Source organism: Gordonibacter urolithinfaciens, assembly GCF_900199375.1.
GTDB classification, from domain to species: Bacteria; Actinomycetota; Coriobacteriia; order Coriobacteriales; family Eggerthellaceae; genus Gordonibacter; species Gordonibacter urolithinfaciens.
This window is the reverse complement of record NZ_LT900217.1, coordinates 1,087,587-1,316,550: the sequence shown is the minus strand read 5'-3', so window position 1 is coordinate 1,316,550 and position 228,964 is coordinate 1,087,587. Positions and strand designations below refer to the sequence as shown.

200 protein-coding genes, 1 tRNA gene, 1 other RNA gene and 2 pseudogenes (2 of these 204 only partly in view) are annotated in these 228,964 nt (G+C 66.2%); 137 read left to right on the top strand and 67 right to left on the bottom strand.

The annotated features are described in order from the left end of the window. The 4 genes from BN3560_RS05765 to BN3560_RS05750 form a co-directional block, all read left to right on the top strand. Nucleotides 1-1,086: the 3' portion of a DHA2 family efflux MFS transporter permease subunit gene (locus BN3560_RS05765; RefSeq protein WP_227115012.1), read on the top strand. The gene continues 453 nt to the left of window position 1, outside the view; 1,086 of the gene's 1,539 nt are visible here — the last part of the coding sequence; its start codon lies beyond the left edge, outside the window; its stop codon occupies nt 1,084-1,086. After that, complete coding sequence (locus tag BN3560_RS05760; RefSeq protein WP_096227352.1) at nt 1,083-1,568, top strand: CBS domain-containing protein; 486 nt, start codon at nt 1,083-1,085, stop codon at nt 1,566-1,568. The genes BN3560_RS05765 and BN3560_RS05760 overlap by 4 nt, the downstream gene beginning before the upstream one ends. Before the next feature lie 442 nt (nt 1,569-2,010). Further along, nucleotides 2,011-2,811 (top strand): 4-hydroxy-tetrahydrodipicolinate reductase, encoded by an 801-nt coding sequence (gene dapB, locus BN3560_RS05755; protein ID WP_096227351.1) that lies wholly within the window; start codon nt 2,011-2,013, stop codon nt 2,809-2,811. 233 nt (nt 2,812-3,044) lie between these two features. Beyond that, nucleotides 3,045-4,049 carry a DmsC/YnfH family molybdoenzyme membrane anchor subunit gene (locus BN3560_RS05750; protein ID WP_096227350.1) on the top strand — a complete coding sequence of 335 codons (1,005 nt, stop codon included), beginning with the start codon at nt 3,045-3,047 and terminating at the stop codon, nt 4,047-4,049. A 501-nt stretch (nt 4,050-4,550) separates the two neighbouring features. On the opposite strand, the gene BN3560_RS05745 is transcribed toward BN3560_RS05750, so the two are convergent. Next, nucleotides 4,551-6,137 carry a helix-turn-helix transcriptional regulator gene (locus BN3560_RS05745; RefSeq protein WP_096227349.1) on the bottom strand — a complete coding sequence of 529 codons (1,587 nt, stop codon included), beginning with the start codon at nt 6,135-6,137 and terminating at the stop codon, nt 4,551-4,553. Between the two features lie 223 nt (nt 6,138-6,360). On the opposite strand from BN3560_RS05745, the gene BN3560_RS05740 reads away from it, so the two are divergent. The 6 genes from BN3560_RS05740 to BN3560_RS05715 all read left to right on the top strand — a co-directional run bounded on the left by BN3560_RS05740 (nt 6,361) and on the right by BN3560_RS05715 (nt 12,756). Further along, nucleotides 6,361-6,945: a 4Fe-4S dicluster domain-containing protein gene (locus BN3560_RS05740; protein ID WP_157780548.1), complete on the top strand. Its 585-nt coding sequence runs from the start codon at nt 6,361-6,363 to the stop codon at nt 6,943-6,945. Nucleotides 6,946-7,178: 233 nt separating this feature from the next. Beyond that, nucleotides 7,179-9,593, top strand: coding sequence for a DMSO/selenate family reductase complex A subunit (locus BN3560_RS05735; RefSeq protein WP_096227348.1), 2,415 nt, complete (start codon nt 7,179-7,181; stop codon nt 9,591-9,593). Between the two features lie 25 nt (nt 9,594-9,618). Then, on the top strand, nt 9,619-10,239 hold the full coding sequence (locus BN3560_RS05730; RefSeq protein ID WP_087190159.1) for a 4Fe-4S dicluster domain-containing protein: 621 nt from the start codon (nt 9,619-9,621) through the stop codon (nt 10,237-10,239). A gap of 1 nt (nt 10,240) precedes the next feature. Continuing rightward, nucleotides 10,241-11,104, top strand: coding sequence for a dimethyl sulfoxide reductase anchor subunit family protein (locus tag BN3560_RS05725; RefSeq protein WP_096227347.1), 864 nt, complete (start codon nt 10,241-10,243; stop codon nt 11,102-11,104). Nucleotides 11,105-11,203: 99 nt separating this feature from the next. Then, complete coding sequence (gene dmsD / locus BN3560_RS05720) at nt 11,204-11,857, top strand: Tat proofreading chaperone DmsD (RefSeq protein WP_096227346.1); 654 nt, start codon at nt 11,204-11,206, stop codon at nt 11,855-11,857. An 8-nt stretch (nt 11,858-11,865) separates the two neighbouring features. Further along, a complete protein-coding gene (locus BN3560_RS05715; RefSeq protein ID WP_096227345.1) occupies nt 11,866-12,756 on the top strand; it encodes a dimethyl sulfoxide reductase anchor subunit family protein in 891 nt (296 codons plus the stop codon). Nucleotides 12,757-12,764: 8 nt separating this feature from the next. On the opposite strand, the gene BN3560_RS14470 is transcribed toward BN3560_RS05715, so the two are convergent. Both BN3560_RS14470 and BN3560_RS05705 read right to left on the bottom strand, forming a co-directional pair. Further along, entirely contained in the window at nt 12,765-17,012 is a 4,248-nt protein-coding gene (locus BN3560_RS14470; protein ID WP_096227344.1) for an EAL domain-containing protein, read from the bottom strand. Nucleotides 17,013-17,177: 165 nt separating this feature from the next. Then, complete coding sequence (locus BN3560_RS05705) at nt 17,178-18,974, bottom strand: putative bifunctional diguanylate cyclase/phosphodiesterase (protein ID WP_096227343.1); 1,797 nt, start codon at nt 18,972-18,974, stop codon at nt 17,178-17,180. Between the two features lie 148 nt (nt 18,975-19,122). Between BN3560_RS05705 and BN3560_RS05700 the strand changes: the two genes are divergently transcribed. Then, nucleotides 19,123-20,472, top strand: a complete 1,350-nt coding sequence (locus BN3560_RS05700) for an L-cysteine desulfidase family protein (RefSeq protein ID WP_096227342.1) — start codon at nt 19,123-19,125, stop codon at nt 20,470-20,472. 47 nt (nt 20,473-20,519) lie between these two features. On the opposite strand, the gene BN3560_RS05695 is transcribed toward BN3560_RS05700, so the two are convergent. Then, a complete protein-coding gene (locus BN3560_RS05695) occupies nt 20,520-21,776 on the bottom strand; it encodes a putative ABC transporter permease (protein ID WP_096227341.1) in 1,257 nt (418 codons plus the stop codon). A 174-nt stretch (nt 21,777-21,950) separates the two neighbouring features. Beyond that, nucleotides 21,951-23,393, bottom strand: coding sequence for a helix-turn-helix transcriptional regulator (locus BN3560_RS05690; RefSeq protein WP_096227340.1), 1,443 nt, complete (start codon nt 23,391-23,393; stop codon nt 21,951-21,953). Nucleotides 23,394-23,769: 376 nt separating this feature from the next. Between BN3560_RS05690 and BN3560_RS05685 the strand changes: the two genes are divergently transcribed. Continuing rightward, nucleotides 23,770-25,587 (top strand): FAD-dependent oxidoreductase, encoded by a 1,818-nt coding sequence (locus BN3560_RS05685; RefSeq protein WP_096227339.1) that lies wholly within the window; start codon nt 23,770-23,772, stop codon nt 25,585-25,587. Between the two features lie 96 nt (nt 25,588-25,683). Here the strand turns inward: BN3560_RS05685 and BN3560_RS05680 are convergent, their stop codons facing one another. Next, on the bottom strand, nt 25,684-25,878 hold the full coding sequence (locus BN3560_RS05680) for a hypothetical protein (protein ID WP_087190151.1): 195 nt from the start codon (nt 25,876-25,878) through the stop codon (nt 25,684-25,686). Nucleotides 25,879-26,160: 282 nt separating this feature from the next. On the opposite strand from BN3560_RS05680, the gene BN3560_RS05675 reads away from it, so the two are divergent. Next, nucleotides 26,161-27,243, top strand: coding sequence for a hypothetical protein (locus BN3560_RS05675; RefSeq protein ID WP_096227338.1), 1,083 nt, complete (start codon nt 26,161-26,163; stop codon nt 27,241-27,243). 72 nt (nt 27,244-27,315) lie between these two features. Here the strand turns inward: BN3560_RS05675 and BN3560_RS05670 are convergent, their stop codons facing one another. Further along, nucleotides 27,316-28,110: a 4Fe-4S dicluster domain-containing protein gene (locus tag BN3560_RS05670; RefSeq protein ID WP_096227337.1), complete on the bottom strand. Its 795-nt coding sequence runs from the start codon at nt 28,108-28,110 to the stop codon at nt 27,316-27,318. Between the two features lie 295 nt (nt 28,111-28,405). Between BN3560_RS05670 and BN3560_RS05665 the strand changes: the two genes are divergently transcribed. Next, nucleotides 28,406-29,107, top strand: a complete 702-nt coding sequence (locus tag BN3560_RS05665; protein WP_096227336.1) for a DNA-3-methyladenine glycosylase family protein — start codon at nt 28,406-28,408, stop codon at nt 29,105-29,107. Nucleotides 29,108-29,666: 559 nt separating this feature from the next. After that, a complete protein-coding gene (locus BN3560_RS05660) occupies nt 29,667-30,461 on the top strand; it encodes a ZIP family metal transporter (protein WP_087190147.1) in 795 nt (264 codons plus the stop codon). 239 nt (nt 30,462-30,700) lie between these two features. Here the strand turns inward: BN3560_RS05660 and BN3560_RS14465 are convergent, their stop codons facing one another. Then, nucleotides 30,701-30,865: a hypothetical protein gene (locus BN3560_RS14465; RefSeq protein WP_166521673.1), complete on the bottom strand. Its 165-nt coding sequence runs from the start codon at nt 30,863-30,865 to the stop codon at nt 30,701-30,703. Between the two features lie 337 nt (nt 30,866-31,202). Between BN3560_RS14465 and BN3560_RS05655 the strand changes: the two genes are divergently transcribed. From BN3560_RS05655 to leuB, 6 genes are all read left to right on the top strand, one after another. Beyond that, nucleotides 31,203-32,375 (top strand): iron-containing alcohol dehydrogenase, encoded by a 1,173-nt coding sequence (locus BN3560_RS05655; protein ID WP_096227335.1) that lies wholly within the window; start codon nt 31,203-31,205, stop codon nt 32,373-32,375. Nucleotides 32,376-32,692: 317 nt separating this feature from the next. Next, entirely contained in the window at nt 32,693-33,598 is a 906-nt protein-coding gene (locus BN3560_RS05650) for a peptidoglycan-binding domain-containing protein (protein ID WP_096227334.1), read from the top strand. Between the two features lie 181 nt (nt 33,599-33,779). Beyond that, nucleotides 33,780-34,259 (top strand): spore coat protein SP96, encoded by a 480-nt coding sequence (locus BN3560_RS05645; RefSeq protein WP_096227333.1) that lies wholly within the window; start codon nt 33,780-33,782, stop codon nt 34,257-34,259. Nucleotides 34,260-34,431: 172 nt separating this feature from the next. Further along, nucleotides 34,432-35,700 carry a 3-isopropylmalate dehydratase large subunit gene (leuC, locus tag BN3560_RS05640; protein WP_096227332.1) on the top strand — a complete coding sequence of 423 codons (1,269 nt, stop codon included), beginning with the start codon at nt 34,432-34,434 and terminating at the stop codon, nt 35,698-35,700. Nucleotides 35,701-35,714: 14 nt separating this feature from the next. Then, a complete protein-coding gene (locus tag BN3560_RS05635) occupies nt 35,715-36,209 on the top strand; it encodes a 3-isopropylmalate dehydratase small subunit (RefSeq protein ID WP_096227331.1) in 495 nt (164 codons plus the stop codon). 281 nt (nt 36,210-36,490) lie between these two features. Then, nucleotides 36,491-37,600: a 3-isopropylmalate dehydrogenase gene (gene leuB, locus BN3560_RS05630; protein ID WP_096227330.1), complete on the top strand. Its 1,110-nt coding sequence runs from the start codon at nt 36,491-36,493 to the stop codon at nt 37,598-37,600. A 151-nt stretch (nt 37,601-37,751) separates the two neighbouring features. Here the strand turns inward: leuB and BN3560_RS05625 are convergent, their stop codons facing one another. After that, nucleotides 37,752-38,726, bottom strand: a complete 975-nt coding sequence (locus BN3560_RS05625; protein ID WP_096227329.1) for a CPBP family intramembrane glutamic endopeptidase — start codon at nt 38,724-38,726, stop codon at nt 37,752-37,754. Between the two features lie 193 nt (nt 38,727-38,919). Between BN3560_RS05625 and BN3560_RS05620 the strand changes: the two genes are divergently transcribed. From BN3560_RS05620 to BN3560_RS05600, 5 genes are read left to right on the top strand one after another with little or no spacing between them, the layout of a single operon-like run. After that, nucleotides 38,920-39,669: an ABC transporter ATP-binding protein gene (locus BN3560_RS05620; protein WP_096227328.1), complete on the top strand. Its 750-nt coding sequence runs from the start codon at nt 38,920-38,922 to the stop codon at nt 39,667-39,669. A gap of 13 nt (nt 39,670-39,682) precedes the next feature. Beyond that, nucleotides 39,683-41,272 carry a putative ABC transporter permease subunit gene (locus tag BN3560_RS05615; RefSeq protein ID WP_096227327.1) on the top strand — a complete coding sequence of 530 codons (1,590 nt, stop codon included), beginning with the start codon at nt 39,683-39,685 and terminating at the stop codon, nt 41,270-41,272. Nucleotides 41,273-41,323: 51 nt separating this feature from the next. After that, nucleotides 41,324-41,656: a DUF1648 domain-containing protein gene (locus tag BN3560_RS05610; RefSeq protein WP_096227326.1), complete on the top strand. Its 333-nt coding sequence runs from the start codon at nt 41,324-41,326 to the stop codon at nt 41,654-41,656. 16 nt (nt 41,657-41,672) lie between these two features. Next, nucleotides 41,673-42,176: a GntR family transcriptional regulator gene (locus BN3560_RS05605; RefSeq protein ID WP_096227325.1), complete on the top strand. Its 504-nt coding sequence runs from the start codon at nt 41,673-41,675 to the stop codon at nt 42,174-42,176. Nucleotides 42,177-42,183: 7 nt separating this feature from the next. Continuing rightward, nucleotides 42,184-43,308 (top strand): DUF1648 domain-containing protein, encoded by a 1,125-nt coding sequence (locus tag BN3560_RS05600; protein WP_096227324.1) that lies wholly within the window; start codon nt 42,184-42,186, stop codon nt 43,306-43,308. Nucleotides 43,309-43,466: 158 nt separating this feature from the next. On the opposite strand, the gene BN3560_RS05595 is transcribed toward BN3560_RS05600, so the two are convergent. Then, complete coding sequence (locus BN3560_RS05595) at nt 43,467-43,673, bottom strand: hypothetical protein (protein WP_096227323.1); 207 nt, start codon at nt 43,671-43,673, stop codon at nt 43,467-43,469. A gap of 152 nt (nt 43,674-43,825) precedes the next feature. Between BN3560_RS05595 and BN3560_RS05590 the strand changes: the two genes are divergently transcribed. Beyond that, a complete protein-coding gene (locus BN3560_RS05590; protein ID WP_096227322.1) occupies nt 43,826-45,712 on the top strand; it encodes an ATP-binding cassette domain-containing protein in 1,887 nt (628 codons plus the stop codon). Between the two features lies 1 nt (nt 45,713). Next, a complete protein-coding gene (locus BN3560_RS05585; protein WP_096227321.1) occupies nt 45,714-46,433 on the top strand; it encodes a DUF6198 family protein in 720 nt (239 codons plus the stop codon). 89 nt (nt 46,434-46,522) lie between these two features. Here BN3560_RS05585 and BN3560_RS05580 read toward each other — a convergent pair whose 3' ends face one another. After that, complete coding sequence (locus BN3560_RS05580; protein ID WP_096227320.1) at nt 46,523-47,677, bottom strand: helix-turn-helix domain-containing protein; 1,155 nt, start codon at nt 47,675-47,677, stop codon at nt 46,523-46,525. 454 nt (nt 47,678-48,131) lie between these two features. Between BN3560_RS05580 and BN3560_RS05575 the strand changes: the two genes are divergently transcribed. Next, on the top strand, nt 48,132-49,328 hold the full coding sequence (locus BN3560_RS05575; RefSeq protein WP_096227319.1) for a winged helix DNA-binding domain-containing protein: 1,197 nt from the start codon (nt 48,132-48,134) through the stop codon (nt 49,326-49,328). Between the two features lie 386 nt (nt 49,329-49,714). Then, nucleotides 49,715-50,506, top strand: a complete 792-nt coding sequence (locus BN3560_RS05570) for a Cof-type HAD-IIB family hydrolase (protein WP_096227318.1) — start codon at nt 49,715-49,717, stop codon at nt 50,504-50,506. Between the two features lie 218 nt (nt 50,507-50,724). Here BN3560_RS05570 and BN3560_RS05565 read toward each other — a convergent pair whose 3' ends face one another. The 3 genes from BN3560_RS05565 to BN3560_RS05555 all read right to left on the bottom strand — a co-directional run bounded on the left by BN3560_RS05565 (nt 50,725) and on the right by BN3560_RS05555 (nt 53,346). Further along, entirely contained in the window at nt 50,725-52,185 is a 1,461-nt protein-coding gene (locus BN3560_RS05565; RefSeq protein WP_096227317.1) for a cation:dicarboxylate symporter family transporter, read from the bottom strand. 112 nt (nt 52,186-52,297) lie between these two features. Further along, nucleotides 52,298-52,951 carry a TetR/AcrR family transcriptional regulator gene (locus BN3560_RS05560; protein WP_096227316.1) on the bottom strand — a complete coding sequence of 218 codons (654 nt, stop codon included), beginning with the start codon at nt 52,949-52,951 and terminating at the stop codon, nt 52,298-52,300. Further along, nucleotides 52,948-53,346, bottom strand: a complete 399-nt coding sequence (locus BN3560_RS05555) for a hypothetical protein (protein ID WP_096227315.1) — start codon at nt 53,344-53,346, stop codon at nt 52,948-52,950. The genes BN3560_RS05560 and BN3560_RS05555 overlap by 4 nt, the downstream gene beginning before the upstream one ends. 763 nt (nt 53,347-54,109) lie before the next feature. Between BN3560_RS05555 and BN3560_RS05550 the strand changes: the two genes are divergently transcribed. Continuing rightward, nucleotides 54,110-55,480: an MATE family efflux transporter gene (locus BN3560_RS05550; protein ID WP_096227314.1), complete on the top strand. Its 1,371-nt coding sequence runs from the start codon at nt 54,110-54,112 to the stop codon at nt 55,478-55,480. A 187-nt stretch (nt 55,481-55,667) separates the two neighbouring features. Here the strand turns inward: BN3560_RS05550 and BN3560_RS05545 are convergent, their stop codons facing one another. After that, nucleotides 55,668-56,180: a nitroreductase family protein gene (locus BN3560_RS05545; RefSeq protein ID WP_096227313.1), complete on the bottom strand. Its 513-nt coding sequence runs from the start codon at nt 56,178-56,180 to the stop codon at nt 55,668-55,670. 147 nt (nt 56,181-56,327) lie between these two features. On the opposite strand from BN3560_RS05545, the gene BN3560_RS05540 reads away from it, so the two are divergent. The 5 genes from BN3560_RS05540 to BN3560_RS05520 all read left to right on the top strand — a co-directional run bounded on the left by BN3560_RS05540 (nt 56,328) and on the right by BN3560_RS05520 (nt 60,388). Beyond that, nucleotides 56,328-56,684 carry a winged helix-turn-helix transcriptional regulator gene (locus BN3560_RS05540; protein ID WP_096227312.1) on the top strand — a complete coding sequence of 119 codons (357 nt, stop codon included), beginning with the start codon at nt 56,328-56,330 and terminating at the stop codon, nt 56,682-56,684. 72 nt (nt 56,685-56,756) lie between these two features. Next, a complete protein-coding gene (locus BN3560_RS05535; protein WP_096227311.1) occupies nt 56,757-57,488 on the top strand; it encodes a response regulator transcription factor in 732 nt (243 codons plus the stop codon). Between the two features lie 118 nt (nt 57,489-57,606). Continuing rightward, entirely contained in the window at nt 57,607-58,587 is a 981-nt protein-coding gene (locus tag BN3560_RS05530; protein WP_096227310.1) for an ATP-binding cassette domain-containing protein, read from the top strand. After that, the gene (locus BN3560_RS05525; protein WP_123649910.1) at nt 58,580-59,491 is read left to right on the top strand and encodes a hypothetical protein; all 912 of its coding nucleotides are present in this window, start codon (nt 58,580-58,582) and stop codon (nt 59,489-59,491) included. The genes BN3560_RS05530 and BN3560_RS05525 overlap by 8 nt, the downstream gene beginning before the upstream one ends. 18 nt (nt 59,492-59,509) lie before the next feature. Further along, nucleotides 59,510-60,388 carry a sensor histidine kinase gene (locus tag BN3560_RS05520; protein WP_096227308.1) on the top strand — a complete coding sequence of 293 codons (879 nt, stop codon included), beginning with the start codon at nt 59,510-59,512 and terminating at the stop codon, nt 60,386-60,388. On the opposite strand, the gene BN3560_RS05515 is transcribed toward BN3560_RS05520, so the two are convergent. Further along, nucleotides 60,385-60,774 carry an MmcQ/YjbR family DNA-binding protein gene (locus BN3560_RS05515; RefSeq protein ID WP_096227307.1) on the bottom strand — a complete coding sequence of 130 codons (390 nt, stop codon included), beginning with the start codon at nt 60,772-60,774 and terminating at the stop codon, nt 60,385-60,387. The genes BN3560_RS05520 and BN3560_RS05515 overlap by 4 nt on opposite strands. Further along, nucleotides 60,771-61,955, bottom strand: a complete 1,185-nt coding sequence (locus BN3560_RS05510; protein ID WP_096227306.1) for a M50 family metallopeptidase — start codon at nt 61,953-61,955, stop codon at nt 60,771-60,773. Before BN3560_RS05510 ends, BN3560_RS05515 begins: the two co-directional genes overlap by 4 nt. Before the next feature lie 226 nt (nt 61,956-62,181). Between BN3560_RS05510 and BN3560_RS05505 the strand changes: the two genes are divergently transcribed. Both BN3560_RS05505 and BN3560_RS05500 read left to right on the top strand, forming a co-directional pair. After that, nucleotides 62,182-62,859 (top strand): TetR/AcrR family transcriptional regulator, encoded by a 678-nt coding sequence (locus tag BN3560_RS05505; protein WP_096227305.1) that lies wholly within the window; start codon nt 62,182-62,184, stop codon nt 62,857-62,859. Nucleotides 62,860-63,179: 320 nt separating this feature from the next. Then, nucleotides 63,180-64,481 (top strand): MFS transporter, encoded by a 1,302-nt coding sequence (locus BN3560_RS05500; protein WP_096227304.1) that lies wholly within the window; start codon nt 63,180-63,182, stop codon nt 64,479-64,481. On the opposite strand, the gene BN3560_RS05495 is transcribed toward BN3560_RS05500, so the two are convergent. The 3 genes from BN3560_RS05495 to BN3560_RS05485 all read right to left on the bottom strand — a co-directional run bounded on the left by BN3560_RS05495 (nt 64,478) and on the right by BN3560_RS05485 (nt 67,563). Further along, nucleotides 64,478-64,801, bottom strand: a complete 324-nt coding sequence (locus BN3560_RS05495; protein ID WP_087190114.1) for a heavy metal-binding domain-containing protein — start codon at nt 64,799-64,801, stop codon at nt 64,478-64,480. The genes BN3560_RS05500 and BN3560_RS05495 overlap by 4 nt on opposite strands. A 115-nt stretch (nt 64,802-64,916) precedes the next feature. Continuing rightward, nucleotides 64,917-66,206, bottom strand: coding sequence for a glycoside hydrolase family 3 protein (locus BN3560_RS05490; protein WP_227115016.1), 1,290 nt, complete (start codon nt 66,204-66,206; stop codon nt 64,917-64,919). A gap of 142 nt (nt 66,207-66,348) precedes the next feature. After that, nucleotides 66,349-67,563, bottom strand: coding sequence for a diphosphate--fructose-6-phosphate 1-phosphotransferase (locus BN3560_RS05485; protein WP_096227303.1), 1,215 nt, complete (start codon nt 67,561-67,563; stop codon nt 66,349-66,351). 191 nt (nt 67,564-67,754) lie between these two features. Between BN3560_RS05485 and BN3560_RS05480 the strand changes: the two genes are divergently transcribed. Both BN3560_RS05480 and BN3560_RS05475 read left to right on the top strand, forming a co-directional pair. After that, entirely contained in the window at nt 67,755-68,342 is a 588-nt protein-coding gene (locus BN3560_RS05480; RefSeq protein ID WP_157780547.1) for a TetR/AcrR family transcriptional regulator, read from the top strand. 130 nt (nt 68,343-68,472) lie between these two features. Next, nucleotides 68,473-69,090, top strand: coding sequence for a class I SAM-dependent methyltransferase (locus BN3560_RS05475; protein ID WP_224768090.1), 618 nt, complete (start codon nt 68,473-68,475; stop codon nt 69,088-69,090). Between the two features lie 61 nt (nt 69,091-69,151). Here the strand turns inward: BN3560_RS05475 and BN3560_RS05470 are convergent, their stop codons facing one another. Continuing rightward, the gene (locus BN3560_RS05470; protein ID WP_123649911.1) at nt 69,152-69,469 is read right to left on the bottom strand and encodes a hypothetical protein; all 318 of its coding nucleotides are present in this window, start codon (nt 69,467-69,469) and stop codon (nt 69,152-69,154) included. Nucleotides 69,470-69,710: 241 nt separating this feature from the next. Here BN3560_RS05470 and BN3560_RS05465 point away from each other — a divergent pair, with 241 nt between their 5' ends. Both BN3560_RS05465 and BN3560_RS05460 read left to right on the top strand, forming a co-directional pair. Beyond that, nucleotides 69,711-72,155, top strand: a complete 2,445-nt coding sequence (locus BN3560_RS05465; protein ID WP_096227300.1) for a ribonucleoside triphosphate reductase — start codon at nt 69,711-69,713, stop codon at nt 72,153-72,155. 447 nt (nt 72,156-72,602) lie between these two features. Then, nucleotides 72,603-73,613 carry a PDDEXK nuclease domain-containing protein gene (locus tag BN3560_RS05460; protein WP_096227299.1) on the top strand — a complete coding sequence of 337 codons (1,011 nt, stop codon included), beginning with the start codon at nt 72,603-72,605 and terminating at the stop codon, nt 73,611-73,613. 58 nt (nt 73,614-73,671) lie between these two features. Here the strand turns inward: BN3560_RS05460 and BN3560_RS05455 are convergent, their stop codons facing one another. The 7 genes from BN3560_RS05455 to BN3560_RS05425 form a co-directional block, all read right to left on the bottom strand. Then, the gene (locus BN3560_RS05455) at nt 73,672-74,598 is read right to left on the bottom strand and encodes a hypothetical protein (protein ID WP_096227298.1); all 927 of its coding nucleotides are present in this window, start codon (nt 74,596-74,598) and stop codon (nt 73,672-73,674) included. Further along, complete coding sequence (locus BN3560_RS05450) at nt 74,582-75,175, bottom strand: RNA polymerase sigma factor (protein WP_096227297.1); 594 nt, start codon at nt 75,173-75,175, stop codon at nt 74,582-74,584. Before BN3560_RS05450 ends, BN3560_RS05455 begins: the two co-directional genes overlap by 17 nt. Before the next feature lie 81 nt (nt 75,176-75,256). Next, nucleotides 75,257-75,958 carry an anaerobic ribonucleoside-triphosphate reductase activating protein gene (locus tag BN3560_RS05445; RefSeq protein ID WP_096227296.1) on the bottom strand — a complete coding sequence of 234 codons (702 nt, stop codon included), beginning with the start codon at nt 75,956-75,958 and terminating at the stop codon, nt 75,257-75,259. Nucleotides 75,959-76,066: 108 nt separating this feature from the next. Continuing rightward, the gene (locus tag BN3560_RS05440; protein WP_096227295.1) at nt 76,067-77,176 is read right to left on the bottom strand and encodes a hypothetical protein; all 1,110 of its coding nucleotides are present in this window, start codon (nt 77,174-77,176) and stop codon (nt 76,067-76,069) included. A 49-nt stretch (nt 77,177-77,225) separates the two neighbouring features. Continuing rightward, nucleotides 77,226-77,885, bottom strand: coding sequence for an RNA polymerase sigma factor (locus BN3560_RS05435; protein ID WP_227115017.1), 660 nt, complete (start codon nt 77,883-77,885; stop codon nt 77,226-77,228). A gap of 156 nt (nt 77,886-78,041) precedes the next feature. Continuing rightward, on the bottom strand, nt 78,042-79,961 hold the full coding sequence (locus BN3560_RS05430; RefSeq protein ID WP_096227294.1) for a hypothetical protein: 1,920 nt from the start codon (nt 79,959-79,961) through the stop codon (nt 78,042-78,044). After that, entirely contained in the window at nt 79,891-80,643 is a 753-nt protein-coding gene (locus BN3560_RS05425; protein ID WP_227115018.1) for an RNA polymerase sigma factor, read from the bottom strand. The genes BN3560_RS05430 and BN3560_RS05425 overlap by 71 nt, the downstream gene beginning before the upstream one ends. Before the next feature lie 297 nt (nt 80,644-80,940). Between BN3560_RS05425 and recJ the strand changes: the two genes are divergently transcribed. Genes recJ through BN3560_RS05410 form a run of 3 tightly spaced genes read left to right on the top strand, consistent with a single transcriptional unit; the run spans nt 80,941 to nt 87,422 of the window. Further along, nucleotides 80,941-84,315 carry a single-stranded-DNA-specific exonuclease RecJ gene (recJ, locus tag BN3560_RS05420; RefSeq protein ID WP_096228596.1) on the top strand — a complete coding sequence of 1,125 codons (3,375 nt, stop codon included), beginning with the start codon at nt 80,941-80,943 and terminating at the stop codon, nt 84,313-84,315. Nucleotides 84,316-84,339: 24 nt separating this feature from the next. Then, on the top strand, nt 84,340-86,748 hold the full coding sequence (locus BN3560_RS05415; protein ID WP_096227293.1) for a RelA/SpoT family protein: 2,409 nt from the start codon (nt 84,340-84,342) through the stop codon (nt 86,746-86,748). 14 nt (nt 86,749-86,762) lie between these two features. Further along, nucleotides 86,763-87,422: an MBL fold metallo-hydrolase gene (locus BN3560_RS05410; protein WP_096227292.1), complete on the top strand. Its 660-nt coding sequence runs from the start codon at nt 86,763-86,765 to the stop codon at nt 87,420-87,422. Nucleotides 87,423-87,452: 30 nt separating this feature from the next. Here BN3560_RS05410 and BN3560_RS05405 read toward each other — a convergent pair whose 3' ends face one another. Further along, complete coding sequence (locus BN3560_RS05405) at nt 87,453-88,607, bottom strand: MFS transporter (RefSeq protein ID WP_096227291.1); 1,155 nt, start codon at nt 88,605-88,607, stop codon at nt 87,453-87,455. 291 nt (nt 88,608-88,898) lie between these two features. Here BN3560_RS05405 and BN3560_RS05400 point away from each other — a divergent pair, with 291 nt between their 5' ends. After that, nucleotides 88,899-89,951, top strand: coding sequence for an inorganic phosphate transporter (locus BN3560_RS05400; RefSeq protein WP_087190099.1), 1,053 nt, complete (start codon nt 88,899-88,901; stop codon nt 89,949-89,951). A gap of 12 nt (nt 89,952-89,963) precedes the next feature. Beyond that, nucleotides 89,964-90,593, top strand: a complete 630-nt coding sequence (locus BN3560_RS05395; RefSeq protein WP_096227290.1) for a DUF47 domain-containing protein — start codon at nt 89,964-89,966, stop codon at nt 90,591-90,593. A gap of 306 nt (nt 90,594-90,899) precedes the next feature. On the opposite strand, the gene BN3560_RS05390 is transcribed toward BN3560_RS05395, so the two are convergent. Next, the gene (locus BN3560_RS05390) at nt 90,900-91,868 is read right to left on the bottom strand and encodes a trimeric intracellular cation channel family protein (protein WP_096227289.1); all 969 of its coding nucleotides are present in this window, start codon (nt 91,866-91,868) and stop codon (nt 90,900-90,902) included. A gap of 6 nt (nt 91,869-91,874) precedes the next feature. Further along, complete coding sequence (locus tag BN3560_RS05385) at nt 91,875-92,933, bottom strand: zinc dependent phospholipase C family protein (protein ID WP_231897351.1); 1,059 nt, start codon at nt 92,931-92,933, stop codon at nt 91,875-91,877. A gap of 168 nt (nt 92,934-93,101) precedes the next feature. Here BN3560_RS05385 and BN3560_RS05380 point away from each other — a divergent pair, with 168 nt between their 5' ends. The 8 genes from BN3560_RS05380 (at nt 93,102) to BN3560_RS05350 (ending at nt 102,875) form a co-directional block, all read left to right on the top strand. Beyond that, nucleotides 93,102-94,328, top strand: coding sequence for an MFS transporter (locus tag BN3560_RS05380; protein ID WP_096227288.1), 1,227 nt, complete (start codon nt 93,102-93,104; stop codon nt 94,326-94,328). A 215-nt stretch (nt 94,329-94,543) separates the two neighbouring features. Continuing rightward, nucleotides 94,544-94,729: a hypothetical protein gene (locus BN3560_RS05375; protein WP_096227287.1), complete on the top strand. Its 186-nt coding sequence runs from the start codon at nt 94,544-94,546 to the stop codon at nt 94,727-94,729. A 189-nt stretch (nt 94,730-94,918) separates the two neighbouring features. After that, on the top strand, nt 94,919-96,091 hold the full coding sequence (locus BN3560_RS05370; RefSeq protein WP_096227286.1) for a PucR family transcriptional regulator: 1,173 nt from the start codon (nt 94,919-94,921) through the stop codon (nt 96,089-96,091). A gap of 151 nt (nt 96,092-96,242) precedes the next feature. Next, entirely contained in the window at nt 96,243-97,541 is a 1,299-nt protein-coding gene (locus BN3560_RS05365) for an aspartate kinase (protein WP_269456909.1), read from the top strand. A gap of 115 nt (nt 97,542-97,656) precedes the next feature. Beyond that, nucleotides 97,657-97,788, top strand: coding sequence for a hypothetical protein (locus tag BN3560_RS14870; protein ID WP_264465274.1), 132 nt, complete (start codon nt 97,657-97,659; stop codon nt 97,786-97,788). Between the two features lie 135 nt (nt 97,789-97,923). Then, a complete protein-coding gene (locus BN3560_RS05360) occupies nt 97,924-98,973 on the top strand; it encodes an aspartate-semialdehyde dehydrogenase (protein WP_096227285.1) in 1,050 nt (349 codons plus the stop codon). Nucleotides 98,974-99,216: 243 nt separating this feature from the next. Then, on the top strand, nt 99,217-100,599 hold the full coding sequence (locus BN3560_RS05355) for an ABC transporter substrate-binding protein (protein ID WP_231897349.1): 1,383 nt from the start codon (nt 99,217-99,219) through the stop codon (nt 100,597-100,599). Further along, nucleotides 100,599-102,875: a bifunctional diguanylate cyclase/phosphodiesterase gene (locus tag BN3560_RS05350; protein WP_096227284.1), complete on the top strand. Its 2,277-nt coding sequence runs from the start codon at nt 100,599-100,601 to the stop codon at nt 102,873-102,875. The genes BN3560_RS05355 and BN3560_RS05350 overlap by 1 nt, the downstream gene beginning before the upstream one ends. A 42-nt stretch (nt 102,876-102,917) precedes the next feature. On the opposite strand, the gene BN3560_RS05345 is transcribed toward BN3560_RS05350, so the two are convergent. The 3 genes from BN3560_RS05345 to BN3560_RS14865 all read right to left on the bottom strand — a co-directional run bounded on the left by BN3560_RS05345 (nt 102,918) and on the right by BN3560_RS14865 (nt 106,786). Beyond that, nucleotides 102,918-103,634: a response regulator gene (locus tag BN3560_RS05345; RefSeq protein ID WP_087190090.1), complete on the bottom strand. Its 717-nt coding sequence runs from the start codon at nt 103,632-103,634 to the stop codon at nt 102,918-102,920. Next, a complete protein-coding gene (locus BN3560_RS05340; protein ID WP_096227283.1) occupies nt 103,631-106,528 on the bottom strand; it encodes a sensor histidine kinase in 2,898 nt (965 codons plus the stop codon). Before BN3560_RS05340 ends, BN3560_RS05345 begins: the two co-directional genes overlap by 4 nt. A gap of 129 nt (nt 106,529-106,657) precedes the next feature. Beyond that, the gene (locus BN3560_RS14865) at nt 106,658-106,786 is read right to left on the bottom strand and encodes a hypothetical protein (RefSeq protein ID WP_264465275.1); all 129 of its coding nucleotides are present in this window, start codon (nt 106,784-106,786) and stop codon (nt 106,658-106,660) included. A gap of 150 nt (nt 106,787-106,936) precedes the next feature. Between BN3560_RS14865 and BN3560_RS05335 the strand changes: the two genes are divergently transcribed. From BN3560_RS05335 to BN3560_RS05320, 4 genes are all read left to right on the top strand, one after another. After that, a complete protein-coding gene (locus BN3560_RS05335; protein ID WP_096228594.1) occupies nt 106,937-107,674 on the top strand; it encodes a TlyA family RNA methyltransferase in 738 nt (245 codons plus the stop codon). 142 nt (nt 107,675-107,816) lie between these two features. Beyond that, nucleotides 107,817-108,182 carry a YccF domain-containing protein gene (locus BN3560_RS05330; RefSeq protein ID WP_096227282.1) on the top strand — a complete coding sequence of 122 codons (366 nt, stop codon included), beginning with the start codon at nt 107,817-107,819 and terminating at the stop codon, nt 108,180-108,182. Nucleotides 108,183-108,366: 184 nt separating this feature from the next. Continuing rightward, nucleotides 108,367-108,687 (top strand): type II toxin-antitoxin system RelB/DinJ family antitoxin, encoded by a 321-nt coding sequence (locus tag BN3560_RS05325; protein WP_096227281.1) that lies wholly within the window; start codon nt 108,367-108,369, stop codon nt 108,685-108,687. Then, nucleotides 108,684-109,139: a type II toxin-antitoxin system VapC family toxin gene (locus tag BN3560_RS05320; RefSeq protein ID WP_087190086.1), complete on the top strand. Its 456-nt coding sequence runs from the start codon at nt 108,684-108,686 to the stop codon at nt 109,137-109,139. The genes BN3560_RS05325 and BN3560_RS05320 overlap by 4 nt, the downstream gene beginning before the upstream one ends. Nucleotides 109,140-109,254: 115 nt before the next feature. Here the strand turns inward: BN3560_RS05320 and BN3560_RS05315 are convergent, their stop codons facing one another. Together BN3560_RS05315 and BN3560_RS05310 are read right to left on the bottom strand one after the other, a co-directional pair. Continuing rightward, on the bottom strand, nt 109,255-110,619 hold the full coding sequence (locus BN3560_RS05315; RefSeq protein WP_096228593.1) for a PFL family protein: 1,365 nt from the start codon (nt 110,617-110,619) through the stop codon (nt 109,255-109,257). A gap of 268 nt (nt 110,620-110,887) precedes the next feature. Beyond that, nucleotides 110,888-111,859 carry a biotin--[acetyl-CoA-carboxylase] ligase gene (locus tag BN3560_RS05310; RefSeq protein WP_227115022.1) on the bottom strand — a complete coding sequence of 324 codons (972 nt, stop codon included), beginning with the start codon at nt 111,857-111,859 and terminating at the stop codon, nt 110,888-110,890. A gap of 556 nt (nt 111,860-112,415) precedes the next feature. Here BN3560_RS05310 and BN3560_RS05305 point away from each other — a divergent pair. From BN3560_RS05305 to BN3560_RS05295, 3 genes are all read left to right on the top strand, one after another. Beyond that, a complete protein-coding gene (locus BN3560_RS05305) occupies nt 112,416-113,135 on the top strand; it encodes a TetR/AcrR family transcriptional regulator (protein ID WP_227115023.1) in 720 nt (239 codons plus the stop codon). Nucleotides 113,136-113,180: 45 nt separating this feature from the next. Beyond that, on the top strand, nt 113,181-118,022 hold the full coding sequence (locus BN3560_RS05300; protein ID WP_227115024.1) for a 2-hydroxyacyl-CoA dehydratase: 4,842 nt from the start codon (nt 113,181-113,183) through the stop codon (nt 118,020-118,022). Nucleotides 118,023-118,138: 116 nt separating this feature from the next. Continuing rightward, nucleotides 118,139-118,609 (top strand): LytR C-terminal domain-containing protein, encoded by a 471-nt coding sequence (locus BN3560_RS05295; protein WP_123649912.1) that lies wholly within the window; start codon nt 118,139-118,141, stop codon nt 118,607-118,609. A 308-nt stretch (nt 118,610-118,917) separates the two neighbouring features. On the opposite strand, the gene BN3560_RS05290 is transcribed toward BN3560_RS05295, so the two are convergent. After that, nucleotides 118,918-119,454: a TetR/AcrR family transcriptional regulator gene (locus BN3560_RS05290; RefSeq protein ID WP_096228590.1), complete on the bottom strand. Its 537-nt coding sequence runs from the start codon at nt 119,452-119,454 to the stop codon at nt 118,918-118,920. A gap of 217 nt (nt 119,455-119,671) precedes the next feature. Between BN3560_RS05290 and BN3560_RS05285 the strand changes: the two genes are divergently transcribed. The 5 genes and pseudogenes from BN3560_RS05285 (at nt 119,672) to BN3560_RS05265 (ending at nt 123,265) form a co-directional block, all read left to right on the top strand. Next, complete coding sequence (locus BN3560_RS05285; RefSeq protein ID WP_096227278.1) at nt 119,672-120,436, top strand: EFR1 family ferrodoxin; 765 nt, start codon at nt 119,672-119,674, stop codon at nt 120,434-120,436. Between the two features lie 106 nt (nt 120,437-120,542). Further along, nucleotides 120,543-121,319: a nitroreductase family protein gene (locus tag BN3560_RS05280; RefSeq protein WP_096227277.1), complete on the top strand. Its 777-nt coding sequence runs from the start codon at nt 120,543-120,545 to the stop codon at nt 121,317-121,319. A 112-nt stretch (nt 121,320-121,431) separates the two neighbouring features. After that, nucleotides 121,432-121,983, top strand: a complete 552-nt coding sequence (locus BN3560_RS05275; RefSeq protein WP_096227276.1) for a glutathione peroxidase — start codon at nt 121,432-121,434, stop codon at nt 121,981-121,983. A gap of 482 nt (nt 121,984-122,465) precedes the next feature. Beyond that, nucleotides 122,466-122,729: pseudogene (locus BN3560_RS14935) on the top strand (helix-turn-helix transcriptional regulator); the annotation flags it as partial. Between the two features lie 131 nt (nt 122,730-122,860). Continuing rightward, nucleotides 122,861-123,265 (top strand): alpha/beta fold hydrolase, encoded by a 405-nt coding sequence (locus BN3560_RS05265; protein WP_227115025.1) that lies wholly within the window; start codon nt 122,861-122,863, stop codon nt 123,263-123,265. Nucleotides 123,266-123,304: 39 nt separating this feature from the next. Here BN3560_RS05265 and BN3560_RS05260 read toward each other — a convergent pair whose 3' ends face one another. Beyond that, nucleotides 123,305-124,405: a LysR family transcriptional regulator gene (locus BN3560_RS05260; protein ID WP_157780546.1), complete on the bottom strand. Its 1,101-nt coding sequence runs from the start codon at nt 124,403-124,405 to the stop codon at nt 123,305-123,307. A gap of 341 nt (nt 124,406-124,746) precedes the next feature. Here BN3560_RS05260 and BN3560_RS05255 point away from each other — a divergent pair, with 341 nt between their 5' ends. Together BN3560_RS05255 and BN3560_RS05250 are read left to right on the top strand one after the other, a co-directional pair. Continuing rightward, the gene (locus BN3560_RS05255; RefSeq protein ID WP_096227274.1) at nt 124,747-126,528 is read left to right on the top strand and encodes an FAD-dependent oxidoreductase; all 1,782 of its coding nucleotides are present in this window, start codon (nt 124,747-124,749) and stop codon (nt 126,526-126,528) included. A 167-nt stretch (nt 126,529-126,695) separates the two neighbouring features. Beyond that, on the top strand, nt 126,696-127,301 hold the full coding sequence (locus tag BN3560_RS05250) for a cytochrome c3 family protein (protein ID WP_096227273.1): 606 nt from the start codon (nt 126,696-126,698) through the stop codon (nt 127,299-127,301). A gap of 55 nt (nt 127,302-127,356) precedes the next feature. On the opposite strand, the gene BN3560_RS05245 is transcribed toward BN3560_RS05250, so the two are convergent. From BN3560_RS05245 to BN3560_RS05220, 6 genes are all read right to left on the bottom strand, one after another. Next, nucleotides 127,357-127,800, bottom strand: a complete 444-nt coding sequence (locus tag BN3560_RS05245; RefSeq protein WP_096227272.1) for a bifunctional autolysin — start codon at nt 127,798-127,800, stop codon at nt 127,357-127,359. After that, entirely contained in the window at nt 127,793-129,331 is a 1,539-nt protein-coding gene (locus BN3560_RS05240; protein ID WP_096227271.1) for a chemotaxis protein CheA, read from the bottom strand. The genes BN3560_RS05245 and BN3560_RS05240 overlap by 8 nt, the downstream gene beginning before the upstream one ends. A gap of 15 nt (nt 129,332-129,346) precedes the next feature. Continuing rightward, complete coding sequence (locus BN3560_RS05235; RefSeq protein ID WP_227115026.1) at nt 129,347-129,952, bottom strand: GGDEF domain-containing protein; 606 nt, start codon at nt 129,950-129,952, stop codon at nt 129,347-129,349. After that, nucleotides 129,949-131,526, bottom strand: coding sequence for a methyl-accepting chemotaxis protein (locus BN3560_RS05230; protein ID WP_096227270.1), 1,578 nt, complete (start codon nt 131,524-131,526; stop codon nt 129,949-129,951). Before BN3560_RS05230 ends, BN3560_RS05235 begins: the two co-directional genes overlap by 4 nt. Beyond that, nucleotides 131,523-132,341, bottom strand: coding sequence for a CheR family methyltransferase (locus BN3560_RS05225; RefSeq protein WP_096227269.1), 819 nt, complete (start codon nt 132,339-132,341; stop codon nt 131,523-131,525). The genes BN3560_RS05230 and BN3560_RS05225 overlap by 4 nt, the downstream gene beginning before the upstream one ends. Before the next feature lie 191 nt (nt 132,342-132,532). Further along, on the bottom strand, nt 132,533-134,032 hold the full coding sequence (locus BN3560_RS05220) for an aldehyde dehydrogenase family protein (protein WP_096227268.1): 1,500 nt from the start codon (nt 134,030-134,032) through the stop codon (nt 132,533-132,535). 472 nt (nt 134,033-134,504) lie between these two features. On the opposite strand from BN3560_RS05220, the gene BN3560_RS14860 reads away from it, so the two are divergent. From BN3560_RS14860 to BN3560_RS05210, 3 genes are read left to right on the top strand one after another with little or no spacing between them, the layout of a single operon-like run. Next, nucleotides 134,505-134,630, top strand: coding sequence for a hypothetical protein (locus BN3560_RS14860; RefSeq protein WP_264465277.1), 126 nt, complete (start codon nt 134,505-134,507; stop codon nt 134,628-134,630). An 18-nt stretch (nt 134,631-134,648) separates the two neighbouring features. Further along, complete coding sequence (gene rsmI, locus BN3560_RS05215) at nt 134,649-135,503, top strand: 16S rRNA (cytidine(1402)-2'-O)-methyltransferase (RefSeq protein ID WP_096227267.1); 855 nt, start codon at nt 134,649-134,651, stop codon at nt 135,501-135,503. A gap of 5 nt (nt 135,504-135,508) precedes the next feature. After that, nucleotides 135,509-136,144 (top strand): M48 family metallopeptidase, encoded by a 636-nt coding sequence (locus tag BN3560_RS05210; protein ID WP_096227266.1) that lies wholly within the window; start codon nt 135,509-135,511, stop codon nt 136,142-136,144. On the opposite strand, the gene BN3560_RS05205 is transcribed toward BN3560_RS05210, so the two are convergent. After that, the gene (locus tag BN3560_RS05205) at nt 136,141-137,502 is read right to left on the bottom strand and encodes a lipase family protein (protein WP_096227265.1); all 1,362 of its coding nucleotides are present in this window, start codon (nt 137,500-137,502) and stop codon (nt 136,141-136,143) included. The two genes, BN3560_RS05210 and BN3560_RS05205, sit on opposite strands and share 4 nt — an antisense overlap. A gap of 286 nt (nt 137,503-137,788) precedes the next feature. After that, the gene (locus BN3560_RS05200; RefSeq protein WP_227115027.1) at nt 137,789-138,730 is read right to left on the bottom strand and encodes an alpha/beta hydrolase; all 942 of its coding nucleotides are present in this window, start codon (nt 138,728-138,730) and stop codon (nt 137,789-137,791) included. A 148-nt stretch (nt 138,731-138,878) separates the two neighbouring features. On the opposite strand from BN3560_RS05200, the gene BN3560_RS05195 reads away from it, so the two are divergent. From BN3560_RS05195 to BN3560_RS05150, 9 genes are all read left to right on the top strand, one after another. Then, nucleotides 138,879-139,193 (top strand): DUF6442 family protein, encoded by a 315-nt coding sequence (locus BN3560_RS05195; RefSeq protein ID WP_087192034.1) that lies wholly within the window; start codon nt 138,879-138,881, stop codon nt 139,191-139,193. Nucleotides 139,194-139,205: 12 nt separating this feature from the next. Beyond that, on the top strand, nt 139,206-139,457 hold the full coding sequence (locus tag BN3560_RS05190; protein ID WP_096227264.1) for a helix-turn-helix transcriptional regulator: 252 nt from the start codon (nt 139,206-139,208) through the stop codon (nt 139,455-139,457). 445 nt (nt 139,458-139,902) lie between these two features. Further along, complete coding sequence (locus BN3560_RS05180; protein ID WP_227115028.1) at nt 139,903-140,943, top strand: type II TA system antitoxin MqsA family protein; 1,041 nt, start codon at nt 139,903-139,905, stop codon at nt 140,941-140,943. 150 nt (nt 140,944-141,093) lie between these two features. After that, the gene (metG, locus tag BN3560_RS05175; protein WP_096227262.1) at nt 141,094-142,689 is read left to right on the top strand and encodes a methionine--tRNA ligase; all 1,596 of its coding nucleotides are present in this window, start codon (nt 141,094-141,096) and stop codon (nt 142,687-142,689) included. A 6-nt stretch (nt 142,690-142,695) separates the two neighbouring features. Then, a complete protein-coding gene (locus BN3560_RS05170) occupies nt 142,696-142,998 on the top strand; it encodes a nitrate ABC transporter substrate-binding protein (RefSeq protein ID WP_087192038.1) in 303 nt (100 codons plus the stop codon). A gap of 18 nt (nt 142,999-143,016) precedes the next feature. Next, nucleotides 143,017-143,733: a TatD family hydrolase gene (locus BN3560_RS05165; protein WP_096227261.1), complete on the top strand. Its 717-nt coding sequence runs from the start codon at nt 143,017-143,019 to the stop codon at nt 143,731-143,733. A gap of 11 nt (nt 143,734-143,744) precedes the next feature. Further along, the gene (locus tag BN3560_RS05160) at nt 143,745-144,674 is read left to right on the top strand and encodes a flavodoxin family protein (protein ID WP_096227260.1); all 930 of its coding nucleotides are present in this window, start codon (nt 143,745-143,747) and stop codon (nt 144,672-144,674) included. After that, the gene (gene rsmA / locus BN3560_RS05155) at nt 144,667-145,593 is read left to right on the top strand and encodes a 16S rRNA (adenine(1518)-N(6)/adenine(1519)-N(6))-dimethyltransferase RsmA (RefSeq protein ID WP_096227259.1); all 927 of its coding nucleotides are present in this window, start codon (nt 144,667-144,669) and stop codon (nt 145,591-145,593) included. The genes BN3560_RS05160 and rsmA overlap by 8 nt, the downstream gene beginning before the upstream one ends. 230 nt (nt 145,594-145,823) lie before the next feature. Further along, the gene (locus tag BN3560_RS05150; RefSeq protein WP_096227258.1) at nt 145,824-146,165 is read left to right on the top strand and encodes a Veg family protein; all 342 of its coding nucleotides are present in this window, start codon (nt 145,824-145,826) and stop codon (nt 146,163-146,165) included. A gap of 142 nt (nt 146,166-146,307) precedes the next feature. Here BN3560_RS05150 and BN3560_RS05145 read toward each other — a convergent pair whose 3' ends face one another. Both BN3560_RS05145 and BN3560_RS05140 read right to left on the bottom strand, forming a co-directional pair. Continuing rightward, entirely contained in the window at nt 146,308-147,330 is a 1,023-nt protein-coding gene (locus BN3560_RS05145; protein ID WP_096227257.1) for an FAD:protein FMN transferase, read from the bottom strand. 143 nt (nt 147,331-147,473) lie between these two features. Further along, complete coding sequence (locus BN3560_RS05140; protein ID WP_087192044.1) at nt 147,474-147,674, bottom strand: hypothetical protein; 201 nt, start codon at nt 147,672-147,674, stop codon at nt 147,474-147,476. Nucleotides 147,675-148,110: 436 nt separating this feature from the next. Here BN3560_RS05140 and BN3560_RS05135 point away from each other — a divergent pair, with 436 nt between their 5' ends. The 4 genes from BN3560_RS05135 (at nt 148,111) to BN3560_RS05125 (ending at nt 150,554) form a co-directional block, all read left to right on the top strand. Next, nucleotides 148,111-149,364: a radical SAM/SPASM domain-containing protein gene (locus BN3560_RS05135; RefSeq protein ID WP_096227256.1), complete on the top strand. Its 1,254-nt coding sequence runs from the start codon at nt 148,111-148,113 to the stop codon at nt 149,362-149,364. A 217-nt stretch (nt 149,365-149,581) separates the two neighbouring features. Then, nucleotides 149,582-150,118, top strand: coding sequence for a hypothetical protein (locus tag BN3560_RS14305; RefSeq protein WP_123649873.1), 537 nt, complete (start codon nt 149,582-149,584; stop codon nt 150,116-150,118). 9 nt (nt 150,119-150,127) lie between these two features. Further along, nucleotides 150,128-150,373, top strand: a complete 246-nt coding sequence (locus BN3560_RS05130; RefSeq protein ID WP_096227255.1) for a helix-turn-helix domain-containing protein — start codon at nt 150,128-150,130, stop codon at nt 150,371-150,373. 105 nt (nt 150,374-150,478) lie between these two features. After that, nucleotides 150,479-150,554: transfer RNA gene (locus BN3560_RS05125), tRNA-Ala, on the top strand. Nucleotides 150,555-150,613: 59 nt separating this feature from the next. Here the strand turns inward: BN3560_RS05125 and BN3560_RS05120 are convergent. Next, a complete protein-coding gene (locus BN3560_RS05120) occupies nt 150,614-153,235 on the bottom strand; it encodes a DEAD/DEAH box helicase (RefSeq protein WP_161959448.1) in 2,622 nt (873 codons plus the stop codon). 489 nt (nt 153,236-153,724) lie between these two features. Between BN3560_RS05120 and BN3560_RS14300 the strand changes: the two genes are divergently transcribed. The 12 genes and pseudogenes from BN3560_RS14300 to aspS all read left to right on the top strand — a co-directional run bounded on the left by BN3560_RS14300 (nt 153,725) and on the right by aspS (nt 167,967). Next, entirely contained in the window at nt 153,725-154,741 is a 1,017-nt protein-coding gene (locus tag BN3560_RS14300) for a hypothetical protein (RefSeq protein ID WP_123649874.1), read from the top strand. Nucleotides 154,742-155,434: 693 nt separating this feature from the next. After that, a pseudogene (locus tag BN3560_RS05115) lies at nt 155,435-156,070 on the top strand (DUF3800 domain-containing protein); the annotation flags it as partial. A 629-nt stretch (nt 156,071-156,699) separates the two neighbouring features. Next, nucleotides 156,700-157,956: an ammonia-forming cytochrome c nitrite reductase subunit c552 gene (locus BN3560_RS05105; protein ID WP_096227253.1), complete on the top strand. Its 1,257-nt coding sequence runs from the start codon at nt 156,700-156,702 to the stop codon at nt 157,954-157,956. Nucleotides 157,957-158,231: 275 nt separating this feature from the next. Continuing rightward, nucleotides 158,232-158,996 (top strand): cytochrome c-type protein Cgr1, encoded by a 765-nt coding sequence (gene cgr1, locus BN3560_RS05100; RefSeq protein WP_096228587.1) that lies wholly within the window; start codon nt 158,232-158,234, stop codon nt 158,994-158,996. 270 nt (nt 158,997-159,266) lie between these two features. After that, nucleotides 159,267-159,932 (top strand): cytochrome c maturation protein CcmE domain-containing protein, encoded by a 666-nt coding sequence (locus BN3560_RS05095; RefSeq protein WP_096227252.1) that lies wholly within the window; start codon nt 159,267-159,269, stop codon nt 159,930-159,932. Between the two features lie 67 nt (nt 159,933-159,999). Beyond that, complete coding sequence (locus tag BN3560_RS05090; RefSeq protein WP_231897346.1) at nt 160,000-162,360, top strand: heme lyase CcmF/NrfE family subunit; 2,361 nt, start codon at nt 160,000-160,002, stop codon at nt 162,358-162,360. Between the two features lie 30 nt (nt 162,361-162,390). Beyond that, nucleotides 162,391-163,092 (top strand): ABC transporter ATP-binding protein, encoded by a 702-nt coding sequence (locus BN3560_RS05085; protein WP_414842615.1) that lies wholly within the window; start codon nt 162,391-162,393, stop codon nt 163,090-163,092. Between the two features lies 1 nt (nt 163,093). Beyond that, on the top strand, nt 163,094-163,846 hold the full coding sequence (locus tag BN3560_RS05080) for a heme exporter protein CcmB (RefSeq protein WP_096227250.1): 753 nt from the start codon (nt 163,094-163,096) through the stop codon (nt 163,844-163,846). Nucleotides 163,847-164,043: 197 nt separating this feature from the next. Beyond that, entirely contained in the window at nt 164,044-164,811 is a 768-nt protein-coding gene (locus tag BN3560_RS05075) for a cytochrome c biogenesis protein (protein ID WP_096227249.1), read from the top strand. A gap of 110 nt (nt 164,812-164,921) precedes the next feature. Next, a complete protein-coding gene (locus BN3560_RS05070) occupies nt 164,922-165,107 on the top strand; it encodes a hypothetical protein (RefSeq protein WP_096227248.1) in 186 nt (61 codons plus the stop codon). A gap of 110 nt (nt 165,108-165,217) precedes the next feature. Then, nucleotides 165,218-166,030 (top strand): UTP--glucose-1-phosphate uridylyltransferase, encoded by an 813-nt coding sequence (locus BN3560_RS05065; RefSeq protein ID WP_096227247.1) that lies wholly within the window; start codon nt 165,218-165,220, stop codon nt 166,028-166,030. Between the two features lie 158 nt (nt 166,031-166,188). Then, entirely contained in the window at nt 166,189-167,967 is a 1,779-nt protein-coding gene (gene aspS / locus BN3560_RS05060; protein ID WP_096227246.1) for an aspartate--tRNA ligase, read from the top strand. 75 nt (nt 167,968-168,042) lie between these two features. On the opposite strand, the gene BN3560_RS14295 is transcribed toward aspS, so the two are convergent. Beyond that, nucleotides 168,043-168,204, bottom strand: a complete 162-nt coding sequence (locus BN3560_RS14295) for a hypothetical protein (RefSeq protein ID WP_154270426.1) — start codon at nt 168,202-168,204, stop codon at nt 168,043-168,045. 181 nt (nt 168,205-168,385) lie between these two features. On the opposite strand from BN3560_RS14295, the gene ffs reads away from it, so the two are divergent. The 14 genes from ffs (at nt 168,386) to BN3560_RS04990 (ending at nt 182,525) form a co-directional block, all read left to right on the top strand. Next, nucleotides 168,386-168,477, top strand: an RNA gene (gene ffs, locus BN3560_RS05055) — signal recognition particle sRNA small type. A 201-nt stretch (nt 168,478-168,678) separates the two neighbouring features. Then, nucleotides 168,679-169,518: a VTT domain-containing protein gene (locus tag BN3560_RS05050; RefSeq protein WP_096227245.1), complete on the top strand. Its 840-nt coding sequence runs from the start codon at nt 168,679-168,681 to the stop codon at nt 169,516-169,518. 20 nt (nt 169,519-169,538) lie between these two features. Next, nucleotides 169,539-171,992, top strand: a complete 2,454-nt coding sequence (gene dnaX / locus BN3560_RS05045) for a DNA polymerase III subunit gamma/tau (RefSeq protein WP_096227244.1) — start codon at nt 169,539-169,541, stop codon at nt 171,990-171,992. Between the two features lie 79 nt (nt 171,993-172,071). Next, complete coding sequence (locus BN3560_RS05040; RefSeq protein ID WP_096227243.1) at nt 172,072-172,419, top strand: YbaB/EbfC family nucleoid-associated protein; 348 nt, start codon at nt 172,072-172,074, stop codon at nt 172,417-172,419. Between the two features lie 15 nt (nt 172,420-172,434). Continuing rightward, the gene (gene recR, locus BN3560_RS05035) at nt 172,435-173,031 is read left to right on the top strand and encodes a recombination mediator RecR (protein ID WP_096227242.1); all 597 of its coding nucleotides are present in this window, start codon (nt 172,435-172,437) and stop codon (nt 173,029-173,031) included. Between the two features lie 518 nt (nt 173,032-173,549). Further along, nucleotides 173,550-174,908: a molybdopterin-guanine dinucleotide biosynthesis protein B gene (mobB, locus tag BN3560_RS05030; RefSeq protein WP_227115031.1), complete on the top strand. Its 1,359-nt coding sequence runs from the start codon at nt 173,550-173,552 to the stop codon at nt 174,906-174,908. A 2-nt stretch (nt 174,909-174,910) separates the two neighbouring features. After that, nucleotides 174,911-176,059, top strand: coding sequence for a 4Fe-4S binding protein (locus BN3560_RS05025; RefSeq protein WP_096227241.1), 1,149 nt, complete (start codon nt 174,911-174,913; stop codon nt 176,057-176,059). Between the two features lie 144 nt (nt 176,060-176,203). Beyond that, nucleotides 176,204-176,638 carry an RrF2 family transcriptional regulator gene (locus BN3560_RS05020; RefSeq protein WP_096227240.1) on the top strand — a complete coding sequence of 145 codons (435 nt, stop codon included), beginning with the start codon at nt 176,204-176,206 and terminating at the stop codon, nt 176,636-176,638. 65 nt (nt 176,639-176,703) lie between these two features. After that, nucleotides 176,704-178,059, top strand: coding sequence for a redoxin family protein (locus BN3560_RS05015; RefSeq protein WP_096227239.1), 1,356 nt, complete (start codon nt 176,704-176,706; stop codon nt 178,057-178,059). 189 nt (nt 178,060-178,248) lie between these two features. Further along, the gene (locus BN3560_RS05010; protein WP_096227238.1) at nt 178,249-179,091 is read left to right on the top strand and encodes a transporter substrate-binding domain-containing protein; all 843 of its coding nucleotides are present in this window, start codon (nt 178,249-178,251) and stop codon (nt 179,089-179,091) included. A gap of 186 nt (nt 179,092-179,277) precedes the next feature. Then, nucleotides 179,278-179,931 carry an amino acid ABC transporter permease gene (locus BN3560_RS05005; protein WP_096227237.1) on the top strand — a complete coding sequence of 218 codons (654 nt, stop codon included), beginning with the start codon at nt 179,278-179,280 and terminating at the stop codon, nt 179,929-179,931. A gap of 87 nt (nt 179,932-180,018) precedes the next feature. Beyond that, nucleotides 180,019-180,795, top strand: coding sequence for an amino acid ABC transporter ATP-binding protein (locus tag BN3560_RS05000; RefSeq protein ID WP_096227236.1), 777 nt, complete (start codon nt 180,019-180,021; stop codon nt 180,793-180,795). A gap of 375 nt (nt 180,796-181,170) precedes the next feature. Further along, a complete protein-coding gene (locus tag BN3560_RS04995) occupies nt 181,171-181,638 on the top strand; it encodes a YbaK/EbsC family protein (RefSeq protein WP_087191384.1) in 468 nt (155 codons plus the stop codon). Continuing rightward, a complete protein-coding gene (locus BN3560_RS04990) occupies nt 181,635-182,525 on the top strand; it encodes a histidine phosphatase family protein (RefSeq protein WP_096227235.1) in 891 nt (296 codons plus the stop codon). Before BN3560_RS04995 ends, BN3560_RS04990 begins: the two co-directional genes overlap by 4 nt. A gap of 78 nt (nt 182,526-182,603) precedes the next feature. Here BN3560_RS04990 and BN3560_RS04985 read toward each other — a convergent pair whose 3' ends face one another. The 8 genes from BN3560_RS04985 to BN3560_RS04950 form a co-directional block, all read right to left on the bottom strand. Then, on the bottom strand, nt 182,604-184,103 hold the full coding sequence (locus BN3560_RS04985) for a helix-turn-helix transcriptional regulator (protein WP_157780545.1): 1,500 nt from the start codon (nt 184,101-184,103) through the stop codon (nt 182,604-182,606). A 306-nt stretch (nt 184,104-184,409) separates the two neighbouring features. Beyond that, complete coding sequence (locus tag BN3560_RS04980; protein ID WP_087191388.1) at nt 184,410-185,639, bottom strand: MFS transporter; 1,230 nt, start codon at nt 185,637-185,639, stop codon at nt 184,410-184,412. A gap of 78 nt (nt 185,640-185,717) precedes the next feature. Beyond that, complete coding sequence (locus BN3560_RS04975) at nt 185,718-186,062, bottom strand: 4Fe-4S dicluster domain-containing protein (RefSeq protein ID WP_096227233.1); 345 nt, start codon at nt 186,060-186,062, stop codon at nt 185,718-185,720. Nucleotides 186,063-186,065: 3 nt separating this feature from the next. After that, nucleotides 186,066-188,318, bottom strand: coding sequence for a molybdopterin-dependent oxidoreductase (locus BN3560_RS04970; protein ID WP_096227232.1), 2,253 nt, complete (start codon nt 188,316-188,318; stop codon nt 186,066-186,068). Between the two features lie 233 nt (nt 188,319-188,551). Further along, complete coding sequence (locus BN3560_RS14675; protein ID WP_231897345.1) at nt 188,552-189,883, bottom strand: SDR family NAD(P)-dependent oxidoreductase; 1,332 nt, start codon at nt 189,881-189,883, stop codon at nt 188,552-188,554. Between the two features lie 171 nt (nt 189,884-190,054). After that, on the bottom strand, nt 190,055-191,341 hold the full coding sequence (locus BN3560_RS04960) for an MFS transporter (RefSeq protein WP_096227231.1): 1,287 nt from the start codon (nt 191,339-191,341) through the stop codon (nt 190,055-190,057). Nucleotides 191,342-191,830: 489 nt separating this feature from the next. Next, nucleotides 191,831-192,670, bottom strand: a complete 840-nt coding sequence (locus BN3560_RS04955; RefSeq protein ID WP_096227230.1) for a MerR family transcriptional regulator — start codon at nt 192,668-192,670, stop codon at nt 191,831-191,833. A 15-nt stretch (nt 192,671-192,685) separates the two neighbouring features. Next, nucleotides 192,686-193,345, bottom strand: coding sequence for a GNAT family N-acetyltransferase (locus BN3560_RS04950; protein WP_096227229.1), 660 nt, complete (start codon nt 193,343-193,345; stop codon nt 192,686-192,688). Between the two features lie 324 nt (nt 193,346-193,669). Here BN3560_RS04950 and ptcA point away from each other — a divergent pair, with 324 nt between their 5' ends. From ptcA to aguA, 3 genes are all read left to right on the top strand, one after another. After that, entirely contained in the window at nt 193,670-194,701 is a 1,032-nt protein-coding gene (gene ptcA, locus BN3560_RS04945) for a putrescine carbamoyltransferase (protein ID WP_096227228.1), read from the top strand. 171 nt (nt 194,702-194,872) lie between these two features. Beyond that, nucleotides 194,873-196,375, top strand: a complete 1,503-nt coding sequence (locus tag BN3560_RS04940) for an APC family permease (protein WP_096227227.1) — start codon at nt 194,873-194,875, stop codon at nt 196,373-196,375. 161 nt (nt 196,376-196,536) lie between these two features. Next, nucleotides 196,537-197,652, top strand: a complete 1,116-nt coding sequence (aguA, locus tag BN3560_RS04935) for an agmatine deiminase (RefSeq protein WP_096227226.1) — start codon at nt 196,537-196,539, stop codon at nt 197,650-197,652. A gap of 61 nt (nt 197,653-197,713) precedes the next feature. Here the strand turns inward: aguA and BN3560_RS04930 are convergent, their stop codons facing one another. Further along, nucleotides 197,714-198,589 carry a C39 family peptidase gene (locus tag BN3560_RS04930; RefSeq protein ID WP_096227225.1) on the bottom strand — a complete coding sequence of 292 codons (876 nt, stop codon included), beginning with the start codon at nt 198,587-198,589 and terminating at the stop codon, nt 197,714-197,716. 490 nt (nt 198,590-199,079) lie between these two features. Between BN3560_RS04930 and BN3560_RS04925 the strand changes: the two genes are divergently transcribed. Further along, on the top strand, nt 199,080-199,889 hold the full coding sequence (locus BN3560_RS04925) for a MerR family transcriptional regulator (protein WP_096227224.1): 810 nt from the start codon (nt 199,080-199,082) through the stop codon (nt 199,887-199,889). Nucleotides 199,890-199,934: 45 nt separating this feature from the next. On the opposite strand, the gene BN3560_RS04920 is transcribed toward BN3560_RS04925, so the two are convergent. The 5 genes from BN3560_RS04920 to BN3560_RS04900 all read right to left on the bottom strand — a co-directional run bounded on the left by BN3560_RS04920 (nt 199,935) and on the right by BN3560_RS04900 (nt 204,211). Then, nucleotides 199,935-200,255, bottom strand: a complete 321-nt coding sequence (locus BN3560_RS04920) for a type II toxin-antitoxin system RelE/ParE family toxin (RefSeq protein ID WP_096227223.1) — start codon at nt 200,253-200,255, stop codon at nt 199,935-199,937. Further along, nucleotides 200,242-200,550, bottom strand: a complete 309-nt coding sequence (locus tag BN3560_RS04915; RefSeq protein ID WP_096227222.1) for a type II toxin-antitoxin system Phd/YefM family antitoxin — start codon at nt 200,548-200,550, stop codon at nt 200,242-200,244. The genes BN3560_RS04920 and BN3560_RS04915 overlap by 14 nt, the downstream gene beginning before the upstream one ends. Nucleotides 200,551-200,816: 266 nt before the next feature. After that, on the bottom strand, nt 200,817-202,229 hold the full coding sequence (locus BN3560_RS04910; protein ID WP_096228585.1) for an aldehyde dehydrogenase: 1,413 nt from the start codon (nt 202,227-202,229) through the stop codon (nt 200,817-200,819). 116 nt (nt 202,230-202,345) lie between these two features. After that, a complete protein-coding gene (locus BN3560_RS04905; RefSeq protein WP_096227221.1) occupies nt 202,346-203,533 on the bottom strand; it encodes an iron-containing alcohol dehydrogenase in 1,188 nt (395 codons plus the stop codon). 159 nt (nt 203,534-203,692) lie between these two features. After that, nucleotides 203,693-204,211, bottom strand: a complete 519-nt coding sequence (locus BN3560_RS04900) for a D-alanyl-D-alanine carboxypeptidase (protein ID WP_087191430.1) — start codon at nt 204,209-204,211, stop codon at nt 203,693-203,695. Nucleotides 204,212-204,467: 256 nt separating this feature from the next. On the opposite strand from BN3560_RS04900, the gene BN3560_RS04895 reads away from it, so the two are divergent. The 11 genes from BN3560_RS04895 to BN3560_RS04845 all read left to right on the top strand — a co-directional run bounded on the left by BN3560_RS04895 (nt 204,468) and on the right by BN3560_RS04845 (nt 216,987). Beyond that, entirely contained in the window at nt 204,468-205,922 is a 1,455-nt protein-coding gene (locus tag BN3560_RS04895) for a S1C family serine protease (protein WP_015538974.1), read from the top strand. Nucleotides 205,923-206,064: 142 nt separating this feature from the next. Beyond that, nucleotides 206,065-206,844 (top strand): UMP kinase, encoded by a 780-nt coding sequence (gene pyrH / locus BN3560_RS04890; protein WP_154270384.1) that lies wholly within the window; start codon nt 206,065-206,067, stop codon nt 206,842-206,844. Nucleotides 206,845-206,919: 75 nt separating this feature from the next. After that, entirely contained in the window at nt 206,920-207,477 is a 558-nt protein-coding gene (gene frr / locus BN3560_RS04885) for a ribosome recycling factor (RefSeq protein WP_096227220.1), read from the top strand. Nucleotides 207,478-207,697: 220 nt separating this feature from the next. Next, a complete protein-coding gene (locus tag BN3560_RS04880) occupies nt 207,698-208,477 on the top strand; it encodes an isoprenyl transferase (RefSeq protein ID WP_096227219.1) in 780 nt (259 codons plus the stop codon). A 1-nt stretch (nt 208,478) separates the two neighbouring features. Beyond that, nucleotides 208,479-209,399, top strand: coding sequence for a phosphatidate cytidylyltransferase (locus BN3560_RS04875; protein WP_087191405.1), 921 nt, complete (start codon nt 208,479-208,481; stop codon nt 209,397-209,399). A gap of 24 nt (nt 209,400-209,423) precedes the next feature. Next, on the top strand, nt 209,424-210,704 hold the full coding sequence (gene dxr / locus BN3560_RS04870) for a 1-deoxy-D-xylulose-5-phosphate reductoisomerase (protein WP_096227218.1): 1,281 nt from the start codon (nt 209,424-209,426) through the stop codon (nt 210,702-210,704). Nucleotides 210,705-210,748: 44 nt separating this feature from the next. After that, nucleotides 210,749-211,462: a hypothetical protein gene (locus BN3560_RS04865; protein WP_096227217.1), complete on the top strand. Its 714-nt coding sequence runs from the start codon at nt 210,749-210,751 to the stop codon at nt 211,460-211,462. A gap of 259 nt (nt 211,463-211,721) precedes the next feature. Continuing rightward, nucleotides 211,722-212,828, top strand: coding sequence for a site-2 protease family protein (locus BN3560_RS04860; protein ID WP_096227216.1), 1,107 nt, complete (start codon nt 211,722-211,724; stop codon nt 212,826-212,828). 684 nt (nt 212,829-213,512) lie between these two features. Further along, entirely contained in the window at nt 213,513-214,580 is a 1,068-nt protein-coding gene (gene ispG / locus BN3560_RS04855; protein WP_096227215.1) for a flavodoxin-dependent (E)-4-hydroxy-3-methylbut-2-enyl-diphosphate synthase, read from the top strand. Further along, on the top strand, nt 214,577-216,334 hold the full coding sequence (locus BN3560_RS04850; protein ID WP_096227214.1) for a proline--tRNA ligase: 1,758 nt from the start codon (nt 214,577-214,579) through the stop codon (nt 216,332-216,334). The genes ispG and BN3560_RS04850 overlap by 4 nt, the downstream gene beginning before the upstream one ends. Beyond that, nucleotides 216,334-216,987, top strand: coding sequence for an HAD family hydrolase (locus BN3560_RS04845; RefSeq protein ID WP_015538968.1), 654 nt, complete (start codon nt 216,334-216,336; stop codon nt 216,985-216,987). The genes BN3560_RS04850 and BN3560_RS04845 overlap by 1 nt, the downstream gene beginning before the upstream one ends. 19 nt (nt 216,988-217,006) lie before the next feature. On the opposite strand, the gene BN3560_RS04840 is transcribed toward BN3560_RS04845, so the two are convergent. Continuing rightward, on the bottom strand, nt 217,007-217,303 hold the full coding sequence (locus tag BN3560_RS04840; protein WP_096227213.1) for a helix-turn-helix transcriptional regulator: 297 nt from the start codon (nt 217,301-217,303) through the stop codon (nt 217,007-217,009). Between the two features lie 266 nt (nt 217,304-217,569). Here BN3560_RS04840 and accB point away from each other — a divergent pair, with 266 nt between their 5' ends. The 7 genes from accB to BN3560_RS04805 all read left to right on the top strand — a co-directional run bounded on the left by accB (nt 217,570) and on the right by BN3560_RS04805 (nt 225,071). After that, on the top strand, nt 217,570-219,462 hold the full coding sequence (gene accB / locus BN3560_RS04835) for an acetyl-CoA carboxylase biotin carboxyl carrier protein (RefSeq protein ID WP_096227212.1): 1,893 nt from the start codon (nt 217,570-217,572) through the stop codon (nt 219,460-219,462). Further along, complete coding sequence (gene accC / locus BN3560_RS04830; RefSeq protein ID WP_096227211.1) at nt 219,462-220,814, top strand: acetyl-CoA carboxylase biotin carboxylase subunit; 1,353 nt, start codon at nt 219,462-219,464, stop codon at nt 220,812-220,814. Before accB ends, accC begins: the two co-directional genes overlap by 1 nt. Then, nucleotides 220,811-221,158 carry an Asp23/Gls24 family envelope stress response protein gene (locus BN3560_RS04825; protein WP_015538964.1) on the top strand — a complete coding sequence of 116 codons (348 nt, stop codon included), beginning with the start codon at nt 220,811-220,813 and terminating at the stop codon, nt 221,156-221,158. Before accC ends, BN3560_RS04825 begins: the two co-directional genes overlap by 4 nt. Nucleotides 221,159-221,179: 21 nt before the next feature. Continuing rightward, nucleotides 221,180-221,683 carry a transcription antitermination factor NusB gene (gene nusB, locus BN3560_RS04820; protein ID WP_087191416.1) on the top strand — a complete coding sequence of 168 codons (504 nt, stop codon included), beginning with the start codon at nt 221,180-221,182 and terminating at the stop codon, nt 221,681-221,683. After that, nucleotides 221,673-221,975, top strand: a complete 303-nt coding sequence (locus BN3560_RS04815) for an exodeoxyribonuclease VII small subunit (protein ID WP_096227210.1) — start codon at nt 221,673-221,675, stop codon at nt 221,973-221,975. The genes nusB and BN3560_RS04815 overlap by 11 nt, the downstream gene beginning before the upstream one ends. Nucleotides 221,976-221,989: 14 nt before the next feature. Next, nucleotides 221,990-223,864 (top strand): 1-deoxy-D-xylulose-5-phosphate synthase, encoded by a 1,875-nt coding sequence (dxs, locus tag BN3560_RS04810; protein WP_096227209.1) that lies wholly within the window; start codon nt 221,990-221,992, stop codon nt 223,862-223,864. A 154-nt stretch (nt 223,865-224,018) separates the two neighbouring features. Further along, nucleotides 224,019-225,071: an inorganic phosphate transporter gene (locus BN3560_RS04805; RefSeq protein WP_096227208.1), complete on the top strand. Its 1,053-nt coding sequence runs from the start codon at nt 224,019-224,021 to the stop codon at nt 225,069-225,071. 199 nt (nt 225,072-225,270) lie between these two features. Here the strand turns inward: BN3560_RS04805 and BN3560_RS04800 are convergent, their stop codons facing one another. After that, the gene (locus BN3560_RS04800; RefSeq protein WP_087191420.1) at nt 225,271-225,444 is read right to left on the bottom strand and encodes a YegP family protein; all 174 of its coding nucleotides are present in this window, start codon (nt 225,442-225,444) and stop codon (nt 225,271-225,273) included. A 98-nt stretch (nt 225,445-225,542) separates the two neighbouring features. Further along, the gene (locus BN3560_RS04795) at nt 225,543-226,058 is read right to left on the bottom strand and encodes a GNAT family N-acetyltransferase (protein ID WP_096227207.1); all 516 of its coding nucleotides are present in this window, start codon (nt 226,056-226,058) and stop codon (nt 225,543-225,545) included. A gap of 262 nt (nt 226,059-226,320) precedes the next feature. Between BN3560_RS04795 and BN3560_RS04790 the strand changes: the two genes are divergently transcribed. The 4 genes from BN3560_RS04790 to BN3560_RS04775 form a co-directional block, all read left to right on the top strand. After that, nucleotides 226,321-227,595, top strand: a complete 1,275-nt coding sequence (locus BN3560_RS04790; protein ID WP_096227206.1) for an ammonium transporter — start codon at nt 226,321-226,323, stop codon at nt 227,593-227,595. Nucleotides 227,596-227,677: 82 nt separating this feature from the next. Beyond that, nucleotides 227,678-228,016 (top strand): P-II family nitrogen regulator, encoded by a 339-nt coding sequence (locus BN3560_RS04785; protein ID WP_096227205.1) that lies wholly within the window; start codon nt 227,678-227,680, stop codon nt 228,014-228,016. Between the two features lie 118 nt (nt 228,017-228,134). Further along, nucleotides 228,135-228,551 carry a Fur family transcriptional regulator gene (locus BN3560_RS04780; protein ID WP_087191424.1) on the top strand — a complete coding sequence of 139 codons (417 nt, stop codon included), beginning with the start codon at nt 228,135-228,137 and terminating at the stop codon, nt 228,549-228,551. A 191-nt stretch (nt 228,552-228,742) separates the two neighbouring features. Next, on the top strand, nt 228,743-228,964 hold the 5' end (the start) of the coding sequence (locus tag BN3560_RS04775) for a sensor domain-containing diguanylate cyclase (protein ID WP_096227204.1). It continues 1,113 nt past the right edge of the window; only the first 222 of its 1,335 coding nucleotides appear in the window; its start codon is at nt 228,743-228,745; its stop codon lies beyond the right edge, outside the window.

Sequence of the window (228,964 nt, the reverse complement as noted above, 5' to 3'; positions counted from 1 at the left end):
ATGAGCTGCGCGCCGGCGGCCGGCCCCGTGCTGGCCGGCGGCATCATCGACGCGTGGGGTTGGCGCATGATGTTCTGGGCGATGATCCCACTGGCCATCCTCGTGCTGGTGGTGAGCTTCTTCCTGCTCACGAACGTAGGCGAGCTCAAGCGCCCGCACCTCGACGTGCCGTCCATCATCCTGTCCACGTTCGCGTTCGGCGGCCTGCTGTACGGCTTCTCCAGCGCCAGTACGCTGGGTTGGAGCAACGCCGTGGTCATCGGCAGCATCGCGGTGGGCGTGGTCGCGCTCGCGTGGTTCATCCATCGCCAGCTGCACATCGACGAGCCGCTGCTGCAACTGCGCGCCCTCAAGACGCCCACGTTCGCGTACTCGGCCGTCATCGTGACGGTGGTCAACTCGGCGCTGGCCGTGGGCAGCGTCATCCTGCCCATCTACCTGCAGAACGTTTTGGGGCTGACGGCGTTCGAAACCGGCATCCTCATGACGCCCGGCGCCGTGGCCACCATTTTCCTCAGCCCTATCAGCGGCATGCTGTTCGACAGGTTCGGCCCGCGCGTCATCGCCATCGTGGGCCTGACGGGGCTCGCCGGCTCGCTGGCGGCGCTGTCCTTCGTCGACGACAAGACGACGGTTGCGTACCTCGTGGTGTTCTACGTCATCCAATCTTCGGGGCTGACGCTGGCGAACATGCCGGTGACCACCTGGGGCATCAACGCGCTGCCGAACGACATGATCGCGCACGGCAACGCCATCAGCAACACGGGTCGCCAGGTGGGCGGCGCGGTGAGCACGGCGCTCATCGTGACGGTGATGACCATGGTGACCGCGGCAAACGCCGAGGCCGGCCCCGTGGCGTCCACGGCGGCGGGCATCGACGTGGCATACGGCATCTCCGCGGCGGTGGCGGCGGTCGCGCTGATCATCGCCATCTTGAAGGTGCGCAACGTGAAGAAGCGCACCGCTACCGCGCCGGCGCCGCAAGTTGGGGCGTCCGGGAAGACGGAGGTCGAGGCGCCTGTGAAGGCGACGGTCGCCGTTGCGGCCGCGTGCATGGAGGAAGCGACGGAAGGGGCGGGACGATGAACCGCACGATAGGCGACATCATGGAGCGGGACGTGTACACGTGCCGCTACGACCAGAACCTCGGCGAGATCGTGGCCCTGTTCAACGACCTGGGCACGAGCGGCCTCGCCGTCATCGACGAGGACCGGCACGTGGTGGGGTTCATCAGCGACGGCGACATCATGAAGGCGGTGGCCGCGCAGAAGACGCGCTCCATCTTCGGCGGCGGCTACGCCAACATGGTGCTGTACGACAACGAGTCCTTCGAGGAGAAGGCCCGCGCGCTCAAGCATCGCAACGTCATGGAGCTGGCCGTGCAGAAGGTGCTGTGCGCCACGGCCGACCAGGCCGTAGGCGAGATCGCCGACGTGCTGGCGAAAAAGAAGTTCAAGAAGGTGCCGGTTATCGACGAGGACGGCAAGCTCATCGGCGTGGTGCGCCGCGCCACCATCACGCGCTGCCTGTTCGACGTGCTGTTCGGCGAGGAAAGCGCCGGGGAATAGGGCCGCAGGGACGGGCTTGACCCGGCGGCGATAGGGCCGAAGCCTGGGGCGATAGGGCCGCAGCTCGGGGCGATAGGGCAGTCGCTGTTCGGGGCGGCACCGTGGCAATCGCGCGGGGCCAATTCCCGATGGCTGTGCTCGTTGGTCGCTAAAAGTCCTTCCGGTGCACACTATTCACCAGTTTTATACCGTTTTCCGGTCTCAAGGCAGGAGATAGGGCGAGCTTTAAGGAATGGGTCGGGAAAGTACCTGATGGCGAAACTGCGGAAAGCGGGTAGCGCCCAAATTTTGCAATAATCGGTGATTAGTGTGCACCGGAAGGCGACCGGACCCAACCTTTGTTGACTCGCCATAGGTCATTTGCCGCTCGCACCGCTTATACTTGCGAAAATGGGCAGCGTGCCAATTGGCGATGCGGCCACGCGGTTGGAAGGAGCGCGGTATGAAGGTGATCGTCGTCGGATGCCATGGGCAGATGGGCCAGCCCATCTGCCGGTTCGTGGACGAGCGCGAGGGCATGGAGCTCGTTGGCGGCGTGGGGCCCGCAGGGCGCGACTACATCGGCCGCGACCTCGGCCAGGTGGCAGGCCTCGGGCGCGACTTGGGTATCCCCGTGGTGGACGACCTCGCGTCGATCATCGGCGAGTGCGACGCGCTCATCGACGTGTCCAGCGTGGAGCAATGTCTTGAAACGCTCGACCTGGCCGTCGAGCACGGGAAGGCTCTCGTCACCGCCAGCACCGGCTTCACGCCCGAGCAGTTCGAGCGCTTCGAGGCGGCGGGCGCGCGTATCCCCGTCATCTTCAAATGCAACACCTCCAAGATGGTGAACGTCATGCTCGCGCTCGTGGAGACGGCCGCGCGCGCTCTTGCGGACGAGTGCGACATCGAGATCATCGACCAGCACGACCGCGACAAGCTGGACGCGCCCAGCGGCACCGCCGTCATCATCGGCACCATGATCGCCGAGCTCAAGGGCACCACGCTGGACGATCTGGCCGAATACGGCCGCGGCGGCCACGGCGCGCGCAAGCCCGGCGGCGTGGGCTTCCACTCGCTGCGCGCCGGCGACATCACGAGCGACCACAAGGTGTACTTCGGCGGCCTGGGCGAGCGCCTGGAGATCACGCACTACTCCTACAGCGACGACTGCTTCGCCCGCGGCGCCGTCGATTGCGCCCAGTTCCTCGACGGCAAGCCCGCCGGCGTCTACTCTATCCAGGACGTCTTCGGGCTGCGCTAAATGCCTCTTGAAAACCGGAAGATCCTTTGGCGCCCCTCTCCGGGGCGCCCGCATGCGCTGAACCGCTTCTTCAAATGGGAGCCGCGAAGGCTCGCATCGCGGGAGCGCTTCGGCCCGGCAACGCCTTAGAGGAATCGGCGGGGACCTCGGAGCCACCTCCGCCGGGGCGCCTACGATAGCCGCGGATAATGACGGCATTCGAAGGAGCCTAGCGCTTCAAGGAGGTTGGTTCTATGGATCTGGTGTATCTGCAACTGCCGCTCGTGTTCTTCACGGCGGCCGCGCCCATGGCCTCGGGCGCGTTCATCGGCTTGGCCATTGCATTCCTCACGACGCGCTTCTCGGCGGAGACCTTGCGGCGCATCGACCGCTGGACGCTTTTTCCCCTGGTCATCCTGGCAGTGGGTGTGATCGCGGCCGTCGCGTTCATGAACACGCCGCAAAGCGCGCTTCTGGTTATCCAAGGGATAGATCCCGGGGCGTTCGGGTTCGCGGTGTTCATGGCCGTGGCGTTCGCCGTCGTGGCGTTGGTGTACTGGGTCGTGGCCATGGTCGGCCGGCTGTCCGACGGCGCGCGCAAGGCGTTCGCCACGGTGGTGGCCGTGCTGGCGGTGGTGTACTCGGTGGCCATCGGCGTGGCCTACATGATGTCGGACGTCCCGCTGTGGGCCTCGGTCATCGTGCCCCTCGGGTTCGCCGGCTTCAGCCTGGCAAGCGGTGTGCCGCTGGGAATGCTCGTGCTCGCTGCTTCGAGGGCCCTTCCCGAGGCGCGCGAGACGCGCTTCGGCACGGCAGCGCTCGTCACGGCGCTCGTGGGCGCGGTGGTGTCCATCTTCTCCGTCACGGTACAGCTCATGAACGCCCAAGCCACGGTGGCTGCGATCTTCCCCGGCGCCGATGCCTTGCCAGGCGCATGGGTGTACCTTATCGTGTCCATCGCCGGTTTCGTAGTGGCGCTCGCCTGCATGCGCGGAGCGTTGAGCGGGCCGCTCTCTGGCCGCTCCGCGGCGCCCCTCGGCAGCACTGCGGGCGCTGCGGCCATGCCGTGGAACAGCGTCGATTCGGTAGCTGCCAGCCCGGCGGCCGAGGGCAACGTGGTCCCGGACCTCGAGGCGCGCTATCGCAGGCAGGCTGCGACCGATGCGACCAAGGCCGTTCCCTACCTGGTCCTGGGCAACGTGGCGGTGCTGGCTGCGCTCGTTGCCGCCCGCGTGCTGTTCTACGCCATGCAGTTCTAAAGGCGCAGCGTTCGTCGGGACCGTGCCGAAAGTCGCGAGATCGAGGCTCGCTTGGGCTCGCTAGGGTTCCGCACAGGCTCTGCCTTCGTTCAATCCGTGAAAGACGAATGAGACCGCCCCGCTGCTCGCGGGGCGGTTCCTTATGGAGGGCAGTGTCAAAGCACGCTGCCCCAATACACGAGAAAAGCGCTCTCCCGAGTCACCGTTTCGATCGCTCTGAAGCGTTTTTATTGGGTTGGGGACCTGCTCCCGTGGCGTTCCAAGGCTTTAGATTGTGTTTGCCCAGTTCGGCGTAAACGGATTGCCCTCATCGAATCCGAGCGAGCTTCAAAGCGGCCAAAACGGTGACTCGGAGGGGTCGAAATTCCGTAGAAGGGAAGAGCGAAGACTGTCCCCGGGCGCATCTGGCTGGAGCGACGCGGCCGCGAGCCGAAAGTAGGCGAGGGAAGAAGCTTCTGCGTAGCAGGCTGTACGGTCGGCGCATGCGCCCTGCGAACAGCCCTAGCCTTCCAGCTCGCTTGGGTCGAACGAGTCGATGAGGTCCAAAAGCTCCTGTTTCTTATGGATGTCCAGCTTGGTATAGATGCGCTTGGAATGCGTGCGGATGGTGTTCTCGGACACCACGAGGTCCTCGGCGATGCGGGCGACGGTGTTGCCGCGGGCGATGAGCTCCATGACCTCGGTCTCGCGCGCGCTCAAGCGGTAGTGCTGGCGCAGCAGCTCGGCCTGCTTCGAGATGCGGTCCTGGTAGAAGGGCTCGCTTGCGACAGGGGCGCGCTGGGCGCGCTTGCCCTTCGCAGCGGGGTCTGCCTTTGCAGAGGGGGCGGCCTTCGCGGCGGGCCGCGCCGCCTCTCCGGCGGGCCGCAGCGCCACCAGCTCGATGCTCTCCGCGTCGCTGCTGCGGCTGAATATCCGGCGGAACCCGCCTTGCCCCACGAAGTACATGAGCCCCAGCAGGTACACGGCCACCAATGCCACCACGGCCACCGGCTCGATCCCCGTCACCATGATCTGCTCGGCGAACGACCCGCCGATGAACCCCACGTCGTGCAATGCGTACACCACGCCGCCGAAGAACCCGTACACGAACACGGGGTTGATGCCGCGGTCGCGCGATGCCTGCGCGCACTGTATCATCATGAGCACGATTGCCACGCTGTACACAGCGTACAGGATGGCCGCGAGCCACTGCGCATACGCCACCATGAGGAACGGCAGCAGCAGAAACGACGTGATGACGAACGGGAACACCACGCGGTAGGCGCCCACCACGTTCATGCGCAGGTTCTTGAACTGCCACAGCACCAGCACCGTCGCCGCCGCCACGAGCGAGCCGGCCATGGACAGCACGTTCACCAGCGCTCCCACCTGCGGCTCCCCGATGGCCAAGGAGCGCATGATGCCCGTGCAGAATCCGAGTGCCCCCACGCAGAACGCGCTGCGCCAGTAGTCGCGCACCACGGTGCGGTACACGTGCGGATGGTCGCGCGGCACGTCCTCGAACATGGGCTGGTCGCGGTCGATCTCGCGGCTTTTCAAAACGATGGCCAGGCCGAACAGCGGCAGGAACACGAGCGGGATGAGGTAGGCTGTGACCGCCTGCGGTATGAGGTACAGCGCGAAGTACATGATGGCCGCATAGGCCGTGCCCACGATGAGGTCGCGGTTGCCGTGGTCGGCGTCGAAGCTGGCGAACAGGCGCTGCCATAGCATGAAGAACCCCGCCGAGCCGAGCCCGAGCAGGCCACCTCCTATCACCACGAGCGGCAAAGCCCATGCGTCCAGGTAGATGGCGGCAATGAGGCAGCACCAACCCAAGAAGTATGGCGCGGCGGCCAGCATGACCATGAAGCGCCGTGTGGGTTTGGGCAGGAAGTACACGCCGAAGGCGCTGGCGAAGTAGCTCGCCGAGAACACGAGCGACTGCGCCAGGAAGAACCAGAACACGATCTCGGGCGTCTGGAACTCCAAGGGCAGGAAAGGGAACACGCCTCCCCATACGCCGGCGGCGTTGATGGCCAGAAACAGCGCATAGCCGAGCGACGTGACGTTCGGTTTCAATATGCGGATGATGGCTGCTGGCTGCAAAGGGCTCCCCCGGTTTCATTGGCCATGCGACGAGAGACAGGAGTGCAGTATAGCCGATTGGGCTCGCCCGTGCCTGCCGAAGGGCCGTTGCACGTGTTACACCGGGGCAACGGTGCGCCCACGGTTCGTTGAATGCTCTGGCGGCCGGCATTGTTGCGGAAGCGGCGGCCGATACCATGACGTGATGGGTTGTGGAGCGGAGGGGGATGATGAAAGGAACAACGTGTCCTATGGATTTCACGTCGACGCCGTGCGCTGCATCGGATGCCGCGCCTGCGTGGATGCCTGCTGCGCGCAGTGCCGCGTGCCGGACGAGCTATCCTGCCGCACCGTGACCTCGTACGAAGGCGGCGTTTGGGAGGAGGCGCCCGACGGCACCTGCTCGCTCACCTTGTTCGCGTACTTCATCTCGGTAAGCTGCCTGCACTGCGCCCGCCCGGCCTGCATGGCCGTATGCACGGAGGAGGCGTTGCGCAAGCAGCCGGGGACCGGCCTCATGCGCGTGGTGTCCGCGCTCTGCACCGGATGCGGCGACTGCGCCCAGGCGTGCCCCTACGGCGTGGTGAAGATCGACCCGCGCCACGGTGTGGCCGTCATCTGCGATGCCTGCGCCGCCGTCATAGAGGCGGGCAGGCAGCCCGCCTGCGTGGAAGCCTGTCCCGAAGACGCGCTCCATTTCGGCGAGATAGGCGACCTCCAAGCCGCCTATGGCGAGCTTGCGAGCATCCCCCCGCTGCCACCCGCCGACGCCACGTATCCCAGCCTCGTGCTCACGGCGCCGCCGGCGCTGCTGAGCGCACTGCGTTGAGGCTTAGGGGCGGCGGTGCGAACTTGTCACATACACCCCTCACATGCAGGCATTTGACCTGCGAATACTCAAAGTTCCCACATTTTATGTGACACGCGTTTTCTCCGATAAGGGTATGGTAGGCCCCGTTATGGAGCCGTTGCCGTCTTGGGGGGAACCCGGAAGGCGGAACCGGCAGGGCGTCCGGCGCGGGAGGCGCAGGGCGCATCGAGGACTATCGAAGGGGGAGTGTCATGTCAGACAACATGCCGAGTCTGAGCCGCCGTACGTTCATGAAGACGACCGGTGCGCTCGGCGCGCTGGCAGCCGTGGGCGGCAGCGTCGCCGCCACGAACACGCTCTTCGGGGCGGGCGTGCCGCAAGCGCATGCCGCCGCCGAGGAGACCGTCACGTGGGGCCATTGCGCCATCAACTGCCCGGGCCGTTGCAGCCTGAAGTTCCACGTGCAGGATGACGAAGTGGTGTGGGTGGACACCTACACGAGCAAGGATGCGGGTTTCGACGACCCGCAGCCGCGCGCCTGCCTCCGCGGTCGCAGCTACCGCCGCTGGCTCGCCAGCCCCGACCGCATCAACTACCCCATGAAGCGCGTGGGGAAGCGCGGCGAGGGCAAATACGAGCAGATCAGCTGGGACGAGGCCATCGACCTTGCGGCCACGAAGCTCAAGGAAGTCATCGAGAAGTACGGCAACGAGGCTGTGTACGTGCCCTACGCCACCGGCGTGTCGGCCACCACGTCGCGTCCGTTCAACCGCTTCCTGAATCTCGTGGGCGGCTATCTGAACTTTTATAACAGCTACTCCACGGCGCAGATCTCCTGCATCACGCCGTATATGTACGGCTCCAAGGGCAACGGCGGCAGCTCGTTCAAGACGGCCGAGGACGCCAAGCTCGTGCTTATCTTCGGCTCCAGCCCCACCGAGACGCGCCAGGGCGGCCTGACCACGCACTACGACTGGGTGCACCTGCGCGAGCGCACGGGCGCGAAGATATACATGATCGACTACCGCATGAACGACTCCATCTCGGGCCATTCCGAGCAGTGGCTGCCCATCAACCCGGGCACCGATGCGGCGCTCGTGGCCGGCATCGCCCACTACCTTATCAAGAACGACCTGGTGGACCTGGACTTCCTGCACACGTACTGCCAGGGCTACGACGAGGAGACCATGCCCGAGGCTTATCAGGGCAAGAACATGTCCTACTACGCCTACATCATGGGCGAGGGCTACGACATGGTGGAGAAGACGCCCGAGTGGGCCGCCAAGATCACCGGCATCCCGGCCGAGCGCATCGAGGAGCTGGCCGAGGAGATCGGCACGACGAAGCCCCTCTACGTGAACCAGGGCTGGGGCCCGCAGCGCCGCAGCAACGGCGAGTGGACGGCCTGGGCCATCATGGCGCTGCCCTGCCTGGTGGGCCAGATCGGCCTGCCCGGCACGAACAACGGCACCCGCGAGGACCGCACGAGCCCGGCGAGCGTGTCCATGGATGCCGGCAAGAACCCGGTGAAGACGTCCATCCCGTGCTTCCTGTTCACCGATGCCATCGACCATGGTACCGAGATGACGTTGAAGAACGCCGGCGTGAAGAACGCCGACGCGCTCAAGGTGAACATCAAGTACATGATCAACTACGCCGGCAACTGCCTGACCAACCAGCACTCCGACATCAACAAGGCGCACGACGTCCTGGCCGACGAGAGCAAATGCGAGTTCATCCTGGGCATCGACACGGTCATGTGCGACTCGCTGAAGTACTCCGACGTCATCCTGCCCGACCTGTTCCGCTTCGAGCAGACCTCGCAGATCTCCACCGGCTCCGACACGGGCTACATGATCACGGGCACGGCCTGCACGTCGCCCAAGTTCGAGCGCAAGACCGCCTACGAGATGGCCACGCTCATGGCCGAGAAGTTCGGCGTGGCCGACGAGTTCACCGAGGGCAAGACCGAGGAAGAGCGCATCAAGGAGCAGTACGAGAAGGCGCGCGAGAAGAGCCCGAAGCTCCCCACCTGGGATGAGGCTGTGGAGATGGGCGTGTATATCGAGGAGCACGCGCCGGTGGTGTCCATGAAGAAGTTCCGCGACGACCCGGTGGCGAACAAGCTGGACACGCCGTCCGGCAAGATCGAGATCTTCTCCGAGAAGCTGCTCAAGTTCACCGAGGGCTGGGAGCTCGAGGCCGACGACACGCTGCCCGGTCTGGACACCATGCCGCCGATCCCCGTGTACCTGCCCGAGTGGTACGGCGTGGAGAACACGACCGACGAGTACCCGCTCGCGCTGTCCGGCTTCCACTACCGCGGCCGCATCCACAGCTCGTGGGGCTTCATGCCCGAGCTCAAGGAGGTCAACCCGCAGGAAGCCTGGATCAACCCGGTGGATGCGGAGCCCCGCGGCATCGAGCAGGGCGACACGGTGCGCGTGAAGAACGAGTTCGGCGAGATCGAGCTGTTGGCCAAGGTCACGCCCCGCGTGGTTCCCGGCACGGTGGCGGTTTCCCAGGGTGCGTGGCACGACGCCGACATGGCGGGCGACCGCGTGGACAAGGGCGGCAGCATCAACACGCTCACGACCCAGCGTCCCTCGCCCCTGTCGAAGGGCAACCCGCAGCACACGAACATCTGCGAAGTCGTGAAGGCATAGCGGCGAGGAAAGGAGAGGATAGATCATGACGCATTACGCATTTTCTTTCGACGGCACTCGCTGCACCGGTTGCAAGACCTGCGAGATGGCCTGCAAGGATTACAAGGATCTTGACCTGGGCGTCGCGTACCGCAAAGTGTACGAGGTGACGAGCGGCGAGACGGTGAGGGACGCCAACGGCTGCTTCACCTCCACGTGCACGAGCTACCCGCTGTCGCTGTCGTGCAACCACTGCGACGACCCGGCGTGCACGAAGGTGTGCCCCACGGGCGCCATGCACAAGGATGCGGAGACGGGCCTCGTGTCCGTGGACGCCGACAAGTGCGTGGGCTGCGGCTACTGCCACATGGCCTGCCCGTACAACGCGCCGAAGGTGGACCGCTCCAAGGGCCACTCCGTGAAGTGCGACGGCTGCGCCGAGCGCGTGGCGGCCGGCGAGAAGCCGGTGTGCGTGGAGGCCTGCCCGGCCCGCGCGCTCGACTTCGGCACGGTGGAGGAGATGTCCAAGGTGGGCGAGCGCGGTAACATCGCGCCGCTGCCCGAGCCGCACTACACGAACCCGAACCTGTACATCAAGCCTTCCGCGGACGCCAAGCCTGCCGGCAGCGCCGACGGCAAGGTCGTCAACCCCCTGGAGGTGATGTAGCATGGAGGCCGCATTCGCCGAACTGCCTCTGGCGCTGTTCACGACCCTGGCCCCGATGGGCGCCGGCGCCTTCATCGCGCTCGCGCTGGCCTTCTTCACCACGACGTTCACCGACGACCAGGTGAAGAAGATCGACCGCATGACGCTCATCCCGTTCGTCGTGGTGCTCGTGGGCTTTGCCGCCTCGTTCTTCCACCTGGCCTCGCCGCTGCACGCGGCGGGCGTGTTCGCCGGCATCGGCTCCTCGCCGCTGTCGAACGAGATCCTCGTGGGCTCGCTGTTCGTGGTGCTGGCCCTGGTGTACGTGATCCTGGCACTGGCTGGCAAGCTCTCCGGCGGCGCGCGCAAGGGCTTCGTGGCCGTGGTGGCCGTGGCCGCCGCCGTGTTCGCCTGCTTCACCGGCATGGCCTATGTGATGGAGACCATCGCCTCGTGGAACTCGCCGCTCGTGGTGGTGCAGCTGCTGGGCTTCGCCCTGCTGGGCGGTATGCCGCTGGGCACGCTGGTGCTGGGCCTTGCCGGCGCGCTCCCCGATGCGCTTAAGGGCTCGTTCAAGACGGCCGGCATCGTGGTGGCCGCAGCCGGCGCGGTGCTCGCCATCGGTGGGTTCTGCGTCCAGGTCATGGGCGTGGGCGGCATGGAGAACGCCCTCGTGTCCGGTGCCGACCTCGTGGCAGACGTCACCATCTACCTTGCGGTGGCCGTGGCCAGCCTCGTGCTGGCGGCGGCGGGCACCGTGGCAGCGCTTCTGGGCAAGAGCCCGGTGGCGATGGCCGGTTTCGGAGCGGTCATGGCCGTGATCGGCATCTTCGTCGCCCGCCTCGTGTTCTATGCCGTGCAGCTTTCCGTGGGCCTGAGCTTCTAGGGAAGGCGCGCCGGCACGGTTCCGAAACGAATACTTTGACGGAGGCAAGGTACGCTACAATGTGGCGTACCTTGCTGGTTTCGACGGAGGGGACGAACTATGGACGAGAACATGCAGGACGGCCGGGACATGCTCGAGGGCATCGCCTTCGTGGGCGAGACGCTGGGGCCGTTCTTCCTGCAGGACCCGAAGACGGGCGAGGCCGGCGCAGCGTTCCAGGCGCTGGCAGCGCTCGACGTGGATGCAGCCGCCGCGGAGTGGCCGTTCGCGGAAGAGACCGAGGCGCATGGCGACCTGGCGCTCATGAAAGAGGGGCTTGCGCGCGGTGTCGAGGACGACGACCTGGTGTGGGAGTACCGCCGCCTGTTCGTGGGCCCGGCGCCGAAGCCGGCACCGCCGTGGGGTTCGGTGTACACCGACCGCGAGTGCGTCGTGTTCGGCGAGAGCACGCTCGCGCTGCGCGCCTGGATGCGCGCGCAGGGTATCGAGCGGCTCGTGGACGACAAGACCCCCGAGGACCACATCGGCCTCATGCTCGTGCTCATGGCGTGGATAGCCCGCAACCGCCCCGAGGCGTTGGACGACTTCCTGCGCCTGCACCTGCTGCCGTGGTCGTCGCACTTCCTGGACGAGCTGGCCGAGGCCGCGGAGCAGCCGTTCTACGAGGGACTAGCGCGCCTGGCGAAGGCGAGCCTCGAGGGCATCCAGTCCGAGCGCGCCCTCGACGTGGCCTACCCGCGGTTCTACCGCTAGGAGGGGCCATGCTGTCGGGGATGGGCACGGCGCTGGGCGAGATAACGCTCGTCCTGTTCACGACGCTCGCACCGTCGGGCGTCGTCGCGTTCATCCTCATGGGCCTGCCGCTTCTTCGGACGGGCATGCCGGCCGACGCGCGGCAGCGCATCAACCAGTTCCTAAGCATACCGCTGGTCACCACCATGGTGGGGCTCGTGGCCTCGGCCACCCACTTGGGCAATCCGGCGAACGCTCTCTACGTGTTCCTGGGAGTGGGCCGCAGCCCGCTTTCCACCGAGGTGTTCTGCGCCGTGGTGTTCTTGGCTCTGGCAGGGGTTTACTGGCTCTACTCGTTCGCCGAGCAGCCGCGCGTCGGGCTGCAGCGCCCCTGGATGGCGCTGGCCATGGCGGCGGGCATCGTGTTCGTCACGTCCGTGGCCTTCGCCTACAGCGCCGAGACCATCGTGTCGTGGTACACGGTGTACGTGCCGTTGAACCTGTGGCTGAACGCGCTGGTGGGCGGTCCGGTTCTTGCGCTCGTGGGCCTGCGCGCCGCGCGTTGGGAGCCGGCGTGCGGCCGTTTCGGGCGCACGCTGCTGGCGCTGTCGGCGGCGGCCCTTGCCGCGAACCTCGTGTCGTTCGGGCTGCAGAGCGCCGACTTGCCGCGCATTGCGAACGCGTTCCTCGCCGCCTCGGACCTCGTGCCGTACTACGGTCTCATGATCGCCGCGTTCGGCGTGCTGGTGCTCGCGGGCATCGGCCTTGACGCGCAGGTCTTGCTAAACCGCGCGCTCGAGGGCCGGCGCTCCCTGGGCGTCGGCCGCGCCAGCGCGGCGTGCGTGCTCGTGCTGGCCGGCATCTTCGTCATGCGCTTCGCGTTCTACATGATGCACCTGACGGTGGGGCTGGGCGTGTAGGCCCGGGCTTAATCGGCGAGGGGCGACGGGATGCCGGGCTCGTAGAAGCAGAAGTGCGCCTTGCCCATCGACTTCGCCCGGTACAGCGCCGCGTCGGCGCGGTCGTACACCGTTTTGAACTCCGTGCCCTGCTTGGGCACGAGCACGACGCCGGCCGAGGCGGACACCTCGATGGTGGTGCCGCCCCTCACCTTGGTCGTCCACGGCTTGCCGCACAGCGCGCCCACGCGCCGCGCCAGGCTGGCCCGCGTGATGTCGTCGCAGTACACGATGAACTCGTCGCCGCCCCAGCGGCACACCAGGTCGTTCTTTCGGAACGCGCTGCGCAGGTGCCGACCCACGTCGGCCAGCGCCGTGTCGCCGGACAGGTGGCCGTGGCGGTCGTTGACCAGCTTGAAGTCGTCCAAGTCGATGATGACGAACGCGCCCGCGGTGCCCTTGCGCAGCGTCTTCGCCAGGGCTTCCGGCAGCAGCGCCGCGCCGGTCTGGCGGTTCAGCAGCCCCGTGAGCGCATCGTGGCGAGCCTTGTCCTCCAGATCGAGCTCACGGCGCTTGCGCCGGTCGATGTCGGTCACGGAAAGGTAGGCGTACACGTCGCCGCCCGCCTCGATGCGGATAAGGCGGTAGCCCAGCTCCATCCAGCGCTCGCCCCGCTCGTCCTCCTGGCGGTACTCCAGCGAGTCGAACAGCACCCCGTCTTCGAAGCGTGCGAGCATGGCATCGAAGTCGAGGAACGACTTGACCGCCTCCGCGTCCTTCACGGTGCGCACCGTGCGCCCGATGCGCTCGGCCGGCGTGGTGTCCGTCCAGTCCTCCAGCACGGCGCCCACTGCCCGCCTCCACGCCCGGCGGTCCGACGCGTCCAGGAAGCTGTGCGTGCGCAGGTTGACGCACCAGTGGTCCACGGCCCGGCCCTTCAGCATCTCGAACAAATCGCTTTCCGTGTCGGGGCCGCTCTGGGCGACGTTCTCGATATAGCCGATCACGCGCACGGGCCTGCCGGTGCCGTCGGGCACGGCCTCGCAGGTTACGCGCAGCCGGGTTGGGTCGCCGTCCTCGGCCGGCGCCTCTATCTCGCGGACGGGCACGCCGTCGTGCAGGGCCTCGCGCGCCAGGCGCCTGAGCATGCGTCCCGCCCGGTCGGCGGTCGCAGCGCCCTGCTCGGGGGCAAAGCGGTCCGCGGAGGCCAGCAGCGCCGCCAACCCGTCGGACGAGAGGTTCTGGAACGTCAGGCGGTCGTGCTCCACGTCGCATATCCACACGTTCAGGCTGGCCTGGAGGATGATACGGTGCAGCATCTCGTCGTCCAGGGCCAGTTCCTGCTGCATGCGCACGGAGTCGTCGATGTCGAGGCAGACGCTGGCGATGGCCAGGCGACCGTTCTTCGTTCGGACGACCCTTCCGTGGTCGGCCACCCAGAACCAGGACCCGTCCTTGCGGGGCATGCGGTACTGGGTGGTGTAGTCGAGGCCCTCGTAGTAGTCCGGCCCGATGTCCTCCATGACGTGCGGCAGGTCGTCGGGATGGATGGAGTTGCCCACCTTGCCGTCGAGCGCCTCGATGAGCTCCGCCGACGTGTCGTAGCCCGCCATGCGGGCTATCTCCTCGTTGGCGAACAGGATGGGGAAGCCCTCCTCGCAGTAGCCCCCTATGAGGCCGCCCGGCACGTTTTCCAGGAATATCTGGGCTGCCACCTGGCGATTTTCGGACGACATGTCGTCGAGCGCCCTTTCGGCGGACGGCAGGCCCAGCACGTCGTTCAGCGCGGTTTGCGAAGAGCGCAGCTCCAGCTCCTGCTCCTTCTGGCCCGTCACGTCCGAGAGCGAGGCAAAGAAGATGCTGCGGTCCTGCTCGCGTCTGAGGAAGAACACCTTCATGTGCAGCCACATGAGGTCCCCGCACAGGCGGTAGCGGCGGATCGTTCCCTCGGAGCCCGACACGGGGTGCTGCTCGGCCTGCTCGAACAGGCTCATGACGAGGTCCCGGTCGTCGGGGTGCACCTGGCGGAAGATGTACCGCTGGCGCTCGTGCAGGTCGACGGCGTTGCAACCGGTCACGCGATAGTACGAGTTGTTCACCTGCAGCAGCTCGAAGCGGTCGGGGTAGACGGCGTACACGGCCATGCCGCCGATGAGGTTGTCGACGAGGGTTCTGCTCGTCTCGTCCTCGTTCAGCAGGGCGTCCATGTCGATAAGCTCCATCATGGGCGCGAGCACGCCGCGGAAGTCCACGGCGTCGGGCTGGGCGAGCAGGGTCTCAAGATGCTCGGTGTCCATGGGGCGGTGGAAGTAGTAGCCCTGGGCGTAGTCGCAGCCGATGTCCTGCAGAAAACCCACCTGTTCCTTCGTCTCGGCGCCTTCGGCGATGATGCGCAGGTCCATGAGGCGGGCCATGGACACGACGGCCTCGAGGATGCTCTCGCTGCGTCGCGTGTTGTCGTTGCGGTTCAGGAAGCCCATGTCGATCTTGAGTATGTCGACGGTGATGTCCTTCAGCATGTTGAGCGATGAGTAGCCGCTGCCGAAGTCGTCCATGAGGATGGTGAAGCCGAGCGCTTTCAGCCTGCTCACCGCCTCGGCCATCTTTCGGTCCTCGGCATAGGCGCTTTCGGTGATCTCCAGCTCCAGCAGGCTGTGGTCGAGGCCGTACGTGCCCACCAGGCCTTCGAGCGTGTCCACCACGTCGATGGCGTACAGGTCGGCCCTCGAGATGTTCGCGGACACGGGGATGGGCCGGCAGCCACGGTCGATCCACGAGCGCAGGTGCCGACACACCTCGTCCCATACGTACAGGTCGAGGCTGGCTATGAACCCGCTGCGCTCGAGCACGGGGATGAAGGCTCCCGGCATGACCACCCCGCGCTCCGGGTGCTGCCAGCGCACGAGCGCCTCGAGGCCCACGATGCGCCCCGTGCGGGTGCTGCACTGGGGCTGCCAGTACGGCACGAACTCGCGGTTCTTCAGCGCTTGCTTCACCTCCAGCAGCAGCTTCGCCTCGTTCTTCAGCTCTTCGGACATGGATTCCTCGTACCAGGCCACGCGCTTGGCGTACGTGTTCTTGACGGTGGCCATGGCCAGCATGGCGTGGTCGCAGGCGGTGCTGATGGAGCGTCCCGCTTCCTCGACGGAGCACACGCCGATGGCGGGGCGGAACCCGATGGCGTCCTCGGAGTCGAAGGGAGGCAGCTTCAGCTGGCGGTCGACGGCGTCCTCGGTTATGGTGCCGTGGGGCAGTACGAGCGCGAAGTCGTCGCCGCCCAGGTAGCCCGCCACGCCCTCGTAGCGCTCGGCCAGGTTGGAGAGGCGATTGGCTATGGCGCGCAGCATCTCGTCGCCGGCCTCGCGACCGTGCCACTCGTTGAACAGCTTGAAGTGCTCGATGTCCAGGTAGATCGCCTCGTGGCAGCGCTCGGGGTGCGCTTCGAGCAGCGCGCTGGCCTTCGCGTAGAACGTGGCGGCGTTGTAGATGCCGGTGAGCTGGTCACGTTCGCGAAGCTGCCTTATCTGGGCGTTCTCGGCGTGCTCCTCGCGGGCGCGCACCTCGGCGTCGATGTCGGCGATGAAGCACATGACCACGGTCTCGCCGCCCTCGCCGCGCTTCACCGACACGACGGTCTGCGCCACCCACCCCCAGCTGCCGTTGCACCGCAGCTTGCGGAACTCGCCGCGCAGCGCGCCGTCCTCCTCCTCGATACGCTCGAGCAGGGTGTCGAAGTCCCAGAACCGCTGGAACCGCTCGCGGTCCTCGGGATTGATCATGTTCCTCAACACGTCGTCGAACATGGCGCCGAGCTCTCCCGAGAGCGGCGGCATGGCGTACTTGCCGGGCTCGTGGTACAGCACCTTGTACGTGTCGCCCGTCACGTTGATCTCGAACAGCTCGTCGTAGGACGACGGCTCCCTCAGCGTGGAGAACAGGCTGCGGCTCCGGTCGTCAACGGGCCGGCCCGAGAACAGCACGCAGGGGCCGCGGTCGAACCAGTCAACCTCGAGGCACGTGATCTCGTACCACCTATCGCGCCGCGCGCTGAAGATGACGGTCTGGGTGGCGTCCCCGCTGTTGCTCTCGTGCCCGTGCCAGGGGCAGTCATCGCAGGGCTCGCTTGCGCCGCGGAACGCCTCGTAGCAGATGGAGCCCACCTGGCCGCGGGGGAAGGCACGGTGCGCTGCCTGGTCCATGTACACGACGCGATGGTCGCGGTCGATGACGTACGTGTGCCGGTGCGTCGAAGGGTTCCCCGAAGCGTCGTCGCCCATGTACCTGCTCCTAACCGAGGTGGCCGATCTCCCGAAGCCGGACTGGGTGCTGCGGGGAGAACAGCTCCCATTGTATCCGGTTGTACGGTGCGTCGCCTGAGAAAAGGTGCATGGCTATGAAAATAGTCGGGTATCGCCGTGCCCGGTCAACGCGCGGTTCGGCCCTCAAAGTCCGTAGCGGGTGCGGAACTCCCCCTCCGGCAGGGGCTTGGAGAACACGTAGCCCTGGGCCACCGGGCAGCCCAGCTCTCTCAGCATGGAGGCCTGCTCCTCCGTTTCCACGCCTTCGCACACGGTGACCAGCCCGAGGTCGCCGGCCATGTCCAGCACGCCCTTCAGCACGGAGCGCGATCGGCTCGGGTCGGTGTTCTCGGAGAGGAAGCCGCGGTCGATCTTGAGCACGTCGATGGGCAGTTTGCGCAGCAGGTTGAGCGACGAGTAGCCGGTACCGAAGTCGTCCATGGCCAGGCGGAAGCCCATGGCCTTGAGCGTCTCGAGCTTGTTGATGACCGCGTCCTCGTCCATGACGAACGCGCTTTCGGTGACTTCGACCTCGATGGCCTCGTGGGGGATGCGGGCGCTGTCCACCACGTGCAGCAGGCGCTCGATGAAGCCCTCGCGCATGATGGTGACACGGGAGAAGTTCACGGACACCACGAGCGCTTCGCCGGTGCCGGGTACGGTCATCGGATAGGTTTGGCACACGCGCTTGAGCATGTAGAAGTCGAGCTGCACGATGAACCCGTTCTTCTCGAAGAGGGGGATGAACGAGTCGGGCGGGAGGAAGCCCAGCTTGGGCGAATTCCAGCGCACAAGCGCCTCCGCCCCGGCGAGCGCGCCGTCGGCCAGATGGTTCTTCGGCTGCAGGTACAGCTGGAACTCGCGGTTCGCCAGCGCCTCGTCCTCGTGCTGCTCGATGCGGTTCTTAAGCTCCACGGCGTTGCGGAACACCTGGTCGTAGCGCGAGATGCCCTCCTTGTCGGGCGACTCCTTCATCACGGCTATGGCGTTGCTCACCAGGAGCGGGATGCTGTCGCTGGGCTGCTCGACCTCGCACACGCCGCAGCCGAAAGAGAGGATGCCCGTGAAGTGAAGGTCGGGGGTGGCGCGCAGCTTCGCCTCGATGTGCCCGTGCAGCTTCTCGATGCGCTGCGGGTCGTTGCGCAGCAGCACGAAGTGGTCCGCGTTGCCGTGCGTCGCCAGCTCGTCGCGCCGGCAGGCATTGTCCAGCAGGCGGGCCAACGTCAGGATGAGCTTGTCGCCGGACTCGTAGCCGTACGTCTCGTTGATGTAGCGGAAGTTCAGCACGTTCGTGTACGCCACCAGGTACGTGCCCCCGGGGGCGCTGGACACGAGCTGCTGCCCCTGCTCCTCGAAGGCCAGCATGTTCTTGCGCCTCGTGAGCGGGTCGGTGAAGTAGGCGGTCTTGAGCTTCGAGATGCGGTCGTTGCGCATGAACAGCATGATGGTGGCGGCGGTGAGGAACAGCACGGTGCAGATGGCGCCCGTCACGAGGAAGTCTCGCTCGGCGCGCTTCTGGGCGGAGAGCACCATGGCGTCGGCCAGGGTGAAGTGCGTCTCGCTCAGGTCCAGCAGCCGCTCGGCGGATCCCTCCCCGCGGTGCAGGGCATCGATCTCGTCCTCGATGAGCTTCCATTGCGAGTCGACGGCGGCCAGGTTGTCCATGAACTCGTAGGTTTCGGGGCCCTTGTACAGGCGGTTTTCCTCGTTCTCGGCCAGTTTCTCCAGCAGCGAGGTCACGCGCTGCTCGGTGGACGGCGCCGGCCGGCCGGCCAGCTCCATCTTCACCACGCGCTGCGTGCCGCCGCGCACGACGCCCGAGTCGTTGATGATGCCGGCGAAGTCGCGCACCTGCGCGAGGGTGAACATGAGTATGGCTACGCCCAGCACCCAGAAGGCGATGACGATAAACCCCTTGCCCAGCCTACTCCGCTTCTTCAAGCGGACCTCCTTGTTGTTCAGCGCGCGAGCGCAATTGCATCATATTATAGCGACGGCTCCCGGTGTTGCCGGCATCAATTTGACGTTAAGCGCCCAGCGGGGGTCGCGTGCTATCATGGGGGAATCGTAACCGGCGGGAAGGCGGATCATGGAGCGGACCGACGAGCGCTACGGCGCCTACGTTTCCATTTTGGAAGAAGAGCTTATCGCGGCGATGGGGTGCACGGAGCCTATCGCCATCGCGCTGGCGGCGGCGAGGGCGCGCGAGCTGCTGGGAGCCGAGCCGACCCGCGTGCACGTGGCGGCCAGCGGCAGCATCATCAAGAACGCGAAGAGCGTGGTGGTGCCCCATACGGGCGGCTTGAAGGGCATCGAGGCCGCGGCGGCAGCCGGCATCGTGGCGGGGGAGGCCGGCCGCAGCCTGGAGGTGATCGCCGACGTGTCGCCGGCCGACGTGGAGGAGGTCGTCGCCTATCTGGGGCGCACGCCCATCGCGGTGGAGCGCGCCGACTCGGGCCTCGACTTCGACATCGTCGTGCGCGCGTTCGCCGCGGAGGCTGCCGACGGCGCCGGGGCCGCGGGCGGCGGCGCGGGCGCCGGGGCCGCGGCGGGCGGTCCGGCGCGCAGCGCGCTCGTGCGCATCGCCGACTTCCACACGAACATCGTGCGCGAGGAGCGCGACGGCGAGGTGCTGCGCGATGCCGCGCCTGCGTCGGAGGGCGGCGCGGCCGAGGGCATGACCGACCGCGGCCTGCTTTCGATGGCCGGTATCTGGGACTTCGCCATGACCGTGGACGTGGACGACGTGCGCGAGCTGCTCGACCGGCAGATCGCCTGCAACGGCGCCGTGGCCGACGAGGGGCTGGCCGGCGACTGGGGCGCGAACATCGGCAGCGTCATGCTGGGCGCCTACGGCGACGACGTGAAGGTGCGCGCCTGCGCGTGCGCCGCAGCGGCGTCCGACGCGCGCATGAGCGGCTGCGAGCTGCCGGTGGTCATCAACTCGGGCAGCGGCAACCAGGGCATCACCGTGTCGGTGCCGCTCATCGTGTACGCGCGCGAGCTGGGGTCGAGCGACGAGCAGCTCTACCGTGCGCTGGTGCTCTCGAACCTCGTGGCCATCCATCAGAAGACGGGCATCGGCCGGCTGTCGGCGTTCTGCGGCGCGGTGTGCGCGGGCGCGGCGGCGGGCGCCGGCATCGCGTATCTGGACGGCGGCGGCTACAAGGAGGCCTGCCACGCCGTGGTGAACGCGCTGTCCATCGTGGCGGGCATGGTGTGCGACGGCGCGAAGCCCTCGTGCGCCGGCAAGATAGCCTTCTCGGTGAACGCCGGCATCCTCGGCTACGTGATGTACCGCGACGGCCAGCAGTTCTACGGCGGCGACGGCATCGTGAAGAAGGGCGTGGAGAACACCATCGACAGCATCGCCCGCCTCGGCCGCGACGGCATGCGCGCCACCAACGACGAGATCATCAGGATCATGCTGGGCTCGTAGGGGAGGGGAAGGGGGCGGAATCACGCCCCCTTCCCGAGAGATCCGGCCTAGTTCGCGCGCGTGGCGTTGGAGGGGTCTATCGACATGCTCTGGAAGCGCTCCTGCATGTACTCGTTGTCGAAGTTGCGGTCGAAGAACTGGGCCATGGCGGTCTCGGAGGGCTTGCCGGCCATGCGCTGGTACCAGCAGTCCAGCGACAGCAAGGTCATGGCGCCGTCCACGATCATGAGTGCCGCGCACACCGTGGTGAGGGCGTAGCGCCAGTTCCAGGGTATGAGGTTCACCAGCTTCAGCATCCAGGGCAGGCACAGCTTGATCCACACCACGCCCAGCACGCCCCACATGGCCATGAACATGCCGTTGGTGCGCCCGTCGATGGACAGGAACGTGCCCGAGTAGTCCCAGGCCACGATGCCGAACGCGAACTGCATGAACCAGCTGGTCAGATACTCGAACGCCCCGCCGATGACGGCGCTCACCAGGAAGATGAGGATGACGTTCTTGTCGTGGAAGCGGTTCAGCGCCACGGTCATGAGCACGGCGCCGAATCCGTAGATGGGCGAGAACGGCCCGAATAGCAAGCCGGCGCGGTCCTGGTAGTGGCCGGGATCGACCACGGCGAAGTGGTACACCGTCTCGATGATCAGCCCCAGCACGCAGCACACCGTGAAAATCCAGAACAGGTTGAAGAAGTTGAGCGCGATGAACCCCTTGCCCGTCTCGTCGCGTCCGAGCGTGCCGTCCTCGGCGTCCTCGCGCGTCTCCATGTCGCGTAGCTTGCGCTGGAGCTCGCGCTCGTCGGCGAGCGACGGGTCCAGGTAGCTGGTCAGCACCACGAGGAACACGATGAAGGCCACGAAGAACAGCACGGTGCCGTCCAGGCCGAACAGCATGATGTCGCACAGGATGCCGGCCACCATGAGGCCGGTGAGCAGCTCGGCGGTCTGCGCCGCAAAGCGTCGCTTGTCGCGCAGCAGGCGGATGCCGAACACGATGAACGCCACGGTGAGCAGGGCCAGGATGGCTAGCAGCGCGAAGAACAGCACCGTGGACGCCGTCGAGTCGTCTGCGAGCGCGCCCTCGCGGAACGCGATCACCATGGCCACGATGACGAACCCGATCATGGGCAGGATGGCGACGCCCGCCACGATGCACAGGATGGCGAACACTTTGAGCGGCAGGGGAATCTTCTTCTTGAGCGTTGCCGCCGCCTCGGCTTCCTGGGACGTCAGCGCCTCTATCTCGGCTTCGAGCTCGGCATCCGTCTCGGCGTTGCTTCGCTCGTCGCGGTGGTTGTGCATCATCGGTACCTCTCGTGCCCATGCCGGCGCGCGCCGCGCCGGCCGTGTCCAGCTTGCAGGCACCCACGATACCATAACCCGATGGGCGGACGGTTACGGGGCGGATGATGCGCATCGCGCGCCCATGAGCGTGCAGGTCGAGGTGGCTGTGTCCGGCAGGTTCCGGCGCGGCGTCGCTCAGGCGTTGCGCGCTTCGGCCTCTATCAGGTCGATGAGGCTCTGCTGGGAGTGCACGTCCACCTTGCGGTAAATGCTTTTCACGTGGCTCTTCACCGTCTCGTCGCCGATGACCAGCTCCTCGCTGATGTAGGCGCGGTTACGGCCCTTCGCCAGCAGGAAGAGCACCTCTATCTCGCGCGGCGACAGGCGGCAGCGCCGGGCGATGCGCGTGCCGGCCTTCTCGAAGTCGGTGGCGGCATCGGCCTCCTCCATGGGCTTCACGTAGCCCCAGCCCGTGCTGGCCTGCCCGCTGCCCAGCGCGAACAGCGCGATGATGAGGATGGCGAAGATGATTCCCGCCGAGAGCATGGCCATCCCCAGGTCGGTGTTCACCACGCTCACGGCCAGCGCCGCGGCGATCGACCCGGCGAACTGGCCGAGCTGGATGGAAAGAAGGCCCCAACCCGCTATCCAGCCCGCCGGCACGCCGCGCGAGGCCAGCACGGGCCAGAGCGCCCACAGCACGATGTAGAAGTACTGGTAGCCCGCCTGGTGCACCGCCGTGCCGATGACGTTCCACGGTTCGTGCAGCGGCAGGAACAGGAAACCCGCCGCCATGAGCGGCAGGGCCACCTGGTACGTCAGGTGGTCGAAGTCCATCTTCGCCCAGCTCATGGTTGCGAAGATGGTCACGGACCCGCCGACGATGGCCGCGATGTTCAGCAGGTCGCGCACGGCCAGCCAATCGCTCTCCACCGGCGCCATGAGGCCTTTCATCGCGCCGAACGACACGCCGAAAAACAGCGCCACGGTCACGAGCCGCAGCGGTGGGCGCGCCTTCACCCGCACGTTGCGCTCGCGCCGCGGCAGGCGGGGCACGCTGCGCTTGTAGTGCAGGAAGCAGCCCATGCTCGCCGCCGGCAGTAGGGCTACGGCCAGCTGCGCTGCGTCGACGGGCAGCAGCCGGATGGCGAAGTACGCGACGGCGGCGATGAGCAGGGCGACCACGGAGTAGTTCACGGTGCGCTTCGATCCGAGCGAGGCGAACAGCTCGGCCCACAGCATCACCACGATGGCGCTGCCCACTCCCGTGACCAGCGCGCCTGCCAGATAGACCGGCGCGGCGGCCCCGCCGGTTGCTACGAGCACCGGGTGCGAGAGGGCGAGCGTGCCGATGGCGGTGAGCGCGCCACCCGCGTGGGGCAGCCAGCGCACATCGGCCAGCGGGTTGCGGAAGTACGACAGCATGAGCAGAAACGCGATGGTCACGACGTTCGCCAGCAGCGAGACCACCCACAGCGGCTCGAGCGCGAGCGGGCCGGCAAGGCCGCTGAAGACGTCGAGCAGCGTTCCCTCGCCGTAGAACAGCGAGCTCCAGAACACGCACCATATCCAGATCCAATGCGCCGCGAACCCCAGCAGATCGGGCGTGCGCCACAGCTCGTCCTTGAACGACGGCATCGCCGCTCCCTCCCGTAGCGGGCCGCGAAGCGCCGGAGCGCGGCGCGGCTGATCTCCCCGTGCTCATTATAGCGCCTAGGTCGCGTGCCGCGCCCTGCTCGCAGGCTGACCGTCCGGCTTGTATGCCTCTGGCCCGTGGCGTTGTTCCGGGCCTCGCGAGCGCGCAGCGCCCGCCGCGCGCAGGGTAGCCTGACCGGACGCGTGCGGGCATCCCCCCGGCAGGGGGAAATGCACGTGGGGAGGCATTTCCCCCTGCCTGCGGGTTGATGACGGGCAGTGTCGGCTTTAAGGTGAGCCTGCGGGCAGCGGCAACGCTGCGCTCCGGTGCGCAAAAGGGGCGCGCCGGGTTCGCGAGTCGAATCAAGGAGGGATTCTCATGGAGGAAGAGAAGGGCATGGGGAAGAAGGGCCTGTCGCGTCGCGCGTTCTTGGGCCTGGGCGGCACGGCGCTCGCCGGTGCGGCCATGGCCGGCATGGCCGGCTGCGCGCCCCAGTCGAAGTCCGACGCCAAGGCCGACGCCGCCGCGGGCGGCGAGGGCGGCATCCCGGTGGCGGAGAGCGGCGCCTCGGCCGGCCCCGACGTGGCCGGCAAGCACAGCTGGGAGATAGCGCCCGAGCCCATCGCCAAGGACAAGATCAAGGGCACGGAGGAGTGCGACGTGCTCGTCATAGGCGCGGGCCTCGCGGGCTGCTGCGCCTCCATCTCGGCGCTCGAGAAGGGCGCGAAGGTCATCACCATCGACAAGAACCCCGAGACCGTGGTGGCGCGCGGCGTGCACATCGCCGGCTTCCACACCAAGGTCCAGCAGAAGCTGGCCGGCGAGGGCCTCGTGGAGGAGCCCGACTACAACAACGTCATTCGCCGCTGGATCAACTGGGCGCAGGGCCGCGTGAAGGAGCCGCTGCTGTGGGAGTTCGCGCACAAGAGCGGCGCGTGCTTCGACTGGCTGTACGACCTGGCCACGAAGAAGGGCCTCGAGGCGCTGTTGTGGGACGGCTACTACAAGGGCCCCGACTACACCGAGTACCCGGTCACGCACATCTTCTACCAGGCCGACAAGTACGAGGAGACCGTGAACTTCACGTTCTACCAGGGCTCGGGCGTGGGCGACGTGTACGGCAACGCGGTGCTGGTGCCGGCGCTGTACGAGACCATCGCCGACATGGGCGGCGAGATCCGTTGGGAGACGAAGAGCGAGCAGCTCGTGCGCGACGGCGACGGCCCCGTGACGGGCGCTGTCGTTTCCACTGGCAAGGACGAGTACACGCAGATCAACGCCAAGTCGGTCATCATCGCCTCCGGCGACTACGCGGCCGACAACGAGATGTTCCAGTACTACTCGCCCATGACGGCCTACGCCATGGACGGCCGCTTCTACAACCCGCCCGACTGCGACACCGGCGACATGCACAAGCAGGCCATCTGGGCCGGCGGCGCCATGCAGAAGTCCGAGCCGCACGCGGCGGTCATGCACCTGGACTTCGGCGCGGCCAGCTACGGCTTCCTCCATGTGAACTGGGAGGGCAAGCGCTTCAAGAACGAGGACGTGAACACCCAGTCCAAGAGCGTGACGAAGGCCCTGCAGACGAAGAAGGACGCCTGGACCATCTACGATTCCCACGGCCTGGAGCAGGTGAAGGCCCAGATGGATGCCGGCTTGGGCGGCGGTTTGCAGTGGGGCCAGCTCACCCAGCCCGTGGGCGGCGAGTACAACCTGGAGGCGCAGAAGAAGGTGCTGGAAGGCGAGCTGGAGAGCGGCCAGACGGTCGAGGCGAACACGCTCGAGGAGCTGGCGGAGAAGATGGGCGTGCCGCCCGAGAACCTGGTGGCCACGGTCGACCGCTACAACGAGCTGTGCGATCTGGGCCGTGACCTGGACTTCGGCAAGCGCCCCGAGGTCATGGGCAAGGTCGTCGACCCGCCGTTCTACGCCGGCAAGCTGGTTGCCAGCATGCTCACCATGTGCGGCGGCCTGCGCACGAACCTGGACGCCCAGGTGCTCGACGCCGAGGACCAGCCCATCGAGGGCCTGTACGTGTGCGGCTCTGCCGCCGGCGAGTTCTTCGGCGCGGGAGACTATCCCACCTACGTGCCGGGCATCGGCCACGGACGCTGCGTGACGTTCGGCCGCATCGCGGGCATCAACGCCGCGGGCGGCAACGCCGACGAGGAGATCCCGAGCCTCGACCTCTAGCCATGGGGCAGGCGAGCGGGCGTCGTGCCCGCTCGCCGCTCCTTTTCCGGGCCGCCGATCCTCTCCCTCCCGATCGGCGGCCCTTTTTTGCACGACCTAGCGACCGTATGGATCCCACCCGCCGGGCGGCGTGACCTTCTCGGCCTGCACCACCGCCGAGGCGTACTGGATGCGGGCGACCAGATCGTGCTCCGTCTCCGACACGGACTCGTAGTCGTCGCGCGAGCGGAAGAGGGCGTACACGCCCTCCATGAGCGCTCCGATGGTGATGTTCTCCTCGCCGTCGTGCATGGGAATCCCCCGTCCCTCGCCGACGTTCCCCAAGGATCGCCGACGCCGTAGTGTGCCAACCGTTCCAGTATAGCCGATATGTAACCTGCTGAATACGTTGACGCTTATAGCGGCCGACTGCCGCGCACCCCGTTCGACGGTTTGCCTGCGGGTGATGGGAGTGCAACGATTGCGTCACGCTCGCGACCCAACCGCTCGGCGGCCTACGGCCGGGGCGACAATGCAGCGGATACCGAACCATCCCGCGGGCGCGCCCGTCCGCGGTCGACGAAAGGAACCGCCATGCCCGCATCGATCCACCCCGAACTGAAACTGAACATCGTGCTCGACGAGGAGAGCTTCCAGGGCGACGCCGACGCCGAGATCGAGCGTCGCTTCACGGCTGTCGCACCTACGGAGGTCGTTCGGGCCGAGAAGGGCTCGCAGCGTGCGAACGTCATCGAGTTCGACGTAGGGATGAACGCGGTGGACGAGGATGCGGAGGACCCGCTGTGGGAAGGCGCGCTCACCACGTGGCTCGACGAGGAGTTCGCCGAGACGTCGGCCCTGGTGGCGCGCGAGAACGATGCCCGCCGCAACAACGGCGACCCCGAGCTGCCCTTCTCGTGGGCCGAGGTGCGCTTCGGCACGGGCCCGGCAATCGCCGTGCGCATGGTGGAATCGTCCATACCGGAGGCGGCCGCCGGCTACGTGGGGCGGGCACGCACCCTGCTGCGAGCGGGTGCCCTGGGCGCGGATCCCATCGAGGTGATCCGCATTCCCGCCTGCGCGAGCATCGCGGCCCAGCGGCAGGGCGCCGGTGCGGCGCAGGGCGACGCAGGGGCGGGCGCCGCTGCCGACGGTGCGGGCACGACGGCGGCCGTGCGCGCAATCGGCAAGGAGGAGCGTGGCTCGTCCTCGGCCTCGGACATCATCGCGGCCGTGACGGAGGCCGCCGGCATCGACGACGAGGCGCAAAGCGGCTGGACCGCTGCCGACCCCGATGGCGAGAACGCGTGGGAGGGTTCTGCGCGCGAGACCGAGGAGCCTACGCGCGCCGAGCTGGACGACGCCCTGGCCGAGGCCGAGGCGGCGCTGCGCCGTGGCGACGACCCGGCCGACGCATCGGCCGAGGATGCGGCGGTGGATGCCGAGGAGAGCGCGCCGCCGGCCTCGGTCGTCACCGACGAGCCCGCGCACGGTGGCGACGCGGTCTCCAGCAGGCAAGGCGGCGACGATACCGAGGTGGACACGTCAGGCGAGGGCTGCGCGCTCTCCGACGAGGACGTGCCCCGTTCGCTCGACTACCGCATCTGGAACGTGGCCTACGCCGACGGCACGTCCGTGCGCTTCGACTCCGTGCTGGGCGAGGCCATCCTGGACTAGCGGGCAGGGACAGGAGGGACGAGGGGAAGGTTGCCTTGCCCCGTCCCCGTCCCTCCTGTCCACCTAGCTTCCTTACAGGAACAGCTCCGGCTCCTTGCGCTCCATGCAGTTGCCCTCGAGCATGGCCACGATGGCCGCCGCCTGCTCGCCCTCGAAGCGCTTCGCGCCCTGCGGGCACCCCTTGACGCAGGCGTTGCACTGCAGGCAGCCGTCCGCCACTTTGGCAGGGTCGTCGGCGTCGATGATGCCCATGGGGCACAGCTTCACGCAGATGCCGCACTTCGTACAGGCGTCCGTGGTGGCGGGGCGCGCGCCCGTGTCGGGCATGCCGTCGCGGTAGGGGCGGTTGCCCTTGATGGCGGGCGTTTCGGTTGCGCCCTGCTCGATGAGGGCGGCCACGTCGTGACCGAACTGCGCGGCTACGGCCAGGTCAGCGGCATCGGGACGGCCGGCGCCCACGCGCGGCGCCATGGAGTGCTCGCCGATGAACGCGCCGGCGGCGATGACCTTGAAGCCGCGCTCGGCCAGCAGGTCGGCGGCCTCCAGCAGCGCGTCATCGTAGTGGCGGTTGCCGTACACGCCCACGACCACGGCCTTCGCTCCGTCGCCCTCGAACTGGTCGATGCAGTCCATGAGCACGGCGGGGACGCGCCCGCTGTACACGGGGAAGGCGAACAGGAACACGTCGTTCTCCTGGCCGCCGGCGCGCACGGGACGGCTCTTCGGCTTCGTCAGGTTGATGGCGATGCTCGTGAGGTCGCGGTCGGCCGCGATGGCGTCGGCCACCTCGTAGGCGATTTTCTGAGTCGCCTTCGTCGGGCTGAAGTACACGTTGTAGATCGAGTTGCGAACCGGATGGTCCTTCATGGTTTCCCCCTCATACACCTCTCTGCCTTTGCTGCTGTCGGCGCAGCGGCCTTGCGGGCCCGCTGCGCTGCGTGTCCGATGGTACCCCTTTCGGCGCCGTCTGGCTATGGCCGGTGCGGCGTTTTGTCCGGCGACCGTTGCCCCTGCGTATCGGTCGGGTCCTGCCAACGTCCTGCGTCCGCTTTCGCGGGCGCCTTGCGCGCCAGGGCCGGTTATACTGGTGCCGAAGGCGGGGCCGTGCGGGGCCCGCGCGTCCTCGGCGCCGGTGCGCCGTTCCCGGCGGAGAGGAGCCCCCATGGGAGAGCAGCGTTATTTCGAGTACGACGAGCAGGCGATCGCCTACCTGAAGGCGCGCGACGAGCGGCTGGCCGAGGCCATCGACGCTATCGGGCCGGTGCGCCGCGAAGTGACGCCCGACTTGTTCGCGGCGCTGGTCAACTGCATCGTGGGCCAGCAGATATCTACAAAGGCGCAGGTCACCATCTGGAAGCGCCTGACCGGTGCGTTCGGCGACATCACGCCCGAGGCCATGGCCGCCTGCCCTGACGACGAATTGCAGCGGTTCGGCCTGTCGTTTCGGAAGGTGGGCTACATCAAGGGCGCCGCCGAGCGCGTGGTAGCCGGCGAGCTGGATCTGAAGGGGCTGGCCGACCTGCCGGACGAAGAGGTGTGCCGCCGGCTGTCGGCGCTTCCGGGCATCGGCGTGTGGACGGCCGAGATGCTCATGACGTTCTCGATGCAACGGCCCGACATCATGAGCTACGGCGACCTGGCCATTCTGCGCGGCCTGCGCATGCTGCACCACCATCGCCGTATCACGCCCGAGCTGTTCGCGAAGTACCGCCGCCGCTACTCGCCGTACGGCTCCGTGGCGAGCCTCTACCTGTGGGAGATCGCCGGCGGCGCCGTTCCCGGCCTGCGCGATTGGGCGCCGAAGGGCGGCGGGGCGAAGCGCCCTCGGCCGGGCGGGGCGAAAGGCGGGTCGCGGGGGGACTAAACGGGCGGTTGACGATCGTAACGGTTTCATTGCTCACGTGCACAAAAGAAGCCGAAAGGGTTCAGTTTGCAGGGAAAAGAGCCTATAATCCGGCTTGTCCGACAGTAGAACCAAACGCAATGGTAAGCGGAAAAGACTATCTTCGCCAAGTACAGTCTCGTGATGATTGCGGCGCCGCAGAGCGGCAGGGCTTGTGGGTGAGCTACGTTGAGGATACGCCAAGCACGCTGTCGGCATTCCTTTCGATGAGGCCGGGGTTCCCCCGGCCTCATTGTGCTCACCGGCGGCCAGCCGCTCGCAGCGCCTGCGTTTGCGTCGGGCTGCTCACCTGCGGCGCTCGAACTCGCCACGGCCAATTCATTCGCGATGCCCGCGGAGGCCTCAAGGAGCAAGCCCCGCCCCCCCCACCAAGAGGCGCACAACGTGCGGGGCAGCTCGGTAACGCTGGGAAAATGCGGACGCTTAAGCCGACGAAAAGGCTTACACTTGATGCTTCGAAGATGAAGGCGCCTGCCGCTGCGCTCCTGCGGCGGGCGAGCGATACGATAGGAGGGCGCTCATGCAAACCGCGCTTCTCTGGGCTGCGTCGGGCACCGGGTTCACGTTCCTGATGACCACGCTGGGCGCGGCCTCGGTGTTCCTGTTCCGCAAGCGCAACAGCATGGCTATCCAGCGGGCGTTTCTGGGGTTCGCGGCCGGCGTCATGATCGCGGCATCGGTGTGGTCGCTGCTCATACCCGCCATCGAGCGGGCCGAGGAGGCGGGCCAGGTGGGTTGGATTCCCGCGGCGGGCGGGTTCGTTATCGGCGTGGCGTTCCTCATGGTGCTGCACCAGCTGCTGCCTCACCTGCATCCGGGCGAGAGCAAGCCCGAGGGCCTGCCGAGCAAGTGGGACCGGCCCACGCTGCTGTTCACGGCCGTGACGCTGCACAACATTCCCGAGGGCATGAGCGTGGGCCTGCTGTTCGCCATGGCAGCGCAGAACGGCGGCGACCCGGCCATGTTCGGCATGGCGGTGGCGCTGGCCATCGGCATCGGCATCCAGAATATCCCCGAGGGCGCCGCCGTGGCGCTGCCCATGCTGCAGGAGGGTATGAGCGCGCCGAAAGCGTTCGGGCTGGGGGCGTTGTCGGGCCTGGCCGAGCCTGTGTTCGGCATCCTGGTGGTGCTGTTCGCAGGCCTCATATCGCCGTACATGCCGTGGATGCTGGCGTTCTCGGCCGGCGCCATGATGTACGTGGTGGTGGAGGAGCTGATCCCCGAGGCGCACCTGGGCGAGCATTCGAACGTGGGCACGCTGGGCGTCATGGCGGGGTTTTTGGTCATGATGGTGCTGGATGTGGCGCTGGGGTAGGCGGGCCTGCCGCTTGACTGCACTCCGGCGGGGAGGTGCAGCCGACCCCGGCGCATTTCGGCGAAAGCCCCGGCGGTGTTCCGGCGGCTCTCGGCAACACCTCGTCGGCGCTCTTGTGGAGAACCGCTATAAGCGGCATCGGCTCCTTCCGCGCAGCGTTTTCGTTTGCTATAATGCAGGCGAGCCGCAGGGAGCTGCTAACTCCCCACGGCTCTCGGATCGCCTTGGCGGTTCGGATGCTATGTGCTGTGCCCCGGATCGTCCTTGTCGGACGACCGGGGCAAATCTTTCGACACGAGCTTGACGACAAGCCCGGCCGCCCCGAGCAGCACGTTCAACAGCGCAACGTGCAGCCCGAGAACCTGCAAGATCACTCCGGTAAGGGCAAGCAGCATATCATCCATAGAGGGTCACCCCCCTTCCAAAATCGGAAATGGGTGTGAGGGGTGTCGGTCCTCCCCGCCTGGACGAATCCGTGTGGCCATCTTAGCTCCGCAACCTTGCCGCCCGACCGTAATTCGACCGTTGCGGAACCGCGCCGACCTTGCGCGTTCATCGCATTCCGGCCGTGCGAACCTTGCGGGGATCTTACGACGTTTCAGCACGCTCCCATCGTATTTTCACCGTTTCCGCTTGCCTGCCGTCGTCCGGCCCTGCTTCCGGCGAACGCGGCGCATGCCGGGGCGGGGGAGCGGTATACTGGTTGGCCAACGACGAAGGCTTGCGGAAAGGACTGCTGCCATGGAGGATTTCGAGTTCGTATCGCCCACGCATTTCGTGTTCGGCCGCGGGGCGGAAGAGCAGGTGGGCCCGAAGCTGGCCGGGCGCGGCGCGCGCAAGGCGCTCGTGCACTTCGGCGGGCAGAGCGCGGTTGCCAGCGGCCTCATCGACCGCGTGAAGGCGTCGCTCGACGCGGCCGGCATCGAGCACGTGGAGCTGGGCGGCGTGCGGCCGAACCCGGAGATCGGCCTGTCGCGCGAGGGCATTGCGCTTTGCAAGGAGCACGGCATCGACTGGGTGCTGGCCGTGGGCGGCGGCTCGGTCATCGACTCGGCGAAGGCCATCGCCGTGGGCGCGCACTACGACGGCGACGTGTGGGACTTCTTCGAGACGAAGCAGCAGATGGACGACGTGCTGCCCATCGCGGTGGTGCTCACCATCCCGGCCGCCGGCAGCGAGGCGTCGAAGAACACGGTGATGAGCAACGACGAGCTGGGCCTGAAGTCGGGCTATCCGAACAACGCGCAGCGCCCGAAACTCGCGTTCATGAACCCCGAGCTCACGTTCACCTTGCCGGAGTACCAGACGGCGGCCGGCCTCACCGACATGTTCTGCCACCTGCTGGAGCGGTTCTTCGACGATGTGGGCGCCGTGCCCGTGACGGACAACCTGTGCCTCTCGCTCATGAAGACGGTGCGCGCCGAGGCGCCGCGCGTCATGGTGGAGCCCGATAACTACGATGCGCGCGCGAACGTCATGTGGGCGGGCATGCTGTGCCACCAGGGCCTCGCGGGCGTCGGCCGCCACGAGGACTGGGCCACGCACGGCCTGGAGCACGAGCTGTCCGCCCTGAACCCGGGCATCACGCACGGCGCGGGCCTGGCCGTGATGTTCCCGGCGTGGATGGAGTTCGTCTACGACGCGAACCCGGCGCGCTTCGCCTATTACGGCCGCGAGGTGTTCGGCCTGGCGCCCACGGGCGACCTGGAGGCCGACGCGCTGTCGGCCATCGACGAGACGCGCGGCTTCTTCGCCTCGCTCGGCATGCCGGTGACGCTCGACGAGCTGGGCGTGGGCGAGGACGACATCGAGCGCATGATCCCCACCCTCAAGGAGAACAAGGGCGAGCCCTTCGGCAGCTTCAAGAAGCTCACCATGGACGACGCGAGGGAAATCTACCGGATCGCACTTTAGGGTTCCGTCGGCCTGCCGGCCGCCGGAACGACTCGACGCTGCGAAGCCCCCTGGCACCCGATCTTGCCGCGATCCCGGAGGTTCGCGTACCGAAGTACGCTTCACCTCCGCGATCCCGCCAATCTCGGGCACCAGGGGGCTTCTCGCTGACTTACTACGCCAACCTGCGCGGCCGTTATGCGCCCTCCGGGCGCATGGGCGGGTCGCTTCGCTCCCGCCCGGTCAACTTGGGGGTGGATGCCGTCGCTTGCGTGCCGCTCTGTTCCTTTGGTGAAACCCCCAGCGTGGATGCCGGGGGGAGGGCGGCCTGCGGTACCATGACCCCCATGGAAACCATCAAGCGACATGACACGGGTGCTGCCGTCGAGGACGTGCAGCAGCGCCTGGCCACCATCGGCCTGCTCGACCAGGCCGCCGTCGACGGCTCGTTCGGCGAGCAGACCGCCGCCGCCGTGCGGGCGTTCTGCATCCAGGCGGGCCTGCCCGCGGGCGAGGACGTGACCGGCAAGGTGTGGTCGACGCTCGTGGACGCCTCGTACTTCCTGGGCGACCGAACGCTGTACCTGCGCATGCCCCACTTCCACGGCCACGACGTGGAGGAGCTGCAGCAGGCGCTCGGCGCGCTCGGGTTCGCTTGCGGGGCGAACGACGGCATCTTCGGCGCGTACACGGAGCTCGCGCTGCGCAAGTTCCAGCTGAACCTGGGCTTGCCGTCCGACGGCATCGCCGGCGCGTACACGTACGCGGCCATACGCAACCTCCACCATTCCTGGGAGGGCAAGGAAGCCGTGCACGAGGCCGTGCACCTGGGCTTCGCGCGCGCGGCCGACGTGCTGGAGGGCAACGCTCTGTGCCTGTTCGGCACGCACGAGTTCACGCGCAGCGTGGCGTCGCGCATGTCGAACCTCGCGCTGGCCACCAGCCCCGCGTCCAGGATCGTGAGCGCCGACTCGCTGCTGGTGAGGCCCGACCAGGAGATGCTGCTCGTGCACATCGTGCTGGCCGAGGAGGCCACGGCCGAGGCCGTGCCGCGCGTGAGCTTCGACGACGAGGCCACGCTGCCCCTGCGCTTGGAGACGGCCATCGGCGTGGCCGACGCCGCCGCCCCGTCGCGCATCGCCGTGGAGCTGCCCGGCACCATGTGGGAGGACGCCGGCGAGGGCCGTTCCGCCCAGCACTTCGCCATCACCCTGCTCGACGCCCTCTGCTCCGCGCTCTCGTAGGTTCCGTCGGCCTGCCGGCCGCCGGAACTCCTCGACCGGCTCGGCAGTGCTTTCGCGCGCTCCTACACCAGATGGAGTAGCCAACGTGTCAGTTCGATGACGGATTTGCCGGTCGAAGTGGGGGTGCGCTAGGGGCCTTTTATACTTGCTGGCAAGCAACTTCGATGAAAGCAGGTTCATTATGGCCGACGATACGAACAACACCGAGCAGGGCATCCCCACGCCTCCCTCGTGCGACGCCCCGGATGCCCCGTCCCAACCCGTTCCTCCCGCGCAGCCGCAGCAGCCGCCGATGGGCCAGCAGATGCCGCCGCAGCAGCCCTACCAGGCTCCGCAGCCCGGGTATCAGCCACAGCCGCAGCCGATGTACATGCCGGCGCCGCTCATGCAGCTTACCGGTGGCATGAAGTTCGGCTGGTTCGTGGTGGGCGCCCTCATGGGCATCCCGGGCATCGTCATCTCGTGGCTCGTGAACGTGGACAAGCTGCCGCAGGTAAAGAGCGAGGCCCTGAAGTGGACCATCATCGGCTTCGTGGTGTGGATCGTGCTGGGCATCCTCATCAGCTTGGCGATCGGCGGCATGATCACGGCGCTGGTTGCGGGGGCCATGGGCTCGGCCGGTTCCTACGGCTACGACTACGGCTACCACGGCTCCTGGTAAGCCGGCCTGAAAGGGCGTCGTTCCGGCGAAACATGGAAAATCGCTTCACAACGAAGGGCCCTTCGGGGCTCTTCTCTTTTGCACGCTAAAGCGAGTGCTACAATGGTGGGCGTTTTCCACCTGCCCGCCCCGCGCGGGCTCGCACGGCCCACCGCAAACCAAGGAGCAACCCATGCCACGTCCCATGACCATGGCGGAGAAGATCCTCGCCGCCCATGCGGGGCTCGACGAAGTGGAGCCGGGTCAGCTGATCGAATGCGATCTCGACCTCGTGCTGTCCAACGACGTTACCGCCCCCATCGCCGTCAAAGAATTCCGCAAGATTGGCGTTGAGAAGGTGTTCGATCCCACGAAGATCGCGCTCGTGCCCGACCATTACGTCCCCAACAAGGACATCAAGAGCGCCGAGCAGGCCAAGATCGTGCGCGACTTCGCGCGCGAGCAGGGCATCACCCACTACTACGAGGTGGGCTGCATGGGCGTCGAGCATGCGCTGCTTCCCGAGCAGGGCGTCGTCGGCGCGGGCGACCTCATCATCGGCGCCGACAGCCACACCTGCACGTACGGCGCGCTGGGTGCGTTCGCCACGGGCGTGGGCTCCACCGACGCCGGCGTGGGCTACGCCACCGGCAAGGCGTGGTTCAAGGTGCCCGAGTCGCTGCTGTTCAAGATCGAGGGCGAGCTGGCCCCCGGCGTCACCGGCAAGGACGTCATCCTGCACATCATCGGCATGATCGGCGTGGACGGCGCGCTCTACCAGGCCATGGAGTTCACCGGCAGCGCCATTCGGAACATGGGCATGGACGAGCGCATGAGCATCTCGAACATGGCCATCGAAGCGGGCGGCAAGGCCGGTCTCATCGAGGTCGACGACGTGACGCGCGCCTATATGGACGGCCGCACCGAGCGCCCCTACACCGAGTACCACTCCGACGCCGACGCCACATACGCGAAGGTGTATGAGATCGACGCCGCCTCCATCGTGCCCACCGTGTCGTTCCCGCACCTGCCGTCGAACACGCGCCCGGCCGCCGAGGCGCGCGACGTACGTATCGACCAGGCCGTCATCGGCAGCTGCACGAACGGCCGCATCGTCGACATGCGCCAGGCCGCCGATGTGCTGCGCGGGCGCACCGTCCATCCCGACGTGCGCTGCATCGTGATCCCCGCCACGCAGGCCGTGTACCGCCAGTGCATGGAGGAAGGCCTCATGGACGTGTTCCTCGACGCGAACTGCGCCGTGTCCACGCCCACGTGCGGCCCCTGCTTGGGCGGCTACATGGGCATCCTCGCCGCCGGCGAGCGTGCCATCGCCACGACGAACCGCAACTTCGTCGGCCGCATGGGCGATCCCACGAGCGAGGTCTACCTGTCCTCGCCGGCCATCGCTGCGGCGAGCGCGGTGCTCGGCCACATCGGCCTGCCGGAAGATTTGGACTAGGAGGGACTGCGACCATGCAATTCAAAGGAACCGCGCACCGCTATGGGCGCGACATCGACACCGACGTCATCATCCCTGCTCGCTATCTGACCACGTCCGATCCGGCCGAGCTCGCGAAGCACTGCCTCGAGGACCTCGACACGTCGTTCATCGAGCGCGTGCAACCCGGCGACATCATCGTGGCCGACGAGAACTTCGGCTGCGGCTCGTCGCGCGAGCACGCGCCCATCGCCATCAAGGCGGCCGGCGTCGACGTGGTCATCGCCAAGAGCTTCGCGCGCATCTTCTACCGCAACTCCATCAACACGGGCCTCGCCATCATGGAGTGCCCCGAAGCGGTGGACGCCATCAGCCAGGGCGACGTGGTGAACGTGGACGCCGACGCGGGCGTCATCGTGAACGAGACGACGGGCCAGACCTTCGAGGCCCAGCCGTTCCCCCCGTTCATCCGCGAGATCATCGAAGCCGGCGGCCTGATCAACCGCACGAAGGCGAAGCTGGGGAAGTAGATTCGCATGCAATGCCCGTTCGCTTTGCTTTGCGTAAGGAGAATGGCGGATATTTGAGCAGAAATCACCAGATTGTTGCACATTTTTGCATCTGACGGTGTTTCTTCTCAGCCACTCGCCAAAGATGAGAGCATTTTCGCAGGTCGCTACAAGCTGATTGTGCGAGATGCTCTCGAAGCTGCAACAAACTGGTGATTTTTGTGCAATCGCGGCCCCTTTGCCATGCCCTAAGGGGTCACCGAGGTGCTTTTGCTGAAAACCTATATCCGAAAGAAGATGTCATGACCAAGAACTACCAAATTTGCCTGCTTCCCGGCGACGGCATCGGCCCCGAGATCATCGCCGAGGGCGTCAAGGTGCTCGACGCGGTGGGCGCGAAGTACGATACGGCGTTCGCCTACACCGAGGCGCTGCTGGGCGGGTGCGCCATCGATGCGACAGGCACCGCGCTGCCGGACGAGACGCTGCGCGCGGCCGAAGCCTCCGACGCCGTGCTGCTGGCGGCTGTCGGCGGCCCGAAGTGGGACACCACGGATCCGGCGAAGCCGCGTCCTGAGCAGGGTCTGCTGGGCATCCGCAAGGCGCTGGGCCTGTACACGAACCTGCGCCCCGTGCAGATCTTCGCCGCGCTGGCCGATGCATCCACGCTCAAGCCCGAGATCGTGGACGGCGTGGACATGATGATCGTGCGCGAGCTGACCGGCGGGTTGTACTTCGGCCGCCGCGAGCGCTTCTACGACGAGGAGTGCTGCGGAACGGACGGCACCGCCGGCCAGCGCGCCTACGACACGCTCGAGTACCGCGAGTACGAGGTGGAGCGCATCGCGCGCCAAGCCTTCGAGGCCGCGCGCAAACGCCGCAACAAGGTGACGAGCGTCGACAAGGCGAACGTGCTGGAGACGAGCCGCATGTGGCGCGAGATCGTGCACCGCATCGGCGCGGAGGAGTACCCCGACGTGGAGTTGGAGGACCTGCTCGTGGACAACACGGCCATGCAGCTCATCAACCGCCCGGCCGACTTCGACGTGGTGGTGACCGAGAACATGTTCGGCGACATCCTCTCCGACGAAGCCGCGCAGATCACCGGCTCGCTCGGCATGCTGGCCAGCGCCAGCCTCGGCGACGGCACCGCGCTCTACGAGCCCAGCCACGGCAGCGCGCCCGACATCGCGGGGAAGGGCATCGCGAACCCGCTCGCGCAGATTTTGTCCGTCGAGATGATGCTGCGCTACAGCTTCGACATGGGCGAGGCCGCCGACGACATCCGCCGCGCGGTGACCGCCGTGCTCGACGAGGGCTGGCGCACCGGCGACATCAAGGGACCCGACACACCGGCCGACAAGATGGTCGGCACCGTCGCCATGGGCGACCTCGTGGTGGAGCGCCTGTAGACGGAACGCGGCCCGGCAGATCGGCAGGTTTGGCGGTGCAGCAGGCATGGACAGGGCGGGGCCCGATCTGGCGGCAGATCGGGCCCCGTTTTTCGTTATGCCAGGGTCGGATGTTTCACGTAAAACATCCGTTCGTGTGCTAGCCGTTGGGCTACGCCTTAGGAGCGCGAGCCAGGTCGGCCTTCGTCACGTCATCGGGCAGTCCCGCCTTCGGCATGTCGAGCGTGCCCTCCTTTTCGCGACGATGCAGGTCGCGCAGCATGAAGGCCGCCACGACGACGAAGGCGCTGCCGCCGATGATGCCGACGGGCAGGGGGCCGACGAAGGGGTTGCCGCCCGTCACCGAGAACAACAGCGCCGCGCTCACGAAGCCGTTGATTGCTCCGTGGCCGATGGCCGCCGCCAGGCAGCTGCCCGTGCGCACGGTGACGTACGTGAGGAAGATGCCGACGACGATGCAGAACAGGCACATGGCCGCTATGCCGCCGATGGGCCAGGTGGGATAGCCGGTGCCGTAGTTATGCCCGATGATGGTGAGCGGTGCGTGCCAGAGCCCCCAGATGACGCCCGTGACCAGCAGCGTGGGGACGATGCGCAGATGCGTGGACACCTTCGGCACGAGGTAGCCGCGCCATCCCCATTCCTCGCCGAACGTCGTGAAGATGTTGAGCACGGGCGCCAGGAAGATGGCGAATGGCAGCTGAGCGAGCAGCATCATGGTGACGGTGTCGGCAGGCAGCTCGGCGCCGGTCGCCGCTGCCTGTTGCTGCGTCGAGGCGACGAAGGCGCCCATGGAGGGGTCGAAATCCTGCGGGAACACGAGGAAGTACACGGCTGCGCCGATGACGGACAAAATGGCCGGCCCGAACCAGGCGACGGCGAACCATGGTAGCGACTTCTTGAACCCGCGCGGTTTGACGACGCTGTTCTTGAACCCCTCCCGTGTGACGAGGCGCGTTACGAGCACACCGATGGCGGGGAAGAACATGGCCGCCCCGGTGACGAACTGCGCCGCGACTGGCGGGATGCCGGTGAGCGCCCCCGACGACGCCGGGTACACCACCCCGAACTCGTACGCCCACGTCAAGGCGAAGGTGACCGCCAGAAAAATCGCTATGCGCCTCATGGTCGTGCTCCTCTTCTCTCTTCATCGCCGGGTGCTTCACGCGAAATATCAGTTCGGGCAAACGGATTTCGCGTGAAGCACCCGGCGTGCGAGCGCCTGCTTCCGTGCAATCGATCGCAAATACGTCCCTTGCATCTTTGTTCCATCTGTTATAGCATAAATATAACAAGCAGGCAAGGGAAGGAAAATCGGCATGGCATCTCCGGTATTGTCAGTCAACCATGTGGTGAAGAAGTTCGGTGCGAAGCGCGCGGTGGACGACGTGACCCTCGACGTCATGCCGGGGGACATCTTCGGCTTCGTCGGTCACAACGGCGCAGGCAAAACCACGCTCATCCGCGCCATCGTGGGCGTCACGGGCTTCGACGAGGGCGACATCCGCATTGCCGGGCAATCGGTGCGCACCGACGCGCTCGCTTGCAAGCGCGTCACGGCCTATGTGCCCGACAACCCCGACATCTACGAGTTCCTCACGGGCATCCAGTACCTGAACTATATCTCGGACATCTTCCAGGTGCCCGCCGACGTGCGCGAGGCCCGCATTCGGCAGTGTGCCGATCGCCTGGGCCTCACCTCCGCATTGGGCGACCTTGTGTCCTCGTACTCGCACGGCATGCGCCAGAAGCTCGTGCTCATCGGCGCACTCGTGCACGAGCCGACGCTGCTTGTGCTGGACGAACCGTTCGTCGGCCTCGATCCCGAGGCGTCCTTCCAGGTGAAGGAGATGCTCCGCGAGCTGGCCGACGGAGGCGCGGCCGTGTTCTTCTCGAGCCACGTGCTGGAAGTGGTGGAGAAGCTCTGCGACAAGGTGGCCATCATCAAGCAGGGGCAGTTGCGGGCGTGCGGTCGCACGGCCGAGGTCGTGGGCGATGAGAGCCTGGAAGACGTGTTCCTCGACATGGTCGACCGCAGTGAGGCCGCTTCGGCCGCCGGCGCGCGGTAGGGGGGCGGTAAGCATGCGCTCGTTCATCCTTCTGCTGAAAATCCAGCTGTTGGGGCTTTTCGGCATCAACAAGACGCTGCACGCCGACCCGGCTAAGGCGAGGCGCACCTTGGCGCTCGCTGCGTTGGCCGTGGCGGCCATCGTGCTATTCGCCGCGGCGTACTCGTCGGGCGTCGCGCAGACGCTCGTGCAGATGGGGCTGCCCGAGGCCATCCCGCTTGTCGCGGTGCTCGTGGGCGCCGTTGCCGGCGCGGTGGCGGCGTTCCTCAAGACGAACGGCGTGCTGTTCAGCTTCAAGGACTACGATCTGGTGATGTCGCTGCCGGTGCCCACCTCGTCGGTGGTGCTCTCGCGCATCGTGTCGCTGTACGCCATGAGCTTGGCGTTCGGTCTGCTTGCGATGGTTCCGGCGTTCGCCGTGTACGCGGCGAACGCAAGCGTGACCGCGGCGGGCGTCGCGTGCATGGCGCTTTCGGTGGTGCTGGCGCCACTGCTTCCGCTGGCCGCGGCCATCGTGCTGGCGGTGCTCATCGCAGCGGTGTCGGCGCACTTCAAGCATGCGAACGTCGTGGTGATCGTGCTTACTCTGGCGGCCACGCTCATCGCGGTGTTCGGATCACTGGCGTTCTCGTCGCAGGCCGACGACATGGCGGCCATGACGGCGCTTGGCACCGAGCTCGTGGCCCAGCTTGCTGCCGCATTTCCTCCGGCGGCATGGGCGACGGCCGGCATCGTGGAGGGCGATCTCGAGCAGTTCCTGGCGTTCGCCGCCGTGAACCTCGTGGCGGCGTGCGCGGTGCTCGCGCTCGTCGTACGCCTGTTCGTGCCGGTAAACTCGATGCTCATGTCGTCGCGCCCTCGCGGGACGTTCTCTTTCGACGGCAAGGGTGCTGCGGCGGCGAAGGCGGGCTCCCCGCTGCGGGCCCTCATGGCGAAGGAGGTGCGCCTTCTCGTGGCCACGCCCATCTACTTCATGAACGCCTGCATCGGCTATGTGCTCGTGCTGGTGGCGGCCATCGCCGTGGCGGCGGGGACGCTCACGGGCGCGCTTTCGCTCGACCTGCTGCCGCCCGAGCTGGCCCCTGTCATCGGGCTCGTGCTCCCGTGGGGCCTGGCGTTCTTCTGCAGCATCTCGTCCACCACGGCCGCGTCGGTGTCGCTTGAGGGCTCTTCGCGCTGGCTCATGCTGACGGCGCCCGTGCCGCCGTCGACCGTGCTGTGGTCGAAAGCGGCGGTGAACCTGGCGATCGGCCTGCCGTTTTTGCTGGTGTCGGCCGTGCTCGTGGCGGTTTCGCTGCCGCTCGACGCGCTGTCCGTCGCCGCGCTGTTCGCGGTGCCGTCGGCATCGTGCCTGCTGGCCACGAGCTTGGGCCTGGCCATGGATGCCCGTCGGCCGCGCTACGACTGGACCACCGTGTACGAGCCGGTGAAGCGCGGCATGCCGGTGTTCGTGGTTGTCTTCGCCGGCATGGGCCTCGTGGCGGTGGGCATGGCGGCGGCGTTGTTCCTGGGCCAGGCGGGATCGCTGCTGGCGGCGTGCGCGGTGGCTGCGGTGTCGGCCGCGCTCTACCGCAGCACGGCGAAACGCGGGCTTTCCGCGTGAATCGGCGCAGGAGGCGGAAGCATCATCGAAGAGAGGGCGAAAGGCGGTATCATGGGAGCAAGGGAAAACGGGACGCGCAATCGGGGCACGGTGCTCGAAGGACGCAGCGGGCTCGTGGCGGCAATCGCGCTGGGAATCGCGGCAGTCGCGTTGGCCGTAGCCCAGTGGGTGCTGCTGCCTGAACAGGTGGCGACGCACTTCGGCATCACGGGAGACGTGAACGGTTGGTCGCCGAAGTGGTTCCCCGTCCTGCTTTCGGCGGGCCTGGGGCTGTTCGGCTCGGTGTGGCTGGGCGTTTCGCGCGAGAAGCTGGGACTGCTGTTGGCCGGCATCGGCGTGCTTATCGGGGTCATCGACCTTGCGGTGAACGGGATGCTGATGTAGCGAAGGAGGGAGCCGTATGATCATCCGCATAGACCAGAAGGCGGAGGAGCCGCTGTACCTGCAGATTCGCAGCCAGATCATCGCGGCCATCGCGCGCGGCGAGCTGGTTCCCGGCGCCGCGCTGCCATCCGTGCGGTCGCTCGCCAGCGACTTGGGAATCAACCTGCACACGGTGAACAAGGCTTACGCCGTGCTGCGCGACGAGGGCTACGTGCTCATGCGCGGCCGCAGCGGCGCCTACATCGCCGACCCCTGCGAGGACGATCGGGCCGACCGCGCGCAGATCGAGCTGGCGAAGATGGAGGACAGCCTGTTCGAGCTCGCGCTCGCACACCGGGCGCGCGGCGGCACGCGCGGCGAGTTCCTGGAATGCGCGAGCGCCCAGGCTGCCCGCGCCTATGCCGCCCTCGAGCGCGCCGATGCCGACCCCGTGCCATCCACCCAGGCTGCGCGGGCGGCCGGAGCCGGCAGGCTCCCCATCGAGGCCGGCTTCGCCCCTGCTTGCGGAAAGGACGCGTGACGCGGCAATGGAGGGAAACGCAACCGAGTTCGCTGCGACGATGCTCGCCTTCACCGTCGCGCTCGTGCCCTTGACGGGCATCATGACCATCGTAACGCCGTTCCTCATGAGGCGCGGCGAGGTGTTCGCCGTCACCGTGCCCGACACGGCGGCGCACGACCCCTACCTGCGTCGGCTCAAGCGGTGCTACGCCCTGATCATGTCCGCTCTTACCGCCGTGCTCACCGCGGTAGGCGCTTTCGGGGCGTTCACGGGCGATGCCGGTTTGGCGTTGGCCGTGCTGTGCGTGGGCATGCTGCTGCTGTGCGTCGGAAGCTATGGCCTCATGCTGTATTTCCGGGCGAAGGTGCAGTCCTACAAGAAGGAGCAGGGCTGGCAGGCCAGCGCACGTGAGTCGGTGGCCGTGGTGGGCGACGCGCCCGTGCCGCGCGCGGTCTCGCTCAAGTGGAATTTGCTGTACCTGCCCGTCATTGCCGTGACGCTGGCCATCGGCGCCGTCGGGTACGCGCAGATGCCCGACTTGATCCCGCAGCACATGAACTTTCAGGGCGAGGTGACGGAGTACATGGAGAAAACCCCGTTCACCATACTGGTTCCTGCGCTCATCGTGGCGTTCGTGGCGGCCTGCATGGCGTTTGCGCACTGGACCATCCTGCGCTCGAAGAGGCCGTCGAACCCGTCCGCACCTGCCACCTCGGCGCTGGCCTACGGCATGTTCGCGCGCGCCCAGAGCATCTTGCTGGTGGCAGGCGGCCTGGCTCTCAGCCTGCTGGGCCCCGTCATGGAGCTTTCGTTCATTGGCGTGATAGGGTTGGGGCAGGCAGGCGTGTTCGTGGTGGCCTTGGCGCTGGTGATAGTGGTGGGCTCCATCGTTATCAGCCTGGTTTACGGCCAGGGGGGCTCTCGCGTGTTCTCGCGCATGGCCGCTTCCGAAAGGCTGCTGGCCGACGACGACGAACACTGGAAGCTGGGCGTGTTCTACTACAATCCCGACGACGCCAGCCTGTTTCTGCCCGAGCGCTTCGGCATCGGTTGGACCATGAACTGGGCCCGTCCTGCTGTCTGGGCTATCATGCTTGCCGGTCTCGTGCTCACGGTGGCTTTCGTGGTGGTCGTGATGATGCTGATGTAAGGAGGCGCGGAAGGTCGGTTGGAAGAGGAAGGTCCTTTCGGACGGGTTGAACCTCGCTCTTGAGGGCGGCAACGCGTCGAATGCGGGAACCAGGCGCCTTGGCTCGAAAAGCGCCGAAAGCCCTCATCGCCGACGACGGCGTTCCCCGCCTGGTATTCCTACAGGTTGTCTTCCAGATCCATCTGCATGAGGGCCACGTTCTCGCGCAAGCGCTTGTACGAGGCGCGGGGTAACGATCCGTCCTCGTACCTCGACTGGATGGCCTCGAGTTCGAGCCGCAGGCTCTCGCGCTTGATGTCCGCCGCTTTGTCCACGGAGGTGGCGATTGCGGTGATGGAAGGGTTCGCGGCACGTGCCGTCTGCACGAGGCGCTGATATAAATGTTCGGGCTCGTTTTTATTGTAACGTAACCGTTCGTTGACGCCGCCGGCGTACGTGCAGTTTTGCGAATGGGAACGCCGTACCCGCGCAGTTTCGCTATCATGGGAGCGAACGTGCGAATGCGAAGGATGGATACATGGAGTTTCTGCTGGGTTGCGAGAAGGTGCGGGTGGAATTCCCCACGAAGACGGTGTTCGACAGCGTGTCGCTGGGCGTGGAGGAGGACGACCGCATTGGCATTGTGGGCCGCAACGGCGACGGGAAGTCCACGCTGCTGAACTTGCTGGCCGGCACGCTGGAGCCCGACGACGGACGCGTGCTGAAGAACGGCACGGTGCACGTGGGCGTGCTGGGGCAGGCCGACGCGCTGTCCGACGACGACACCGTCGAGCGCGCCGTGGTGGGCGACCTGCCGGAGTACCAGTGGGCAGGCGACGCGCGCATTCGCGACATCATCGCGGGGCTGGCCTCCGACATTCCGTGGGACGCGCGCGTGGGCACGCTGTCCGGCGGGCAGCGCCGCCGGGTGGACCTTGCGCGGCTGCTCATCGGCGACTGGGATGTGCTGGCGCTCGACGAGCCCACGAACCACCTGGACGTGCGCGCCATCACGTGGCTGGCCGGACACCTGAAAACGCGTTGGCGCGCGGGGCAGGGTGCACTGCTGGTGGTGACTCACGACCGCTGGTTCCTCGACGAGGTGTGCACGCGCATGTGGGAGGTGCACGACCGCGTGGTCGACCCGTTCGAGGGCGGCTTCTCGGCCTACATCATGCAGCGCGTGGAGCGCGACCGTTTGGCGGCGCTGGCCGAGCAGAAGCGTCAGAACGACCTGCGCCGCGAGCTGGCCTGGCTCTCGCGCGGGGCGCGGGCGCGCGCGACAAAGCCGAAGTTCCACGTGGCCCTGGCCCAGGAGCTCATCGCCGATGTTCCGCCTCTGCGCAACGAGCTGGAGCTCAAGCGCATGGCCATGGCGCGCCTGGGCAAGCAGGTGGTGGACCTGGAGCACGTGACCGTGCGCTTCGACGGCGGGGACGGCTCCGGCCGTACCGTGCTGGACGACGTGGACTGGATCATCGGCCCCGGCGACCGCTACGGCATCGTCGGCGAGAACGGCGCGGGCAAAACAACGCTTCTGCGGGTGGTCCAAGGTTTGCAGAAGCCCAGCGCCGGCCTGGTGAAGATAGGTAAAACGGTGCGCTTCGCCGTGCTGTCGCAGCATTTGGACGACCTGGCGCGCTTCGGCGACGACCGCGTGCGGCAGGTGGTGGGTCGCTACAGCCGCCGCACCATGCTCGACGGCAAGGAGATGACGCCGGGCCAGCTGCTGGAGAAGCTGGGCTTCACGCGCGCCGACCTGAACGAGCCCGTGAGCGATCTGTCGGGCGGCCAGAAGCGCCGGCTGGCGCTCATGCTCATCCTGCTGGACGAGCCGAACGTGCTCATCCTCGACGAGCCGGGCAACGACCTGGACACCGACATGCTGGCCTCGGTGGAGGACCTGCTGGACGGCTGGCCGGGCACGCTGCTGCTGGTCACGCACGACCTCTACCTCATGGAACGCGTGACCGACCACCAGTTCGCCCTGCTGGACGGCAAGCTGCGCCACCTCCCCGGCGGCGTGGACGAGTACCTGCGGCTGACGGAGCGCGCGACCGGTGCCGCCCAGGGTGCCCAAAGCGGCCGCGCATCCGGTGCCCTTTCCTCTCGGGCGGCCGACCGCGCCGCAGGCCAAAGCCCCCATCGCGCCGCCGATCAGGGTGACTCCGAAGTCGAAGGCGCCTCCGGGCCCCGTCTCACCGGCGGCGTGATCCGCACGCTGCGCAAGCTCATGCAGTCGAACGAGCGCAAGATGGAGACGCTCAACGGCAAGATAGAGGACGTGCGCGCCCAGATGGCCGCCGCCGACCCGAGCGACTTCGCTGCCCTCGGCGATTTCCAAGCGCAGATCAACGACTTGCAATCCCAAGTGGACGCCCTTGAGGAAGAGTGGCTCGAAGCCGCCGAGAAGCTGGGCGAGTAGCATGCCCTCGGAAGCCGTGCGCGCCGCCGACGAGCTGGCTGGCAAGCCTGCGGGCGAAGCGGCCGCTTCGCCGTCGCTCGTGCTTCCGGCCGAGCTGGCGTGGGCGGTCTACTTCCTGATCATCCCTCTGGGCGTGGCTGCCATGGCGCATGCCGACGTGGGCCTCGTGCCGGCCGCCGCGCTGCCGTTCGCACTCAACGCCATAGCGCCCCAGGTGAGCTACGGCGTGTGGTACGTCGTATTCCAGATAGGGCTCGTTGCCATCCTGTGCGCCGTTAGGCGAACGCTCGACTGGCGCTACCTCGTGTCGTTTCTGGTCTGCGCCGTGGGCGGGGCGCTCATCGACTTCAACGGGTCGTGGATGAACGACCTGTTCCCGATAGAGTCGCTTGCGCTGTCGTGCCTGTGGTTCGTCGGCGGTTTCGCCGTCGTGGCCGTGACCGTGTACTTCTGCACGCGCTGCCAGCTGCCCGTCATGCCCATCGACACATTTCCGCGCGACCTGTGCGCGGCCATCGGCCAGCCTTACGCCCGCGTGAAGGTATGGTTCGACGTCGTGACGCTGCTCGCAACCTGCGCTATCGGCCTTGTCGGCGGCGGCGCGCTGTTCGGCATCAACGTGGGCACGGTCGTGTCCGCCTTGCTCATGGGCCGATCGATCGGCCTTGTCCAACGCATCATGGACAAGCGCGTGGCCTATCGCAAGCACCTGCCGCTCTAGGGAGGGGGAGGCGGAAAGGCGCGGGCGGTGCTGCGGGACGGCGCCGCATTCCTTCCGTCCATAACGGCGCTCGCCTTCTAAGGCGGGCGTTACTTCCACGTGGGCTGGTCGGGGGAGCCTTCCGGCTGCTCGGGACCGCGCGCCCAGGGGTCTTCCTTGGCGTCGGCCTGCGCGTACTTCAACCAGGCGTCCTCCTGCTTCGCCTCGGCGATCCAGTCGTCCTGCGACTTGCCCAGCACGCTGCCCACCATCCATACGATGCCGCAGAGGATGCCGCCAACCACGAACGCGATCCAGCTGATGGCGAACCCACCCTGACCGGCGCGGATGGCGTCCTTCAGTGCGTGCTTGTCGATTCCGTCCCAGCCGCCCACCTGGTCGAACAGCGGCACGAAGCCCCACACCAGGAACACGATCAGCGCGAGCAGCATGATACAGCCGCAGATCACGCCCATGACGCGTTCGGCGCGCACCTGCTCGGGCGACTTCACCACGGCGGTGGGCGGCAGATCGGCGCCGAGGTTCTGGCGGTGGGCGATGTAGGTGAGCTCGGACAGCTCGTACTTCGACTTCTGCATCGTAGCCCAGATGAGCGTGCCCACGGCGACGGCAAGGACGAACATGAACGGCGCGACGATCAGTTCGTCCAAACGGACGCCGCGCACGAGATCGAGCGAACTGTCCTCAGGCGAGAGGCCGATGAGCATGATCACGTCGAGCAGGATGAGTCCCACGCCGCCGGCGATGAGCACGGGGAAGCGGCGGCTGAAGCGCTCGAGCACGTCGGCGGCGTAGCGCGGCTCGATGGAGGGGTTGCGGCGCTTGAACTCGCCGTGGTTGAGGCTGCCCACGATGAGGACGACCACGCCCACCACCACGAACGACAGGAACGCGACGGTCGATATGTTGCTCGGCCATCCGAGGGCATCCAGGAGCACCTGCACCCCTACGCCCACGAGGATGCACGCCACGCCGAGCGCGATGGACAGGTCGAAGCGGTTCATGTGGCGGTCGTAGCGCTCGGTGTCGTTCTCCTTGGTCACGTGCACGCTGCCGCGCATGAGGTCGTCGAGGCTGGTGTGGAACAGGTCGCACAGCGCCAGCAGCTTGTCCATCTCGGGGTAGTTCGTTCCGGCCTCCCACTTGGACACGGTCTGGCGCGACACGCCCAGCTGCTCGGCAAGGCCCTCCTGCGTCACGCCGTAATGCTGGCGCAGGTAGACGAGGTTGTCGGCGAAGCTCATGGTAGGTTCCTTTCGTTGTTGGTAGGTATCATACCCGAACGGTGCGGCAGCGAAGCTGTGGTGCGCGATCTCGCCGCCTCGGGCAGCGTGCGAGCGACGGGCCCGTTTGGATTCGTCGTTCGCACGCTGCCCGAGGCGGGCGAATGTGCCAGCCCCTCGTGGCAAAATTGGCTGGCCCGCGTTCCCCCCCCCCCCCCCCCCCCCCGCACTCCCTTTCGGTGCTTCTATCATGCGGTTGCAGGGCCGCCCGCTCCACCACTTTGATGGTGCGTTTTGCTTTTTTTCGCGCACGCTGAGGTTGCGGAAGCTATGACCTGGGGTTATACGTAGCTTGTCGTGGCGCTTTCGTTCGGCGGCAAGAGTTCGGCGACGTATTCTGCCGCCACAGGAGGTACCCTATTTGGTATGGTGCGTGAAACGGACGGCAAAAGAGAGCCGCGAAAGGGATGGTCGCATGGCAAAGTCGGAGCCGAGCATGGAGCTGAACGTGGAGCAGGTGCGGAACTTCAGGCTGCACGCGCACCATCTGGACACGTTCTACGCTAAGGCCGACGTGCTTGCAGCGGTCGGCGCCTGCGGCATGCAGAACACGCCGCCCGGTGCGTGGGAGGCTGCGCTCTTCAACCGCGTGCCCGCGTGCAAGGCGGCCGATCGCGACCGCCTGCTGCTGGAGGAGCGCTCGCTCGTACAGGCGTGGAGTTTTCGCGGCACGCCCGTCGTGTTCCCGGCGGCCGACAGCGCCGCGTTCCTGTCGGCGCTTGCGGCGGAGGGCGAAGAACCCTGGATCTACACGCGGGGCATCGGGCTGGCGCTCGACTTTCTGGGCGTGGGGTTCGACGAGCTGCTGGTCTTGCTGGAGCAGGTCATGCCACAGCTGGACGGGCGGACGGTGACCGGCAAGACATCGCTCGACCAAACGCTGGCCGCGTGGATGGAGCCGCTACTGCCCGCGCAGAAACGCTCCTTGTGGAACGAGCTGTCGATGTACGGCAGCCCTGACAAGCAGACGGTGGGCGGCGCAGCGGTGTCGTTCCTGCTGCGGCCCTGCTCCTTCAAGGGCCTGGTGGTGTTCGGCGCGCGCGAGGGGGCCAGCCCCACGTTCACGTCGTACCGCACTTGGCTCGGCCGCCTCTTGGCGCCCGACGCGGACGCGTCCCGCAAACTCGTGCGGAAGTTCGTCCACTGCTACGGGCCGACCACGGCCGACCGGCTGGCCGCGTGGCTGGGATGCTCTGGCGCTCAGGCGCGGCGGCTATGGAAGACGGCCGCCGACGAGATGGAGCCGGTCACGTTTTTGGGCAAGAAGGCTTACGTGCTGTCCGCCGACCGGGAGCGCCTGCTCGCGCCGCAGCCGCTTGAGCGCGAGCTGCTGCTGCTAGCCGCGCACGACCCCTACCTCGACCAGCGCGACCGCGTCGTCCTGCAGTCGGACAAAGCGCTGCAACGTCGGATATGGCGCACGGTGGCCAATCCGGGCGCTATCGTACATTGCGGCGAGGTGGTGGGTACGTGGACCGGCACGAAGAAGGGCGCCGGCCTGGAGGTGGAGGCGAACTGGTGGTCCGACGCCGTCGACGGCCGGCAGGTGCGCGTCCTCGCCGAACAGCACGCCGCCTTCCGCGGTCTGGAGCTCACGGCGTTCGAAGGGTAACCCCCGGCCGTTCATTTGAAAGGGGAGTTTCGTTTACGGTGGATAGCGCAGCTGCACTTTCATAAGAACGGCACCGCGGAAGGATGCTTGAGCGATCTTTGGTGCGGTGCCTCATGTTGCAGAGGGGCTTTTGTCCTTCTAGTTGTCGGCTTGTTCAAAATCCTGCAAAGTCTCGGTGGAGAAACGGTGCCAAGCGGAAGCGGGCCGTACAATGGCCGAGAAAGCGGAAGCGGCGCGGCGTTCATTGGATGGTGGCGGGATGTGCAGCGGGCAGTGGTGGGATTCCGGCGGTGAATTCCTGCGATGGCTCGTTCCGGCGACTGCCGACTCAGGCGGCGGCAACCCTTCGCCCTTCGCATGGCCGCACCTCAACAAAGGAGGTTCCCATGCTCAAGCTCATCGCCAGCGATATGGACGGCACCATGCTCGACGCGAACGAGTGCGTGCCCGACGGCACGTACGAGCTCATCCTGCGCCTGCGGGAGAGGGGCGTGCGGTTCGCGGCCACGTCGGGGCGGCGCTTCGACACGCTGTGCGAGCTGTTCGAGCCCATCGTGGACTGCATGGACTTCGTGGCGTCGAACGGCGCGCAGGTCATCGTGGAGGGCGAGCTGGTGGACCTCGAGGTATTCTCGCATGCGGCCGTGAAGCGGCTGGCGCGCGTGGTGGATATGTTCGACACCATGCACCTGGCGCTGTTCGACGAGACGCGCAGCTACCTCCTGGACGATGAGGCGCGCTTCGAGCGCGAGGTGGACAAGAATCTGCCGAACCCCGTGCGCGTGTATGCGGTGCCGTCGCCCCAGGTGAACATATTGAAGGCATCGGTGTACTGCGACGAGGACGTTATGGATATGGCCTACATCCTCACGCGCGAGCTGGACGACGACTTCGTGTTCGCGCCGTCTGGCCGCAAGTGGATCGACGTCATGCAGCGCGGCGTGAGCAAGGCCACCGGCGTGAGCCAGGTGCTGGACGCCCACGGTATCCGGGCCGACGAGATGACGGCGTTCGGAGACTCCATGAACGACTACGAGATCCTGCGCATGGCCGGGACGAGCGTGGCCATGGGTAACGCGCGCTACGCCATCAAGCAGATAGCCGATAAGGTCATCGGCACGAACGTGGACCACGGCGTGCAGGCCGAGCTGCGCCGCGTGCTGGAGGGGCTGGGCTAGGCTGCCAGGTTGGACGGCCAGTGCCGCAAGCCGGATCCCCGTTCGATTGAATGTGGCAGAAAATTTGACCTAGGGCAGAGATTCAGGCGATTTGGATGAGGCCAGGGGTTCCTTCGCCGCCATAATCCCAGTTCGGATTTTTCGACGAGAACTTCGTCGTGCCCTACCTCGATATTCTTGCCAAATTCTGCAGTCTGGAGGAAAGCGGGGGCAATCCCCTACATCCCCGCATGCCCCTCGCCGCTCACGCGCGCCTCGGGGTCGCGCAGCACGGCGCGGTCGAGGCCGCCCACCGCGTTCGACGCGGTGACGCCCGCCACCATGGAGTCGCTCACGTTGAGCGCGGTGCGGCCCATGTCGATGAGCGGCTCGACCGAGGCCAGCAGGCCCACGATCTCGATGGGCAGCCCCATGGTGCCCAGCACGATGAGCGAGGCGAACGTCGCGCCGCCGCCCACGCCCGCCACGCCCAGCGAGCTGATCACCACCACGGCCACGAGCCCCGCGACGAACGTGGGCGAGAACACGTCGATGCCCACCGTGGGCGCGATGATGGTGGCCAGCATGGCGGGGTAGATGCCCGCGCACCCGTTCTGCCCGATGGACATGCCGAAGCTGGCGGCGAAGTTTGCCGTGGCCTCGTCCACGCCCAGGGCGCGCGTCTGCGTCTCGATGTTCAGCGGCACGGCGCCTGCGCTCGACCGCGCCACGAACGCGAAGCTGAGCACGGGGAACGCCTTTCGCATGTAGGCGAGCGGGCTCACACGGTTCGCCAGCAGGATGAGGCAGTGCACCAGGAACATGAACGCGAGCGCCCCGTAGGACACGGCCACGAACTTGCCCAGGTCGAGGATGGCCGCGTAGTCGCTCGTGGCCATGACGTGCGCGATGAGCGCCAGCACGCCGTAGGGCGTGAGCGCGAGCACCATGGACACGATGCGCATGACGATGCCATACAGGCTGTCGATGAGCTGCCGGAAGAACGCGGCCTGCTCGCACGCGGCGGCGGTGGCGGCAGGGGGGACGTCGGCTGCGCCCTCGCCGCGGGCGCGCAGCTTGAGGTAGGCGATCCCTGTGATGGCGGCGAAGATGACCACGGCGATGGTGGACGTGGCGCGGCTTCCGGCCAGGTCGGCGAACACGTTCACGGGGATGAACGACAGGATCATCTGCGGCAGCGTGAGGTTCGCCACCTGCTGCTGGTCGGCCTGCAGGGCCTCGAGGCTCGCGGCGCTCGAGCCGGCGCCTGCGTCGGTGAAGCTCGCGCCCGCCAGGCCGGAGAGCACGACGGCCGCCCACCCCGTGAGCGCCGCCACGGCCACGGTGCCCAGGAGCACCGCCAGCACCACGGCGCTGATGCGGCCGAGGTTCTCCGTCACCTTGGTGCGGGTGAACGCGCCCACGATGGCCACGAACACGAGCGGCATCACGAGCATCTTCAAAAGCGCGATGTAGCCTTGGCCCACCACGGCCATCCAGTCGAGCGCCATGGAGGCGGCGTCGCTGCCGCGACCGAGCGCCAGCTGGATGCCCGCCCCTAACAGGATGCCTAGTCCCAGCGCCGTGAACACCCGCGGCGTGAAGCCGATGCCGCGCCGCTTCATTAGCCAGAGCGCCCCCAGCAGGACGGTGAACACGGCCAGGACGGCGAGGACGGGAAGCAGGGTTTCGAGCGGCATGGGCGATCAGCTTTCTGGACGGCAGCGCCCTCCAGTATGCCGCGCGCGCGAAGCCGTCCTGCCCTCCGCCGGCAACCGTCTCGCGCCCGTTGCCGAACCGATTGCTCCCCGCCTATTCGGGCCCTTCCGCGTTCGGGGCGCACGCGTGGCGTTCGCCGAAGCGGATCACATGCTGTCGTGCGAGATCGACCAGGCGCTCGCGGGCGGCCGCGTCGGTCGCGCCGTCGGCAGCTTGGATGAGCATCATGAGCGGCGCGAAGAACTCAAGCGCCAGCATTTTCGGGTCGTCGCGCACGAAAGCGCCCGATTCCACCATGGATGCGAACAACGTCTCCTGCCACGCGAGCGGCGCCTCGATGAAGTAGCGGCGGTACAGTGCGCCCAGCTCGGGCGTGCGATATTGCTCTACGGTGAGCATCTGCCGGAACAACGTGGCGAACTCGTCCTCGGTCCAGTAGCGAAACATCCCCTCGCCGAGGTCCGCCATCTGTGCGACCGGGGTAACCGCGTAGTCGCGCACCTGCTCGTCGACGCTGCCCTCCGGGAGCCCGATGGCGGCGGATGCCAGCTCGTATCGCTCGTCCATGCGCCTGACGAGCGCGTCCAGTATGGCCTGCTTGCAGGCGAAGTGCTTGTAGACCGACGCCGGCTGGATGCCGACGGCGGCTGCGATCTCGCGCATCCCGGTCGCCTCGAACCCCGCGCGGGCGAACAGGCGCAGCGATGCCTGCAGGATGTCCTCCTTGGTGTTGCGGCGGGGCGTCATGCGATGTCCTCCCCGGTGCGGAGCGCGTGCCAGCTCGCGGCCGTCTGCAGCACGCCGAGCGCCAGGTAGAATGCGGAGATGCCGTTCGGCATGAAGGCGAGCTCGAACGCGGTCCAGGCGATGAGCAGGACGCCTGCCGCGATTCCCCACCTATACGACGCCGCCCGCTTCCCGCGGAAGCGCAAAGCGAGCGCGACGATATTCGGCGCGCCGTTCACCAGTGCGAGCGCCACTCCCGGCCACAACCACGTGGCGATGAGCGGCTCGGGCAAGGGCAGGACGCCCAGGAACTCGATGGGCATGACGTCGTTCCAGCTGACGGACATGGCGACGAGCCCGCTTACCGCCATGAACCCTCCGCACACGACGGAGCATATCCCGTCGAACCAGTTCATGAACAGCGCGAACCCGCGCGAGCCCTTGCGAGGGGATGCGGCCTTCGATCCTGCCGAGCCGTCGTCGTCATGGTGCTCTCTTTCTCTCGTAAAGCTAACGAACGTTAGCCAATGGAAGCAATTTAGCAAACGATCGTTAGCTTTTCAAGCCCGGAGACGACGCTCTCCTTCCATGCGGTGGACGAAGCCAGGTATCTATGACAACAAATGAAAGAAACAGTTCGCGATAAATCGAGCGGGGGCGGCGTGGCGAAAAGCAGGTAGTCGCTCGAAAGCAAGATGCACGTGTGTCGCGCCACCAAGAGCATGACACAGCAGGAGCTTGCCGACATACTGCAAACTCGCTCAATCATCGTGCTGTTTTTGTCATGCTTCATATATCGCGCAGCACGGTCTTCGCCTGGGCGGCCTCCATCGCGGGGTGGGGGTCGCACGTGGTTGACGCGACCCGGCTGGCGCGGTATGCTGGCCGGCGTTGCAACCACCTCGTTGGGGGAACCAATGATACTTTGCAGGGCTGCCGCTCTGTGCGTGATCGCCGATGAAGCATCGCACGGAGCAGGGACGGACAGGACCATCGGCATCGGGAGGCGCGCTGCCTAAGGGCACGCCTTGTCGTCGATGCCGGGATGCCGGGAACCTTGAGCGCCGCGGATGGCTTCGTCCGCGGCGCTTTTTCATGCGCTGGGCGCATCGCGTGGCTGCGGCCGTCGCGAGCCCCTGCCTCCTTCCGTTTTCGCATTCCGATCCTCCGAGGTGACCTATGGCTTTTTCTTCATCGACCGTTTCCTTCTCCGAGGGGCCGCTGTTCCGGCAGCTGCTCTCGTTTGCCTTGCCGCTCATGGCGGTGAACATCTTGCAGTACGTGTACCAGGCCGTCGACATGGCGGTGGTCGGCCAGGTGGTGGGCGACGTGGGGCTCGTGTCCATGAGCAACGCGGTGAACGCCGTGTTCCTGGTGAACGCGTTCGTCATCGGCCTTTCGGCCGGAGGCGGCGTGGTGGTGGCGCGCGCGGTGGGCGCGGGCGACGTGGGCGCGCAGCGACGGGCCTACGCGGCCACGCTCCTGGTGGCATTGCTGGCATCTGCGGGCATCGCTGCGGCCGGCACGCTGCTCGCGCGGCCGGCGTTCACGGCGAACGCGGTGCCCGCGGCGGCGCTCGACGGGGCCGTGGCCTACACGACCGTGCTCTGTTGCGGCGCGGTCGGGCCGTTCCTCATGAACGCCGCGGCCGCGTTCCTCAAAGCGCAGGGCGACGCGTGGACGCCGCTTCTGCTGGTGGGTGCGGCGACGTTCGTGAACGTGGCGCTCGACCTGGTGCTCGTGGGCCCGGCCGGCCTGGGCGTGCCGGGCGCGGCGGTGGCCACCGTGGCGGCGCAGGGGCTCTCGGCGCTGCTCGCGCTCGCGCTGGTGCGGCGGCGCTTCGCGGCGGGGCGCGTGCTTGGGAGCAACGTTCTCGCGGGCGGCTTCGCTGCCGACGTGCGCGCGGTGCTTTCGGTCGGCGTGCCCTCCGCCGTGCAGATGGCGGTGGTGAACCTGTCGTACGCGCTGGTCACCGGCATGCTCAACCGCTATGGCGTGGACGTTGCCGCAGCGGCGGGCGTGGGGCTGCAAATAAGCACCATCGCGGGGCTGCCCTGCTGGGCCATCGGCCAGGCCATCACCACGGCGTCCGCGCAGTGCGCCGGCGCCGGCGAGCTCGCGCGCGCCCGCGACGTCGCGCGGCTGGGAGCGCGCTTCAACATCGGCGTCACGCTGGGCATCCAGGTGCTCATCCAGCTGCTCGCGCCGGCCATCGTGGGGCTCTACGGCCTCACGCAGGGCGCGCCGTTCGACATCGCCGTGCTCTACCTGCGCATCACGTGCAGTGTGAACGGCCTGTTCTACGCGGCCATGTACAGCTTCGACTCGTTCGCTCTCGGGGCCGGCTCGCCGCGGCTCGTGCTGGCGAACTCGCTCATCGACGCGTTCGCCGTGCGCTTCGGCCTGGCGTTTTTGCTCTCGGGCGCGCTCGGCTTCGGCTACGTGGGCATTTTCGTGGCGCAGGCGGCCTCGCCCGTGATTCCCGCGATCATCGGCGGCGTCTACCTGCGCCGCTGGTCGCGCTCGCGCGGTGTGCTGCGGGAAAGATAGGGGGATGTGGCAAAACGGAACGCATATGCACCCGAAATAGCCCTTCCAAAAGCCTGCGAAGCCGGCTCATCGAAAGAAACGCCTGATGGCGCTATCCAGCGCGTTCGATAACGAGTGCATATGACCGCCAAATTGCCAATCCAGCCAGGAAGTCGCGCACGTGCAGGGCACGGGGACGGCGCGCAGCCTACGCCTTCGTCACCAGCTCTTGCACGGGGATGCGCTCGACCGCGTGACGTTCGGGGCTCTTCCATTCGTCGGCGGCGTGGCCCACGGCCAGTATGTTCACCGGCACGAGCGAGGCGGGCAGGTTGAACGCCTCGCGCACGCCGGCGGGGTCGAACGCGCAGATCCACACGCTGCCGAGGCCCAGGTCTGTGGCCTCGATCATCATGTGGTCGCAGGTGATGGAGGCGTCGATGGCGGTGGAGACCATGCCGTCGACGGGGCGCTTCCAAGCGCGCTCGGCATCTGCGCACACGATGAACGCGAGCGGCGCGCCGTAAAGGTTCGCGTACCTTCCGAGATTCGCGAGCCCTTCCGCGCTTTCCACCTGGATGAGGCGCACGGGCTGGCGATTCGCGGCGCTCGGCGCGACGTGGGCCGCCTCCACGATGGCGGCGATCTTGTCCGGTTCCACGGGGTCGGGATCGTAGGCGCGGATAGAGCAGCGCTTCTTGGCAAGGTTGGTAAACGACATGGGATGCTCCTTCTCTCGGACGGGTTCGTTTCTCCTTTCATGATAGAAGCCGCTACCGGACAAGCAAGTAGGCACTATTTTGGAATATACTACCGAAAAGGAAAGCAAGGGCTTGCCGCCGAAGGCCCGCCGCAAAGGAGCGCTGCCATGAAAACCTGCCCAGATGCCTACCATTGCCCCGTCGAAGCGACCATCGACATCGTGGGCGGCAAGCACAAGGTGCTGATACTCTGGCACCTGAGCAAGCACGGCGTGCTGCGCTTCGGCGAGCTGCAGCGGCTCATGCCCCAGGCCACGCCCAAGATGCTCACCCAGCAGCTTCGCGAGTTGGAAGCCGACGGCATGCTCCACCGCGAGCTGTACCATCAGGTGCCGCCCAAGACGGAGTACTCGCTCACCGAGCGCGGCCGCAGCTTCACTCCGGTGCTGAACGCCATGTGCAAATGGGGTGGCGAGGTGCTCGACGAGATGGGCGTGGAGGCGAGGGGAAAAGGCGTTGAATAGGCAGCTCAAACCATGGGAAAAGATGCGGAATAGCCGAATACTTCTTTGGAAAAGGTGCAGAAGGAGGCGAGCATGACGGATGCGACAGCCAGCGCCACCGTGCTCATAGTGGAGGACGACGCCCACATCAGCGGCATCGTGGCCGACCACTTGGGGCATGCGGGGTACGCCTGCACGCAGGCGTTCTCGGGAACGGAGGCGCGGCTCGTGCTGGAGGCGGCGGACGCGCGCGGCGAGCGGTTCGACGTGGTGGTGTGCGACCTCATGCTGCCCGGCCTTCCCGGCGAGGACATCGTGCGGCTCATCCGCTCTGCCGACGCCCATACGCCCATCGTCGTGACATCGGCGCGCACGAGCGCCACCGACAAGGTGGACCTCCTCAAGCTGGGCGCCGACGACTACCTGGCCAAGCCCTTCGACCTGGACGAGCTGCTCGCACGCATCGAGGTGCAGCTGCGCCACCGCGGCCGCGTCCCTGCGTCGCAGCCCGGCGGCGACGTGCTGCGCGTGGGCGCATGGGCCGTCGACCGCGCCGCGCGCACGCTCGCGGTGGACGGCGCGGACGTGCCCCTCACGCGCACCGAGTTCAACATCGTGGAGCTTCTGGCGCTGCATCCGAAGAAGGTGTACACGAAGCAGGAGCTGTTCGAGCTGGCCTGGGGCGAACCCTACGCCGCCGAGGACAGCACGGTGAGCGTGCACGTGTCCAACATCCGCGCCAAGCTCAAGCCCACCGGTACCGACGGCTACCTCCGCACCGTGTGGGGCCTCGGGTTCAAGCTGGCGGTCGACGAGGGCGCATGACCTGCGCGGAAAGGAGCGTCCCGCATCTTCAAGCTTTCTTAAAGGTTGGTTCATCCTTCCTGAAACCCTGTTCCGTAAGCTGGAAGCATGTTGAGAAGGCGAAGGGAAAGGGGCGTTCATGAACGTCGTTGAGACGCGGGGGCTGACGAAGTCCTACCGCGGCAAGCGCGCGGTCGACCGGCTCGACCTGCATGTGGCGCAGGGGGACATCTACGGGTTCGTCGGGAAGAACGGGGCGGGGAAGTCCACCGTCATGAAGATGGTGTGCGGGCTGGCAGCGCCCACCGAGGGCGAGATCGAGCTGTTCGGCGGGCGCGCCGGCGCCGTCGTTCGCGGCGAAGCCGTGCGGCCTGCGGGAACGTCGCGCGTGGGCGCCCTCATCGAGGCGCCGGGCATCGCCCCCAACCTGACGGCCTACGAGAACCTCATGGCGAAGGCCCTGGCCTTGGGCGTGGTCGACGCGTCGGCGCGCTGCCGCGAGGCGCTTGCGCTCGTGGGCCTCGAGGGCGTGGGCAGGAAGAAGGCGAAGGGCTTCTCGCTCGGCATGAAGCAGCGGCTGGGCCTGGCGCTCGCGCTCGTGGGCTCGCCCGACCTGCTGCTGCTCGACGAGCCGTTCAACGGCCTGGACCCCGAGGGCACGCGCGCCATGCGAAACCTCATCGTGCGGCTGAACCAGACGCTCGGCGTGACCGTGGTCATCAGCTCGCACGTGCTGGACCAGCTCGACCGCGTGGCCACGCGCTTCGGCATCATCGCCGAAGGCCGCATGGTGCGCGAGATGACCGCCGAGCAGGTGCAGGCCGAGTGCGGCGACAGCCTGCGCGTGCGCACGGCCGACCCGGCCCGCGCGCTCGCGTTGATGGAGGAGGCGTTTCCCCAGGCAACGCTGCGCGCACTGCCCGATGAGTCCCTCTCCGTCGCGGGCGACTACGACGCGACGGCCGTGTCGCGCTTTCTCCACGACGCCGACCAGACGGTGCTGGAGATGAGCCCGGTGCGCCGGGATATCGAGGACTACTTCGTGGAGCTCATGGAAGGCGGCGCGCAGGGGGCTGCGCGCGCCGCGTCGTGCGAGGAAGGCGGTGCGCGCCATGTTTAACCTGTTGAAATCCGATGTCTACCGGCTCGTGCACGGCAAGATGCTGTGGGTGGGCCTGGCCTTCCTCGCGCTCGTCGTGGTGGGGGCAGCCGGGCTCGTCTGGTTCGCCACCACGCCCGAGTTCGCCCAGATGGTGAACGAGCAGGCGCAGGAGGAGGCGCGCCAGAGCGGCGCGACCGTCACGCTCACCACGCCCAACGGCGCCGACCTCGACGCAGCCGAAGTGCGGATGCTCAATGAGAAGGTCATCGGCAGCCGCACCTACTCGTACGGCAACACGTTCATGGTGGGATTCCTCGGGCTGATCCTCGCGGTGCTGGCGGCGCTGCTGGCCTCGTCCGACTTCGACACGGGATTCGCGAAGAACGTGCTCGCGGGGCGCGGCGACCGTCGGGCGTACTTTGCGGAGAAGCTCGTGCTGATCGCGGTCTTGTGCGGGGTTTTCCTGTTGGCGGGCATGCTCCTGTCGGATGCGGTGTACGCGGTCCTCGGGTTCTCCTACGAGCGCACGGAGACGGTGGGCGAGTATTGGAGCTGGGCGGTGCTGTCGTGGCTCGTCCTGACGGCGTACGCGTTCCTCGGCGCGCTCATCGCGTGGGCGACGCGCAGCAAGACGGTCGGCGTCGTGTTCGCGGCGCTCGTGCCCACGGGCTTCCTCGAATCGATGGTATTGGGGGCGGCCGCGGTGCTCGCGCCGGCCATGCCGCTGGTGGGCGACGCGGTGCAATGGCTGCCGTTGTCCGTGCAGCAGCGGCTGGCGGCGGGAGGCACGGGCCTGTTCGAGGCGGGCGCGTCCGCCGTGGCCGGGCTTCCCGCGGCGGCGCAGGCGCTTATCGTGTTCGGAGCGATCGCAGCCGTGTGCGCGGCGCTGTCGCTCACGGCGTGCCGGCGCAGGGACGTGTAGGGCAAGGAGGGCGTTCGGATGGCGTATGTGCTGGTGGGGCTTGCGTGCTTGGCCGTCGGGGCGGGCGCGGCGGCGCTCCTCTTCCGCCGGGAGCTGCGCCGCATGGCGCGCTTCCTGCGCGGGCGCGACGCGCGCAGCAACGCGCGCATGACGGTGGAGGCGCCCGGGCGGGCGTTCGCCGAGCTGGCCGAGGCGGTGAACGCCCAGTTGGACGCCGCGCAGCGGGAGCGGCTCGAGGGGCAGCGCCGCCAGCAGGAGTTCCAGCGCGACCTGTCCAGCCTCTCGCACGACATCCGCACGCCGCTCATGGGCGCGAAGGGGTACCTGCGCCTCGCGCAGGACGAGGGCGACGACGCCGGGCGCGCCCGCCGGTTGGCCGCCGCCGAGGCGCGGCTCGACGACATGGGCGCGCTCCTCGACCAGCTGTTCGCCTACGCGCAGGCGAACGACCCCGACCTCGCGCTCGACCTGCGTCCCATGGCCGTGCTGCCGGCGCTGGCCGATGTGCTGGTGGGGCAGTTCCCCGCGTTCGAGCGGCGCGGATGGGAGCCGCGCGTGGACTTCGAGGACGAGGGGCTTTCCGTGGATGCCGATGCCGAGGCCCTCGCGCGCATCTTCGAGAACCTCGTGGGCAACGCGCTGCGCCACGGTTCGGGGCCGCTTGCGGTGGAGCAGCGCGGAGCCTGCGTGGCATTCGCGAACGAGGTTCCCGACCCCGCCGCCTTCGATCCCGAGCGCCTGTTCGAGCGCTTCTACCGGGCCGACGCCGCCCGCAGCGAGGTCGGGAGCGGCCTCGGCCTGGCCGTGTCCGCCAGCCTCGCCGCAGCCATGAGCATGCGCCTGTCCGCGCGCCTGGACGGAAACGTGCTGGTCGTGGAGCTGGCGCTGCCGGGTTAGGACTGTCCTTCAGCTATCTCTCGCTGCATCTTCTTCGTCAGCTTGGCGAACACGAGGTTGTAGGAGTGGCCGCACAGCTCGCGCAGAAGGTCTTCGGGCACGTCGCCGTCGAGGTCGACGGAGATCCAATGACGCTTGTCGGCGTAGAAGCCGGGGAGGATGTCGTCGGGATGCTCGGCGCGCAGCTGCTCGGCCCAGGCGGGGTCGCACTTAAGCGACACGAGGCGGCGGCCGGCGTATTCATGGTGCTGCGGGCCCGGCTGCATGGTGGCGGCGAACATCTTGCCGCCCACCTGATAGCGCTGCCATTCCCATTCCACCTTGTAGTCCGTCGTCGCGCCGGGCAGGCCCAGCAGGTAGGCGTCCAGCCATTCGTGCGCGGTCATCGTTGCGCTCCTTCCTCGGTTACGTCGGTTGCGTGCGCGGCTCGCTCGCGAAAGCGGACGTCGGCCGCGTCCATCAGCTCGCGCTCGCCCTCGATCTCGCTCGGGTAGGGGTAGCGCGCCGCTGAGCGGTCGAACTCCTCGCGAATGCGCCGCGCCGCTTCCTCGTCGCAGTTGGCGAGGAGCGCTTGGGCGTAGCGCGTGCGCAACACGGAGGGGAAGCTGCTCATGGCCTTCATGAGCTTGCGGGCGTCGGCGTCGAGGACGCGCTCGGCTTCCTCTGCGCGGCTCTCGCCCATGAGCTCGCAGTACGCGAGGTCCACCTTCAACAGCGAGCGATGCAGGCCGAGCATGCCTGTCTTGCGTTTTAGCAGGTCGCGAATGGCGTCTGCGGACTCGGAGGTGCGGCCCTCGTCCAGCAGCCGGTTGCAGGCGAGCACCGCCACGGACGCGATGAGGGGGTTGCGTAGGCGCTCGGCATCGGCTGGCACGGCGAACCAGGCGGCGGGCATGTCCTTCACGCGCAGGTCGTCCGCCTGGGCCTCGCCCACCTTGAGGATGGTCCAGAACGCCCGCAGCGCATCCGGCGATTCGCCTGCCGAGCGCAGGTTCTTGCCGTCGTTGTTCACGCCGCCGACGGTGAGCGGCAGGCCGTTCGTCAACGCGAACACGAAGCCGACGAGGGCGAGGAACGCGAAGAAGATCGCCGCGAGCCTCTGCGGCAGTGCGAAGGCGAGGGCTGCCGCTACCAAGGAGACCAGGGTGTTCGCCAGCACGCCGCCCAGGTTGTAGAGCCGGTAGGGGATGCGCCCGTCAACGAGGTCGGGCGGCCCCATGAGGCATTGCCCGCCTGTCCCTTGAATGGAGAGCCGCTTGAGGCACAGCCGTCCGTCTTGCTCGACCAGCATGAGGCTGCCCACGCGAAACGAGCGGAACCGGTAGCCGGTCGCCAGCCCGAGCACGAGGTGCCCCGCCTCGTGGACGACGACCTGCAAAATGCAGGCAACGACCAAGAGCGCGACGGCCGCGACGAGCCAGGCGACGGTGCCGAGCGGATCGCCCTCGCCGCTGCTCATGGCGTGCCCGATGAGGTAGCCGCCCACGGCGCCGGCCGCCATGAACAGCACGATGGCAAGCGCCTTCGCTCCCCACTGACGCTTCCGTTCGCTTCGCTTTGCCGTCACGCCCCCTGCCTTCCTTCGCCGCTTGTCCAAAGCCGCCTCCCAGTATCTCACATCGCTGCGAAGTTCGCCCTTGCTCCCTAGGCTCCAGTGTCGTAAGATACATACCGTCGGTATGTTTTAGGAAAACGACGCATTGGTTTTCGGCACGAAGGGAGCGATGCGGCGCGGGTTCCACTCGGATGCTTCACATTGAACATCCGTTCGTTCTATCGAAGAGGAGATATTCATGGCGCGCAACAAGTACCCTGAGGAGACGGTGAGCCGCATCCTCGATGCGGCCATGTGCCTGTTCCGCGAGAAGGGCTTCGAGCACACCACCATCCAAGACATCGTCGATCAGCTCGACGTGACGAAGGGGGCGGTGTACCACCACTTCAAATCGAAGGAGGACATCCTCAACGCCGCCATCGACCGCGAGAGCGAGCCGCTCATGCGGCTGCTGGTGGAGATCCGCGACGATCCGCGCATGACCGGCCTCGAGAAGATGCAGGCGCTGTTCGAGGCCTCGATGGAGGGCCCGCAGCTGCCCCTGAGCGCCGAGGTGGCTATCGCGCCCGACCCGGTGCGCAACAGTCGCTTTTTGGGCATGCAGTACCAGTCGATCATCAACGAGGTGGCTCCGCAATTCGTGGAGCCCATCATCCGCGAGGGCATGGCCGACGGCACCATCCGCACGGAGTATCCGCAGGAGATGGCCGAGGTCATCCTCATGCTGGCGAACCTGTGGGTGAGCCCCGCGTTCCGCCTGACCGACGCCGAGCAGATGCGCCGCCGCATGGACTACTACGTGGAGCTGCTGCACCTCATGGGCCTCGACGTGCAGCCCGGCCGCATCGCCGGCATGCTCGAGGAGTTCCGCGACGGCTACGAGCGCAATTTGCAGGAGAAAGGGGAGCGCGCATGATTGTTTGAGTGCTGGATCGGCCGTGGTGGTTGGGGTGCTCTGTTTTTTCGGCTGCGGTTGCGTCGTGCGTCTCTGCTTGGGTAGCGCCTTGTCGCCCGACTGCGGTTGCACCTCGTCCGCTGCTCGATGTTTCACGTGAAACATTTGTACTGAAAAAGCAGGTGCAGAATGGAGAGGGCTCCCCGCGGCCGCTGCGCGCCGCTGCATACCGTGGTACGCTGCCGCGCGTTTCTCGTCATCGCTGGATCGCTGCCTCGACTCAGCATCTTTTTTAACCAAGATACATACCAACCGAAGGTATGAAAGAAAGGAAAGAACCTGTGGACAAGCTTTTGAACCGGTCGTTCGTCTCGATCGTGATCGTGCAGATAGCCTCGCTGTTCGGCGACGCGGTGCTGCGGTTCGCGCTGCCGCTCTACGTGCTGAACGTGACGGGCTCCGCGGCGCTCATGGGGGCGGTGTCGGCGGCGGCATGGCTGCCGTACCTCGTGCTCACGCCCATCGGGGGCGTGGCGGCCGACCGCGTGAACAAGCGGCGCATCATGGCCGCGCTCGACACGCTGCTGGCGCTCACGTGCGCGGCGTTCCTCGCGCTCGACGGCACCGTGGACCTCGTGGGCCTGTGCATTTGCGCGCTCATCGTGCTGTACGCCGCGCAGAGCGTGTACCAGCCCACGGTGCAGGCGGCGGTTCCCTTCGTGGCGCCGCGCGAGGGCATCGTGCGCGCCACGGCCATCGTGAGCCAGATCAGCGCGCTGTCGGGTTTGGTGGGCCCCGTGATAGGCGGGCTCGTGTTCGGGCTGTTCGGCATCGAGCCGGTGGTGGCGGTGGCGGGAGCGGCCTTCGCCGTGTCGGCCGTGCTCATCGTGTGCGTGGTGCGCATCCCCTTCCAGCGCGCCGAGCGCAGCCAAGGCGTCCTGCGCATGGTGGCGGGCGACATCGCCGAGAGCTTCGCCTTCCTGCGCGGCGAGCGGCCGGTCATCCTCAAGACCATCCTGCTGGTGGCGGGCATCAACCTGACGCTGTCGGCGTTCATCATCATCGGCGCGCCGGTCACCGTGACGCAGATACTCGGGCTGCCGAACCAGTTCATGGGCTTCGCGGAAGGCGCGCTCGCGCTTGGCGGCCTGACCGGCGGCATCCTGGTTGGCGTGCTGGCGAAGCGCCTGACCTTGCGCCAAGCGCCCGTGTTCCTGTTCGTGGCGGCCGTTGCGCTCCTGCCCATCGCCGTGGTGCTGGGCGCTCCGTTGGACCCGCTCGTCGCCTACGGGGTGCTGGTGGCAAGCCTGTTCGTCTGCATGGCCTGCGCTACCATGTTCAGCATCCAGGGCATCTCGTTCATCCAGCTGGAAACGCCCGCGCACCTGGTGGGGAAGGTGATCGCGCTGGCCATGTCCTTGGCGAACTGCGCGCAGCCGGTGGGGCAGCTGGTGTACGGGGGGCTGTTCGACGCGCTTCGGGGCAACCTGGTGCCGGTGGCGCTGGGCACGGTCGCGGCCGCGCTCGTCATCGCGGCGCTCACGAGGCGCGTGCTCAAGCGCGGCTTGCCGGCGGAGGCGGGGGCGGCAAGCGGAGCTCCCGCCCCCGCGTCTGCCTTGGAGGCTCCCGAAGCGGGCGCCTAGGCCTGCTCGAGCGTGACGGCGGTACCGGACGCCGTCACCATGAGCATGTTGCCCTGGCCGAGCACCTCGTAGTCGATGTCCACGCCCACCACGGCGTGCGCGCCCAGGGCGGCGGCGCGCTGCTCCAGCTCGGCGAGCGCCTCGGAGCGCGCCTGCGTGAGCTCCTGCTCGTAGCCCTCGCTGCGACCGCCCACGATGTTGCGGATGCCCGCGCCGAAGTCGCGCAGGAAGTTGACGCCGGTGATGACTTCGCCGAACACGATGCCGTAGTAGCCGCTCACGCGGTAGCCGTCGACGGCGGGGGTGGTGGTGACGATCATGGTGCTTCCTTTCAGGTGGGTGAAACGAAGGGACGGGGTTATTGTCTCATTTCCCAGCAGGCTGCGACCCCCGGAGCGTGCGAGAACGAGAGAATCACCGCACGCTTCCCTTGCCTCACTCGCCGGCCAGCGCGAGCTTGGCCTTCACGATGCGCAAAACCGACTGGTCGATGCGTTCCTCGGAGAGGGAGCCCTCGCTCACGGCGTCGAGCACGCCCTGGTAGGCGGCGGCGAAGTCCTCCGGCATGAGCACGAGGTCCGCGCCGGCCTCGAGCGCCGCGACGCCCGCCTGGTTGGGGGTGCAGAAGTCGCCGACCGCGCCCATGGAGAGCGAGTCGGCGATGACGAGGCCTTGAAAGCCCAGCTCCCCGCGCAGGAGGTCGGTGACGGCCGCGGGGTTGAGCGAGGCGGGCACGTCGCTGCCGAACGCGTTCGGGGCGGTGAGGTGGCCCACCATGACCATCGGCACGCCGGCGTCGATGGCGGCCTTGAAGGGCGCGAGCTCCCAATCGCGCAGCTCGTCGAGCGTCTTCTCGCTGACGATGGCGCCCTCGTGGCTGTCTCCCATCACGCCGCCGATGCCGGGGAAGTGCTTGGCGCTGCAGAGCACGCCCGCCTCCGCAAAGCCCTCCACCTGCGCGGACACCATGCTGCCAACGATCGCGGGGTCGGTCCCGAACGAGCGCAGCGCCATGACGTCCGTGGAGGGGTCGCCGCAGACGTCGGAGTCGGGCGCGAAGTCGAGGTTGAAGCCGAGGTCGCTCAGGTAGCCGCCGATGCGCGCGGCAACGGCCTTGGCCTGCGCCGTGTCGCCCGCCGCGCCCACGTCGGCCATGTTCCCCTCGTTGGGGATGTCGAAGCCGGGGTTGCCGCCGATGCGGCTCACGGTGCCGCCCTCCTCGTCCACGCCGACGAACAGCGGCAGCCCGCACGCGCCCTGCGCGAAGGCCTGGGAGTTCGCGATCATTTCGCGCGTCTGGTCGGCTGAGAGCAGGTTCTTCTGGAAGTACACGAGGCCGCCCACAGGGTAGGCGGCGAGCGCCTGCTGCGTGGCAGATCCGGCCTGCGTGGCGGTGTCCACCCCGGTGATGGCCTCGGGCGTGACCACGAACAGCTGCGCGACCTTCTGCTCGAGCGTGAGGGAAGCCGCATTCTCGGCGGTGCGCTCGTCGAGCGTGGGGACGGCCGCGGGCTTGGGCGCGGACGGCGCGGGCGTGGGCGTGGGCGCAGGCTCGGCGGGCTGCGACTCGCGCTCGTCGCGCACGCCGCCGAACTCGCTCTCCGGCGACTCCGGCGCGTCGGTCGCCGCAGGCGCGGAGCACCCGGCGGCGCAGCAGAGCATCATCAAGGCGAGCGCCGCGGCGGCCGCCTTCTTCCGCATGGTTCCTCGTTCCATCAGGCTCATCACGCCCCTCCTTCGCAATCGGCGAGAGCGCGAACAAGTATAGGCGCGCGACGGGGCCCGCTCGCGCAGGCCCCGCAGCTTCACGTGAAAGTTGAGCGTCCGATCTCCGAGGCCCCGGCTCCTCCGTTGCGCCGGCCGCCGCCTAGCGCCGGTTGAACGGCACGATGGTGGCGGGGATGCCGCCGTCCATCACCACGCGCGGCTCGCCCTTGATGAGCGGGCGGAAGTAGTCCAGCGCCTCCGGCGCGATGCCCTGGTAGTCCGGCAGGATCCACTCGGCGGGGAAGCGCCGCACGAAGTTGGCGAACTCGGAGGCCGGCGCCGCGAAGAACTTCGCGTTGTAGAGCCCCTCCGCAGCCGCCGCCTCGTCGCGGCGCACGCCCACCACCTGGCCGGTGAACGCAGGGTCGGCGCTGCGCATGTGGGCGCTCAGCCCCAGCTCCCATGCCTCGGTGCGGTCGACGATGCTCTGCGCGAAGTTGCTGGAGCGCGCCGCGCGCGAGAGGTCCTGCACGATGCCGCGCGGCACGATGCCCGCGTCCACGATCATCTGCTTGATGGTGGCTGCGGCACCGCCCAGCACGGCGTGCGCGAACCCGTCGTCGGCCGCGTTGCCGGCGGAGAGGTACGCACCGTCCGCGTAGTGAGCGCCCTCGGACGTGACGATGTAGCACTTGCCCGTCTCGTCGAACTTTCGGCGCACCTCTGCCAGGAACGCCTCGCGGTCGAAGTCCACCTCCGGCAGCACGAGCAAATCCACGTCGCCGGTGACGCAGCAGCTCGCGGCGAGCCAGCCCGCGTCGCGGCCCATCACCTCGAGCACGAACACCTCGGGGCGCGTGTACGCGTCGTAATCCAGCCGCGTGGCGTGCGTGATCTCGCAGGCCACCTTCGCCGCGCTCGGAAAGCCGGGGCAGTGGTCCACCGGCACGAGGTCGTTGTCCACCGTCTTGGGGATGCCGATGAACCGCTTGCCCGGCGCGTTGTCGTGCGCCCATTCGGCCAGCGCGTCCACGGTGTCCATGGAGTCGTTGCCGCCGATGTAGAACATCGTCGTGATGTCGTGCGCGTCCATGACCTCAACAAGGCGATGGTAGTCGGCGTCGTTGCCGCGCTTGAGCTTGTAGCGGCACGTGCCGAGCGCCGACGACGGCGTCTGCTGCAAGAGCTCGATGTCGCGGCCGGTGAGGTCGGTGAGGTCGTAGAGCTTCCCGTCCAGCGTGCCCTCGATGCCGTAGAGGCCGCCGAACACGCGGTCGTACAGGGGGTTCAGCTGGTTGGCGCGCACGACACCGGCCAGGCTGGAGTTGATGACGGCGGTGGGCCCGCCGGATTGCGCGACGAGGCAGTTGGCCATGATGCGCTCCTGTTCTCTTCGGTAGTTGCCGAGTATCGCGCGACGAGGCCAGTTCGTCAACGCCTCGCAACCTTGGCCTCGCGAAAGGCCACGCGAAATCTGCAACGGACTTGATGACTGAACAATATTCATTGACGCTTGTTCAATAAAGCGGTACGATGGCGGGGAGGCGAGCGAAAGGAGGGGCGCGTATGGTGCGCATCGTGAAGGCACCGGACGACCGCAGGCGCGAGATTCTCGACACGGCCATGGACCTGTTCGCGGAGAAGGGGCTCGAGGGCGTGTCCATGCGGGACATCGCCCGGCGCATGGGCACTGCGCCGGGGCTCGTGTACCACTACTTCGACTCGAAGCGGAAGCTGCTCGACGAGGCCATGGAGCGGTACGTGGAGGAGTGCACCGAAGGGCTCGTGAACCTCTTGCGCTCCACCGACCTGGGATTCCGCGAGAAGGTGGACGCGCTCTACGACGACATCGGCGACGAGCGGCTCCAACGCCACAGCGATTTCTTCCACCGGCAGGGCAACGAGGGCTTCCATCGCCAGCTGTCCCTGCGGCTGTGCGAGCACGTGCAACCGCACATGGCGGCGGCTCTCGAGCAGGCGCGCCGCAGCGAGGGCCTCATCGTGCGCGACCCCGAGACGCTGGCGAGCTTCCTTCTGCACGGCCACATCGGCATCCTCTCCGCGCACGGGGACGCGGACGCGCAGACGGTCGCCCGCCTGCGGGAGTACGCGCACGTGCTGATCGACTCGCAGACGGAGCGCCCGGAAGCCTGAAAACCGTACGAATGTTTCAGGTGAACATCGGGGCCGTCGCCCGTGCGACGCAACCCGATCAAGCCCGGTGCAGAGCCGGGCTTCTTTCGACACTGGGATTGAATTTTGTTCAATGAAAGGATGGGGCGCCATGGACCAGCTCAAAGAGAAGTCGCGGAAGGCCTTCGACGCGCAGGCGGCAGACTACGACCGCACCGAAAAGGGAGCCCATGCGCGCCGGCTCTACCCGCATGTGCTCGCGGCGCTCGATGGCGTGCGGGAAGGCGAGCTGCTCGACGTGGGGTGCGGCACGGGCGCGCTCGCGCGGCTCGTGCTGGAGCAGGGGCCGAAGCGCCGGGTGACCGGTGTCGACCTCGCGCCCGGCATGGTGGCGCATGCTCGCGCGAGCTTGGCCGCTTTCGGCGATCGCGCGCGCATCGCGGAAGCCGACAGCGAGCGGCTGCCGTTCCACGAGGAGTCGTTCGACGCAGCGTACTGCAACGACTCATTCCACCACTACCCGGATCCCGGGAAGGCGGTGTTCGAGATCTGGCGGGTGATGCGCCCCGGGGGCCTGCTCGTGGTGGGCGACTGCACCCTGCCCGCGCCGGTGCGGGCCGTCATGAACGCATCGCTGCGCTTCTCGTCCGAGGGCGACGTGCACATCTACTCGAAGGGCGAGTACGAGCGCATCCTCGGGCGGTGGTTCTCCTCCGTGGCGTGGCGGCGCGTCGAAGGCTCGGCGTGTCTCGTGGAGGCGCGCAAGTAGAGCCGCTTCTTCGGCGTCCGCGTCATTCCACGCCTCGCAGCTCGGCTCAGGGGGTGATGGGTCATGGCGGGTCCTTTCGCTGGCACGGAGCGGGGACGGCGGGGACGTTGTGGGGGATGGCGAAGGCGCCGGGACGCCGTTCGAGCGCGCGACCGCGGAAGAACAGCACGAGCGCGTCGACGACGTCCGCGAAGAAGAACGTCTGCAGGACGATGTGCGCCGCGCATTCGCCGGTTGAGATGCGCCTGCTTCCGCGCCATTCTGCCGGCTTCCGCCCGCCGAATTCCACGAGAAACAGATAGCCGCAGGTGGCCTTTTCCGCACCTTGCTCACGGGGTGCGGAGGGAGGTTTGTTCTGTTGCCGCAGGTCGCCTTTCATAGAGCTTACCGGGATGCTCGTATAAAACCCCAGATGGCAAAACATACCATATCTAGTTGGTTCACCTCTTTGGAACTTCAACATATGGGTGACAGAAGTTGACGAGGAGGCGCGACGCTGGTAGGGTGTGGGCTACCGATTCCCGACCGATCGCAAACCCCATCTGCGCCTGCCGGCGCCATGCTGCACGCGGTCGACCAATCGTAGAAGCAACGCGGAAGCAAGCGAAAAAGGAGCGACCATGTACGAGGTTCAGAAGCGCGACGGCAAGATCGCGGAATTCGACATCGCCAAGATTTCAAGCGCCATCGCCAAGGCGTTCGACGCCTTGGGCAAGCAGTACCATCCGTCGACCATCGACCTCCTGGCCCTCAACGTGACCGCCCATTTCGAACCGAAGATCAGGGACGGCATCGTCAGCGTAGAGGACGTGCAGGACAGCGTGGAGGAGGTGCTCTCCACAGCCGGCTACGCCGATGTGGCGAAGTCCTACATCCTGTACCGCAAGCAGCGCGAGAAGGTGCGCAACGCTAACGCGACGCTGCTGGACTACAAGGACCTTGTGGACCAGTACGTCAAAGTGGAGGACTGGCGCGTGAAGGAGAACTCCACGGTCACGTACTCCGTGGGCGGCCTCATCCTGTCGAACTCCGGCGCCATCACGGCGAACTACTGGCTCTCCGAGATCTACGACGACGAGGTGGCGAAGGCGCACCGCGACGCCGACATCCACCTGCACGATCTGTCCATGCTCACGGGCTACTGCGCGGGCTGGTCGCTCAAGCAGCTCATCCAGGAGGGGCTCGGCGGCGTGCCCGGCAAGATCACGTCGAAGCCGGCGAGCCACCTGTCGAGCCTCTGCAACCAGATGGTGAACTTCCTCGGCATCATGCAGAACGAGTGGGCCGGCGCGCAGGCGTTCAGCAGTTTCGACACCTACCTCGCGCCGTTCGTGAAGGCGGACGGCCTGTCCTACGAGGAGACGAAGCAGTGCGTCGAGTCGTTCGTGTTCGGCGTGAACACGCCGTCGCGCTGGGGCACGCAGGCGCCGTTCAGCAACATCACGCTCGACTGGGTGTGCCCGGCCGACCTGCGCGACCAGCCGGCCATCGTGGGCGGACGCGAGCAGGGCTTCACCTACGGCGACTGCCAGGCCGAGATGGACATGGTGAACAAGGCGTTTATCGAGATCATGATCGAGGGCGATGCGAACGGCCGCGGCTTCCAGTACCCCATCCCCACCTATTCCATCACGCGCGACTTCGACTGGAGCGAGACGGAGAACAACCGCTTGCTGTTCGAGATGACCAGCAAGTACGGTACCCCCTACTTCTCCAACTACATCAACTCCGACATGGAGCCCTCCGACGTGCGCTCCATGTGCTGCCGCCTGCGCCTCGACCTGCGCGAGCTGCGCAAGAAGTCGGGCGGGTTCTTCGGAAGCGGCGAGTCCACGGGCTCCATCGGCGTCGTGACCATCAACATGCCGCGCATCGCCTACCAGGCGGTGGACGAGGCCGACTTCTACCGACGCCTCGACCACCTCATGGACGTGTCCGCGCGCTCGCTCCACACGAAGCGCGAGGTCATCACGAAGCTGCTCGACGCGGGCCTCTACCCGTACACGAAGCGCTACCTGGGCACGTTCGAGAACCACTTCTCCACGATCGGTCTCGTGGGCATGAACGAGGCGTGCCTGAACGCCAGCTGGCTGCGCGCCGATATGACGCAGGAGGCGGCGCAGGCGTTCACGAAGGACGTGCTCAACCACATGCGCGCCCGCCTGGCCGACTACCAGGAGGAGTACGGCGACCTGTACAACCTCGAGGCCACGCCGGCCGAGAGCACCACGTACCGCTTCGCCAAGCACGACAAGGAGCAGTTCCCGGACATCATCTCGGCCAACGACCAGGGCAAGCCGTACTACACGAACTCCTCGCATTTGCCGGTGGGCTTCACCGACGACATCTTCAGCGCGCTCGACGTGCAGGACGAGCTGCAGACGCTCTACACGTCCGGCACCGTGTTCCATGCGTTCTTGGGCGAGAAGCTGCCCGACTGGAAGGCGGCCGCCACGCTCGTGCGCAAGATCGCCGAGAACTACAAGCTGCCGTATTACACCATGTCGCCCACGTACTCCGTGTGCAAGAACCACGGCTACATCGCCGGCGAGGTGTACGAGTGCCCGTGCTGCCACGAGGAGACCGAGGTGTACTCGCGCATCACCGGCTACTATCGCCCGGTGAAGAACTGGAACGACGGCAAGTCTCAGGAGTTCGCCGACCGCGTGGAGTACGACCTGGGGCATTCGCATCTGACGCGCGAAGGCGCCGTGGCCGTGACGGCGGCAGCCGAGACCGCCGGCCAGGCCGGCTCGCACGTGACGGTTTCGGGCATCGAAGAGCCGGCGACCGCGCCCGAGCACAGTGCGCTGCCTGCTGGTTTGTACCTGGTAGCAACGCGCACGTGCCCGAACTGCAAGTTCGCGGCGGCCGAGATGGATGCCGCCGGCATCGCCTACGAGGAGCTGTTGGCCGAGGAGAACGTGGAGCTGGCGCAGCGCTATCGCATCATGCAGGCGCCGACGCTGCTCGAGGTGGGTGCGGACGGTACCGTGGAGGTGACGGCCGGCGCGGCGGCGGTGTTCCAGAAGGTCAACGCGATGCGCGCCCAAGTGGTGGCGTAAGGCGCCGAGCAAGCAAGCAGGTTGAGGGCCGGGTCGATGCGATCCGGCCCTTTTTGATGGAGGGAGAAGTTCGCTACACCGTGTGTAGCGAATTCGGAACACGCTGAGTTCCGAATTGTGCGCACAGCGTGCGCACAATTCTCAAACTCGAGGAGAGGGTTCTTTGCATGTTGTGTACCGAATTCGGCACTCAGCGAGGGCTGAATTCTAAATGAACAAAATTAACGTACAAACGTTCCTTTTATGTGGTAGAATAGCTTCAGAAACGAGCCAGTGCAAGCGCATCCCGAATCCGCTCGTCGTCGGGATGCCCATAGATGGCGGTGGGTTCCGCGCCGCCCGTACCACGCTTGCAAGATCCTCGAAGCCAACGGAATGCCCTTCGCGCCGCCGCGCTTGCGCGCGCATGCGCGGCGGCGCGCCGGAAGGGGACGAGAGGAGCGAGGCATGGACGATCCGATGGCGAGGAAAGACGCGGCAGTGTACGACTCGGTGCGCGGCACGCTCGAGGCGGCGCGGAAGAAGGCCGCGGTTGCCGTGAACGATGCTATGGTGGAGGCGTACTGGGAGATCGGCCGTCAGATCGTGGAGGCGCAGGGCGACCGTGCCGAGTACGGCAAGCATCTCATGGAGTACCTGTCCGAACGTCTGACGAAGGAGTTCGGACGGGCGTACACCAAGCGGAACCTTCACTACATGCGGCAGTTTTACTTGGCGTTTCCAATTGTGAACACACTGTGTTCACAATTGAGCTGGTCTCACTACCGCCTGCTCATGCGCGTGGAGGACGAGAGGAAGCGCCTGTTCTACATGCGCGAAGCGGTCGATCAGCGCTGGACGGTGCGCCAGCTCGATCGCGAGATCCACTCCTTCTATTACGAACGCCTCTTGGCGACGCGCGAGGAGGGGCGCGAGTCCGTCCGGCAGGAGGTCAAAGTGCTCGAGCCGCCCACCAAGGCTGACGGCCTGCTCAAGGACCCCTACGTGCTCGATTTCCTCGACATGGGCGGCCGCACCGACTACCGCGAGGACGATTTGGAGCAGGCGCTCATGGACCGGCTGCAGGAGTTCCTCCTAGAGCTCGGCAGGGGCTTCGCATTCGTCGCGCGCCAGCAGCGCATCGCCGCGGAGACGGAGAGCTACTACGTCGACCTCGTGTTCTACCACTGCATCCTGAAATGCTACGTCCTCATAGACCTCAAGACGGGCAAGATCACGCCGCAGGATGTCGGTCAGATGGACTTCTACGTGCGCCTGTACGACGACCGCTGCACGCAACCGGACGACAACCCCACTATCGGCATCATCCTCTGCGCGACGAAGGACGCAACCGTGGCACGCTACTCGGCCCTCGCCGATGACAAAGGCCTGTTCGCGTCGCGCTACACGCTGTGCCTCCCCACCGAGGAGGAGCTAGCGCGTGCCCTCGAGCCCACAAGCGCGTTGTTCCTCGAGTAGGGTGCGGGAGACGGTATGAACGGCCTGCTCCTGCGCCCGGCGCCTTCGCTTCGGCTGTCTAGTTGCCGGTTATTTCGGTGAAGGTAAAGCTGGTCGGGTTGCCCAGGTCGGGGGCTTCTATGAGATACGACTTGGTTTGGGTCGAGCCGTCGGCGAACGTGGCCGTCGCGCTGAGTACCGAGCCTGTCAGCTCGCGTGCGGCCCCTTCTTCGACGGCGGCATCCAGTTGTGCGGAAGCCTCGTATGAGTGACCCTCGGCCATCAGGCGGCGATACGCTTCGAGGCCCGATTCCGAAAGGGGGAACCCAACATATATTTCAACGATGCGCGTGTTGTCGATCGATTCTTGGTGGCTGAAGTCGAACGTGGCGGTCTTAGGATAATGGTATACATGGACGCCCTCCGCTCGCTGCTCCTGCGTGACGGTTGTGTCGATGATCTCGAAATAGCTGCGTTCTCCCTCGATCTCGTAGGTTATGGTCTCGATGTTGTTTCCGGTGCAGCGTATGTTGAAATGATACTTGTACCCGGCCCATTCGTAGCTCCAGAACGAGTCGTCGGCAGGGTTGTACCACGGCCCGCTGTAGCCTCCGCCGCCTTTGAATTGGCTCGTATCGAGCTCCAATGAGTTCTCTTTCGCTACGGGTTCTTTTGCAGCGTTCTCGTCCGGCGACGGGGGCTCTGCCATGAGGTCGTTGACGATGCCGAACCCGCCCGGCGAGTTGAGGGCGAGCGCGGTCGTGCCCGCACCGAGCAGCAAGGCAGCGCAGGCGGCTATGACGAGGATCCTGGTCCGATGATGCCTGAAAAACACAGACGGGCGGCTGGGGCCCTTTCCCGTTGCTGCGGTGCTCGCACCGCCACGACGCGCGCGGGCTTCCTTGAGGACGGCTTCTCTCAACTGCTCGGGAGCACGCAAATCGCTCATCATGGCTTGGTAGTCGTCGAGGGTGGGAGGTTGAGGACGGTTATGCTGTTCGGCCATGGTCCGGCTCCTTTCTCGACACGGTGCTGCCAGCTTGCTCAAGCTGCTCGTCCAGCAACGTTGTCCGAAGGCGCTCGCGCGCCCGGTGGAGGCGGGTGCGGACGGTGCTCGGCTTGCAGCCTGCAATGCGGGCGATCTCCTCGGTCGAATAGCCTTCTGCGTAGTGCAGGTGAACGGTGGTGCGCAGGTCGGGCGGCAACGCGCCGACAACTTCCCAGATATCCGCCCGGAAGGCATCGGGCGCGGGAATGTCGATGAGCTCCTGCTCCAACCCGCCGGTGCGGCGGTTCCAGCTCAGCCGCGCGATATCGTGGCAGCGGTTGATGGTGACGCGCAGCAGCCACGCCTTCAGGTGTTCGTCGCTCTCGAAGGCGGCCGTGTGCTCCAGCAGGCGCATGAACACGTCTTGGTACACGTCGTCGGCGTCGCTCGGCGAACCCGTCTGCGCGAGCGCCACTCGATACACCGTGTCGCCCCACGCATCCATGGCGCGTTTCAGGAACGCGTCCGAACGAAGCGGGCAAGGGTTGTCGGCCGCATCGGTACGGCCCGTTTTGCGCTTAAACGGAATGTGCATGCATTCACCTCTCTGCAGACAATACGGGAGAGGCGTCCCGATTGTTCCGAAGAAAGGCAAAAATTCGTCGCGTGCGCTCTTCTACACGCCGCGCAGCTGGGTGTTGGGGATGGCTTTGCGCAGTTCGGGAAGGAGGGCCTCGAGGTCGTCGGGGTTCCAGGCGTGCAGGGCGCCGGGGCCGGCAAGTACGGTGTCGGCGTCGACGAAGCTCTGCAGGTGCCAGGCATGGGCGCCGGCGATCCAGCGGGAGAGCGCCACAAGGTCGGCCGCCCCGTGCAGCTCGCGCGTGACGGTGGTGCGGAACTCGTAGGGCACCGCGTCGGCGAGCAGGTAATCGACCGATGCGGCGACGGGCGCCGGGTCGAAGCCGGGTACGCCGACGGTTTCCGCGTAGCGCTCGGGCGCGTTCTTCACGTCCAGCGCCACATAGTCCACGAGCCCGCTTTCGACGAGCTCGCGCAGCCGGTCGGGAAAGCTGCCGTTCGTGTCCAGCTTCACCGCGAAGCCCGCGCCTTTGATGCGGGCGCAGAAATCGGCCAGCTCGGGCTGGAGCAGCGGCTCGCCGCCGGTGATGCACACGCCGTCGAGCAGGCCGTGCCGCTTGTCTAGGAACGCGAAGAACTCCTCGACCGGCGTATCGCCGGTTGCATCGCCCGCGCCCAGCACGAGCGCGGCGTTGTGGCAGAAGGGGCAGCGGAAGTTGCATCCCGGGAGGAAAACGGTGGCCGCAGTGTGCTCGGGGAAGTCCAACAATGTCAGCTTCTGCAATCCGGCTATTCTCATGGGTCGGCTCCTTGGACAAGAGAACGGGAGCCCGAACACCGTTCGGGCTCCCGACATCATAGGACGCACGGCCGCATTCCGCAAACGCGGCCCGGTTGGACGCGCCGTCTAACCGGTCACTTCCTCGAGCGTGTAGAGGACGGGACGGTTCGGCTCGGCAGCACCATCGGTGGAGAAGCGGTCTGCAAGGTACGCGGAGTACGCCTGTTCGAAGTCGTCCACGGGGACAAGCCGGTAGGTTTTGGTTGCGGTTGTTCCGTCGTTGAACGTGGCGGTGATGGCGATCTTGGCCTGCGAGATTATCTCGGCATCATGCTGGCCGAGTACAAGCTCGAATTTGTCAGACGCCTCGTTCCATGCGGCGATTTCCTCTTCGGTCATGTTGTCGCGCGGAACCCGAGGCTGGGCGGTGCTGGCTTGGAGCTCGTCCCACGCCTGCCTGTCGCTGCCCTCGAGCACGTAGCTCAGGCAGATTTCATGGTGTACGCGATCGATGGCGCTCATGTCCTGGTCGTGGTAATCGACGGTGAACGTACTGTCTTGGTCTGCGGTTGCCACGGCGCTTCCCACCTCGGGTTCGCCGTTCGATTCAAGGTACTCGCTCGTCAGCTGCCAGTTGTTGAAGGAGACCCCTTCGCCCTGAAGCTCGTAGGTAATGGAGGCGATGTTCTCGCCCGAGCAGGTGAGGTTCAGGTTGTAGGCGCGCGATGCCACGATAGGGCCCGGATACGAACCAGTTTCGGCATCGAAGAGGGGTCCGGTCGACGCGCGCATGAGCATGAAATCCTGGGAGCTCAACGTAACCGGCCCGTTCGCCGGCGTCCCGCCCTCGTCGGCGAAGGCGGCCAGCTGGAACGAGTTGGCGACTGCCGGGACGTCGTCGTTCCCAACCAGGCCGGGCAGTCCCAGCGCGATGGCCGTGCCGCCCAGGCCCAGGGCTAGCACGGTGCAGGCGGCTAGGGCGAAGCCCTTCATGCGGCTGCGCTTCACGGAGAACACGGGAGTTGCAGGCGCCTCGCGTGTCGGAGTGGGAGCGCTCGGCTGCGGCGTGCGGGTTGCGTTGGCCGCACGGGCGCTGCAGCTTGCCGCTGCGGCTGATTCGACCTTATCGGCAGCCAGCCGGGCGCGGGCCTGTTCGAGCACCTGGTCGGGCAGGTGGGCAGGCACATGGGTGTCGTGCATCATGGACTGGTAGCGGTCCAAGGGGTCGGTACTCATAGGGTGCCTCCTTTCAAGGGGAGGATGGAGTGGTCAGTCGGGGGGGGGGCTATTCGGCGGTCAGCGCTGCGGCGTTGGGCGGCCGCGGCAGGGTGGGCGTGCCGCTGGTCGCGGACGCGTTTCCGCTGTTCGGGAGCGTTGCGGGCGCGCCTTCGGCAGCGTCGGCCTCCATCAGCTCCCTGATGCGCGCCCGGGCGCGGAACAGCCAGGTGCGTGCCGTCGCGGGCCGGCAATCCAGTGCGCTCGCTATCTCCTCGGTCGAGTAGCCCTCCACGTAGTGCAGGTGCACGGCCGTGCGCTGCTGCTCGGGCAGCTGGCCCACGGCGTCCCAGACGGCGGCGTCCTCGTCGTCGCGCGCGGGGGAGTCGGGCGCGTCCCATTCGGGGTCGAGCGCGACTGTGCGGCGCTTCCAGCCCGACCGTGCCAGGTCGCGGCACCGGTTCACGGTCACGCGCAGCAGCCATGCCTTCAGATGCTCAGGGCTCTCGAAAGCCGTGCCGCTGTCCAGCAGCCGCAGGAACACGTCTTGGTACACGTCCTCCGCGTCGGCGCGCGATCTGGTCTGGCCGAGCGCCAGCCGGTATACCGCATCGCCCCAATCGGCCATGGCCTGCCTGAGGAACGCCTCGGGATGCGGGTTCGCCCCGCTTTGCCGCAGCGCCGCGGGCTCTCGCAACGCCCCGTCTTCCGCTCGTTCATGGTTCGGCATGGTTTCACCTCCTTGAAGAAGCATACGATCAAGAAGGAGGGAATGTTTCAGAGAAAGGAAAAGCCGCACTAAAAAGAACGCCGCACCCCATAACGGGGAGCGGCGTTCGCGAGAAGGGGAGGGGCGAGGCCCCTCCCCATTGAGAACGGCCGGTGCCTATCCGAGTGCTCCGATGCGGAAGGCCAGCACGCCGGGCATGTCTTCGTGGCCGTAGTACACGAACGAGAATCCGGGGTTGGCCAGCATCTCATCGCTGATCACATACAGCACCGATACCTCGCGCGTCTCGCCAGGTTCCATCATCTGGAAGTAGTAGTGCGATTCCCAGGCGGGTCCATCGTGGCCGCTGCGCCAGATCGCCTCGGAGAGCATGTCTCTCCCGGAAGTGTACCGATTGCCGCCGTCCGGCTGGAGCGTGACGAAGAACCCTTGGGTCAGGAACACGTCGGCCTGCTCGCTGGAGTTGTTCGTCACCGTCTTTGTGATCAGCACGTACGAGAAGCCGGGCGACAGCGTTCCGTCGGCCGCGATGGAGAACTTCCCACGCACATCGATGCTGCCGGTCTCCTCGTCGCGCCGGCCGCCGCTGCCTTCGTAGTACAGGATGAGGTCCTCCACCGCCACGCCCTCGGGCAACCCGTCCAGGCGTTCGACGCGCTCGAACGTGGTCGTGGTGTCTGCCTCGTGGTACGGCTGCATGGACGCGAGGTCGGCGACGTTGCCCTTCTCGATGGTCGGGCCCGGCGGCACGTTGGACTTGCTGTTGGATGCATCGCCATCGGGCGAGGTCTCGGGCGGCAGTTCGAGCTCTCGCGGCTGCGTGAGCGGTTCGGTGAGGAAGGGGTACGACGCCTCGCCGCAGGGGAACGGCTCGTCCGTCTCGCTCGCGACCGTGCCGTACAGCGTGTGGATGGAGGCGATGCCCTGGTTGTAGGCCTCCCAGAACTCGTCCGTGGTCTTCTTCGCCTCGGTGGTGATCTGGGGCACCAGCTCCAGCACGTGGTTCACCCCGTCGGCGGTCTCGATGATGTTGGCTTTGAAATCGGCGGCGTGCAGGTCTACCACCTGCGTGGCCGTGCGGCCGTCCGTGAACGTGACGGTGATGGTGAGCTGTGCGCCGTCGAGCGTGTCGAGGGCGGCGTTCATGCTGGCCAGCCCGTCAAGCTCCCCGCGATCGTTCTCAACGGCATCGAACGGCTCGTTCGTCCACAGCCCGAAGCGGTACTCGCTTGCGCTCGCTTCGGGCGCGTCCATGGCGGAGGTGTCGACCGTGGACCCGAGCCGCTGGTAAAGGTTGGACTTGCCCGTTCTGCTGGGGTCATTGCGGTCTTTCCCCACGTTTTCGTCGCCGGGTTCGATGGTGCCGTAATACAGAACGCCGGCCACGTAGTCGTACTTTCCCAGCAGCTCTCCCTGCCCGATCTTATAGGGTTTCCAACTGTTGACTTCCTTTACAAACTCCGGGTCGTTCTCGCGCGACCATACCTTGCTCGTCACCCGGTACAGCTCGCCGCGCGACACGTTCGCCTGGACGCGGGCGATGTTGTCGCCCTCCACGCTGAACACGCAGCCGGTGTAGAAGCCCTCGTTGGCGTACTCGTCGCCTTCGGGCGGGATCATGCGCTGCGTCTCCGTCTCGCAGTTAAAGACGATGGTGCCGTTCGAGCCGGTGGGGAACAGGGTGTCGTCAACCGCGCCGTAGGCCTTCACGGCGAACGCGGTGGGGGATATCCCCGCAGGCAGGGAACCGCTTCCCTGCGGCCACGCGAGCGAGATGCCCACGACCGCCGCGAGTGCGGCCAGGCAGGCGGCCAGGGCGAGCCTGCGGATCGCGGGCCGTTTGGCGCGCGGACGAGCGCTGGGCTTGCGGGCGGATCCGCTGTGCGAAGATGCGCCCGGGCCCGCGCACGGCCGCGCCTCGTTGCAAGCTGCGCCGCTGCCTGCGGGCACCTTCCCGGTTGCGCCTGCGGCCCGTCGTTCGGCCGCCGCCTTCTTCAGCACTTCGTCACGCAGGCGGTCGGAGGTTCTCACCTCCTGCATCTTCGCAGCATAATCGTTGAAGGGGTCCTGGCTCATGGTCGGCCTCCTTTCCGGAAGACGGGGAATCGGTGGTTGCGGGGCGCGCGGGCCGGGTGCTTGCGAACGTGCTGCGGGCGGGGCGCGAAAAAGCGGAGCCGTCGTCCGCGAGCGATGCGCCTGCAGGTTGGCAGGGCGCAGGGCGGCCTGCGAGGTCCGCGGTCTCGAGGGCGGCCTTCAGGTGCTTGCGGGCGCGGTGAAGGCGCGTGCGCGCCGTGGAGGGGCGGCATCCCACGAGGGCGGCCGCCTCGTCGGTGGAATAGCCCTCCACGTAGTGCAGGTGCACCACGGCGCGCAGGTCGGGCGGGAGGGCGCCGATGGCGTTCCAGATGTCGGATTCCAGCAGGTCGGGAGCCTCGACGGCCAGGGCCGCATGGCGTTCTGCAAGCGGCTCGTTGCGGCGTTTCCATCCCGAGCGCCCGATGTCGCGGCAACGGTTGATGGTCACGCGCAGCAGCCACGCCTTCAGGTGCTCGTCGTCGTTGAACGCCGTGCGGTCCTTGAGCAGGCGGACGAACACGTCTTGGAACACGTCCTCGGCATCGGAGGCGTCGCGCAGCTGGCTCAGCGCCAGCCGCAGCACCGTGTCGCCCCAGCGGTGCATGGCATCCTCGAGGAACGCATCGGGGCGCAGGCCGTCGGCGTCCGCCGAGTCGTGGCTGCAGGGGATATGTTCGGGCATGGGTTTCACCTCCTCGACCATAACACGAACGAAGCGCCGCGATTGTTCGCGGTGGGGAAAATCGTGTCGGCGCACCCTCCGCGGGCAGACGCCGATCGTGCAGATGCGGTCGCGACCGCCCGGCGGCAGCGGGGGCACCCTCGGCGAGAACAACCGTCGCCCGTCGGCCGAGGGCGCCCTCTCGAACGCCCTCCGTTTTCTTCTCGTGCACGCTTCGTTCCCTGCGGTGACAGCTCGCGCCGATTGTGGGACAATGGGGCGTGAAATATTACTCTTCGCATGTGAGGTATGAGCGCCATGTCTGCCCAGTTCAACATCAAAGCGGCCGACCCCGCCGCCGTCTCGCGCATCGAGCGCGGGCTGGGGCTTCCGCGTTTCGTGGCCGCGACGCTCGTCGCGCGCGGCATCTCCGAGCCTTCCGAGGTCCGCGCCTTCCTGGAGCCCTCGCTCGACCGCGACTGGCTCGATCCCTACACCATACCCGGCCTGTCCGAGGTGGCGGACGCGTTGGAGCAGGTCATGCGCGCCGACGGCCGCATCCTCGTGTTCGGCGACTTCGACCTCGACGGCATCTCGGCCACGTCCGTGCTCACGCGCGGCCTGCGTGCGCTCGGCGCCCACGCCGACCCGTTCATCCCGCGGCGCTTCGAGGAGGGCTACGGCCTGACCGAGGCCGCCTTCGCGCGCGCCCGCACGCTCAACCCCGACTTCATCGTCACGGTGGACTGCGGCATCGCCTGCAAGGCGGAGGCGGCCGCCATCGTGGCCGCCGGCGTGGGCCTGGCCGTCACCGACCACCACGAGCCGGTCGACCTCGTGCCCGAGGACGTGCCCGTGGCCGACCCGAAGTGCGACGAGAACTGCGAGAGCGCCATCCTGGCCGGCGTGGGCGTGGCCTTGAAGCTCGTGCAGGTGCTGGGCGGCCGCTTCGGCTACCCACACCTGTGGCGAAGCTACACCGACCTGGCCACGCTCGGCACGGTGGCCGACCTCATGCCCATGCGCGGCGAGAACCGCGCGCTCGTGTCCGACGGCATCCGCCGCATGAACAGCGCCCCGCGCCCCTGCATCGCGGCGCTGCTGGGCTCGAGCGGCGCGGCCGACAAGCCCGTCTCCGCCACGAACCTCAGCTTCTCGCTCATTCCGCGCCTCAACGCCGCCGGACGCATGGGCGACGCGCAGCTGGCGCTCGACCTGCTCATGACCGACGACTTCGACGCCGCCTGCCGTCTGGCGGCCGAGCTCGAGGCCGTGAACGACCAGCGCCGCACCATCGAGGCCGAGCTCTCCGAGATAGCGAAGGCCCAGGCTGCCGACGTCTACCGTGGCCAGCGCGCGCTCGTGGTGTCGGGGGACGGCTGGCACGAGGGCGTGAAGGGCATCGTGGCCAGCCGCCTGGTGAACACCTACGGCGTGCCCAGCCTGCTGTTCACCATAACCGGCGACGAGGCGCGCGGCTCGGGCCGCAGCGTGGGCCAGGTGAACCTGTTCAAGGCCGTGGAGGCCGCATCCGACCTGGTCACGCGTTTTGGCGGGCATGAGGCCGCCGTGGGCGTCACCCTGCCCACGGCCAACCTGCCGGAGTTCGAGCGCCGCCTGTGCGCCTACATGGACGAGCTGCCCGAGGGCGCGTTCCACCCGCTCATCGAGATCGACGCCTGCGTCGCGCTCGGCGAGCTCACGCTGGAGAACGTGGAGAAGCTGGACACGCTCGCCCCCTTCGGCCAGGAGAACCCCGTGCCGTGCTTCCTCGCGCGCGACGTCACCCTCGCGAACTGCCGCGCGGTGGGCGCGGAGAAGAACCACTTCTCGTGCGCGCTTTCCGACGGACGCAACACGGTGGCCGGCATCATGTTCCACTGCACGGACATCGAGGCGCTCATGCACACCGACAGCGTGGTCAACGCCGCGTTCGAGGTGCAGATAGACGAATGGCGCGGCCGCCGCTCGGTGAAGGCCATGCTGCAGTCGCTCGCCCCCGCGCGCACATGCTGCGCGCTCGAGGCGTGCCTCGACCCGGTGGAGCGCTCGTTCGTGGCCGACCTGTACGCCACGAGCGATGCGGAGCTCTGCGCCGACGTGGCCCACAACCCCGAGGACATCGAGGCCTACGAGGCGGCCCGCGCCGCGCGGCGCGCCGAGTGGGAGCGCCGTGCGCACGAGGACCCGGCGGGCCTCGAGGCCGACATCGTGCGGGCCATCATCGGGGACGGCTCGCTCCATGCGTCGCAGCGCACCGTGCTCGACTGCCTGGACGCGGGCCGCTCGGTGCTGGCCGTCATGGCCACGGGGCGCGGCAAGTCGCTCCTGTTCCAGGTGCATGCGGCCGAGCGCGCCCTGCGCGAGGGCACGGCCAGCCTGTTCGTGTACCCGCTGCGCGCGCTGATCGCCGACCAGGCGTTCCACCTGAACGAGGCGCTGGAGCCCTTCGGCATCGCCGTGGCGGTGCTCACGGGCGAGAGCACGCCCGAGGAGCGCCGCCAGACGTTCGCGGGGCTTGCGGACGGCTCGGTGGACATCGTGCTCACCACGCCCGAGTTCCTGGGCTACCACGCCGGGGAGTTCGCGCGCCCGGGCCGCGTGGGCTTCGTGGTGGTGGACGAGGCGCACCACATCGGCCTGGCCCGCGCGGGACAGCGCCCCGCCTATGCCGCCATCGGGCAGGCCGTGGAGCAGCTGGCCGCCGGCGTCCGCACGGCGGGCCGCCCCGCGCCCACGGTGCTCGCGCTCACCGCCACGGCCGACGACGGCATAGCCGACGCCATCCGAGGCGCCCTGCCGCTCGACGAGCTCGTGCTCGACGAGACGGAACGCGCGAACCTGGGCGTGGACGACCGGCGCAACCTGAAGAACCGCGACGACTACCTGGCGAACCTCGTGGCCGGCGGCGAGAAGACGGTCGTGTACGTGAACTCGCGCGAGCAGTCGGTGGCCGTGGCGCGCACTCTGCGCAAGCGCGTGCCGCAGATGGCGCCGCTCATCGGCTTCTACAACGCGGGCCTCACGCGTGCCGAGCGCGCACGGGTGGAGCAGCTGTTCCGCACCGATGCGCTCAAGGTGCTCGTGGCCACGTCCGCCTTCGGCGAGGGCGTGAACATACCAAACATTCGGCACGTGGTGCTGTACCACCTGCCGTACAACGAGGTGGAGTTCAACCAGATGAGCGGCCGTGCCGGCCGCGACGGCGCCGCCGCGCAGGTGCACCTGCTGTTCGGTCGCGGCGATGCGTGCGTGAACGAGCAGGTGCTGCGCGACATGACGCCCGACCACGACTGCCTGGCCCAGGTGTACCGCCGCCTGCGCGCGCTGCAGCGCGATCACGGCGACGGGTTCTTCACGCTGGGCAACGTGGATTTGGCCAAGCTCGCCAGCGAGGGCGGGCACGCCGTGAGCTCCCAGTCGGCGGCATGCGGCGTGGCCGTGTTCCGCGAGCTGGGGCTCATCGAAACGCACACGGCCTACGCGTCGGGCGAGATCACCCGCTCCATCCGTGTGGTGGACACCGCCAGCAAGGTGGAGCTCACCGACAGCGTGCGCTACCGCGAGGGCTTGGGCGAGCGCGCTATATTCAGCGCGTTCCGCGACTGGGCGATGGGCACCGACGCAGCCAGCCTGCACGTGCGTGTCTCGCGCCCCATCCTGCCGGGCTCCGCGCCGCGTGGAACGCGCTAGGACGAGGAAAGGAGGCGCACCGTTATGGGCAAAGCCGATCACAAGCGCGAAGAGCTGCTGGGGGAGCCGCTCGAACAGGCGTCGCATAAGCAGACGGTCGAGGACGACCTCTTGGGCCGCCCCCACGTGGCCCAGAAGGCGTTCGCCTCCGAAGGGCGCGCCGACGCGCGCAACCCGCACCGCACGGAGACGCCCGAGGAGCGCTTCGCCGAGCTCCAGCGGCTCACGTCCGCCTACCTCTCCGAGCCCGATCAGGCGCTGCTCGCCAAGGCGTTCCAGTTCGCCAGCGAGGCGCACGAGGGCCAGTGCCGCAAGAGCGGCGAGCCGTTCGTGGCGCACCCCGTGGAGGTGGCCATCATCCTGGCGGACCTGCGCATGGACGTGGAAACGCTCTGCGCGGCGCTCTTGCACGACACCGTCGAGGACACGTGCGTCACCACCGAGCAGGTGGCCGTCGAGTTCAACGAGCAGGTGGCCCAGCTGGTGGAGGGCGTGACGAAGATCACGCGCATCGAGGTGGAGAGCCTGTCCGACGAGCAGGCCGCCACCATCCGCAAGATGTTCGTGGCCATGAGCAAGGACATCCGCGTCATCGTCATCAAGCTGGCCGACCGCCTGCACAACATGCGCACCCTGGGCGCCCTGCGCGAGGACCGCCGCATCTTCAAGGCGCGCGAGACGCTGGAGATCTACGCGCCCATCGCGCACCGGCTGGGCATCAACAACATCAAGTGGGAGCTTGAGGACCTGTCGTTCTACTACCTGGAGCCGAACAAGTACAAGCAGGTCAGCCGCATGGTCACGGAGAGCCGCGCCGAGCGCGAGGGCTACCTGGACCAGATCATCGGCATCCTGCACGACGAGATGGAGAAGGTGGGCATCCAGGCCCAGATCATGGGCCGCCCGAAGCACCTCTACTCCATCTACCAGAAGATGACGCAGAAGGGCAAGGGCTTCTCCGAGATCTACGACCTCATTGCCGTGCGCATCATCGTGCCGTCGGTGAAGGACTGCTACTCGGCCCTCGGCGCGGTCCATACGCTGTGGCACCCGATGCCCGGCCGTTTCAAAGACTACATCGCCATGCCGAAGTACAACATGTACCAGAGCCTGCACACTACGGTCATCGGCCCGGCGGGACGCCCGCTCGAGGTGCAGATCCGCACCGAGGACATGCACCGCCAGAGCGAGTACGGCGTGGCCGCGCACTGGCGCTACAAGGAGAAGGGCGGCAAGAGCGGCGATGCCATCGACCAGCAGCTGGCGTGGCTCCGCCAGATGGTCGACTGGCAGGACGAGACGCAGGACTCGCGCGAGTTCCTGAAAGACCTGAAAGTGGATCTGGCGCCGTCCGAGGTGTTCGTGTTCACGCCGAAGGGCGAGGCCATGAGCCTGCGCGCCGGCTCAACGCCGGTTGATTTCGCCTACGCCATCCACACCGAGGTGGGCAACCACTGCGTGGGCGCGAAGGTGAACGGCGCCATCGTGCCGCTCACCTACGAGCTGCAGCTGGGCGACCGCGTGGAGATCCTCACGCAGAAGAGCGCGAGCCCTTCGCGCGACTGGCTGAACCTGGTGAAGACGCCGAGCGCACGCAGCAAGATACGCTCGTACTTCAGCAAGGTGAGCCGCGGCGACGATCTGCAGAACGGCCGCGACAAGCTCACGCGCGAGATGCGCAAGCATGGCCTGGGCATCTCCAGCGCGCAGTCCATGCGCGCGGTGAAGTCGGTGTCGGAGCATCTGGGCTACAACGATCCCGACGACATGCTCGTGAACATCGGCACGGGTAAGGAGAGCGCCCAGCACGTGGCGAACCGCCTGCTCAAGATACTGGTGGACAAGGGCAACGAGGCGGCCGAGACGGTGGGCCTGGGTGCGGGCGACATGTCCACGGGCAAGCTGCCGCCCATGCTCACCAGCGTGAAGCGCCCGAAAAAGCACGAGGCCCACAGCTCCAACGGCGTGGTGGTGAAGGGCATCGACGACGTGCTGGTGCGCCTGTCCCGGTGCTGCAACCCGGTGCCGGGCGACGAGATCCTCGGGTTCGTCACGCGCGGCCGTGGCGTGTCGGTGCACCGCGCAGACTGCCCGAACGCGCAGGACCTCATGACGGAACCCGAGCGCATCATCGAGGTGTCGTGGGAGAACGAGCCGTCGAAGAGCACGTCGTACCAGATCGAGGTGTTCGTGGAGGCGCTCGACCGCATGAACCTGCTGCGCGACGTGGCCGTGACGCTGTCCGAGGTGGGTGCGAACGTGCTGTCGTCGTCCACCACGTCGCATCGCGACGGCATGGCCGAGATGCGCTTTTTGTTCCAGGTTTCGGACATCAAGCACATCGACCTCATCCTGAGCAAGCTGCGCGGCATCGAGGGCGTGTTCGATGCCCGCCGCATGCTCCCCGGCGAGAGCGGCAAGAAGAAGAAATAGGGAAGGAACACCCCATGGCTTACCAGGCAAAAGGAACATGCGTGTCGGTGGAGTACCTCGTGCTCGGCATGCTTGAGAACAACGTGTACCTCATCTCGGACGGGGAGTCCACCTTGGTGGTCGACCCCTCCTGCAAGGCGGATGCCATCCTGGAGGCGCTCGACGGCCGCAAGGTGGACGCCATCGTGCTCACGCACCGGCATTTCGACCATGTGGGCGCGGCGCGTGCCCTGCGCGAGAAGACGGGCGCACCCGTCATCGCCTCCGCCGTCGACGCCCCGGTGATCTCGGGCGACGAGGAGCTGCCGCGGGACGACCGGCCTTTCGAGACTTGCCCGGTCGACCTCACCGTGAAGGATGGCGACAAGGTCCAGGTGGGCGGCATGGCGTGGAAGGTCATCGCGACGCCCGGCCATACGAAGGGGGGCATCTGCCTGTACCTCGACCCGGAATGCACCGGGAACCCGGCCGCCGCTCCCGTGCTCGTGTCGGGCGACACGCTGTTCTGCGGTACGGTCGGCCGCACCGATTTCATCGGCGGCAGCATGGACGACATGCGCCGCTCCCTGAAGCGCCTGGCCCAGCTGCCCGACGATACGGTCGTCCTTCCCGGCCACAACGCCCTCACCACCATCGGCGCCGAGCGCGGCCGAGTGTTCAAGCTGTACGCGTAAGGCGGCCGCAAGGCGGCGCCGCGTGGGCGCCTAGCTCGCCTGCGCCCGTTCCTTCCTCCCCATCCAGGCTGCCACACCCAGGCATGCGATGCAGAACGCCGCGAACAGGGCCAGCCCCGGCACGTTCGAGCCGAAGACGGCCGTGCTCGCGGCCAGCACGAGCGGGGGAAAGAAGCCGCCCAGGCCTCCCCACATGGACACCAGGCCGTTCACCGGGCCGGCTTGTCCCAGGAAGTACGTGGGCACCAGCTTGAACACCGCGCCGTTGCCGATGCCGCATGCCGCGCTGATCAGATAGATGCCCGCCAGGTACACGGGCAGGCCAGGTGCCAGCGCCAGCGCCGCGGCGCCCACCGCGAGCGCAGCGAACACGACCGCCAGAAGCCGTAAGCAGTCATACCGGTCGGCCAGCCAGCCGCCCAAGACGCGCAAGGTTGCGGCCGCCACGATGAATGCGCTGGTGAGCATGCCTGCCGTCACGCCGTCCAGCCCATAGTGCGTCACAAGGAAGTTCGGCAGGTACACGGTGAGCGCCACGAACGCCCCGAACGTCACGAAGTAGAACAGCGACAGGGCCCACAGGCGCCCATCGCGCCACACGGTTTTGATCTGGGCCACGATGGGCGTCCTCACGCGCGGCTCGGCGCGGTCGCCCAGCACGAGGTTCACCGCTATGGCCGCCACGAGCAGCACCAGGTACAGCTTCACGGCCACACGCCAGTCCCAGGCCGCCGCCGCGAGGGGTGCGAGCCACGTGGTAAGCGCCGTGCCCATGTTGCCGAACCCGTACACTCCGTTCACGAAACCGTGACGCTCGCGCGGGTAGTATTTCGGCAGCGACGTCACGCCCACGGAGAACACGGAGCCGCCTATGCCCAGGAACACCCCGCCGGTGATGAGCGCCTCGTACGTGGTGGCCTCGCTGATGAGCCACACGGGGAGGAGCAGGCAGACGAAGCTGGCCAGGAACACCGTGCGTGCACCCAGCCGGTTCGTCAGGTAGCCCAACGGCACGCGCAGCACCGAGCCCAGGATCACGGGGACGGCCGTGACGAGCGCCACCCGATCAGGCGGAATGGCAATGTCCTGCAAGATGTACGGCAGCAGCGACGACAGGATCACCCACACCATGAAGCCCACGATGAGGTCGCCCGTCTGCAGCGGCAGCTGTATGCTCTTCTTCATGCGTTTGCTCCCCTCGAGCAAAGATGTCCCCCTCGTGCCGCCGGAGGCATCGGCCTCCCTGCGCGGCCCTCGCCTCCAATCCATAGCGGCATGCTTATATATTAGCAGTCGGCGCACGCGGCCCTTTGCCGAATGCCCGGTATTTTCTTTTCGTATAGGCCCCTTTACGCGAATTTTACCAAACGGTTCGTCCGTCGACGTAAAAAGCAGGTTGCTCCCCTAGCTCTTTGTTAGATTTACGTTAAACTGATGAGCTGCTGGCCTTTTTGCTGTTTTGTCGAGAGGGAACCTGTGACCATAGAGTGGGCTACGTTCATTGCCGAGCTCGCCTCCAACCCGGTGCTGGTGGCCGTGACGCTGCTCAATATCGGCGTCATCGTCGTCAACGGCGCCACCGACGCCCCCAACGCCATTGCCACGGTCGTCTCGACGCGGGCCATGAAGCCCAAGCTAGCCATCCTCATGGCGGCGGTCTGCAACTTCCTGGGCCTGCTGCTCGTCTCGCTCGTCACGTCCGCCGTCGCGCACACCATCTTCAACATGGTGGATTTCGGCGGCAACTCCCAACAGGCGCTCATCGCGCTTACGGCCGCCATGATCGCCATCATCGTGTGGGGTGCGGCGGCCTGGTGGTTCGGCATTCCCACGAGCCAGTCGCATTCGCTCATCGCCGGCCTCACGGGTGCGGCCATCGCGCTGCAGGGCGGCTTCGGCGCCATCAACGGCGGCGAGTGGATGAAGGTGGTGTACGGCATCCTGCTGTCCACGCTGCTGGGGTTCTTCCTGGGTTGGGCCAATTCCAAGATCGTCGGCCGCGTGTGCCGCAACATGGACCGCAAGCGCACGACGAAGGTGTTCCGCTGGGCCCAGGTGGCCTCGGGCGCGGGCGTGGCGTTCATGCACGGCGCCCAGGACGGGCAGAAGTTCATGAGCATCTTCGTGCTGGCCATCACGCTGGCCACGGGCGTGGGCCAGGCCGACCAGATGGTCCTGCCCATTTGGCTCATGTTCTTCTGCGCGCTGAACATGGGCATCGGCACGGCTGTGGGAGGCGAGCGCATCATCAAGAGCGTCGGCCTCGACATGGTGAAGCTGGAGCCGTTCCAAGGGTTCGCGGCCAGCGCCGCCACGTTCTTCTGCCTCATGCTGTCCACGTTCGCCGGCTTGCCGGTTTCCACGACGCACACGAACACCACGGCCATCATGGGCGTGGGCGCCGCCAAGCGCAAGAGCGCCGTGAAATGGGGCATCGCCGTCGATATGGTGAAGACGTGGGTGCTCACGTTCCCCGGATGCGGCCTGCTCGGGTTCGCATTCGCCCACTTGTTCCTGTTCTTCTCGTAAAAGGAGAGTTCAATGTCCAAGAAGCACAAGTTCGATTACTTCGACGCCTTTGAAAAGCAGTCCGCGATGGCCGTGAAGGAGGCCGAGCTGCTTATCGAGGCTATCGAGAACTTCACCGAGGCCGAGGACCTGCGCGGTATCATGGAGCGCGCGCACGAGCTCGAGCACGAGGGCGACGAGGTCAACCACGCCATCTTCAAGACGGTGGCCACCGACTTCATCACGCCCATCGAGCGCGAGGACATCATCGAGCTGTCGCAGTACCTCGACAACATCATCGACTACATCGAGGACGTCATGCAGCGCTTCTACATGTACGACGTCCACTTCATGCACCACGATGCCGAAGAGTTCGCCTGCCTTATCAAGAAGAGCTGCGAGGCGCTCGACAAGGCCATGGTGGACTTCCGCAACTTCAAGAAGTCGAAGACGTTCAAGCAGCTCATCGTGGACGTGAACACCTACGAGGAAGAGGCCGACCGGCTGTACCTCAAGGTCATCCGCAAGCTGCACACCGAGGACAACGACAACCCCATGCGCGTGCTGGTGTGGTCGCAGATCTTCGACCGCATGGAGAAGTGCTGCGACGCCTGCGAGCACGTGGCCGACACCATGAGCACCATCCTGCTGAAGAACGTATAGCGTTTCGCGGGCCTTCCGGCCCGCGAAACCCCTGCCGACGCTGCGGAGCCCCCTGGCACCCGAGCTTGTCACGATCCCGTAGGTTCGCGTACCGCAGTACGCTTCACCTCCGCGATCCTGCCAATCTCGGGTGCCAGGGGGCTCCTCGCTGACTTACTACGCCAACCTGGGCGGCTGTTATGCGCCCTCCGGGCGCATGGGCGGGTCGCTTCGCTTCCGCCCGCCAACCTGGGCGGTTGTTCTCGCGCTTCGCGCGAGGCGCAGGTCGCTTCGCCCCTGCGCGGAGGCTCCTCGGCTGACCGCTCCTTACGAGCGCGGCTCGAACGGGTCGCGGGGCTCGTCGTCCTCGCCGCCCATGATGCGGCGCAGCTCCTCGCGGTCCACGTGGATACGGTCGCTCGGGTCGCTGGGCGCGGCGTCGGTCGGAGCTGCCTGCGAGGACGCGGGTGCGTCGGGTCGCTCGTCGTCCTCGGTCCCGCGCATCTCCACCGGCGGCAGGGGCGACGTGCTGCCGGGCGCGCGCCACAGCCAGCGCAGGCGCTCGTAGGCGCGGCGCCGCTCGCGCTCGCGCTCCACCTTGCCCTTGGGCGGGCGCACGCGCCGCGCCACCGATTTCACCGGGCGGGCCACGGCGCTCGTCACCACGTCCGTGTAGTCCTTGGGCGGCGTGGTCTTCCAGCCGAAGAACAGCGACGCGTAGCGCAGCCCCAGCACGATGGCCACGCAGGCGTAGGGCGCGTACTGGTCCAGCACGTGGTTCTGCGCCATGAGCGCGTACACCGTGGAGCCGATGAGCGCGGCCGAGCCGTACATGGCGCCGGCCTGGAACGCCTCCGGCTCGCGGTTCATGAACACGTCGCGCAGGATGCCGCCGCCCACGGCGGTCACGGTGCCCAGGATGATGGAGGGCACGACGTCGAGCCCGGCCGACAGGCCCTTGCCCACGCTGATCACGGCCCACAGCGCTACCGAGAGGTTGTCCAGCAGCGCCACCACCGGGTCCAGGTACGTGGCCAGCTTGCCGAAGTAGAACACGATGACGCCTGCTCCCGCGCAAGCCAGCAGCAGCTCTGGTTTCTGGAATGCGTAGATGCCGTAGTTCTGCATGAGCAGATCGCGCATGATGCCGCCCGCCAGGCCGGCGGTGAGCGCGATGCACACCACGCCGAAGATGTCGTAGCGGGCGCGCACGGCGCTCATGGCGCCCGACAAGCCGCCCGTCAGCGCGGCGGCCAGCTCCAGCCAGAACGGGATGGTGAGGACGACTTCCAGCATGGCGCGCTAGGCGCCGCGGGGGGCGGGGGAGTTCGAGGCGGCCGCGTTGCGGCCAGAGGGCTCCGTTGCGTTCGCCGTCTCGCCCTCTGCGCCGTGCGCCGTGCCGCCGTCCTCCACCGACACGAGCGTGGCCACCACGGGTCGGCCCGAGAAGTCCAGCTCGCCGGTCAGGGCGCGCGCGGCCCCCAGGTCGAAGTCGTCGCGGTCGAAGGCGTCGATGTTCTCCTCGGCCTTCTCGAGCGCCCGGCCGTACAGGTCCCAGAAGCTCGCCGTGCTCACCTCGCCCGTGTACGGGTTCTCCCAGGCCTCGTGGGCGCGGTTGTCGTAGATGCTCTCGGTGAGCGCCACGGGACGATGGCTCATGGACTGGTAGAACGAGTAAGGGCGCACGAGCCCCTCGATGCGTCCCAGCAGCGCACGCTTGGCGCCGGTCTTGGAGTAGAACAGCCGTTGCACGCGGCGGAAGTTGCGCACCGACCGCGCGAACAGGTCGCGCGGCACGATGCGCCCGTACACCGTGAGCGCTGCGTAGGAGTACATCTTCGACACCGCGCCCAGCACGAAGTCGCTGGCCTGCAGGATCTCGCGCCACGGCTGGAACGTTGCCACCGTCTCGCCGCGCTTCTCGAACAGCACGAGCTCGTCCAGCTCGCTTTCGATGACGGCGTGCACCTCATGGGCGTCGTCGCGCGAGAGGCCCGGTTCGCCGGCATCGGTGAGCAGGTACTCGTGGAAGAACACGAGCGGGTGCATGGTGGAATCCAGCGTGTAGTGGCACAGGAAGCCGAACGCGTAGGCGCGCCCGACGGGCAGTTCGTCGTCATCGAGGATGCCGAGGGAGTCTTTGAATGCCTTGATGAGCTCGCTCGGCTTCTCGCTGTGCATCACGTTGCCCAAGCGGTTGTGCTCGTGCAGGCGCGGGTCGGCCACCGCGTAGAACAGGGGGTCCGGACCTTGGTTGCCCAGCAGGAACGCCTCGGCCTCGTCGCGGGTTCCGCCGACGTTGCGGAAGATATGGTCGTAGACGTCTTGGCCGAAGAAGTCGTGCGTGATGAGAGCGGGCATGGCGCGGTACCCCGTTTCTGACGTGAAATTTACCCGTGTCGCTTAGCGCTATCATATACAATGAGGCGGTGCTTGTTAACCGTCGGTTTCCCAGTTGTGAAGAACGTTTCCGGCTGAACGGCGGTGGCGAGGCGCGCGGGGGCGCGCGGGACGAGAGGAAGGCGCACCATGGCGCGAGCGAAGTTGACGAGGCAGGAACGCAGCTGGGTTCTGTACGACGTGGGAAACTCGGCGTTCGTGCTGCTGGCCACGGCCCTTATTCCGGTGTACTTCGCCTCGATCGCCGAGGAAGGCTCATCGGTGGTGGTGGCCTGGGGCTACGCCGAGACGGTGGCGTCGCTCATCCTGGCCCTGCTCATGCCCGTCCTGGGCAGCCTCGCCGATCTCAAGGGCAACAAGAAGAAGTTCTTCGTCGGCACGGTGGGCACGGGCGCCATCGCGCTGGCGGCCCTTGGCATTCCCACGGCTGCCATGACGTTCCTCGTGCTGTATGTGATCGCGTCCATCATGCTGAACGGCTCCATGGTGTTCTACGACGCGTTCCTTGTAGATGCCACCTGCGACGAGCGCTACGACGAGGTGTCGTCGCAGGGCTACGCATGGGGTTACATCGGCTCGTGCGTGCCGTTCATCGCATGCTTGGCCGTGGTGTTGGGTGGGCCGTCTATCGGCATCCCCATGGATATCGGTATGAAGATAGCGTTTCTCATCACGGCTGCGTGGTGGGTGGCGTTTAGCATCCCGCTCATTCGCGACGTGCACCAGACGCACTACAAGGAGCGCGCCGAGCACCTGATCCGCGACACGTTCGGCGGCCTGTGGAAGACGGTGAAGCGCATCTTCAAGGATCGGCGGCTGCGCTTGTTCATGCTGGCGTTCTTCTGCTACATCGACGGCGTGCACACCATCATCAAGATGTCCACGAGCTACGGCACCGATCTGGGGATCGATGCGACGCAGCTCGTGCTGGCGCTGCTGGTGACGCAGTTCGTGGCGTTCCCGTCGGCCATCGCCTACGGGCGATTGTCCGGCAGGTTCGGTACGAAGCGCATGCTGCTCGTGGCCATCGGCGCGTACTTCTGCATCACGCTGTTCGCGGCGTTCTTCCTGCGCGAGGCGTTCGAGTTCTGGATCCTCGCCATCTGCGTGGGCCTGTTCCAGGGCGGCATCCAGGCGCTCTCGCGCAGCGAGTTCGGCAAGCTCATTCCCAAGGAGCACGCCAACGAGTACTACGGCTTCTTCGACATCTTCGGCAAGTACGCCGCCGTCATGGGCACGTTTCTGGTGAGCGTGTTCACGCAGCTCACCGGCAACTCGTCCATGGGCGTGCTGTCCATTGCCGTGCTGTTCGTGGTGGGCTTCGTGCTGCTGTGGCGGATGCCGGAGAGGGAATAGGGAGGCTGCGGCGCGAGCGCACCGTCGGTCGGGGCGGGGCGCGGATGCCGCTGGCCGGCAGCTCCGTTATCGTCAACCGGGAAAGCAAGGCCTTTTGCCCCCGTTTTGTCCAATGGCACAAAACGGGGGCTTGCGATTGTCCCGCTTGTCCAAAAGAGGGCGGGGGCGTGCAGGATATCCTCTTGGTACGAGAATTCGATCGAGAGGAGCATCCCATGTTGGAGAAGTTGGACGAGCGGGCCACGTCGGCCCTGCTCTCGCTGGATTCTGGAGACTTGGCGTACTGCCTGAAGCTGACGAAGCGCTTCGAGCAAATGGGCGTGAACCCCCAGCATGCCAGCAACGCGCTCTGCACGCTGGTGGATAACGGCAACTTGGAAGATCTTTACCAGGCTGGATAGACGGTGCTTACCTTGCGGAGCGCTGGCCGGCCTGCAAAATGCCGGCCGGCAACGGTGCCTGCTGGCGCATATGGTTGGCGCGCGGTCCCGCTGCCGTCGGGGTGCATCGCCCTGCCCGTAGGACGGCGCACCCCGACGGCAGCGACGCATTTGGTGTAGTATGGGCCCATCGTCGAGAGGGGTTCAGGTGTGATAACCGTTGCGGACATCATCGCGTTGCCGGCGTTCGAGCGAATCGAGCTGGCGGCTCCGTGCGCGGGGGCGGGTGCGCGCGAGGTGCGCAACGTGGGTATTCTGGATCTCGCACCAGACGAGCAGGCGTATGCCGATTACCTGCCAGGCGAGTTCATCGCGTCGAACCTCGGTTTCGCACGCGACGATGCGGCGCTTGCCGAGGCTTCGCTTCTCACGCTCATAAAGAGAAACGTGGCGGCGGTGGCCGTTAAGAACGGGCACCACCCTCATCTGAGCGAGGCGGTGCGCGCGGCCAGCACGTCGGCTGGCGTTCCGCTGTACCTCTACGACGGAGCCTACCACGAGGTTCTGGCCTATCAAGCGCTCGATCTCATTCGCCGCGACGGCGAGGAGTCGGACAAGGGGCGTTTGGTGGATGCGCTTCTGGCAGCTCGCGATAGCCAGGGCACGCGCGCCAAGCTCTATCAGCTCACCGGAGCCATGGGCGCCACGCTGCAGTGCCTCGCCGTGGCGCCGCGCAACGCCGACGAATGCTCGCTGTACGCCGCGCTCGATGCGCTTGCGGAGGTGCTGCGCGCGTTCAAGGCCGATTGGGCCAGCGTGGACACGGTGTTCGCCTGCCGCTACCACGACCTCCTGCTTGCGTTCGTGTCCTATGCGCAGCCTCCGGCCTCCGTTCGCGCGGCTTCCGAGGCCGACTTGGTGGCGCGCATCCAGGGCATCGGCCCTCTGTGGCTCGGGGTGGGGGAGGAGGGTCCCTTGTCCGACGGCGACCTGAGCGTGCGCGAGGCCCTGGCCGCGCTCAAGACCGCTCGCATCGAGGCCGATGCGGTGGTGTGCTGGGCCGACCTGCATCACGACGCCTTCCGCGCCGCGGCGGCCGCCAGCCGCCTGTTCGGCCGCACCGCCGCGTTTCATCGCGCTCTGCTGGAGGAATACGACGCGGAAAACGATGCCGAGCTGGCCCCCACGGCCGAAGCCCTCGCCCGCGCCTACGGCGACGTGCGCGCGGCCGCCGAGCAGCTGCACCAGCATCCCAACACCGTGCGCTACCGCCTGCGCAAGGCGAAGGCCGTCCTCGGCATGCCCGACGCCCCGGACCGCGAGTTCGCCTTCCTGCTGGGCCTTATCTTCCTCGACCGCACGAATCCGCTGCTCGGGCGCTGACGCCCGACAGGTCGGGCGCATGCATCCCCACCGGATAGCATCTTCGTTCCCAGTTCCGCCTTTCGCTTTCCCCGTGAAAAAACGCCTGCTCGCGGGTGTTCGGTGCGCGTGGAGGCCGGCTCTTTGGTATAGTGGAGAGCCAACTGGGCCAATGACGAGAAAGAACGCCATGTCGCTAATCGTAGCAAAATTCGGGGGAACCTCAGTTGCCTCGCCTGAACGCATCCAGATGGTTGCGAAGAAGGTCATCGCGAAGAAGCAGGCCGGCCACGACGTGGTGGCCGTGGTGTCCGCCATGGGCAAGACCACCGACGAGCTGGTGGGCCTCGCCCGCGCACTCAACCAAGATCCGCCCGCCCGCGAGATGGACCGGCTGCTTTCCACCGGCGAGCAGGTGTCCATGACGCTTCTGGCCATGGCCATCGAGGCGCGCGGCTACAAGTCCATGAGCTTCACGGGCCGCCAGGCCGGCATCGAGACCGACGGCATGCACGCGAAGGCCAAGATCGTGAAGGTGCACAACGAGCGCATCATGGAGGCCATCGCCGCCGGCGCCATCCCCGTGGTGGCAGGTTTCCAGGGCATCGACGCGAACGGCGACATCACCACGCTCGGCCGCGGGGGCTCCGACACGACGGCCGTGGCCGTTGCCTGGGGCATCGGCGCGGACGTATGCGAGATCTACTCCGATGTGGACGGCGTGTACACGGCCGACCCGCGCGTGTGCCCGCGCGCCAAGAAGCTCGACGCCGTGTCCTACGACGACATGCTGGAGCTGTCCGGCTCGGGCGCGGGCGTGCTGCAGATGCGCGCCGTGGAGTTCGCGCGCAAGTACGACGTGGTCATCCATTCCCGCTCGGCGTTCTCCGAGGCCGAGGGCACCTACATCAAGGAGGAAACCGACATGATGGAAGAAGCCGTCATCACCGGCATCGCGCACGACACGTCCGAGGTGAAGGTGACCATCCGCGGCGTGCCCGACATGACGGGCGTGGCGGCGAAGGTGTTCAGCGCGCTGGCCGGGAACAACGTGCGCGTGGACATGATCATCCAGAACATCTCGGAGGACGGCTTCACGGACATCAGCTTCACGTGCGCCGGCGCCGACCTGGCGCTCGCACGCGAGACCATCGAGCGCATCCTGCCCGACATCAGCGCCCGCGAGTTCGACGTAGACGAGGACATCGCGAAGGTGAGCCTCGTGGGCACGGGCATGAAGTCGTCGCCCGGCGTGGCGGCGCGCGCGTTCACGACGCTGGGGGAGAACCAGATCAACATCCTGGCCATCTCCACGTCGCCCATCCGTCTGTCCGTGGTGGTGGACGGCTCGCAGGCCGCCGAGGCCGTGCGCTGCCTGCACACGGCGTTCGACCTGGACAGCGACAGCGTATTCGAGGAGACGCAGCTTTCCGCCGAGGAGATCGCCGCGAAGATGAACAAGGGGAGGTAGGGGAATGGGCGATGCATCCGTAAAGGCATTGTATATCATGCTATGATGGAAAGGGTCAGCGGACGTAAGTCCTGAGCGTCGGGCGGCACCTTCTTTTAGAAAGGAGGTGATTCGCTTGGGTGTCACGCTTGCATTCCTACAGCTTGCAGCTTCGGCTGTTGCGCTGGCGACTGCGGTCGTCGGGCTGCTGCGGGAGGCGATGGCGCTCGCCAAGGCGCTGATGGCGCACCAAAAAGATGACCGCTAGCAGGAACTAGCGGTCATGCTCCCTTAGCGGTGCCGCCTGGTTCCTACCTCAGGCAGTCCGCTGACTTCTGCAGTATAACCGCAACGAGGGTGTTTTTGCAAACGGTTCGGGGCTTGTGCAGCAAAGGAGCAAAAAATGGTTTGGACGAAGGAAATGCCGGCGAATCCGGTGGTGGCGGTGGCGGGAGCTACGGGAGCCGTGGGCAGCGAGTTCCTGAAGGTGCTGCACGACCTGGACTTTCCGGCGAGCGAGGTGCGGGCGCTGGCGTCGGCGCGTTCGGCGGGCAGGAAGTTGCCGTTCGCGGGCTGCGGGCAGGTGCCGGCGGGCGAGCTCACGGTGCAGGAGATGTGCCCAGAGTCGTTCGAGGGCGTTGACATCGCGCTGTTCAGCTGCGGCGCGGGCGTGTCGAAGGAGCTGCGCGAGGCCGTGACGGCCGCCGGCGCGGTCATGATCGACAACTCGAGCGCGTTCCGCATGGACGAGGACGTGCCGCTGGTGGTGCCCGAGGTGAACCCGGGCGACGTGGCCTGGCACAACGGCGTCATCGCGAACCCGAACTGCTCCACCATCCAGATGGTGGTGGCGCTGAAGCCGCTCTACGACCTCTCTCCCATCACGCGCGTGGTGGTGTCCACCTACCAGGCGGCCAGCGGCGGCGGCGCGCCGGCCATGGCCGAGCTGTACGACCAGACCAAGGCGTTCCTCGACGGCACGCCGGAGGACGAGCTGGAGGTGAAGGTGTTCCAGCACCGCATCGCGTTCAACTGCATCCCGCACATCGACGTGTTCCTGGACGACGATTCCACCAAGGAAGAGTGGAAGATGGTCGTGGAGACGAAGAAGATCATGGGCGACCAGGGCATCAAGGTGGCCGCCACCTGCGTGCGCGTGCCCGTGCTGCGCTGCCATGCGGAGTCGGTGAACGTGGAGTTCGCCGGCGACGTGGGCGTGGAGGCCGCGCGGGCCGCCCTCGCGGCGACCGACGGCATCACGGTCATGGACGACTGCGCCACGAACACCTATCCCATGCCGGGCATCCTGGCCGGCACCGACGACACCTACGTCGGCCGCCTGCGCCGCGACGACACGGTGGAGCACGGGCTGGCCATGTGGGTGGTGGCCGACCAGATCCGCAAGGGCGCCGCGCTCAACGCCGTGCAGATCGCCCAGCTGCTGCTGCCGTAGGGCAGCGCTCGCCTGCGTCCGCCCAGCGGAGCCGGCCCGCCATGCGGCCCGGCTCCGTTCTTCGCGGAACCTTCGCGCCCTGGAGGCGCCTTCACCGCTCCCGAACGCACCGCGCGGGGCGGCGACGTTCAACTTAGGCTCGAATCGCACGCACGCCGATCGCATGCAGTCGTGTTCTGCGTGCGCGGCGGGCTATTTTGCGCTACCATATCAGGCAGATGCCGTTTGGCGAAAGACGGGGATTTGACGCATACACCGAGCAACGAACACGGAACCTTGCCCTCGCAGGGCACCGCCTTCCGCGCGGAAGCGCCCGCCGAGACCGGCTCTGCCTTGCCGCTCACGCGCCGCCGCTTCCTGGCCGTGTCGGCTGTCGGATTGGCGACGGCCTTCTCCCCCTTCGCGCTTCCCGGCTGCTCCACCAGCAAGAACATAGTCGTCGGCGAGACGGCCGACGTGGAGGTCGACACCCGGCTCACGTTCTTCGGCTTCAAGTACGAGTCCATCAACGTCATGGCCATCGAGGACATCCTGCGCGACTTCATGGATGCCCATCCGAACGTGTCCGTGTCCTACGAGGGTATCAAGAGCAGGCCTTACTACGAGGCGCTTGTGAAGCGCCTCGATTCCGGCACCGGCGACGACGTGTTCATGATCGACCATGACACGGCGCTGTCGTTCGAGAAGAAGGGCTACCTGGCCGACTTGGCCGGCCTGCCCACCATCTCCACGTTCAGCAGGCTGGCCTTTGACCAGATGGATGCCGAGGGCACTATCCTGTACGTGCCGACGTCCATCTCCGCGTTCGGCCTGTACTGCAACACCGGCCTGCTGGCCGCGCACGGCATCGACGCACCGCGCACGCTGGCGGAGTTCGAGCGCGCCTGCGACGCGTTCCTCGCCGAAGGCGTCACGCCGCTCGTGGCGAACAACGACATCTCGCTCAAGACGCTCGCCATCGCGCGGGGCATGGCGGAGGTGTACGCCGCCGACAACGTGCGCGAGCGCGTCGCCACCCTGAGCGCCGATCCCGATGCGCTGGCCGCTCAGCTGCGCCCCGGCCTGGAGCTGGTGGAGCGCATCGTTAAGCGCGGCTGCGTGGACGCGGGCATGGCCCTGGAAACGGAGAAGACCTCCGACGACCTGGACCAGTTCGCCACCGGCAGCTACCCGTTCATGCTCACGGGCGCCTGGGCCTCGGTGCGCGTGCACGACATGGCGCCGGACCTGGCGTACGAGGTGCATCCCTATCCGGTCCTCGAAGACCGGCCCGTGCTCGTGGTCAACGTCGACACGCGGGTGAGCGTGAACGCGAACGGCGCCCATGTCGAAGAGGCCAAGGAGTTCGCGGCCTTCCTCACCCAGCCGTCCGCCATCGAGCGCTTCGCGAACAGCCAGTGCTCGTTCAGCCCGCTGGAGGGCAACGCCGCCCCCGACGACGCCTCGCTGCAGCCGCTGGCCGGGGCGTTCGCCGCGGGCGCGGTCGTGGGCTCGGACGACAACATCCTCCTACCCGTCTGGGGCGCGCTGCGCCAGAGCGTGGTGTCCCTGCTCGAGGGCGCGACGGCCGCCCAAGCCGAGGACCAGCTGCGCAGCCTGCTGGCCGAGGGGGCGGATGCGTCCTGATGAAGTCGCGCAAGACGCTCATCTCGATCCTCGTGGCGGCGGCGTCCGTGGCCGTGATCATCGGCACGGTGCTGTTCGCGCGCTTCGTGCAGGACTCGCTGTGGGAGAAGTCCGTGACCGACGTGCTGGAGGTGACGGCGCAGGGCCAGCATGCGCTGGACACCTACTTCGAGAAGGACCTGGACACGCTCGACCTGCTCGCGGCCGAGCTTTCCGTGCAGCGCCACGACGACGAGGACCGCTTGATCGAGAAGCTGGCGCTGTTCGGGATGGATGACGACGGCACGGTGTACGTGTGCGTCGACCTGAACACGGGCGCGGTGTACCGCACGGACAACGCCAACGCTGCGAGGCTCACGGACGAGCAGATGGCCTCGACCGCCGCGGCCGCCGATCGGGGCGTGCTGGAGCCGTTTTTGGACGAGCGCACGGGCGGCAACATGATAGGCGTGTACGAGCGCTTCACGTTCTCCGACGGCACGCCGGGCATCGTGCGCAAGGCGCGCCCGCTCGGCGACGTGGAGGAGCGGTTCTCGCTGTCGTTCTACAACGACAGCGGCTTCTCGTACGTGGTGAACGACGAGGGCGAGGTGGTCATGCGCTCGCAGCACCGCGACAGCAACCGCACGTTCTCCAGCATCTACGACATCGTGGGCTTCGAGGGCAACGACCAGGTGGACGTGGACTCGTTCCGCGCTGCGCTCAAGCAGAACGCGCGCGGCGTGGCGCTGTTCTCGTACCGGGGCGATGAGTACGTGTTCTGCTACACGCCGCTGGAGGGCACGGACGGCTGGGACGTGGTGTCCATCATCCCGAACGAAGTGGTCATGGAGCAGGCCAACGCCATCATCAACGCCACGCTTCTTTTGTGCCTGGTCATCATCGTGGGGCTGGGCATCGTGCTGACGGTGTACTGGCGCGGCAGCCGTGCGCACCGCAGGGAGATCGAGTGCATGGCGTTCTTCGATGGCCTCACCGGGCTGTTCAGCGCCGACAAGTTCGCGCTGGAGGGCGACGTGCGGCTGGCGGAGCGCGCGAGGGCCGACAGGGCCGGCGGGGGCGCAGGGGGCGGCATGGCCGCGGCGTGCATCGACATAGACAACTTCAAGCTCATCAACGATGTGGATGGGTACGCGCGGGGCGACGAGGTGCTGCGGGAGCTCGCCGCCATCCTGCGCGAGGAGGCGGGGAAGGACGGCATCGCGGCGCGCCTGTCGGCCGACTACTTCCAGCTGCTGGTTCCGTATGTGCGCCGCGAGGACGCGCTGGACGTTTGCAAGCGCATAGCCGAGCGGGCGCGCGACATCGTGGGCAACGGGAAGCCGCTTGCCCTGCACATCGGCCTGTGCTGCTCGGAGGACGCGCCCGAGGCGCGCGACGCGAACGAGCTCACCGACCGCGCGCGCATCGCCCAGGTCGAATCGCGCAAGCGCGGCGAGACGCCGTGCGCCTACAGCAAGCCCATGCGCGACGCGCTCCTGCGCCGGGCCGACCTGGAGCGCTCGATGGAGGGCGCGCTGGAGCACGGCGAGTTCTTCCACCTCGTGCAGCCGAAGTACGACGTGACGGGCACGCGCGTGCTGGGCGGAGAGGCGCTCGTGCGCTGGAGCCGTCCCGACGAGGGCGTCGTGGGCCCCGACGAGTTCATCCCGCTGTTCGAGCAGAACGGTTTCATCCTGAGGCTCGACGAGTTCGTGTTCGAGAGCGTGTGCCGCGACCTGCGTGCACGCCTGGATGCCGGGCTGCCCGTGGTGCCGATCTCGGTGAACGTGTCCCGCCTGCACCTGCACCGCCCCGACTTCCTGTCCACGTACGTGCGCATCAAGGACGAGCACGGCATCCCCGACGGGCTGTGCGAGCTGGAGCTGACGGAGAGCATCGTCATCGAGGACCTGCACGGCATGTTCGACATCATGGACAGCATGCGCCGCGCCGGGTTCCGCTGCGCCATCGACGACTTCGGCTCGGGCCAGTCGTCGCTCAACGTGCTGAAGGACCTGCCCGCCGACGTGCTGAAGCTCGACCGCGACTTCCTGCTGGAGGGATCGCTTCCCGGCACGGAGGAAACGGTGGTGCGCACGGTCATCACCATGGCCAAGGAGCTGCGCATGGACACGGTCATGGAGGGCGTGGAAACGCCGAAGCAGCTGGCGTTCCTGCGCACGACGGCGTGCGACATGGTGCAGGGCTTCGTGTTCTCGCGCCCCGTGCCCCCCGAGGAGTTCTACCGGCTGCTGGACACGGTCGCACCGGACGAGGGTGCGCCCCGAGACTGACTGCCGACAAGCTTCCCCGTGCTCTTCGGCGGTGAAAGGGTGCTACTTCCGCAGCATGCGGTAACCGATGCCCACATGGGTTTGGAGGTAGGCGGGGTGGGCCGGGTCGCGTTCGATCTTCTTGCGCAGGGTGGCCATGAACACGCGCAGCGACGGCAGGTCGCTGGCCAGGGCGTTGCCCCACACCTCCTTCAGGATGGCGTTGTGCGTGAGCACCTTGCCGGTGTTGCGGGCCAAAAGCGCCAGCAGCTTGTACTCGATGGGGGTGAGATGAACCTCTTCGCCGGCGAGGGTGACGGTGCGGGCGGCGTAGTCGATGCGCAGGTCGCCGTTCTCGTAGACGGGGCCGTCCCGGTCGGCGCCGGCATCCGCCGCCAAGCGCCGCGTGGCCACGCGCAGCCGCGCCAGCAGCTCCTCCACCGAGAACGGCTTGATGAGGTAGTCGTCGGCGCCGGCGTCCAGCGCGGCCACCTTGTCGGCGTCCTCGGTGCGTGCGGACACCACGATGATGGGGGTGTGCGACCACGTGCGCACCTGGCGGATGAGGTCGATGCCGTCGGCGTCTGGCAGCCCCAGGTCGAGGATGATCACGTCGGGGTTCTTCGTGGTGGCCTCCAGCAGGGCCGCTCCTCCCGTGCTCGCTTCGAGCAGGCGGTAGCCCTGCACCTTGAGCGCCGTGGCGATGAGGCTCTTCACGGCGCTGTCATCCTCCACTATGAGGATGGTGAAGGCTCCACGGCCTTCGGCTGCGTCGGTCATGCGCCTCCTCCTTCGTCGTCCGGGGTGCGGGTCGTCTCGGGCGGCCTCGCGGCATCCGCTGCGGGACGGCCCTCTGTCGCGGCCGTCGCACGTTGCTCGGCCTCCGCGTGGTTCGCCTCGTATTCTACCGCAGGCAGCGTGAACGTGATGACGGTGCCCGGACGGTCGGGAGAGGTGCGCTCGCTCTTGGGGAGCGCGTCGACGGCGATGGTGCCCCCGTGTATCTCCACGATGGACTTGCACAGGGCCAGGCCGAGGCCCATGCCGCGTCGCGCATCGCTGCCCACGTTCTTCCCCTTGTAGAACATCGTGAATATCTCGGTGCGGTCGGCCGGCTCGATGCCGGGGCCGTCATCGGCCACGGACACAGCCACGAGCCCCGCAGTGCCCGGGCGCTGCCCGCGGCCTGCGCGCCGCGCCGATACGGTGATGCGCGAACCTTCCGGCGTGTAAGTGACGGCGTTGTTCACCAGGTTGATGATGACCTGCATGATAAGGCGCCCGTCCATCTGGGCCATGAGCAGCGGGTCGTCCACCTGCACGCGCAATTCGTGCAGCGCGGCCTTGCGGTTCAGGTGGTGGAACGCCTCGCGGATCACGTCCTCCACCAGCTCCGGCTCGGTTTTGAGCGCCATGGTGCCGTTGTCCAGCCGCGTGACCACCAGCAGGTTCTCCACGAGGTTCACGAGCCACAGCGCATCCTCGTAGATGTCGGTGTAGATGGCGCGCTTCTTGTCGTCCGTGAGCGCATCGGCACTCGACAGCAAAATAGACGCATCGCCGGAGATGCTGGTGAGCGGCGTGCGTAGGTCGTGCGAGATGCTGCGCAGCAGGTTCGCGCGCAGGCTCTCCTGCTCGGCTTGCAGGCGGATGCGGTGCGCGTCCTCGGCCGAGCGCTCGCGCTCCACGGCCTGGCCGCACTCGTCCAGCATGACCAGCAGCAGGTTCTTCTCGAACGCGTCCAGGTCCTCGTCGGCCAGCACGATACCGGCCACGCCCACCACGGTGTCCTTGCCGCGTATGGGCAGGTAGAGGCACCGCGCGTTCATGAGCGTGCCCGTTCCCGTGCCGGCGCGCTTGTTGTTGCCGGCCACCCAGGCGGCCACGGCGCGCTCGTCGTCGCTCACCAGCGACGTCATGGTCACGTCCTCGTCGGGGTTGCCCGAGGAGAACAGGCTGGGGTCGAGCAGCCGGCCGCTGGGGGATACCTGGTAGATGACGACGGTGGTGCGCAGCAGCTTGATGACCTGCTCGGCCGTGGTGGACAGGATGCTGTCCACGCCGTTGGCCTCCTGCAGGCGGTGTTCCGTTTCCAGCAGCACCTCGGTACGATAGGCCTTGCGGGCGTTCATCTGGGCCTCGCGGCGCGTGCGGATGGTGAGCGACGACACCACGGCGGACGTGACGAACAAAAACGCGAACGTGAACGGGTAGTTCAGTCCGTAGGCCGTCAAGGTGAAGCGCGGCGTTTGGAAGAAGTAGTTGAACAGGATGACGGCCAGCGGCGAGGCCACGATGCTGTAGAAGAAGCTGTCGGCCTTGAGCGAACCTAGTAGCACTGCCACGAGGTAGACGGCCAGGATGGTGCTGCCGGCGAGCCCGGCCTCGTGGAACGCGAGCCCGAGCACCGTGGCGCCCAGCAGGGCCAAGAACGCGGCGGCGAAGTCGGTGCGCGTGGGCTTGAAGCGCGTGGCCAGGCGCGGGCCGGACGTGGGGCGGGCCTCGTGGCGGTCGGCGATGACCACGACGTCGGCCGTGCAGGACAGCTTCGCCAGGCGACTTCCCACGGACTCGCGTGGGAATAGGTTGGGCAGTGCGCGCTTGCGCTGGTTCTCGGACGAGCCGATGACGATTTTCGAGATGGTGCCCGAGAGCGCGTACTGGGCGATCTGGAGAGCCAGATCGCCGCCGTAAACAGTCACGACGTGCGCGCCCAGCTCCTCGGCCAGCTCCACGTTCGCGTGCAGCGCCCGGGCGTCTTCCTCGGAGAGTTTCTGGTCGTCGACGGGCTCCATCACCAGCGCCGTGAGCGTGCCGCGGTAGGCGGCGGCCAGGCGCGCCGCGGCGCGAATGACGGTGGCGTTGCCGGCGGAGGGGCTCACGTGCACGAGCACGTCATCGCCGGCGTCGCCCGCTGCGCGCCCCAGACCGCGCTCGAGGTTGCGGTTCAGGCGGTCGGCCGTGCGGCGCAGCGCCAGTTCGCGCAGGTAGGCGAGGTTCTTCTTTGAGAAGAAGTTCGCGAGCGCCGTCTCGGCGCGCTCGGCGCCGTAGATCTTGCCGCCCTCCAGACGTTCAAGGAGGTCGTCGGGATCCAGGTCCACCAGCTCCACCGACGAGGCGTAATCGAAGATGCGGTCGGGGATGCGCTCCTGCACCACCACCTCGGTGGTGGCGGACACCTTGTCGTTCAGGCTTTCCAGGTGCTGCACGTTCACGGTGGTGAACACGTCGATGCCCGCGTGCAACAGCTCCTCAACGTCGCGGTAGCGTTTGGCGTGGCGGCTGCCGGGGGCGTTCGTGTGGGCCAGCTCGTCCACGAGGATGAGGCCGGGCTTGCGCGCGAGCGCCGCGTCCACGTCGAACTCGCGCAGCGAGATGCCCTTGTACGGCATCTCGCGTACGGGCAGTTGCTCGAGGCCGTCCAGTAGGGCGAGCGTATCGGGGCGCGTATGCGGCTCGATGTAGCCCACCACCACGTCGCGTCCGTGGTCCTTCGCCACATGGGCCGCCTCCAACATGGCGTAGGTCTTGCCCACGCCGGCTGCGTAGCCGAAGAATATCTTGAGGCGACCGCGCTGCTCGTTATCGCATGCACATGCGCCCGCATCTGCCGAAATAGCCCGCAGCAGCTTGTCGGGGTTCGGCCGAATCGGTTCTGTCGAGGATGTCTCCATAGCGGGCCCATCATACGCCAGTGCCTATGAGCGCGGCATTAAGGTCATGGTTCTGGCATTAAGAAAGCATGAAGATCGTGCGGTAGCGCGCTTCGGGCGGCGCGCCGCTCTGCTGCAGCACGCCGCCCGCTACCAGGGAAGCCTGATGCGCCATGTGCGGCCGGCGCGCTCGACCAACAGCAGGAACGAGACGAACGCTCCCGCTCCCGCAAGCGCTGCAATGCCCAGCAGCGCGAAGAGCAGATCCAGTGCCGACATCGCGAACTCCTTTCCCCAGTGCGCGCGTACAGCTTAGCCAAGGGGGCGTTAAGGCGCGTTGAAGAAGCTGGCGCCGGCGATTAAGATCGCGTTAAGGAGCGCTGCGCGCCTGTCCGCGACGGGGCGGCCGCATGCGCTATACTGATGCCCATGAAGAAGACGAGACTCGATACGCTGCTCGTTGAGCAGGGCTATTTCCCCGATGCGGATGCCGCGCTGCGCGCTGTGCTGGCGCACGAGGTGAAGGTGGACGACGTGTACGCCTCGAGCGCTGCCCTGAAGGTGGCGCCCGATGCCGAGATCGTGGTGCGCGGGCGGCGGCGGTTCGTGTCGCGTGGCGGCCACAAGCTGCAGGGCGCGCTCGACGCGTACGGGCAGGATGTGTCCGGCTTGCGCTGCATCGACATCGGCTCGTCCACGGGCGGCTTCACCGACTGCCTGCTGCAGGCCGGGGCGGCCAGCGTGGCCTGCGTCGACGTTAACTACGGACAGCTGGCGTGGTCGCTTAGGCAGGATGCGCGCGTGACCGTGTTCGAGCGCACGAACATCAAGCTGGCCGACCCCGCCGCGCTCGGCGCGCCGTTCGACGTGCTCGTGGCCGACTTGAGCTTCATCGGCCTGGCGCAGCTCGCGCCCGTGTTCGCGCGGCTCTCCCGGGAGGGGAGCGTGTTCTTGGGACTGGTGAAGCCGCAGTTCGAGTCGCGCCCCGGCGAGACGGAGGGCGGCGTGGTGCGCGACGAGGCCGTGCGCGGGCGCGTGGTCGAGGAGGTGCGCGCGGCCCTGGAGGACGCCGGTTTCCGCACGACCGGCGTGGTGGAGTCGCCCATCACCGGCCCCGAGGGCAACGTGGAGTACCTTGTGCGCGCAGTGTACAAGAGGAGCGCCTGACCGCCCCGCACCCCCGCACCCCCGCACCCCCGCACCCCGCACCCCGCACCCTCGTGCTCATTGCTTATGAAGCGGTAACGGTTTCCCCTTCGGGCGCCCTGGTGTGCCATACTCGCTGGACGACAGGGGGAAAGGACAAGATATGAGCGTGCTCGGCAATATACTGTGGTTCGTCTTCGCGGGGCTTTGGCAGGGTGTGAGCTGGATCCTCGTCGGCGCACTGTGGTGCATCACCATCGTGGGTATCCCGGTGGGCACGCAGTGCTTCAAGATGGCCGGGCTCGCGTTCTTCCCGTTCGGCAAGGAGGTCGAGTACGGCGGCGGAGCCGGCTCCGCCATCCTCAACGTGCTCTGGTTCGTTTTCGGCGGCGTCTTCCTCGCCCTCGAGGCCCTGATCAACGGCGTGCTGCTCTGCATCACCATCATCGGCATCCCCTTCGGCCTCCAATGCTTCAAGCAGGCGAAGCTCGCGCTGCTGCCCTTCGGCGCCGTCGTGCGGGGAAAGTAGCGCGCCCGCTCATCGTCCCCGCTCCTCTTCCCCTCTTGCTTTTTGGCACTGCGTCTTTGCTCTCTGCCGTCCGCTCCCTGCTTTCTTTCCGCCGGCTTCTTGCGCTGCCGCATTGATTCCGAAATTGTCTTGCCTGCATTCCTGCCGTCCGTTATAATGTTGTACGTACAACAAAGGAGGTAGCATGGCCGACGCAATGGTGACGGCGCGCATGTCGTCGGAGAAAAAAGAGGCGGGCAACCGCATACTCGAGCAGATGGGCACGAACGCCTCGCAAGCGGTGAACCGTCTGTACGACTACGTGATAGAGAAGCGCGAGCTGCCGTTTTTCGATCGGGAAGAAAGGAGGCACTATACGCAGGAGGAAATCGCCGAAGCGATCGCCTGGGTCGACGGCCTTTCCCAGAAAAGGACCACGGGACGCTTTTCAGATATGACCGTTAAGGAGGCAAAACGGGAGCGCTTGATTGCCAAGGGGCTCATGCAGCCAGGTGGCGATCGATGAGGCTTTTCGTCGACACGAACATTATCTTAGACTACCTCGACGAACGCCCCGGATACGTCGGGCCCGCCCGCAAGCTCATGATTCTGGGCTTCTTGCATGAGTTCGATCTGTGGATGAGCGCCTCCCAAACAACGGATCTGTTCTATTTGCTCACAAACGGAGGTCGAGCTTCCGAGGCAACGGAAGTAAAGAGAACCATGCAACGCGCCCGACAATTCATCCGAGTTTGTTCTCTCAACGAGGCCGATGTCGATGCTGCGCTCGACTCGACGTGGAACGACTTCGAGGATGCGTGCGTTTACCAGTGCGCGCTCAAGCTGAAGGCGGACGCCATCATCACGCGCAATCGGAAAGACTTCGAGAAATCATCCATCAGGGTATTAGATTGCGAGGAGCTGTTCGATTACCTAGCGGAAGAGAAAGGGCTCGTCTACGAAGAAATACCGTTCTGAAGGCTCCGCTCCTGGGCCGTGCACCTAAGGGTTGTCATACCGCAATGGTCATGGTGCAATGCTGGGAGGCGATCCGCGGTTGTCGCCTCCCAAGAAACAGGGAACCGGTTACGCCCTAGTTCTTCAGCGAGTTGAGCGGCGCGGGCATGCGGCCGCCGCGGTGGGCGAACACGCTGCCGGCGTATTGGTTGACCGGCATGACCGGCGCGTAGCCCAGCAGGCCGCCGAAGTCGAGGCGGTCGCCCACGGTCTTGCCGATGGCGGGGATGAGGCGCACGGCGGTGGTCTTGCAGTTGATCATGCCGATGGCGCACTCGTCGGCGATGATGCCGAAGATGGTCTCCACGGACGTGTCGCCGGGCACGGCGATCATGTCCAGGCCCACCGAGCACACGCAGGTCATGGCCTCCAGCTTCTCGAGCGACAGGGCGCCGTCCTCGGCCGCGCGGATCATGCCGGCGTCCTCGGACACGGGGATGAACGCGCCCGACAATCCGCCGACGGACGACGACGCCATGACGCCGCCCTTCTTCACCGCGTCGTTGAGCATGGCGAGCGCCGCCGTGGTGCCGGGGCCGCCGCACTGGCCCACGCCGATGGCCTCGAGGATCTCGGCCACCGAGTCGCCCTCGGCCGGCGTCGGCGCGAGCGACAGGTCGAGGATGCCCTGCTGCACGCCCAGGCGCCTCGACGCCTCGCGGGCCATGAGCTCGCCGGCGCGCGTGATCTTGAACGCCGTGGCCTTGATGGCCTCGGCCACGCTCGTGAGGTCGGCGTCCTTCGGCAGGTCGGCCAGCACGGCGCGCACCACACCGGGGCCCGACACGCCCACGTTCACCACCGCATCGGCCTCGCCCGAGCCGTGGAACGCGCCGGCCATGAAGGGGTTGTCCTCCACGGCGTTGCAGAACACCACCAGCTTGCCCGCGCCGATGCACTGGCGGTCGGCCGTGGCCTCGGCCGTCGCCTTGACGATGCCCGCCATCTTGAGCACGGCGTCCATGTTGATGCCCGCGCGCGTGGAGCCCACGTTCACACTCGAGCACACGTTGTCGGTGACGGAGAGCGCGTGAGGGATGGAGTCCATGAGCTTGTGGTCGGCGGCTGACGCACCTTTGTGCACGAGCGCGCTGAAGCCGCCCACGAAGTCCACGCCCACCTCCTTCCCGGCGCGGTCCATAGCCACGGCGATAGGCGTGAGGTCGGTCGCGTCGGTGGCGGCGCAGATCTCGGCGATGGGCGTGACGGAGATGCGCTTGTTCACGATGGGGATGCCGTACTCGCGCTCCAGCTGCTCGGCCGTGGGCACGAGGCGCTCGGCGGCCGTGGTCATGCGGTCGTACACCTTGCGCGCCATGACGTCGATATCGGAGTCCGTGCAACCTCGCAGGTTCAGCCCCAGCGTGATGGTGCGGATGTCGAGGTGCTGCTTGCTCACCATGGCAAGCGTTTCGGCGATTTCGGCAGGCGTGATCTGCATGGCCCCGTCCTTCTCTTTGGCGTGCTCGGAATGCGTGTCGAACCAGTCTAGCAAACCGCGCGTGCGGCGGCGGCACCGTTCGTTCGATTCCGAGGTTTCTTCTCACGAGGAATGCGAAAAAAGAACGGACGTCTCATATGGAACTTCGCAGCGAGATTGCAGGAGCCGGTGATGGGGCGGCGAAGGCGCAACGGGCGCGCGTCGGCTCGACGCGAGAGAGGGGGTCGGGGGCGGGTGCGAAAAGAGGGGAAGGCTGGGCGGAAGGAGGCTAGGCGGGGCCGGTGCTCACCTCGCCGTAGGGCAGCTCGCGGCGCGTCTTGTCGGGCAGCTCCACCACCAGCTTGAAGTCCTCGGTCAGGTCGACGGCGCGGGCACGCACGCGCGAGCCGTTGCGCGCCACGACGATGGGCTGGCCCAGAAGGAAGCACCGACGGCGGTACTCGTCGTAGAACGAGCGGTGGGGAAGGCTCTCGTAGAGGCTCCAAAAGCGCGCCAGCATCTCGGCGGCCAGCCGGCTGCGCAGCGCGCCGACGGCCTCTTCGCACACGGCACCGGCCACGTCGGCGATCTCGCTGGGGAAACCGGAGGCAGGCACCCGCACGTTCACGCCCATGCCGAGCACGGCGTGCTCGAAGCGTCCCGACTCCATGTCCACTACGCCCTCGGTGAGGATGCCTGCCACCTTGCGGCCACGGCAGAAGATGTCGTTCACCCACTTGATGAGGGCCTCCTCGCCGGTGACGGCCTCGATGGCCTGCGCGCACGCCACGGCAGCCGCGCAGGTGAGGTACTGGGCGGCGTCGGCCTGCAGCCGGGGGCGCAGCACCACGCTCAGGTACACGCCCGCGCCGGCGGGGGAGTAGAACGTCTTGCCCAGCCGCCCCCGTCCGGCCGTCTGTTCCTCGGCCACCACGACCACGCCCTCGGGCGCGCCCTCGAGCGCCCGGCGCCGCGCTTCGGCGTTTGTGGAGTCCACGCTCTTGCGCACCGTTATATCGAACGGATGCCCGTCCGGGAGGAACCGCTCGATGCTGGCCGGCGACAGCAGGTCGTTCTCCTGCGCCAAGCGATATCCCCGGTTCGTGGCCGCCTCAACAACGTACCCTTCCGCCCGCAGCACCTCAACGGCCTTCCATACCGCGTTGCGGGTCACCCCCAGCTCCTCTGCCAGCCATGCTCCCGACACATGCCGGTCCCGCTGGCACTCCAGCATCCGCAGTACGAGCTCTTTGGTTCCCATCGCGCGCCTCCCTCGTTCGTCCGCTTCCATCCTAGAAGTGCGGTTCCCTCGCTGTCAACGTGAATGATAAAGAAAGGTGACAATGAGAAGCGCGCAACCGCTCTTTTATGAGATACGAATCGAAAAATGGAACGGATGTTTCACGTGAAACATCAGGCTTATGCTCTGCGCAATGAAAGATTCGCGCGGAGTCCGGCCTTCTATTCGTGGGATGAAGCGTTTATGCGGAACGAAAAATTCATGTCCCGAAAAAGCAGATGCAGAAGCAGATGCATAAGCAGATGCAGAAGGGGAGGGGGCTCTGCGCATCGGCTTCGCCGGCGGTCTTTTCCAGCAGCTTTTTCCGGTTGATTTTTCGTCTGCCGGCTTGGGGTCTCCGGCTACGGTCGGATTTGGGTGGGGAAAGTCCGGGAATCGGGGAGCGGCGTTGAAATTCTGCGGTTATCCTCGTACAATGGACGCTATTGAACAAGTTGTCTATTATTGGCCGAAATGTTCAAAAGCGTGTAATTCGCCTGTTCGACCTGCCGGTATCGGTAAAAACGAAGGGAGCCGCATGACGACGGCTGTTGCTGGAAAAATGGCTCGGGGCACCGCGAAATCGCTTGTACCGGTCGCGGTCGCACCCGTTCCCGCTGATGCGAAGTCGGACGATGGCGCCCGTTCCGTTCCCGCGTGCTGCGAGGACCGGCGGATCACGCGGTCGAAGCGGGCGCTGCGCGACGCGCTCATCGAGCTCATGGAGGAGCGCGGCTTCGACGGCTTCACGGTGAACGACCTGTGCGTCCGGGCCGACCTGAACCGCGGGACGTTCTACAACCATTACCACGACAAGGAGGCGCTGCTCGCCGCGTTCGAGGGCGAGATCATGCACGACCTCGAGCGCTTCCAAGTCCAGATGCAGGACCTTACGGTGCGCAGCCTTATGACGTACCGTGCGCGCAAAAAGCCACTGCCATTCCTCGTGGAGCTATTCGACTACCTGCGCGAGCAGGGCGACTTCCTGCACGCGGTGCTCGGCCCCGGTGGCGATGTGCGCTTCGGCCCGCGCCTGCGCGACTCGGTGTGCACCAACCTCGTGCAGTCCATCCTGCACGAGCGCTACCGCAATGATCCCTCGCCGTTCGTCGGCTACTACGTGGCGTTCTTCGCCTCGGCGTACCTGGGCGTGATCGAGCGGTGGATCGAGACGGGTATGCAGGAGAGCTCGGAGGAGATGGCGTTGATCGCCATGCGGCTGTTCTTCATCAAGCCGGGCGAATCGATCAAACTGTAGCGCCTCGAAGCGCAAGCCGAGGAGGCGGACTCTGTGAAGGAACCTATGAAGGAGAGCGTCATGGCGAACGAGCCCATGGACACCAACGAAGAGCGGGCAGGGCGCGTGGAGGCCCGGAACGAGGCTGCCGGCCAAGGGTTGGCGGGTGGAGACGGCGCGGAAGGGCCGGCTGTGACGGCGGCTGAAGGCGCTGCCGTGGAGCCCGTCCCGCTGCATATCGGCATCGACGTGGGGTCCACCACGGTGAAGCTGGCCATCCTCGATGCGGCGAACGACGTGAAGTTCTCCGTCTATCGCCGCCATCACGCCGACGTGCGCGCCACCATCGTGGAAGTGCTCTCGGAGGCCGCAGCCGACTTCGGCGACAAGCGCATGACCATCGCCATTACGGGCTCGGGCGGCCTGCTGCTCGCCCAGTGGCTGGGCATCGAGTTCGTGCAGGAGGTCATCGCCAGCAAGACGGCGGTGGAAACCTTCATCCCCGCCACCGACGTGGCCATCGAGCTGGGCGGCGAGGATGCGAAGATCATCTACTTCGACCAGGGCATCGAACAGCGCATGAACGGCACGTGCGCCGGCGGCACGGGCGCCTTCATCGACCAGATGGCCGCGCTCTTGAACACCGACGCCGGCGGCCTGAACGTGCTGGCGCAGGGCGCGACCACGTTGTATCCCATCGCCAGCCGTTGCGGCGTGTTCGCGAAGACCGACGTGCAGCCGCTCATCAACGAGGGCGCGCGCAAGGAGGACATCGCCGCGTCCATCTTCCAGTCGGTGGTGACGCAGACCATCAGCGGCCTGGCGTGCGGCCGCCCCATCCGCGGCCACGTGGCCTTCCTCGGCGGCCCGCTGCAGTACCTCCCCGAGCTGCGCAAGCGCTTCTACGAGACGCTGGAGCTGGACGACGAGCACATCGTCGTGCCCGACAACGCCCACCTGTTCGTGGCCAGCGGCTGCGCCATCGCGGGCGCGGCCAGCGAGACGACGCGTGCCGAGCTTCTGGGCGACGTGCTCGACCGCCTGAAGAGCCTCGGCGACATCCAAGGCTCCGAGGTGGTGCGCCTGCCCCCGCTGTTCGCCAGCGATGAGGAGTACGCCCAGTTCAAAGCTCGCCACGACGGCGAATGCGTGCGTCGCGGCAGCCTCATGGACTACGAGGGCACGGCCTACCTTGGCATCGACGCCGGCTCCACCACGTTCAAGGCCGCGCTCATCGGCGAGGACGGCGCGCTTCTGTGGTCGCATTACGCCAGCAACAAGGGCGACGTGCTGGGCTGCGCCCGCACGGCGCTCACGAACCTATACAACGCCATGCCGGTGAACGCAGACACCGGCGAGCCGCTCGTGCGCATCGGCCACGCCACGGTGACGGGCTACGGCGAGCACCTGCTGCTCGAGGCGCTGCGCGTGGACTCCGGCGAGATCGAGACGGTGGCGCACCTGCGCGGTGCGCAGGAGATGCTGCCGGGCGTGGAGTTCATCCTGGACATCGGCGGCCAGGACATGAAGTGCCTGCGCGTGAAGGACGGCGTCATCGACCACATCATGCTCAACGAGGCGTGCAGCTCGGGCTGCGGCAGCTTCATCGAGAGCTTCGCCACGGGCCTCAACCTGGACGTGGCCGAGTTCGCGCAGACGGCCGTGAGCGCCGAGCGCCCTGTCGACCTGGGCAGCCGCTGCACCGTGTTCATGAACAGCCGCGTGAAGCAGGCGCAGAAGGAAGGCGCCACCGTGGGCGACATCGCCGCGGGCCTTGCCATCTCCGTCATCAAGAACGCGCTGTTCAAGGTCATAAAGATCCGCGACCCGCACGACGTGGGCACGAAGGTCATCGTGCAGGGCGGCACGTTCCTGAACGACGCCGTGCTGCGCGCGTTCGAGCAGCTGTCCGAGGTCCAGGCCGTGCGCCCCGACATCGCCGGCAACATGGGCGCGTTCGGCGCCGCGTTGCTCGCCCGCGACCGCTGCCACGAGGCCATGGCGCTCGAGGCGCGCAAGGCAAAGGCGGGGGCGGCGTGGAGCTCCGAGAACGACGAGCTGGCCGCGCCCGCCGCGGTGTGCTCGACCCTGCTCTCGCTCGAGCAGCTGGCGGCCCTCTCTCCCACGCACAAGACCGTGCGCTGCAAGGCGTGCGAGAACCACTGCCTGCTCACCGTCAACGACTTCGGCGTGGACGAGGCCACGGGCAAGCACCGCCGCTTCATCACGGGCAACCGCTGCGAGAAGGGCGCGGGCACGTTCGACGAGGCCAAGGCCGCCGTGCCGAACCTCTACGAGTACAAGAGCCAGCGCCTGTTCGGCTACGAGCCGCTGCCCGCCGACCGGGCGACGCGCGGCAGCGTGGGCATCCCGCGCGCGCTCAACCAGTACGAGAACTACCCGTTCTGGTTCACGTTCTTCACGAAGCTGGGCTTCCGCGTGGTGCTGTCCGACCCGTCCACGAAGAAGACCTACGAGGCCGGCATCGAGTCCATGCCGTCCGAGAGCGTGTGCTACCCGGCCAAGCTTTCCCATGGCCACATCATGAACCTGCTGGACAAGCATCCCGACTTCATCTGGTTCCCGTGCAGCAAGTGGGAGCGCCAGGAGGACGAGGGCGCGGGCAACCACTTCAACTGTCCCATCGTGGCCAGCTACCCCGAGGCGCTGCGCCTCAACATCGACGAGCTGCGCACGTCCGATGTGAAGCTGCTCACCCCATGGCTGCCCTACGACCAGAAGGAGCACCTCAAGAAGCGCCTGTTCGTGGAGCTGGTGGAGGCGCACCCCGAGCTCATGGGCACGGCGGGCGCGCCGACGCAGGCCGAGGTGGACGCCGCCGTGGATGCCGCGTGGGCCGAGGACGAGGCCTTCAAGCGCGACATCCGCGCGAAGGGCGAGGAGACGCTCGCCTGGATGGAGGCCACGGGCACGCACGGCATCGTGCTGGCGGGCCGTCCCTACCACAACGACCCGGAGATCAACCACGCCATTCCCGAGCTCTTGACCAGCTTCGGCCTGGCCGTGCTCACCGAGGACTCCATCGCGCACCTCGGCACGCTCGAGCGCCCCATCCGCCTCGTGGACCAGTGGATGTACCATACGCGGCTGTACGCGGCGGCGAAGGTGGCCACCGAGCGGCGCGACCTCGACCTCGTGCAGCTGAACAGCTTCGGCTGCGGGCTCGACGCGCTCACCACCGACCAGGTGCAGGAGATCCTCGAGCGCGCGGGCAAGGTGTACACCGTGCTGAAGATCGACGAGGTGTCGAACCTGGGAGCGGCGCGCATCCGCGTGCGCTCGCTCTTGGCGGCGCTCAAGGACCAGGCCGACGAGCGGGCCGACGCCGAGCGCATGCCGCGCGGCTGCCCGGCGCTCAGCATCGACCCCGAGAAGTTTGCCGCCACGCGCGAAGCTGCCGTCCAGGCAAAGTCCGGCCAGGCCGAGGCCGTAATCGCACGCGAGCTGACCGGCGCAACCCCCGAGACGTTCACCCAAAAGGCGGCGCCCGAGGTCATCGCGCGCTTCAGGCAGCGCGAGGGCGCCACCACCGAGTTCCCGCGCGCGGTGTTCACCGAGGAGATGAAGGAGGCCGGCTACACCATCCTGTGCCCGCAGATGGCGCCCATCCACTTCGAGCTGCTGGTGAAGATCTTCCACCGCAACGGCTACAACCTGGAGCTGCTGCCGTCGGTGGACCACGGCGCGGTGGACGCGGGCCTCAAGTACGTGAACAACGACATATGCTACCCGTCCATCCTGGTCACCGGCCAGATCATGGAGGCCGTCATGTCGGGGCGCTACGACACCGACAAGCTGGCCGTCATCATCACGCAGACGGGCGGCGGTTGCCGCGCCACGAACTACATCTCGCTCATCCGCAAGGCGCTCGCGGCCGTGGGCCTGCCGCACATTCCGGTGATCGCGCTGTCGTTCAAGGACCTGGGCGAGAGCAACCCGGGCTTCAAGGTGACGCCGAGCATGCTCCTGCAGGCCGCGTACTCCATCTTCTACGGCGACCTGCTCATGATGGCGCTGTACCGCACGCGCCCCTACGAGGCGGAGCCGGGCAGCGCGAACCGCCTGTTCGACCACTGGATGTCCGTGTGCCAGGGTCAGCTCATGCGCGGACTCAAGCGCCGCGAGTTCAAGGACACGGTGCGCCGCATCGTGGAGGACTTCGACACGCTGCCGCTGGTCGGCGAGGGCACGAAGCCGCGCGTGGGCGTGGTGGGCGAGATCCTCGTGAAGTTCCACCCCACGGCGAACAACCAGATCGTGGACGTCATCGAGCGCGAGGGCTGCGAGGCCGTGGTGCCGGGGCTGGCCGAGTTCTTCCTGTTCGGCATCGCGGGCGGCATCTTCCAGAAAGATCCGCTCGGGCGTTCGGCGAAGGGGGCGCTGGGAAGCCGCATCGGGCTCTGGGCCATCGCGAAGCTGCGCGCGCCCGTGACGCGCGCGCTCAAGGCTTCGAGCCGCTTCGAGCCGCCGGCCGACATCTACGAGCTGGCCGAGTACGCCAGCGAGATCCTCAGCCTGTGCAACTCGATGGGCGAGGGCTGGCTGCTTACGGCCGAGATGGTGGAACTCGTCAAGACGGGCGCGCCCAACGTGGTGTGCACGCAGCCGTTCGCGTGCCTGCCGAACCACGTGGTGGGCAAGGCCGTCATCAAGGAGCTGCGCCGCCGCTACCCCGACAGCAACATCGTTGCGGTGGACTACGACCCCGGCGCGTCGGAGGTTAACCAGCTGAACCGCATCAAGCTGATGATCAGCGTGGCGAAGGCGAACCTAGCCGAGAAGGAGGCCGAGGCGAAGGCGGCGCGCGACCGGTTCGTGGACGCCGCCCGCCCGCATGCAACCCAAGAGGACGCCGGCGAGCTGGAGATCGAGACCGAGAAAGCGTAATGCCGAGGGGCCGCCGCCGAAACGCCGCGGCCCATTCGCCGAATTCGGGGGGGGGGGGCTTCATGCACCGAATCCTGTATACTCGGGAGAAAAGCTTCGCGAGGAAGGCGGCGCGTATGCGGAGGATCGAAGCGTTGGCGGCCATGGCAGCATGCGCATGCCTGTGCGCGGCGCTTTCTGGATGCGCCGTGAAGGAGCCTGCGGCCCAGGAGGAGGCGGATCCGGCTCCGCAGGCGGCCGTTCAGCCGACCCCCGATTTCAAGGAGTCCGCGTCCGGCGACCCTCGGCTGCGCGAGGGCAAGGAGGAGGTTACCGTGCTCGTGCTCAACGCGAGCAGCGCGGAGGGAGCGGCGCGCAAGGCTGCCGAGAAAATCGAGGCGCTCGGCTTCGAGCACGTCACGACTGGCAACGCCTCGTACTATCAGACCGGGAACCGGGTTTCGTATCACCACGAGGAGCATCGCGCGGAGGTGGACGAGGTCGCGGCGCTGTTCGACTCGCTTCCGCCCTACGATCCCTATTGCTACGAAGATGCGAAGAGCGGCGGCTGGAGCATGGACTACGACATTCTCGTCATGGTGGGTTGACCGTCAGCTGCGGACGACACGGTCAACTGTTCTCAGGGAAGAGAACCGTCGGCGCAAAGCGTCACTATTGTCGCCGTGCGGGCGCGCAGCCGGTGCGGAGGGACTTCGCGGATTCGCAGGCTTCCAGTCACCGTTTTGACAGCTGTGAAGCTTTTCGGCGGGAAGCAGGCGTTTGGCGCTCTTCACGACCTGCGTAAACGCGGAGAAGACGACTGCCTGGCTGCCGAAATCGAGCTCCAAGTGAACGAAAAGACTTCAGAGCGGTTAAAACGGTGACTTCGAGCCCCGCTTTTCGCGTAGCGACTTTGTCAGCTGTGGCGAACAACTCCGTCTACTAGCCCCATGAACGTGTCGGCCATCGTCTCGGGCGATTCCTTCGCGCCGCTCTCGAGCCAGCAGAGCAACACATTGTAGAACGCGCCCGCGTAGAAGTACACCTCGTAGCGCGCGGGCGAGCTCAGGGGCATGTCGCCCCACGCGGCTATCTCGCAGTCGGTGACGAGGTCGAGCAGCGACGTGGCGGCCTTCGCGCGGTGGAAGGCCAGCACGAGCTTCGCGTTCTCCCGGTAGAAGCGGAACTTGTACTCCACGAGCGCGCGGTCGCGGAAGCCCTCGCGGCCCTCCGGCTTGCCCGCATGGTAGCGCTCGGTGACCTGGCGGATACCGTAGTCCACCAGCTCCTCCACCGAGGAGAAGTTGCGGTAGAACGAAGCGCGCGCCACGCCGGCCTGCTCCACGAGCTCGGTGACCGTCACCTTCGACCAGTCCTTGCGGCCGGCGAACTCCACGAGCGCGGCCAGCAGCCGGTCCTTCACCTGCTGGTTCGCGAGCTTCCGCTTGTCCATGAGGCACATCCCCCCGTTTTGTCCCGTCGCGGCAGTTGACGGCATCGCACAACATGATACAAAATGTATCACATCAGGTAGAGCGGGGCAATGGTTCTTCCCGATGCGCGTTGTCGCCCGAAAAACGCGGTTTTCGTTTCAAAATCGTGCTTTTCGGGCGACAACAGGGCTTAGCGAGCCGCATGCGAAGAACCGGTCAAAAGAAGGGGAAGACGCCATGATCCTGTACTTCAGCGGCACGGGCAACAGCCGGTGGGCGGCGCGGCGGCTCGCCGACGCCTTGGGCGACGCCGAGGTCGTGTCCATCAACGACGCCTTGAAAGCGGGCGAGGCGCCCGCGCTGCGCTCGGAGCGTCCGATAGCGGTGGTGGCGCCGACGTACGCGTGGCGCCTGCCGCGCGTGGTGGACGCGTGGCTGCGCCGCGTGAGCTTCGAGGACAACCGCGACGTCTACTTCGTGTTGACCTGCGGCGGCGGCGTGGGCAACGCGGCGAAGTACGCGCGAAGGCTCTGCCGGGTGGCGGGCCTGCGCTTTCGCGGCTTGGCCGAGGTGGTCATGCCGGAGAACTACGTCGCGCTCTACGACGTGCCCGACGAGGAGGAATGCCGCAAGCTGTTGGCGCGGACGGGGGAGCGCCTCGACCAGCTCGCGGCGCTCGTGCAGGCGGGCGTGCCGTTTCCCGAGGCGCCCCCGAACATGAAGGCGCGCTTCCGCAGCGGCCCGGTGAACGCCGCGTTCTACCCGGCGCTCGTGCACGACAAGGCGTTCGCCGCCTCGGACGCGTGCACGTCGTGCGGCCTGTGCGCCGCGCGCTGCCCGCTGAACAACATCGTGCTCGAAGGGGGCCGGCCCGTCTGGAAGGGCGAGTGCACGCACTGCATGGCCTGCATCGGCGGCTGCCCGACCGAGGCCATCGAGTACGGCGAGAAGTCGAAGGGCCGCCGCCGCTACTACCTGGAAGAGGGCGCGGTCGCCTCGTAGGGCAAGAGTCTGCCCTTGCCGTTCAACAGGTAAGACGTTTCCGGTCGACGGCAAGGGCAGAGCCCATGCCCTACGGGCTAGCCTGCCGATCCAGAAAGGAGCCCCCATGCGCTTCCCTCACGAGATAGCGATCGATCCTGCACGCTGCATCGGCTGCGGGCTGTGCCGCGACGACTGCCCGGCGAGCAACCTCTCCGTCGCGGGCGGGAAGGCGGCGCCGCTCACGCAGGCCTGCATCATGTGCGCGCACTGCGTGGCCGTCTGCCCGACGAATGCGGTTTCCATCAGCGGCTTCGACGAGGAGCCGCGCCCGCTCGACGGAGCGGAGGCGCTCGAGCCCGCCCGGCTGCTCGCTGCCATCGGCGCGCGTCGCAGCATGAGGCGCTTCGCCGAAGGGCCCGTGTCCGACGAGGCGATCGCCGACATCGTGGAGGCCGGCCGCCTCACGCCCACGGGCAAAAACGCCCAGGACGTCTCCTACATCGTGCTGCGCGAGCGCCTCGACCGCTGCGAGCAGCTGGCCGTGCGTCTGTTCCGCCGCATCCTGCCTCTCGCCCGCCTCGTGGACGCCACGGCGCGCCGCACGGAGGTTGACGAGCATTTCTTCTTCAAAGGCGCGCCGGCCGTGATCGTGGTGGTGGCGAAGGACCAGGTGAACGGCGCGCTCGCCGCTTCTAACATGGAGCTTGCGGCCCAGGCGCACGGCCTTGGCGTGCTCTACAGCGGCTTCTTCGCCTTGGCGGCCAAGCTCTCGCCCGCGCTGCGCCGCGAGCTCGGACTCGCGCGCGGACAGAAGGTGGTCGCGGCGCTCGTGGTGGGCCACCCCGCCGTGACGTACCGCCGCACCGCCCCGAAGGAGCCTGCGGACGTGCGCTTCCTGTGAGAGCGTGCCGCATGCGGCGGTTCCGTGTCCGTTCCGTAAATTGTTATCAAAAAAGTATCATTTTGCGGTAGCATGAGGCCCGAACAAAAGCCGCCGTCTGAAAGAAGGAACCATGGCCTCCCTCTACGATTTCACCGTCAAGAACCAGCAGGGCGAGGACGTCTCGCTCGCCGACTACCAGGGGCGCGTGCTGCTCATCGTGAACACCGCCACGGAATGCGGGTTCACGCCCACCTACGCCCAGCTCGAGGAGCTGTACCGCAGCCTGCACGAGCGCGGCCTCGACATCCTCGACTTCCCGTGCGACCAGTTCGGCCACCAGGCGCCGGGCACGGACGAGGAGATCGCGCAGTTCTGCACCTCGCGCTTCGGCGTGACGTTCCCGCAGTTCTCGAAGATCGAGGTCAACGGCCAGGACGCCGACCCGCTGTTCGCCTACTTGCAGCAGCAGAAAGGCTTCGAGGGCTTCGACGAGGGCCACGAGCTCACCCCGATCCTCGAGGACCTGCTGGCAAAGGCCGACCCCGACTACGCCTCCAAGCCCGATATCAAGTGGAACTTCACGAAGTTCCTCGTCGACCGCGCGGGCAACGTCGTTCGCCGCTTCGAGCCCACGGCCAGTACCCCCGACGTCGTGTCCCCCGCCGTGGAGGAGCTGCTGTAGCCTCCGCCGCCAACGCCTGCGCCAACTTCGCTGCCGCATCGCATTCGATGCGGCAGTTTTTATCCGAACGAATATTCTAACTCCCCCTTTGACGCACAGCTCGGCAGCTTGCCGATGGAGGCTTCCGCGTCGATCGGCCCGGATCCGCATGCGGCCCGCTGCCCGGTCGGCCGCCGGCGCCCCTCTTCGCGTTTTCTGCCCCTCCGAGTCACAGTTTTGACTGCTCTGAAGCCCGCGCGGGCGGCCTGGCGGGAGCCCGCTTCGCGCCACCTGGGCGAACGGCCTCGGCCGGCCGCCGCTCGGGCGTCCAGGCGGCCCGCAGGGCGTCAAAAGGCTTCAGAGCGGTCAAAACTGTGACTCGGAGGGCCCGAAACCCGAAGGGCCCCTCCCCTTTGGCGCACGGCCCGCCCGTCCGGGCGCCCGATTCGCGCGCGGCGCCTTCCGAATCGGGCGATTGCACGCCAAAGGGGGAGTCGGAACGGATGGTTCACGTGAAACATCGAGGCTCGATGCGGCCCCTGCAACCTCTTCGCGACAAACCGCGTGCGATCTGCCATCATCGGGTGGTGGAAAGGCGGCGGCATCAGGCGTATCGTGTCGTGGCGAGGAGTAGGAAAAACATGATCGGTTCGAACATTCAGAGCAGGCGCAAAATGACGGGCCTCACGCAGGAGCAGCTGGCCGAGCGCTTGGGCGTGGCGCGGCAGACCGTGGCGAAGTGGGAGGCGGGCGATTCCGTTCCCGATCTCGCGCACGCGGGCGCGCTGGTCGAGGCGCTCGACGTGTCGCTCGACGCGCTCGTGGGCTTTGACCCGCAGGGCACGATGCTGCCCATGCCGCCGCGCAGCACTCCTACCTGTTCGGCCTGTTCGGCGGCTTGCAGTCCAAGATCGCGGAGTGGACGGCGGCCGAGCGCGCCGCGAACCCCGACGCGCACCTCACGCTGGCCTGGGTGCCGCACGACTGGGTGCGCGGCCTGTACTTCTACGACGACTTCGACGTGCGGTTCGCCGAGACGTTCCACGACGGCTCGTGGTTCGCAGGCGTCGACCAGGCCGACCTGCTCTCCCGCATCGCCTGTCCTGCCGTCTACCTCAAGGCGAAGACGAACTACGGCGAGGACGGCCTTTCGCTGGCAGCCAACTCCGACGAGGACGCCGCGCGCGTGCAAGAGCTCGTCGGCGCCTGCGAGACGATCGTCGTCGAGTCGGGCCACGACATCCACTACGATCACCCAGAGGCGTTTGTGGAGGCCATGGACAGAGCGGCCGGAAATAACTGATCGAACGGCGCCGCGTGGCGGGAGCCTGTGGGCGCGAGGCTACGCGGGGCAAGCGCCCGGTTCCGACAGCAGTTCGAGGAAGCAGGCGAGAGCGGTGGCATGCGAGGCTCCGCCGCTGCCGGCACCGGCGGGCCGCGCGCCGGCATCCGGGCGTCGGCCTGCGACGCGCGCCTGCGCGGGGTCGCGAACGGAGCCTTCGTCCCGGTAGAGCGCGTGCCAGCTCAGCTGCAACCCGTCGGCGGCAGCCGAGGGCACGAGGGACATGCGCTCTTCCAGCCGGTGCGCGAGGGAGTCGTCCGATGCAAGGTCGTCCTCGGACAATAGGTGGATGCCGTCGCCGTGGCCCATCAGGTAGAGCTCCTCGTAGCGGGAGCAGGGCAGCAGCTTGACGGCCGGCCGGAAGCCGCGGCTTCGGCAGGCGGCGGCGAACGTGTCCCTCAACGGCTTGCAGGCCTTGTGCGCGAACAGGAGGAACGTCTCGTGGCGCAGGGATGCGAGCTCCGCTTCCGGCAGTCCCGCCGCCTCTCGCGGCAGGCCGAACACCAACCGGCTCCCCGGTCGCGAGATCGCCGCCATTCCCACGCCGGCAGGGGGCTTGAAGGCCGGGGCACCTGCGTCCGGCGTGGCCACCCGGCCGTCCTGCCCGTCCTCGCTGACGCTTCCCGCCCCGCAAGGACGAGCCTCTTTCACCAACTGCACGAACGCCACGTCGCAAAGGTCCTCGGCCACCGCCTCTCCCGGCGTCTTTCCCGCGGGCGGTGCCACGTACTCCACGATGGTGCGCGGATGTGCGCGTACCGTTCCGTCCGCTGCGGCCGCGAGTCGTGCGGACAGCGGCCTGAGCGCGGGCGTGTCGTGGATGCGGATGCGCGCGGGCGCCACACGGCGCAATTCTGCCAGCTCGTCCTGCATGCCGGTGTAGAGGTCGTCCATGCGCAGGGCGGTTTGGAGCACCGTGTCGCCTGTCGGCGTCAGCCTCACGGGCAAGATGTCGGCCACCAGCTTCACGTTCAGCTCCTTCTCCAGCGCACCCACGTGGCGGCTTAGCGTGGGCTGTGACAGGTTGAGGGCCTTGGCCGCGGCAGAGTAGCTGCCTTGCAGCACGACTTCGGCGAACTCGCGAAAGACGTTGATGTCCATGCTCCCCTCCTGTGGCACGGGGTTCCACTCGTCCTTTCCATCGTACCACGAATTGACGCTTATAGCGGTCATTCCGACGGCGAACATGCTTTGCCGGAGGGGAAGGCCGCCGCCCGGCCATCTTGCCGCCGAAGCCCCGCCCGTGCCCTTGCGTTTTCCGCATACCGGTATGCAGGTTTTGCCCGCATGTGGGCCGAAGCGCATGGCCCCATCCGATACTCGCATTTTATCTATGCAGGTCAGCCCTCGTATACTGCAATCGCAGACTCCTTTTGCGGAGCATAGCGCGCAACTTCACGGGGAGTCGCATGCTCGAGACGAAACGGAGGAAGGGGAGCATCATGGCGCAGGAAAAGGGCGTTTCACGTCGGGACTTCTTCAAGGGGGCCGGCGTCGCCGCGGCGGGGGCCGCCATGGCGACGGCGGGCTTGGGCCTCGCGGGGTGCGCGGGCGGCGGGGGAGCATCGGCCGACGCGGAGCAGTGGGACCAGGAGGCAGAGGTCGTCATCGTCGGCTACGGCGGAGCGGGTGCGTGCGCGGCCATCGCGGCGGCCGACGCGGGCGCCAAGGTGCTCGTGCTGGAGAAGAACGCCGAGGACAAGCACCTGTGCAACACCATCATGTCGGGCGGCATCTACCACTCTCCGGATCCCGACGGCGACAAGGAGGCCCTGAAACAGTACCTCAAGGCCATGTTCAGCGGCGAGAACCTGGACACGAAGGCCGAGGGCGAGCAGTCGCCCCTGTTCGTCGACGACATCGTGGAGAAGTTCGCCGAGTACTCGCCGAAGAACGTCGAGTTCATGCAGAGCCTCGACCCCGACTACAAGGTCATCGAGCGCGGCGGCGCGGCGTTCCCCGACTTCCCCGGCGCGAAGGAGAGCGGCTACAAGAGCTACAACTCCACGTACGGCAAGTCGGCCACCGGGCCGGATTATCCCACGCTCGACCTGCCCAAGGAGGACACGGCCGCCGGCCTGGCGTTCTTCAACTGCCTGAAGACCGGCATCGCCGCCCGCGCCGACAACATCACCATCGCCTACGAGACGCCGGGCAAGAGCCTGATCATGGACGACGAGGGCGCCGTCATCGGCGTGGTGGCCACGCAGGGCGACAAGGACATCCGCGTGAAGGCCGGCAAGGGCGTTATCCTGACCACCGGCGGCTACGAGTACAACGAGGAGATGCGCCGCGCGTTTTTGGAGGGCCAGGGCATCACGGGCTGGGCGTTCTACGGCACGCTGTCGAACACGGGCGACGGCATCCGCATGGGCTGCGAGGCGGGCGCTCAGCTGGCGAAGGTGGGCAAGGCCGCGTCGCGCCTGATCTGGTCGTGCCCGGACGTGCAGGTGGGCCCCATGAACGTGGGCTCGATCACGGACTCCGTGGGCGGAGCCGGCACCATCGTCGTGAACTCCGAGGGCAGGCGCTTCATGGACGAGACGCTCATCACGAAGGACCCGAGCCGCTACTTCTCTTACAAGAACGCCGTGCACATGGACATCGTCACGCTGGAGTTCCCGAACACCCCGGCCTACATGATCATCGACGAGACGAAGCGCAAGGCGGGCCCGCTGGTGAACACCACGCTCTCCACCTGCGGATTCGGCATCATCGATTGGGATAAGGACAATCAGAACGCCATCGACAACGGCTGGCTCATCAAGGCGGATTCCATCGAGGAGCTGGCGCAGAAGATTCGCGACACGCACGAGCTGAACGAGGGCCGCATGGATCCGGCCGTGCTCGCCGCCACCATGGAGCAGTACCAGAAGATGGTGGACACGGGCGTCGACGAGGAGTTCGGCCGCACGAGCGCCACGAAGAACGCGCTCACCGGCGAGGTGGTCGACCCCGGCTTCCAGGCCATCAGCACACCGCCGTTCTACGCCATGCCGCTCGTGGCGGGCGGTCCGAACACGAAGGGCGGCCTGCAGGCCGACGGCGACCGGCGCGTCATCGACTGGAACAACGAGCCCATCCCGCGCCTGTACACGGCCGGCGAGATTTCCTCGTGCTTCAAGTTCGTGTACCAGGGCGGCGGCAACGTGACCGAGTGCATCGTGTGCGGCCGTATTGCCGGAGAGAACGCGGCGGCCGAAACGGCTTGGGACGCGAAATAGCCTGAAGCGCCCGCGGCGCGGCGGGTCGGCCTGCGGGCGGGCCGTGCCAGCGCCCGCCCGGCGCCGCTTGGCGCCGGACATCCGTACCGGATCCATGCCACCGGCGGGGATACCCTCCCTCCCCATTCCCCGCCGCGTGGCTGGCTCACCATCGAGGGAGATAACCCATGAGAAACGTGAAGCCCGGCATCGCGTCGGCCGTGTGCGCCGTGTGCCTTCTGGCGGCCGTTGCGGCCGGGGCGGGCTGCGCGCCGAAGGCCCACGAGGGCCCGCTGGCGAAGGATGCCTCCATAACCGTCGACTTCACGTGGTCGGCCGACGCCAACTGCGCGACCTGCCATGCGACGGAGGACGGGTCGCTGGAGGGCATGCCGTGCTACGGGGCCCTTTCCGCCGCCGGAGGGAACACCTGCTCCGTGTGCCATGCCGACGAGGCCGGCCTGGAGAAGGCCCACGAGGGCGCCACGCCCGACCGCGCGAAGGAGCGCGCCACGAGGTTGCGCGACACCGCCATCGACGAGCAGGCATGCTTCGCCTGCCACGGCAGCTACGAGGAGCTGGCGGCCAAGACGGCCGACTCGGCCGTGCTGACCGATGCCAAGGGCACCGTCGTGAACCCGCACGCCCGCCCCGCGGGCGAGGGCCATGCCGGCCAGACGTGCGCCGACTGCCACGCGCTGCACTCCGGCGAGCCCGTGCAGGAGACGGCGCCCGAGTTCTGCATCAGCTGCCACCATACGAACGACTACCAGTGCCACACCTGCCACCAATGAGGTACGGCGGGCGCCGGTCCTGAAGTCGGCACCCGCCTCTCAGGCCGCCGTAGGCTCAGTCCAGCTCGAGCAGGGCCTCGATGGCGGCCTCCACGTCGAGCACCGGAAGGCCCTCGCCGTCGAAGCGCTGCTCCATGCGAAGGGCCACCGACGCGAGCTCGGCCTCGTTCAGGTTCGCCACGCTGGGCGTGCCGTGGAACTTGAGGCCCAGGAGGCATCCCTTGGCCTTCACGACCACCACGTGCCCCGTCGCGCCGCCGCCCGCGTCGACGACGGGCACGAGCTCCGCGCCGCGATGCAGCACGCCGCAGAACTCGGGCGGCAAGAAGGCGAAGGGCCTCACGCCGCTCGCGGGCACCACCTCGTCGATCGCATCGAAGGCGATGGCCATGTCGCCTGCGGGCGTGGGCACGACGAGGGCGTTCGAGCGCGCCGCCCTCTCGCTCCCTCCGCTGATGAGCTTCTCGATCCAACGGAGCCGCTGCTCGCGATCACGCATGGCGCGCTCCCTCCTCCAAGCCGGAATCCAGCAGGCGTCTCGCGCTCACCACGGCGCATGCGGCGCCGTCCTGCAGGAACGCGTACCCGAAGCAGCCGGCGAGGCGCGCCGTCCTGCGGTTGAGCAGCGCTGGAAGCTGGCACACCGATACGCGCTCGTAGCCGTCAACCTCGTCCACGGCAAGCGCTCGCCGCTCGCCCTGCGCCTCGAGCATCACCACGATCCTCGGTCTCTCAGCCTTGAACGGGGTGGACGCGCCCGCCCCGTTCAGCATCTCGACGCGCGCGCCGTCTCGGTCCACGTAGCAGGCCGTCCCCGACGCGTCGCAGCCGCCGACGAGGCGCTCCGGGTGATGCCCCTCGAACCGGACGATCTGCTGCGCGGGCAGGGCGAAGCGCTCTGCGCCGACGCGCACGATGGCGGCCTCCATGACGGTGAACGGCGCGGGGAAGTTCATGACGATCTCGAGCGTGCCGTGGTCGGTGTTGCGCACCTTGCCCCGTCCGCCCATGTTGTACAGCATGGATCCGATCTCGATGAACTGGGAGGACATGCCGGCGAACGGGCCCGAGCGCGTCGAGGCGAATCCGGGCATCATCAAGAACGAGCCTATCTCCTCGTCGGTGTACTCTTCGATAGGGCGGGTGAGCAGGCCGCGCTCCTCGGCCAGCTGTCCGATGCGGCGCGCGTCGAACAAGTGGCCGTCGTGTTCGATGCGGCAGATCACCTCGGAGCCGTCGCTCTCCAGCGTGAGGCGCATCGTGGCGCAGGGAGGCTTCCCCGCCGCCTTGCGCCCCTCGGGCTTGCCAATGCCGTCGCGCAGGCACGCCCGGATGACTCGTTTGATGATCTCCTCCATCGACGCCAGCACGGACTGGTCGAGCGCCATCTGCCCGTCCGCGATGTCGAACTTGACCTGCACGCCGAAACGCTCGCTGTAGTCTGCGACGAGGGCGTGCAGGGAGGGGGCGATCCTTCCGAACGGCTCGATGCGCGACCGGGCGACGGCCGTGCGCAGCCCGTCCACGACCTGGGCATGCGTGAAGAAGATGGTGTTGAGCTCGCGGTCGTGCGGCGTGCGCTCGATGCGGGCGCGCAGCTGGCGGTGCACTTCCTCGAGGCGCGCGAGCAGCTTCCAAAGCTCGTCGTAGCGCCCGTCCACGCTGCTGCGGTTCGCGAAATCGATGCGCAGGGGGATCGCCGGGCTGTTCTCGCCTGCGGGCTCGTCGGAGGCAGAGGCGAACGAGGGGACGGCGTCCGCGTCCTCGATGATGGCGAAGCGGTCCACGAAGAACGAGGCCTTGATGGTTATGAGCACCTTCTCGGGGGTGGGCGAGCTGAAGCGGACGAACAGGCCGTGGTCGCGCAGGTAGGAGATGGTGGAGGGATCGCTCTTGACCGTGCACGGGTGGAAGGACAGCGAGCTGCACAAAGGCGCGATGCGCCGCACGACGAGCGCCGCGCGCACGTTCTCGAGCCCGCAGTTGGGCTTGAGCATGACCTGCACCACCAGCTCCTCATCGCGCTCCATCTCGGCCTCCTTCCGCTATCCGTCCAAGTCGGGCCGCGCGAACACGCAACGGTTCTTCCCGGTTTCCTTGCCGTGGTACAGGGCGCGGTCGACCCGCGCGAAGTTCTCGGCGAAGGTGAGGTTGGGATCGTAGGAGCTCAGGCCGAACGTGAGCGTGCAGGTGAACTCGCCCTCGCCGTCGTCGATGCGGTAGGAGCCCACCTCCTCGCGCATGCGATCGCACAGGCGCAGCGCCTCGTGGTCGGGCGACGAGAACAGCACGACGAGCAGCTCCTCGCCTCCCCAGCGGATGACGGGCTGGCTTCCGGCGAGGTCGTCGAGGATGTCGGCGATGCACACGATGGCGATGTCGCCGGACTGGTGTCCGCGCACGTCGTTGATGGCCTTGAAGTCGTCGATGTCGCAGAGCGCCAGAACCGTGTTCGCCTCGCGGCTGGCCTCCTGGATCTTCTCCTCGAGGTAGTCCGTGAGGTAATGGCGGCTGAACAGGCCGGTGAGCTGGTCGCGCATGGCGAGGCCGCGCATGGAGTCCAGCTGCTCCTTCAGCGCGGCGTTTCGCGCGCGAAGGCGCTCGACCTCCTCGACGGGGTCGCGCGCGGGTTCGTCGGCACGCTCCCTCACGCCGCGCCGCCGTCCGCGTCCTGGCTGGGCCTCTCGAGCGTGAAGCGGTCGATAAGCTGCTTGAGGCTGCGAGCTTGCTCGGCAAGCTCCTCGCCGATGACGGCGCTTTCCTCGGAGGCGGCCGAGTTCTCCTGCACCACGTCGGACAGGCTGTCCATGCTCTCCTGGATCTGCGACACGGCTTCGAGTTGCTGCGTGGACGCCTGCGCGATGGCCGACATCATCTCCTTGACGCCCTCCGTAGCCGCGACGGCGCTCTCCATGTTGGCGGACGTGTCCTCGATGAGGGCGCTGCCGCTCTCCACGCTTTCCGCCGCGCGCACCGCGAGCTCGTCGGCGGCGCGCGATGCCTCGCTCACCTGGGTTGCCAGTCGTCGTATCTCCTCGGCCACGATGGCGAATCCACGGCCCGCGTCACCCGCGCGCGCCGCCTCCACCGAGGCGTTGAGCGCGAGGATGTTTGTCTGAAACGAGATGTCCTCGATGGAGTTGGCCAGCTGCGAGATGCTGCGCGTGCTCACCTTGATGTCGCCGATGACCTCTACTGCCTTGGATATCTGGCCGTTGCTGCGCTCCACGGCTTGGAGCACGTCGGAGGTGTTCTCGTTGGCTGCGATCACGCTCTCGTTGTTCTCCTCCACCATCTGCGTGATGCCTTGGACGTTGACTGCCAGCTCCTCGATGGACATGGCCTGTTCGGCCGAGCCCTGAGCGATGGTTTGCGAGCTGTCGGACATCTGCGACGACGAGCGTTCCACCTGCTCGGCCGTCTCGCTCAGGCGCTCCACCGTCAGACGCAACGACGCCACCGTGCGGTTCATGGACTCGCCCAGCTCGCCCAGCTCGTTTTCGGACGCGCAGGACGCGTTCGCCGTGAGGTCCCCTGCGGCCACGCGCTTGGCGACCCGCTCGATCTCGCGCACCGGCTCGGCGATGGCCCGTGTGATGCGCCGCCACATGACCACCACGAGCGCGATCGTGAGCAGCCCGATCAACGCGATGGACACCGACGTGGCGATCTCGACGTCGGTGGTCTTCTGCACGAAGTCGGAGGCCTTCTTCTCGGCAGCGGCGACGATGCCGTCGGAAAGCTCCAGCGTGACCTCGCGCTGCGGCAGGTAGCTCTGCTCGTAGAGCGAGTGCGCACGTTCCGTGTCGCCTGCCTTCGCCGCCTCGAGCACCTGGTTGCGGGTCTCCGCGAGCCCCTCGTACGCGACGGTGAACTCGGCGAGCGCGTTCGGGTCGGCCGTGAAGTTGGACGAGATGACCTCGAACTCGGCTTCGCGTTCGGCGGACAGCTGGTCGATGCTGGAAAGCAACTGTTTCTTTTCGGCGGGAGACTCGGCGGAGATGTACTGCTCCAGGTAGCCCGACATCTCGTCGATCGTGTTGCGCAGCGATATGGCGCTCTTCGACACCTGGTAGGGGCGCTGATAGAACTCGGTGGTCATCGAAGAGTTCTCGTGCACGCCGAAGATGGACGCGCCGATAGACACCACGAACAGCACGATGATGGTGACGTAGGAAAGCATCAGGATGCGGCTGATGCTCGCGTTTTTCAAAGACGGTCTCATGAATGCGTCTCTTCCGATCGTTTCTGGTAGATGGAGTCGCCCCGGTAGGCGAACCGCTTGCGGTCGCGGACGATCTCCGCGTGCCCGAGGATGAGGTAGCTCGAAAGCGCCAGATGACGGTGCAGGGTGTCCAGCACCCGCTCGCGCGTGGGCTCGTCGAAGTAGATGATGACGTTGCGGCAGAGGATGAGGTCGTAGCGGCGCCTGAGCGCCTCCGGGTCGCTCAGGTTCGCCCGTGCGAACGACACGTGCCGGCGGATGGAATCGACCACCGCGAAACCATCGCCCTCGCGCGTGAAATAGGACGTCAGCCAGCGAGGGGGCACCTTGTCCACGCGCGTCGCGGGGTACACGGCCCGCCGCGCCTCCTCGAGCGCCGGCTCCGACACGTCTATGCCGGTGACGCGCACGGGTGGGAGGTTACGTCCGCGCCTGTAGTCCTCCACGATCATGGACACGGTATAGCATTCCTCGCCGGTGGAGCAGCCCGCGCACAGGATGTTCCAGGTGCGGCGCGGTCGCGAGGCCTCCAGCTCGGGAAACGCCGTGGTGCGCAGGAAGTCGAACTGCCTGCGCTCGCGCAGGAAGTAGGTGTAGTGGGTGGTGACGAGGTCGATGAAACGAGCGGCGGCCTCGGGATTCGTGCCCGACTCTATAAGGTCGAGGTAATCCGAGAACGAGGGCAGCCCCAAGCGATTCCGCTCGCGTGACAGCCGGCAGTCGAGCAACACTCGCTTGGAACGCATGTTCAGCCCGAGTGTGCGAGAAAGGTGCGTGCAGACCCGTTCGAACTCTTTGTCGGTGAGGTGCTCCAAAATCTCCGTTTCCCCCGGAATAGCTGTGGTCAGGCTAGCATAGCACGTAAGGCGGGGGGGGGGGGCGTTTTTTATGGCGCAACCGGGAAAAGCGAAGGAGTAGAGCGGGAGCGATGCGCCTCGTGGCGCCGTAGGAAGAGAGTCCTGCCCAGCTTTCCGCTGACGTAGGAGCTGGGCAGGTTCGTCGAGGGCTAGAACGGGTAGGGATGCGGGGCGTGCTGAACGCTCGTCCAGTGGGTCCTCGTCATCTCCTCCAAGATCCAGCGGCCGTTGAAGCGGCCCAGGCCGGAGTTCTTCTCGCCGCCGAAGGGCACGTGCTGCTCGTCGGCCACGGTCATGTCGTTCACGTGCGTCATGCCCGCGTCGATCTTCAGGGCGAACGCGGTGGCGCGCTCCACGTCGCGACCGACGACGGCGGACGACAGGCCGTAGTCGCTCATGTTGGCGAACCGGAGCGCCTCGTCCTCGCCGTGCGCCACGATGATGGGCGCCAGCGGCCCGAAGCTCTCCTGCATCGCGATGTCCCAGGTGGGATCGACATCCCCGAACACGACGGGCGGCATGACCAGGCCTTCGGGCTCGCCGTCAAGCAGCACGCGGGCGCCCTGGTCCTTAGCGCGCTGCACCTTCCTCACCAAGCCCGCAAGCTGGGACTGGTTGATAATGGGGCCGATATCGGTGGCCGGGTCCAACGGGTCGCCGCACACGAGCTTGGACGCGCGGTCGACGAAGCGCTCGGTGAACTCGTCGGCCAGGCTCGCGTCCACGATGATGCGGTTCGTGCTCATGCAAATCTGCCCCTGGTGCAGGAAGCGGCCGATGATCGCGATGTCCACGGCCTGCTGCACATCGGCGTCGTCCAGCACGACGAGCGGGCAGTTGCCGCCCAGCTCCAGCGCCACGCGCTTGAGCAGCTTGCCGCCGGCCGTCTTCGCGCCGATGCCGCGCCCCACGGCGGTGGAGCCGGTGAACGAGATGAGCTTCGGCACGGGGTGCTCCACGAAGTAGTCGCCTATCTCGCTGCCGCGCCCGATGAGCACCGACAGCAGGCCCTCGGGCAGCCCCGCCTCCTCGTAGATCTTCGCCAGCAGGATGCCGCCCGTGACGGGCGTGTCGCTGGCCGGCTTCAAAACGACGGCGTTTCCGCAGGCCAGTGCCGTGGCGACGGAGCGGTTGGACAGGTTCATGGGGAAGTTCCACGGGCTGATGACGCCCACCACGCCCAGCGGTTGGCGGTACACGCGGTTCTCCTTGCGCGGCGTGTCGGAGGGGAAGATATCGCCGTGCATGCGGTAGGGGAAGCTCGCGGCCTCCTCGGTAATGTTGCGCGCGGCGCCCACCTCGAACTCCGCCTTGGCGCGGATACTGCCGGACTCGCGCTGGACCCAGCCGATCAGCTCGTCGTGGCGCGCGTCGAAGATGTCCACGGCGCGGCGCAGCACGGCGGCGCGCTCGGCGGGCAAGGCGGCGGCCCATTCGCGTTGGGCGCGCTCGGCGGCGGCGTAGGCCTCGTCCACGTCGGCGCGGTTCGCCAGCACGTGGGTGGAGAGGACCTCCTGGCTGTAGGGGTTCACGTCTTGGGCGGACTCGCCGCTCGCGCCGTCGCGCCAGGCTCCGGCTATGTAGAGCCGGTCGAGGCCATCGTAGGGCTGGGGGATTGCGGGGGACGATGCGTTCGGGGAAGGTGCCATGGCGTTCTCCTGTTCTCGGAGCGCGGCGGGATCGGGTTGTGCCGTCGCGCGCGGGCCAATCCGTTCAGTATAGGAGCCTGCGAGCAGGAGGCATCTATCTGCGGCGAACGGTTGATTGGCGGAAAACCGGTGATCACCGGTGAGGGAGGTTATGCTTGCGTGGTCGCAGGGCCTGGCGAGCGGGCCGTGACGGCGGGGTACGGCGTGCCGGCTGTTGCCGCAGGGGATTCGGGAGGGCGCGCGGGCACGCGGGCGAGCGCGATCGCGCGGCGAGCGGACATGCGGGGCTTGCAGCCCAGCGGCCCCCGTGCCCCACCGTTTCGGGCCGCCTGCGCGGCCGTGGTCGTGGTGGTTTGGCGGACGTGGCCGCTGGGCGGCGGACGCATGCTGGGCGCGCGGACCGAAGTGTGCGATTATGAAAGCACACAGCGGCGCAGCTGCGCGGACGACGCGGCGGAAAGGAGCGGACGGCATGGGATGCATGGGGAGCTTGGCCTGCACAGGGGACGGCCCGCTGCCGTTCATCGTGGCCGGCGTGGTGCTGGTGGCGGCGGCGGTGCTGGTGGTGGCGTTCGTGCTCATGCGGCGCAACCGCTAGCGGGGGCGGGGAGCAACCATGGACGGGAAGCTGGTCATCTGCCCCACACCGCTTGGGAACCTTGGCGACATGACCGAGCGCGCGCTGGCGGCGCTGCGCGCGGCCGACGTCGTGTGCGCCGAGGACACGCGCGTGACGGGGCGGTTGCTGGCGGCGTACGGCATAGAAAAGCGGCTGGAGCGTTTGGACGAGGCCCTGATCGGCGAGCGCGGTGCGGGCATCGTGCAGCGCGTGCTAGACGGCGAGACCGTCGCTTACTGCTCTGACGCGGGCATGCCCGGCGTGTCGGACCCGGGGCTGCGCCTCGTGCGCGCTGCCCGCGAGGCGGGCGCTGCCGTGGAGGTGCTGCCGGGTCCCACGGCCGCCGCGACGGCCTACGTGGCCAGTGGCTGCGACAACCCCCGCTTCTACTTCGGCGGCTTCTTCCCGCGCAAGGACGCCGAGAGGGCCGCGCTGCTGGACGGCCTGCGCGCGCTCGATGCGGCGCTCGTGTTCTACGAGAGCCCGAACCGCCTTGCCTCGGCGCTCGCCGCGCTGGCCGCCGCGCTGCCGCAGCGCGAGGCGGCCGTGTGCCGCGAGCTCACGAAGCTGCACGAGGAGGTGGTGCGCGGGCCGCTGCCCGAGTTGCGCGACGAGTTCGCGGAACGAACGGGTGCGGGAGGGCGCGGCGTGAAGGGCGAGATCGTCATCGTGGTGGACGGGCCGAACGCCGCCGAGAGCGCGGCCGCCGCCGAGGGCGCGCAGCAGGCCGCCGCCGTGCGCGCCGCCGAGCTGAAGGCGGCGGGCGCCCGCAACAAGGACATCGCCCGCGCGCTGGCCGACGAGTTCGGCATCGCGCGCAACGCGGCGTATGACCTGGCTCTCAAGGCGTGAGCGGCATGGCAGGGCGCGGTGCGGGCCGCACGGGGGCGCAGGCTCCCGCGCGCTCGGGACGGGCGGCGGCCAAGCGCCGGGGTGCGACCGCGGCGCCGGCTCCGACGGTCCTCGAGGTGGACGGGCTGCCCGTGCGGCTCGCGCGCAAGCGCATCAAGAACGTGAACCTGCGCGTGAAGGCCGATGGCCAGGTGGAGGTATCGGCCCCGCTGCATGCCACCGACGCGTTCGTGGCGTCGTTCGTGCGCGAGAAGCGCCCCTGGATCGAGGCGAAGCGTGCCGAGATGGCCGCCTCGCCGCGGGCGGAGGCCGCGGCGGCATCGCCCGAGGAGGTGGCCGCATGGCGCGCCGTGGTGGAGGCATGCGTGCCGCCGCTCGTGGCCGCTTGGGAGCCCATCATGGGCGTGAGGGCGGGGCGGCTCGCCTACCGCAACATGACCAGCCGCTGGGGCAGCTGCCAGCCGGCTACCGGGCGCATCTGCATCAATGTCCGTCTGGCGCTCTACCCGCCCGAGTGCCTGGAGTACGTGGTGGTTCACGAGCTGTGCCACCTGCGGGAGCGCGGCCACGGCCAGCGTTTCAAGGATCTCATGGACACCTATATGCCCGATTGGCGCGAGCGCCGCGCGAAGCTGCGCTAGGCCCGCTGCGTGAACGAGAGCGCCCGTGCATCGACCGCCTGCATCCAGGCGATGTACGTGTCGGGGCAATGGGACGTGAACGCCAGCCCCAGGTCCATCTCCAGCAGCTCCCGCACGGCCGTGAAAATGCCGAAGGGGTTCAGCAGGCTCTCCAACGTGGGGAGGCTTTGCGAAGCCTGGGCGTCGAACGAGTCGAGCCGTTCCAGCGCGTCGGGGCTGTAGGAGTCCAGCAGTCCCGTGTTCGCCTGGTACGCCTGCTGCATGAGGGCGAGCGACGACGCAAAGCGGGTGCTGGCATAGCCCGGCAGCTCCACGGTGGTGCCGTAGCGCCCGTAGCCCCAGGCGGGGAGCGGCAGTTGCGGCACGAGGTCCGAGGGGTTCACGATGTTGAAGATGCCCGCGTACGCGTCGTCGCCCCGGTTTGCGGACTTCGTGGGGCACGGCGCGGCGAACGTGTAGGCGTAGACGGCGTCGGCCGACGCCAAGGCGTCAGGTCCGTCCGCCCGGTCGATGAGGTCGGCAGCCAGCAGGTTGGCGATGGCACCGCCGCGGCTGTGGCCGGTCACGAGGATGCGCGTACGCGCCGGGTCTGCGCCGATTTCATCCAGGTAGCGCTCGAGCGCCTGCGCGACCTCCTGCTCGGCCGTCTTGAAACCGCGATGGTCGGCGTCGGGCGATGCCGCATCCGGCAGGTTGAAGTTGCTGACCCATTCCGCGCCGTAGCTTCCGCGTATGCCCACGAACACGAGGGTTTCAGGCGAGCTGCCCGTCGCCGGGCTGCTTGAGGAGGAGCCGCCCGCAGCGGCGTCGCCGTGGCGGGCGGTCTCGATCCTGCGGTTGGCGAACGTGTAGGCGGCCACGTCGTGCGAGCCGTTGACAAGCGCGGCCAACTGGTCGAGCACGGCGCTGCGCAACTCGTAGGAATCGGTGCGCACCTGGGAGAACCCGAGCGCGCTCAGGGCCCGCTCGGCATAGGGGATGCGGTCGCCGCTGCCGGAATAGAAGTGCGATTCGGAGTTGCATACGGCGCTGAGCACCGCGCAGTTCGTGGCAATGCCGTGGTGGTAGCGGCGGGAATCGCCGGCGAACCAGGCGTCGTCCAGCTCGACGCTCGTGGACGTGCGGCCCGACGGGTTGCCCGGATCGTGCGCGGCCACGGTCTCGCTGCAGTAGTCCACCATGATCGGGCCGTCAGGCACGTCCGCCGCCGCGAAGGCCGGCATTTCCGCATGCGCGGCGGGCATCAGGCCCACGGCCCCGCCCACGAAGTAGGCTTGGACGACGAACAGGCCGACCAGTGCCAGCGCGGTGAGCGATGCGTTGATGACGGATGCGATGGGGCGGCGCGGCCTCGCCATGGGATTCCTTCGGACGGTCGGCTCGGGTACGTTCGAATCAGTATAGGAACGGGCACCCGGGCGACACCTATTCGTTGACAAAGCGAAACAAAGCTGAAGCTTGCGTGCCGAAGGTGTGGAGGACGGACAAGTGCCTGACGGTGCCTTGCAGACGTCCCTCTGGCGGGAAGAGCGTAGGGTGACATCGGACGGCGTCGGGAAGAGCTGGGCGAGCGTCGGGCGGGGACGAAGTCGAATGCGCGACGAAGGAGAGGCAGGGCGCACGCTTGGTCGGCAAACCAGGTGCTCAGGCGGCCTTGGGCAGCTCGGCGGTCGCTTGGCGGCGCGCCTTGACGTACGCGTCGATGGCGTCGGCGGTCTGCCCCTGCTGCTCTTCGGCCGAGACCGTGGCCGTGCCGTCGCCTTCCTGGGGGCCGTAGGCGCCGAAGCCCGCGTGGTTGCCGCCGACGATCTCGATCGTCCGCGCGCCCTCTGGCATGAGCGCGGCGCTGTCGGCGAGTTTCCCGCGGTTGAGCACCTGGTCCTCCGAGCCGTACACGACGAGGGCGCCCAGGTCGCTGGCGGAAAGGTCGCTCGCGGTGTACGCGCCCAGCAGCACGAGGCCCGCGAGTGCGCCGTCTTCGGCGTGGTCGGCCGCGTAATGAGCCGCCATGGAGCCGCCGAGCGAATGCCCGCCGACCCACCACTCGCTCACCTGGGGAAAAGCTGCACGCACCTCGTCGGCCGCATCGATGCCGAAGAATGCGAAGTTGAAGGGCATCTCAACGACCACAGCCAGGTAGCCGCGTTCGGCCAAATCGCGCATGAGCGGGGCGTATGCCGTGTACTCCACCTTCGCGCCCGGGTAAAACACCAGCCCCGTCTCGGCCGCAGGGTCGCCGAAGGCCACGTAGTGTGCTCCCTGCTCGACGGGAAGCTGCGCTGTGGACGCAAGGTTCTCGTGCCCGGCGTCTGCGTCGCGGTAGTAGTCGCTCGCATACACGAGGAACGCCGCCACCGCCAGCACCGCCGCTACGACGAGCGCCACGAGCACGATGGCCACCCGCCGCGGCCAACGTCGGCGCGGCGCGGCGGCGCCGGTCGTCGAAGCCGCAGCTGCATTTCCCGCCGCGTCCGAGGCGCTGGATTCGGCGACGGCCTTTCGGCCCTCGAAGTTGTTCTCGTTGCGTTCCATGCCCCCGATGATAGCAGGTTCCCGCCGCGTGCGCCTCTTCGGGTTCGCTTCCATGCCACGCCGTCGACGCCCCGCATTCCTTGCGTTTCTTGAATGTGACAAGTATACTTGGCACAGTGATAATAAAACTTGTCACTAGCACAAACGAATGTTTCAAGTGAAACATTCGGAGGGTCGAACGAGATGGCTCGGGAGGTGCGGCATGGACAAAGAGGAGATCTTGGAGAAGAACCGCGAGGACAACCGCGGGGCTGACGAGCGGTTCCGCATCCTGAACCAGCGTCAAAGCTCGGTCATGGTCGGCGCCATGCTTGTGGTGTGGGCAGCGCTGTTCCTGTGGGATTTCGCTCACGGGCAGGATACGAGCGCGCCTGCCGCCATCATGCTGTCAGGCGTTGCGGCCATGGGCTTCTTCCAGTTCTACCAGATGCGCATGAAACTCAGCCTCGTGTGCGGTTTGCTGGCAGCGTTCGGCGTCGTCTCGTTCGCAGCAAAGCACATCATGCTGACGATGTAGGCGCAGGTTGCTATGATAAAGCTGCCTTCCTTCGGAATAGAAAAGGTGCATGACAACGACGGCGAACTGGAGCTGCGCAATCGCCTGAAAGCGGCGCGCGCCGAAGCGGGGCTGTCCCAGACCGACCTCGCACGTCTCGTCGGCGTGTCGCGCCAAACCATCTCTTCCATCGAAACGGGCCTGTTCAACCCTACCGCCAAGCTGGCGCTCGTCCTGTGCATCGCGCTCGACAAGAAGTTCGAGGACCTGTTCTATTTCGATTAACCGCATCAATTGAGGTGATTATCCTGGACATCAACTCGCTTATCATGTAGAGTAATAACATCAATTGAGGTGATTTTAAGCGAGGATCGATGTCGGGCAAGGTAGCCGAAAGATGGAAGGTCGAAGCCGTGCTGGCCTTGGTGCGGGCTGTACCTTATGAACGATTCGTCATCGCCGGATTGGGGAACCCGCAAGGAAAAACGAGGCGGTTCATGCAGCTTGTCGGATTCAGCGGTCGGCAGGTTCATGAGACCGTTTGCGACTTGCGCGTTTCCAATTACTCAACCGGTCCTCTTCCTGACGATAAGGGACGTCCTCATGACGTGTGAGGTGTACGTTAAGCTGGCTGCTTTCTTCTCGTCGGGATGCGTGCAAGCGGTGTGCGTCTCGTTTCATGAAGCCGAGCGCCGATTGTCGTATCCGTACCGAAGGGAGGGTTCCGAACTTGTCTGAAACCGTGAGAACCGTCTGCGATGCCTGCTACAACGAGGTCGATGCCCCGGTGGTTGCGGTTTGCGAGACGATCGATGTCAGGGGCGTCTCCGTAACCGACGAGTTCTGGTATCCTATTTGCCCCTTGTGCGGCAACCGCATCGGTTATGCGGCAACCATGGATCGCAATTTCGAGAAGATGTATGCGGCCTACCGCGAGGCCCGGGACGTTCCCCGGCCCGACGAGATCGTGGCCTTGCGGCGGCGCTACGGGTTCTCGCAGCGCGTTTTCGCAGCTATCCTCGGCATCGGGGTGGCCAGCGTGCAGCGCTACGAGGGCGGCGCCCTTCCCTCGGAGTCGCATGCCGAGCTGCTCCGCCAGGCGCGCGACCCCCAGATACTGCGCGAGCGCCTGCGCGGCGGCGCCCCGCGCCTCGGCGAGCGGGACCGGGAGCGCGCGCTGCGGGCCGTCGAGCAGCAGGCGGCCAGCAGGATAGACTATGCCGTGGTGCGCCTCGACCTGCTGGATTGCCTGCCGCGCACGGCCTCGCCGGAAACGGGCTTGCGCGCCTTCGACGCCGACCGTCTGCGAGAGGCGGTGGTCTACCTCGCGGCGCACGTGGGGAACCTGTTCGTGACGAAGCTCAACAAGGTGTTGTTCTATCTGGACTTCTCGGCCTACCGCGACGAGGGCGCCGGCTTCACGGGGCTGCGCTACGCCCGTGCCGACTATGGCCCGGTCCCCGATCAGTACGACCTCGTCATGGCCGCGCTCGTGGACGGGGCGGCGCTTGCGTACCGCGAGCAGGGCGACGGGCGCGTTATCGTCGCGCGCCGAGGCGCCGACCTCTCCGCCTTCTCCCCCCAGGAAGTCGCCCGCCTCGACGCTGTGGCCGCCTTCGCGAACGGCTTCGCCACCACCGCGGAGCTGTCCGCGTACTCGCACGAGGAACGCGCCTGGCTCGAAACTCCCTCGGGGGAGGTGATCGGCTACGACCTCGCCCAATACCTGCGCCTGCCCGAACCGTTGCCCGCCGAAGGCGCCCGCGCATAGGGCGCTTCCGCCTCCTGGATTCGCCCGCAGGCGTTCCCGTTTCGTGTGCACGGGGCGAGATGCGGTTCTTCGCGCGGGGCCCTCGTGCTAGAATAACTGGACGATGCGGCATCATGAGTCGCACGCAGACCGAAGGAAGAGGAAAGCACCATGTCAAAGGGAACCTACTCGTTCACCACCCCCATCTACTACGTCAACGCGGCCCCGCACCTCGGCACGGCGTACACCACCATCGCCGCCGACACCGTGGCGCGCTACCAGCGCATGAACGGTTACGACGTCGCGTTCGTCACGGGCATGGACGAGCACGGCCAGAAGGTGGCCGACACGGCCGCCGCCAAGGGCATGACCCCGCAGGCCTGGTGCGACTCCATGGAGCCTGCGTTCCGCGAGGCGTGGGACCTGCTGGGCATCACGTACACCGACTTCGTGCGCACCACCGAGCCCCGTCACGCGAAGAGCGTGCAGAAGTTCTGGCAGGACCTCTACGACAAGGGCTGGTGCTACAAGGGCAGCTACGAGGGCTGGTACTGCGTGCACGAGGAGACGTACTACGCCGAGAGCGACCTCGAGAAGAACGAGGAGGGGCAGCTCGTGTGCCCCGACTGCAAGCGCCCCGTGCAGAAGGCGGGCGGCGAGGAGAACTGGTTCTTCAAGCTGTCCGAGTTCGGCGACAAGCTGCTCGCGTTCTACGAGGAGAACCCCGACTTCATCCGTCCCGAGACGCGCAAGAACGAGATCGTCTCGTTCGTGAAGAGCGGCCTGAAGGACCTCTCCATCAGCCGCTCCACGTTCGACTGGGGCGTGCCGCTGCCGTTCGACGAGGGGCACGTGGCCTACGTGTGGGCCGACGCGCTGCTGGCCTACCTCACCGGCATCGGCTACGGCGACGAGGGCGAGCGCGCCGGCGAGTTCGACCGCCGCTGGCCCATGCAGTACCACTTCGTGGGCAAGGACATCACGCGCTTCCACTGCGTCATCTGGCCGGCCATGCTCATGGCGGCCGGGATGCCCATCACCCACACGGTGTTCGGCCACGGCTTCTTGCTCACGAAGGGCGAGAAGATGTCCAAGTCGAAGGGCAACGGGCTCATGCCGGCCGACCTGTGCCGCGTGTTCGGCGTGGACGCGTACCGCTACTACTTCATGAGCGACGTGCAGTTCGGCGCCGACGGCTCCATCTCGCTCGAGCGCATGGTGCAGGTGTACAACGCCGATCTGGCGAACACCTGGGGCAACCTCTGCAGCCGCGTGTTCAACATGACGAAGAAGTACTTCGACGGGCAGGTGCCGGAGGTGCCGGCGTCCGCCGCGGCGCTCGTGGAGGCCAACCCGCTGCGCGAGATATCGGACGAGCTCTACGCCGAGTACGACCGCGCCCTCGGCGACGTGGACTTCACGGCTGCGGCCGCCGCGGTGCAGAAGCTCGCGGGCCGCGTGAACCTGTACGTGGAGGAGTCCGCCCCGTGGAACCTGGCGAAGAGCGAGGAGACCGCCGACCAGCTGGCGGCCGTCATCTACAACGCGCTGGAGGCCATCCGCATCATCGCGCTGTACCTGGCGCCGTTTATGCCGAACACGTCGGCCGAGGTCTTCCGCCGCCTGAGCCTGGGCGACGTCACCGCCGTGACCGACATCGAGGCGGCGACCGCTTGGGGCCAGCTGCCCGCCGGCAACGCGGTGGAGATTGGCGACCCCCTGTTCCCGCGCCTGGACATGGACGCCGTCGACCTGGACATGGAGTAGCCTTCCGTGGCCGACGAAACGCAAACTGACCCCGTGTTCTTCGATACGCTGTTCCACCGCAAGCGCAAGCACGGCAAGTGGGACACCGTCGACGCGCCCCAGCTGGAGGGCCTTGTGGCCGACACGCATGCGCACCTGCAGCTGTTGGACGACCCGGCGCTTGCCTTGGCGCGCTGTGCCGCGCACGGCGTCGGTTTCCTCTGCACCATAACCGATGTGTACGAGGACGGCCCCGTCACGTACGACCGCCTCGATGCCTGGAGGCACGAGGCGGCGGTCGACGTGGCCAAGCTCGTCCACCGCTGTTGAGGCGACCCTTGCCCGCGCGTGCCGCGGGTGCGCATCGCAACCGGCTGCCATCCCCATAACGCGAAGCACTACGACGACGCGCTGGAGGCCGTCCTGCGCGAACGGCTGGCCGACCCGCGCACGGCTGCGGTGGGGGAGATCGGCCTGGACTCCCACTACGATTTCTCGCCGCGCGACGACCAGCGCTCGGCGTTCCGCCGCCAGCTGCGCGTGGCGAAGGAGTGCGGCCTGCCCGTCATCCTGCATGTGCGCGAGGCTCACGACGAGGCGCTGGCCATCATGCGCGACGAGGGCTTCCCCGAGGCGGGAACGCTGCTGCACTGCTTCAACTTGGATTGGGACGTGCTCGAGCCATGGGTCGAGGCAGGTTGCTACGTGGCATTCGGCGGACCGCTCACGTTCAAGAAGGGCGACGACACCCGCGAGGCTGCCGCCCGTGTGCCGGCAGACCGCCTGCTCACCGAAACGGACGCGCCCTACATGACGCCCGAGCCCCTGCGCGGAACCGTCTGCGGGCCCGAGCACGTCATCTTCACGGCCGAGCGTCTGGCCGAAGTGCGCGGCTGCGCGCCCGGCGAGGAACGCGCGGCGCTGCTGCGCCGGCTTTTGGAGAACGCCCGGAGCCTGCTCGACCGCGAGCCGACGGCTTGGCAGCAGCAGGCCGCCCGCCAGTTCTACGCCAACGCCTTCGCAACGCTGGGCGGAGCGGCCCCGGCCGCCGCCGACGGACAATAAGGAGCTGCCCTATGAACCGCCTGATCATCGTAGGTTCGCCCCGCATCGACGGCCGGAGCGCGCACCTTGCCGACCTGCTGTTCGAGTCGTGCATCGACGAGTGCCCCGACGACGAGCTGGCGCTCGCACCGGTGTCGACGCTTGCCATTGAGCCCTGTCAGGGGTGCGATGCGTGCAAGGCGCTCGCCGCGCGCGCCGCAGGCGGCGAGGCGGCGGAGGACGGGCAGACGGACGAGGCGCCCCGCCGCTGCGTCATCGACGACGACATGGCGGAGGTGTACGAGCTGATCGACGCCGCCGACGAGCTGGTCGTGGTGTCGCCCGTGTACTTCGCCGGCGCCCCCGCCCAGCTGAAAGCCCTGCTCGACCGCCTGCAGCCCTACTTCTGGACCGACGAGCGCCATCGGGAGAAGCGTCCGGCCACGCTGCACGTGGTGGGCGAGGGCGGCGACCCGCACGGTTTCGAGCCGCTGGTCGGCGTGGTGCGCTCGTCGCTGTCGTGCGCCGGCTTCGCCCTCGAGCGCGTATTGGACTGGGTGGGCAGGATCGACGAGGAAGGCGAGATCACGGCCGAGGCCGTCGAGCATCCGCTGGCGCCCCTGCCAGGGCGTTCCGCATCCGCCCCCGCGGCGTCCACGCCGCTCGGCGATGCCGAATCGGCCGATGACGGCAAGGATTACGCCCCCGCCTCCGTATCCGACGCCCCGTCCCGTCCCGCGCTGCGCCTCTCGCCGGAAGGCAAATCCTCCCCAGCGGCCGGCAACCCGCCTGCGAAGAACGCCTCCCGCGGCAAGCAGCACGCCTCCGGCACCGCTTCGCAGGGCACGAAGCGCCCCAAGCAGGGATCGGGCAAGCAAGGCTCCCGCAAGCCAGCCGCCGGCAAGCAGGGCCCCGGCAAGCAGGCCGACCGCCCGAAGCAGGGCGGCAAGCGCCGTGGGTAAGCTATCGCCGCTCGCAAGCGCTTCCGCCACGCGCGCCGTGCTGGAGGCCCACGGCCTGACCGCGAAGTACTCGCTCGGGCAGAACTTCCTCGTGAACGACGCCATCCTGCAGAAGATCGTCGCGCTGGCCGAGGTTGCGCCCGTCGACACGGTGCTGGAGGTGGGCCCCGGCATCGGTACGCTCACCATGGCTCTCCTGCAGCATGCGGGCCGCGTGGTGTCCGTGGAGCGCGATCCCGACCTGCCCGCTGTGCTCGCCGAGACGCTCGCGCCCTGGGCCGACCGCTTCGCCCTCGTGCAGAAAGACGCCCTCGACTTGACCGTTGACGACCTGCGCGACGCGCTCGGTCGGCTCGACCCTCCCGAGACCGCCCCCGGCAAGCTCGTGGCCAACCTGCCCTACGCGGTGGCCGCCACCGTCGTGCTCGACTACTTCGAGCGGTTCCCCTCGCTGGGAAGCGCCACCGTCATGGTGCAGAAAGAGGTGGCCGACCGCATGGCCGCGGTTCCCGGCACCAAGAACTACGGCGCCTATACCGTGAAGCTGCGCCTGTACGCCGAGCCGGCCGGCCGTTTCGGCGTGGGCCCCGGCAACTTCTTCCCGCCGCCGCGCGTGGAGAGCGCCGTGCTGCGCCTGGATCGCCGTCCGCTCCACGGTGAGGACGGGGCCCCGCTCGCCGCATCCACGCTCAAGGCGGCAGCAACCATGGCCGATGCGGCCTTCGCGAATCGCCGCAAGACGCTCTCGAACTCCTGCAAAACCTACTTCGCCTCCCGGGGGGTGCAAGGGGCACGCATCGCCGCCGCCCTCCCGCAGCTCCTCGAGCAAGCTGCCGTCGATCCGAAAATTCGCGGAGAGGCATTGGCTTTGGAGGATTTCATTCGCTTGGGAACGGCGCTGGAGGCATTGGGCGCATAAGGGGCGCGGGAGACGTAGAAAGGCTCCCCGTGTGCCGAAGGCGCCTGAATGCCGAATGGAGCCGAAAAGGTCATAGCCGATTCAGCCGAAAATAGTTCCTGAACGGCCGGCCGTCAACTTATGGTTTGCGAAAAGTAACATATCCGTGCAGATTCTGTAGAGTATTGACCAAGGTGGTATAATCTCGCTTTGTGATTTCTGCATAACGGCACACGCGAGAAAGAGTGAGCATGGATTTAGCTAAACAGGCCAAAATCGTCGACTCCATTCATGATACGTTACATGACTTCGTCGGTCAACGCCTGAAAGTGCGCGCCAATATGGGTCGCTCGAAGATCGTCGAGAGCGAAGGCGTGCTCATGCAGGTGCATCCCCAGCTGTTCATCTTGGAGGTCGACCGCAAGCGCGGGCGCACGGCACGGCAGTCCTACCAGTACGTGGACGTCCTCACCGGCATGGTGGAGCTCTCCCAGAACGGCGAGCCGCTGTTCGAGCCCTTCGTCCCGGAGAACCCGCTGGCCGACGCCTCGACGGCAGTCGACGAGCGTGAAGAGGAGACGGTGCTCTCCTAGCGCTCCTCTCACGAAAGACGCCTTTCGGAAGGCGTCGCAAGCTGCTCTCAAGACGGGCGCCGCATTGCGCGGTGCCCGTCTTGCATGCGGTGCCCGCAACTCGCTGACGGGAAGAGGGGGCGAGGCCGGTGGGGGACCTTCCCTACGCTGAATGCACCTTGCCCTCCGCGTCTACGAAGTGCGCCTCCATGATGGCCGGATGCGACTGCGCGAATGCCCGCCCGCGTTCGATGCCCAGCGCCAGCAGCGTGGTGGAGTACCCCTCGGCGTCCAGCGAGCGGCGCGCGATCACGGTGGCTCCCGCGGCATCCGTTTCTACCGGCAAGCCGGTTTCGGGGCAGAGTATATGGTGGTAGAAGGCGCCGTCGCGCTCGAAGCAGCGTTCGTACACCCCGCTCGTGACGGCCGAGGCGTCGCGCACCGCCACGGTGCCCACCACGCCCTCCTTGTCGCGCGGGTCCTGCAGCCCTATGCGCCAGGGCATCCCGCCCGGCTTCTCGCCATGCGCCACCACGTTGCCGCCGAGGTTCACGATGAACGCCTCCAGCCCGTGATCGGCCAGCAGGTCGGCCACGGCGTCGGCGATCCATCCTTTCGCGATGCCTCCCACATCCACCGCAGCCAAAGGGTCTTCCAGCTGCGCGAACGCCTGTCCGCCTGATCCGGTGACTCTATGTGTTTTCCCGCCCTCCGCGGCCGTCGCGGTCGGCTCGTCCCACACCCGCAGCGTGCGCCAGTCGACGTGCGCAAGCGCCTCGTCGATACGCTTGCGTTCGGGAACCGTTCCTTCGTGGAAGTTCCAGAGCCGCACGACGGCACCCATGGTGATGTCGAACCGTCCCTCGCTGTCCGCGCAATAGCCTTGGGCCGCGCGCAGCAGTGCGGCCGTGTCGGTCGCGATGGGCACGGGACGCCCCTTCGCGGCGTTCAGCCGGGCGATATCGGAGTGCGGCAGCGTGCGCGAGAGGCGCCGCTCGAACGAGCGACATGCGGCGCGTGCGGCAGCGTATGCCGTGCGACACTGCTCGGGAGTGCCGAATGCCTGCAGGGTGACGACGGTGTTGAACGCGTAGAACAGCTCCGTTGTCATTCCTCGCTCGTCGGGACCCGTCGTTTGGACGAATTCCTCCAAGGGGATGGGGTCGGATGTTTCCTCGAAGCTCATGCTCCCAGTATAGGCCAAAGGCCCCCTGCTGGAAGGCTGATCCGGATCGGTGTGCAACGCTGCAGCAGGCAAGCACGAAGCCTCGGCTGGAAAAAGGGGAAGGGCCGCTGCCTTAGCGGGCCCTTCCGCATGCGGTGTCGAGCTTAACCTTCGTGCGATGTGCGCTCGGATTCTGCGATGCTCTGGCGGGTGGCAGCGGCGCATTCGGCTATCCGGCGCAGCACCTCGTCGCGCATAGCGGCTACTTCTTCGGGAGTGTCCGCCGTGGAGAACAGCGCTTTTGCGGCTTCGCCGAAGGCGGTCAAGTCGGCGGCGCCGATCTCGGGATTCGTCTGAACGGGCATGATGGTGGCTTCTCTTTCCATAACGTGGTTGGACACAAGGGCTCGCAGGTTAGCGAGCCGAGGACCCGGCCGGGTGCGGGGGGGGGGGGGGGGGGGGGGGGGGGGTTCTTTGCATGATCTCATTTTGATCGCCCCTTTCCGATGCGGGAGGCCGAACGCGCTGTCGCGGTGCGACAACGAGTCGCCTCGATAGCGTTGCTGGGGTAATGTATCATACTACATTAATCATTAAACGATAAATAGCGAACGGAAGCCGAGTTGTAGCGAACGGCATCGGCTTGTTCGGCTCGATTCCCCTTTTGAGCAACTGCGCTTTTCGCCTGAACTGATCGACAAGGCATAATCGAACCTATAGAATAACGGTTGACAACGGGTGCGTATCTGCCGCTTGCTCCTGGAGACGGCAAGCGGCTGGGGGAAGGCGCGAGGAGGCTCCATGAGGTTCAGAGACCAGGTGGTCGCGTTTGATTTCGCTGGCATTCCCATGGTCGGCAACATGAATACGGGATACGCCATCGGCCTGACCGCCGAAGGGGCTGACGTGTGCGAGCGCCTGCTTCGGGAAGAGGTCGCGGAAACCGAGGTAGCCGCCGTCGATGCGGCTCTGCTCGAGCATCTGGTGCGCGGCGGGTTCTTCAGCGACGAGAAACCGGCCGATGCCGTGGTGTCCGCCTACCTGCACGTCACGCAGCGCTGCAACTTGAACTGTGTGGGCTGCTACTCGTATGACGACCAGCGCAACTGCCTGCCCGATGCCCCGCTCGACGCCATCGAGCGCGCGCTCGACGAGCTGACGGCCGCCGGCCTGGCCACGCTCATCATCTCGGGTGGCGAGCCGTTCCTGCGCGACGACCTGCCCGACATTGTGGCCTATGCGAAGCGCACCTGCGGCATCAAGGCCGTCACCGTGCTTTCGAACGGCACCTGCCTTGCCGAAGGGGCCCTGGCTGCGCTCGCGCCGAACGTCGACTGCGTCTCCATCTCGTTCGACGGCTGCTCGGCGTCCGCCCCCGCCTACATTCGGGAAGAGCAGCGCTTCGACGAGCTGGTGGCCGCGGTCAAGGCCGTTCAAGCCGCCGGCATCCAGGCCCACATCATTCCCACGGTGCATGCCAGGAACATCGACGATTTGGCCGAATACGTTCGCCTGTCGAAAGACCTGGGCGCTACTTTGAACTTCAGCCTGCTCACGTGCGCGCCCGACGACGAGCTGGCCGCCCTGTTGCCCGACGAGGAGGCCCTGCGTAAGCTGGGCGCGAGCATCCTCACGCTGGACGGCGGAAAGCCGCTCGCCCTCATGGACGCCCCCGTCGGCCTGAACCTCACGGTGAAGAGGAGCTGCGGCGCCGGCTACCGTGGCGTGAGCATCGCCGCCGACGGCACCGTCTACCCGTGCCATATGCTTCACCGCCCCGAGCTGGCGATGGGCAACGTCTTTGACGGCACGCTTGCCGAGGCGCTGGAGAGCGAGGTTTCCGCACGGTGCCGCGCCCTGGATGCCGCCAACTTCGAGGGCTGTGCCACATGCCGTTACGAGCGAATCTGCGGGGGAGGCTGTCGAGCCCGCTCGCTGTTCGCATCGGGCAGTCTGGAGTCGCCCGACTCCTACTGCGCGATGACCCTAGAGTTCTACGACCGTTTAGGAGCGGCCATGAACGCCGCAATAGAAAACAAGAAAGGAGGTGTGTGATATGCTGTTTTACAGTGAGGTTGAGCCGCGCTCGGTTTGCTATCCCATTGGCATTGTCGGGGGTATTTGCATAGCTCCTGGCATTTAAATTGTTTCGTCGAATCGAAATCCATGAGAGAGCTCTTTCTTTTGAAGGGGCTCTTTGCATTTTCAGATGAGTCGTATCTGGTTGGTAGTATTATTTTCAAAACGAGTTCGATAAGGGATTGGAACGGAAATGTTTAACAGCGAAGTGGATGAGACACGAGTATCTCTATTGCGCATTAACAAAGTATGTGCAGGTATTAGTTTGGCTGTTAAAATGGTTTTTGCCATCATATGTGTTTTTTGGCTGTTTGTAATAGGCTCAATGCTAATAACCTTTTTTAGTTCTGGAGATTTATCGGTATCTGGTATCATTCCAATAATTTTGCACATTATGCGCGGGGTAGTTATAGCGGTACTGTTCATCATACTGATTGGAATCTTCTCTGAAGCAGCTAAAGGCGAGTCGCCATTTACAATAAAGCAGGTTAGAAGGTTAAGACAAATGGCCCTGGCTCTTCTAATCTATGCAATTCTGGAGCTGGTTTTTTCTGCGAGTTCAGTTATGTTTCAGCTTGGCAACCTTAATTCCGGATATCTCTCTACTAGTGGAAGTGCAATTATTACTGTTGATTTCGCACCGCTAGTTGCTTCTGCGGTTATATTTGCGTTTTCATTTGTATTCCAATACGGCGTCCTTCTACAAGAGTTTTCGGACGAAACCCTCTAGGCATCAGCGATGTCCATCATCCTTCATCTGGATCGCATCATGGCTGATCGCAAGATGTCGCTCAACGACCTTGCGGATAAAGTCGGCATCACCAACGTGAACATGTCGCGCATAAAGACCGGCAAGATCAAGGCCATCCGCTTTTCCACGCTCAACGCCATATGCAAAGTCCTCGAATGCGAACCAGGCGACATCCTAAAATACCTCGACGACGATGACGATCCCGATCCCTCCGAAGAGGGCGAGGGCATCTAGCGCCTGCCAACACCCGCACGTTCTATGAACATTTCAAATCCCCATTTGACAAACGCCCCCAATACCGGCAAAATAAGTCCTCGCGCGAGAGCGCACATAACCCGTGGGGATGTAGCTCAGCTGGGAGAGCATCACGTTCGCAACGTGGGGGTCGTGGGTTCGAATCCCATCATCTCCACCACGGAAACCCAATGAGCCCTCATCATGAGATGAGGGCTCATTTTTGCCTAATGTTGGCCTCTAATTTGTTTTGACTAAGGCAGACAAAGGGCTAGAGCGAATCATGTTGATATAATCTATTGGAAGAACCCCTTCAGTATTCATAGCTTGATGCAAGTTTTGCCTCCATATCGCATCACCCTTTTCGATAAAATTGGGATAAGCGTCGACGAGGCAATCGAGTGCCTTAGCGGCCCATTTTTTAAAACTTTCTCTATTAAGGTAGAAAAGGCCACCTGTTGCGTGGCTCGCACTTGCTTCTAGAAGCTGCGAGTTAGAAACAAAAACAGTTACTATTTCTGCCTCCGGAAGCAATTCCTTTTCATTCTTGCGAATCCAGTCGGCATGAGGAATGGCTTGTCGAACATCATCAAGAGGAATTGATTTTTCAACATTTCCATCGGTGTCCTCTGAGTAGATTTTATCTTCGGCAACAAGGCATAGCTTGGGATTGACGATCCAATACGGGTCTGGAGCGCCATTTTCGCTGGAGTTTTTTGATGTGAAGCCTAGAACGGTGCCAAGCTTCTCGTGCCCGGCTTCAAAAACTTTTCCATCAATAGAGGCTAGCTCCAGTTTTATTCCCTCTATTAGTTGTGCGTATTTAGTGGTTGAAGAACAGTTTGTCATGATTTCTTCTATGGCTTCGATAGTGTCACAGAAAAAATCTTCCGATATATCAGCACTTTGATCGCCAAATACTCGGTGTGGTAAAAGCGGAAGCCAACGAAGATTGCTATTGTTTTGAGCTGCCTTTTTGTATCGATCGATACCTGAACTTTGGTATCCGTCGATCCCCTGCTTCGCCAGTATGGAAGCCATGTTGCCCGCACAGACGTTCCAGTAGCATCGATATCCAGCAAGAGAAGGGGCGTTAAGTGCATCCGCAATATTCGAGGCAAGACTGAAAGCTGATTCAAAATCGCCTTTCCATAATGCGTATAAGTAATCCACTTCGTTTTTCGCTGCGCCAAGCATAATATCTTTTATTTGGTTGGCGGCCGCATCTTCTTTTTCTTTGAATGAGTCTCTTAAAGTCACAATTCCGTCTTCTGCTATTTCCCACGATTTGTCTCTATTGAGGAACGCAGCTAAGTCAGATGACATCTCGGCAATGGACGAATATTCTTTAGAATTCCTAACGCCATATTCGAGTTCCGCACGAAGTTCTGGGTTGAGTGACGCTATTCGTGTCTCGCTTGTCAAGTCCTTAAGAATCGACGTTCCCATGATGCATACAGCTGAGAAATCGCTTCCATTTCTCGTACATCTTCCTAAAGCTTGGATAATGCGGGTGCGAATTCGTTCTTCGTAGAGAATTGAGGCATTCATGCATGAAACTAAGAAGTTTTCTTGCAAATTGACGACTTTTGGCAAATCGACGATAAACAACATCCTGCATTCATCGTCAGGGAAGTCTATACCGTCGAAGCGATTAGCGAGAGCGATTACGGCGTCGCTGCTTGAGGTAAAAGAGTTTTTTGAATCAATTATATCGCTTGCGGTAAAGATAGAAGTATTAGGCATATTCGAGCGGAAGAGATCAGCTACCCGTCCAGCCTCTTTGTCAGTTGGAGTTAATACGACGCTGCGTTTTGATACGGAATGCAGGTTAAGCAGGATATTGTCGTGATCTTTACTGCTTAGCGCGAGATCAGGGAGTAATACAAATCTTCTTCCCAATCCCTTTTTGTCCCAGTCGCCGACGACGGGAAGTCGTTTGATGTTCTTGATGCCAGTAATTCTTTCAAGTTCTCCATTTGCGCCAAGGGTGGCCGACATCATGATACGCTGTTTGGTTTTTCTGAAAGGTTCGAATGTTTCGGTTGGCGCTGTCCACGGCCTTATTTGGATCCTTTGGTTGCTCAGATATATGTTACAAGCGTGGAGGTTGGCTTTAAGCCTTTGAAAGGAGTAGAAGTTACCCGAGTTAGTCTCGTCCTTGCTTAAGCAAGCATCTAACTCCTTTTGGATCGTTGGCAAAATATCATATGCAAGTGCCACGGGAAGCAGGTCGCACCATCTTATTTCAGCATGCCCTCCAGAATTCGATGTTAGATAATGGAGGCTCGTTTCATCTAGGCATTCTTGCAAGATGCTTCGCATCACATCAAATGCGATTTCTCCTTTGCGGATATCTATCGACCAATTTGAAAGAATAGGCTCTTCGCTGGAATGAACGTCGTCCATTATCAAAATGTCTACATCATCGAAAAAGCTGTATGAAGCGAAAAAGGAGCTATATGTGGTAACACCCACTGATTCCGACGCAAGGAATTTGCTCTTATCTTGACTGTCGTAATTCCGTTGAGACCCGCAAAATGCAGTAGCGTTCAACCCATATTGATTATTTGCCTGATCGACTACTTGTTTTACCAATTGATTCGTTGGGGTAAGATAAAGAACTCGCTCATGGTTTTTTCTCCTGCGAAATTCTCCAATGAGCATACCGATTAGCGTTTTTCCGCTTCCGGTAGGCAATTCAAATGCAATTGAACGAGATGCTTCTGCATCCATGTACTGTTCGATCATGTGCGATTGATAGTCGAGAAGGCCTTTTATCCTCTTCATTTTATTGTCTTGATACATCTCTTGCGGGGTTGTGTATGCAAGATCCTCTTGTTGGATGGATATAAATGGCATGGAAGCCTCCTTGTAGACGGTCTTGCACATCTTTTTGGAAACAATAGAACTGTGATTCGCAAGGATCATGTTGATCTGACCATTATGATTCATTCATGATTCATTCGCACTGTTTTTGAGTTCAAAGATGCTTGCCTGAAGGCGGCCGAAGAAAGTTTTGTCTCGCATAACAAGCGAAGGACACATCGGTACTTTAGTTACTAAAATAATTGTGATGGTGTACGTACCTTTGGGACGGCATCACGTCCGCAACGTGGGAGTCGAGGGCTTGAATCCCCTCATGTCTACCGAAAAATGTGTCCAATTTCGATTATCATCACAGGTCATCGACCATTTCTGAATTGAATAATCAAATGAGTCGAATTTTAAGAATTCTATAAGTAAGATAATCGCTTGGGAAGTATAGGTAATTCTCGACCCAGTATAGACCTATAATCATGCTGTGGCTGCTAGAATTAAGCTTCCTCTAATAGATAAAAAACTGGTGGCGTGACAATGATTGTACTGAATATACAAGGAGATATTTCTCCTGTCTGCATCTCGGAAAAACTAAAACTATATATTTCGAATCTTCCTAACGATGAACATAATAATTGGAATGAAGGTCTTTGTTCGGAATTGCAAGCAAGTCTGCGGCATTCAGAAATAGTCGCGCGAAAACTCGGCGTAGAGCAGCAAAACAGACTGCGCCGTATATATGAACAGTATTTTCCTCAACAAGATTTGGCAGGGGAAATTGACGAGAATACATGTATTCAAAGTATCGTAGATCGCATGATTTGCATATACTTCGATTATAGTGACACGGATATGCCGATGTTTGACTGGACAACGAACTGTTTTGATGGCAGGTTTTGCGAAGGGGATTATGCCGAGAAAGTTGTTGACTTTATCAACTTCGTGGCTAGAGAGAGAAACGAGTTTATTCCAGCGCCAACACCACAATGGATTTACTCATCAAACCATGATGAAGTGTACCCCCACCGCATGTTTTGGAGTAGCTACGAAACAACTCTGTGTATTGCAAGCTTGAAAAAATGGGGTGAGTTATTCGATGATTTCTTGCACAATACAAATGACTATCTATTGCTTGACTATCTTATGAAATCAATCCATCAAGATAATGAATACAATGAGTATCATTTACTGAAAGCATTTTCTCTATGCCAATTATTTCTAGAGAAAAATAAGGAAAGTGAACTTGACTCAAAGTTACCTAGATTTATTAGCGATAGCTATTCCAAAAAGGAAAGGGAAGAGTGCGCAATCCTGCTTCGCAAGATGAGAAACAAGATAGCTCATGGAGATTTTCTCGCTTTTGAAAAAATAATTGAAGAATTTGCTTCGACGCTTATGGATGGAAGATTTTGGTTTGACTATACGGAATATAGTCGAAAAAACTGGATCATCCAATTTGCTTGCTGTTTACTGGATGATGCTGTTAGGAGACTGATTCAGATGTTGCTACTTGACAGAAAGCGACTGGATGCAATTAGAAATGGTTAGTCGGACAAAGAAAGCCATCGAACTCAAACGCTCGTACTGTTCAGAGGAAAGCTAAAAACTGAACCTGTCGGGGAAACAGCTTTCATTGCGCTTTACCGTCTGGTTGAAAACTTGGTTTCTACGTCGTAGAGAGAAGTCAGATTGCCATCGAGCATGACCTGCTGGTTTCTCGCGACGTGGATAAGGCTCTAACATCAATAGAACCAGAAGAAGCAAAAACAGTGCCGCTCGCCATCTTCGCTCCACCGCTGATTTCGGCGCTATCGCTTTCCATGATCGCCTCATTCGAATGCCGATAAAAGGAGTATGCCCAATAGTCATGCCACTATCAAGTGCGGAGGAGTTTCTTCTTGTCCGCGAAAGCGCGCGGATTCGAAAGCAAAGGACACACCACCATTTAGTTACTAAAGTAATTGTGATGGGATACGTGCCTTTTGGGAGAGCATCGCGTTCGCAACGTGGGGGTCGTGGGTTCGAATCCCATCATCTCCACCACGGAAACTAGATCGGGTCGGAAGCTTGCTTCCGGCTCGATTTTTGTACCTTTCTTGCGTCGAAGAGCGAAACGTGCTATAAAGTACATGGTCGCATTTTTCAAGTGGGGCTTCCAAGCGCCGAGGGTTATCCCTCGGCAAACTTGTTTTAGGGGATCAATTGCGTGAGTTGTAGCTTTTCGTCAATGAGTCCGGGACAGTTGGAAAAGACTCAAAATACTATCTGATCACTTTGGTGTTTCACGATCAATCCGACGATATTTCGGAGCACGTCTTCTCCTATCAGCAGGCTCTTAAGGATAGGCGACTGCCTGACATCCCCTTCCATGCTTCGCCTCTCATGAACGGAAACGACGAGTATGCGAGTATGGGGATGGATGAGCGCAAGCAGCTTCTGGCCGCTTTCTTCGTGTTCACGAGAAAACTACCTGTGACATATAGAACTTTCGCCTACGTGAAAAGGGAGTTCACGGATTCCAAAACCCTTGCTGCTAGGATGCGGCGGGATGTGGTGACGTTCCTATTCGATCATCTGGAATCGTTTCAGAAGTTCGATATCGTAAAGATTTATTACGACGATGGGCAAAGGGTCGTCTCCAATACGCTGCGAGAAGCCGTTAGCTACGCACTTTCGAAAGAGTCCGTTCTGTTTCGAAGGAGCAATGCGACCGACTACCGTCTCTCCCAAGTGGCTGACTTTCTCTGCACGATTGAGTTAACAGCCCTGAAATACGAGGCAAGGGAGACAACTCTAACCGACGATAAGGTTTTCGGCATGGTAGGTACGTTCAAAGGGAATTACCTGAAGAAACTGAGACGAAAGCTGCTTGACTAGAAAAACGAAAGACGCATCGCCATTTTAGCTACTATATATAATGGCAATACTATTTCTGACGGGTCAATGGCAGCACCTCCAATACGTTTTCGATTCAGTCTTTGTCGCCTTTCTGGCGGATATGATGCGGATCGGGTCACCGCCGCTTCTGTAGCAATGGCACACGATGAGAATGCTCGCCCTCGTGCTCGCCCCAAGATGACGAAGCGCTCCTCATCGTCCGAATAATCGGGGTCGTCTATGACCCTGGCATGGAAGTCACCGAACACCTGCTGGCTTAGGCGACGGTCACTCCGTGCTTTCGCTCGTTGGAGGCAACTTTGTCGGAATTCCACTCGAATCCGATTTAGGAAGAATCCGGAACTTTCCCGAATAAGCGGAAAAGGTTCTCGAAGGGGCTCCGTGGGGTCTTTTCAGACCTGCATTCCTTTTCACCTTTGGCGTATGAAGAGACGCTCTTATCGTTCGGGATTGGCCGACCGTTGACCTGCAAAGGGCCGAGGCGGGTTTTTCCCTATCCCGCCCGTGGGAATTCCCGACGTGGGTGCGGCGGCTCAGTATTCCCCGTTCGAAAAGTGTATATTTCGTGAAGGAGAGATCTATTGAAGGTCGAAGGGAGGAGATGCTTGATGAAAGCCATCTTTGCGAGCAAGAAGACGAGATTAGGGCTTTCCCTCACCTGCATCTGCGTTCTGGTCATGGGGTTGGCAGCGTGTGCGCCCCAGCAGCCCAGCAGCGAAGAAGCGAACAAGGGAGCCGAATCCGTGGTGGACTTCAAAATCCCCGCGGCGAACGAGAACGGCATCATCACTGCCGATGCGTGGCAAGAAGTGTACCCCGACGAGTACGCCACGTACAAGCAGAACGAAGAGAACAAGGATCCGGGCGATTACACGCAGATCTACCCGCAGATCCAAACCATTTGGGCGGGCTCGGCTTTCTCGAAGTTCTACGCCGAGCCGAACGGGCACGTCTACTCGCTGACCGACATCAGCGAGACGGGGCGCAACCCCAAGACGGCGAACTGCCTGACGTGCAAGTCGTCTGAGTTCATCCTGAAGCAGAACGCCGACCCCACGCTGAACACCTCGGACATCCACGAGATGGAGGCCCAGGTCACCGAGCCTATCAGCTGCTACGACTGCCATGAGAACAGCCCGGCCGAGGGCTCCAAGGCCATCCGCCAGTTCTTCGTGAACGCGGTGGGCGACGACGCGAGCAAGGTGCCCGAGGGCGCCATGTCCTGCGGCCAGTGCCACAACGAGTACCTGTTCCCGAACGAGAACAAGTCGGCCGAGAACCCGTGGAAGGGCCTGGCCGAGGCCACGCCGGAGAAGGTGCTGGCGTACGAGAACTCCATCAACTACGTCGACCACACGAACCCGACGAACGGCACGAAGCAGATCAAGGTGCAGCACCCCGAGTTCGAGACGATGTACGGTGGCGACATGGCCCCCATGGCCAAGCAGGGCTACAGCTGCTCCGACTGCCACATGGGCACGACGAAGAACGCTGACGGCAAGGAGTTCGACAACCACAACTGGTCGAGCCCGCTCGACAACGAGGAGCTCATCGCCAACGACTGCTCGCAGTGCCATGCCGACATCAAGGCCGAGGTCGCCGCGAAGCAGAAGGTTGCCATCGACCGCGTCAACAGCATCGGCAACAAGCTGGTCACGCTGAACAACAAGCTCTCCGAGATCGTTGCGAACGGCTCGATGGGCGAGGATCAGCTGAACAAGCTCCGCGACCTCAACCGCACGGCCCAGTTCTACTGGGATTGGGTCATGGTAGAGAACAGCGATGGCGCTCACAACTCCGCGCTCGCCCAGGACACGCTCAACAAGTCCGAGGCGGCGGTGGATCAAGCTCTGGCACAGATCTAAACGAAACGCGACCGGTCTCTCCGCCGCGCTGGAGAAGGGAAGGCCCTCCGCTTTCCCTTCCCGGCGTATTGCACCAAAACTCGGCCGCAACGGGCGTGCCTCACACGAAATTGGGGGCAAAACGGGCTAATTCCCCCCAAATGGGTGATAGGCGCATCGCCGGTCGAGGGCTAGTATGCATGAGGTAACGTGCCTGTGTCGAAGGTCGGGCGGGAAACCCGCGAGCCAGCCGGAACGCACGGGCAATCGAGGATGCAAGAAAGGGGGTTATGGAGATGAGCGAAGAGGAAACCAAAGTGGAAGCCGCCACCGAGACAGCCGCGACCAAGGACTCCACGACCGATGTGGAAACCACGGATGAAGCCGTGAAGGCGGAAGGCGCCGAAGCCGGCGAGGCCGCTCCCAAGAAGAAGGGGAAGAAGTGGCCGATCGTTGTCGGCGTCGTGGCGGTTGTTCTGATTGCAGCCGGTGCCGGCTTCTGGGTTTGGCATGAGCAGCCGAGCTTCTGCAATGCCATTTGCCACACGCCGATGGATCCGTATCTGCCGACGTACGAGGCGGAGCCGGGCCAGGCGGCTGTGGACAAGTGGGGCAACGACGTTGAGGACGCCAGCGGCATGATGGCCGCGGTGCACCGCGTCTCGAAGGATCAGGGCGGCGCCGAGGCCACGTGCATGAGCTGCCACGTTCCGACGATCGGCGAGCAGGTGTCCGAGGGCATGGCATGGATCACGGGCAACTACTACTACCCGCTCGAGGAGCGCGACGTCGACCAGCTGGTAGAGGCGCGCGGCTTGGAGAGCGGCGACGAGTTCTGCCTGAACGAGTCCTGCCACAATCTCACGCGCGAAGACCTGAAGCAGGCTACGTCCGAGCTGGGGCAGTACAACCCGCACCAGCCGCAGCACGGCGAACAGGAGTGCAGCAGCTGCCACAAGGCGCACCGCGCATCGGTGAACGCCTGCACGCAGTGCCACAGCGAGTCCTACGTGCCGGAAGGCTGGCTGACATACCAGCAGGCCAGCAAGCTTACCGCGTAAGGTTCGCCAGCGCCGAATAGCGTCCTCGGACGCAAACCGCATAACGAAGAGGGAGCCCGCCTCAAGCGTCTTGCTTGGACGGGCTCCCTCTTCAAAGGCTCGACGAACGGAAACGGCAAACCGGGCCGCATGGTCGGCGGGGGTTTGCACCGTGCCGAACGGGGAAAACCCGCGGCAACATGGTGAATCTTTGAATTCACCGTGCTTCCGTTCCTCGGAACTTTGGGGTACGTGACAATTGATCGTAAGACTCTTGAGGAGGAGGCGAGCGTGAACACGAAAACGAAGCGGCGGCTCGTGGTGGTCACCGGCATCATCGTCATCGTGCTGGTCGTTGTCCTGGCCGTCGTCGGGGGCAGTTCGTCGGCGAAGTCGGTGACGATTGCCGACATGGCGAACGGGCAGTATGCCGACCAGAAGGTCCAGGTGTCGGGCAACGTGGTGGAGAACTCCTTCTCCACGGAGGACAACGTGCTCACGTTCGATATGTACGACCCTGCGGGCGATCAGACGCAGTACCTGCGCGTCAAGTACGAGGGAGGCGTGGCGGCCACCTTCGGCAACGACGTCACGGCCATCTGCACGGGCAAGGTGGGCGCCGACGGCGTGCTGCATGCGACCGAGCTCGTGACGAAGTGCCCGTCAAAGTACGAGAATTCCAGCAACGCGCTCGGCGTGGCGCAGCTTGCGGATTACGGGGACAGCGTTCTGGACAAGCCCGTGAAGGTTACCGGCACGGTGAAGGACGGTACGCTTGCCGCGGCGGGACAGGGCGACCGCTTCGTCCTCGTGGACGCGGAGGGCGCGCCCGAGCTGTCCGTGCTGTTCGGCGACGCGCTGTCCGACGAGGTGAGGGACGGCTCCACGCTCGTGCTCACCGGCTCGCTCAACGAAGACGGGAAGTTCCATGCCACCGAGGTCTCGCTCGCTGGATAGCATGAGCGGCCCGGCCATCTCGTAAGCTTGGCGGCCGCGCGCGCGGCCGCAACGAAGGGAAACCTACATGTCAACATTCGGTCTGATTGGACTGCTCATCTCGTTTGCGGCTGTCGTCGTGTCGATCGTCTGCCTCGTGGCGGGCGCGATTGCAGGGCACAAGCGTGCGAGCGGCGTGGCGGAGACGCTCACCTGGGGCGGCCATGTGGCGGCCCTCGTGTCCGCGGTGGGGCTCACGGCGTGCTGCGGCATCCTCGTGTACTGCTTCATGACGGGCGACACGTCCATCGAGTACGTGGTGCGCTACCACAGCAATGCGGCAGGCGCCGATGCATGGCTCTACCAGCTGGCGGGCCTGTGGGCCGGCCGCGAGGGCTCGCTTCTGTTCTGGGCCTGGCTCATCTCGCTGTTCAACTCCGTGGTGGCCGTGCGCAACCTGAAGCGGCAGGAGAAGCTGGATTCCATGGCGCTGCTCGTGGCGCAGATCGTGCTGGCGGCGTTCGTGGGCGTCACGCTGTTCTCCGAGAGCAACATGCCGTTCACGGCCCTGGCCGCCCAGTACCTCGACGCATCGGGCAACCTGCGCGGCGAGGCGGCGCTCTGGGGCATGAACACGCTCTTGGAGCACTGGGCCATGGCCATCCACCCGCCCACGCTGTTCGTGGGCTACGCCGGCCTCACCATCCCGTTCGCCTATGCCATCGCGGCCGTCATCGTGAACGATTCCTCGAAGGCATGGGTCGTGCGCTCGCAACGTTACGCGCTGTTCTCCTGGCTGTTCCTGGGCATCGGCATCGGCCTGGGCGCCGTATGGGCCTACGTGGTGCTCGGCTGGGGCGGCTACTGGGGCTGGGACCCCGTCGAGAACGCGAGCCTGCTGTCGTGGCTCGTGGGCGTGGCGCTCATCCACAGCTTCACCGTGTACCGCCAGCGCGGCGCGTTCAAGCGCTGGTCGGTCATGTGCGCGTGCCTCACCTTCGCGTTCGTTATCGTGGGCACGTTCATCTCGCGTTCGGGCCTCGTGCAGTCCGTGCACGCGTTCGAGGGCGACAACGTGTCGCTCGTGCTGTTCGGCGGCCTGATTGCCGCGTCGGTGCTGGCCGGCATCGTGGGCCTCATCGTGCGCTGGAAGTCGTTCGGGCCTGCCAAGGCGGGCGGCGACGATATCTCCAGCATGATGTCGAAGGACGCGGCCTACTACTTCAACAACCTCATCATGATCGTGTTCACCCTCATGCTCACGTTCATGACCATCGCGCCGGCGCTGCCGTTCAACCTGAAGTTCTCCACGGGAACCTACGACGCCATCGCGCGGCCCTTGGGCGTCCTGTACCTCATCGTACTCACGGTGTGCCCGCTGCTGTCGTGGGGCAAGACCGAGGGCAGGCAGTTCTGGAAGCGCGCCCGCATCCCCGGCGCCTGCGCGCTCGTGCTGTTCGCGGTGCTCATGTTCTACTTCGCCACGTACCTGCTTCCCAGCTACCAGGCGAACGTCGCGTACTACCAGGAGCTGGCGGCGCAGGGCAGCGTCTCTGCCTCCGATATGCTGTCGACGTTGAGCCCTGCCTGGTACTATAACGGCCTTGCGGTCGTGGGCCTGCTCGTTGCCAGCCTGCTGCTGTTCAACTCGCTGTTCATGCTGGGCCGCGGCATCCGCGCCTACCGCGAGAAGCACGGCGGCAACGTGTTCGGCGCCGCGTTCGGCATGCTGGCGAACCGCGCCGCCTCGTTCGGAGGCTTCGTGTCGCACCTGGCCATGGCCGTGATCCTGGTGGGCTTGATCGGCTCTTCCATGTACGTGACCGAGCGCGTGGGCTACGTGGGCTACGACGAGGCCACGGATTCGACCACCGAGGACTTCACCATCCAGGACTTCACGCTGAAATACACGTCGAACACCATCGAGGAGATGGCGAACGGCGACGACATCCTGTACACCGTGAACTACGACGTGTTCAAGGATGGCGAGTTCGTGGGCTCCGTGTCGCCGGCCGTGCAGCTGGTGCAGTCCACGCAGCAGCAGAAGCTCGTGGCGGGCGTGATCTCGTTTCCCACGGAGGACCTGTTCGTGGTGTACAAGGGCGTGAACACCAACGGCGACTTCTCCATGGACGTGCGCGTGAACCCGCTCATCACGCCCGTGTGGGTGGGCTTCGGCCTGCTGATGGTGGGCGTTCTGATAGCCACCGCTGGGCGCCGTGGCGCGAAGCGCAAGTTTGACGAGGAGCCTTCCGGCGACGATCTGCCGCACGAGGCTTCGGCCGCGAAGGTCGAGGGTTCGAGCGTGGCTTTCGAAACCGTTGCCGACGTGGTTACGGCCGACGGTGTGGTCGAGGCGGTGGTCAAGGGGGCCGTTGACGTCGCTCTGGGTTCCGCGTCGGTTGCGGCCGCATCGAAGGCCGACGAGAAGAAGAGGGAAGAGGCGTAACGCGCCATGGAAGCTGCGGTTGAGCCTGCGATCAGGACGAAGAAGCTCTCGAAGGTGTTCGGCAACCGCAAGGCGGTCGACAACGTGACCATCGAGGTGCCGCAAGGGGCGTTCCTGTCCATCTTCGGCCCGAACGGGGCGGGGAAGACGACGCTTCTGCGCGTGCTGTCGACGCTGTCCCGCGTCACGTCCGGCATGGCCACGCTGATGGGCGTGGATTTGAAGGACGAACCCGACAAGGCGCGCGACCACATCGGGCTCATCTCGCACAACTCGATGCTCTACCCGGATCTCACGGCGGAGCAGAACCTCATGATCTACGCGCGCCTCTACGGGGTGGCGAACCCCGAGGCGCGCGTCATGGAGCTCTTGGAGGCGGTGGAGCTGAAGCACCGCCGCCTCGACGTGGTGCGCACGTTCTCGCGCGGCATGACGCAGCGCCTCTCCATCGCCCGCGCGCTCATCCACGACCCCGGCGTGGTGTTCCTGGACGAGCCGTACTCGGGCCTCGACCCGCATGCGGTGGAGATATTCGACGAGCTCATCGAGCAGCAGCGCGAGGGGCGCACGTTCGTCATGGTGAGCCACGATCTGCAGAAGGGCTTCGCCATGTGCACGCACGCGCTCGTGCTGGCGCGCGGCCGCGTGGTGGCCTTCGACGAGAAGGGCTCGTTCGACTTCGACGAGTTCTCGGCGCTGTACCGCTCGACCGTTGGCATGGGGGTGGCTTGAGATGGCGGCCGAGAAGGGGGCGCCCGTGCGCACGGCGGGCGGCGTGGCGCTGAAGAAGCCCTCCACGTTCCAGCAGTACAAGACGCTTCTGCGCAAGGATTTGGAGCAGGAGTTCCGCACGAAGGAGATGCTCACGTCCATGGGCATCTACGCGCTGCTCGTGATCATCGTGTACGGCGCGGCGCTCGCGCAGACCTCGCAGACCACCGACGTGCTGCAGATGAGCGGCGGCCTCCTGTGGGCGCTCATCGTGTTCACGTCGCTGCTGGGCCTCAATCGCTCGTTCGCGCACGAGAAGGAGCAGGGCTGCCTGGAGGGCATCCTGCTCGTGCCCATGGACCGCTCGGTGGTGTTCCTGGCGAAGGCGACGTCGAACCTGCTGTTCCTGCTGGTGGTGGAAGTGATAGCCGTGCCGCTGTTCTACTTCTTCTTCCTGACCACCACCACGCCCTCGGAGAGCTTCTGGCTGCTGGTGGTGCCGCTGCTCGTGGGCACCGTGGGCGTGGCGGGCATCGGCACGCTCCTGTCCACCATCACCATCAACACGCGCGGCAAGGACGTCATGCTGGCCGTGCTGTTCATCCCGCTGATCTTCCCGCTGCTCTACGCCTGCGTGTCGGCGACGACCGCGGCCATCGTGGGCGCGGAGGGGTACGCGGACGTGATGCTGACGTCGCTGGTGCTCGCGGGCGGCTACGACGTGATCATGATCCTCGCATCGTGGGTTCTGTACGATTTTGTAATCAGCGCTTAGCGTTCCGGCGGCCTAACGGCCGTCGGAACTGCCCGACGCTGCGAGGCGCCGAGGCACCCCGCCTTGCCGCTTCTTCGCTTGCCCCCACGTGCGAAAGCACGCTCGGCCGCGAAGCACGGCAATTCGGGGCACCTCAACGCCTCTCGCTGACAGGGCAGGACCTATAATAGTTGGACGAGTAGAGAGAAGGGGTGTTCATGTCCGAAAAGAAAAAGGCGCCCAAGCTTCCGGAGGCGGGGCAGTGGCCCGACCGGATTGCGCCGGCGGTGCTCGTGGCGGGCATCGTGCTGTCGACGGTGGGCTTGCTGCTGGCGTTTTTCTGGGCCTCGCCCGTGAACGGCGCCGCGGTGAACGGCGTCGAGATGATCGGCGGGCAGATGGTCACCAACGTGCTGCTGCTGTCGCAGAAGATCTTCTACTTCCACATGCCGGTGGCCATCACGTCGTTCGTGGCGCTGGCGTTCGCAGGCTACTACGCGGTGCGCTTCCTCATGACGAAGAACCGCCGCTTCGACACCTGCTCGAAGATAGCGATGGAGGTCGCGCTTTTGTTCGTGGCGTGCACGATGATCACGGGAGACTTGTGGACGAGGTTCGAGTGGGGCGTGTGGTGGACGTGGGATCCGCGCCTGACCACGTACCTCATCCTCATGCTCATCATCATCGCGTACTTCATCCTGCGCAACGCCATCGACGAGCCCGAGCGCCGCGCCACCTACGGCGCCGTGCTCGCCATCATCGCGCTTATCGACGTGCCGATCTGCTTCATGGTGACGCGCCTCATCCCCTCGAGCATCCACCCGGTGGTCGTGCGCGAGGGCGGCATGTCGGGCGACATGGGCATCACGCTCATGTTCTGCCTGGCCGGCATTGCCATGGTGGGCTTCGCGCTGTACCGCCTCCGCTTCCGCCAGGTGCGCTTGGCCGAGCGCGTGGAGGCCCTGAAGGAGCAGTTGGAGGACTGATTGGTTCCCCCGTTCTGCCGAACGGCAGAACGGCTCGACGCTGCGGCGCTCCGCAGCACCCCGCCTCGCCGACGTTGAAACGACCTATGAGTTGAGAAGGAGATTGACCTATGAATCCGGTTCTCGTTGAGATTTACAGCACCGTTGCCCCGTCCATGCCGTTCATCATCGGCGCGTACGCGCTCATGTGGGTGGCCATCCTGGTGTACGTGCTCATCATCATGTTCGGCTTCAAGAAGGCCGAGAAGCAGATGGCCGTGCTGGAGGAGGCCCTGGCCGAGCAGCAGGGCAGGTAGCCGTCTGATGACGGCCTGTCCGCTCGTGCTACAATAGCCCAAGCGATTTTCACGAGGCGCCGCAGGATCGCGGCGCCTCTTCTGTTGTCGGAGAAGAAAGGTTTCCATCCATGAAGGCTCTCATTCCCGCGGCCGGCCTCGGCACGCGCTTCCTGCCCGCCACGAAGGCCCAGCCCAAGGAGATGCTGCTCGTCGTGGACCGTCCGGCCATCCAGTACGTGGTGGAGGAGGGCCTGGCGTCGGCCGCCGACGAGGTGGTCATCATCAACAGCCGCGAGAAGAAGGCCATCGAGGAGCACTTCTCGCCGAACCCGGAGCTCGTGGCCACGCTGCGCGCCCGCGGCAAGGACGCCTACGCCGACCTCGTGGAGCGGGTGGGCGCCTACAACGTGAGCTACGTGTACCAGGACGAGGCCCTGGGCCTGGGCCATGCCGTGCGCTGCGCGGCCGAGAAGACGGGCGACGAGCCGTTCTACGTGCTTTTGGGCGACGTGCTGGTGCCCGACAACCAGATGCTGCCGCGCATGCAGGAGGTGTCCGACGCGCACGGCGGCGCGAGCGTTATCGCGGTCATGCCGGTGCCCGACGACCAGGTGAGCCGCTTCGGCGTCATCGCGGGTGCGGCCGTGTCCGACGACGTGTGGAAGGTCGACGCGCTGGTGGAGAAGCCGGCGCTCGAGGACGCGCCGTCGAACCTGGCCGTGTTCGGCCGCTACCTTTTGAGCGCGCGCGTGATGGAACTTCTGGCCGACGTGGAGCCCGGCGTGGGCGGCGAGATCCAGCTGACCGACGCGCTCGACGCCGTGCTGCGCGAGGAGGAGATGTACGCGCTGGTCATCGATCCCGCCGACGGCTTCGACACCGGCACCGTGGAGAGCTGGCTCGAAACCAACAACGTGCTGTTCGCCCGCAAGAACGGATAGCGGGCGATCGGGCGGTCGAGCAGAGCATTTTACATGGAATGAACGCAGATCGTTATCGTGTTGTGACAACTGCTGTACAATAAACCAGTTTGAGTGTTGCCCGCCGCCCCGCGCGGCGGGTTTTCGATAGCGGCGCCAAGGAGCAAGGAACCACCACTATGACGGACTTCATGAACGAATACTGCATGCACACCGCCACGTGCGGCGAGCTGCGCAAAAGCGACGTGGGGCGCGAGGTCGTGCTGACCGGCTGGGCCTGGCACAACCGCGACCACGGCGGCCTCATCTTCATCGACCTGCGCGACCGCGCGGGCTACACGCAGGTGGTCGTCGACCCCGACTGCGTGAGCGCCGACGACTTCGCGAAAGCCGAGCACCTGGGCCGCGAGTACGTGCTGAAGATCGCGGGCACGGTGCGCGATCGCGGCGCGGAGGCCGTGAACCCCAACATGGCTACGGGCGAGATCGAGGTGCTGGCGAAGTCCGTCGAGGTCCTGAACACGAGCGTCACCCCGCCGTTTGCCATTGAAGACGGCATCGAGACGGACGAGACCACGCGCATGAAGTGGCGCTACCTGGACATCCGCCGCCCGGAGATGTTCGAGGCCCTGCACCTGCGCCACAAGGTGGCCCAGGCCATGCGCGGCGCGCTGAACGAGCGCGGCTTCCTCGAGGTGGAGACGCCCATCCTGGCGAACTCCACGCCCGAGGGCGCGCGCGACTACATCGTGCCGAGCCGCCCGAACCCGGGCCGCTTCTACGCGCTGCCGCAGAGCCCGCAGCAGTTCAAGCAGATGCTCATGGTGGGCGGCATCGAGCGCTACTACCAGATCGCCCGATGCTTCCGCGACGAGGATCTGCGCGCCGACCGTCAGCCCGAGTTCACGCAGGTGGACATCGAGATGGGCTTCGTGCAGGGCGAGGACGTGATGAACCTCATGGAGGACGTCATGGCCGAGACGCTGCAAGCCGTGGGCGTCGACCACGAGTTCCCGCTGCAGCGCATGCAGTACCGCGAGTCCATGGACCGCTTCGGCAACGACCGTCCCGACACGCGCTTCGGCATGGAGCTCGTCGACATCACCGACATCGTGAAGAACACGGGCTTCAAGGTGTTCTCGAGCGTGGCGCAGTCCGGCGGCGTGGTGAAGGCCATCAACGCGAAGGGCGCGGGCGACTGGAGCCGCGGCGATGTGGAGAAGCTGGCCGACATCGCGGCCGAGAACGGCGCGAAGGGCATGGCCTGGATCGCGTTCACGACCGACGGCAAGGAGAAGAGCCCCATCATCAAGTTCTTCAGCGACGAGGAGTTCGCCGCGCTGAAGGAGGCCATGGACGTGGAGCCGGGCGACCTGCTGCTGTTCGCCGCCGACACTTACGAGGTGGCGAGCGCCGTGCTCTCCGCCCTGCGCCTGCACATGGCCGAGGCGCTGAACGTGCCGCGCGAGGGCCATCAGCTCTTGTGGGTGGTGAACTTCCCCATGTTCCGCTACGACGAGGACGAGAAGAAGTACGCCGCCGAGCACCATCCGTTCACCCATGTGCTGGACGAGGACGTGGACAAGATCGAGAGCGACCCGCTGGCGTGCGGCAGCTACAGCTACGACCTGGTGATGGACGGCTTCGAAGTGGGCGGCGGCACCATCCGTATCCACAATGCCGACGAGCAGCGTGCGGTGCTGCGCACGTGCGGCCTCACCGACGAGGAGATCGAGGAGAAGTTCGGCCACCTCATCCATGCGCTCGAGCTGGGCGCTCCGCCGCACGGCGGCATCGCGCTGGGCCTCGACCGCCTGGTCATGCTGCTGGGCGGCAAGGCGTCCATCCGCGACGTCATCGCCTTCCCGAAGACGAGCTCCGCGAGCGACCCGATGACGGGCGCCCCGAGCGCCGTGACGGGCCGCCAGCTCAAGGAAGTGAACCTGCGCACGCTGTAGCGCTTGCACGCTCGGCGGGAACGCGGTACAATCCTGCCAACGGCAGCGCCCGCCAGCGCGGGTGGTGCGTGTTATCTAGTTAAGCCGGTCGTCCTTGGTGTGGGGGCCGGCTTTACTATTTCCATCGTCACCATTTTCAAATCGCCTTACTGCAAAGAGTGTCTTCAACACGATCAGCCAGAACCAGAGGTCAACCTGATCGACAACGAGTGTTGCGTGGATATCGAGCATGCCCATAGCGGCACCGTCCTTTCCGGCACCACCCAGCAGGCGAACACTGCCGCCAAGGAAAGTATAGCATGATAGCATTATTGTCTGGCACATGAAGGCTATGTGCTTTTGGTTGCGCGCGAGGCCGGGAGAGGGCGCTCGCCCCCGCTTTCGACTATACTTAAGCACCGTATGAACCGAGTACCTCGGATGGGCCGGGCGGCGCCATGTTCCGAACCTGGTCAGGTCCGGGAGGAAGCAGCCATAAGGGACCGCTGACGAGCGCCCTGCCTATCCGGGTTACTCGGTTCCGTCAGTCTGACGACCGACGGAACGGCTCGACGCTGCGAAGGGCTGTGGTACCGGAATTGCCCCTTTCACGCTTGCCCTCACGTGCCAAAGCACGCTCGGCCGCATGGCGGGGCAATTCCGGTACCACAGCCCTTCTCGCTGGCATGTCCGGGCTGGTGGTTTGGCAACCTGTGGCACTGAAGGGCGTACATGGACATCATCAATTTCTTCGTCGACCTGCTCAGCGATCCGCGCGGGGCCATTGCAGGCTGGATTATCGCGCTGGGCCCGGTGTGGGTGTACTCGCCGCTGTTCCTCATCGTGTTCGTGGAGACAGGGCTCGTGTTCTTCCCGTTCCTGCCGGGCGACTCGCTGCTGTTCGCGGCCGGCGTGTTCTCGGCCGACGGCGGGGGCTTGAACGTATGGGCCACGCTCATCGTGTTCTACGTGGCGGCCATCCTGGGCAACACGTCGAACTACTGGATCGCGCGGTTCTTCGGCACTCGCATCATCGACTCCGGCAAGGTGAAGGCGCTCACGCCCGAGCGCATGGCCAAGCTCGACCACTTCTTCGCGAAGTACGGCGGCCTGACCATCGTCATCACGCGCTTCATGCCGTTCTTCCGCACGTTCGCCCCGTTCATTGCCGGTACCGGCCACATGAATTTCGCGAAGTTCACGCTGTTCAACGTCATCGGCGGCGTGTCGTGGGTGAGCTTGTTCGTGCTGGTGGGGTACTTCTTCGGCGGCATCCCGATCGTGCAGGAGCACTTCGAGGTCATCGTGCTGGGCATCGTGGCCGTGTCGGTGGCACCGGCCATCATCGGCGCGGTTAAGGCCGCCCTGGGCTCGCGCAAGAAGAAGGCGGACGACGGACGCACGCAGGTCCAGGCCGAGATCGACGCCGACGTGGCCGAGGAGCGGGAGCTGCGCGCCGCGCATGCGGCCGTGGCCGAGGAGGCGGTTGCCGGCAAGCATGCGGCCCCTGCAGCGGCAGGCGCGGAGGCGCCGCGCGGCGCGCATGCCAGGGCGGATTCGAAGACGGAGTAGCAGGGAAGCGAGCATACGCGATGGCAGAGGCACTTTACCGCAAATACCGGCCGCAGATCTTCGAGGACGTCGTCGGCCAAGAGCACATCGAGCGCACCATCAAGAACGCCATCGAGCAGGACAAGGTGAGCCACGCCTACCTGTTCACGGGCCCGCGCGGCACCGGCAAGACCACCACCGCGCGCCTGCTGGCGAAGGCGCTCTTGTGCGAGAGGGGCCCCACGCCCGAGCCCGACGGCACGTGCGACGACTGCGTGATGATCGCGAACGGCGAGCATCCGGACGTCTACGAGCTGGACGCCGCGAGCCGCACCGGCGTGGAGAACGTGCGCGAGGAGATCATCGGGCGCGTGCAGTTCGCCCCCACGCGCGGACGCTACAAGATCTATATCATCGACGAGGTCCACATGCTGTCGACGGCGGCGTTCAACGCGCTGCTGAAGACGCTCGAGGAGCCGCCGAGCCATGTGGTGTTCATCCTGGCCACCACCGACCCGCAGAAGGTACCCGAGACCATCCACTCGCGCTGCCAGCGCTTCGACTTCCGCCGCATCTCGTCGGAGTCCATCGTGTCGCGCCTCGGCGCCATCTGCGTGGCGGAGGACGTGGAGTTCGAGGGGGAGGCGCTCGACCTTATCGCGCATCGCGCCGAAGGCGGCATGCGCAACGCGCTCACCTCGCTCGAGCAGCTCATCGCGTTCGGCGAGGGCAAGGTCACGCTGGAGGTGGCCGAGCGCATGCTGGGCGGCGTGGACACGAGCGACGTGGCCGAGATCGTGCGAGCCATCGGCACGCGCGATGTGGCCGCCTGCTTCCGCTGGACGGCCGACTACGTGGAGACGGGCGCCGACCTCGCGCAGTTCGTGCGCGACCTGGCCGAGCACGTGCGCAACATGTACGTGCTGACGCTGGCAGGCGCCGACGTGGCGCTGGAGGTGAGCGACGCCACGCGCCGCGAGCTGGCCCACGAGATGCAGTGGTTCGGCCCCGATAGGCTCTCTCGGCTGCTCGGCGTGCTGGGCGACCTCTCGGCCGAGCTCAAAACGTCCACGAATCCGCGCCTGTCGTTCGAGATCGCGCTCACGCGCATGGTGCGCCCGGATTCCGACCTGACGCTCGAGGCCCTTGCCGAGCGCATCGAGGCGCTGGAGAGCGGCCATTCGGCCGTTGCGCACGTGGTGTCCGCCGCAGCGAGCCAGGCCCAGCCGGCGATGCCGGCGGGCACGCAGGGGGCGTCATCTGCCGATGCGCGCGCGGGCTTTTCTGCGGGTGCGGGTACCGCTGCCTCCGGGGCACCGGGCGCGGCCTCCCTCGGCGCGCACGAAAGCGCCCGAGCAGGGCAACCTGATCGCGCGCGCGCGGGCGGGGAGTCCCCGGCCGCGCAGGCGTCTCCCGCCTCGCACATGCCGGAGCCTTCCTTCCCCGCAAGCGCGCAGGGGTCCGCCCCGGTGCCGTCCGGAGCATCCGCGCCCGCAGGCGTTGCCGTCGCTGCCGATGCGGCCCAGAGCGCCCCGCCCGCGCAGGCCGATTCCGCTGCCGTGCCGGCAGCGAGCGGCGCCGCGCCCTCTGCCGAGCTCGCCGCAAGCCTCCAGAACCCGGCGGCGCTCCAGCGCATCTGGCAGGCGACGCTGTCCACGCTCAAGAAGAACAAGGCGGCGTACGGCGTGCTGTTCCTGAACACGAAGGCCCTCTACCGGGCCGACAAGGGCCTGTTCGTCATCGAGTTTCCCGCTGAGAACTCGTTCGCCTTCAAAGCCGTGCAGAAACCCGACGTGCAGGACGCCGTCCTGACGGCGCTCACGCAGGCGTGTGGCGCGGCGCTGCCGTTCACGTACACCCAAGGATCCGACGGCGCGGGGGCTGCAGCCTCGGTCGCCGTCGCAATGCCGTCGGCTGCGCCCGCAGCGTCCTCGGCGCCTGCAGCTTCTGCGTCCCAGCCGGCCGCGTCGGCCCCCGCGCAGGCGGTCGCTTCGAATCCGGCAGCCGCCGCGCTCGCACGGGCCGCGGCCTCTTCCGTGCCGGAACAGGCCGCTTCCAAGACGTCGGCCGCAGCGGCCTCCTCGGGCGCCCGGCATGCCGCATCGTCGGCTTACGCGGTTCCGGAGCCCGATCCGGCCCCTGTCGATGCCTACGACTTCCCCCCGTACGAGGACGAAATGGTTCCCTACGACGATTACGGCACCGTCGCCTCGCCGGGCGTCCCGTCGCCCGGCGGCACGGCGGCTCCCGCGGCCACCCCGGGTGCCCGGCCAGCCGTCTCGGAGCCCCGGCCGGTCGCGACGTCCACGACGCCCGACGTCGTCCCGGCGTCTGCCGCGACGCCCGCGCCGCGCCCGGACCTGCCGCCGGAGCCCGATACGCGCACCTCGCCTTCCGTGGACATGACGGCTCCCGCGCAGTCGCCCGGAGAGCTGGAGGCCATTTTGGCGGCGGGTTTCGGCGATGGCGTGATCGTCGAAGAAGTGAGAGAATAGCGCGAGGCAACGAAGCAACAGGCGGCATTCGATAAACGACGACCGATACCGACGAGCAAAGAGCAGATAGGAGAGCACGATGGCGAAACGAGGCGGGTTCCCCGGAGGCGGCGGCATGGGCAACATGGGCGCCATGATGAAGCAGGCCCAGAAGATGCAGGCCGAGCTGGCGAAGGCCCAGGACGAGATCAAGGACATGGAGTACGAGGCCACGGCCGGCGGCGGCATGGTGAAAGTGGTGGCCACCGGCGACATGGCCATCAAGAGCATCGTCATCGACCCCGAGGCCGTGGACCCCGAGGACGTGGACATGCTCCAGGACATGGTGCTGGCGGCGGTGAACGAGGCCCTGCGCGGCATGTCCGAGGTGAGCGCCCAGCGCCTGAACTCCGTGACCGGCGGCATGAACATCCCCGGCCTGATGTAGGCGCGGTCGGCAGCCATGTACGCAGCGCCGTCCATCCAGAAGCTCCTCGACGAGCTTGAGCGCCTGCCCGGCATCGGCCCGAAGTCGGCGCAGCGCATCGCCTACTGGATACTCAATACCGACAAGGCCACGGCGCTGCGCCTGTCCGAGGCCATCGCGGAAGTGAAGGACCAGGTCCACTTCTGCCGGCAGTGCTTCAACTACGCCGAGGACGACCTGTGCGAGATCTGCCGGTCGTCCCGGCGCGACGCGAGCATCATCTGCGTGGTCAGCGAGCCCCGCGACATCCCGCCCATCGAGCGCACGGCCGTGTTCTCGGGCGTGTACCACGTGCTGGGCGGCGCCCTGTCGCCCATGGAGGGCATCGGCCCGGACAACCTGCGCATCGCCGAGCTCATGAAGCGCCTGGCGTCGGGCGAGGTGCAGGAAGTGGTGCTGGCCACGAACCCGAACGTGGAGGGCGAGACGACGGCGGCCTACCTGGCGCGCCTCATCAAGCCGCTCGGGGTGAGCGTGACGCGTCCCGCCAGCGGCCTGCCGGTGGGCGGCGACCTGGAGTTCGCCGACGAGGTGACGCTCGGCCGCGCCATCGAGGCGCGCCGGCCGCTGTAGCTCGGACGCGCGACCGAGTTTCCGAGCGACCGAGCGCGGGTTTTCTGCTCGGGGCATGAGGAAGGCCAGGGCGCGCGTCGTCGAATCGAACGGGATGGACGCGCCGAGTCCGAACAGGCAAGAGGCCGCCGCGCTCTCGCGCGGCGGCCTCTTCGCACCCAAGAAAAGACGAAGGGTTCTGCCCCCTCCAAAAAACAGAACCCCTATCTTTACCGAAGCAACAAAGCCTCTGTAAATGCGGGACTCAGTATACCACCCTCCTTCACAAAATAACAACACTTTTTTTCGGCGAAAGAACGCTCTACCGCTGAAAGCAGAGGGAGGCCTCGCGCAGCAGCATGGCAAGCATGCGTGCGTTGACCGCGCAGTATGCCAGCGGATGACCGGCTGCGGTCGCCGCAGCGGTCGCGCTGCGGCGGCGATACTGCACGCCACGGGAAAGGGCTCCGAAAGGAGATAGGGGAATGCCGGGACGGGCGCTGCGCCATGCTATACTTATGCGCCGAAAGGACGGGTGCATGAACATGGTGAACATCCCCAGCCCGGCCCTCGCTATCGTGGGCCGCCACAACTCGGGCAAGACGACGCTTATCGAGCAGCTCATAGCCGAGCTGGTCGCACGCGGCTACGACGTGGGCAGCGTGAAGCACCACAGCCACGTGGGCTTCGACATCGACTATCCCGGCAAGGACTCGTACCGCCACCGCGCCGCCGGGGCGAGCGAGACGGTGATCGCCGCGCCGGGGCAGATGGCGCGCATCAAGACGGTGGAGGGCGAGATGGAGTGCTCCGATATCGTGCGCAGCATGCACGGGCACGACATCGTCATCGTGGAAGGCTACCGCAAGAGCGGGCTGCCCACCGTGGAGATCATGCGCTCGGGCAACGAGGCGGACGCTCGGGTGGCCGACGTGTTCGCGGAAGGAGCCCGTCGCGGCTGGCCGCTGGGCACCGACTTCACCCAGTTCTCGCGCGGCACCGTGCCGCCCGCGGACGATGAGGACGCGCGCGAGGCGCTGCGCCGCGTCATGGAGGGCGACGACGTGCCGGCCGACGCTTCGGCGGTGAGCGCCCACTTCAAGACGCAGCACCCCGACCACGTGGACATCTCCAACAAGCTGCCCACGTCGGACACGGTGGCCGTGGTCACCGACATCGGGGAGGCCGTGCATGCCTCCAAGCTGTACAACGTGCCGTCGTTCGACCTGTGCGACGTGGCCAGCCTCGCCGACTTCGTGGAGGAGCACTACGTGCGCCCGCGTGTGACCGTGGTCATCCAGGCGGGCGGCGAGAGCCGGCGCATGGGGCGCAGCAAGGCCACCGTGCCCTTCGCGGGGCGCCCGCTCATCTGCCGCCTCGTGGAGCGTTTGGCGCCGGTGTCCGACGACCTGGTCATCACCACGAACGAGCCGGACAACCTGGCGTTCCTGCACGCAGAGTTCCCGCAGTACCGCATCCAGCTCGTGTGCGACGCGTTCGACTACCGCGGCGCGCTGCCCGGCCTCTACACGGCCATGCAGGCCGCCCGCAACCCCTACGTGGCCGTGGTGGCGTGCGACATGGTGTTCGCCTCGGGGTCGCTCGTGGTGGCCGAGGCTCTGGCCATGAACGAGTCGGGCGCCGACGTGGTGGTGCCCGTGAACAAGCACGGCTACGAGCCGTTCCACGCCCTGTACCGCCGCATGGCCTGCCTGCCCGCCGTGCGCCGCGCGCTCGACCGGGGCGAGAAGCGCGCCCAGGCGTTCTTCGACGACGTGAAGGTGCTCGAGTTCCCGCAGAGCAAGGTGTTGGAGGCGGAGCCCATGGGCGGCTGCTTCATCAACGCGAACACGCCCGACGAGCTGCACGCGCTCGAGGAGTCGTTCTTGGAAGGATAGGCATGCCCAACCTCATCGACATCGTGGAAGTTGCCGAGGCCCTGGAGAGCAAGGCCGTGTTCTTGGCGCCCGACCGCTGCACGGTGGTGCGCAACCGCCATTCCTCGTGCCGGAAGTGCACCGACGCGTGCCCGACGGATGCCGTGGGTGCGAAGGACAACGTGCTCGCCCTCGACAACGAACGGTGCGTGGCGTGCGGAGCCTGCACGACCGTGTGCCCCACCGAGGCGCTCATCCCGCTCGCACCCCTCGACGAGGACCTGGCCGCAGCGGTGGCCGACGCCGTGGTGGCCTCGGGCGGGCGCGCCGTGTTCGCGTGCGCCCGCATCGCCTCGAAGCGCAAGGGCGACCCGACGAAGTTCGCCGAGGTGCCGTGCCTTGCGCGCATGGAGGAGAGCGTGCTGTTGGAGCTGGCGGCCCGCGGCGTGGAGGACATCCTGCTGGTGGACGGCACCTGCGCGACCTGCAAGTTCCGTGCCTGCGTGCCGGGCATCGACGCCACGGTGGCCTCGGCGAACCAGCTGCTTGCCGCCCAGGGGTCGGGCATCTGCGTGGAGCGCGCCTCGGCGTTTCCGGACGACGTGCTGCTGGAGGACGCGCGCAGCCTGCTGGGCGCCTCGCGCCGCGGCTTCTTCTCGCAGGCCAAGGGCACGGCGCTGGACGCGGCCGGAAAGACGGTGGAGGTTGCCTTCAAGAAGACCGGCATGGCGAACGCGCCGTCACTGCGCGATAGGCTGCGCATGTCCGATGCGGGCACGTTGCCCCAGTTCAATCCTGTACGGCGCATGCACGTGCTGGATGCCATGGACAGCCTGGGCCCGTCGGTGGTGCCCGAGATAGACACGAGCCTGTTCGGCAGCGTGCACGTGGACGGCGAGGCGTGCTCGTCGTGCGGCATGTGCGCGGTGTTCTGCCCCACCGGCGCGCTCAAGAAGAGCGACCTCGTGCCCGAGGAAGGGGAGGGCAGCTTCCTGGAGTTCTCGGCAGCCGACTGCGTGCAGTGCAACCTGTGCGCCGACGCCTGCCTGAAGGGTTGCCTGACCGTGAGCCCCATCGTGTCGACCGACGAGCTGTTCGACTTCGAGCCGCGGCTGATCCACCTGCCGAATCCGCCTGCGCGCCCGGGCATCCTGTCGAGCTTGAAGCGGTAAGCCGCGCAGGGTCGCCGACGGAGAATTCGTGCCTTTCATGAACTGTACCTTCTCTTTGTACAGAACATACTGTATAAGTTAGGTGAACAGTTAAGCAAACCTTCGGCGCAGGCGCCGAGTGCGAATGAAGGCGGGCGGGTCTACATGAACAGCGATTTCATCGTGGCGGTACATGCGCTGGTGTTCCTGAACCACAAGAAGAGCGTCGTGTCGAGCGAGGCCTTGGCGGAGAACGTGTGCACGAACGCCGCCCGGGTTCGCAAGGTCATGGCGCCGCTCAAGCGGGCAGGGCTCGTGGAGACGCGAGAGGGCAACGAGGGAGGCTACCGGTTCGCGGCCGACCCGGCCGGAACCGATCTGGCGTCCATCGCCGAGGCCCTGGGCGTGCGCTTCGTCGAGGCGCGCTGGCATAGCGGCGATGCCGACAAGGAGTGCCTCGTGGCTTCCGGCATGGGCGGCATCATGGATGACGTCTTCGCCGACTTGGACGAGTGCTGCCGTGAGCGCCTGAAACGAGTGACGGTGGCGTCTATCGACGGCCGCATCTTCGGCGGGGCGTCTGCGGCAAAGTCCGCGTAGGGTCGCCCCCCCCCTTTTTTTTTCGCGTTCGGCTTCGTGCCGACGACGACCGATGAGGAGCAATCATGGGTTTCTCGCTTGAAACGAGCGTTCCGGCGCTCACCGTGTTCATCCAGGGCCTGTTGAGCTTCTTCTCGCCCTGCGTGCTACCGCTCATCCCGCTGTACGTGGGCTACCTCGCCGGCGGCGCGGCAAAGGAGGGCGACGACGGCACCATCGAGTACCCGCGCAAGAAGGTGCTGGTGAACACGCTGTTCTTCGTCGTCGGCGTCAGCTTCGCCTTCTTCCTGCTGGGCTTCGGGTTCACGGCGCTCGGCCAGTTCTTCACGGGCAACCAGCGCGTGTTCTCGGTGGTTGCGGGCATCGTCATGGCGGCGTTCGGCTTGTACATGCTGGGCGCCTTCGGCAAGACGCGCGTCATCGAGACGGAGCACCGCCTGCCGTTCAACTTGGGGCGCTTCGCCATGAACCCGCTGGTGGCGCTCGTGCTGGGCTTCACGTTCAGCTTCGCGTGGACGCCGTGCGTGGGCCCGGTGCTGGCCAGCGTGCTGCTCATGGCGTCGTCCAGCGCGTCGGCTGCGACGGGCTTCGCGCTCGTGGGCGTGTACACGGTCGGGTTCGTGCTGCCGTTCTTGGCGGTGGGCCTGTTCACGGGCGAGGTGCTGCGGTTCTTCCGCACGCACGGCAACGTGGTGAAGTACACGGTGAAAGTGGGCGGCGCGCTGCTCATCGTCATGGGCGTGATGACCGTGACCGGGTGGATGAACGGCGTGACCAGCTACCTGTCGAGCTTCGGCGCCGCGCCGGCGGCCCAGGAGCAGCCGGCCGACCAGGGCGCGGCCGACGCCGAGAACGGCGGCGGCCCCGATGGGGGCGGCCCCTCCGATGGCGCTTCCGGGTCGGACAGGCCGTCCGGGGGCGGTTCGGCCGACGCGGGCGCGGCCTCCAAGGACGGCATGAGGATGGCCCCGAACGCCGACCTCGTGCTGGTCGACCAGGACGGGACGGAGCACCGGCTGTCCGACTACCGCGGCAAGACAGTGTTCCTGAATTTCTTCGCCACCTGGTGCGGGCCGTGCCAGCGCGAGATACCCGACATCGAGGCGCTGTACCGCGACCGCGGCGAGAACGCGAGTGAGGTGGTGGTGCTGGGCGTGGCGAACCCCAAGACGTCCGAGCATCCGCAGAACAGCGACGTGGGCGTGGACGAGGTCGAGGCGTTCATCGACGAGTACGGCATCACGTATCCCGTGCTCATGGACACCACGGGGCAGCTGTTCTCGTCGTTCGGCGTGAGCTCGTTCCCCACCACGTTCATGATCGACAAGGACGGCTACGTGTTCGGCTACGCGGCAGGAATGCTCACCGCCGACGTCATGGACAATATCGTCGACCAGACCATTTCCGGCGTGCGGAAGTAGCGTTCGCGCGCCGCCCGCCGGGTTGGCGCGACGCATTCCCGCGCATTCCCATTCTCGGGCTCTTCCCCTTCCCGGGAGCTGTGCTATACTGCCTGCAACGCTTTAGCGCAGTAAAGTAGAAAAGCGGTCGAGGGGCGCGCAGCCAGGGGAGGCGTGCGTCGGGCCGCAGGGACATGGGAGGAACGACCTATGAAGAAGAAACTCAAGGGCATCGTCGTTGCCGCGGCGACGCTTGCACTGGCTGCCGTCATGCTGGCCGGCTGTTCGGGCGGCGGCGACGCGCAGAAGAGCGACGAGGGCAACGCGGGCGACGCCCCGTTCACGCTCACGGTGGGCTTCGACCAGAGCTACCCGCCCTACGGCTACGTGGGCGATGACGGCCAGTTCACCGGTTTCGATCTGGACCTGGCGAAGGCCGTGTGCGAGAAGATGGGCTGGGAGCTGAAGCTGGAGCCTATCGATTGGGATGCGAAGGACGCGCTGCTGGGCAGCGGCTCCATCAACTGCATCTGGAACGGCTTCACCATGGAGGGTCGCGAGGACGGCTACACGTTCTCCGAGCCGTACATGCTGAACGAGCAGGTGGTGGTTGCGAAGGCCGACAGCGGCATCAAGACGCTCGAAGACCTGAACGGCAAGGTGGTCATGACGCAGGTTGACTCCGCGGCGCTCGACGTGCTGGAGAACGAGGAAGAGGGCGGCCAGGCCGCGCTCGCCGCTACGTTCAAGGAGCTGCAGACCATCGGCGACTACAACAACGCGTTCATGCAGCTCGAATCCGGCATGGTGGACGCCGTGGCGTGCGACCTGTCCATCGCGGCGTTCCAGATGGCTGCCAAGTCCGGCGCCTACGTGCAGATGGACGAGCCGCTGTCCACCGAGCACTACGCCGTGGGCTTCAAGAAGGGCGACTCCGACCTGGCCAAGCAGGTTACCGATGCTCTCAAGGCTCTCGACGAGGATGGCACCGTCAAGCAGCTGTGCGAGAAGTACGCCGACCAGGGCATCACCTACGACAACTGGGTTCTGTAGCGTTTCGGCGGCCCGCCGGCCGCCGAAACTGCTCGACGCTGCGAAGCGCTGACGCACCCCGCCTTGCCCCTTTTTCGCTTGCCCTCACGTGCACAAGCACGCTCGGCCGCGAAACGGGGCAATCCGGGGCACGTCAGCGCTTCTCGCTGACTTTGATGGACCTGTGATGATTGAGAAAGGCCGGACATGGAATTCGCAACCATGTTGGAACTGCTGGGATCGGGGCTGGTGTTCACGATCCAGATATTCCTGACCACGCTCGTGGGAGCGCTGCCCCTCGGCATCGTGGTGGCGTTCTGCCGTATGAGCAGGTTCAAGCCGCTTGCGCTCGTCACCCGCTTCTACATCTCGGTCATGCGCGGCACGCCGCTCATGCTGCAGCTCATGGCGCTCATGTTCGGGCCGTACTACCTTTTCGGCATGCAGATGGGCAACGACTGGAAGTACATCGCTTGCAGCGTGGGCTTCATCGTGAACTATGCGGCCTATTTCGGCGAGATCTACCGCGGCGGCATCCAGTCCATCCCGCGCGGGCAGTACGAGGCGGCCGAGGTGCTGGGCTACTCGAAGTTCCAGACGTTCATGAAGATCGTGCTTCCCCAGGTGGTCAAGCGTATCCTGCCTGCCATGAGCAACGAGATCATCACGCTGGTGAAGGATACGTCGCTCGCGTTCGTGCTCGGCATCATGGAGATGTTCAGCCAGGCGAAGGCCATCGCCGCCTCGCAGGTGAGCATGCTTCCCTACGTGATTGCCGGCGTGATCTACTGGGTGTTCAACTTCGTTGTGGAGATCGTGCTCACGCGCATCGAGAAGAAGCTGAACTACTACCATGACTGATGGTCCCGCCGCTCTGACGAACAGCGGAACGGCCGACGCTGCGGAAGCCCTCGCTGACTTTGGCGGACCTGGAAGGAGCTGGAAGTTGTGACAAGCGAACAGCCGCTCGTGCTCTTGGAGCACGCGAGGAAGAGCTTCGGCGGCACGCCGGTGCTGAAGGATATCTCGCTCTCGGTGCGCCGGGGCGAGGTCGTGGCCGTGATCGGGCCGTCGGGCGGCGGCAAGTCCACGCTTCTGCGCTGCTGCACGCTGCTGGAGACGCTGGACGGCGGGCGCCTGGCCTACGGCGACCTGGTGGTGGCCGAGGAGGACGCGGACGGCCGCGCCGTCTACGCGGGCAAGGCCGCGCTCAAGGAGGCCAAGACGCGCTTCGGCCTGGTGTTCCAGAACTTCAACCTGTTCCCGCACTACACGGTGCTGAAGAACGTGACCGACGCGCCGCTGCACGTGCAGCGGCGCCCGAAAGACGAGGTCATGGAGCATGCGCGCGCCCTGCTGGCGAAGATGGGGCTGGCGGGCACGGAGAACAAGGTGCCCTGCGAGCTGTCGGGCGGCATGCAGCAGCGCGTGGCCATCGCCCGCGCGCTCGCGCTCGACCCCGACGTCCTGTTCTTCGACGAGCCCACGAGCGCGCTCGACCCGGAGCTCACCAAGGACGTGCTGAAGGTCATCCGCGATTTGGCCGCCGAGCGCATGACCATGGTGATCGTGACGCACGAGATGAGCTTCGCGCGCGACGTAGCCGACCACATCGTGTTCATGGACGGCGGCGTGATAGTGGAGGAGGGTCCCGCCGAGCAGGTCATCAACAGCCCTCGGCACCAGCGCACCCGTGCGTTCCTGGCGAAGTACGAAGGGGAGTAGGGGCTCTCTCGCCCCGTGGCGCGACGGCGGCTTCGAGGTTCGAGCGTCGGGAGATGAGGCTCCCCGCTTATTGCCTATGATTGAAAGGGTCATGGGCAGAAACGGGGAGTATTCTCAAGATTTCGGACGGGAATCGGGGAAGCGCGCGTTCAGCGTCTGCATAACACCTGATGATAAACTTGGCGGATCGATCATCTACGCATCAGGATAAAGAAAACTCGGGCTTTTTGTCCACAGCGCGAAACGAGGGCAGAGTAGAGGCGATTGGGCACCGGCGGAGCGGCGCGCTGCCGATTCACGGGCGCGCCCTTCGCCGCATTGCGGGATGCCGCGCTATACTGGTGGCGTAACCTATCCGGAAAGCGGGGAGAGACGATGGCTATCGACAGGGTGAAGGCGTATTTGCGCGAGCGGGGCATGGAGGCACGCGTGCTCGAGTTCGAGACGTCGAGCGCCACCGTCGAGCTGGCCGCGCAGGCCGTGGGGTGCGAGCCGGCGCGCATCGCGAAGACGCTGTCGTTCCATGTGGGCGACCGCGTCGCGCTCGTGGTGGCCGCGGGCGACGCGCGCATCGACAACCCCAAGTACAAGGCGCAGTTCGGGTGCAAGGCGAAGATGCTCGCCGCCGACGAGGCCGAGCCGCTCATCGGCCACGGCGTGGGCGGGGTGTGCCCGTTCGCGGTGAACGAGGGCGTGGACGTGTTCTTGGATGAGTCGCTGCGCCGCTTCGACACGGTGTACCCGGCGGCCGGCAGCGCGGCGAGCGCCGTGCGCCTCTCGCCCGACGAGCTCGAGCGCTGCGCCGAGCCCTGCACGTGGGTCGACGTGTGCAAGCTGCCATGACGGGACAGGACGGTGCCGCGCGTGCCGACGAGCGGCATGCGGAAGGCGCCGCCGGGAGATCTGCGCCCCGTGCGGCCGGCCTGCTTCCTGCGGCCCGCTTCGGCGCGGACGGGGCGCCCGTGACGTTCTACGTGGTGCGCCACGGCCAGACGTTGTTCAATGTCATGGGCAAGGTGCAGGGTTGGTGCGACACGCCGCTCACGGACGAGGGCGTGCGCGCCGCCGAGGCACTCGGCCGCGGTCTGGCCGGCGTCGACTTCACCGCCGCGTTCTCCAGCGACAGCGGGCGGGCCGTGCAGACGCTCGATGCGCTGCTGGGCGCGCGGGCCGCGCAGCGCGGCGAGTCGTACGCACCGCCCGAGACCTTCCCGCCCACCTGCGTCCCGAACGGCCCCTCGTCGGCCATCGAGTACGGCGCGCTGCATCCCCTGCTCTGCGTCGAGACGCCGTTTCCCCTGGCACACGATCCGCGCCTGCGCGAGTGGTGCTACGGCGACCTGGAGGGAGAGCCGGGCGAGCAGCTGTGGGCGGCGCTTGCCGGCGGGTTCGGCGCGGAATTGAGCTTCGAGGAGCATAACCGCCGCCTGCCCGAGGTGGCCGACGTACTCGCGCGCGCCGACACGTCGGGGCGCGCCGAGCGCTTCGACGCCATCGAGCGCCGCCTGTCCGGCTTCTTCGCCGAGGCCGGCGAGGCCGTGCGCTTGGCCGGCGGCGGCAACGCGCTCGTGGTCACGCACTCGTTCGTGGTGCGCACGCTGGTGTACCTGCTGGATCCTGCCCGCGTGAACGACCCGGCGAAGATCCCCAACGCCAGCGTCACGCGCATCGGCTACGACGGCCATGCGTTCTCCCTGGCCGAGATAGGCTCCACGGACTGGCAGCGGTGAGGCAGGGGGACGGGGATGACGTCTCATTCGCTCGCGAATGAGACGTCATCCCCGTCCCCCTGCCTCACCCCGTGCCCCTTACAGCTTGGCCTCCACCATGTCGATCAATTCCTGCTGCGAATGCACGTCCAGCTTCTTGTAGATATGGTAGGTGTGGGTCTTTATGGTGTGCGGCGATATGACCAGCTCTTCCGCAATATAGTGCTGGTTTCGCCCGCGCGCCAGCATCGTGTGGATCCGCGTCTCCTGGTTGGTCAGCTCGTACGCCTCCGCAATCTCGGCGCACGCTGCCTTCCACTTGTCCAAAAACGCGTCCGCCTGCGGCTCGCCGGACTCCTCCTTGCGGCTTTTCACGAGGTCCCACACCAGCAGCATGACCAGGGCGATCACGATGATGATAGAGAAGATGGCGTACCCGGTGTCGAACCCCGCCTTTCCCAGCCCGGCGTACAGCAGCGCCCCGACCGACCACCCGATGAAGATACCCGCGAAATTGCCGATGGTGGGAGGCGCGTACGACGCGTACACGGGCAGCTGGCGGTCGCTTATCTCGTCGGCCAAATCGCCCCAGGTAATGGCATCGTAGCAGGTGAACCCGAAGATGATCAGCGCCAGGAAGAAGACCTTCAGCATCTCCGGCACGTAGGGAAACGGCAGCACCGCCAGGGCGATGAGCGGAAGCAGGAGCATGCGGTACAGGTCGGAGTCGGCCTCCACCTTCTTCGACAGCACGTACACCGCGAACGCCAAAGACGATACGGCGATCGAGGCGGCAATCACCACCACCAGCCCGTTCCCCACGGCAAGGCTGAGCACGGTATAGGAGGTCACGCCGAATACGAGCGTGTACAGGAGGGTGCGCGGCAACGTGGGGACGAACTCCCGGAACCGATCGAGTACCGCCTCGAGGTAGGCTCGGTAGGACGCGGCATCTTCGAGCCGTTTAGGGCCGATGCCCTTGCCCGCCAAGTGCGAGCACGCGACGGAGACGGCAGGGAAGGAGGCTATCATGACGATGCCCACGACGGGGTCCATGAACAGCGGCAGAACATACAAAAGCGAGGCCAGCAGGAATGCGAGCGCAATGCTGCGCATGAGCTTGGCGCGCCGCAGCCATACGAAGAAGGGACCGGTCTTCAGATAGACGAACGAGGACGCAAGCCCCCCGAGGGCGAAGAGCACGCCTGCCTGCAGGAAACCGAGCTCGCTTCCCATCTGCCCCAGAAATGCCGGAACCTCCGCCAAAATCGACAGCAGGGCGACGCCGATTCCGAACCAAAGGCGGTCGACCACGTGCTGCAGGTACCAGCCGGCCAAAGCGAAGACGACCATGCTGAGCGCAGAGGCACCCGCAACGATCACGCAGAGCAGAAGGTAGGCGCTGAAATCCGCCGTGGCGAACGGGTTCAGCACGTTCGCGTGGAATATCGAGAAGATCCAGGCCCAGTAGGCGGCCAGCGCGACGATGCCCAAGATCACGCGTCTCGAGCTGTTGCCGATGAGCAGGTCGCGGGCGTCGCCCTCGGCCGGCGCGGCGCTCTTGGTAGCGGGGAGCAGTTGCCTCTCTTGAGCAGTCAACGGTCTTCTCCTGTGGTCTCGGCTAAACCTCGTCATGCTGCGCAGTGCGGCGAAGGCTGCCCAAGCCTCCTTTCACTCCCGGCGGTTCGGGGAATACGAAGCCGCAGATTTCGCAGGTCTTCGCACCGCTCCTGCTCATGCCCAGGCAAACAGGGCACAACCCCTGGCGGTAAGGGGGATGGCATTTCCCGCAGTTACGGCACGGAAAGCAATGTTCCCTCACAACGGTACCCCATCTCGAATCCTCGAGGTGGGCGCCGGCCGAAACCGACGCCCACCGTTTTAACGTGCGTATGCGGCCTGTCGCTATTCGCGCGTGCTGCGGATGCTCTTATTGTAGATGCGGCGGAACACGAGAAGGCAGATCGCGCATGCCGCAAGGGACAGCGCGCCCATGGTCATAGCCGCCGCTCCGTAGCCGGCGCTGTCGAGGATCATGCCGACGATCGCGGGTACCGCCAGCGTGCCGCCGTTCTGTCCAAGCACCACGACGGCGGTTGCGGCGCCCACCGTCTTCGGCGAGCGCGCGACTTCGGGGGCCATTGCGAAGAAGACGGTCGGGGCCGCCCCGAGGAAGCACCCGAGGACGAAGGCGATGACGTACGTTCCCACCACGCCGATGTCCAGGTTGAACCACAGGAAGAGGCCGATTGCGCACACTAGCATGTCAACGAACAGCAGCAGGCCCTTGTCCTTCGTCCGTGCGAGGACCAGGCCCATGGCCGTGCCGCCGACCAGCATGCCGGCGGCCGCGATGGTCGCGCACAGGTTCGCCGCGCCCTCGGTCCAGCCGTTCTCGACGCTCAGGAACGGGATGGTGAAGGAGTTGAACGCGTCGGTCGAACCGCCGACGAGGAAGAACATGACGGCGCTTAGGAGGGACAGCGGTGCAAGGTAGCCCCACAGGACCCCGTGCTTCTCGGGATCTTCCTTGACGCCGGCAGACTCCTCCAGATCCTTGCGCTCGGATTCGGCGGGGGCCTTCACGCATACGACCACCAGCAGGAATGCCAGCACGGCGCCGATGAGGCCGAACACCCACATGCCGGTCCAGTTGCCGTTCTCCATGATGGGGGTGGCGGAAAGCGTTACGATCATCATGGCGAAGCCGACGTTCGCGCCCCACACGCCGTTGGCGAGGCCGCGCTTCTTCGGCTCGTACCACATGGCGATGATGCCCGGTCCGGCGGTCATGGCCGCTCCGTACCCGCAGCCCTCGAGCGCACGGGTTACGAGAATTCCCAAGTCGCTGGTCCAGAACAGGCCTGCGACGTTGCCCACGATGGAGACGAGCAGGGCGATGCTCACCACCTTGCGCGCGCCGAAGCGGTCCATGAGCGCGCCGCCGAACAGCGCCATGACCACGGCCGCGATGGAGAACATCGTCATCATGAGGCCCTGGGTGGTGTAGGAGATGCCGAGCACCTCCATCATGTTGGGTGCGGCGGGCGGCACCTTGCCGTACTCGAACGCGATGAGCACGCTGGCTATGATGATGGCCCATACGGGAATCCATGCCCGGTTTTTCTTACTCATTGTGTCCCCTTTCTTGATGGTGCCGGCGCCTCGCGGTCGTTTCCCCTCGTGTCGGGCGCCGGCACGAGCATCGTTGGTTTAGTTCTCCGCCTCGCAGGAGAACAGGGTCTGCTTCGGCTTGCGGGCAAGCTCCTTTGCCAAGTCCTCGAGGTCCCCGTACTTCAGAACCTGCGCCTGGCAATGCTTCACGCAGGTGGGCTCATGCCCCTTCGCAACGCGGCCGGCGCACAGGTCGCACTGGTCGGTGGGCGCGGGCAGATAGCTGTACTGCCACGTCTTCGGGGCGTATTCCCACGGGCCCACCTCGTGCACCTTGATGCCCCACTGGTCGCTCGGGTAGCCATGCTCAAGCTGGCAGGCCACCTCGCAGGTGTGGCAGCCCGAGCACCACTCGTAATCGACGAGCAATCCTTTTGCTCCCATTGCCTATTCTCCTTCCCCTGCCGGATACATCTTGCAGATGGTGTTCTTGTAGTTCGCGCCGAAGCCGGAGGTGCCGCAGTCGTAGGGCAGGAGGTTCTCCACGGTGAGGTCCCACAGGTCGTAGAGCCCCTCGTCCAGCTCGCAGGGCGCCTCCGGGCGCCACCAGGCGTGGTCGGTGCTCACGGTGCGCTCGTTCACGATGGGGGTCTCGCAGACCTGGCGCTTGCAGCGTCCGTGCTGGTTCTCCAGCCACACCCAGTCCCCGTCTTTCACGCCGTGCCGCGCAGCCGTGTTCGGGTTGACGTACACGAGCGGCTCGGGATGAAGGGCGCGCAGGCGCGGTATCTGGCGGTGCTCCGAGTGGAACATGCTCCAAACGCGGGCGCCCGTGGTGAGCACGAGCGGGTATTCCTCGGCGAGCTCCGGTGTCGACCGGGGGCTGGGAACGGGCTCCTCGTACGAGGGGAGCGGGTCGAGGCCCAGGGAGTTGTACAGGGTGCTCCACAGCTCGATGCGCCCGGTTGCGGTCTGGAAACCGGGGTTGCCGTCGGTGCGCAGCAGGCCCTTCTCGTGCATGCGGTAGTCGAACGGCGGGTAGCCGGGTGCCAGCTCCTGCATCTCCTCGAAGGAATGCCCCGTCTCCTCCAGGATATCGGAGTACATATCCTCCACGGTTTCCCATGGCCAGGCTTCAGGCGAGATGCGCTTGCCGATGTCCAGGGTGATCTGCATGTCGGACCTCGACTCGCCCAGGGGCTCTATGGCCTTGTTGATGGTCTCGGCGCGCTGCGCCCCATCGCCGATGCGCAGGCCGTTGCGCTCCGCGTACGTGCAGGCGGGCAGAAAGTAGTCGGCCAGCGCCATGGCCGTCGGCGTCATGAACAGGTCGACGCACACGATGGTGTCGATGTTCATATGCGCGGCGAGGGTGCGCTTCGCATCGACGCCGGTGCAGGCCAGCGGGTTGGTGGTCTGCATCCAGGCGACCTTGATGGGATAGGGTTCGCCCGTTTCCAGGCACCTGATGTAGTCGTCGGTCACGCATTCCTGGAAGCCCATCTTGATGAGCGGGTGGGCCTCCTGTCCGATGCGCTTCGCCTCCTGCTCCGGCGTGAGGAACTCGGAGCCCCAGCCGGCGGCGTAGTTGAGGATGCTCGCAGGCTGCTGCATCGTGCCGGGCTTGCCGATGTTGCCGGTAATCTCGAACAGGGAGAGCACGGCCTGCGCCGTGGGGATGGTTTCCTTGATCTGGTCGATGGCCACGCCCCACTGGAGGATGGCCCGCTCGGCCGCTCCGATGCGACGGGCTGCGGCGGCTATCTCCTCTGCCGGGATCTCCGTGATCTCGGCGACCTCGTCAAGCGGGTAGTCCCGCGCGCGTTCCGCCAGCTCCTCGAAGCCGTAGCACCACAGGTCCACGAACTCGCGGTCGTACAGGTTGTTCTCCACAAGGTAGTTCACCATGCCGAGGGCCAGCGCGCCGTCGGTGCCGGGACGGATCTGCAGGAAGAGCTCGGCCCGCGCGGCGAGCCAGGTGAGGCGAGGATCGACGACGATGGCCTTCGTGCCCCGCTTCATGCAGTCCACGACCCAGTGCCCGTACAGGCCGTCGGAATTCGAGACGACGGGATTGTTGCCCCATATGACGATGAGGTCGGGACGCTCCCACTGCGGGTTGTCGTAGCGGTCGGGGAACTGCTGCGCGTAGTCGCCGACCCAAAACGACCCCGAGGTGGAGAAGCAGCCGGCGACGCGGGGCGAATAGCACGACTGCCCCGACATCATGAACACGAAGTTGGGGCTGTTGAACCCCCAGCACAAACGCGTGATGTACTGCCCGATGTCACGGCCGGTGCCGGAGTAGAACGCCACGGATTCCGGGCCGTATTCCTCCTTGGCGGCAAGGATCTTCCCGGCGATCTCGTCGAGCGCCTCGTCCCAGCCTATTTGCTCCCACTGGTTCTTGCCGCGATTCTCGGGGTCGCGCTTCAGGGGATGCAGGATGCGGTCCGGGGAATAGACGACCTCGGGCAGGTCGAGACAGCGGACGCACAGGCGTCCCTGGTTGAAGGGGTTCTCCGGATCTCCCTCCACTTTGACGAGCTTGCCGTCGTCATCGGTGTACAGCAGGACCCCGCACCCCAGGTGGCATCCCGGTGCCGACCAGCCGCACCCCCTGGTCACGTGGAGCCCGTCTTCTTCGTAGCGATAAGGCTTCTTGTGCTCGACGGTGGTGTAGTCTTTTTTCTCTGCCATCACACTCCCTCTCCTTCCGTCTCCCCATGCCTGCGGCTTCGGGCTCGGCGTCCGCCCGAGGCGGGATGCGCCAGGCCGAAGCCTTCGGGCACACCATCCCACAGCGGCGCGTGGCGGAAAATCGGGTGCGGGGCGTAAAGAGGGGTTTCGAGAGGTGATTTATGTATGTCTGCCCTCCTCATACCATCGGTATGAGGAGGGCAGATGTTCTTGAACGTGCAGGTCAGATGCGTCTACTTGGCGAAGGGGCCGTGCCAGGCGAAGCGGCCGAGGCTCGCGGGCAGCCCGTCGCGGGTGGGGCCGTGGTGGTGTCCGGAGGCGGGATGGAAGCCCTTGCCGCGCGCCTGCCCGCGCTGCGGGTCCTGCGCCTGCTGAGCCTCTTGGCGGCCTTGGCGCGCTTGCGCTCCCTGCCCGTTTTGCTCGCGCCGCCCATCCGATGCTCCGTGGGCTGCGGACGAGCCGTGCTGGCGGAACATCGCGCACCCGAGCGTGGCCGCGCGCCAGCCGCGGCCTCCTCCGCAGGGATCCTGCGGGCGCGCCGTCTCGGGCCATGGCTCGGGCTCGTGGTCGGTTCCGGAATCGCCGCCGCGGTAGAAGCCGCGCTTGCCGTCGCGTCCGAGCGGGTGCTTGCGCTCGTAGCGCTTGCCGCCCTTTCCGGATGCGCCGCCTTCCCGCTGCTCCGCCTTCTTCTTGCCGTCGCTTCCATCGCGGCCGTCCTTGCCTTCGCCCTGCTCCTTGCCCTTGCCGTTGCGTGTGCCGGAAGCCTCGGTTCCCTCGTGGTCAAGCGGGTGCTTCCGCTTGCCCATGAGCCATTCGCCGGCGGAGAGCTGCACGCCCATGGGCATGAAGCGCACGGAGACGGCCCCCACCTTGTTGTACCAGCCGGTCACGGCGCACAGCTCGCCGCGCATGAGCGCACGGTACACGCGGATGGCCGTCTCGTCGGCGTCCATGGAGAAGTACTTCCAAGCGGGCGCGTTCTGGATCCCGGCGTTCTTCGCGAAGTTCGTGCGCGTGGCGCCGGGGCAGGCGGTGGTCACGCTCACGCCCGTGCCACGCAGCTCGCGGGCGAGCGCGGTGGAGAACGACAGCACGAACACCTTGGCGGCGCCGTAGAGCGCGTTGTAGGGGCAGGGGGTCTTCGCCATCATGGAGCTCATGTTGAGGATGCGGCCGTGGCCGCGTTCGAGCATGGGCTGCAGGAACACGCGCGTGAGCTCGGCCAGGCTCGTGACGCTCACCTGGATCATGGCGCGGATGTCCGCGACTGGCAGGTCCGAGAACTGGCCGGCGGGGCTGTACCCCGCGTCGTTCACAAGGATGTCGATATCCTTGCCCGCCTTGCATACGCGCTTGAAGATGGTGCGCGCGGAATCCGGGTCGGACAGGTCGCAGGCTACGGGCAGCACGTCGACGCCGAGGATGCGCAGCTCCTCGGCCTGCTTCTCGAGAGCCTCCTCGTCGCGGGCTACGGTTACGAGATCGTATCCGTCGCTGGCGAACAGCAGGCACAGGGATTCGCCGATGCCGCTCGTCGCGCCGGTTACCAAAGCGGTTTGGGACATAGTGGTGCTCCTTTCGATCAGGGCGGCGGGAGCCGCATGCCGCGGCCTGCCCGGCGTCCGGACGTTTGCCCTCGCATCATAAAAGCGCCCAGCCGGTCCGTTCCGGACGTCGGCTGGGCGTTGCGAAGGCGCGACGCGCGCGCCACCGCCGCGAAATGCTCGGTGCGCGGGTCAGGCTTGCGCGCTGGGCGCCTCTGCCTCGGCTGCGGAAGGGGACGCCTCGTCGAGGCGCCGCATGCCCTTCGCGCCCACGGCGAGCACGGTGATGACGAACCAGCACGCCACCAGGCCGTAAGCGGCCGGCGCCTCGCCGAAGGCCGTCACAGCTGCCGAGGTGGCGAACACGGCCATGGGCGCCGCTACCATCACGAGCGAGTTCTGCGTGCCGAGCGCGCTGCCGCGGTCCTGCTCGGGGATGCGGTCGAGCATGAAGAACCCGAGGAGCGCCGAGGCGGGCCCGGCGCTCACGCCCAGGAGCACCGCGCCGAGCAGCATGACGGGGAAGTCGGGCAGCGTGCCGAGCACCGCCACGCCGGCCGCCATGCCCGCGAGCGAGAGCAGGTACCACGTGCGGCGCGCGAGGCGCGGCGCGAGGGCGGCGTAGCCGAGCGAGCTGGCCAAGAGGCCCAGCGACATGGCCGACAGCACGTAGCCCAGAAGCTCCGGCCGGCCGAGCTCGGTGAAGTGCACCGGCAGCACGAGCCCCTGGAACGATCCCATCACCATGATGATGCCGAAGGAGAGCAGCGTGGAGGCCGTGAGCACGCCGTCGGTGCGGAAGAGCACGCGCGCGCCGGTGCGCAGGGCGTCGAGCGCGGACGCCACGGCGCTGCGGCCCTCCGACGCACCTCCGTCCCGACGCAGGCCCTCCGCGCCCACCGAGCGCGGCACCGTGCAGGTGACGACGGCGGCTGCGAACGACAGTGCGGCCGTGAACCACAGCGACGTCACGCCGCCCACCGTGCCGATGAGGAACGCCGCGACGGCCGGCCCCACGATGGTGGTGAGCGAGTCGAGCGACTGGGTGAGGCCCATGAAACGCTGCAGGTCGGCCTTGTCGCGGGCCACCACGGCGGGCAGCAGGGCGTCGCGCGCCGTCATGCCGGGGATGTCGCCGATGGCTCCCAGCAGGCCGAGCGCCACGAACCAGCCGAAGTTGAGGCCCCACAGCATATCGACCACGGGGATGAGCGCGACGCTCGCCGCAGAGACGAGGTCGGACAGGATGGAGATGTCGCGACGGTTGAAGCGATCGAGGGCCGCGCCGCCCACGATACCGATGACCATCTGCGGCACGGCGCAGATGAGCGCGAGCGCGCCGGCGGCCAGCGCGTCGCCGGTGGTGGCCAGCAGGATGAGCGGCAGCGCCACCGCGGCGATGGAGTTGCCGAGGAGCGAGAGCGCGTTCGATGCCAAAAAGCGCGGCGCGATGCGGGTCGGGTGCGGGTTCGTGTGCATGGGAGGTTCCTTTCCGTTTCCGTCAGAAAGGAAGTAAAAACTACGACGTTGCGTCGGGGTCAAGCGAGCTGTGGTGGAATTATGAGGGAGGTCCGCGCTTGCGAGCGAACGAAGACTCGCCTACGGGGAACACCTTGAGGCTGTCGTTAGCGAATCGAAAGATCCCGTGCGGCTTCGCCATCTTCGCCCGTGGGATGACGCCCGCTCCCCCGATGACGATCGCCGAGGACGGCCCTTCGTCGAAAGCCCCTCTCCGAGTCACAGTAATCACCGCTGTGAAGCGTTTTGGCGGGTTTCAGTGCTCCCGCGCGTGCACTCGCGGCTTTCGCAAGAGCGTTTCCCCTGGTCGGGAAAGGCAAGGATGGGCAAACGCTCCTTGCGAGCTTCACCGCGGTGATTTCTGTGCATCCGAGACCCCGAAAACGCGAAGAACCGCGTCCGGCCGGAGTCCAATTGTGGGTAGGCGCCCTTTGCCGTTAAAGCGACCCTTTACAGTAAAGGGTCGCTTTTCAGCACGTGGGACCGTTGGCCTTCTTTGCGGGCGAGGATGCGGGATTTCATCTCCTCTTCCAGGCGATCTTCCGCATAGAGTTGAGCGGGGTTCAGACCCTTGCGCATAAGCTCGTCGACGAAGCGTTCCAGCTCGATGTCTTCCGGATTGGTCACGTCTTCCCAGTTGGCGGAATCGAGGCAGTCGATGAACGGGCCGATCATATCCAGCGCTTCCTCGACGAGCTGGTCGAGCTCCTCGCGTGGCGTATCGGCGGGCAGCTTGTCGAACCGATCGCTCATCGCCTTCATCTCCCCGAACAAGCCGAGTTGGTGGATTTTCTCCATCACGCGCTCGAGCTCGGCGGTGTCGGACTCGGTGTAGAGATGCCCCGTGATGAGCAGGGCTTCGCGCTCGCCGCTGGTGATGGCTCCCTCTTTGTAGTCGATGAGCGTCCGCACCGCTTGCGCGAACCGCACCGGTAGGTCGGGGTCGAGCCGCTCGGCCTTCAGCAGCGCGATCGTGCGGCGCTGCTCCTCTAGGCGCTCGATCTGGGCGGCCAGCTCGCGGTCGAGCTCGTCGAGGGCGTCGTCGGCACCCGCGCCGGCCGCGTGGGCGGGGCTCGCGTCCATCTGCTCGAGCACCTCGCCGATGCGGTCGAGCGAGAACCCGAGCGACGCGAGCCGTTTCACGCGCAGCACGCGCGCGAGGTCCTCCGCGCCGTAGTCGCGGTAGCCGTTCTGACCGCGCGGCGGCTCGGGCAGAAGGCCGATGGCGTGGTAGTGGCGCAGCGTGCGCACCGTGCAACCGGCCAGCTTCGCAATCTCGCTCGACTTCACAGGACGCCCCCCCGGCTATGGGCGCGGCGCGCGCACCATGCAGCGCTCCACCAGGTCGAATCCCGGCGCGCCTCGGCGCTCGACCGTCTCGAAGCCGAAGTGGCCGTAGATCTGCTCGAGGCGGTCGGTGTAGCAATCGAGGTAGCAGCGCAAGCCGCGCCGATCGGCCTCGTCCAGAAACGGCGTGAACAGGCGGCGGAACGCGCCCGTGCCGCGGCGGGCAGGATCGACGCCGGCCGAGATGAAGTAGATGAAATCCTCGTCGGCCCGTGCGCGCTCGAGCGGCCAGCTGGTGGAGGAGGCGAGGTCCATCGCTTCGGCGCGCGGCCCGAGGACCGCACCTTCCTCAGGCGTGAGCGTGGCGGCCATGAGCAGCGCCGACTTCCCCTCCAGCCGCTCCCAGCCGCCTTCGGGAAGCTCGCTGCGCAGGTAGACGTTCGCGGCCCCTGCATGGTCGGGCAGCGCATAGACGCACTGGTACGGCGCGGTGACGGCATAGTCCGACCGGATGGCGGCTTGCGTGACGGCCAGCTTGCGCTCATCGCTCATGCCGGGCACGTCGAGCCAGGTGACGTACCACATCTCCTCGAGGAAGCACGTGCCCACCATCTGGGCGAGGGCGTCAAGCTCGTCGGTTTGCTCGGGGCGCAGGGTGTCGAGTCCGGGCAGGTTCATGATCGATCCTTTGTCGCGATTCGGTTTCGGTTCGCCCTCGATTCTCGCATGACTTCCCGTCCCTGTCGAGCCGCGCTGCACAGCGCCTCCATACCGACACCCATGGCGCGGCCGTGCTGCAATCCGGCAGCACCGCTTCTTTTGTCGGACCGACCGCCCATCCGACGTCGCGCTTTGCGCGCGTTCCCGCCTGCGCAACGGTTGGTTGATTGCGCGGCAACGGCGGTGTTGCAAACGGGGCTGGCTCCCCGGGAGGCGGTGCGCCGTCCGGCAGAATCGTTCCCGTTCTCTCTAGACCATTCGGCTTGAAGGAGGCCCGTCGCTATGACTGCCAAAGATTTTCTCGACACCAACGATTTCACCAAGGACCAGCTGCTCGACATGATAGAGCTTTCCCGCGTGCTCAAGCGCTGCGTGAAGGCCGGCTACTTTCCCGAACTGTTGAGGCACAAGGCGCTCGGCATGATCTTCCAGCAGGTGTCAACCCGCACGCGCCTGTCGTTCGAGGGCGCCATGGCCGACCTCGGCGGCGATGCGCAGTTCTACGCGCCCGGTACCATCCAGCTGGGCGGCCACGAGACCATCGAGGACTCCGCGCGCGTGATGGGGCGCCTCCTCGACGTCATCATGGCGCGTGTCGACCGTCACGAGGACCTCGTCGAGCTGGCGAAGTACTCGCAGGTGCCTGTGATCAACGGCATGTCCGACTACAACCACCCCACACAGGAGATGGGCGACCTCCTCACCATGATCGAGCACTTGCCCGAGGGCAAGCGCATCGAGAACTGCAAGATGGTGTTCGTGGGCGACGCCACCCAGGTGTGCGTGTCCGAGATGTTCATCTGCTCGAAGATGGGCATGGACTTCGTGCAGTACGGCCCCGAGGGGCACCAGATCCGCGAGGACCTGCTTGAGATCGGCCGCAAGAACTGCGAGGAGTCCGGCGGCAGCGTCACCGTCACCGACAACCGCGAGGAGGCCATGAAGGACGCCGACTTCGTGTACACCGACGTGTGGTACGGCCTGTACGACAAGGAGCTGTCGAAGGACGAGCGCATGGCCATCTTCTACCCGACGTACCAGGTGACCGAAGAGCTCATGGCGATGGCCGCCCCGGACGCCAAGTTCATGCACTGCCTGCCCGCCTCGCGCGGCGAGGAGGTCACCGACGAGGTCATCGACGGTGCGCAGTCCATCTGCTGGGACGAGGCCGAGAACCGCAAGCACTCCATCCGCGGCCTGCTGGCGTGGTTCTGCCCGCAGGCGAAGGTCGACGAACCCGAGGCCGATGACGCTCGCGAGCAGCTGAACTACCTGCTGGAGGGCCTTGGGAAGCAAGGGGTTCCGACGGCCTGACGGCCCTCGGAACGAGTCGATGCTGCGGGCAGCCGCGGCGCCCGATCCTCGCGCGATGACGCGGGCTCGCGTACCGAAGCACGCGCCGCCCGCGCCATTCCACGAATCTGAAGCATCGCGGCTGCCCTCGCTGACTGACTACGCAAACCTGTGCGTGAAAGAAGGAAACCTATGGCAAAGAACAAGAAATTCCGCCTTATCGACGCGATCCTGTCGGTCATCACGGTCGTGTTCGTGGCGGAGGCGGCGGCGCCGGCCGCCGCTATCGGCAACTCGCAGTTCTTCTGGTGGATATTCCTCATTGTCGCATTCCTGCTGCCGTACGGCCTGGTGGTGAGCGAGCTCGGCACCACCTACGACGACGAGGGCGGTCTGTACGACTGGGTGCGCCGTGCGTTCGGCGACAAATGGGGCAGCCGCGTGAGCTGGTACTACTGGATCAACTTCCCGCTGTGGATGGCCTCGCTCGCGTTCCTCTTCCCCGAGACCATCGCCATGATCACGGGCATGGAGATAGGGCTGGTGCCGTCGCTCGTCATAGAGCTGGCGTTCATCTGGATCGTCGTGTTCCTCAGCTTCTCGAAGGTGTCGGACTCGGCGTGGATCCTCAACCTGGCGGCCGTGCTCAAGGTGGGCATCGCCGTGGTGGTGGGCGGCTTGGGCATCTGGTACGCCGTGAACTACGGCTTCGCGAACGACATGGCGCCGGCCACGTTCCTGCCGTCGCTCGACTCGAACAGCCTCACGTACCTGTCCATCATCCTGTTCAACTTCATGGGCTTCGAGGTCATAACCACCTACGTGGGCTCCATGGAGAACCCCAGCAAGCAGATTCCGAAGGCCATCATCGCCGGCGGCATTGCCATCGCGGCGCTGTACCTGTTCAGCTCGTTCGGCATCGCGGCGGCCATCCCGGCGCTCGACATCTCGCTCGACTCCGGCATCATGGACGCGGTGGGCATCATGGCCGGCGTGGGCAGCGTGCTGTTCGTCGTGGTGGGCATCGTGTTCCTCATCACGCTGTTCGGCAACATGGTCAGCTGGTCGTTCGGCGTGAACTTCGTGGCCGAGCACGCCGCACGCAAGCAGAACATGCCGCATGTGTTCGCGCACGAGAGCAAGAAGAACCAGATGCCCACCGGCGCGGCCATCGTCAACGGCATCGTGGCCAGCGTGCTCGTGCTGCTGTCGCCCGTGATGGAGCTGGCCGGCTTCGACGGCTTCTTCTGGATCTTCTTCTCCATGAACATCGTGTTCCTGCTGATCAGCTACATTCCCATGTTCCCGGCGTTTTTGAAGCTGCGCTCGGTCGATCCGGCCGCGAACCGCGTGTTCAAGGTGCCGGGCGGGCGCGGCGTGCTGCTGGTGGTAACGTGGCTGCCCGTGGTGCTGCTCGTGCTGTCCATCATCGCCACCATCGTGCCGCTGAACGGCTCCGAGGCCGAGATGTCGAAGATACCCATGCTCATCGGCGTGATAGCGTTCGTCATCCTCGGCGAGATCGTGCGCGTGTGGTCGGCCCGCGGGCGCGACGACCACTACGGCGGCATGGGCACGCACGGCGATCCGTTCGCCTACGACGTGGCGCACGGCTTCGAGGAGGAGCCCCCCTCCGAGGAGGTCGCCATGGAGGAGGACATGCTCATCGGCCGCGAGCCGCGCGATCTGGTGTAGCGCGCCGGCCTTGCGGGGCGCTCCGCCGCGCAGGCGCACGCCACTCGCGCGGGCGCCCTGCCTCGGCGAGGGACGCGGCTCCCAAGGCGCGGCTCTCGCCTGGGTGTGGCGCCCCGCCCCGCACCTGCTATGTTGTAACGACGTTCGAAAGGACCTGACCTATGGAAACCATTTACGAAGAGCAGTCCACCCCGAGGCAGGACGGCTACCGCATGCCCGGCGAGTTCGAGCCGCAGGAGCGCATCTGGATGCTCTGGCCGCACCGTCCCGACAACTGGCGCGACGGCGCAAAGCCCGCGCAGAAGGCGTTCGCCGAGGTGGCGCGCGCCATCGCCCGCTTCGAGCCCGTGATCATCGGTGCGAAGCCCGAGGACTACGAGGCCGCCCGCTTCGAGATGTCCGAGGATGACAACGTCATGGTCATCGAGATGACCTCGGACGACTCGTGGATCCGCGACTGCGGCCCCACGTTCGTGAAAAACGACGACGGCGACGTGCGCGCGGTGCACTGGCACTTCAATGCCTGGGGCGGCCTGTACGACGGCCTTTACTTCCCCTGGGACCAGGACGCGCTGGTGGGCGTGAAGGTGGCCGACCTCGCGCGCGCCGTGCGCTACCGCCCCGACACGTTCGTGCTGGAGGGCGGCTCCATCCACGTGGACGGCGAGGGCACCGTCATGACCACGGAGATGTGCCTGCTGTCGCCGGGCCGCAACCCGGAGCTCTCGAAGGAGGACATCGAGGGCTATCTGCGCGAGTACCTGAACGTGGAGAAGATCATCTGGATCAAGGACGGCATCGACCCCGACGAGACGAACGGCCACATCGACGACGTGGCGTGCTTCGTCCGCCCCGGCGAGGTGGCCTGCATCTGGACCGACGACGAGGACAACCCGTTCTACGAGGCCGCCCATGCCGCCTACGACACGCTGTCGCAGGCCACCGACGCGAAGGGCCGCCAGCTGAAGGTGCACAAGCTCACCATGCCGAAGGTTCCCACCTATATGTCGCAGGAGGAGGTGGACGCCATCGACGTGGTGGAGGGCACGCTGCCGCGCACGACCGACGATTACGCCATCGCCTCGTACATGAACTTCCTCATCGTGAACGGCGCCATCATCTTCCCGCAGTACGGCGACGAGTACGATGAGTTGGCCCGCGAGCAGGTGCAGGCCATGTTCCCCGACCGCGAGATCGTGGGGGTGCCCACCCGCGAGATAGCCTACGGCGGCGGCAACATCCACTGCATCACCCAGCAGGAGCCCGCCCGCAGGTAGGTTCCGCAGCTAGAAGCGCCCGGCCGACCCCGTCTGACTCGTACAGGCGGGGTCGGCGCCTTTACCGCAGCACCACGGCCTGCGCGCCCAGGGCGTAGTAGCGGGCGGCGAACGTGGCCAGGGGATAGGAAACCTGGCCGGCCAGGGAGTCGCTGACCAGCACGGTGCCGGCGTCCAGGTCGTAGCCGCGCACCACCACGCAATGGCTGTTCGTGACAAGGCGGTACGTGCGGCCTTCTTCCTGCGCGGTGCGGTAGCACGCGCCGGGCTCGTCCAGGCCAATGGTGCACCATACGACGACGGGGTTGCCGGCGGCCGCCTGGGCGAGCACGTCGCGGAAGGCCGCACCTGTCAGGTCGGTTGCCTCGAGGCTGGACCCGTGGGCGGCCAGGTAGGCCGACGCCGCGTCCGCGATGGCGGGGGCCATGCAGGAGTGCCCGTTGGGGGAGGAGGGATCGCCCATGAAGGCGTGCACGAAGTCGTCGGCGCTCGTGGGCAGCCACTCCTGGGCCATCTCGGTCTTCTGAAGGACGAAGCCGCAGGCCAGAAGCGCGTTCGTGAGCGCTACCGACTCGCAGCCGGTGGGGAGCTCGGGGTACTGCTGCAGGGCCGGCACGTCAAGGGACGCGCTGCGCGGGAGCTCGGCGGCGGCCTGCAGCTGGGCGGCTTCGGCGGCGGCCCGCGCCTCGAGGTCCACGTCGGCCGCCGCCGAAGGCGAGGTCGTGAGCGGCAGGGCGAGCGCAAGGGCCAGCACGAGAGCCGCAGCGCCGAAGCAGGCGAGGGCCGCCTTGCAACGTGCCAGGACGCTTCCCGCCCGCGCCACGCGGCTCTGCGCGAACAGCGGCCGGGAACGGCGGGCGCCTTCGACGCAGGGGCGGCGCCGGTACGGCGTGGTGCCGGGGAAGGTATTCTGGCGACGGGTCGGTCGGTACGGCATAGGTGCCCCTTCGAGCGGTTTCCTTTGGTGCCGAGGTTAGCGCCCGAACTTGAAAGCAAGCTGAAAGAACGGGCGAACCTGCATGCGCACCATCACGGCTCCTCGGTTACCGAGCCGTTACCAAGAACACGCGCGAGGAAGCCGAACTGTTTCGCCGGCCGCGGAATCTCCTCAATTTCGTGGATCAGGCGCGGGCGCGCCCCGAGGAGCGGCCCGAGCCGCCCTGCATGTGCGCCCTAGGTGCAGCCCGCCCTGCGCACGCGCTTTGGGCAGCCCGCGCTATCTTGCACTCCCCCCGGCGTCGTTTCTCTGCTTGCCGCATAACCTCCAGATTTTCGATAGGCCCGCGCAAGAAGGGAGGTGCGTTTGCTACCCTTGCGTTGTCGCATCGGGACTGCTGCTTCGCATCCTGTGCGAGATTTTTTGAAAACACCCCTTGACCCTCCCCGTGCAGGAGGCTGTTGAATGCGATGAGAAGGAGGTGAGAACCATGTTCTACATCGGAGAGTTCTCGAAGATGGGCAAGACCACCATCAAGACGCTGCACCACTACGACCGCATCGGGCTTCTGCGCCCGGCTGCCGTGGACGGCGCGACGGGCTACCGCCTGTACACCACGTCCCAGCTCGTCGACCTGCACCGCATCCAGGCGCTGCGGCAGGCGGGCCTGTCGGTGGACGAGGTAGCCGCCATCGAGGGCGGCGCCGACCCGCGTCCCATCCTCGCACGACGCCGTGAGCTCGTCGAGCGGGAACTCGCCGCGCGCCAGGAACGCCTCGCGCGTATCGCATTCATGCTCTCAGACGAAGGAAAGGGGTTTTCCATGAACTATCAAGCCACCATCAAGGACCTGCCCAGCTGCATCGTGTTCTCCAAGACCATGACCGTGCCCGACTTCTCCGCGTACTTCGAGGTGATTCCCGCCCTCGGCCGCGCCGTGAAGGAGGCCAACCCGAACCTCAAGTGCGCCACGCCCGAGTACTGCTTCATCACGTACCTCGACGGCGAGTACAAGGAGCGCGACATCACCATCAAGTACAGCGAGGCCGTGGAGGAGTACGGCGTGGAGTCGGACGGCATCGTGTTCGAGGAGGCGCCGGCGGTCACCGTTGCGTCCGTGATGCACCGCGGTTCCTACGCCGACCTGCCGCGCGCCTACGCGTTCGCCATGGACTGGATCGAGCAGAACGGCTACCGCGCGTCCGGCCTCGCCCGCGAGAGTTACATCGACGGCATATGGAACTGCGCCGACGAGTCCCAGTGGCTCACCGAGATCCAGGTTCCCATCGAGAAGAGGTAGCGTGTGGCCGGGGCGCGGAACGGCCGCCGCGCCCCGGCTTGCGCTCTAGTCGTCGAGCAGCTCGAACCCGTAGCAGTCGGTGTCCTGCGTCGTGTGGAAGATGCGGCGCACAGTGAGCGTGTCGTCCGTGCACGTGTAGTACACCCAGTAGCGCTTCACGAGCTTGCGCCGGTAGGCCGGATGCTCGAGGTCCTCGTCGAAGAACGGCTGGCCGAGCTCCGGCATCTCGGTCGCGCGCTCGATGGCGGCGAAGATCGCGTTGGCGGTGTCGCGCGCAGCTTGCGGCGACTTCAACGTGAGCGCGATGTAAGCGAGAATGCCGTCGAGGTCGGCGCTTGCGCGCGGCCTGAACTCAATCTCGCGCATGAAGTTGCTCCGCCGATTCGATGAGCTTGTCAACGCGCGTCTTCACTTCGTCGAAGGGAATGGCGGCCGGCCGATATTTCTCCTCGATCTCCGCTTCGCGTAGCTTGCGTACGGCGCGCTCATGGCGCAAGTGCTCGTCGTAGGCCTCGCTGTCGATGACGACGAGCGAGGCCGCGCCGTTTTTCGTCATGATGATGGGCTCGCGCGTCTCGCGCGCCAGACTCTCGATATCGTTCAACCGTGTTCGCAAGTCGCTGATGGGCCGTATCTGAGGCAGTGCAGCCTGCATGCTCATGGACGTCCTCCTTGTTATAAATAAGTAACTTATTTATAACATAATAAAAGACTGCCAGCAAGCACGCATCGTCTTACCGGTGGACCCCCCACCCGAACAGCCCGCAACCCGCTCCCCAGTGACGCAGAGCACGCAGCTTGACCCCCTGCGAAAGAGTCCACCACCCTGCCGGTCGGCGCCCCGCCCGTGCAGCACGCCGAGCTTTCGCGAAGTGTGCGAGAAGCGCTGCACGGGCGGGGCGCCGACCGGCAGGGTGCCCACGCCCCCTATTTCATCAGCATCTTCAGCAGCTTCATCTTCGTATCGTCAAAAGGCGGGTTGCGGATGGGCATCTCCAGCCACGTGCCCTTCTTGAGCGTGGACTTGTAGTGGGTGAAGCAGTCGAAGCCCACCTTGCCGTGGTAGGCGCCCATGCCGGAGTTGCCCACGCCGCCGAAGCCCATGTGGTTGTTCGCCAGGTGGATCACCACGTCGTTCACCGTGGCGCCGCCGAAGGGCAGGCGCGTGAGCACGCGGTGCTGCACCTGCTTGTCGTCGGAGAACACGTAGCAGGCGAGCGGTTTCTCGAAGGCGCGCACGATGTCGAAGGCCTGGTCGAGCGAGCGGTACGTGAGCACGGGCAGCACCGGCCCGAATATCTCCTCGCCCATGATGGGGTCGTCGAGCGTCACGCCCCGCAGGCACGTGGGCTCGATGCGCAGCGTCTCGGGGTCGCCGTGGCCGCCGAACGCCACCGTCGCGTTCGGATTGCGTCGCTCGATGAGTCCCATAACGCGCTCGAAGTGGCGCTGCGAGATCATGTGCGGCCACTGCTCGCACGCCAGGATGTCCTGCCCGTAGTACTGATGGAAGCACGCGTCGAGCTGCGACACGAAATCGTCCACGACGTTCTCGTGCACGAGGAGGTAGTCGGGCGCCACGCACGTCTGCCCTGAGTTGATGCCCTTGCCCCAGGCCACGCGTTGGGCTGCGCGCTTCACGTTGGCGGTCTCGTCCACGATGCAGGGGCTCTTCCCGCCCAGTTCCAGCACCACGGGCGTGAGGTGCTTCGCCGCCGCCTCCATGATGGTGCGGCCCACGCCCGGGCTGCCGGTGAAGAAGATCTGGTCCCAGCGCACGTCCAGCAGCCAGTCGTTCATGGCGCCGGAACCGGGGAAGCCGCATACGAATTCGGGCGGGAACACGTTCGCCAGGATATCGATCAGAAGCTCGCTCGTGGCCTTCGAGGTGCGCGAGGGCTTGAGCGCCACGCAGTTGCCGGCCGCGATGGCGTCCACCATCGGCACGAGCGCCAGCTGCACGGGGTAGTTCCACGGCGAGAGCACCAGCACGACGCCCAGCGGGCTCGGGTACACCTTCGACGTAGAGTGGAAGTGCACGAGCGGCGTGGGCACCCGGCGCGGGCGCGCCCACTTGGACAGGTGCCTCACGCACGTGTTGATCTCGTCGTAGACGAGGCCGAGCTCGGTAGCGTAGCCCTCGAACGCGGCTTTTCCCAGATCGGCGTGCAGCGCCTCCAGGATGCGCGCCTCGTTGGCCTTGAGGTAGGCCTTCAGCTTCACGAGCGCCTCGCGGCGGTAGTCAACCTGCAGCGTGGCGCCCGTCTGGAAGAAGGCGCGCATCCGCTGCGCGGCGGCTTCCACGTCGGCGAGGCTTGCGAAGGTGGGGATGTTGGTCATGCTCGTGCCTTTCTCGTTACCTTCGTAGGGCAAGGGCTCTGTCCTTGCCGCTCGACCTGCGATGGCGTCCCCTATTGACTGCAAGGGCAGAGCCTTTGCCCTACGGGGGAACCTGCCTAGTACGTTGCTTCCAGGATCTCGAGGGCGTCGTCCAGCGTGATCTCGGCCTCGTTGTACAGGGCGGCGCCGTCGTAGCGGGCCTGCCTCGCCACGGCGGGAAGCTGGTCGTGCGCCACGCCCAGCTCCGACAGCTTGAGCGGCACGCCGTACTGCTCGTGGCAGTGCTCGTTCATGGCGAACAGCGCATCGCAGAAGGCCAGGTCGCGCTCGGCTGGCATCGCCTGCGGCCCCAGCTCGGCCGCGCGCGCGGGCGCCAGGTGGGACAGCAGCTCGCCGTAAAGCCCGGCGTGCACGCCATGGTAGAGGTTGAAGCGCACGCAGTGGGGAAGGAGCATCATCATGGCCTGGCCGTGCGGGATGTGGCAGAGGCCGCCGAGCGAGTGCCCGAGCGCGTGCACGATGCCCACCATGGCGTTGCTGAACGCCGCCCCCGCCATGAGCGATCCGAGTGCCAGGCTCGTGCGCGCATCGACGTTCGCGCCGTCGCGGCAGGCCGTGGGCAGGTTGGCCGCGATGAGCTCGATGGCCTTCACCGCGAACGCGTCGGACACGGGGTTCTTCTGGATGGACGTGTACGCCTCCACGGCGTGCGTGAGCGCGTCCATGCCGGTGGTGGCCGTGAGCTTCGGCGGCAGCGACGCCGTGAGCGCCGGGTCGAGGATGGCCGCGTGCGGCACCAGCTTGTAGGACGTGAACGAGAGCTTCGCATGCTTCTTCGTGTCGGCCACCACGGCCACGAGCGTTACCTCGCTGCCGGTGCCGGCGGTAGTTGGCACGGCGATGAACGGCGGCAGGTCGGCGTGCAGGATCTCCGAGCCCTGCAACGTGGCGAAGTCCACGCCCTCGCAGGCGAGCGAGGCGGCCGCGCCCTTCGTGGTGTCGATGACCGAGCCTCCGCCGATGGCCACGAACCCGTCGCAGCCGCGCTCGGCGTAGAGGCGCGCCACCTCGTTCACCACGTCCATGGACGAGTCGGGCGGCACCTGGTCGAACACCTCGTAGGCCACGCCGGCCGCGTCCAGCACGTCGGTGAGCTTGGCGGCCACGCCCAGCTTCACCAAGCCCGCGTCCGTCATGACCAGCGGATGCACCACGCCGCGGTCGGCCAGCTCATCGGGCAGCTTGTCCAGCGCGTGCGACCCCGCGATGATCTTGGTGGGGCAGCAGAATTCGAATGCTTTCACGGCTTCTCCTTCGCCTTCTCGGGAAAACTTGCCACAGCCTCCGTTCTTGTCCAGCGCCATGATCAGGTCATATGCTGCATCTACGCAGGTCGAACGCTTGCGAAGGTGCGGCCGAAAACAGAGGCTGTGGCATGTTCCGGGGCACCGTCTCCCTTTCTCCTACGGCGTTGCCGCCGTCGGTCTGCGATACGCGCGCCGCCAGCCGAAGAACATCTTCAGCAGCGCCGTGAACAGATAGGTGAGGGCCACGCCCGTGTCGTTGGGACCGCGCGTGGAGAACGCGCGCTGCGCGAGGGCGTCCTTCAGCGTCAGGCCGCCCGAAAAGCAGCCGAACGCATAGGCCGGCGAGCGGAAGTCGATGACGTAGTCCACAGCCACGGCGTCCGCATCGGCGCTGGCCAGCCCGCTTCCCGGCTCGACGTCGCGGGCAACGCGCGCGGGCGGAATGCGCTCGAACGAGCCGCGGCCGGTGCGGCGGCATGTGCAGGCCAGGTCGGTGCCGCGCACAGACAGCATGAACGTATAGCCCGGCGCCAGGTAGGCCACCTCGGCGCGGATCTTCGGCGAAACGTGCCGGAGCAGCGTTATCAGGTGCGGCAGCAGGCGCAGCAGCACGCGTACGTACAGCGCTTGGAGGCGTTGGGCGGCGGTTCGCCGCGGAGGCGTTTGGTCGGACATGGGCGCTCCTTGCACATCCTCGATGACGATGCCTCTCATGATAGCACGCCCCTTCTCGCATCTCCTGCGCGGCCCGCCCCGCGGCCTGCGTCAGCCGATGTACGCCCTGTACACCAAACGGTGTAATTCCATGACGCGAAGATGACAATTGCGTTGAAGGAAACCTGATCAGGAGCCACGCGTGATATGGTAGGCCCATCACCTACCTAAGCGAAGCGATCATCGACCACAACGATACCCAAGGAGCGTGAACCACATGACCGATACGCACGGCAACACCCCCGGCGGCCCCGTCCCGCCGACTTCGGGCGACGAGCATGCCCAGCATGCCGCCCAAACGGGGCAGCAGCCTTACTACCAGCAGTCCTACCAGCAACCGTACCAGGCGCAGCACACGCCCGGCCAGGTGACGGTGGAGAAGAAGTCGCACGGCCTGCGCACGTTCCTGCTCGCGTTCGCGGGCGCGGCGCTCGCCTGCGTCATCGGGCTGGGCGGCTTCGGCATCTGGCAGGCCGCTACCGGCGCCGACAAGGGCGGCGGCTCCGACTCCGGCTCGTCCACGCAGCTGGGCTCGCAGAACTCCGGCAGCATCAACGCCACCGATGCCGAGTCCGACCAGACGCTGGCCGAGGCCGTGGCGCAGAAGGCGCTGCCCTCCGTGGCCGCCATCGACGTGTACGCGAACCAATCCAACATGGGCGGCATGTACGGCTTCGGCGGCGGCTCCAACTCCGGCTCCGGCAGCACGCTCACGCAGGCCTCGCTCGGCAGCGGCGTCGTGCTCACCGACGACGGCTACATCATCACGAACTACCACGTCATCGCAGGCGGCGACGCCTACAAGGTCACCATCGAGGGCGAGACCTACGACGCCGAGGTCGTGGGCAGCGATCCCAGCTCCGACATCGCGGTCATCAAGGCCAAGGACGCCAGCGGCCTCAAGGCCATCGAGATCGGCAACTCCGACGACCTCATCATCGGCGAGTGGGTCATGACCATCGGCAGCCCGTTCGGCCTTGAGCAGTCCGTCGCCACCGGCATCGTGTCGGCCACGAGCCGTTCGCAGATCATGGATTCCAGCACCGACCAGTACGGCCAGAGCTCCGGCGAGACCACCATCTACCCGAACATGATCCAGACCGACGCGGCCATCAACCCCGGCAACTCCGGCGGCGCGCTCGTGGACGCCGACGGCAAGCTCATCGGCATCAACACGCTGATCACGTCCTACTCGGGCAACTACTCCGGCGTCGGCTTCGCCATCCCGGTGAACTACGCGGTGAACCTCGCGCAACAGATCATCGACGGCAAGACCCCGACCCACGCGCAGCTCGGCGTGTCCCTGTCCACGGTGAACGCCCAGAACGCCCAGCGCTACGGCCTGTCGGTCGACGAGGGCGCCTACGTGGCCGCCGTCAGCGCGGGCTCCGGCGCCGCCGAGGCCGGCCTGCAGGAGGGCGACATCATCACGAAGTTCGACGGCCAGAAGGTGGAGTCCGCAAGCGACCTCATGCTGGACGTCCGCTCCAAGAACCCTGGCGACAAGGTGAAGCTGGAGGTCAATCGCAACGGCGAGACGAAGGAGGTCGAGGTCACGCTCGGCTCCGACGAGAGCTCGCAAAGCGCCTCCACCCAGCAGAACAGCGCGCAGGAATCCCTGCTCGAGCGCCTGCTCGGCGGCGGCAGCGGGTCCAGCGAGAACGCGGCGTAAGGGCTGCGGGCGGCTACCTGCCGCCCGTCTGCTCATTGCGTGAACTGCCTGGAAAAGGCCGTGCGAACTGCGCGGCCTTTTCCATTTTCGGGTAAGATTGAGGCAACGTATGCACATATGACGGTCATCGAAGGGGTTGGTCATGGCTGAGGATAGGGCGAAGGCGGAGGAGAACGTCGAGGAGCTTGAGAAGTGGGCGCGCGTGCGCGAGCGCGGGTATGCGTACCCGCGCGTGCTGCTGAAGCTCTCGGGCGAGGCGCTGGCGGGCGACGTGGGGTACGGCATCGACCCGAAGGTGGTCGACGCGCTGGCCGACGAGATTGCCGACATCGTCGAGGACGAGGTGGAGGTGGCCGTGGTCGTGGGCGGCGGCAACATCTTCCGCGGCCTGGCGGGAAGCGCCGAGGGCATGGACCGCGCCCAGGCCGACTACATCGGCATGCTGGCCACCGTCATGAACGCGCTGGCCCTGCAGGACGCCTTCGAGCGCCACGGGATCTTCTCCCGGGTGCAGAGCGCCATCACCATGCAGGAGGTTTCCGAGCCCTACATCCGCCGCCGCGCCGTGCGCCACCTGGAGAAGGGCCGCGTGGTCATCCTGGCCGCCGGCACGGGCAACCCCTACTTCACCACCGACACCACGGCCGCCCTGCGCGCCTGCGAGCTCAACGTGGACTGCCTCATGAAGGCCACGAAGGTGGACGGCGTCTACGACAGCGACCCGTCCAAAAACCCGGACGCCAAGCGCTTCGACCGCATCAGCTACATGGACGTGCTGTCGAAGGGCCTCAACGTCATGGACTCCACGGCCACCTCGCTGTGCATGGACAACCACATGCCCATGATCGTGTTCGATCTGACGGTCGAGGGCAACATTTCGCGCGCTTTGAAGGGCGAAAACGTTGGAACCACGGTAGAATAGAGATGCATCCGCGCCCCGGCGCGGCGATCGGTGCGCGCCGCCGCACCGCAGGGAGTTGGGTGAAAGGAGCCGATCATGGTTGATGATATTATGTTGCAGGCCGAGGAGCGCATGGAGCGTGCGCTCGCGTCGCTGAGCGAGGCGTTCGGCTCCGTGCGCACGGGGCGGGCGAACGCCCTGCTGCTCGACCGCATCAAGGTGGACTACTACGGCGTGCCCACGCCGGTGAACCAGATGGCCGGCATCAAGACGCCCGACGCGCATATGCTGGTCATCGAGCCGTGGGACAAAGGCGTGCTGGGCGCCATCGAGCATGCCATCATGGAGAGCGACCTGGGCGTCACGCCGTCGAACGACGGCTCGTGCATCCGCCTGCCGTTCCCCTCGCTCACCGAGGAACGCCGCCGCGAGCTGGTGAAGCAGTGCAAGGGCTATGCCGAGGAGGCCCGCGTCGCGGTGCGCAAGGCGCGCCAGGACGCCAACGCCGCCCTCGATCGCTGCGTGAAAGACGACAACCTCCCCGAGGACGACGAGCGCCGCGCCCAGGCCGAGGTGCAGAAGCTCACCGACAAGTACGTGGCCCAGGTGGACGAGGCCTTCAAGAAGAAGGAAGCCGAAGTGATGGAAATCTAGGGGTTCCGCGGGCCTCCGGCCCGCGGAACTGCTCGACGCTGCGAAGCGTCGATGCGCCCGATCTCGCGGCGAAGCCGATGACTCGCGTACCGAAGTACGCTTCGCCATCGCCTTCCCCACGATCTCGAACACCTCGACGCTTCTCGCTGACTTACTACGCCAACCTGTGGGATTTGAATCAACCTGCGCGGTTGGCGTGCGACTTGAAAGCAGTGCTTCCTTGAACAAACCGCTCGACTACATATTCCCGAACCCTCCCGCCGACCTCGATCCGACGCGGCTCGACCCTGCGGCGGTGCCCGAGCACGTGGCCGTCATCATGGATGGCAACGGCCGCTGGGCCAAGGAGCGCGGCAAGAACCGCCTGTTCGGCCACAAGGCCGGCATCGAGGCGGTGCGCGAGACCATCCGCTGCGCGTCGGACGTGGGCGTGCGCTACCTCACCATCTACTCGTTCTCGTCCGAGAACTGGAAGCGGCCGCAGGACGAGGTCATCGGCCTCATGAACCTGTTCGCCACCACGATGCTTGCCGAGGTGGACGGCCTGCACGAGGAGCACGTGCGCGTGATGACCATCGGGCGCACCGACGAGCTGCCGAAGAAGACGCGCGACGCGTTCGCGAAGGCGTGGGAGAAGACGAAGGACAACGACGGCATGACGCTCGTGGTGGCCGTGAACTACGGCGGCCGCGTGGAGATGCTGGACGCCATGCGATCGCTCATGGACGAGGCCCATGCCGCGGCGCGCGCCGGCCGCGCGCCCGAGGAGCTCACCGAGGAGTCGTTCGCCCGGCACTTGTACACGGCGGACATCCCCGACCCCGACCTGCTCATCCGCACGAGCGGCGAGATGCGCGTGTCGAACTTCCTGCTGTGGCAGATCGCCTATTCCGAGTTCGTGTGCACCGACGTGCTGTGGCCCGACTTCGACCGCTACGAGCTCCTGCGGGCGCTCTTGGAGTTCCAGGGGCGCGACCGCCGGTTCGGGGCGGTGAAGTAGGATGGAGCCGCGGCGGGCCGACGAGGCGGTTCCGGAAGAGGACGACCGCACGCGCAAGGAGCGGCTCAAGGACTTCGCACAGGACAAGACGCCGAAGAAGCTGAAGAACCCCACGAACTTCCAGGTGCGTTTCCGCACCGGGTTCGTCTACATCGTCGTGTCCGTGGTGTGCGTGCTGGCCAGCGAGTGGACCACGCTCGCGCTGCTCGTGGCCATGGCCGGCATCACGGCCGGGGAGTTCTACTACATGCTGCGCCAGGACGCGAAGCTGCCGAACGAGATGCTGGGCATCATCGCCGCCATGCTGTATCCCGTGAGCGTGTTCTTCCTCGGGTTGGACGGGGCGCTGTACGTGAGCCTGGCGCTGCTCTTGGCGCTTATCGTGTGGTACGTGTTCTGGATGCGGGCGCGCGTGCCCGACGTGGGCGTGAGCTTCTTCGGCGCCGCGTACTGCGGCATGCTGCTATCGGGCATCATCGTGGTGCGCGAGGCGCTGCCGGCGCCATGGGGCGGCGTGCTGGTGCTGGGCATCCTCTTGAGCGTATGGGCCAACGACTCGTTCGCCTACTTGGTGGGAAGCAAGTTCGGCAAGCACAAGCTGGCCCCGCGCACCTCCCCGAAGAAGAGCTGGGAGGGCTTCTTCGCCGGGCTCGCGGGCTCCGCGGTTTTCTGGTGCCTGATGACGCTCGTGCCCGGTGTGACCATGTCCATCCCGCAGGCCATCCTGTTCGGCTTGGCGAGCGGTCTCATGGGCGTGCTCGGCGATCTGGCCGAGAGCCGCATCAAGCGCAACTCCGGCTTCAAGGACTCCGGCACCATCATGCCGGGGCACGGCGGCCTGCTCGACCGTTGCGACTCGCTGTTCCTGGTGGCCGTGACTTCGGCCATCTTGCTGGTGGCGGGAGGCTGCATACCGTATTAGGCTCCGCTGCTCTAGGAGGCACGTATGAAACGCATCGTCGTACTGGGGTCGACCGGCTCCATCGGCACGCAGACGCTCGACGTGGCGCGCCGCCATGCCGACAAGCTGGAGGTGGTGGCGCTCGCCGCGGGCACGCGCGCGGAGGAGCTGCTGGCGCAGGCACGGGAGTTCGGCGTGCGCCACCTGGCCGTGGGAGACGGACGCCTGGCAGGCGAGCCGGTGGCCGACGAGCTGGCCGCGCAGGCGCGCGGCGGCGCGCTGCCGGCGGCGGATGCGCCGTCGTCGCTTGCCGAGGCCGTGGCGCGCCGCAGCGCGGGCGGCGAGGGCTCGCTCGGGTTCGGTGCGCAGGCCGTGGCCGACCTCGTGCGGCTGCCGGAGGCCGACATCGTGGTGAACGCGCTCGTGGGCGCGGCCGGGTTGCGTGCCAGCTACGAGACGCTGCGCGCCGGCAAGGTGCTCGCGCTGGCCAACAAGGAGTCGCTTGTGGTGGGCGGCGACCTCATCATGCCGCTGGCCGCGCAGGTGGACGCGCAGCGCCGCGCAGCCGGCGCGGCGCCCGCCGTCGGGCCCGCCGGAGCGCTCATGCCCATCGACTCGGAGCACGGCGCTATCTACCAATGCCTCTTGGGCGAGGACGCGCGCGAGGTCGCCCGCCTGTGGGTGACGGCATCGGGCGGCCCGTTCCGCGGCCGCACGCGCGACGAGCTTGCGCACATCACGCCCGCCCAAGCGCTCGCGCACCCCACGTGGAACATGGGTGCGAAGATATCCATCGACTCATCCACGCTCATGAACAAGGGGCTCGAGGTCATCGAGGCGCATCACCTGTTCGCCATGCCCTACGACCGCATCAGCGTGGTGGTGCAGCCGCAGAGCGCCATCCATTCCATGGTGGAGTACTCCGACGGCAGCGTGAAGGCGCACCTCGGCACCACCGACATGCGCATCCCCATCCAGTTCGCGCTGTCGTATCCCGAGCGCTGGGACGCGCCGGTCGCGCCGCTCGACTTCACGAAGCTGGGCTCGCTCGAGTTCGCTGCGCCCGACACCGACACGTTCCGCTGCCTGGCGCTCGCGCGCGCGGCCGGCGAGCGCGGCGGCACGCTGCCCTGCGCCATGAACGCCGCGAACGAGGTGGCCGTGGCGGCGTTCTTGGCCGAGGAGGGCACGTACTTGGGGATAGCCGCCTGCGTGGAGGCCGTCATGGACGCCCACGACGTGCAGCCCGTGGAGAGCCTGGAGCAGCTGGAGGCCGTGGACGCCTGGGCCCGCGCAAGGGCCCGGGAGTGGATCGCGGCGCAGTAAGGGGCGGCCGCGCTCTTGCGGGGACGAAGGGGAAGGGGCTCGGCATGGAAGAAGCCGGAGAAGGGCGTGGGACCAGGCGGGATCCTTTCCGCCTGGTGATCTGTGCGGCCGTCGCCGTCTCGCTCGGCCTTCTTGCGGTGGCAGGGGGCGTCCCGGCGCCCGAGCCGTCGGGAGAGCCCCTCGTGCAGGTGGTGAAAAGCGCGAAGCAGTTCCCCAACCGGGTAACGGAAGGCCGCGCGTCACTCGGGTATCCTGACGGCCTGTGGGTGATCGCGGAGATGGAGCCCGGGACTTCGAACATGATGGGCAGGGAGATCGCCGGTTCGCAGAAGGTGGTGGGCGATGACAACTTCTCCCACGGGTTCTACGTGGAGGAGTTCACAGGGATGAGCTTCGACGATCTGCGGGGCTATACCGAGAAGGCGCAGGAGGAGGCGCGCAAGGCGGCCGATGCGCTGGAAGAGAGATTGCGTGATCCGAAAACCTCGGATGCGCAGGCTGCCATGTGGTCTTCGTTTCTGGAGAACCTTCGAAAACGCGTCTACCTCGAGCCGCAGCTTGTGGTCTTGGACGGGTGCCGCGGCTTGATCTGGGATACCGTCGTGCCCTACGAAAACGATGGGTTCGTCACGAGATCCTGCTTTGCAGAAATCGACGGGGACACGGTGGGTTTCGTATACTGTGGGTTCTACCAGCACGAATACGACGACGACCCCGCGTTTTGGGACGACATCCTCGCCAGCCTCGAGGTACGCTAGAGAAAACGCCGGTCACCGTGCGGCTCGCCGCCGGCCTGCCGCCGCCCGATTCGCCGTCCGGCCTGCTGCAACCTGGCCTGTCGCTGCCCGACCCGCCGTCGTCCGGCCTGCTGCAGCCGGCTTCTCGTGTGCATTTTCCACAGGGCTTGTAGGTTTTTCCCGCACATCGGTTCGGGCGGGTTCCCGTTTCCTATAATGGGCGCAGGCGCGGGAAACCGCGCTGGCTTTCCCAACCTCGCGCTCGAAAGGACTCGAGTTCATGGATATAGTTCTTATGATCGTATACGCCACGATCCTGCTCGGGTTCCTCGTGTTCATCCACGAGGGCGGGCACTATCTGGCTGCGCGCGCGTTCGGCGTGCGAGTGACTGAGTTCATGCTGGGCCTGCCGGGACCGAGCATCGGCTTCACGCGGGGTGGCACGCGGTTCGGCGTGACGGCCGTGCCGCTCGGCGGGTACGCGAAGGTGTGCGGCATGGAGGCGGGCGAGATGAGCCCGCATCTCCAGCAGGTGCTCGCCGCGCTCTACCGCCGCGGCACCGCCAACATGGAGGATATCGCGCGCGACTGCGGCATCTCCGACGACGAGGCGTACGACGCGCTCGAGGAGCTGGTGGAATGGGGCAGCATCAAGGGCCCCACGAAGAAGGACCAGTACAACACGTACCGCACCGTCGAAACGAGGCCTACGAGGAAACAGCTCAAGGCCGCGGCGGCAGGGGAGGCGGCCCCGGTGTCCTATGCGCTCGGAGAGGCGCGCCCGGTGGACGACGCGCACGCGCTGTATCAGAGCGAGTACCGCCAGCAGTACCGCGCGCTGCCGTTCTGGAAGCGCTCCGTCATCCTCGTGGCCGGCGTGTTCGTGAACCTGCTGTTCGCCATGTTGCTTTTCGTGCTCATGTACTCGGTGATCGGCTTCGAGGCCCAGAGCCCGAACACCGGCGTGTTCTACCATGCAGTGCTCACGCCGCTGCAGTCCGTGCAGGCCGGCTTCGCCTATATCGGCCAGGTGGTGGCGCTGGTGGCCAGCCTGTTCAACCCGGCGACGGCCGCGGTCACCATGTCGAACACCACCTCCATCATCGGCATCGCCGTGATGTCGAAGGACGCGGTGGACATGGGCCTCATGGGCATCTTGAGCTTCACGGCCATGATCTCGGTGTCGCTCGGCATCATGAACCTGCTGCCCATCCCGCCGCTCGATGGCGGGCGCTTCGTGGTGGAGGTGTTCCAGAAGGTGTCGCGGCGCGTGGTCTCAACGCGGGCGCTCAACTACATCTCCGCGGCCGGCATGCTGCTGTTCCTGGGATTCTTCCTGATCATGGCGAACCAGGACATCCAGCGGTTCGTGTTCGGGAATTGGTGAGCGGCGGTCTGGGGGCCGCCGAAACCCGCTGATCGCCCAGCTTGCTTTTGGCACCTGGTCTTCGCTTGCGAAGCCGGGTGCCTGCGTGGCCGTAGCAGGCCGCATGCGTGGCTTCATCTTGTCCCTGCGGCGATTGGGCCCGGCTTCGCCGAGTCTTCCGGCATCCTTCGAGTCTTCCGGCATTCCCTCGGTTCTTCCGGCATCCCCTCGAGTCTTCCAGCGCAGCGATGGGCCGGCCTTCGGGTCCCGGCTTGCCCCGTCGCGCCGGAGGCGCCCTCCGTGCATCCTTGGGATGGGGCCGCAAAGGCACAGTAATCACCGGTTTTCGACGGGCTGTTCCTCTCCCGGGATTACGCCGCTTTCATCATCACCTCGCGAGCAGGGAAAACGTCCGAAGTCCCGGACGAAGCGCGTTCGCGCAGGCAGTCCCTGCCTCGAATCGGTAGAAAATCGGTGATTACTGTGCAACGGAGCCTCGGCTTCGGTTCTCGCTTCGCACGGTCCGTGCAAGGCCCGGGCCGGTACGGTGCACCTCGAACCTGCTTTGGGCACCTGTCGGTTGCTTGCCGGCCGCTTCCGGCCGGTTTTTGCGGCAGACTTCGTGAAGGGACCTCGGGCGGGCCGCTTTCGGCGGTACAATAGCCCGACATGCGGTTTGAGGCGCTTGAGGAAACGGAGGGGCGGATGCCCGGCACAGCGAAGCCGAACGAGGGGACCCGGCGGGTCATGGTGGGCGGCGTGCCGCTCGGCGGCGGCGCGCCCGTCGTCGTGCAGTCCATGCTGAACGCCCCGGCCGGCGACGTGGCGGCGAACCTCGCGCAGATCGAGGCGCTGGCGGCGGCCGGCTGCGAGGTCGTGCGCATGGCCATCCCGCACAAGACCGACCTCGACGCGTTCGAGGCCGTGTGCGCCGCCTCGCCGCTGCCCGTGGTGGCCGACATCCACTTCTCGGCCGATATCGCGGTTGAGGCCGCGCGCCGCGGCGCGGCGAAGCTGCGCATCAACCCCGGCAACATCGGGGGCCTCGCCAAGTCGGACGCCGTGCTCGACGCGGCGGGGGAGGCCGGCATCCCTATCCGCATCGGGGTCAACGCCGGCTCGCTCGACGCCGAGCTGGCCGCGCGTACTGACCTCACGCTCGCGCAGAAGCTCGCGCGCTCGGCCGCCGACTACGTGCGCTACTGCGAGGGCCGCGGCTTCCGCGATTTGGTGGTCAGCGCGAAGGCCCACGACGTCATGGCCACGGTGGCCACGTACCGCCAGCTCGCCCGCGAGCTGCCAACGTGCCCGCTGCACATCGGCGTGACGGAGGCCGGCACCCTGTTCCAGGGCGTCATCAAAAGCGCCTGTGGCCTGGGTATCTTGCTGGAAGAGGGCATCGGCGACACGCTGCGCATCTCGCTCACCGACGACCCCGTGCAGGAGGTCCGTGCCTGCTGGACGCTGCTCGCGGCGCTCGATTTGCGCCGCCGCGCGCCGGAGCTCGTGAGCTGCCCCACGTGCGGGCGCTGCCAGGTGGACCTCATCGGGCTGGCGCAGCAGGTGGAGGAGCGCATCGCGAACCTGGGCAAGCCGCTCAAGGTGGCCGTCATGGGCTGCGTGGTGAACGGCCCGGGCGAGGCTGCCGACGCCGACATCGGCGTGGCGTGCGGAGCAGGGATGGGCGTGGTGTTTTCCAAGGGAGACGTCGTCCGCAAGGTGGAGGAGAAGGCCATCGTGGACGCTTTGATGGAGGAGATAGGAAAGCTATGACGAACGCGAATATCATGCGCATGAGCGAGCTGTACGTGCCCACGCTCAAAGAGGATCCGACCGATGCGGAGATCGCCAGCCACAAGCTGCTTCTGCGCGCCGGCATGATCCGCAAGACGGCCTCGGGCGTGTACACGTTCCTGCCGCTCGGCAAGCGGGTGCTGGCGAAGGTGGAGCGCATCGTGCGCGAGGAGATGGACGCCATCGGCTCCCAGGAGATCATGATGCCGGCGCTGCAGCCCGGCGAGCTCTGGCACGAGAGCGGCCGTTGGAACGACTACGGCCCCGAGCTCATGCGCCTGGTGGACCGCCACGACCGCGAGTTCTGCCTCGGGCCCACCCACGAGGAGCTTATCACGGCCCTCGTGCGCAACGAGCTGCGCTCCTACAAGGAGCTGCCGCTCACGCTGTACCAGATCCAGGTGAAGTTCCGCGACGAGATCCGCCCGCGCTTCGGCCTTCTGCGCAGCCGCGAGTTCATCATGAAGGACGCTTACAGCTTCCACGCGAGCCAGGAGTCGCTGCAGAAGACCTACGACGACATGAGCGCCGCCTACGGGCGCATCTGCGAGCGCATGGACATGGACTACCGTCCCGTGGAGGCGGATTCCGGCCAGATCGGCGGCAGCGTGACCTGCGAGTTCATGGCGCTCGCCGAGGCAGGCGAGGCCGAGCTCGTGCACTGCGCGTGCGGCTGGGCGGCCAACGCCGAGGCGGGCGACTGCCTGGCGCGCCCGACCGTCTACGACGTGCCGGCCATGGAGAAGGTGGCCACGCCGGGCGTGCACACCATCGCCGAGCTGGCGGCGTTCCTGGACATCCCCGAGTCCTCCACCGTGAAGGCGCTGTCGGGCAAGAACGACGCAGGCGACCTGGTGGTGCTGTTCATCCCCGGCGACCACGAGCTGAACGAGCTGAAGGCCGAGCGCGTGGCCGGCGGCTTCACGCTGCTCACCGACGAGGACATGGAGGCCTTCGGCCTGCACAAGGGCTCCATGGGCCCGGTCGGCCTGCCCGAGGGCGCGCGCGTCATCGCGGCGCGCAGTCTGCAGGCCGTGCCGAAGTGGGTCGTGGGCGCGAACGAGGACGGCTGCCACTACGTGGGCGCCCAGCTGGGCGTGGACTTCAAGGTGGACGAGTGGGCCGACCTCTGCATCGTGCAGCCCGGAGACAGCTGCCCGAAGTGCGGCCTGCCGCTGGAGGGCGCGCGCGGCATCGAGGTGTCGCAGGTGTTCCAGCTGGGCGACAAGTACTCGAAGGCCATGGGCGCCACGTTCATGGCGGAAGACGGTTCCGAGCAGCCGTTCCTCATGGGCTGCTACGGCGTGGGCGTGTCGCGCACCATGGCGGCCATCGTGGAGCAGCACAACGACGAGAACGGCATCGCGTGGCCCTTCTCGGTGGCGCCGGCGCACGTGTGCGTGCTGCCGCTCACCGTGGGCGACGACGAGGTGCAGCCAGCGGCCGAGAAGCTGGCCGGCGACCTGGCGAAGCTCGGCCTGGAAGTGGTCATCGACGACCGCAAGGAGCGTGCCGGCGTGAAGTTCGCCGACGCCGACCTCGTGGGCTGGCCGCTGCAGGTCGTGGTGGGCAAGCGCGGCCTCGCCGAGGGCAAGGTGGAGATCAAGCACCGCAAGACGGGCGCGCGCCGCGACATCTCGCTCATGGCGCTCACCGACGCGGTGGCGTTCGCGCAGCGCAACACGAAGGTGTGGGGCTCCGAGGTCGACCTGTTCGGCGGATTGTTCGCCTGATGAGCTCCTTCCCGGACGTACGCGGGGTGCTGTTCGACCTGGACGGCACCCTGCTCGATACCCAACGCCTGATTTTGGTTTCGTTCCGCCATGCCGTGGAGACGGTGCTGGGGAAGAGCATGCCCGACGAGCTGCTCATGGCCAAGGTGGGCCAGCCGCTCACAGTGCAGATGTGGGACTTCACGGACGACCAGGAGGTGCACGACGAGCTGCTCGCCGTCTACCGCGACTACAACGCCCGCGTGCACGACGACCTCATCCGCATCTTCCCCGGCGTGCCCGAGCTGCTGGCTGACCTGCGGGAGACGGGGCTGCCCTTCGGCGTGGTGACCTCGAAGCGCCACGAGGCTGCCGTGCGCGGCCTGGCCACGTTCGGCTTGGACGGCGCGTTCGACCTGCTCATAGGCTCCGACGACTGCGCTGCCCACAAGCCCGATCCCGGCCCGGTCCTCCAGGGCTGCCGCCAGCTGGGCCTGCGCCCCGAGGAGTGCGCGTACGTGGGCGACAGTCCCTTCGACCTCCAGGCTGGGCGCGGCGCCGGCTGCCCCACCGCCGCGGTCCTGTGGGGCATGTTCCCCGAAGAGGTGCTGCTGGCGGAAAAGCCGGAGGTCGCATGCCGCAACGTGGAAGAGCTCCGCGGGTGCCTGCTCTAGGCCAGGCTGGGCTGCGGGGCTAGCCCCTCTCGTTCTCGCCCAGGGAATGGAGGGCTCCTCCGGGGGTCAAAAGGGCGTCGAGGGGGCGCTCGAAGGCCCGCGCGAACTTCACGACCTTCGAGAAGTCGGCGTCTATCAAGCCGTCCTCGATGTCGGTGATGTGGCTTCGGCTGGACCCTACCATGTCCGCCAGCTCCTTTTTCGTCAGGTGCTGGCTTTCGCGCAGGACGCGCACGTTCTCGCCGAACGTGCGCGCGAGGAGTTGGACAAGGGGGTCCTTGCCCAGCATCTTGGCCTGTCGTGACTTCTCCGGCATGATCGAAATCGTAGGCGAGCCTCCAAAGTTGAAAGTATTCAGCTGAATACACTTTGCCTGCGCCGGACGACAAAGCCGCTCATTTCGGGATGCAGGCGGTTGGCCCGCCACCCGCCTGCGCGAAGCACGGCCGTTTGCGCCCCTCGTCCCCCTATTCTGTTGCTTAGCAGTGAATTTCACCCGGCATCTACGCCGCGACCTCAACCTTCCTCTATAATCGGATATTCGATCTTTGACTAACTGCAAATCGAAGGGGGTGTGAGTTCATGCCGAGACTTCAAATCATGGATACCACGATCCGCGACGGCCAGCAGAGCCTCTGGGCCACGCGCATGCAGATCGGGGACATGCTGCCGATCCTGCCGAAGATGGACCGGGTCGGGTACTGGGCCATCGAGGCTTGGGGCGGCGCGACGTTCGACACGTGCCTGCGCTTTCTCGACGAGAACCCGTGGGAGCGTCTGCGATCTATCAAGGCGAACACGCCGAACACGCCGCTCGCCATGCTGTCCCGCGGTCAGAACCTGGTGGGGTACAAGCATTACTCGCGCGAGATCTGCAACCGTTTCATCAAGGCTTCCAAGCGCAACGGCATCCACGTGTTCCGCGTGTTCGACGCCCTCAACGATATCCGCAACGTCGTGGACAACGCCGAGGCCATCAAGGAATGCGGCGGCCACTTCGAGGGCGCCATCTCCTACACCATGTCGCCCGTCCACACGCTTGACAGCTACCTGGAGTACGGCCAGAAGATGAAGGACCTGGGCGCCGACTCCATCGCCATCAAGGACATGGCCGGCATGCTCACGCCCTACCGCACCGAGCGCATGGTGAAGGCGTTCAACGCCGAGATCGGCCTGCCGCTGCACATCCACTGCCATTACGTGGGCGGCATGGCGCCCGCCAACATCATCAAGGCCGCCGAGGCCGGCGCCGCCATCGCGGACACGGCCCACGCGCCGCTCGCCTTCGGCAACTCGCACCCTGCGGTGGAGATGATCGTGGCCGCCCTCCAGGAGAGCCGCTACGACACGGGCCTGAACCTGGACCTGCTGTTCGAGATCGCCGAATACTGGGAGGAGGTGCGCAAGCGCGGCCACTACAAGCGCGGCGTGTCCTCGCTCACGCACATGAAGGTGTACTCGCACCAGGTGCCCGGCGGCATGATGTCGAACCTGGTGTCGCAGCTGGAGATCCAGAACGCCGGCGACCGCCTGCCCGAGGTCATGCAGGAGATCCCGAAGGTGCGCGCCGAGGTGGGCTACCCGCCGCTCGTCACGCCCCTGTCGCAGATCGTGGGCACGCAGGCCGTGTTCAACGTGCTCACCGGCAAGCGCTGGAGCGTCGTGTCCAAGGAGATGAAGGACTACATCTGCGGCTACTACGGCAAGGCGCCGGGCCGCATGGACAAGGACATCGTGGCCAAGGTCGTGGGCAACTCCGAGATGCTGCCGCCCGACGTGGCCCCCGGCTCGCTCGTGACCACCACGTACTCCCAGGTGGAGGACGAGATCGGCGACCTCGCGAAGAGCGAGGAGGACGTGCTCATGTACGCCCTGTTCCCGAACGAGGCGCGCACGTACCTGAGCAAGCACCGCACATCGGAGAAGGTCGACTTCCTCATGGAGCAGGAGTCGAGCCATACCAAGGAGGACGATTACGTGGACATCAATCAGATTCGCGAGCTGGTTCGCGTCGCCGAGGAGAGCGGCGTCGGCGAGATCGTAGTCGAGGAGGAGGGCACGCGCATCGCCGTGCGCATGCCGGGCACGCTGTCCTCCGACGCCGTGGCGGCCGCAGCCGCGGCGGCCCCGGTGGCCGCCGTCGCCCCCGCTCCTGCGGCCGAGGCTTCCGCTTCCGCCGGCGACGGCATCGAGCGCCCCTCCAACTGGTACTGCGTGACGGCTCCCATGGTGGGCACGTTCTACACGTCCCCCGCGCCCGGCGAGCCGCCGTTCGTGCAGGTGGGCGACGAGGTCGCTGCCAACCAGACGCTCTGCATCGTGGAGGCCATGAAGCTCATGAACGAGATCACGGCCGAGGAGATGGGCACGGTGCGCGAGGTGTGCCTCGAGGATGCCTCGCCCGTGGAGTTCGGCACGCCGCTGTTCTACGTCGAGCCCCACGGCGCCCCGGCCCCGGCCCCGGAGACGGCGTAATGTTTAGCAAGATACTGGTAGCGAACCGCGGCGAGGTGGCGCTGCGCATCATGCGCGCCGCCAAGGAGCTGGGCGTGAAGACGGTGGCGGTGTACTCCACGGAGGACGCGGACACCTATCCCATGCAGTACGCCGACGAGGCCGTGTGCATCGGCCCCGCCCAGGCGAACAAGAGCTACCTCGTCATGCCCAGCATCATCGCCGCCGCCAAGAACGCCGGCGCCGAGGCCATCCACCCCGGCTACGGCTTCCTGGCCGAGAACGCCGACTTCGCCCGCGCCTGCGTGGACAACGACCTGGTGTTCATAGGCCCCGCGGCCGACTGCATCGAGCGCATGGGCGACAAGAGCATGGCGCGCGAGACCATGAAGTCTTGCGGCGTGCCCACGGTGCCCGGCTCCGACGGCTGCATCGACACGGCTGCCGAGGCCAAGGCGTTCGCGGACAGCGTGGGCTACCCCGTGCTCATCAAGGCCACGGCGGGCGGCGGCGGCAAGGGCATGCGCGAGGTGCACGACCCGGCCGACCTCGAGGCCCAGTACCAGGCTGCCCGCACCGAGGCCGGCGCCGCATTCGGCAACGACGGCGTGTACCTGGAGAAGCTCGTGCTGCGCCCGCGCCATGTGGAGGTGCAGGTGCTGGCCGACGACTTCGGCAACAACCTGGCGCTCTGCGAGCGCGACTGCTCCGTGCAGCGCCGCCACCAGAAGCTCATCGAGGAGGCGCCCTCGCCGGCGCTCACCGAGGACCTGCGCCGTGCCATGGGCGTGGCGGCCATCAAGGCCGTGCGCGCCGTGAACTACAAGAACGCCGGCACGATCGAGTTTCTGCTCGACGAGCGCGGCAACTTCTACTTCATGGAGATGAACACGCGCGTGCAGGTGGAGCACCCCGTGACCGAGCAGATCACCGGCACCGACATCATCAAGGAGCAGCTGCGCATCGCCTCCGGCGAGCCCATCAGCTGCGCTTCCCGCGCGCCGTTCGTCCCGTTCGGCCATGCGATGGAGTTCCGCATCAACGCGGAGGACCCCGCGCACGGCTTCCGCCCGTGCCCGGGCACCATCACCAAGTTCGAGCCTCCGGCGGGCCCCGGCGTTCGGGTGGAGAGCTACGTGCGCACGGGCTCGCGCATCTCGCCCTACTACGACTCGCTCGTGGCGAAGCTCGTGGTGTACGGACAGGATCGCGAGGAGGCCCTTGCGCGTGGCCGCCGCGCCCTCGACGAGTTCGTCATCGAGGGCATCGAGACCACCATCTCGTTCCACCGCCGCGTGCTGGACAACGCCGTGTTCTGCGCGGGCGATGCGACGACCGACTTTATTGAAACCCAGATGGGAGACGTGTTATGAACGAGCTGAACCTTGACGGCATGGCGCTTGCGCCGGGTGTCGTCGAGACGATCGTGTCCATTGCGGCCAACGAGGTGGAGGGTGTGGCCTCCGTGGGCTCCGCCGCCGCAGGCGGCCTGCGCTCCGTGTTCGGCGCCAAGCCGTCCACGCAGGGCATCGACATCGCCGTGGACGAGGACGACAAGCTGGTCATCTCGGTGCGCGTGGACGTGTACTACGGCTACGTGCTGCCCGACCTGGCCGCCAACCTGCGCCAGGCCGTGGCCGATGCCGTGGCGAGCCAGGTGGGGGCGCAGGTCTCCTCGGTCGACGTGTACATCGACGGCATCCAGTTTGCCGGTTAGCCGGAGGTTTGCTGAGCTTCTATGGCTGCTAAACGACATGAACGAACGCGTGCGCGCCGCTCGGCGCTCGCGCTGCTCTACACGAGCGAGATCACGGACGAGGGCGCTACCAAGATCGCCGAGGAAGGCCGCTACCTGGCCGAGGACGGCCCGCTGCCCGACTACGCCACGGCGCTCGTGCGCGGCGTGGAGGCGCACCGCATGGCCATCGACAAGCATCTGGCGGCCACGTCGGAGAACTGGGCGCTTGCGCGCATGCCCATCGTCGACCGCTCCATCCTGCGCCTGGCCACCTACGAGATGATGTACGTGGACGACGTGCCCACCTCGGTCACGATCAACGAGGCCGTGGAGCTGGCGAAGGACTTCGGCGGCGAGGACGAGTCGCCGCGCTTCGTCAACGGCGTGCTGGGCCGCATCGCCAAGATCCTGGACGAGGAGAAGGCCGAGGAGAAGGCGGCGTCGGCGTCCGCTGCGGCGCGGGAGGGCGAGCTGCCCGAAGGAGCCCCTTCCCATGGCGCATGAGTCATATGAAAGCTTTGACCAGGTGAAGGCCCGCCTCGACGAGATCGTCGACGCCGTTGGCTCGAGCGAGATGCCCCTCGACGAGGCGCTCTCCCTGTATGAGGAGGCTGTGGGATTGGGCCTGCGGGCGAGCGAGCTGCTCGAAGAGAACATCGAGGCCCGCGATGCCGAAGACGAGGCCGAAGACGGCGCGGGCAAGGCCGTCTGCGAGGCCGCCGCGGGAACCGAGGTTGAAATCGAAGCCGCAGCTTCGGACGCGGAGGCGTCCGCGGCGGCTGCGGCTCAAGCGTAACGGGGGGCGTGACTATGGACCATCGCATTCTCGACGTGATCTCGTCGCCGGCCGACCTCAAGCTGCTGACCAACGAAGAGCTCTCCATCCTCGCCCGCGAGATACGCGAGGAGATCGTGTCCGTAACGTCGGAGACGGGCGGTCACGTGGGCTCGTCGCTCGGTGCCGTGGAGATCATCCTGGCCGTGCACAGCATGCTGGACTGCCCGCGCGACCGGTTCATCTTCGACGTGGGCCACCAGGCCTATGCGCACAAGCTGGTCACGGGCCGCCTCGAGGAGTTCAAGTCGCTGCGCACCTACGGCGGCCTCTCCGGCTTCCCGAAGCCCGGCGAGAGCCCCTACGACGTGCATCCCTCGGGCCATGCCTCCGACTCGCTTTCGGTGGCGCTCGGCCTGGCGAAGGCACGCGACCTCTCGGGCGGCGACAACAAGGTGGTAGCCCTGATAGGCGATGCGGCGCTCTCGGGCGGCATGGCGTTCGAGGCGCTCAACCACATCGGACAGGCGCAGACCCCGATGGTGGTCGTCCTCAACGACAACGAGATGTCCATCTCGCGCAACGTGGGCGCGCTCATGAAGCACCTCGGCTACATGCGCGCCTCCTCGCAGTACCGCCAGACGCGCGACTCCGTCCAGGAGAGACTGGAAAGCAGCGGACCCTTCGGGGAGGCACTCGCGAACTTCGGGCGCAACATGAAGGAATCCATGAAGCAGTTCGTGCTCCCGCGTACCATGATCTTCGAGCAGCTGGGTATCCTGTGCACGGCGCCCATCGACGGCCACGACATCGGCGCGCTCAAGGAGACGCTCGCCATGGTGCTGGAGACGGACGCACCCGTGCTCATGCACGTGGTGACGAAGAAGGGAGCCGGCTACGGGCCGGCCGTGCGCAACCCCGAGAAGTTCCACGGCATCGCGCCGTACGACGTGGCTACCGGTGCCGTGAAGAAGAAGCCGTCCGCCGCTCCCTCGTACACGAGCGTGTTCGGCGCGGCGCTTGCGGCCGAGGCGCGCAAGGACGAGCGTATCGTGGCCATCACGGCCGCCATGAAGGACGGCACGGGCCTGGCGGGCTTCGCCGAGGAGTTCCCGAGCCGCTTCGTGGACTCGGGCATAGCCGAGGAGCACGCTGTGGGCCTGGCCTCGGGCCTGGCCATCGGCGGCAAGAAGCCGGTCGTGGCCATCTACTCGACGTTCCTGCAGCGCGCCGTGGACCAGCTGGTCATCAACAACGCGCTGCCGAACCTGGACGTGGTGTTCGCCATCGACCGCGCCGGCGTGGTGGGGGAGGACGGCCCCACGCATCACGGCATGTTCGACCTCGCATACACGCGCATGGTGCCGCATATGCGCGTGCTCGCCCCGTCGAACGAGGCGGAGCTCGTGCATGCGCTGCACACGGCGCTGGCGCTGGGCGGCCCGTTCGCTATCCGCTACCCGCGCGGGGCGGCGGAGGGCGTGCCGCTGCCCGAGGAGCCCCAGGTGCTGGAAGTGGGGAAGTCGCAGGTGGTGCGCGAGGGGGCCGACGTGGCCATCCTCGCGTTCGGCCGCATGGTGGGCCGTGCGCTGGGCGCCGCGGAGCTGCTGGCGGTGCGCGGCATCGACGCGCGCGTCGTGGACATGCGCTGGGCGAAGCCGCTCGACGCCGATGCCATCGCGCGTGCGGCGCAGACGCGCCTCGTGGTCACGGTGGAGGGCGGCATCGTGTCGGGCGGTGCGGGCGAGGGCGTGCTGGGCGAGCTTGCGCGCCAGGGCCTGGCCGTGCCCGCGCTCACGCTGGGCATCCCCGACATGTTCGTGCCGCAGGGCAAGGCCGACTTGCTGCTTCGCGACCTGGGCCTCGATCCCGAGGGGATAGCGGCCTCCATCGAGGAGCGCATGAAATAGGGGCGACTTTACCTAAACTTGATCTTTCCGTTGCCTTGACTTGACAAAGCACCGTTATCATACGATTCCGTGTGCTTTGTCACCGAAGCCGTGAAAGGGACCACAAGTTGAATACTCTTGCCGATCGGCGCCCTTCGTTCGAGGAGGAGTCTGAGTGAGCTACGATTTCGGCTCGTTCGCTGCAGCGTTCGTCAGCGACCCCATACTCGCCCTCATCGTCATCCTGACGCTGGGCGCCACGGTGGTGAACGGGGCGACCGACGCCCCCAACGCCATCGCCACCGTCGTGGGCACGAAGGCCATGAAGCCCACGCCCGCCATCGTTATGGCGGCGATATGCAACTTCGTCGGCCTTGCCGGCATCACCCTGGTCTCGTCGGCCGTGGCCGCCACCATCTTCAACATGGTGGATTTCGGCGGCGACAACCACGCCGCCCTCGTCGCGCTGGCGGCGGCCATGGTGGCCATCATCGTATGGGGCGTGGCGGCCTGGTACTTCGGCATACCCACGTCCCAGAGCCACTCGCTCATCGCCGGCATCACCGGCGCGGCCATCGCCCTGCAGGGAGGCCTGGGGGGCGTGAACGGCGGCGAATGGATGAAGGTGGTATACGGCCTGGTCATCTCCACGGTGCTCGGGTTCGGCACGGGGTGGCTGTTCACGCGCCTCATAAAGAAGGCGTGCCGGCGCGCCGAGCGCTCCAAGGCGAACTCGTTCTTCAAGTGGGCGCAGATCGTGTCGGGCGCCGGCGTGGCCGTGCTGCACGGCGCGCAGGACGGCCAGAAGTTCCTGTCGCTGTGCATGCTGGGCATCATGCTGGCCATGAGCGGCCAGTCGGGCGGCGACGTGTCGTTCCCGTTCTGGCTCATCATCATGGTGTCGGCCGTCATGGCGCTGGGCACCGCCGTGGGCGGCAAGAAGATCATCAAGTCCGTGGGCATGAACATGGTGAAGATGGAGCAGTACCAGGGCTTCGCCGCCTGCCTGTCCGCCTGCTTCTGCATCGGCCTGGCCACGTTCACGGGCCTGCCGGTGTCCACCACGCATACCAAGACCACCGCCATCATGGGCGTGGGCGCCGAGAAGAGCCTGCGCAACGTGAAATGGGGCCTTGCCGGCCGCATGGTGGGCACCTGGGTGCTCACGTTTCCCGGCTGCGGCCTACTGGCGTTTGCGTTCACGCACCTGTTCCTGATGTTCTTCTAGGGGGATCGGGTGGTGCGTCCAACGAGGTCGTAGACGGGTTGGCGTTGTAGATCGGCGCGAGGGGCCCCCGTGCCCAGAATTGCCGTGAGCCGGCGAAGCGCGCTTTTGCACGCGAGGAAGGCTTGGAGCGGCAAGGCTGGGCACGGGGGCCCCTCGCGCCGTCGAGCGTTTCCGCTGGCCGTTAGGCCAGCGGAACGAGCTAATCCTCTTCCACGACTTCTGCGCCGGGGGCGTTCCTCTTCACGCTCTCGATGCCCTTCTTGCAGGATTCCTTGGACTGGTAGTGCTGCGACGTGGCGATGACTTCGCCGTTGTCGGCTTTCAGCACGAAATGGCATCCCGTCTCGGACGTCTTGATGACGAACTTGCCCATGCGACCGCTCCTTCTCTTCGACGATAACGGAATCATATACCCCGGTCAGATAGAAGGGGCGTCACAGCAGGCGGTTTCACCAATGGTTGAACGGCATCCTATGCGCCGATGCGCTTCTCCATGATGAAGTCGTCCATGATGAAGCCCTGCCCGATGTCGGTCTCCACGGAGTCGATGGTCTCGAACCCCTTGCCCCGGTACGCGCGCACGCCCAGGTCGTTGTGCTTGTTCACCGTCAGGTACATGGCCGCGAGTCCGCGTGCGCGGCACAGGTCCTCGTAGAAGCGGATGGTCTGGCTGGCGAACCCGTGCCCACGCACTTCGGCGCGCAGGTAGATCTTCGAGATGAAGAAGCGGTTCGTCTCGGGCTCGACGCGCCCTCCCGTGTAGCCCACGGTGCGGCCATCCTCGGCGGTGCGCAGGAACCAGTACTCGTAAGCGTGCTCGGCCACGTCGCGCTCGATAGCTTCGAGGCTCTGGAACTGTTCCACCATGTAGTCGGTTTGGGCCTCGCCGATGAGGGCGGGCCAGTACTCGTGCCAGATCTCGCTGGCGAGCGTCGCCAGGGCGGCGCGGTCCTCGGGCGTTTCGACGGGGACGAACTCGATGGTCATGCGGTGGTCCTTTCTCTCGCGTGTCCCTTCCACTATACCGCAACGGTGCGCGCTGCCATCGTTCCCGCAGTCCGATTCCTTCGGGCTCGCGGCCCGGTGCTGCGAGGCGTGTTTCCTTTCGGTAACGGCGATGCTTCCCGTCTGTTAAAAGGCGTTTTTGAGCGCGTTAACAGTTGCAGGTCTCGCTTGGGACGGTCGCGGGGCGGTGGGATCATCGAATGCGTAAACAGGTAGCGCTCGTATTCGAGGGAGGTAGAGGCACATGTTCGACACAGGATCGACGGGTTTCATGCTGGTATGCGCGATGCTCGTCTTGCTGATGACGCCGGGGCTGGCGTTCTTCTACGGAGGTTTGAGCCGTCGCAAGAACGTCGTGAACACGATGCTCATGTCGTTTGCGGTGCTCGGCATCGTGGGCGTCACCTGGACGGTGTGCGGATGGTCGTTCGCGTACGGCGGGGACGGGTCGCTTCCGTTCTTCGGAGGCTTCGACCAGCTCGGCCTCGCGGGGCTGGTGGCCGACATCGTGGGCGAAGCCCCCGAAGCGCTGAGCCACGACGCGTACCCCGCGATGGCCGACGTGGTGTTCCAGATGGCGTTTTGCATGATCACCACGGCCATCGTCACGGGTGCGGTGGCCGGGCGCGTGAAGTTCGGCGCGGTGTGCGCGTTCACGGCGGTGTGGACCGTCGTGGTGTACCCGCCGCTCGCCCACATGGTGTGGGGCGGCGAGGGGAGTCTCGTGGGAGGCATGATCGGCGCGCTCGACTTCGCGGGCGGCGATGTGGTGCACATCTCGTCCGGCCTCACGGGCCTGGTTCTCTGCGTTATCGCGGGCAAGCGAAAGGGGTACGCCGTGATGAGCTACCGCCCCCACAACGTGCCGTTCGTGGCGCTGGGCGCGACGCTCCTGTGGTTCGGATGGTTCGGCTTCAATGCGGGCTCCGAGTTCGCCCCCGACGGCGTTGCCGCGCTCGCGCTCGTGAACACCGCGGCGGCGTCTAGTGCGGCGCTCGTTTCATGGCTGGCCGTCGAGCGCGTGCGGGTCGGCAAGCCCACGCTCGTGGGCGCGGCGACGGGCTTGGTGGCCGGACTCGTGGTCATCACTCCGGCAGCGGGCTTCGTGGAGCCATGGGCAGCGGCGGCGATGGGCGTCATCGTGTCGCCCGTGTGCTACGCCGCCGTCTCGTTCCTCAAACGCACGTTCGGCTACGACGACGCGCTCGACGCATTCGGCATCCATGCGGTCGGTGGCGTGACCGGCGGTATTCTGACCGGGCTGTTCTGCGTGCCCGAGCTGTCGTGGACCGATTTCGGCGGCCTGCTCTATACCGGCGATCCCACGCTGCTGGGCGCGCAGGTGCTCGGCATTCTCGTGACGGCGGCGTTCGTGGGCGTGCTCGACGTGGCGCTCGGTTTCATCGTGAAGGCGTGCTTCAGGGGAAGCCTGCGTGTGGGCGAGGCGGAGGAGGCGCAGGGCCTCGACGTGACCGCGCACGGCGAGAGCGCTTATCCGGCCTATGTGGGACTCGACTAAGGTTCCCCTTCTGCCGAACGGCGGAACGGGCCGGCGATTCTCGCTGGCTTTGACGAATCAGTGATAGCAAAGGAGCTGCTAAATGAAGAAGATCACCGCCATCGTGCGGCCCGAGAAGCTCGAGCCGCTCAAGGAGGCGCTGTTCGTCGCGCAGGTGGGCGGCATGACCGTCAGCCAGGTGCAAGGCTGCGGCAGCCAGCATGGTTGGAAGGAGTACTACCGCGGGACCGAGGTGATGCTCAACATGATACCGAAGGTGAAGTTCGAGCTCGTGGTCGACGATGCAGAGGTGGCGCCTCTCGTCGACCTCGTCCGCGCCACGGCATGCACCGGCGAGGTGGGCGACGGCAAGATCTTCATCTTCCCGGTGGAAGAGGTGGTGCGCATCCGCACCGGCGAGACGGGCGCCGCCGCTGTGTAGCGAGTGCAGAAGGTGCCGTCCCGTGTGGAGGTTCGGCGGCGGGGTTTGCAGGTTGTTGTTAATGGGATATAATCCTATTTAAATTACGATAGTGATAAGCAGACCCAAGGAGTTCGCAATGGCCACGGCAACGAAGAAGGGGGCGTCCACGGCGCCCTCGCGCAACACCATACAGCGGGCGCTCGTGCTGGAGGCGGTGCGGTCGCTGCATAACCACCCCACGTCGGCCGACGTGTACGAGGCGGTGCGTCGCACGTACCCGAACATCTCGCGCGCCACGGTGTACCGCAACCTGGGCGTGCTGGCTAGCCGAGGCGACGTGCTGCGCGTCGAGGTGCCCAACGGCGCCGACCGCTATGACTTCTTCAACGAACCGCACTATCACGCGAAGTGCCGCGTGTGCGGCGGCATCGTGGACGTCGATATGCCCTACGAGCCGGACATCGCCTCCCGTATAGCCGATGCACATGGCTTCGCTATCGAGGGCCACGAGATCATCTTCGACGGCGTGTGCGCCGCTTGCCAGAAAGCCTAGGGCCGAGGCCTGCCGCGCGGCGGGCAGAAACGGCCGCGCCTTCGCGCCTCGCGCCCTCCGCCGCCTGCCTCATGGGGTAGAATGGACGCGGGAACACGCCCCGGAAGGCACGGGGTGCAAAGGCGCACGCGGACACCGCCCGTCGTCCGAGACGGGCACGGGCCGAGGGAGATAGCGAGGAGAGGGCCGGCATGGCTAACCCTTACGAGATATTCGACGCGCTGGCGGAATGCGTGTACGTGAGCGATCTCGATACCCACGAGATGCTGTACCTCAACGGATCCGCGGAGCGCCTCGTAGGCGACTGGCGGGGCCGGACGTGCTATGACGTGGTGCTGGGCAAAGACGCCCCCTGCGAGTTCTGCAACAACCACGAGCTTTCCGCGGACGCGTTCGTCACGTGGGCGCACTAC

Excerpts from the sequence above, each read along its gene's own strand:
- BN3560_RS05760 (WP_096227352.1), top strand. The coding sequence starts at position 1,083 with ATGAACCGCACGATAGGCGACATCATGGAGCGGGACGTGTACACGTGC.
- dapB (WP_096227351.1), top strand. The coding sequence starts at position 2,011 with ATGAAGGTGATCGTCGTCGGATGCCATGGGCAGATGGGCCAGCCCATC.
- BN3560_RS05750 (WP_096227350.1), top strand. The coding sequence starts at position 3,045 with ATGGATCTGGTGTATCTGCAACTGCCGCTCGTGTTCTTCACGGCGGCC.
- BN3560_RS05735 (WP_096227348.1), top strand. The coding sequence starts at position 7,179 with ATGTCAGACAACATGCCGAGTCTGAGCCGCCGTACGTTCATGAAGACG.
- BN3560_RS05730 (WP_087190159.1), top strand. The coding sequence starts at position 9,619 with ATGACGCATTACGCATTTTCTTTCGACGGCACTCGCTGCACCGGTTGC.
- BN3560_RS05725 (WP_096227347.1), top strand. The coding sequence starts at position 10,241 with ATGGAGGCCGCATTCGCCGAACTGCCTCTGGCGCTGTTCACGACCCTG.
- dmsD (WP_096227346.1), top strand. The coding sequence starts at position 11,204 with ATGGACGAGAACATGCAGGACGGCCGGGACATGCTCGAGGGCATCGCC.
- BN3560_RS05715 (WP_096227345.1), top strand. The coding sequence starts at position 11,866 with ATGCTGTCGGGGATGGGCACGGCGCTGGGCGAGATAACGCTCGTCCTG.
- BN3560_RS14470 (WP_096227344.1), bottom strand. The coding sequence starts at position 17,012 with ATGGGCGACGACGCTTCGGGGAACCCTTCGACGCACCGGCACACGTAC.
- BN3560_RS05700 (WP_096227342.1), top strand. The coding sequence starts at position 19,123 with ATGGAGCGGACCGACGAGCGCTACGGCGCCTACGTTTCCATTTTGGAA.
- BN3560_RS05695 (WP_096227341.1), bottom strand. The coding sequence starts at position 21,776 with ATGATGCACAACCACCGCGACGAGCGAAGCAACGCCGAGACGGATGCC.
- BN3560_RS05690 (WP_096227340.1), bottom strand. The coding sequence starts at position 23,393 with ATGCCGTCGTTCAAGGACGAGCTGTGGCGCACGCCCGATCTGCTGGGG.
- BN3560_RS05685 (WP_096227339.1), top strand. The coding sequence starts at position 23,770 with ATGGAGGAAGAGAAGGGCATGGGGAAGAAGGGCCTGTCGCGTCGCGCG.
- BN3560_RS05680 (WP_087190151.1), bottom strand. The coding sequence starts at position 25,878 with ATGCACGACGGCGAGGAGAACATCACCATCGGAGCGCTCATGGAGGGC.
- BN3560_RS05675 (WP_096227338.1), top strand. The coding sequence starts at position 26,161 with ATGCCCGCATCGATCCACCCCGAACTGAAACTGAACATCGTGCTCGAC.
- BN3560_RS05670 (WP_096227337.1), bottom strand. The coding sequence starts at position 28,110 with ATGAAGGACCATCCGGTTCGCAACTCGATCTACAACGTGTACTTCAGC.
- BN3560_RS05665 (WP_096227336.1), top strand. The coding sequence starts at position 28,406 with ATGGGAGAGCAGCGTTATTTCGAGTACGACGAGCAGGCGATCGCCTAC.
- BN3560_RS05660 (WP_087190147.1), top strand. The coding sequence starts at position 29,667 with ATGCAAACCGCGCTTCTCTGGGCTGCGTCGGGCACCGGGTTCACGTTC.
- BN3560_RS14465 (WP_166521673.1), bottom strand. The coding sequence starts at position 30,865 with ATGGATGATATGCTGCTTGCCCTTACCGGAGTGATCTTGCAGGTTCTC.
- BN3560_RS05655 (WP_096227335.1), top strand. The coding sequence starts at position 31,203 with ATGGAGGATTTCGAGTTCGTATCGCCCACGCATTTCGTGTTCGGCCGC.
- BN3560_RS05650 (WP_096227334.1), top strand. The coding sequence starts at position 32,693 with ATGACCCCCATGGAAACCATCAAGCGACATGACACGGGTGCTGCCGTC.
- BN3560_RS05645 (WP_096227333.1), top strand. The coding sequence starts at position 33,780 with ATGGCCGACGATACGAACAACACCGAGCAGGGCATCCCCACGCCTCCC.
- leuC (WP_096227332.1), top strand. The coding sequence starts at position 34,432 with ATGCCACGTCCCATGACCATGGCGGAGAAGATCCTCGCCGCCCATGCG.
- BN3560_RS05635 (WP_096227331.1), top strand. The coding sequence starts at position 35,715 with ATGCAATTCAAAGGAACCGCGCACCGCTATGGGCGCGACATCGACACC.
- leuB (WP_096227330.1), top strand. The coding sequence starts at position 36,491 with ATGACCAAGAACTACCAAATTTGCCTGCTTCCCGGCGACGGCATCGGC.
- BN3560_RS05625 (WP_096227329.1), bottom strand. The coding sequence starts at position 38,726 with ATGAGGCGCATAGCGATTTTTCTGGCGGTCACCTTCGCCTTGACGTGG.
- BN3560_RS05620 (WP_096227328.1), top strand. The coding sequence starts at position 38,920 with ATGGCATCTCCGGTATTGTCAGTCAACCATGTGGTGAAGAAGTTCGGT.
- BN3560_RS05615 (WP_096227327.1), top strand. The coding sequence starts at position 39,683 with ATGCGCTCGTTCATCCTTCTGCTGAAAATCCAGCTGTTGGGGCTTTTC.
- BN3560_RS05610 (WP_096227326.1), top strand. The coding sequence starts at position 41,324 with ATGGGAGCAAGGGAAAACGGGACGCGCAATCGGGGCACGGTGCTCGAA.
- BN3560_RS05605 (WP_096227325.1), top strand. The coding sequence starts at position 41,673 with ATGATCATCCGCATAGACCAGAAGGCGGAGGAGCCGCTGTACCTGCAG.
- BN3560_RS05600 (WP_096227324.1), top strand. The coding sequence starts at position 42,184 with ATGGAGGGAAACGCAACCGAGTTCGCTGCGACGATGCTCGCCTTCACC.
- BN3560_RS05590 (WP_096227322.1), top strand. The coding sequence starts at position 43,826 with ATGGAGTTTCTGCTGGGTTGCGAGAAGGTGCGGGTGGAATTCCCCACG.
- BN3560_RS05585 (WP_096227321.1), top strand. The coding sequence starts at position 45,714 with ATGCCCTCGGAAGCCGTGCGCGCCGCCGACGAGCTGGCTGGCAAGCCT.
- BN3560_RS05580 (WP_096227320.1), bottom strand. The coding sequence starts at position 47,677 with ATGAGCTTCGCCGACAACCTCGTCTACCTGCGCCAGCATTACGGCGTG.
- BN3560_RS05575 (WP_096227319.1), top strand. The coding sequence starts at position 48,132 with ATGGCAAAGTCGGAGCCGAGCATGGAGCTGAACGTGGAGCAGGTGCGG.
- BN3560_RS05570 (WP_096227318.1), top strand. The coding sequence starts at position 49,715 with ATGCTCAAGCTCATCGCCAGCGATATGGACGGCACCATGCTCGACGCG.
- BN3560_RS05565 (WP_096227317.1), bottom strand. The coding sequence starts at position 52,185 with ATGCCGCTCGAAACCCTGCTTCCCGTCCTCGCCGTCCTGGCCGTGTTC.
- BN3560_RS05560 (WP_096227316.1), bottom strand. The coding sequence starts at position 52,951 with ATGACGCCCCGCCGCAACACCAAGGAGGACATCCTGCAGGCATCGCTG.
- BN3560_RS05555 (WP_096227315.1), bottom strand. The coding sequence starts at position 53,346 with ATGAACTGGTTCGACGGGATATGCTCCGTCGTGTGCGGAGGGTTCATG.
- BN3560_RS05550 (WP_096227314.1), top strand. The coding sequence starts at position 54,110 with ATGGCTTTTTCTTCATCGACCGTTTCCTTCTCCGAGGGGCCGCTGTTC.
- BN3560_RS05545 (WP_096227313.1), bottom strand. The coding sequence starts at position 56,180 with ATGTCGTTTACCAACCTTGCCAAGAAGCGCTGCTCTATCCGCGCCTAC.
- BN3560_RS05540 (WP_096227312.1), top strand. The coding sequence starts at position 56,328 with ATGAAAACCTGCCCAGATGCCTACCATTGCCCCGTCGAAGCGACCATC.
- BN3560_RS05535 (WP_096227311.1), top strand. The coding sequence starts at position 56,757 with ATGACGGATGCGACAGCCAGCGCCACCGTGCTCATAGTGGAGGACGAC.
- BN3560_RS05530 (WP_096227310.1), top strand. The coding sequence starts at position 57,607 with ATGAACGTCGTTGAGACGCGGGGGCTGACGAAGTCCTACCGCGGCAAG.
- BN3560_RS05525 (WP_123649910.1), top strand. The coding sequence starts at position 58,580 with ATGTTTAACCTGTTGAAATCCGATGTCTACCGGCTCGTGCACGGCAAG.
- BN3560_RS05520 (WP_096227308.1), top strand. The coding sequence starts at position 59,510 with ATGGCGTATGTGCTGGTGGGGCTTGCGTGCTTGGCCGTCGGGGCGGGC.
- BN3560_RS05515 (WP_096227307.1), bottom strand. The coding sequence starts at position 60,774 with ATGACCGCGCACGAATGGCTGGACGCCTACCTGCTGGGCCTGCCCGGC.
- BN3560_RS05505 (WP_096227305.1), top strand. The coding sequence starts at position 62,182 with ATGGCGCGCAACAAGTACCCTGAGGAGACGGTGAGCCGCATCCTCGAT.
- BN3560_RS05495 (WP_087190114.1), bottom strand. The coding sequence starts at position 64,801 with ATGATCGTCACCACCACCCCCGCCGTCGACGGCTACCGCGTGAGCGGC.
- BN3560_RS05490 (WP_227115016.1), bottom strand. The coding sequence starts at position 66,206 with ATGAGCCTGATGGAACGAGGAACCATGCGGAAGAAGGCGGCCGCCGCG.
- BN3560_RS05485 (WP_096227303.1), bottom strand. The coding sequence starts at position 67,563 with ATGGCCAACTGCCTCGTCGCGCAATCCGGCGGGCCCACCGCCGTCATC.
- BN3560_RS05480 (WP_157780547.1), top strand. The coding sequence starts at position 67,755 with ATGGTGCGCATCGTGAAGGCACCGGACGACCGCAGGCGCGAGATTCTC.
- BN3560_RS05475 (WP_224768090.1), top strand. The coding sequence starts at position 68,473 with ATGGACCAGCTCAAAGAGAAGTCGCGGAAGGCCTTCGACGCGCAGGCG.
- BN3560_RS05470 (WP_123649911.1), bottom strand. The coding sequence starts at position 69,469 with ATGAAAGGCGACCTGCGGCAACAGAACAAACCTCCCTCCGCACCCCGT.
- BN3560_RS05465 (WP_096227300.1), top strand. The coding sequence starts at position 69,711 with ATGTACGAGGTTCAGAAGCGCGACGGCAAGATCGCGGAATTCGACATC.
- BN3560_RS05460 (WP_096227299.1), top strand. The coding sequence starts at position 72,603 with ATGGACGATCCGATGGCGAGGAAAGACGCGGCAGTGTACGACTCGGTG.
- BN3560_RS05455 (WP_096227298.1), bottom strand. The coding sequence starts at position 74,598 with ATGGCCGAACAGCATAACCGTCCTCAACCTCCCACCCTCGACGACTAC.
- BN3560_RS05450 (WP_096227297.1), bottom strand. The coding sequence starts at position 75,175 with ATGCACATTCCGTTTAAGCGCAAAACGGGCCGTACCGATGCGGCCGAC.
- BN3560_RS05445 (WP_096227296.1), bottom strand. The coding sequence starts at position 75,958 with ATGAGAATAGCCGGATTGCAGAAGCTGACATTGTTGGACTTCCCCGAG.
- BN3560_RS05440 (WP_096227295.1), bottom strand. The coding sequence starts at position 77,176 with ATGAGTACCGACCCCTTGGACCGCTACCAGTCCATGATGCACGACACC.
- BN3560_RS05435 (WP_227115017.1), bottom strand. The coding sequence starts at position 77,885 with ATGCCGAACCATGAACGAGCGGAAGACGGGGCGTTGCGAGAGCCCGCG.
- BN3560_RS05430 (WP_096227294.1), bottom strand. The coding sequence starts at position 79,961 with ATGAGCCAGGACCCCTTCAACGATTATGCTGCGAAGATGCAGGAGGTG.
- BN3560_RS05425 (WP_227115018.1), bottom strand. The coding sequence starts at position 80,643 with ATGCCCGAACATATCCCCTGCAGCCACGACTCGGCGGACGCCGACGGC.
- recJ (WP_096228596.1), top strand. The coding sequence starts at position 80,941 with ATGTCTGCCCAGTTCAACATCAAAGCGGCCGACCCCGCCGCCGTCTCG.
- BN3560_RS05415 (WP_096227293.1), top strand. The coding sequence starts at position 84,340 with ATGGGCAAAGCCGATCACAAGCGCGAAGAGCTGCTGGGGGAGCCGCTC.
- BN3560_RS05410 (WP_096227292.1), top strand. The coding sequence starts at position 86,763 with ATGGCTTACCAGGCAAAAGGAACATGCGTGTCGGTGGAGTACCTCGTG.
- BN3560_RS05405 (WP_096227291.1), bottom strand. The coding sequence starts at position 88,607 with ATGAAGAAGAGCATACAGCTGCCGCTGCAGACGGGCGACCTCATCGTG.
- BN3560_RS05395 (WP_096227290.1), top strand. The coding sequence starts at position 89,964 with ATGTCCAAGAAGCACAAGTTCGATTACTTCGACGCCTTTGAAAAGCAG.
- BN3560_RS05390 (WP_096227289.1), bottom strand. The coding sequence starts at position 91,868 with ATGCTGGAAGTCGTCCTCACCATCCCGTTCTGGCTGGAGCTGGCCGCC.
- BN3560_RS05385 (WP_231897351.1), bottom strand. The coding sequence starts at position 92,933 with ATGCCCGCTCTCATCACGCACGACTTCTTCGGCCAAGACGTCTACGAC.
- BN3560_RS05380 (WP_096227288.1), top strand. The coding sequence starts at position 93,102 with ATGGCGCGAGCGAAGTTGACGAGGCAGGAACGCAGCTGGGTTCTGTAC.
- BN3560_RS05375 (WP_096227287.1), top strand. The coding sequence starts at position 94,544 with ATGTTGGAGAAGTTGGACGAGCGGGCCACGTCGGCCCTGCTCTCGCTG.
- BN3560_RS05365 (WP_269456909.1), top strand. The coding sequence starts at position 96,243 with ATGACGAGAAAGAACGCCATGTCGCTAATCGTAGCAAAATTCGGGGGA.
- BN3560_RS05360 (WP_096227285.1), top strand. The coding sequence starts at position 97,924 with ATGGTTTGGACGAAGGAAATGCCGGCGAATCCGGTGGTGGCGGTGGCG.
- BN3560_RS05350 (WP_096227284.1), top strand. The coding sequence starts at position 100,599 with ATGAAGTCGCGCAAGACGCTCATCTCGATCCTCGTGGCGGCGGCGTCC.
- BN3560_RS05345 (WP_087190090.1), bottom strand. The coding sequence starts at position 103,634 with ATGACCGACGCAGCCGAAGGCCGTGGAGCCTTCACCATCCTCATAGTG.
- BN3560_RS05340 (WP_096227283.1), bottom strand. The coding sequence starts at position 106,528 with ATGGAGACATCCTCGACAGAACCGATTCGGCCGAACCCCGACAAGCTG.
- BN3560_RS14865 (WP_264465275.1), bottom strand. The coding sequence starts at position 106,786 with ATGTCGGCACTGGATCTGCTCTTCGCGCTGCTGGGCATTGCAGCGCTT.
- BN3560_RS05335 (WP_096228594.1), top strand. The coding sequence starts at position 106,937 with ATGAAGAAGACGAGACTCGATACGCTGCTCGTTGAGCAGGGCTATTTC.
- BN3560_RS05330 (WP_096227282.1), top strand. The coding sequence starts at position 107,817 with ATGAGCGTGCTCGGCAATATACTGTGGTTCGTCTTCGCGGGGCTTTGG.
- BN3560_RS05325 (WP_096227281.1), top strand. The coding sequence starts at position 108,367 with ATGGCCGACGCAATGGTGACGGCGCGCATGTCGTCGGAGAAAAAAGAG.
- BN3560_RS05320 (WP_087190086.1), top strand. The coding sequence starts at position 108,684 with ATGAGGCTTTTCGTCGACACGAACATTATCTTAGACTACCTCGACGAA.
- BN3560_RS05315 (WP_096228593.1), bottom strand. The coding sequence starts at position 110,619 with ATGCAGATCACGCCTGCCGAAATCGCCGAAACGCTTGCCATGGTGAGC.
- BN3560_RS05310 (WP_227115022.1), bottom strand. The coding sequence starts at position 111,859 with ATGGGAACCAAAGAGCTCGTACTGCGGATGCTGGAGTGCCAGCGGGAC.
- BN3560_RS05305 (WP_227115023.1), top strand. The coding sequence starts at position 112,416 with ATGACGACGGCTGTTGCTGGAAAAATGGCTCGGGGCACCGCGAAATCG.
- BN3560_RS05300 (WP_227115024.1), top strand. The coding sequence starts at position 113,181 with ATGAAGGAGAGCGTCATGGCGAACGAGCCCATGGACACCAACGAAGAG.
- BN3560_RS05295 (WP_123649912.1), top strand. The coding sequence starts at position 118,139 with ATGCGGAGGATCGAAGCGTTGGCGGCCATGGCAGCATGCGCATGCCTG.
- BN3560_RS05290 (WP_096228590.1), bottom strand. The coding sequence starts at position 119,454 with ATGGACAAGCGGAAGCTCGCGAACCAGCAGGTGAAGGACCGGCTGCTG.
- BN3560_RS05285 (WP_096227278.1), top strand. The coding sequence starts at position 119,672 with ATGATCCTGTACTTCAGCGGCACGGGCAACAGCCGGTGGGCGGCGCGG.
- BN3560_RS05280 (WP_096227277.1), top strand. The coding sequence starts at position 120,543 with ATGCGCTTCCCTCACGAGATAGCGATCGATCCTGCACGCTGCATCGGC.
- BN3560_RS05275 (WP_096227276.1), top strand. The coding sequence starts at position 121,432 with ATGGCCTCCCTCTACGATTTCACCGTCAAGAACCAGCAGGGCGAGGAC.
- BN3560_RS05260 (WP_157780546.1), bottom strand. The coding sequence starts at position 124,405 with ATGGACATCAACGTCTTTCGCGAGTTCGCCGAAGTCGTGCTGCAAGGC.
- BN3560_RS05255 (WP_096227274.1), top strand. The coding sequence starts at position 124,747 with ATGGCGCAGGAAAAGGGCGTTTCACGTCGGGACTTCTTCAAGGGGGCC.
- BN3560_RS05250 (WP_096227273.1), top strand. The coding sequence starts at position 126,696 with ATGAGAAACGTGAAGCCCGGCATCGCGTCGGCCGTGTGCGCCGTGTGC.
- BN3560_RS05245 (WP_096227272.1), bottom strand. The coding sequence starts at position 127,800 with ATGCGTGATCGCGAGCAGCGGCTCCGTTGGATCGAGAAGCTCATCAGC.
- BN3560_RS05240 (WP_096227271.1), bottom strand. The coding sequence starts at position 129,331 with ATGGAGCGCGATGAGGAGCTGGTGGTGCAGGTCATGCTCAAGCCCAAC.
- BN3560_RS05230 (WP_096227270.1), bottom strand. The coding sequence starts at position 131,526 with ATGAGACCGTCTTTGAAAAACGCGAGCATCAGCCGCATCCTGATGCTT.
- BN3560_RS05220 (WP_096227268.1), bottom strand. The coding sequence starts at position 134,032 with ATGGCACCTTCCCCGAACGCATCGTCCCCCGCAATCCCCCAGCCCTAC.
- BN3560_RS14860 (WP_264465277.1), top strand. The coding sequence starts at position 134,505 with ATGGGATGCATGGGGAGCTTGGCCTGCACAGGGGACGGCCCGCTGCCG.
- rsmI (WP_096227267.1), top strand. The coding sequence starts at position 134,649 with ATGGACGGGAAGCTGGTCATCTGCCCCACACCGCTTGGGAACCTTGGC.
- BN3560_RS05210 (WP_096227266.1), top strand. The coding sequence starts at position 135,509 with ATGGCAGGGCGCGGTGCGGGCCGCACGGGGGCGCAGGCTCCCGCGCGC.
- BN3560_RS05205 (WP_096227265.1), bottom strand. The coding sequence starts at position 137,502 with ATGGCGAGGCCGCGCCGCCCCATCGCATCCGTCATCAACGCATCGCTC.
- BN3560_RS05200 (WP_227115027.1), bottom strand. The coding sequence starts at position 138,730 with ATGGAAGCGAACCCGAAGAGGCGCACGCGGCGGGAACCTGCTATCATC.
- BN3560_RS05195 (WP_087192034.1), top strand. The coding sequence starts at position 138,879 with ATGGACAAAGAGGAGATCTTGGAGAAGAACCGCGAGGACAACCGCGGG.
- BN3560_RS05190 (WP_096227264.1), top strand. The coding sequence starts at position 139,206 with ATGATAAAGCTGCCTTCCTTCGGAATAGAAAAGGTGCATGACAACGAC.
- metG (WP_096227262.1), top strand. The coding sequence starts at position 141,094 with ATGTCAAAGGGAACCTACTCGTTCACCACCCCCATCTACTACGTCAAC.
- BN3560_RS05160 (WP_096227260.1), top strand. The coding sequence starts at position 143,745 with ATGAACCGCCTGATCATCGTAGGTTCGCCCCGCATCGACGGCCGGAGC.
- BN3560_RS05150 (WP_096227258.1), top strand. The coding sequence starts at position 145,824 with ATGGATTTAGCTAAACAGGCCAAAATCGTCGACTCCATTCATGATACG.
- BN3560_RS05145 (WP_096227257.1), bottom strand. The coding sequence starts at position 147,330 with ATGAGCTTCGAGGAAACATCCGACCCCATCCCCTTGGAGGAATTCGTC.
- BN3560_RS05140 (WP_087192044.1), bottom strand. The coding sequence starts at position 147,674 with ATGCCCGTTCAGACGAATCCCGAGATCGGCGCCGCCGACTTGACCGCC.
- BN3560_RS05135 (WP_096227256.1), top strand. The coding sequence starts at position 148,111 with ATGAGGTTCAGAGACCAGGTGGTCGCGTTTGATTTCGCTGGCATTCCC.
- BN3560_RS14305 (WP_123649873.1), top strand. The coding sequence starts at position 149,582 with ATGTTTAACAGCGAAGTGGATGAGACACGAGTATCTCTATTGCGCATT.
- BN3560_RS05130 (WP_096227255.1), top strand. The coding sequence starts at position 150,128 with ATGTCCATCATCCTTCATCTGGATCGCATCATGGCTGATCGCAAGATG.
- BN3560_RS05120 (WP_161959448.1), bottom strand. The coding sequence starts at position 153,235 with ATGCCATTTATATCCATCCAACAAGAGGATCTTGCATACACAACCCCG.
- BN3560_RS05105 (WP_096227253.1), top strand. The coding sequence starts at position 156,700 with ATGAAAGCCATCTTTGCGAGCAAGAAGACGAGATTAGGGCTTTCCCTC.
- cgr1 (WP_096228587.1), top strand. The coding sequence starts at position 158,232 with ATGAGCGAAGAGGAAACCAAAGTGGAAGCCGCCACCGAGACAGCCGCG.
- BN3560_RS05090 (WP_231897346.1), top strand. The coding sequence starts at position 160,000 with ATGTCAACATTCGGTCTGATTGGACTGCTCATCTCGTTTGCGGCTGTC.
- BN3560_RS05080 (WP_096227250.1), top strand. The coding sequence starts at position 163,094 with ATGGCGGCCGAGAAGGGGGCGCCCGTGCGCACGGCGGGCGGCGTGGCG.
- BN3560_RS05075 (WP_096227249.1), top strand. The coding sequence starts at position 164,044 with ATGTCCGAAAAGAAAAAGGCGCCCAAGCTTCCGGAGGCGGGGCAGTGG.
- BN3560_RS05070 (WP_096227248.1), top strand. The coding sequence starts at position 164,922 with ATGAATCCGGTTCTCGTTGAGATTTACAGCACCGTTGCCCCGTCCATG.
- BN3560_RS05065 (WP_096227247.1), top strand. The coding sequence starts at position 165,218 with ATGAAGGCTCTCATTCCCGCGGCCGGCCTCGGCACGCGCTTCCTGCCC.
- aspS (WP_096227246.1), top strand. The coding sequence starts at position 166,189 with ATGACGGACTTCATGAACGAATACTGCATGCACACCGCCACGTGCGGC.
- BN3560_RS14295 (WP_154270426.1), bottom strand. The coding sequence starts at position 168,204 with ATGGGCATGCTCGATATCCACGCAACACTCGTTGTCGATCAGGTTGAC.
- BN3560_RS05050 (WP_096227245.1), top strand. The coding sequence starts at position 168,679 with ATGGACATCATCAATTTCTTCGTCGACCTGCTCAGCGATCCGCGCGGG.
- dnaX (WP_096227244.1), top strand. The coding sequence starts at position 169,539 with ATGGCAGAGGCACTTTACCGCAAATACCGGCCGCAGATCTTCGAGGAC.
- BN3560_RS05040 (WP_096227243.1), top strand. The coding sequence starts at position 172,072 with ATGGCGAAACGAGGCGGGTTCCCCGGAGGCGGCGGCATGGGCAACATG.
- recR (WP_096227242.1), top strand. The coding sequence starts at position 172,435 with ATGTACGCAGCGCCGTCCATCCAGAAGCTCCTCGACGAGCTTGAGCGC.
- mobB (WP_227115031.1), top strand. The coding sequence starts at position 173,550 with ATGAACATGGTGAACATCCCCAGCCCGGCCCTCGCTATCGTGGGCCGC.
- BN3560_RS05025 (WP_096227241.1), top strand. The coding sequence starts at position 174,911 with ATGCCCAACCTCATCGACATCGTGGAAGTTGCCGAGGCCCTGGAGAGC.
- BN3560_RS05020 (WP_096227240.1), top strand. The coding sequence starts at position 176,204 with ATGAACAGCGATTTCATCGTGGCGGTACATGCGCTGGTGTTCCTGAAC.
- BN3560_RS05015 (WP_096227239.1), top strand. The coding sequence starts at position 176,704 with ATGGGTTTCTCGCTTGAAACGAGCGTTCCGGCGCTCACCGTGTTCATC.
- BN3560_RS05010 (WP_096227238.1), top strand. The coding sequence starts at position 178,249 with ATGAAGAAGAAACTCAAGGGCATCGTCGTTGCCGCGGCGACGCTTGCA.
- BN3560_RS05005 (WP_096227237.1), top strand. The coding sequence starts at position 179,278 with ATGGAATTCGCAACCATGTTGGAACTGCTGGGATCGGGGCTGGTGTTC.
- BN3560_RS04995 (WP_087191384.1), top strand. The coding sequence starts at position 181,171 with ATGGCTATCGACAGGGTGAAGGCGTATTTGCGCGAGCGGGGCATGGAG.
- BN3560_RS04990 (WP_096227235.1), top strand. The coding sequence starts at position 181,635 with ATGACGGGACAGGACGGTGCCGCGCGTGCCGACGAGCGGCATGCGGAA.
- BN3560_RS04980 (WP_087191388.1), bottom strand. The coding sequence starts at position 185,639 with ATGAGTAAGAAAAACCGGGCATGGATTCCCGTATGGGCCATCATCATA.
- BN3560_RS04975 (WP_096227233.1), bottom strand. The coding sequence starts at position 186,062 with ATGGGAGCAAAAGGATTGCTCGTCGATTACGAGTGGTGCTCGGGCTGC.
- BN3560_RS04970 (WP_096227232.1), bottom strand. The coding sequence starts at position 188,318 with ATGGCAGAGAAAAAAGACTACACCACCGTCGAGCACAAGAAGCCTTAT.
- BN3560_RS14675 (WP_231897345.1), bottom strand. The coding sequence starts at position 189,883 with ATGTCCCAAACCGCTTTGGTAACCGGCGCGACGAGCGGCATCGGCGAA.
- BN3560_RS04960 (WP_096227231.1), bottom strand. The coding sequence starts at position 191,341 with ATGCACACGAACCCGCACCCGACCCGCATCGCGCCGCGCTTTTTGGCA.
- BN3560_RS04950 (WP_096227229.1), bottom strand. The coding sequence starts at position 193,345 with ATGAACCTGCCCGGACTCGACACCCTGCGCCCCGAGCAAACCGACGAG.
- ptcA (WP_096227228.1), top strand. The coding sequence starts at position 193,670 with ATGACTGCCAAAGATTTTCTCGACACCAACGATTTCACCAAGGACCAG.
- BN3560_RS04940 (WP_096227227.1), top strand. The coding sequence starts at position 194,873 with ATGGCAAAGAACAAGAAATTCCGCCTTATCGACGCGATCCTGTCGGTC.
- aguA (WP_096227226.1), top strand. The coding sequence starts at position 196,537 with ATGGAAACCATTTACGAAGAGCAGTCCACCCCGAGGCAGGACGGCTAC.
- BN3560_RS04930 (WP_096227225.1), bottom strand. The coding sequence starts at position 198,589 with ATGCCGTACCGACCGACCCGTCGCCAGAATACCTTCCCCGGCACCACG.
- BN3560_RS04925 (WP_096227224.1), top strand. The coding sequence starts at position 199,080 with ATGTTCTACATCGGAGAGTTCTCGAAGATGGGCAAGACCACCATCAAG.
- BN3560_RS04920 (WP_096227223.1), bottom strand. The coding sequence starts at position 200,255 with ATGCGCGAGATTGAGTTCAGGCCGCGCGCAAGCGCCGACCTCGACGGC.
- BN3560_RS04915 (WP_096227222.1), bottom strand. The coding sequence starts at position 200,550 with ATGAGCATGCAGGCTGCACTGCCTCAGATACGGCCCATCAGCGACTTG.
- BN3560_RS04910 (WP_096228585.1), bottom strand. The coding sequence starts at position 202,229 with ATGACCAACATCCCCACCTTCGCAAGCCTCGCCGACGTGGAAGCCGCC.
- BN3560_RS04900 (WP_087191430.1), bottom strand. The coding sequence starts at position 204,211 with ATGTCCGACCAAACGCCTCCGCGGCGAACCGCCGCCCAACGCCTCCAA.
- BN3560_RS04895 (WP_015538974.1), top strand. The coding sequence starts at position 204,468 with ATGACCGATACGCACGGCAACACCCCCGGCGGCCCCGTCCCGCCGACT.
- pyrH (WP_154270384.1), top strand. The coding sequence starts at position 206,065 with ATGGCTGAGGATAGGGCGAAGGCGGAGGAGAACGTCGAGGAGCTTGAG.
- frr (WP_096227220.1), top strand. The coding sequence starts at position 206,920 with ATGGTTGATGATATTATGTTGCAGGCCGAGGAGCGCATGGAGCGTGCG.
- BN3560_RS04875 (WP_087191405.1), top strand. The coding sequence starts at position 208,479 with ATGGAGCCGCGGCGGGCCGACGAGGCGGTTCCGGAAGAGGACGACCGC.
- dxr (WP_096227218.1), top strand. The coding sequence starts at position 209,424 with ATGAAACGCATCGTCGTACTGGGGTCGACCGGCTCCATCGGCACGCAG.
- BN3560_RS04865 (WP_096227217.1), top strand. The coding sequence starts at position 210,749 with ATGGAAGAAGCCGGAGAAGGGCGTGGGACCAGGCGGGATCCTTTCCGC.
- BN3560_RS04860 (WP_096227216.1), top strand. The coding sequence starts at position 211,722 with ATGGATATAGTTCTTATGATCGTATACGCCACGATCCTGCTCGGGTTC.
- ispG (WP_096227215.1), top strand. The coding sequence starts at position 213,513 with ATGCCCGGCACAGCGAAGCCGAACGAGGGGACCCGGCGGGTCATGGTG.
- BN3560_RS04850 (WP_096227214.1), top strand. The coding sequence starts at position 214,577 with ATGACGAACGCGAATATCATGCGCATGAGCGAGCTGTACGTGCCCACG.
- BN3560_RS04845 (WP_015538968.1), top strand. The coding sequence starts at position 216,334 with ATGAGCTCCTTCCCGGACGTACGCGGGGTGCTGTTCGACCTGGACGGC.
- BN3560_RS04840 (WP_096227213.1), bottom strand. The coding sequence starts at position 217,303 with ATGCCGGAGAAGTCACGACAGGCCAAGATGCTGGGCAAGGACCCCCTT.
- accB (WP_096227212.1), top strand. The coding sequence starts at position 217,570 with ATGCCGAGACTTCAAATCATGGATACCACGATCCGCGACGGCCAGCAG.
- accC (WP_096227211.1), top strand. The coding sequence starts at position 219,462 with ATGTTTAGCAAGATACTGGTAGCGAACCGCGGCGAGGTGGCGCTGCGC.
- BN3560_RS04825 (WP_015538964.1), top strand. The coding sequence starts at position 220,811 with ATGAACGAGCTGAACCTTGACGGCATGGCGCTTGCGCCGGGTGTCGTC.
- nusB (WP_087191416.1), top strand. The coding sequence starts at position 221,180 with ATGGCTGCTAAACGACATGAACGAACGCGTGCGCGCCGCTCGGCGCTC.
- BN3560_RS04815 (WP_096227210.1), top strand. The coding sequence starts at position 221,673 with ATGGCGCATGAGTCATATGAAAGCTTTGACCAGGTGAAGGCCCGCCTC.
- dxs (WP_096227209.1), top strand. The coding sequence starts at position 221,990 with ATGGACCATCGCATTCTCGACGTGATCTCGTCGCCGGCCGACCTCAAG.
- BN3560_RS04800 (WP_087191420.1), bottom strand. The coding sequence starts at position 225,444 with ATGGGCAAGTTCGTCATCAAGACGTCCGAGACGGGATGCCATTTCGTG.
- BN3560_RS04795 (WP_096227207.1), bottom strand. The coding sequence starts at position 226,058 with ATGACCATCGAGTTCGTCCCCGTCGAAACGCCCGAGGACCGCGCCGCC.
- BN3560_RS04790 (WP_096227206.1), top strand. The coding sequence starts at position 226,321 with ATGTTCGACACAGGATCGACGGGTTTCATGCTGGTATGCGCGATGCTC.
- BN3560_RS04785 (WP_096227205.1), top strand. The coding sequence starts at position 227,678 with ATGAAGAAGATCACCGCCATCGTGCGGCCCGAGAAGCTCGAGCCGCTC.
- BN3560_RS04780 (WP_087191424.1), top strand. The coding sequence starts at position 228,135 with ATGGCCACGGCAACGAAGAAGGGGGCGTCCACGGCGCCCTCGCGCAAC.